Here is a 230,686-nt window from a genome sequence, read left to right on the forward strand (position 1 = left end):
ATAGTGACTATCAATTCCTTGATCCTCTGATGCTAGAACAAATCCATGATCAGACCGTAAATGTGTAGGACTAGGAAACAGTAATGGCCACAGATGATCTATGTCAGAATTTAACCCTTCGCATTGGGGAACTGCTAGGGATGCTGCAAAGTTTGCAGTCTCGCATTACTAGCCTAGAAGAATGCGATCGCCGTCAGTACCAATTAATTGCCATTCTGGTAGCGGTAAATTTGGGATTAAATAACCCCCTGACTAATCAACTTTTTAACATTCAGGATGGCCCGGCGGCCCAGTGGGCCTGTGAAGCCCAGGAGGATCAACGGTAATGATTAGTTTGCGGTTTCAACCAACACCGATCACTGACCACGGCCTGATCCGGTGGCATCTCTCCTTAATGAATGGAGATCGCCCAGTGGATCAAATCAATGCCTATAGCGGTTCACCCTATGCCCAGGCACTAAATACAGGGTCACGCGATTTTCCTGGTAGCTTGCGGCCTCTCCCTCCTGGTCGCTGGAAAATTGGCCCGATTGAAGACGCGGGCGGAAGTTGGGGCGAAGGGATCGGGCGGTACTGGATTGATCTGCTACCCATGGCAGGTACTCAAACCTATGGGCGATCAGCGTTTGGTATCCACCTAGACGCAAACCACCATCAACCTAGGGGCCGTGGTAGTGCTGGCTGTATTGTCACCCCTAGGGAAGCCGATCTACAGCGGGTATTAGGTTGGCTACGGGCCAAGGCAAAACCTGAATTTCTGGTGTGTTCCCATTCAACAGCGATCGCCGCCGGACAAGTGGCCTACAACATAACCGCAGTGCGGCGGGCCTGGCTGGATACGATCGCATGGGCAGAGGGAACCGACGGGCCTCATGGCTACCGTACAATTTTCAGTTATAAATTTTTCTCTGATTTCTCAGACCATCCACGGCAGATTCAAAAATCTGGCCCCTTGTCCAGCGATGCCGCTGGCCGGTATCAGTTTCTCTCAACAACATGGGATGAATGTAAACACGCCCTTGATCTCCCTGATTTTTCTCCGGCAAGTCAGGATCAAGCGGCTTTGTGGTTGATTGACAAGAAACGGCAAGCCTTAGAATTTTGCGATCGCTTGATGATAGGGCCAGCGTTGGATCGGCTTTCCTATGAATGGGCCAGCTTACCGGCGGCCAGTGGTAGGGGGCGATACGGTCAACCGATCAAGTCTGTTCCCCAAATTAGGGCAAAGTTGACGAAAATTTTACAATCAAGTGGTAATGGGCAATCATGCCATCCCCTCGCCCCTTTACCCTAGAAAACCCGACAAAACTTGCAAGCTCGGTCTCTTTAGCCCCATGGTTCTAGAATTAATATAGTCACGTCAAGAAATGTAAAACTGTGCCATACCGTCTTTGAGTTTCATTTTTGCCCAAGCCTTTGTATTAGAATAGGCTCAGCAGCCACTCACTGATCAGATCAAGGCAATACACCCTATTCATTTTTAATTTGTAGTCATTTTTAATTTGGTTGAATTGGGCCATGGGCGAATCAAAGCGACGGAAGGAAACCCTAGGGGAAAAGTATGGCCAGGATGAACCGATCCTCCCTTGGCTGCCGTTAACCAAAAAGCAAGCGGCCCAGGCCCAAGGCATGGTGACCCGTGGTACTTGGTTTGGCATTGTTTTTTTAGTCCTGCTCTGGGTCACGGTTCGCTTCATTGGCCCTAGCTTAGGCTGGTGGCAGTTGAGTGGCAATTAACCCTAGAGCTAAGGCCAGAAAAAGGATTTAGGGATGCCTCTGTTGATAATGGGCTAAACCCTAATAGCCCTAATATTGATTAACTTGATTCACCTATATTGATTAATTTGTGACGATTGGGAAATCTTTGGAACGCCTTGAATGGCCGCGCCTATGTGAGCATTTAGCGACATTTGCGACGACAAAGCGGGCTGTTTTATCGCTGCAAGAGGGGGGTGACTTACCACAAACCCAGGCGGAAAGCCAGGTCTTATTGACCCAAACCCAGGAGATTGTCTGCCTGGAAACGGAATTTTATACCCATCTCGACTTTAGTGGCATTGCGGATATAGATGCATCCCTGCATCGAGGGGAGCGGGGGGGAATTTTAACGGGGGAGGAACTGTTGGCGATCGCCCGCACCCTAGGGACGGCCCGCCATCTCCGTCGCCAAATTGCCAGTTATCCCGTCCTAGAGGCGTTAAATACTTTAGTTGACGGTCTACGTACCCACCCGGAACTGGAGCAGGAGATTCATCACTGTATTACGGATCAGGGCCAGGTCAGCGATCGCGCCAGTGATGTCCTCGCCCAACTGCGTCAACAGCAACGTCAGGTGCGCCAGCAGATTCAAGGGGCCTTGCAGCACATTATTCAACGCCGTAGTCAGGCCCTCCAGGATAATGTGATCACCCAACGGGGCGATCGCTATGTTTTAGCGGTTAAGGCCCAACAAAAAGATGCGGTTCCCGGTCTGGTGCACGATAGTTCTGCCAGTGGGGCAACCCTCTACATTGAACCCCAAAGCACTGTTGATCTGAATAATCGCCTCGGCCAGTTCATCCGCGAGGAAGATATTGAAGCCACCCGCATTCGCCAACAACTCAGCCAATCCATTAGTGCGGTCTCCCCAGATATTTGGCATCTATTAACGGTTGTCACCGCCCTAGATAGGGCCACGGCCCGGGCCCGCTATAGTCTCTGGTTGGGGGGGCATCCACCCCGATTTAGTTCTGATCAGGAGCCTATTTGCCTGAGGTATCTGCGCCATCCCCTCTTGTTGTGGCAAGAGCAGCACGAACAGGGTCAGACCGTTGTTCCCATCGACCTGTTGATTGATCCGGCGATTCGGGTTGTCACCCTGACGGGGCCAAATACGGGGGGTAAAACGGCCACCCTAAAAGCCCTGGGCTTGGCGGCCCTCATGGCGAAGGCGGGGCTATTTATTCCTGCCAAGGAGCCGGTGGAACTGCCCTGGTTCCAAGGAATTTGGGCGGATATTGGTGATGAGCAATCCCTGGAGCAAAGTTTATCCACATTTTCCGGGCATATTCGCAGTATTTCCGACATTTTGGAGCAGTTGGAAGTCGGTTCCCAGCTAAATTTAGTTCTGCTGGATGAGGTGGGAGCGGGGACGGATCCCAGTGAAGGGACAGCCTTGGCGATCGCCCTGTTGCGTTATCTGGCGGATCATGCCCATTTGACCCTGGCAACCACCCACTTTGGGGAACTCAAGGCCCTGAAGTACCAAGACCCCCGGTTTGAAAATGCCTCCGTTGAATTTGATCAAGACACCCTTGGCCCCACCTATCGACTACTCTGGGGTATTCCTGGCCAATCCAATGCCCTCGCGATCGCCCGTCGTTTGGGCCTAAAACCAGAGATTATTGAAGCCGCTACCACTCGCTTAGACCCCGAGGGGGATCAGGTGAATCAAGTGATTGCCGGTCTAGTGAGTCAACGGCAACGACAAATGGCTAAGGCCGATGCGGCGGCCACGCTCCTAAGGGAGACAGAGGCCCTTCACCAAGAACTCATCCGCAAAGCCCAATATCTCCAAGAACGGGAACAGCGACTCCGCCAACAGCAGGAAACGGACGTGCGGACTAGTATTACCCAGGCCCAAGCGGAAATTGCCCAGGTGATTCGCACCCTGCAACAGGGGCCCCAAACCGCGGCCGCCGCAGAAGAAGCGCATCGGGCCCTAAGCCAAATTAGCGATCGGGCGATACCGCCACCCCCGTCCCCTGGATTTCAACCCCACGTGGGCGATCGGGTGCGTTTGCCCCAATGGCAGCAGACTGGCGAAATTATTGATCTAAATCAAAGCGGTGATTTAGTTGTGCGCCTCGGCCAACTCAAACTCACGGTTCCACCGACGGCGGTAGAATCCTTGAGCGGTGAAAAAGTAACGCCCCCTAATACCCCCAGTCCTAAAACCCCTAGAAAGCCAGCCCAGGCCCCATCGGCACTAACCTCTACCCCAACGTCCCAGGTTCCTTTAATTCGCAGCGATCGCAAAACCCTAGATCTGCGGGGAAAACGGGTTCATGAAGCGGAAATGCTCCTAGATGAGGCCCTCAACCAAGCAACGGACATTCTCTGGATTATCCATGGCCACGGTACGGGCAAACTGCGAAATTTTGTCCAAGAGTTTTTGAAACATCATCCCAGTGTCCATCACTATCACTTTGGCGATCGCGAAGATGGGGGCAAAGGCGTAACGATCGCCCACGTCAGATTTAGCTAACTTTCAACACTTCTGCCTTGCAGGGTAATTTCATAATGAAAATTGCTTGGAGTGAATAGCTGTAACGACAATTTGTAGCTATACAATTACGGAGAGCAGCGTTTTGTCACATTCGGTTCTTGCGAGGGCGAGTTATTGCCGTTGTCCATGCGGAACGAGAAGATTGCACCCGTATTATTTCTGTAAGAAAAGCGACAAAATATGAACAACGAGCCTACTTCGAGCAACTCTCAAACTGATTGGCAACGATTGGATGCGATGAGCGAGGAAGATATTGATTTGTCGGATTGTCCAGAGATTACGCCGGAAATGTTTGCCAAGGCGGTAGTGCGTCGGGGCTTACCTGCTAAAAAAGCCAAGGCTCAAGTGACACTCCGCATTGATAGCGATGTATTGGAATGGTTTAAGTCCCAAGGGCGGGGCTATCAAACACAGATCAATCAATTGCTACGGGCGTATATGGAAGCACATCAGCAATAGGTAGGTTGATGTTGTTGCACGAGAAACCGCGATCTCGATGGCTTAAAAACCCGTTTGCACCCGACCATCGATAGGTTGTCTACTGGGAACGAAAGTTCGTCTGTAGCGGGTGATTGGGAACGTTAGCATTTTCAGAGTGGTGAGTGTCAAATTCCAGTTGGAATTGACCAAAATCGCTACAAGACACGCGATCGCCGCCAAAATACCTCAGGGGCTACACATCTAAAATTAGCTGGCTAAATACTCATGAATATCACCCCGCCGTTTCCGCAGTTTTCCGAGGGCTTCCCGCTCAATCTGCCGCACCCGTTCCCGACTGATATTAAGTAAATCCCCCACTTTAGCCAGGGTGAGGGGCTGCCCATCCTCTAGGCCAAACCGCAGGGCTAACACCTGCCGCTGCTGGGTGGTGAGATCCGCCATGAGTCGATCTAAATCCGATCGCAGGGAAGATTGGGAGGTAAACTCTTCCGGGGACATGGAGGTGTCTTCTAGGAGTTCTCCCAGTTCCGTATCTTGGTTATCTCCCACCCGCACATCCAAGGATAGGGGTTGGCGGGCCCGTTCCAGGTACTCCCGCACTTGGGCCGGTGTGAGTTCCAGTTCCTCAGCCAGTTCGCCGATCGTTGCCGATCGCCCCAGTTTTTGAGAAAGTTGGCGTTGGGCTTTTTTAATTTTGTTGAGTTTTTCGGTAATGTGAATCGGTAAACGAATCGTCCGACCCTTCTCCGCGATCGCCCGTGTAATTGCTTGCCGAATCCACCAGTAGGCATAGGTGGAAAACCGATACCCCTTGGTCGGATCAAACTTTTCTACGCCCCGCTGCATGCCAATGGTGCCTTCTTGGATCAGGTCGAGGAGATCCACATTACGTTTAATATACTTTTTGGCCACGGAAACCACGAGGCGCAGATTGGCCTCCACCATTTTTCGCTTAGCGCGATCGCCGATTTCCAGTTGATCCTCCAGTTCCTCCGGCGTTAATTCCGCCGCCTGGGCCCATTCTGCTGTGCTGGGGGGGTGGCCCAGGGTTTCCTCAAGCTGCTGATATAGCTCATTGAGGGCCGCTAACTGCTGCACCTGCTTACCGAAGACAACTTCTTGTTCGTGGGTGAGGAGGGGGACGCGACCAATTTCCCGTAGGTAGGTACGTACTAAATCTTTTGAGGTGTCCATGCTAGCCATCGCTATTTTAGAGGTTTACAGCAAGGTGAATTTAACAATACAGGTAAGGGGTGACCAATGGGTGCAGAGGTGAACTTAAATTTAGCCAAAGTTGCCAAGGAATTTCTGGAAGATCGTGGTTGCAGCGGCCGGTTATGTGTCCTGTATATTAAGAATCTTAACATTTCTACATCATATTACTGGGAATCCTAACACTCATCGTCTAACTTCTTAATGTTTTCTTTATATTTCAAGCATAAATATTAACCAAGCCGCGGACGAAGAACGGGATTTAGGATAGGGTATACCTGATATTCTGTTGCTGCTGTAAGGCTTGTTACATGACAACCTCCTCCACACCTGCCCCTACCCCTGATCGTATTGAATATGACACCATGGGGCCGGTTGCAGTTCCCGGCGATCGCTACTGGGGGGCGCAAACCGCTCGATCCCTGAAATACTTTCCCATTGGTGGGTTACGAATGCCCCAGGAGATGATTTGGGGCCTGGCCATCCTCAAGCAGGCGGCGGCGATCGTCAACCGAGATCTGGGGAAGCTTTCTCCAGAGCAAGCAGCCTGGATTATTCAGGCCAGCCAAGAGGTGATTGAGGGGAAATGGACGGATCATTTTCCCTTGAGCATTTGGCAAACCGGCAGCGGCACCCAAACCAACATGAACGTGAACGAAGTGATTGCCAACCGAGCCAACCAGCTAGCGGGCAGTGAACTGGGGAGTAAAAGCCCGATCCATCCCAATGATCACGTCAATTGTAGTCAATCCTCTAACGATACATTTCCCACTGCCATGCATATTGCCGCCGTTGCCGGTCTGCACCATCGCCTTTTACCTACCCTACACCACCTCAACCAGACCCTAGGGGAAAAAATGAAGGCCTTTGCCGACATTATTAAAATTGGCCGCACCCATCTGATGGATGCCGTTCCCCTCAGTCTCGGTCAAGAATTTTCCGGTTATCAGGCCCAAATCACCCAGAATATTGCCTGGATTGAGATGGCCTTACCCCCCCTATACGAATTAGCCATTGGCGGCACGGCGGTGGGAACAGGGCTAAATAGTCCCCCTCACTTTGGCGATCGCGTCGCCGCAGAAATCGCCCAACTAACGGGCTTTCCTTTTTGTTCAGCAAAAAATAAATTTGCCGCCCTAGCGGCCCACGATCCCCTGGTGATGATGAGTGGAGTCCTGAAAACCCTGGCCTGCGCCCTCATGAAAATGGCCAATGATATTCGCTGGTTAGCCTCGGGGCCTCGCTGTGGCTTGGGGGAGTTAATCTTACCCGCCAATGAACCGGGGTCGTCGATTATGCCGGGCAAGGTAAATCCCACCCAATCCGAGAGCCTAACGATGGTCTGTGTTCAGGTGATGGGCCACGATGGGGCGATCGCCATGGCCGGCTCCCAGGGCAATTTTGAGTTAAATGTGTTTAAGCCCCTGATCATCCATAACCTCCTCCGTTCCATTGAACTCCTCAGTGATGGCTGCCAAGCCTTTACCGACTATTGCCTGGTGGGGATTGAACCCAACCGTGAGCAGATTCAAACCTATTTAGATCGCTCCCTGATGCTTGTGACCGCCCTGAATCCCCACATTGGCTATGACAAAGCTGCCCAAGTCGCCAAAAAAGCCTACGAAGACGGAACCACCCTTAAGCAAGCCTGCCTGGATTTAGGGGTTTTGACCGCCGAGGAATTTGATCACTGGGTGCGGCCAGAAAAAATGCTATCCCCATAGCAATAATTCTCGTCGGGGAGAGTTAAACTCTTCTTCCAAGGTTATGGGGGGCGATCGGGTTAAGGTGGGGGAGAAATATCCCACTGCATCGAAGCAGCCTCGCTTATGTCACAGCAAGATTTTGGTCTAATTGGTTTAGCGGTCATGGGGGAAAATCTCGCCCTCAATGTCGAGCGCAATGGCTTTTCCGTTGCCGTTTACAATCGCACCGCCTCAAAAACAGACGCTTTCATGGCCGAACGAGCCAGTGGGCGAAACTTCAAAGCCACCTATACCCTGGAAGAACTGGTTAGCTCCCTAGAGCGGCCCCGCCGCATCCTCGCCATGGTCAAAGCCGGCCCACCGGTGGATGCCCTGATTGAACAACTTAAGCCCCTCCTAGAACCCGGTGATATTCTCATTGATGGCGGCAACTCCCTCTACACCGATACGGAAAGACGAGTCAAGGCAATGGAAGCCGACGGCCTCTGCTTTTTTGGCATGGGGGTCAGTGGCGGCGAAGAGGGTGCCCTCAATGGCCCCAGTCTTATGCCCGGTGGTAGCACCGATGCCTATCAAGCCCTAGAACCCATTCTCACCAAAATTGCCGCCCAGGTGGATGATGGCCCCTGTGTTACCTACATTGGCCCTGGCGGGGCAGGTCACTACGTCAAGATGGTTCACAACGGCATTGAATATGGGGACATGCAACTGATTGCCGAAGCCTATGATTTACTCAAAACTGTTTTGGGGTTAAACCATGAGCAACTCCATCAGGTCTTTAGTCAGTGGAATACCACCCCAGAACTGAATTCCTTTTTAATTGAGATCACCAGTGAAATCTTTACCTATATTGATCCCGATACCAATCTGCCCCTAGTAGATGTGATTGTGGATGCGGCGGCCCAAAAGGGAACGGGGCGTTGGACCGTGGAAACGGCCCTAGAATTGGGTGTGAGTATTCCCACGATTACCGCTGCGGTGAATGCGCGGATCATGTCCTCCATTAAGGCAGAACGGGTGGCGGCGGCCGCTGCTTTGCCAGGGCCCACAGGTAAGTATGAAGGAGACACCCAAGAATTTATCAACAAGGTGCGGGATGCCCTCTACTGCTCGAAAATTTGCTCCTATGCCCAGGGTATGGCCCTCATTGGTAAGGCATCCCAGGAATTTTTTGGCGGTGCCCTTAATTTGGGCGAAATTGCCCGCATTTGGAAGGGGGGCTGTATTATCCGGGCGGGATTTTTAAACAAGATTAAAAAAGCCTACGATGAAAACCCCACGCTGCCCAATCTTCTCTTGGCTCCTGAGTTTAAGCAAACGATTTTGGATAAGCAGGGGGCCTGGCGGGATGTTCTTATCGAAGCCACTCGTCTAGGCATTGCCTCGCCGGCCTTTGGGGCCTCCCTGGAATATTTTGATAGCTACCGCCGCGATCGCCTGCCCCAAAATCTCACCCAAGCCCAACGGGACTTCTTTGGGGCCCATACCTATGAACGCTTAGATAAGCCCGGTTCCTTCCATACGGAATGGGTGCCGATCCAGGAATCTACGGCGGAGTCCTAGCCCCTAGGGAGGGTTGGAGTCTTGGCACACCCCCAGACATCATCGCCTGAATCTTCATCGCCTGAATTCTCATCGGGGTCGTCCCCTTATTTTCTGGGCTTAGATTTTGGTACCTCCGGGGTCCGTAGTGTGGTGATTGATGCCGCTGGGGTGGCGATCGCCACCCAGGAAATCCGTTGGCCAATTGTTCCCCTGTCCGACTATCCTGCTCTCTGGCAAGACACCCTGTGGCAGTTAATTTTAGGGATTCCCGAAAACCTGCGATCGCAGTTGGGCCGCATTGCTATTGATGGCACCTCAGGCACGGTGTTATTCTGTGATGCCCAGGGACAGCCCCAGGTAGAACCCCTGCTATACAACGACGATCGCCCTCGGGACTGTTTACCCCAGTTGGGGGCGATCGCCCCGGCGAATCATGTGGTTCTAAGTGCCACCTCCAGCCTGGCAAAGTTACTGTGGTGGCGATCGCAGCAGGATCATGCTGGGCGATCAAGGGTGAAATACCTGCTCCATCAAGCCGATTGGCTGGGCTTTTTACTCCATGGTCAACTGGGGATCAGTGACTATCACAATTGCCTAAAACTGGGTTACGACCCTACCACCCTCAGCTATCCTGACTGGTTTGATCACCCCGACCTAGTAGACCTTAAACCCCTACTTCCCCAGGGGGTCACTCCGGGCCAGGCGATCGCCCCCATTGCACCCCCCCCTATTGCCCCATCCCGATTCCTCGGCCTACCCAAGGACTGTCAAATCTGTGCCGGAACCACCGATAGTATTGCCGCATTTTTGGCCAGTGGCGTGAGTCAACCGGGGCAAGGGGTTACATCCTTGGGATCAACCCTGGTTCTAAAACTCCTGAGTCGTTATCCCGTGGGCGATCGGGCGGCGGGTATTTATAGCCATCGTCTTGGGGATTACTGGCTGGTGGGTGGGGCATCTAACTGTGGCGGTGCCATTCTCCGAAAATTTTTTACTGATCAGGAAATAAATGACCTCAGTCAACGGATCAACCCTCACCAGTCTACCCAGTTGGATTATTATCCGCTCTTAGCACCTGGGGAGCGGTTTCCCATCAATGATCCTGATTACCAGCCCCGTTTAGACCCCCGCCCTGAAGATGACACTCTGTTTTTACAGGGACTCCTGGAAAGTTTGGCCCGGATCGAGGCGGAGGGGTATCACCGCTTGGCCCAATTAGGGGCATCTCCCCTGATCGAGGTGTATACCGCTGGGGGCGGCGCAAAAAATGAAACTTGGCAACAGATTCGCCAGGCTTACCTCCAGGTTCCGGTGCAGAGATCGCCCCATCCAGAAGCAGCCTATGGAGCAGCCCGATTGGCTCAACGGGGATTATCGTTTCTCCAAAAAAACTATGTATGATGGGGTATAAGCAATTTTTAGATTTTTTTAATTTGTGACCTGTGATTATGCCTACCACCCTTCCCCAAGAACGGCAATCCCAGACCATTGAACGTAAGCCCTACCCCAACTATAAGGTGATTGTCCTCAACGATGATTTCAATACCTTTCAACACGTTGCCGCCTGCCTAATGAAATATATCCCCAATATGAGTCAGGAACGGGCCTGGGAATTGACGAACGAAGTCCACTATCAAGGGTTGGCGATCGTTTGGGTGGGGCCCCAAGAGCAGGCGGAACTTTACCACATGCAACTTCAGCGGGCGGGCCTGACCATGGCCCCCATCGAACCTGAATAGCAGCTATTTCTATTTGACGAGTTGCTATTTAACGATTTCGCCAAAGTCCCCTAGCACCCCGCCAATATTTCGCAACAGGGAGAGTAACCCTAGGCGATTGGCTTTAATCACTGGATCTGGGGCCATGACTAAGACACTTTCGGGGCCATCAAAGAAGCGGCTGACAATGGGAGCGAGGGCCCCTAAAACCGCAATAATCTGCCCATAATCTCCCTGATCTTGGGCGGTTTTCACCGTTGGTAAGGTGTCTTGAAGAGCTTGGTAAAACTCCCGTTCAATGGGTTCCTGAAGCTTGTCGATCGCAATGCCCTCTAAACTTAGGGTGTGGCGTTCCACCGTTCCTTGCCGCGCTAACCGAGCCGCCCGATTCACCGTGGCATAGATGGGTTGGAGGCTGCCCTCTTGACGCATTCGTTGTAAAAACTGGGCGCGATCGCGGGCATCTAGGACATCCCCTAGGACTTGGGCGGTTGCCGAAGCATCGCTATTTCCGAGGACGGCATTCACCAGATCGTAGTCAATTGGGTGGGTGGGGTCTTCCTCTAGGAGTGTCCGCAGGCGTTGACCGAAAAAGTCCTGAAGCTGATCTTGGAGTTGGCTGGGGTTCGCGGTCTTTGGGTAGGTTTGGCAAAAGTGCTGACTGGTTTCCTGGAGCACCTGATGCAGATTCAGGGGTAAACGGGCTTCCCAGAGAATTAAAAGGACGGCATTGGCGGCCCGCCGCAAGGCAAAGGGATCGGAAGAGCCAGTGGGAATTTGACCTAAACCAAATAGACAGGTCAGGGTATCCAGGCGATCGGCTAGGCCCACCACCTGACCCGTGAGACTTTCGGGGAGGCGATCGCCCCCATGGCGGGGTAAGTAATGGTCAAAAATTCCCTGGGAGACGGCGGCCGACTCGCCACTTTTTTCAGCATAGACTTGGCCCATTCGCCCCTGAAGCTCTGGAAATTCCCCTACCATTTGGCTGACGAGATCATTTTTGCACAGCTCGGCCGTGCGTTGAATCTCATTTTTCTGCTTGGGTTTGAGTTTCAGGTGATCGGCGATCGCCCCAGCTAGGGCTTGAATCCGCGCCATCTTTGCGGCCATGGATCCCAATTCATCCTGGAATGTAACCGTTTCTAGTTTAGTGCCGTAGTCGGCTAGGGGCTTAGCCAGATCTGCCTGGTAGAAAAACTGGCCATCGGCTAACCGGGCCCGAATCACCCGCTCGTTTCCCTGGCGAATGATGTCAGCGGCCTGGGGATCCCCATTGCTAATGGTAATAAAGTGGGGTAGCAGCTTCGTGTGGGCGCGATCGCCATAGACAGGAAAATATCGCTGGTGGGTCACCATCACCGTGGTAATCACCTCTGGGGGTAAGGCTAAAAATTCCGGCTCAAAATTGCCTAGGACGGCGGTGGGCCATTCCACTAAATGGGTGACTTCGTTGAGGAGGGTCTCGGTGATGTCCGTGTAACCCTTCACCGTGTTTGCCCGATCATTCACCTGGTCAATAATTTTTGCTTTCCGTTCCTCAGGATCAACCTCAATGTACCCCTGGGCCATAGTCTCCCCATAGTCTTGGGCCCGCTCTAGGGTGATGGGATCGGCGGCTAACACCCGGTGGCCCCAGGTCTGGCGATCGCTGGTGATTTTTACCGACTGACTTTCTAAGGTCACGGGTAAGACCTGATCATCCCAGAGAGCTACCAGCCAGCGAATGGGTCGGGAAAAACGCAGTTCTCCATCACTCCAACGCATAAATCGCGGCCCCTCTAGTTGGCTAATCCAGTTGGGAATCCATTCTGATAATAGGGTTGGCGTGGCCTGGCCCCTCAGGGTTTGCTTCAGAAAAACCACATCCCCCTTTTCTGTACTCCGAATCTCTATATCCTCTAGGACGGCCTGGCGCGATCGCAAAAACCCCTGTAATGCCTTTGTTGGCTCTCCGTTCTTAAAGGCAATAGCCGCTGCGGGGCCCTTCACCTCACTGTGTTGGTCGGGTTGTTGCGCTGGTAAGCCGTCTAAAACCAGCACCAATCGCCGTGGCGTACCCAAAACATTGACCGTTGCCCCCAATCCGTGATCCTGTAAATGGGCAGGAATCATCCGCTGCCACTGGGCGATCGCTGATTGGACAAAACTAGCGGGTAAATCTTCCGTTCCCACTTCTAGAAGAAAACTATGTTGGCTTGAGTCAGTCATGGCGTATTATTGCTATTCGTTTCGTTTTTGTTTTGTACGTGTGTTGTTGCATCCTTGGAAGACCTGTTGCGATCAATCCAGTGTCAACGACTCGGATCAATCCAGTTTTTTTACCCTCAGTCTTCAAGTTTATAACTCTCTGGCGTAAGTCCTGGTTAAAATAGGTGTACGTTATGAATCATGATTGATCGTGATTGATCACGCTGGTGTAGCTCAGTTGGTAGAGCAACTGACTTGTAATCAGTAGGCCAGGAGTTCGAGTCTCCTCACCAGCTTCCCCAAAAAAACCTAAAAAACCCAGTAAAATCAATGGTTTCAGGCTCTCGCGTGATAAAGGGAATGTATTTTTCTCTCAAGGAATTAGATATTGTTAGGGGTATTTGGGCATAGTTTTGGGGTAGATATGGGGTAATGCTCTAGGGCATGATGGGTACAAGGTTGATACACGGAGTTTGTACCCCATGGCTAAGACGGCAACCAAGGCAAAGAAGGGTAGTGTTACATTAAAAAACTCGAATGGCAGGTTACAACTGGTTTTCAGTTACCCCATTCTTGCCCCAAATGGTGAAACAGTACGCAAGCGGTTTTATCTGTCTACAGGGTTTGAAGATACGCCGATTAATCGTCAACGGGCCGGGGTGATTGCAGCAACAATCCAGCGAGATATTGACTACGCTGAGCTTGACACCACCCTGGAACGGTACAAGCCAGCTAGTCTTGCTGCGGGTGGTGTTTCGCCTGAGTCTATGGGGCTGTTGGCGTTGTGGCAAAAATACGTTGACTTCAAAGCACCGCAGGTAGCACCCCATACGCTCTTGAAGGATTTTTGCCAAGTACAGCGAGCGATTGAGAGGTTGCCTAGCGACTCACTGGGGGAGGCTGCCAGTATCCGTGATGGGTTGCTGGGTAATATGCCTGTTAACAGTGCCAAGCGGGTTTTGACTCAGATAAAAGCGTGTTGCAAGTGGGCGATCGCTGAAAAGCTCATCAGTGAAAATCCGTTTGCTGAAATGAAAATCACATTGCCGAAGGGTAGCGGTTCACCTGTGATTGAGCCATTCACGATGGAGGAACGCGATCGCATTCTGGAAGCATTCAGGGTACACCGATACTACAGCCACTACCATCCGCTGGTTAAATTTCTGTTTTCTACGGGCTGCCGGCCCGGTGAAGCTCTTGCATTGCAGTGGCGGCACGTTCAAGATGAGCAAATTTTGTTTGAACAGCGTTTGAGCATGACCGAGAATGGTTTGCAGGTTATCCCTGGCTTAAAGACGCAAAGGCGGCGTACATTCCCGCTTAACCAGGAATTGAAGGCATTTTTAGCTGACCTACGGGAATCATGCCAAGGTAATCCTGAAGATTACTTGTTTCTTGCCCCTGGCGGCGGGTTTCTGGATAGCCACAATTTTTGCAATCGGGGCTGGAAAACGATACTAAGCGAGTGCGGTAGCGGATACCGCAAGCTCTATCAAACCCGCCATAGCTTTATCACCTGGCTGTGTGAGGCAAACGTCAACACGTTGGCGGTGAGCCGCTGGTGTGGGACAAGCGTCGCCATGATCGAGCGACATTACGCGGCAAGCAACCTAAACACCATCCCACCGAGTCTATAGGCATGGAAAAATCATTAATCGCCACTTACGGCAATTTAGCTATAGTCATGATGCAAGAACTGGTAAAAACCTACCAGTTCAGTTCTAGTCAGTTTGAGATGTTCAGGGTTAAACAAGCTCAAAGGGTGGCGATCGCCCGTTGGTTACTCCATCTTGAGCATGATTATCCTAGCGAAAATTTACCTCTAGGGCTTAAGCCATTCGCCCTTGAATTACGGGAACTCCATGAGCTTCTGACAGGCTTGAGCGTATTAGATGGTAATTTGCCTGATGCCGATTTTTGGTGGCTTGAGATTGTCAAGGAACGGCAATTCGTCTGGTTTATGGGCACACTTAGCGATCGCCGCGCGTATGTGAACAAGGCTAGTTTCTTGAGATTCACTCAAACGTACATTGAACGGTTAGAAAGTTTTGACCCGACACCTGAGGCTAAATCATACAAACAGACACATCCAACACCTGCCGAGGATTTATTGATGAGTGTGGTGCAATTCCATGTAAGGGCAGGCGACTGGCAGGATAACGACACATTTAGCGTCCCATATCGAAAATGGCTTAAATCCATGTTGGCGATCGCTAATGCAATTTACAAACATCCGTCATTCGTACCCGTGATCTCCGATGGGTCAGGACAAATCATACTGGGGCAAAAAGGCCGTCAGCGGGACGATACTAAGGCTGATCTGCCTGACCTGTGAAGCCGTATAACCAAAATTGCAACATTAGAAACCGCGATCGCTGACTTTTGAACGATTTTACTTTAACAGCGGTACAACATTGACTTTCCCTTAGGAGAAAACATTAAAACGCTCTTAAAGTAAAATCTGTAACGTAGTCACAGAGCCGGTTTCAGGATTTACGCTCTTGAAGCTCATTCAAAAATATTAAACTTCTCTTGAGTAATAATCTGTAACGTATTCATAGAGCGGGTTTTGCATTTTATTTTTTATGTTTATCTAGCTGATTTTACGATTTTTCTAATTGTTGATAACTAGATTCTGATTACTAATAGCTTGCCTGTTAGTTGCTATCGGCTATTGTCATGCCGTGAAATATTAAGAAATGTTACAATCTTTTGATTAATTCTACTCTACGGCACAAGCAAGGGCAGGAAGTTAAGCTGATTTTAGTTGAGTTCAGGTTTTTTCAAATTGATTAAAGTAAAACAGCTATCTGCTCGATCTGGACTCAGTAGAGACTTTTGGAAGTGCGCCAGGCTGGGGTCAGCACCCAAGGGAATTAAACCCCAACTAATCGAAGGCTTCCACTATTATCGGATTAGTTTGCGCACAGTTTTATACGAAGAAGATCGCTGTTTGGAGTGGCTGAAAATTCGCAATAATCCTAAGGCTCTGCAACAGCACCTTGCCCAAGCCTTGCAACCGTAAAAACGAGAAAACCCCGAAGGAGATCGGGGTTAAATTGTTGATAATAACTTGGTGACATTATGGCATATTTTGACGATGAGCAACTTGATTTTGAACCAGGTCTCTACGAGGCGATTTTTGAAGGTTTCTCAAAACCTTTAGAACTACCAAAAAAACAACCAGAACTGGTCACGATTAACCGAGAGGATTATATCAGAGAAATCAAAGCCTACGAGCGGAAAATAAATCAAATCAGGCGCGATCAGGAATCGATTCCTGATTGCTTGGCGTATCGAGAGCGATTAGAAGTGATTGCAGCGATCGCTGACCCGATTGATCGAAGTTTTGCCACTATCGAGTTAGCAAAACTCCTAAGAGTATCACCCAGTTTGCTGGAGCGAGATTTAAGCAAGTTAGAATCTAAAAACAGAGCAACAGACACATCCGAAGTAATCACCTGGGCTGAACTTTATAATCGCGAACAGGAGGATTTAGACTGGCTCGTTCACGGGCTGTTACCTGTTGGAGAAACGGTTATTTTGATTGCCGAACCCAAGTGTGGCAAAACCCTTTTTGCTGTTGATTTGACCCATGCAATTATTGAGGGCCATGATTTTTTGAGTCACAAAACCAAACAGGGGAAAGTCCTATTTATCTCGGTTGATGAGTCGTTGCGATCGACCGAGTACAAGCTCAGGAATAGAAACTTTTCGCCGAGTGAAAACCTAGGAATTTTGTCAAAATTTAACCTAGAAAACCTCGATTCCCTTGAGAAGGAATTAATCGATTTCCAACCTGATTTGGTTGTCCTGGATTCCCTCAGAGCGGCGGCTAGGGGTTCAACTATTAGCGAAAATTCTGCCGAGTTTGCAGATAAAATCTATGACCTAAAAATGCTTTTCACTAACCACAAAGCCGCTGGCATCATCATCCACCATTCCACCAAATCTAAGGAACAGGAAGGGGTCAGCAAAGTTCGGGGTAACAGCGCGATCGCTGGTGCAGCTTGGGGGGTTTGGCAGCTTCAAAACGACAAATCCTGGGACAATTCAATTACGTCAATTAAGGAATTTTCGTATCAGTTAAGGGATGCTGAATCAGGAAACTTTTCTATCAAATTGAATCCCGATGATTTTGCATGGCAAAAAATTGAAGATCACTGCGATCGAGCCGACAACAACCTATTGAATCAGGTAATTGATTTTTTAACTAAGGAAAAACCAAAAGCATTCGAGCGGGAGGAGATCGCAAACGCGCTACAGGTGAACGATCGCAGCTTAAAGTTTGTGTTAGCTAAGGGGTTAAAAACAGGGCAAATTAGCAAACGGAAAAGTGAGACAAATTTACGGAAAGCTGTTTATTTCATTGGAGAATAAAAATGTTAGATTTTAGTGGCAAAACGATCGCCGAGCGGCGGGAAATGGTACAGGCTCACCGGAAAAAATCGATTCAAGAAGCATTGATGCTACCCTTGGATGAATCGATTTATGAGCAGGTTGAGATTTGCCGTCTGGCGATCGCTGGGGGAGGTTTGCTTACTCGCAAAGCCTTTCTAAAACTGGTTCACTTCTATGGCATTGAATTGATTAACGAGATTGAGTCAGGACTGATACAGGGTGACATCAATCTAATTCGCCAAAATATCACCGCGATTGAATAGCGGCGATCGCTCGTTTTGTGTTCCCTACTCTCAATGAAACAAAGGTATAATTTACTTATCTAAAGGAGATTTTTCCTGTGGAATTAACAAGCGAAACACGGTTAGAACGCCAACTTAAAAGCAAGCTGAAAAACCTGCTTTTGAAAGACCATTTTCGGGAAATGGGGGGAGACCCAGATTCCTTTCAGGATTGGAGTCGAGCAGTCGATAAACACTTTGAAATTGACGGAGTTGGCGATTTAACAACCACCAGCGGCAAGCCGATTAACGCAGCGATCGCTGAATTGCGGCAAACTTCAAACCTAATTGATTCACCGTTTCAAAAGCAACAAAAACAGTCTGGTGGTGAACTGGCGGCTGACGGTGTGACTTACTACCATCATTCTCAACTGAATGAAATCATCAAAGCTGACCCGTATGGCGCGCCACAGAAAATCCGTGAAGGCAAAATCAAATTTAGGAGCTAAAAATCATGGCTGGAAAAGGTAAACCAGGAAATCGCAGCAAACTAAGCGCTGGAATGGTTGATAAACTCGTTGACATCATCGGTCAGGGACATTTTCAAGCGACAGCAGCTAAAGTCGTAGGGATTCACAAGGCTACGCTATCCGAATGGTTACGAGTTGGCCGTGAACAGGGAACGGGTCTACAAGGCGAATTGTACTCACGATTAAAAGATGCTGAAGCACAAGCCGAACAGGCTGCACTTTCTGTCATTTTGAGTGATGACGATTGGAAATCTAAAGCATGGTTTTTAGAACGCCGATTCCCCCAACGTTGGTGTCTACAATCTCGAATTGAAAACGAGGCAGAGAGGCAGCTTAAGGATATGCTGAGTCTCATTCTGAACAATGTAACCATTGAGGCAAAAACAGAGATTGTGCAGATTTTGACGGGTACTAACCTGTTAACTTGTACCAAGGATACTGACGCAATGATCGAAGGTGCTTTCGGTTAGAATTAGGTAGAGGATACTTTTCCGTGCTTTCTTTTGCCCCCCTAGTTCCTAACCGCTTGGGGGGATTTTTTTTGCATTAAAAACGCCCCAAGGGAGGGGCGCGGTGCAGTCTATAACAATTCCTTTGTAGAGAAACCAGTTCGGACGGATCCGTCCGAACTAGAAAAGCAATCGGCTTTGTGCCTCCATTGTTGTTGGCTTGGATGCACCGATTGAAACCTACAACCCATCCGACCCGATTGCCTATGTCTTGAGTGAAAACCTATATCGGCGGCACTTAAGCGCAGGACAGAAGGCGGTTTTAGCACTGGAGGTTGAAAGGCTCTATTCCCAGGAGGCAAAGCAAAAACAGATTGAGGCGGGCGGTGATCGGAAATCAGAGGAATACAAAAAATCGCTTACGACGGATCCGTCGGAACCGATTATTGATCGTCATGAGCGCGAGTCAACAACGCGAGCAGCCAAGGCGGTTGGCGTTGGTTCTACTGCCGTTAAGCGAGCTAAGTTCTTGCAGCAAAATGCACCGGAAATATTGGACAAGGTGAAACAGGGCGAAATTGCGGTAGACCGTGCTTACAACACCACCAAGGCGCGATTGGCTCAAATGCCTAAGCCAGAACCGATTGAACCGACCAATGAGATTCTGCAACTACCAGGCGCGATGGATCCATTACGATTAAAGCAACGCCAATGGAGGGTTAAGCCGTGAGTGAGCCGATAACAGCCAGCGAAGCTAGGCAGATTCTTGACGGCATTCAGTCCATGCAGGGCGACATCAGAGCCATGCAGTCTGATATTCAGGCTTTGACCCTAGAGGTCAGAACCAACCAGGCAACCACTAATGAAAAGTTCAACACGGTACAGGCTGAAATCAATGCTGTGCGTACTGAGCTTAAGGGTGAAATCAAGGCTGTAGACGATAAACTGAGTGCCAAAATTCAGGCTATAGACGATAAGGTGACTGACTTGAGCGATCGCCAAAAGGTAGTGGATTCCCGCCTATGGGCATTCATTGTGGGACTGGTGACGCTGGTAGGCGGTGGCGTGATTAAGGTTTTCTGGTTTAGCCGTGCTTAAGCAGCAAAAATATTAACAACAGTTATGGATAATTTTCTGCTTATTGAGAATAACGAATATTATTTAACGGCAGTGTAATACTGGCTTTCTCTAGGGGGGAAACATTAAACCCTTCTTAAAGTAAAATCTGTAACGTAGGCTATGAGAGCGTTTTAGGTTAGTAAAATCATGGAAAACTGAAAAACATTAAAACGCTCTTAAATAAAAATCTGTAATGTAGTCACAGAGCCGATTTTAGGTTTTCACTTTAAGTCAAAAATGAGCATTTTAGTAAAAGCATTAAAACGCTATAAAATAATATAATCCATTGTCATAGTAGATTTGCGATCGCTCTAGGGTGAATGTTGCATGATTACATTTTGCTGGCAATGGGGAATAGTGAATAACACCCTTCAGATTGACCGTTAAGGGCATTGAATCATGGTGTGGGTAGGGAAATATCCTAATTGGTGTTCCCATGGCTTAGAAGGCATTTATCGGCGTGTTGCCTATTGACCCTGGGCGATCGCAATCCATTGGGTTCACGGCAACGCTAATGGAGTATGGGGCATCCCTGGTAGACATGGGGCATCCGTAGGGTATTGTGGTGGCCGGTGGGCTATGGGGCATGAGCCGGCGATCGCTATGGCATGGACAATGGGACGGCCCGTCAGTCATGTTTTTTACCATGGTGGGACTACTGGCAAAGGTGACGATATTTGACCGCGTATTTATCTATGGATACCATTGGATATTTTTAGGGTTTTTTAGTGATTGGGGTAGACATGGGGTAAAAGCACTATACCCATTTCTGAAACTCCCTCATAGCAAGAGATACAGACACCGTGACCTACTCACTTGTAATCAGTAGGCCAGGAGTTCGAGTCTCCTCACCAGCTTTTAAGCCCAAAATTTCGCAGTTTACCTGTGCCGTGGCCAGAGGATACCCCCTAACCGCTGAGCTTGTCCCTCTCTAAATCAGATTTCATTGGCAAAATCTACCAGCCAAGGGCGTGTAAATATTGGTTGATATAACTGCGGGCTTCTTCGCCCAGATGGGGAAGGGGGGATATGTTAGAGTTTTAATCAATCGGGATGACAGGATTTGAACCTGCGACCCTCTGCTCCCAAAGCAGATGCGCTACCAAGCTGCGCCACATCCCGATACTAGACTTAGTGTACCCCATTCTTTAATGTTGATGTTTTTTGGGGGCCAACTTAAATAATCCATTCCTCAATATAATTTCTGAAAAAATTGTGAAAAATAATTTATGAAAATTTTGATCACTGGTGCGACTGGGTTTGTGGGACAGCGTTTAGTCCCGACCTTGGCTGATCAGAATCATCAGTTGGTACTTTTAGTCCGTGACCCCGATCGCCATCAACAGTTGTTCCAGGATTTAGCCCATAAAACTACGATTGAATGGGTTCAGTATGGGCCCAAGGAGTCAGGGGATTGGCAAAATGCTGTTTCCGGTTGTGATGCGGTTATTCACCTTGCCGGGGAACCCTTAGCGGCGGGACGATGGACATCGGAACGAAAGGCGGAAATTTTAGCCAGTCGCAGTATTGGCACTGAAAAATTGGTGGAGGCGATCGCCCAGGCAAATCCCCGTCCTCAGGTTCTGATTAGTACCTCAGCCATTGGTTACTATGGCACCAGTGAAACCGAAACCTTTCAGGAAGAGAGTGGCCCGGGGCAGGATTTTTTAGGGAAGGTTTGTCAGGCCTGGGAAGGGGCAGCCCAACCCGTCACGGATTTGGGTGTGCGTCTGGTGATTCTCCGCTTTGGCATTGTCCTAGGTTTAGGGGGGGCGATCGGGCAAATGTTACCCGCCTTCAAGCTCTATGCCGGTGGCCCCATTGGTTCTGGGCGACAATGGTTCTCTTGGATCCATCAAGATGATCTTGTGGCACTGATTTGTTATGCTCTGGAGCATCCCGATTTTATCGGGGTTTATAATGCCACCGCTCCCAACCCCGTTTCCATGGGGACATTCTGCCAAACCTTAGCCGAAGTCTTGGACCGTCCCTCCTGGTTGCCCGTCCCGGATTTTATTTTGACCTTGCTTTTAGGGGAAGCTGCCCAGGTGGTTTTGCAAGGGCAACGGGTTTTACCCCAACGTACATTGGCTAGTGGATTTGAATTTCAGTACCCCACCGTCAAGACTGCCCTAGAGGATATTTTATAAATCCCATAGTTAATTTAATTTTGCTGTCCCAGAGGGGCGATCGCCAGTTCCGTATTCACATAGGCACGGGTTGCGTCCACCGTTGGATTAATAAAGACCTGGGTGACGGGGGCGTATTCCACCAATTCACCGAGGCGATGTTGGCCCTCCTGCCGCACATTCATAAACCCGACCATATCGGCCAATCGGGCTGCCCGTTGTAGGTTATGGGTCACCATGACGATCGTGTAATGTTGGCGCAGGCGATCGATCAATTCCTCAACCCGCAGCGTAGAGACGGGATCCAGGGCTGAGCAGGGTTCATCCATTAAAATCACTTCCGGTTGCAGGGCTAGGGTGCGGGCTAAACAAAGACGCTGCTGTTGCCCTCCAGATAAATTTAGGGCACTTTGTTTTAGCTTATTTTTTACCTCATCCCATAGGCCAACCTGGGTTAAGGACTGTTCAATGCAACCATCAATATCCCCTTGGTAGCCATTGGCCCGCAGTCCGAGGGCAATATTTTCATAGATTGATTTCGGAAAGGGATTGGGCCGCTGAAAGACCATACCCACCCGACGACGCACTTCAATGGATGGCATGGTTAAAATATCCTGGCCAAATAACTTGATGTTACCCACCACCCGTGTGCCCCGAATCAGATCGTTGAGTCGGTTGAAACAACGTAGGAGTGTACTTTTGCCGCAGCCGGAGGGGCCAATAAGGGCCGTGACCTGTTGGGGAAAAATGTCTAAACTGACATCCACCAGCACCTGCTCAGGGCCGTAGAACACTGATAGATTCTGAACTTCTAGGCTAGGGGATGGGGCAGACATAAATAAACGTCCTAAGTTAACTGTTTTTGGTTATAGCGACTACGAATGGCCATGGCGATCGCACTCATTACTAGGAGCAGGAGCATTGTCACCACAATGGCCGCCGCCGCATTAATGCGAAAACCGGCTTGGGGTCGGGATACCCAGTCGAAAATTTGCACCGATAAGGTGGTAAATCGACTATGAAGGGCGGCCAAGGATAGGGGCGGTGCGGGTACTACACTGGCGGCCCCTACGGCCACCAAGGCTGCGGTTTCCCCTGCGGCTAGGGTGAGGGCTAAGAGGGAGCCGGTAATGATCCCAGGGATAGCGGCGGGTAAAACCACTGTGGACACCACCTGCCAGCGCGTTAGTCCCATGGCAAAGGCCCCTTGGCGCAAACTATCGGGCAAATTTCGTAAAGCATTGCGGGTGGCAATAATCGAAAAGGGTAACACCAACACCGATAGGGTTAGGGCCCCGGATAAAATGGTACGACCGCCAGTTAGGGGTTCCCACAGCCGCACATATAGTTCCAAACCCAACAAGCCAAAAATAATCGAGGGTACCGCCGCCAAATTGGCAATAATGATTTCAACAATTTGAAAACGGCGACTATCGGGCAAATATTCTTCCATGTATAAGGCGGAACCAATGCCAATGGGGAGGGAAATCAAGGCCGTTAGGCCCAACAGCCAAAATGTGCCCCCTAGGGCGGCAAAGATGCCAGCGTTGGCGGGGGTGCGTGAGGAGCTTTGGGTAAAAAAGTCGAGGCTGGTTAACCGAGGCAAGCCAGACCAAAATGTGACCAGGAATAACGAGGCCAGAAGTAGTAACCCCAGAAGTACGCCAATGGCGGTCAGGAAGCCAAAGAGTTGATTGAAGCGAATCCGGCCTTGGAACTGGGCGAGAAATTTACTGCGATCGGGCAGCAAAATGGTCGCACCCTTTAATCCATCCCCTTTGGCAAGAGTCAGATTCGCTACCACGCCTTGGGCCATGGATTGACGATAGCGACGCATCAGGTAGTAACTGAGCAGGTTTAGGCACAGGGTGAGAAAAAAGAGGACGGCCCCCACCGTGAAAATGGTCTGAAACACCAGGGAACCCGCCTGCACATTCCCTAAACTGACCTGAATAATGTAGGCGGTCATGGTTTCGATCGCCTCTAGGGGGTTCAATGTCATCCGGGGAATTTGGCCGGCGGAGATCGCCGCAATCATTGTTTCACCCATGGCACGGGAGGCGGCTAGGGCTAGGGCCGCGAAAATACCCGGCAGAGCCGTGGGAAGCATAATTTTCAAAATGACTTCATGGCGGGTCAACCCTAGGGCAAAACCCCCTTCCCGCACTGCTGCTGGAATATCCCGTAGGGCATCCTCACTCATGGAGGCAATAATCGGCGCAATCATCACCCCGGTAATAATCCCGGCACTGAGGGCATTAAAGACAGAGATCGTCGGAAAAATAAGCTTCAGAAGAGGCGTAATAAACAACAAGGCAAAGTAGCCTAGAACCACCGTTGGAATCCCCGGCAAGGCATCTAAGGCTGGCTTCACCAGGGCCCTCACCTTTGCAGGTGCGTATTCTCCCAGATAGATCGCCACTGCTATTCCCAGGGGCGCGGCCACCACCATGGCAATCAACGTCACCAAAAATGTGCCATTCAGCAGCACAATCATGCCAAATTGGGGGTCGGCAAATAGAGGTGTCCATTGGCGATCGCTCAGAAGCCGCCAGGGATGAACCTCCTGGAAAAGATCAAAGGTTTCTTGGCACAGAATAATCACGATCGCCCCGGCAATCAAAATCGGGATCGTGGCGATTGTCGCCAAACCTATATCTGCAACCCGCTCCTGCCATACCAAAGATTGCATGGAACGCTGCCATTGGCTGACCCCTTGACGACTCAGTTCAGAATCCATGGCGCATAGCTCAACTGCTCTCGAAACGACATCCCCTCGCCCATCATTGCAGAGGAGATGAACCCATTGGGTAAACGATTCGTAAACAAATGCTTAAGGCCAAGGGAAGAGTAAAGCGTCAAGCCTTAATGACCTTAACGATTCGTCAATGTGTCCCGACTGAGAACCTGATTGAGTTGATTTACATTCAGCTGATCCACAATGAAAAACTTAAAGGCGTCCTCCTCAGAGGATAGGTTGTTAGCAAAGGTTTGACTTAAAAAGGGCCGAAACTCCGGTTGATTGGCCGCAAAGGCCTTGAAGAACGCTGAACTTAGCCCCTTAATCCCCACCTGCGCCAGTTCTGGATTGGGACCAATGAGATCCTGAGGAACAGGCAACACGCCATCAGAGCTTACTCCAATGGTTGAGAAATGGGTTCCGGGCTGGATAACCGAGAGAAATTTCGGTGATGAATGTTGCAACCAGGTAAAGGGACGGATTTGTTCCTCTAGGGGCGGTGCAAAAATATCATTACTGCCAGCCACAAGCATAGTTGGTACACGGATTTCCGCAAACCCACTTTCACCGAATAATGTACTTGCCACCGGATTAACCGCAATCACCGCCTTCACCCGCGGATCCGCCACACTTGTCTTGGGCGGTTGGGCCGCAATAATTCGGCATTGTAACGGCAGGGAGATATTAAAGGAAAAACTATCTTCCGCAATCCGTTTGCATTCCTGGGGAATACTGGGCCAATTGACCACAGCACCGGCGGCGGCCAACACGGTGTAGCCCCCCATAGACTGGCCAAAAAGTGCCACCTGATTGGTATTAATGTTCCAGGTGGGATTGGCGGGGGCTTGGGCCGCAATGGTATCAATCACATATTTGAGGTCAAGGGGGCGTTGAACCCAGTCTTCCGGTAAAGCTTGATAGTCCAAGGGCGCACCGGAAAGAAAGTGACCAATTTGATTGGCATCTGAACCGGGGTGGGTCACCGCTGCCACCGCAAAACCCTGGGATGCTAAATGCTCGGCAAGGTAGGCAAAACTGAGGCGATCGGAGGCTAAGCCATGGGAAATGACAATTAAGGGGGCCGGAGCCGTCAACCCCTCTGGCACGTAGACATCCGCCGGAATCGGCTGGGTTCCTCGCTGGGGGTTCACAAAGGAGATGGTTTGTTTGTTCCAGGTATAGTTCCCTGCCTGTTGGGGCATGGGTAAATTGGGTAGGGTAATGGTGGGCTGAACGGTGGCCACCCGCTCCACAAATTTAACGGCTTCAACCTCATTTTGAATGGCTCGGAAGAGGGCTCCTACGGCCTGTAGACCAAACTGGCCGTCAATTTGAATGGACTTATCGGGAAATCCCCGGAGAACTGTTAAAACCGTAATGCCATCGGGACTAGCTGCGGCAACTTCCATGGCCGTCGCCAGTGCTTTTGCGCCATTTTCACCGTCACCGGTTTTGAAAACCCGACCAAGACGCTCAAATAACACCCGTCCAATGGGGGAATTGATGACTTGGGTAATGGTTGTTGGCTCTATGTCTATGGCTGCATTTAGGTTTTGCTGTATCTCTCCGGTTTGGTCTGTAGGTATAAGTCGCAGCAAAAAGTTGAGTTCTGGACTGGCAACCCCGGTTCTAGCATAGGTTTCTAAGTCACTGGTACGAATGCTAAAGGTGCCAAAGGGAGGATAGGATAACTCGATTTGCTCGGCGGGCAGGACAGGAGTCGCCCAAAAACTAGCCGCTAAGCCCAGGGCCGATAACCAGCGAAGGCCCCGAGGTGAACGCATCCTCTGCAATCCAACCATATTAAGTTTCACCAAAAACATATTGTTTGATCTTTCCAAGCATATCATTCCTACCCTTGACACAAAAGGGATAAAAAAGGTTGCCTAGATGCCCCTCGGTGTTTGTTTTTCTGGAATAACTGGGAGACGGAGTAGGGGGGGTATTGGGTTTTGCCCAGACTCCTGTGGCAGCTTGAATGGAGATTTAATTGGCTTCTGGAGAGTACTCGTTGGAATCCACTAAGGGAAGGCGATCGCCCCGGAAAATTTCCCGACTCTCTTGGCTTAGTTTCAAACCAATTTTGGTTAAACAGTCCAGCCCAATAAGTCCCACTAAAAAAGGAGCCGTAGCTAAGCTAACAATGATTTGAGTTCCCAGATCAGGGGATTGTTGATTTGCCATGATTTAATTATTAATTACATTAAAATTACATGAATTAGAAAGATATTAAAAAGACATTAATTAGGCGGGGGGGTATCCGGTGTACCATCATCGGTGAGCAATAACTCCCGGGATTTTTTCAACTGCTTCCACAGAGATTTAATTTGATCATAGGCTTCCTGGGGAGGCATTTTTCCGCTGGTTTCTAGGGCGCAAATGTAACCAATCCGCTGGGCAAATTCCTGGAGATTGGCATTAAAGGCTAAGTTTTGGGGACTGAAGTCACCGTGATAGCGACTGGTGGGATATAGAAAATTGTCTTTTGCATGCTGGTCTTTGTCAGGATTGGCATCGGATGGATTCACCACGGCGTTTCTATGCTCCTTCGGAGTTTTTTGAGCATTTGGAGTCCTGTGATCATTGTGGCATATTCGTTCCCTTTGGTTCTTGGGGAACTTGATCTATTCCAGATCAGTCTGGAACTCCTAGGCGTATCACCCGAATACTAAACCCACTGGGAACCCTAAAAATCTAGGATCAGTAAAATGATTCAATGATTTGCCTACCTCCTGCCAGTGGCTTAAATTGAAGCCTTCTCCCAAGGAGAGGGTTTGGGTGGCTAGGGTATCCTAAAGTTAAACTGATTTGTGATGCCCTGACGATGTAGACGATAAAATGCGAGTCTTAACTATGAAACGTCAACGTTGGTTAACATTGCTGGCGGTTATTACCCTTGTGGTGACTGTCACCCTTCACCCTGTTGCGGCTCAGGCCCAAAACCTATGGCAGCGGTTACTGATTCAGGGGGTGCAGATGATCCAATTGTCAAATATTGGGCCTCAACAGGAAGTTGCCATTGGTCAGCAGATCAATCAACAGATGCTACGCCAAGGAATGCGACTTTATACCGATCCGAGAGTTCAGGGCTATGTTAATCAAATTGGTCAGCGTTTGATTTCCGTGGGCGATCGCCGGAATATTCCCTATACGTTTCAGGTGATTAGCGATCGCCAAGTCAATGCCTACGCCACCATGGGCGGATTTGTCTATGTCACCACGGGACTGATCGCCACAGCGGACAATGAAGCAGAGTTAGCCAGCGTGATTGCCCACGAAATTGGCCACATTGAACAACGCCATGTCATTCGCCAAATGCAACGGATGGCAGTGGCCCAAGGATTGATGACCGCCGCTGGACTGGATCGCGATCGCGGCGTACAGATGGCCACCGAGTTAGCGTTTCGTCGCCCCCGTAGTCGCGAGGCTGAGTATGAAGCCGATCGCCATGGTTTAGTTTTACTTTCCCGTGGTAACTATGCCACCAGTGCCATGCCTGCCTTTTTACGAAAATTGGGCCGCCAAGGTTCTCCCCCCACGATTTTGAGTACCCACCCGGCCCCCAACGATCGCATTGTGGCGGCGGAAACCATGATCCGCTCCGGAGTGAATAATCTTTGTACGGAGCAGCCCGCAGACCCCCAGTGTGGAACAGACCCGCAAGCTTATCGACAAACCCTGGGCCTCAATCGATCCTAGACTAGAGAAATAGACTGCTAGGAGATTCATGGAACATCACTTTTGGTCAACGGTTCTAGACCTGTGCGGCAAAACCACCACCGTTGTGGGATCCCACCTGATGGGGGAAGCTGGACAATCCTTCACCGAACAAAAGTCCGATGGTAGTTTAGTCACGGTTGCGGATCGCTGGGCCGATCAAGAATTACGGCGGGGGATTGCCGCTATTTTTCCTGACCATGGTTTACTCAGTGAAGAAGGGGCCCATCACTTTCCAGAAACGGATTGGTGCTGGATTATTGATCCCATTGATGGAACGACTAATTTTAGCCATGGCTTACCCATCTGGTGTATTGCCCTCGGATTGCTCTATCGGGGAATGCCTGTCTTTGGCTATGTGGCTGTTCCTCCCCTACATCAAGTGTTCCATGGGTTTTATCAGGCCCCCGGCCATGGCGATGGAGCTTACTTAAATCAGCAGCCCATTCAATGTCAGCCCGGAGTCCCTAGTCACCAAGCATTTTTTAGTCTCTGCGCCCGCAGTATTAGTCTCCTAAAACGCCCCTTTCCCTGCAAAATTCGGATGCTGGGTTCCGCCAGTTATAACTTCCTCACCGTGGCAGCGGGCTATACCCTGGGAGCCGTAGAGCGGACACCGATGATTTGGGATATTGCTCCTGCTTGGCCCATTGTCCATGGGGCCGGGGCCCATTGGGCGAGTTTGGAGTCTTTGGATAAATTAGATCCTTTAAGCGTAAAGAATGTACCAGATATTTTTCCCTTAAAATTTGGAGAATCCTACGGCGATCGCTCGTACCATACCCTTGTCAGTGCCAGTTCGGAATTGGCCGCTATTTTTCTACCCTACATTAGGGACTCAGTAACTCAGTGAATACGCCATGATTCATCAACTGTCCCAGGGCCATCTGCAAACTCTTAATGGATGTCCCCGTAAGTTTCAATACCTTTACCTGGATCACTACACCCTACCCAGCTTGCCCCAGCAACTTAACCGCCAACGCCTAGGCACAGACTTTCATCGCCTCATGCACCAAGAATCTCTGGGTCTAGATATTGCCCCTCTCATTGCCGCCGATGGGGATATGGAGCGTTGGTATCAAACCTTTCAGACGAGTCCACCGCCAATGATTTCTGGACGGGCCGAAAGTGAACATTGCCGCAGTGTTGCCCTAGGAGCCTTTACCTTGGTGGGGATATACGATCGCGTAATTTTTGGGCCGACCCAAGCCCAGATTATTGACTGGAAAACCTATGCCCGGCCCCCGGAAAAAAAGCATCTCAGCCAACATTGGCAAACACGGCTCTATCCGTTTCTTTTGGCGGCCACCAGTGATTACACCCCCGAAAATATTTGTATGACCTATTGGTTTGCTGAAGGCTCAGAACCTCCGCAGTATTTTTCCTTTGCCTATGGGGTAGAGATTCATCGCCAGATCTGCGATCGCCTAGAAGCGCAGTTAAGTCGCCTGCAAACCTGGCTGGATCGCTATGAACAGAACCCTGGGGATCATCCCCTTCCCCAAATTCCCCAAGAGATGGGTCGCTGCTCCTATTGCCCCTTTGTTCACCGCTGTGAACGATTTAACCCTGAGGCAGAATCCCAAAAGCTGGATGTTGCCGGACTCCTGGGAGCGATCGCCTCCATTCCCGAACTACCGATATAAACCCTCTGGGGTCGTCCTAAAACGGGATCGTCCTAAAAATGTGAGGATTGGCGAGAAATCTTTTCCGAGAAACTCCATGTCTGATTCCCCAGCGACCTGCCCCACCGGCCAGTCCACCCATGTTGTTAACAAGAGTTGCGGGACGACACGGATAGTCGATATCGTCCCGCGATCTCGCTAGCGCCAGCGCACCTGAGATTCAGGAATCCAGGCCTTGAGTCCGTTGGAGGGCAGAACGTAGTACCAGATTTGACCGTCAGCACCACGCTGGCTATTGAGAATCAGGATGTGTTGTCCGGGATTGAGTGTATACTCCTGATTGGCATTGGGCGACGGACTGCCATAACCGTAGATGAATTCCTGACCGCCATTGACCACGTACCCGGCATGTCCCGTAGACGTAGTAGGTGCTATGGGATCAGCCAGTGCCAGGGGGCCGGCTCCTAAAGTAATTGCGCTGGCCACTATGGCAGCATATACGAACTTGATCATCAGACTTGCTCCTCACACTATTAAGGGAAAGTATATATCTGCACAAGGACGAGTGTAGTGTTTAATCAACTCGTTCTCCAGTGAGTCGAGAAATATACCACTTGAAGATTTTAACCCCTTGCAGTGCGGCAAATCCAGCCTTCGTTTGCGATACTCACTAAAAATTGCTCAAATTAATGCATCCTTATCTATTTGGCACTACCAACCCTCCATGCTCACCAGTCTTCAAAATCCCCTGGTTAAAGACCTACGGAAACTACACCAAGCCAAGCATCGCCATCGTCAACGTCAATTCTTACTAGAAGGCACTCACCTAATCCAAGAGGCCCTTGCCACCAACTATCCCCTAGAGATCATCTGCTGCACTCCCCAATGGCAACAGAAGTATTCCCAACAACTGTGGAAAGAACTAGAGGAACGAGTTAATCGCCTGGAAATCGTCAGTGAAGCGGTTCTAGGGGCGATCGCCACCACCGTATCCCCCGATGGCATTATTGGGGTAGCCCCAAGTCCTGAGTCAGCTCCCCTAGACCTAACCTCCCTGGGCTTAGCCCTGATTGGTTTGCAGGATCCGGGGAATATGGGGACAATTATTCGCACCGCCACCGCCACCCAAGTGGAAGGACTACTGGGGGATGATCAATGTGTGGATTTTGAACATCCCAAGGTTTTACGGGCCAGTGCGGGGCAATGGTTCCGATTACCCATGCAGCGCAGTGACCATCTGAAAGCCGAGTTGGAGGGATACCAAAAAAAAGGCTGGCAACTTATTGCCACCAGTCCCCACAGTTATGACCCCTACTGGGACGCTAATTTTCTGCTACCTACAATTATTTTAATGGGCAGTGAAGGCCAGGGACTACCAGCGGATATTTTTGCGCTGGCGAATCAAACCGTCAGCATTCCCCAAGCCACCGCCGTTGAGTCCCTCAATGTGGCGATCGCCACTGCCCTACTCCTCTACGAAGTTCGTCGCCAACGCTGGCAACGGCCCTAAACCACCAGGAAGTTCAAGGCAGCCACCACTAGGACCAAGGCAACCCAAGCACCGGAACCCAGGAAAATTAATTGCTTGGAGCGATCCCAGTCCTGGGGAGATGCATAGGCAACGGGCACACCCACAACCATGGCAAAGGAGAGAAGGACAAGAGCAGCAAGGGCTAACTGGAACAAAATGGACATTGTTATGAACTCCAAAATCTTATCAGCGGTGGAATAATTGCGGTCAGTCTACCCTGTGCCCCAGGGCGGACTCATGGAGTTAATTTTATCATCCCTAGCCAAACCCAAACGTTTATAATGGCTCCAGCAGGTATTTTGAGGTTGGATCCATGAATCCCCCCATTCCCGCCATTACCTTGCCCCTTTGTCCCGATTGGCAGGCGGAAGCTGACTGGTTAGAAAAAGCCCTCAGGGAGTGGCTCGATCAGGAGTATCTCCCGGAAGCAGTGAATGCTGACATTGCCCGACGGACTGCAAAAATTTATCTGCGGCAGCGTCTTGAAGGAGAACACGATCTGGGTGGATTAATTCTTGCCCTCGTGACGGAACTCCAGCAGTTTGATTTTTCTAAGAGTTTTTATGGTGAGTTTGCCGTTGCCAATGCCGTGAGTGATCTATTGATGCAGCGATTGGGAATGGATCCCTGTTGTAGCGGCTAATAGTAGCGTTGCGGCGGCAGAATGGTTGGGGAAACATTGCTGGCGATCGCCTCGAATTTTGAATTAATCGAGATGCCCTTATGAGTTGACACGGTATACAGTGGATTTTCTCATCTGATACTTTGTGTATACTGTGAGCATTACTTAGATAAGGATTATGGCGAATATAAAAAACCTGAAACACTTCCCACGATCTGATGAGACGGTAGAACCCTTGGCAGAAAAACCAACGCAAGTTAGGTTGCCTGTGAGTATTGAGCAGGCTATTAGGCGACTGGAAAACCGTAAGTCTCCCTGGCTTCGACGTGTCATCACCGAAGCTGCACAGCGTGAACTCATGGGCAATACTCCCCAGTCTGGGCTGGAATCCGACAAGGAGACTGGTGATCCTGTTGCAGTTACTCCGAAACGGCGGGGGCGCAAACCCAAGGGAGATAATCATGAGTGACGTTATGACAGCCAGTGAAGCCAAGCAAATCATGGACTTACTGCAATCCATGGACAAGAAGCTAGATGTTCACATTGTTAAAACGGAGGAGCAATTTAAGGCTCTCAATGACAAGGTGGATGCGGTTAGGACTGAGCTTAAGACCGAAATCAAAGCAGTTAACGAGAAGGTCGATGCTGTTAGGGCTGAGCTTAAGACCGAAATCAAAACAGTTAACGAGAAGGTCGATGCTGTTAGGACTGAGCTTAAGACCGAAATCAAAGCAGTTAACGAGAAGGTCGATGCTTTACGCTCTGAACTGCGAGATGATATTACCGAACTGCGTAGCCAACAGAAAACGACTGATGCAAGGTTATGGGGTTTCATTGTGGCCCTGGTAACGCTAGTCGGTGGTAGCGTGATTAAGGTTCTCTGGTTTGACCGTGCCTAAAAAAATACCCAGACCTGCAAGCCTGGGTGGATTCAATTTAATTCTCAAGGTAATTTTCCCATGTCTGAATGAGATTTCAAAACTTCACAACAAAATAAAAGCTGGCACTTTAATGTCCATACCGGCTCTGGAGCCGGCAGATGCAACGCCATTGACAGGGAGGTTAAACCCAGCGGTATCTTAAAAAGCCTATGCCCATCTTTTCCAAGTGACCATCATCTGGGGGTATATCACGATCGCGCTTCGGAAGAAACCTCGTTATATCAATGGTTTGATGGATCTAATGGTATGGCCCTACTCTCCATTTACTCAACAGCTTCTTTTGCTAATTAAGTACCTGGGTTCAATTAACCTAAACATGCTGACAGGGAAAAAGGCGATAATCTCCTTACCTGGAGGCTACACTGCGATTCCCTTGTCTTACAAGTAATTGCGCCTACCTACTTAATATTCTAAAAAAATAACCTATTGCAAGTGAGTAGAGTGTTAGGACATTTTGCCTCTGAGAAGCCTGTGAACCAAGGGACTCCCATTTGGAAGTGTCCTAATCACATCTTCATCTGCAATAAGTGGGGATAACCGAATGCCCCTACGGGAGAGATCACTGCTGTTCCAAGGGGAAGGAATGATTTCCCATCGCGATAAAATTGATCTCAGACAAACGTGTGCCTAGCGCATCTGCATTTATTGGAATTAACGGACAGGACATTACCATGCTGGAACAGGGAACCATTTCGATCCATACTGAGAATATTTTTCCGATCATCAAAAAATGGCTCTACTCCGATCATGAAATCTTTATACGGGAACTCGTTTCTAATGCTGTGGATGCCATCCAAAAGCTACGAATGGTTGCCCGATCGGGGGATTACGCTGGGGATGTGGATCAGCCAGAAATCACTATATCCTTAGATAAAGAAAATAAAAAGCTGGCGATCTCCGACACAGGCATTGGCATGACTGCCGAGGAAGTGAAAAAATACATTACCCAGGTGGCCTTTTCTAGTGCCGAAGAGTTCGTCCAAAAATATAAAGGGGAAGGAGACCAGGACATCATTGGCCATTTTGGCCTAGGATTCTATTCCTCCTTTATGGTGGCTCAGCGGGTGGAAATTGATACCCTCTCCTACCAAGCCGGGGCAACCCCAGTCCATTGGAACTGCGATGGTTCCACCGAATTTACAATGAGCGACGGCGATCGCAGCACAGTCGGCACAACTGTAACCCTGACCCTGCAAGCTGAAGAAGAGAGCTATCTAGAGCCGGAACGGATTAAGCAACTTATTCGCACCTACTGTGATTTCTTACCCGTGCCAATCAAGCTGGATGGGGAGCAGATTAATAAACAGATTGCCCCCTGGAAAACCAGTCCCAGCAGCCTTAGTAAGGAAGAGTACCTGGAATTTTATCGCTACCTCTATCCCTTCCAGGATGAACCCCTCCTCTGGGTACATTTGAATACGGATTATCCCTTTGTCGTCAATGGTATTCTTTACTTTCCCAAGCTGCGACCGGATATTGATGTGAGCAAGAGTCAAATTAAACTCTTTTGTAATCAAGTCTTTGTCAGCGATAACTGCGAAGAGGTGATTCCTCGCTTCCTGTTACCCCTGCGGGGAGTGATCGACAGTAGCGATATTCCCCTGAATGTCTCCCGTAGTTTTCTCCAGAACGATCGCACCGTCCGGAAAATTGCCGACTACATTGCCAAAAAAGTGGGCGATCGCCTCAAGGAACTCTACCGCGAAGACCCAGCGGCCTACGTCAATTCCTGGAAAGACTTGGGCACGTTCGTCAAATTTGGCTCCCTCAACGACGAAAAATTCAAAAAACAAGTTGAAGATATTGTCATCTACCGGACAACGGCCCAGTTGGAGGCCCCCGGAGAAGGGGATGATGCCTGGCAAAGCGCGGGGGGCATGACCATAGATGGCCAGGCCTATACCACCCTCAAGGATTATCTGGAGCGGAATAAGGATAGCCATGCCAATCGGGTTTACTACTGCACCGATGAAGTGAATCAAGCGACCTATGTGCAATTGCTTAAGGGCCAAGGAATTGAAGTCCTGTTTATGGATAGCTTCATTGATACCCATTTTGTACCCTGGTTAGAGCAAACCTACAGTGAGGTGAAATTCCTCCGGGTCGATGCAGAACTGGATGAAACCCTGATTGATAAGGACAAATCGGCGGAAATTGTAGATCCCGGCAGTAATCAAACCCGCAGCGAACAGATTAAGGCCCTATTTGAAAAGGTACTAAAGAAACCCAACCTCACAATTCGCACCGAACCTCTGAAAGGGGATACCCCAGAGGCAGCTCCTCCGGCGATGATTTTGTTACCGGAATCCAGCCGACGGATGCAGGAGATGATGGCCATGATGCAGCAACAACTCTCGGTGCAACTGCCAGAGGATCATACGTTATTGGTAAACACTGCCCATCCCCTCGTCCAAAACCTTTTGAGTCTGAGCCAGGGCAGTATTGTTCAAACCGGTGGCCCATCCCCTGCGGCGGATTTGGCCGATCGCCTCTGTCACTATATCTATGACCTGGCATTGATGTCCCAACGGGGTTTTGATGCCAATGGAATGCAGGAATTCAGTGAGCGTGCCAGTCAGGTCTTAACCCAGTTAACGACAATGGCCATGCGTTAGGGGGCCATGCGCTAGGGGCTGTAACCTGAGATCGAGTAAGCTTGTTGAAACTGAGACAGAACCCATGATCACCACTGGATTGATTATTGCTGCGGCCTTCACCTTTTTAGCCTGGGGATTTTATCGGGCCCTCCCCTTTGGCAAACTAGGGGTGGTGGCCTGGCTACAAACCGTGGTTTTAATGGTGCCCTGGTTGCTCCTCTACGGCTTAATTGGTCTAGGTGTGGGCATTAATTTGGCGGGAATTCTGTTCATTTTGGTGACGGCAATTGCGATTTATATTGGTCTGGGGCGTTGGTTGCGATCGCTGGCGGAAACAACGGGGGCAACCCTACCTCACCAGCGATCGGGGCGATCCCATTTGTCGGATATTCCAGTCTCTTCCTCAGACCATTCCACCCTAGACCCAGACCTAGAAACAGAGTCATCCACGCCGGAAGGGACTGTCTCTGAGGGGGCCTTACTGACGATGCCCAGTGAGGATCTCAATAAAGTGAAGGGCATCTTTGGCATTGATACCTTTTTTGCCACGGAGTTTATTCCCTACAAGCGGGGGGTAATTTGTAGGGGGAATTTACGGGGAGAGGCGGCGGCGGTTCATCGCCATCTCAGTGAGCGGTTGCAGGAGGTATTACCGGATCAGTATCGCCTATTTATTGTGCCCAATTCCGACAGTAAACCGGTGATGATTGTCCTACCCCAGACAACGGAGCCGATTTCCACCACCCTAAGCCAGAACGTCTTAGCAGGGATTCTCTTTCTAGCTACCTGCGCCACTTGTTTGGAAACCAGTTCTATTTTGCAAGGCTTTAGTTTTCTCAGTGCCCCTGGGGACTTTCAACGCGCTCTGCCCATTGGTATTGGTATTTTAATCATTTTAGTCTGCCATGATCTGGGACATCGCTGGATGGCTGCCCGCTATAAGGCTCAGTTGAGTCCACCCTTTTTTATTCCCGCTTGGCAGTTGGGGGCCTTTGGCTCCATTGTTCGCATTGAATCCTTTCTGAAGACCCGTCAGGAATTATTTGACATTGCGATCGCCGGCCCTGCCTTTTCCGGTATCTTATCTCTACTGGCCCTAGTGATTGGATTTTTTGCCCCTACGGGCCCCAGCACCAGTTTTCAAGTCCCCAGTCTCTTTTTCCAAGGGTCAATTCTAGTGGGCAGCCTCGCCCGTGTCTTCCTGGGAGATCAACTTCAGGCAGATTTTGTGATGATTAATCCCCTGGTGATTATTGGTTGGTTGGGTTTGATTATTACGGCGATCAATTTAATGCCGGCGGGCCAGTTGGATGGGGGACGAATTGTTCAGTCCATCTATGGCGTAAAAGTGGCGGGTCGCTGTACCTGGATTACTCTTATTGTTTTGGGTCTGGTGGCGATCGCCAATCCCCTGGCCCTCTATTGGGCCCTGATTATTATTTTCTTGCAACGAGACCTAGAACGCCCCAGTTTGGATGAAGTCAGCGAACCCGATGATCTACGGGCAGCCCTGGGACTATTAGCCTTATTTTTAATGGCTGCCACCCTCATTCCCCTAGCTCCGGGGTTGGCGGGTCAGTTGGGCATTGGCGGTTAGGGAGACCAGAAATGATCAGTAATTCCCAGGCCCTTTTACAGCTCCTAGAATCCGTTGCCGGAGGGGACATTTCCGTTGACCTTGCCCTCGAAAAACTAAAGCATTTTGGCTATGAACCCGTTGGCGACTTTGCCCGGATTGATCACCACCGTACTTTACGCACGGGCTTTCCTGAGGTCATTTGGGGCCCAGGGAAAACCGCCGAACAAATTGCCGAAATTATCCAGCGGATGCAACCCCACCACGATTGCGTCATGGCCACCCGCATTTCCCCAGAGGTCTTTGGGCAACTGCGATCGCCCCTGCCAAACCTATATTATTTCCCCCAAGCTCGAATTTGTAGTACCTGTGATCTGCCTGAAACCCCGACGCAAGTAGGTCAGATTGGCCTTTTAGCAGCGGGGACAGCGGATCTACCCATTGCCGAGGAAGCAGCTATTACCGCGCAACTTTCAGGGTTTGCCGTCAAACGATTCTTTGATGTGGGCGTAGCCGGTATTCATCGCCTCCTGAGCATTCAAACCGATCTGGCAGAAATGGCGGTGTTGATTGTCGTGGCGGGCATGGAAGGGGCCCTACCCAGTGTGGTGGCAGGCTTAGTGGAAGCTCCGGTGATTGCTGTTCCCACCAGTATTGGCTATGGGGCTAATTTAGGGGGGCTGGCGGCCCTGCTGACAATGTTGAATTCCTGTGCCCCAGGCATTGGGGTCGTAAATATTGATAATGGTTTTGGGGCCGCCATGTTAGCTGCCAAAATGGTGCGATCGCAGCAAAAAATTATCGGGAATGATTAAACAGAGTCGGAGTGAGTAAGCCCCTAGTCATTAACAAGTCAGTGACGTTATCCACTTAAATATTGATACGATAGGAACCGCTGGACTCGCAGGGATAGTCTGTGGAATCTCGATACGAACCTCAAGCCATCGAAGAAAAATGGCAATTAAACTGGGCCCAGCAGGATATAGATCGCACACCTACGGACGCGGCAAAACCCAAGTTTTATGCCCTGTCCATGTTTCCCTATCCTTCGGGGAATCTGCACATGGGCCATGTTCGTAACTATACGATTACGGATGTCATTGCCCGATCGCGGCGGATGCAAGGCTACCGCGTGCTACACCCCATGGGTTGGGATGCCTTTGGTTTGCCCGCAGAAAATGCGGCCATCGATCGCGGTATTCACCCAGCAGCCTGGACCCATGAAAATATGGCCCAAATGCGCCGGGAACTTCAGCGGTTAGGGCTATCCTACGACTGGACAAAGGAGGTGGCCACCTGTAGCCCAGACTATTACCGATGGACCCAGTGGATTTTCCTAGAATTTCTCAGGGCCGGGTTAGCTTATCAAAAGGAAGCGGCGGTGAACTGGGATCCCATTGACCAAACTGTTTTAGCCAATGAACAGGTGGATAGTGCCGGCCGATCCTGGAGATCGGGGGCCATGGTCGAGCGGAAACTCCTGAAACAATGGTTTTTGAAAATTACGGACTACGCAGAACAACTTTTAGCGGATTTAGATCAATTAAAGGGTTGGCCCGAACGGGTGAAATTAATGCAGGCCAATTGGATTGGCAAATCCGTGGGGGCCTACCTGGAATTTCCCATTGTTGGTTCTGGGGAAAAAATTGCCGTCTTCACCACCCGCCCCGACACCGTTTATGGCGTGACCTATCTCGTCTTAGCCCCGGAGCATCCCCTTACCCCCCAAGTGACTACGGCCCGCCGCCGCAAAAAAGTGGCAGAGTTTATTGCTGAAATTAGCCAGGAAAGTGAACTGGAGCGCACCGCAGAGGATAAACCCAAGCGAGGGGTAGCGACGGGGGGTAAAGCCATCAACCCCTTCACGGGGGCAGAAATTCCCATTTGGATTGCCGATTATGTCCTCTATGAATACGGCACTGGTGCAGTGATGGGGGTACCTGCCCACGATAGTCGAGATTTTGCCTTTGCCAAGTCAAATAAATTAGCCATTAATACGGTGATTGTACCGGAGGGGGATAACCCAAATCAGAAGCTAAAGTCTGCCTACACGGAGCCAGGAATTTTGGTGAATTCCGGCAACTTTGATGGACAACCCTCCCAGGAGGCAAAACAAGCCATTATTGAGTACGCCCAAGACCAAGGGTGGGGAACGGCCCAGGCCCAGTATCGTCTCCGGGATTGGTTGATTTCGCGGCAACGCTATTGGGGGGTTCCAATTCCAGTGGTTCATTGTCCCAACTGTGGCATTGTGCCCGTGCCCGAAAAAGATTTGCCCGTTCTCCTGCCAGAAGATGTGAAATTTAGTGGACGGGGCCCCTCTCCCTTGGCCAAACTAGAAAACTGGGTGAATGTTCCCTGCCCCACCTGTGGCACACCCGCCAAACGGGAAACTGACACGATGGATACGTTTATTGACTCGTCCTGGTACTACCTACGCTACGCCGATGCCCAAAATCCAGAACGGGTGTTTGACTCCGCCAAGGTAAACGATTGGCTACCGGTGGATCAGTATGTGGGGGGCATTGAACACGCTATTTTGCACCTGTTATATTCCCGCTTTTTTACGAAGGTGCTGTGCGATCGCCAACTCATTAATTTCAGTGAACCCTTTCAACGCCTATTGACCCAAGGTATGGTGCAGGGCAAAACCTACAAAAATCTCCGTACCGGACAGTATGTTCCCAGCGATCGCATCGGTGATCTTCAGCAGCCCCTGGATCCAGAAACTGGCGATCCCCTGGAAATTGTTTACGAGAAAATGTCCAAGTCTAAATATAACGGCGTTGCCCCCAGGGATGTGGTGGATAAATATGGGGCCGATACGGCGCGAATGTTCATTTTATTTAAGGCTCCCCCAGAAAAAGACTTGGAATGGGATGATGCCGATGTGGAGGGACAGTTTCGTTTTTTGAATCGGGTCTGGCGGTTGGTGACTGAGTTTATCGCGAAGGGGGGGGCGATCTCCCCTAGGGAGGCACCCAAGGAACCCACGGCTCTCAGTAAACCCGAAAAAGATCTGCGCCGTGCCATTCACACCGCCATCAAAGACGTTACCGAAGACTTAGCGGAGGACTATCAACTCAATACGGCGGTAGCCGAACTCATGAAACTAAGTAATGCCCTAGGGGAGGCCAAATGTCTCACCTCACCCATTTATGCCGAAGGCATTGAAACCTTGGTGACGTTGTTAGCTCCCTTTGCACCCCACATTGCCGAAGACCTCTGGCATCAACTGGGAGGTAGCGGCTCCATTCACCACCATGCCTGGCCCCAGGCAGATTCCCAGGCCTTAGTGGCCGATGAACTGACGATTGTGATTCAAATTATGGGTAAAACCCGGGGCACCATACAGGTTCCTGCCACCGTTGATCGGTCTGCCCTAGAGGACTTAGCCAAGGAATCGGACATTGCCCAGCGATATATTCAGGGCAAAACCCTGAAAAAAGTGATTGTCGTCCCTGGTAAATTGGTGAATTTTGTGGTTATGGACTAATATTTTCAGCCAACTTTCACCCCTTCCATCTGTGGAGATGATAAAAAACTACACATAATTAGCTTAATAGACATGATATTTTGGCAAGTAAAGATGACGCACCAAAAATAATGACAAGAATTTACGCAACAGCCACCCTAAAACATCTTCTGCAACGGCGACGCTTAAACCCCATTATCGAACGCTGGAATTTGGAGCAACAGAAAACGGAGCAATGCTTCCAACTCCTACGGCAATTGGTAAACATTCCCCAAGGAATTGTAGTAGATGCAGAGGAATCCCCCTTAGTGAATCACCTCATAGAGAATTATCTAGTGCAAGCAGACGCTGTTTCTCCCAAAGACCTTGGCTTACCCTTTGTCTTTGTCGAGGCAATTAACTTTGAACTTACCTATGGCTGTAACTTAGCCTGCGCCCATTGTCTCCAAGATGCTTTGCGTCCACAGGGATTTCACTGGATTTCTCAAGAAGCGGTCATTCGTGCTCTTAAGGATGGACAGTGGCTCGGACTAACCACTCTGGGGGTAAACTTTACCGGTGGCGAAATTTTCATGCCAGGGAGTCCAGTGCTAGGGTTGCTGGCGGTGGCACGGGATTTAGGAATTCCAGCGCGGGCAAACACAAACGCTTGGTGGGGTGGCCGTACACAAATCACAATTGGCACCCATACCTTTGCAGATGATGAGGCGGTTGTAGAGGCACTCATTCAGCAACAGTTAGGTCGCTTGGCATTGAGTTTAGACAATCGGTATCAGCAATACCCCTCTCTACTAGATCGTGTCGTTCAGGTCGCAACGCTCTGCGAAGCTGCCCAGTTGTCCTACGAATTTGTTGCCACAGACCCCAGTCCTGAGGTAGTTTACCTTGCATGGGACAAACTCACCCAACGTATTGGTTGTCAGCCATGTTATTTAATGATGACTCCTATGGAAAAGGTGGATGTGGGTGCGCCCGCTCGTGATAACCAGGGAACCCTGAAGGCAAAGACGTTGGTAGAATTGGCAGTCAAATCTCCCTGTAAGACCTACGGATTTTATCGCCCTTACTTCTTACACGTTGCCCCCCATGGCGGGATTCGCAGTTGTATGCAAGCTCCCAATGGCAGTTGGCTTGGCAATATTATGCAGCAGCGATTACCGGAAATTTTGAATCGTGCGTCCCAAAGCCCTGTCTATCGCCTTTTCAAAGATGAAGGACTGGCAGCATTTTGCGATCGCTACCTTACGCCTTGGCAACATCTTTATAGAAATGTGACCCATGGGTGTACTGCTTCTGCCCTTTTGGCTCGCCTAGCTGAAGAAATTCATCGCCAAGAAGCTAGCCTTTGCCGTCCCCTTGCTACCAAAGAACTTGAGGCACTGCATCAACGGATCGGGAAAGAATACCACCTATTGCAGCCGACCACTTAGGGAAGATCGGTAAAACTAGGCCAACCTTAGTAGCAACGCGGGATAGAGTGTGATACCTTAATGGGGGTATATACAAAAGTTAACATTTCTCTCATTAACCTTGTCTGCTTTAACATCCCTCTCTTCCCCTGGTGCGGCCGTTGACCGTCCTTCCCAACGGCTGGGTCATGGCCTTAGTTGGCGAATTTTTGCCTGGGCCAGTTTTTTGGTGTCTGTGCCCGTCTTTTTTCAAGCCCCCTTGGTGCGAGTGTTCCCCTGGATCAGTTTTCTGTCCACCCTACTCTGGTTTGCCCTCAGTGGATTCCTAGGGCGATCGCCCCGGTATCGACTAGGGGGAGATATCCTCTACGGTTTTAGTTGGTGCTGGTTCGCAGGATCGATTTATTGGGGGTGGTTGCGCTGGGAACCCCTTTGGCATTTACCCGTGGAAGCGATCGCCCTGCCGATTGTCCTTTGGCATCTGAGTCAGCGGAAATTCTTGCTGGGTTGTTTCTTTTATTTAGGTTCCCTGCTGGGTACAGCAATCACCGATGCTTACTTTTACCTGATTGATGTCATTCCCCATTGGCGGGCGGTGATGTATCTAGAAAACCAGCCCGAATTGGTCAAGGAAATTTTAGCCCAGGCGATCGCCCAACTTCAAACCTATACTGGACAACTCTGGGCTGTCCTACTCATTTTGAGTTTACTGCTCCTTGGCACTCTACCCCTATTTCAGCGGCAAATTCGCCGGGGAGATCGGGATATGTTGCCCTGGTGGGGATTCATGGGGGCAGTTCTGAGTACCCTCATGGTGGATGGATTATTTGGCCTGAGCCTACTCTGGCTGGGAACTTGATGCTTTGGTTCAGCGTCCCTTTATTTATGGAAATAGACCGTTGTTTGTGACCGTTGTTTTGTAGCCATTGCTACCAAAAAACCAAGCATTTCCTAATCCTGCATAAATGTTGTCAATCCTAATTATGCAAACTAGAATATGGAAGGAATCAATTGGGGGAAACAGTGGATTTGTATCCCTGAATACCATTAAGATTCCCTTTCACTTTTAGGCAGTTATTTTTTAGGCAATCCTTTGCCAATGTTTAGTTTATCCATGTTTAAGGTTTGTCAATGCTCAAGGTGCTACAGGTACCTATTCATTTAATGCTTTTAATGACTTTGATGGACAGACATCGCCCTTTTTTAACTCCTCTGTCCCCATTATTTTCTTACTGTTCTTATCGTTGAGTTGTGTCTCAACCTCTCAGTTTTTACGTCACCTCAAGGCATCATTTTTGTGCTTGAGACTCGTTTGATGTGAGTGCATGGTTTCTATGATTAGTCAATCTTCGTTTCCCAATGGTCGTCAATCTCTATTTCAGCGTCTAGTTCAAGGAATCCTGAAGCCCCTACAGCATTGGATCGATCGGGTAGATGTGCGCCAGCCCAGTCGCGCCCATCGTCTTTGCCGCTTGATCCCGGCCCAATGCCCCTTTGAACGGGATATTCAGGTAGGTTCCTGGCAATTCCATATTCCTGCCCTCTGCCAGTTAAATCCCGTTTATGAGCAGCTTGTATTTCTGCGGTTTCGCGCCCTCTGCTATCTAGCCGATGAGTGCGGTGAAGATATTAGTCAATATTGCTAGAACTTGCGAGAACTTGAGTCGCTATATTTTTTATATAGCTATTGCTAATTAGTTTAGGACGGGGTGCAGGGGTGAAACCCCCACACCCCCCTTATCCGAAATGTCCTAAGGAAACAGGCGACAGCTATATCTTTTGGGCGATCGCCTGGGTCAGTCTAGGCTTCATTTCCTGCCATAAAGTCTCCAGGTTCTCTATGAACTTGTGATCGCCATCTATTTCGATTAAATCCACCCAGGGACGAGTTTGGGCGTAGTCACGACTCACCTGGACGGGAATGGTCTCATCTTGGCGGCCATGGATAATCAGGGTGGGGATGGGTTGCTGTAATTCCGTTTCCGAGTAGGACATTAAATCCTCGACAAACGGAAAGCCTAGGGGGAGGAATGCCTCTTTTCCGTAGTGATAGATGGGCAATTCCCCCTGGGTACGCCATTGTTCATACTGATCCCCTAGGCGAGGCAACCAGACCTGGGCAAACTGGAAGGCGGGGGCCAACAAAATGAGGTGCTTAATCTGGGGATGCCGTTCCCCGAGCCAGGCCGCTGTCAGACCGCCAAAACTAGAACCAATGATCCCGATCGCTCCGGAATCCTCTAACAGGGCAGTACATTGATTTATCTGTCGAGTCAACGTCAGGTTAAAAAAATCCCCTTGGTTCAAATCTGGGATCAGCAGGTTGATGCCAATCTCGGCGGCGCGATCGCGAAAATAGCTGGACTTGGTTGATAGGGGGGATGAGGCAAACCCATGGAGATAGAGAAAATTAACCATTCAACAAAACCTTACCAATTTAAGCACTGCAAATGACATTAAGAAATAAAAAAACGACTTATTTCCCTGTTTTCTAGGGAATACTAGAACCTAGGTCCTCTGTTTGCCCTGCCATGGCCCCCCATCGTTCAACCTCCCTAGGGCGGGATATTCGCGCTCCCTCTCCTTTCTCCCTTGCTCGATTTATCTCCCATCAAAATTCCCACAGTCTGCTGCTGATGGGGAGTGATCTCCTATCCCTGATTCTGGCCTGGAAGATTGCCTTTAAATTCAACCAGTTTTACCAACCCTTGCCGCCGCAGTTGGTCTGGTGGACATTTTTGGGGCTGCCCAGTTTATTTTGGATTTTTGCCGGGAGTATTATAGTTATTTTAGCCTTGGGCGGTCTGTACCATCCCCGCAGCAATTGGAAAAACTATCTGCGGGCAGCCAAGCTTGTTAGCCTGAGCTACGTTCTGTCCTTGGTTATCAGCTATATCTATGACCCTGATCTGAATATGCCGCGATCGCTCTTCTTTACGGCCTGGGTTGCCAGTGTCGGGATCGTCCTATTTATGAGGTTAGGCGTGACCTTATTGTTGCAACTGGTGGCCCAACGATCCCAAGTGACGATTTTTTTAATTACCACTGGCGATCGCCTGATTCTATTGCGGGATATTTTAGAACGCCAGCCCCACTATACGATTGTGGGTACTGCCCTTGCCAGTACGGCCAATGATCCCCATACCCTAGAGATGATTTTGAAGACGGGGACCCAAGAAGTTTTGGCCGACTGTTTACCGCCATCGGATTTGGCCTCTACCCTCTACTGGCAATTGCGCCAACATGGGATCACCCTGCGCTTAGTACCCTCTAGTCTAGAAATGCTCTATCGGCGAGGTGTTCCCGAGGTGTTTGCGGCCCTACCTACTCTGCGGGCCGAAGTCACCTATCTCAATGGCTTAGAGTACCGCTGTAAACGCTGGTTTGATGTAATTGCGGCCCTAGTGGGGTTGATCCTTTTAGCACCTCTATTGCTGGCGGTGGCGATCGCCATTAAATGTACATCCCCCGGGCCCGTCTTTTTTTGTCAGGAACGGGTGGGTCTCCACGGCAAGACCTTTCACATGTGGAAATTTAGAACCATGGGCATTCATGCCGAGAAACAACAGGCGCAAATGGAAGCCATGAATGAAAATCCAGATGGTATTTTATTTAAGATGAAAAAAGATCCCCGCTGCACCCTCTTTGGCCGCTTCCTCCGCAAAACCAGTATTGATGAGCTACCCCAGTTATTTAACGTCCTGTTGGGACAAATGAGCTTGGTGGGCCCCCGTCCCCTGCCGATTCGGGATGTGGCTCGGTTCAATTCCTGGCATCATATTCGCCATCAAGTTTTACCGGGGATTACGGGCCTGTGGCAAATTTCCGGGCGATCGCAAATTGGCAATTTTGATGAAGCCGCCCGCCTAGACCTCTACTACATCGATAATTGGTCTCTGAATATGGATCTGGATATTCTCGTGGAGACAGTGCGAATCGTCTGCTTTGGCAAAGGAGCCTATTAAGTATGCAGGATACTCAATCAAAAAATAATCTCCACCCAGATAGGTTAGATGGAGATCATTCGTCATTCAGGAGATCAACAAAACAATGGGGAAAAACCCTTGACATTGCCTGGTAAAAGCTAGTTAAGGGAACTAGTTGGATGTGCCTTCCGGCTCCGCTGCACCCTCAGGAGATTCGGTTGCATCGGGGGTTGCTTCGCCCTCAGCGGGTTCCTCCACCACTTCTTCTTCGATAACTTCTTCTACAACTCCTCCATCGGGAGATTCTTCCATTGCGGGAGTTTCTTCCACGGGAGGTGTTTCATCACCGCCACAGGCTACCAATCCTAGGGAAAAACCACCCACCAACAGACCGAGCATTAATACTCTGATCACAGATTTCATACTTTTTATCCTCACCAAACATAAATTACGCATAAACCAGTCTTAAACTAGAGGCGCATGGTGATCAGTTGTAACAAGGTTGATGCAGAATAGCAAGAGTTTGAACCCTAAATCTGATAATTAGCAATAAAGCTTCTTACAAAAGTAACAAAGGCTACCGTTGATTCGTAGGGCAAGACATTCCGGCCCGGCATGGATTCCAACTGAACTTGGCTGAGGGCCGTTTCGTAGGCAGCGAGTCGCTGGTCAGGGGTTTCCTGATCGCCTTCACGGCTAATACTAGAGGCTTCATCTCCCATCAGTACTAACACGGGCTGGGCGATCGCCGCCATGATTTTACGGTAATCCCGTCGCCAAAACCCCGACAAAAAGGCATAGACGGCATGGCGACTCTCAAAGGATTGGCAACCTTCACGGAGGGTGTCTAGCCATTCCCGATCCACATCCTCGGCCCGGGCAAAGAGTTGGTCAATGGAAAATTGCCTTAAAAACCCTTCCTGACAGGCATAGACATAGAAACCCCACCCCAAGGGCGAGTCAAACAGGTTCCAGCGGATGCGTTGCAGCCAATCGGCGGTGTCCTCAATCATTAGGGGCCAGGCGGGCGGGCCACTGAACACCAAACCTTTCACCTGTTCAGGATGGTAATGAACCAGTTCTAGGGCGACGGGGAGGAGGGCCCCTTGAACCACAACAATGACGGGTTGGCCAATCACCTCTTTAATAAAAAATGCTAATTGACTTGCCCAATCTTCCGGTAAGTAGGTGGCATGGGGCATGGCACTTTTGCCGCAACCCAATAGATCTGGGGCAAAGATGGGGCGATCGTTGCCGCCCTCAACCCAGTTCCGACAGAAGCGATCCCAAAATCTGGCGGATAGGCCCACACCAATGGGATGGATTAACAGGAGGGGCGTTGCCGCTGAGTTGCTATCCCCAGATTGGTAGTAGGCACAGGAATAGGTTTGCCAGTCATAGGTCTTAAAATTAGGGGCGATCGCTGAATTAACCATAGGAAAAAGGCTCAGTATCTGGATGGGCGGTACTTTCACTGTAGTACCCTAGCCCAGCCATGGCCCAGATATGGTCTAGGGGCTGCTCTCATTTTTTGGGAAATTGCGTCAAAATAGGGATATGTCCCCAAACGAGAATCCTAAAAGATCTAATCATTTCTCGTAAAGTTCCAGACTATTTATTCGGATTATACGGAGGCAATCTGTGAGTAACACCAGTAATTTTCGTCAAGCCATTAGTGACGTAAAAGGGAATGCCATCGTCGGCCCCAATGTCATTAGTAATGCCCTTCCCTTTGTCGGTGGTGGGTTGTTGCTAACCGCAGTTGGCGGCTGGGGTGGCTTGGGTGTCATTGCCAATGCCCCTGGGCTATTCATGATCACTTTCTTTGTGGCAATCGTTGCCCAGCTTGTCCTTTTCTTTGTTGCCCGCAGTGTGGCTGTAAAAGGGAATAATGGGGTTGCCTTACCTCTGCTAGCCGTCTATAGCTTACTAACGGGTTATACCCTAGCGAGTTTATTATACGTTGCACTCCATACCCAGGGAGTGGGCTTTACGGGGATTGGTATTGCGGCCGCTGGCTGCGGTATTACGTTTATAGCCGGCCGCCCCCTTGGTTCTAACCTGTCGGAACAAGATGGTCTAGCTCTGACAAAAACCGTCCAACTGGGGATCATTGCCCTGCTCGTGGTGATGGTTGGCCAACTTTTACTTTCGTTCTTTGGGGTTTTTACGCCCACTTGGCTGGAAGTCGGCATCTCTGGGGTAGGGGTGGTTTTATTTGTTGGCGCAGCAGTGGTGGATTTCTTTACGCTACCTCGCACCTACCGCGATGATCAGTACTTACCAGCGGCCCTCTCGATGTACCTCACCTACATCAATCTATTTATCTTTATCCTGCGTCTATTGCTGGCCCTAAACCGCCGCTAGGTTGAGGTAGAATTCGCTGGACAAGGGATGGGTTATTGGCTGAATGCCCATTGACTCAATTCACAACGATGGATACAGCTATGACTACCGTCCCTATTCCATCCCCTTAAAATCTCCCCTAAACAGTCATCATGGCGTTTGGCTGCGGCGAGAAGGGATTTATATCCGCCTAGAAAATGAGCGCGGTCAGGTGGGTTTTGGAGAGATTGCCCCCTTACCCTGGTTTGGTAGTGAGTCTATTGAAGCTGCTTTAGGGTTTTGTCAAGGATTGCCTCGCCACATTACGGCGGCGACCATTCAATCTATTTCCGATGATTTGCCCGCCTGTCAGTTTGGTTTTGGTACGGCCTGGGAGGCGATCGCCCATATTCCCTATGCCATTACCCTACCCCTAAATACCCTCAATATTTGTGGACTTCTACCCGCTGGCAAGGATGTGTTAACGGCATGGCAGGCCCTCTGGCAGGAAGGGTATCGAACATTCAAGTGGAAAATAGGCGTTCATGATCACGCCCTCGAAAAGGATCTTTTTCATACCCTTATTGCTGAACTACCCACTAGGGCCCGACTGCGTTTAGATGCCAATGGGGGACTGACCCAGGAGACTGCTAGGGACTGGTTGGCCACCCTGGATGGGATCCGCCCGCCCGATCTCATTGAATTTTTGGAGCAACCCCTACCGCCCCAAGCCATCGATGAACTCATGGCCCTCGCCCATGACTATCACACTCCCATTGCTTTGGATGAGGCGATCGCCAGTGTCCGGCAATTATGGATGTGGCACCATCGGGGTTGGCCGGGCATCTATGTATTGAAGCCGGGGATTTTGGGTTTTCCAGAGCGTCTGCGCCAGTTTTGCCAATATTATCGGCAGGAATCTAAGCTAGTCTTTTCCTCCGTCCTAGAGGGGGCGATCGCCCGCACGGCTATTTTTCATCTGATTCAAGGGCTGGAACTAGAGTCCAAGCTGGCCTTGGGATTTGGCATTGACCCTTGGCGATCGGTACCCCTTTTGACACACCTAACGGACTATGAAAAACTATGGCACGGTAGCCATCAAAGTTATGAGCGTTAATTATTTTTTGAGCGTTAACCTAGCCCCAAACTGGGATCACCCCATGTTCTTTTACCCGGATATGCAACATGCGACTTCACTACTTACAACATGTTCCCTTTGAGGGGCCGGCCAATATTGCCCGTTGGGCCCAGGAACAGGGGCATAGCTTGGTGGGGTGTCAGGTCTACCAATCCCAGGAGTTTCCTGCCCTGGATGACCTAGACGGCTTGGTGATTATGGGTGGGCCGATGAATGTGGACGAGGGCGATCTCTACCCCTGGTTAGCACCCGAAAAAGCATTTATTGAGTCGGTGATTGCTGCCGGCAAGCCTATTTTAGGCATTTGTTTGGGGGCACAATTATTAGCCAGGGTCTTGGGAGCCAGGGTTTATCCGGGGTCAGAAAAAGAAATTGGTTGGTTTCCAATTCAGCCAACCCCCGCAGCCATGGAGCTTCCCCTCTGTCAAGGGTGGCGAGAAACCTTTCCCGTCTTTCACTGGCATGGGGATACCTTTGATTTACCCAGGGGAGCCATTCATTTGGCCAGGAGTGCGGTCTGTCCCCATCAGGCGTTTCTTTGGGGCGATCGGGTTCTCGGCCTGCAATTTCACTTAGAATCTACCCCAGAAACCGTCAAAACCCTGATTCACCATTGCCAAGATGAATTAATTCCGGCAGCCCATATTCAGCAGCCCAGAGAAATGTTAGGGTCAGAGATTAACTTTGTCGAGAATTGGCACCTATTGCAGGCATTACTAGGGCAATTTTTCAACTAAGATAGCGTAGCATTGGTGTAACCGTTGGAGGGTTTATGCAGGCGATCGCCATTGGTACAAGTATCATTATTCTTATCATTATTTTGATTGGCTTGGCCCTAGAGTGGAGGTATCGTCGTCGGCCCTCCCAGCCCTTAGATATTTTGCCCGCTCAATGGAATATTGATATCTATGAACCGGATCACTATCGCCTGACAGGGGAACTCGGCCTCAGTAATCCCCACCGCGGTCTAGAGGTGATGGTTCCCCAGCTATCGGCCCAGGTGAGACTCCTGAGTAGGGATGATATTGGTGCTATAGATACCACGATAGATGTCATTCCCCGACACCCGGAACCCGAATGCGCCCCCCGCAGCGATCGCTATTGGTTTGCCTATATTGTCAAGTCCAATAAACAAACCACCGTTGAACTAGTCCTAGATATTAAGGGCCCCAGCTTAACCGCCCTCAAAGCTGCCTGGGTGCAGATTCACTACATTGTCTATGGCCCCCACGGCCGCAGTGGCAAAATCCACCATGAAGTCATTCCCCTCAGTTTCCCAACGGAAGCCGCCTCTGGTCAATGGCGAGATGCAGAAACCTGCCATGTTCTACCCATCCATACCCATTTATTAACTCCCCTCGATCGCCCCACGGAGATTGTCAAACGCTACGTTCTCCCCCATAGCCAAGCTGGGGATATTGTCACCATTGGTGAAACGCCCCTGGCAATTATGCAAAGTCGCTGGTTAGATCCAAGCCAATTGCAGCCAGGATGGGTGGCGCGGCGGGTCTGTCAGTTTTTCTTACCCACCTCAAGCTTGGCTACGGCCTGCGGTATGCAAGCATTGGTGGAGCAGGTTGGTGCGTTACGGGTGCTACTGGCCTTTTTAGGGGGATCCATTGCCAAGATTTTTGGCTACCGGGGTGGGTTTTATCAATTGGCTGGATACCAGGCCCGCCTCATTGATGATGTCACCGGAACCCTACCCCCCTACGATCAATTTATTGTTTTAGGCCCGGATAATCCTCAGGGGGTGGTTGAGGAGATCAAGGCAGAAACGGGATTAGAAGCGGCGATTGTCGATGTTAATGATCTCGGAGCAGTGAAGGTCTTAGCCGCAACCCCAGGGGCCAGCCTAGCCGTTTTAGAACAGGCCCTGCGGAAAAATCCAGCGGGGAATGCCGATGAACAAACCCCCGTGGTTTTAATTCGTCCCCAGGCATCCCAGACCACTGAGCCAGGACATTGAGGGAGAATTAGCGACTTAACATCCGAATAATTTCATCATTGAGTTCTCGAAATACGTATCGTGGGCTAACGTCATCTAGCATATCCACAATACGCTGGGTTTGAGCAGCGGAAAGGTCTCGATTTCCCGTCAAGGATTCTAACTTTACCTTGATCACATGATTACGAATATCATCAACCGAGGCGCGATCGGCAACCATCCTTTGCACAAATTTACTAGATGCGGCAAATTGAATAAAATCTTTATTTAGCAATGGGTAGGATAGCTCCCCCTTTTTGTTCGTATAAGCTTTGACAATGGCTTCATACTCCGCACAATCAATCGTTGCCAATTCTTCGGGAGAATCCTCTTCTTCGGTTTGACTTTCTGGCTGGTAGCCACTGAGTTTGACGGAGCCTCGGCGAGAATAGGGCATTCCTGAGGTGAGTTCAATGGCTTCCTTAAACGCATCTACAGGAAACAGTTCAAGATTAGTATTGACAGAGGGTTCGGGTTCTGCTGTGCGGCGACTAACCGTTGCCAACCCCGGCTGATCGGTGTCGTAACGCAAAATCACAATGCCCGATTTTCCATTTTTTAATTTCTGACGATAGGCAACAGCTTCAATGGCTGACAATTCGACGATTTTTGTTCTAATCACTATCCAACCTCGTGGAGATTATCTATGGGATTCAAACTGTTTTATTACTTTATTCTTAAGTAAAAAAATATACTAAATAAAACAAAGTAATACTACCATATTGCCTACTTTATTTTTTAACACCATAAAGGTTTTGACATTTTCCTGTCGCAAAAAATTGATCACGTTGATTTTCGCCGATGTCCTGTTGGAGCGCCTCAGGCAGGAGAAAGCAGCTACCACTACCACCTAGAAAAAAAATACTAAAAAACGGGATGCGCAAGGATATTACCGCCAACAGACCATCCCCTCAAGGCTGGGGGCATTCTGTAGGGTGAGTGAATGAAATTTATTAGGGAATGATTTAAGCTAGTAAAGAGTAAATCTCAAAATCTATGTTGCAAACCCTTACCCCATGCCATGACCTGTATTATTAATCGTCGGGCTGAATTTTCTGCCAGTCACCGCTACTGGTTGCCAGAACTATCTGCGGCGGAGAACTGGAGTCATTTTGGAGCCTGTAGTCAGTTTCCTGGCCATGGCCACAACTACGTTCTCTATGTGTCCATGATTGGCGAGTTGGACATCTATGGAATGGTTTTAAATCTTTCTGATGTGAAACATATAATCCGAGAGCAGGTCATTGATCCCCTGAATTTTTCCTACTTGAATGATGCCTGGCCAGAATTTCAGCAAACCTTGCCGACCACGGAAAATATAGCTCGGGTGATTTGGCAGCGTTTAGCTCCCCATTTACCCCTGACCCGCATCCAACTCTATGAACATCCCCGTCTTTGGGCGGACTATGAAGGACATGCCATGGAAGCCTATCTCACCGTTGGAACCCATTTTAGTGCGGCCCATCGTCTGGCCTTAGAGCACCTCAGTTATGAAGAGAACTGTCGCATCTATGGTAAATGCGCTCGCCCCCACGGCCATGGCCATAATTATCATCTAGAGGTCACGATTAAAGGTGAAATTGATCCACGCACGGGCATGATTGTGGATCTAGTCACCCTAGAGCAAACCATTAAAGACGAAATTGTTGAACCCTTTGACCATACATTTCTGAATAAAGATATTGCCTATTTTGGCGAAGTCGTTCCCACAGCAGAAAATATTGCTATCCATATTCGGGATTTGCTTCAGGAGCCGATTCAAAAATTAGGCTGCCAACTCCATCGGATCAAATTAATTGAAAGTCCTAATAACTCCTGCGAAGTCCTCTGTGGCGATCGCCCTAGTGTGAGTCAAATGGGCCAACGGGCTGAGCCTGTCCTAGTTGGCCAGGGTACAGCCATCTAACACAATTTTATAATTCCTAAGGGACTGTGCCACAATTTCCATAGGACTGTTAATCTTCATATCCCAAAAGGAAAAACACCTCTCCTATGACGGATGCCCCTGTCTCCCATATTCGCAATTTTTCGATTATTGCCCACATTGATCATGGTAAATCCACCCTAGCCGATCGCCTGTTGCAATATACCGGAACCGTTGCAGATCGCCAGATGAAGGCTCAATTCCTAGACAATATGGATTTGGAGCGGGAGCGGGGGATTACGATTAAATTACAGGCTGCCCGGATGAACTACACCGGTCGGGATGGTGAGCAGTATGTCTTAAACTTGATTGACACCCCGGGCCATGTAGATTTTTCCTACGAAGTATCCCGATCCCTGGTGGCCTGCGAAGGTGCTCTGCTGGTGGTGGATGCCTCCCAGGGAGTGGAAGCCCAAACCCTAGCCAATGTCTATCTTGCCCTAGAGCATAACCTGGAAATTATTCCTGTATTAAATAAAATTGATCTACCGGGGGCTGAGCCGGAACGGATCAAGAATGAAATCGAAGAAATTATTGGTCTGGACTGCTCCCAGGCGGTGATGGCCTCGGCTAAGGAAGGGATTGGCATTGATGAAATTCTAGAATCGATTATTCATTTAGTGCCGCCGCCCCAAGATACCCTAGACGAACCACTGCGGGCCCTGATTTTTGATAGTTATTACGATCCCTACCGGGGAGTCATTGTCTATTTTCGGGTGATGGATGGCCGCTTGAAAAAGGGCGATCGTATTCGCTTGATCGCCTCAGGCAAGGAATACGACATTGATGAACTTGGCATCCTCTCCCCCAATCAAATACAAGTCCAGGAACTCCATGCAGGGGAAGTGGGCTATTTTGCGGCGGCCATTAAGGCGGTTGGCGATGCTCGGGTCGGAGATACCATTACCTTGGCTCAGAAACCAGCAAAAACCCCCTTACCCGGTTATGCCGAAGCCAAACCCATGGTTTTTTGTGGTCTATTTCCCACGGATGCAGCCCAATTTGAGGATCTGCGGGAAGCCCTAGAAAAACTAAAATTGAACGATGCCGCCCTCAACTATGAACCGGAAACCTCTAATGCCATGGGATTTGGCTTTCGCTGCGGTTTCTTGGGGCTACTCCACATGGAAATTGTCCAGGAGCGACTGGAGCGGGAATATAACCTGGATCTGATTATTACTGCCCCCTCCGTGGTCTATGAAGTGACCACCCTCAAAGATGGCGTAATTTTGATTGATAACCCCAGTACCTTGCCGGAACCCCAACACCGGGAAAAAATTGCCGAACCCTACGTGCGGGTAGAAATGATTACCCCAGAAACCTATGTGGGGACCCTGATGGAACTGGCCCAAACCCGGCGGGGCATCTTTAAGGATATGCGCTATCTTGCCCAGGGACGGACAACCCTGATCTACGAAATTCCCCTGGCGGAAATTGTGACCGACTTTTTTGATCAAATGAAATCCCGCTCTCGGGGTTATGCCAGTATGGAATATCACGTCATTGGCTACCGTGAAAATGATTTGGTCAAGTTAGATATTTTAATTAGTGGGGATCCCGTGGATTCCCTGGCCGCCATTGTTCATCGTGATAAGGCTTACAATGTTGGGCGATCGCTGGTGAGCAAACTGCGGGAGTTGATTCCTCGCCATCAGTTTAAGATTCCCATCCAAGCCTCCATCGGTAGTCGGGTGGTGGCCAGTGAAAGTATCCCGGCCCTGCGCAAAGATGTGTTGGCCAAGTGCTATGGCGGTGATGTGAGTCGGAAACGAAAACTCCTTGAAAAACAAAAAGCGGGTAAAAAACGGATGAAGGCGATCGGCAGTGTGGATGTGCCCCAGGAAGCCTTTATGGCGGTTCTACGATTAAAGGACGATTAATAAGAAAGGACGATTGGCTCGCTGGATTTATATTTTTTCTGAAAATCAATACTTTTCAAGGCTGAAATCCTTGCTAGCTGGGGTCTAACGACCTTTGTTACAATTCTTAACCCCTGGTGTTCTAGGGCTGTTTTTGCCAGGTTTTGGGGACAAAACAACGGAAAATCAAGGGTTTGCAGGTTCTTAGATGCATAAAAACCCCTGAAATCCATATATCTTAAAGGTTTCAGCGATCCAGTTTCGATCTAGCTGATTTAGAATGAGGCATTGGAACACTGAACCCATCAGGGTTTGATGCCCTTTGCAAATCATCAATGTCACGGGTTGTCACTTAAATAATGTCTTATTGGAGTAAATTCCATGAATAAAGCGGAATTAGTGGATGCGGTATTTGGGCGCGCCCATAATGGCCATAATGTCACCAAAAAACAAGTTGAGGCAGTTATCTCAGCCACGGTTGAGGAAATTATGGATGCCGTTGCTAGCGGCCAGAAAGTTACCCTAGTGGGCTTTGGGGCCTTTGAACCTCGGGAACGGAAAGCACGGGAAGGTCGCAATCCTAAGACCCGTGAAAAGATGCAAATTCCAGCCACAACCGTACCTGCCTTCTCTGCGGGTAAGCTGTTTAAGGAAAAAGTGTCTCCTCCGGCTCCCCCCGAACCTGTTGCCAAGAAGAAAAAATAACGCAGGGTAATGTGCGGCCCCACCATGGCGGGAATTTGGAATGGGCCGCCACCATTGCCCACTGTGCCACCACGGATATTCTAGATTTTTCCGCCAGTATTAATCCCCTAGGACCGCCATCGGAGGTAATTTCCGCCCTAGAAGCGGCTCTGGGGCAATTGGGTCACTACCCCGATCCCCTCTGTACCCATTTACGCCACATTCTCAGTCAAATCCATCACCTGGATCCCCCTTGGATTTTGGTGGGTAATGGTTCGGCGGAACTACTCACTTGGGCGGCACGGGAGTTGGGGGAACGGGAACAGGTGTGGTTGGTGACACCCGCCTTTAGTGACTATGGACGAGCTTTGGCAGCGTTTGGGGCTAGGGTCTCTAGGTATCCTCTCATCAATTCCTCAGGACAGTTTCAGCCCGATCTACAGCCCTTAGTTAGGCGGCTGCGATCGCCCTTAGGTGTCATTCTCAATAGTCCCCATAATCCTACGGGCCACCTCTGGTCACGGTCTGATCTGATTCCTTTTTTAGACTCTGGGGCATTAGTGGTGGTGGATGAGGCCTTTATGGACTTTTTGCCCCCCGAGCGGGATCAGACTCTCATTTCCCTGGTGGAGGAATATCCCAATTTAATGATTCTGAGATCGCTGACCAAGTTCTATGCCCTAGCGGGGTTACGAATTGGCTATGTCCTCACCCACCCCGATCGCCTTGCTCGATGGCAGGCCTGGCGGGATCCCTGGGCCGTGAATAGTCTGGCCCTAGTGGCTGGCGTTAGATCTCTCGGCGATCGCCGATTTCAGGAGCAAACTTGGGCCTGGTTAGGATCCGCCCGTGATCATCTATTTGCTGGACTTTCTGCCCATGGGGCCCTCACCCCCTGGCCCAGTGCGGCTAATTTTATTTTAGTGGAAAGTTCGATATCCACCAGTCAACTACAGCGGGACTTACTCACCCACCACCGGATTTTGATTCGAGATTGTTTAAGTTTTCCGGAACTGGGCGATCTCTACTTTCGCGTGGCGGTGCGTTCTAGGGCAGAAAATGAACGATTACTGGCAGCCCTTGACGACCTGCTGTTGTAGTTCCGTGAGCATGGCCTGGCGCAGATCTTGGGTTAAACCAGACACGATATAGAGCATGGCTTCCCGATAGAGGCGTTGGGCGGTGTGATTCAGGTTTAGGGCCGATCCTCCTGTTACCACAATGGCGGCTTGGGCCGATCGCACCGCTAAGCTAATGGCTTGGGCCCGTAGTTGGCAGTGATAATCGAGATTGATGTTGCCCAGTTCTGTGATCACAGCGGCTCTACAGTCTTGCCATAGGGGGTATAGGGTTCGATAAATTTCGCCGCCAAAGGGAGATGAGTCGAGGAGTGTCAGACTGGCTCGAGTACAACCCAAGGCGGGGGCAGCCCCCATCAGAACCTGTTGCTGATCCTTATCTTCCAGCCAATCTGGGGCGAGGAGGCAAACCACTTCTTCTTCGGGAATAAACCACGCCTCAATTTCCGCCTCTACGGTTTGGGTGGAACTCACTACGCCGAGGGAGAGGGGTAAGCTAAGGTGGAGAATGCCGCCCCCCGCCTGTTGGGCATTGAGCAAGGGCAGCAGGCCAAAAAGAATATCGGCTTCCGGTAAACGGGCGGCCACAACCATATATTGAAAATGTTCAAACCCCGTGATCCAATGAATTTCTCCAGAGATCAGGTAGCCACCGCTGACGGGGGTTGCTTGTAGGAGGGGCTGTTCTTTCCGTAAATGGGAGAACCCGACCCCCATGAGGGTGGTTCCCTGGGCCATGGCCGCTAGATAGGTTTGACGCAGTAAGGTATTGGTACTGTTAAGGATCAATCCTAGGGCTGCTTGATGTTGGAGTTGCACAAAGCTCAGGGCACCAGAATACTGGGCCAGGCGTTCCTGTATTTGCCAATAGTGGCGTAGATCACAGTTGTAACCTCCCCATTCCTGGGGCAGCCGTAGTCGAAATAGGTTCTGCTGACCTAGGGCTTGAATTCCTTGATTGAGGAGATGGGCTTGGTAATCTAAGCGATTGGCTTGGGGGGCTACCACCTGGTCTAGATAGGTTTCAAATTGGGCGATCGCCGTGGCCATGGATGGCAACCCAGGGATAGGTTGCTCGCCACTCTCACTCTCATTATCTTGGTTAGGGCGAATTTGGGTCATAGGGTCTGGGCAACCAATTAGTAGGGTAAGGTGGCACGGGGATTGTAGGTTTCGATCTGGCGTAGCTGACGGTAAAGGTTTTCTTCCTCGTCACTCAGTTCTGGGGGAAGGGTGAGGGTAATTTCCACAAGCTGATCGCCGCGATCGCCCTCGTCCGTAGGATAGCCTTTGCCCGCCAATCGGAGGCGTTGTCCCGGGCGCACACCCGCCGGAATCGACATTTTCACCCAGCCATCTAAGGTGGGAGCTTCCACTTGTCCCCCTAGCACCGCTTCACTGGCCGTGACGGGCAAGGTACAGACGACATCAAAGCCTTCTAGACGGAAAATGGCATGGGGTAACACATCAATCTTTAGATAGAGATCACCGCCGCCGCTGCCTTGGCCCCGCAACCGAATCCGCTGGCCGGTCATCATGCCTGGGGGCAGGGACACTTCCAGGGAACGGCCATCCCCAAGGCGAATTCGCTCCCGTCCGCCCTGATAGGCCCGTTCTAGGGGAACTTCCAAGGAAGCCTCGGCATCTCGTCGCCCCGATCGGGCTGTATAGGTGGTTTTGGTGACACCAGGGCGAAAACTATCGGTTTCATAATTTGTTACCCGCCGCGAACTGGTTTGGGTGGTAGCCCGCGATCGCCGCCCCAGGAGTTGATCCAAGAAATCCTGGAAGTTATCGTAGTCCCCCACCTCCAGGTTATCGGCAACGGCCGTACCATTGCGCCCCCCTTGATGGCTAGATTGACGCACTGTGGATCGATTCCGAAATCCGGGCTGGGACCAATGCTCACCGTAGCGATCGTAGGAGTCCCGTCGGTTGGGGTCACTTAAAACCTGGTAGGCTTCGCTAATATCTTTGAACTTTTCTTCCGCCGCGCGATCGCCAGGATTCATGTCTGGATGATACCGCCGCGCCAAACGTCGATAGGCTCGCTTTATATCTTCACTACTGGCGCCCCGATCGACCCCTAATAGCTGGTAGTAATCACGAAAGTTTTGCATGGATTGTCTTTATGTCCTTAGCCGTCATCTACCAGTCATCATCATCCCAGTCATCCCAGACCGCCGGTTCACTGGTACGGCCATTACTGCGCCGCCGAGTCCCCTTGGGTTGGTCCCAAAGATCATCCTCTTGACCGCCTCCCCGACCCCGTACCACATTTAATCCCTTGGAGACCGCCTGGGAAAGGTTTGGTATTTTGAATAGATCATCTTCATCATCGTACTCTTCTTCACTTTGTTGGACAAAACGGGCAAATTCATAGAGGCTTTCTTCTAGGGCGGCATAGGTGAGATCAATTTGGCGATCGTCATCATTCCGCACGCTCTCCTGTAGCTCTCGCACCAATTTTTCCACTTGACGCCGTTGATCCGTGCCAAACTGATAACCAAACTGCTGGGCAGCATCCCGTAACTGTCGCTCGGATTTATTGATCAAGTCCTGGCTACGATTGCGCTTTTCAATGCGATCCCGACGCTGGCGATCGCTATCGGCAAAACTTTCCGCCTCCTGTAGCATCTGCTGAATTTCGTCTTCAGATAGGGTTGATGCGCCCTGAATTACAATACTTTGCTCCCGACCACTAAAGCGATCTAGGGCAACGACCTGTAATAGGCCATTGGCATCTAGATCAAAGGAGACTTGAATTTGGGGAATCCCTCGCGGCGCAGGCGGAATACCCGTGAGCTTAAATCGCCCTAGGGATTTATTATGCTCAGCCATCTCCCGTTCCCCTTGGAGAACATGGATTTCCACTTGACTTTGATTATTTTCGGACGTAGAAAAAATATCCGATCGCCGCACCGGAATGGTGGTATTGCGGGGAATTAAAACCTTGCTCACCCCACCAATGGTTTCCACGCCCAAGGATAGGGGGGTGACATCCAGGAGCAGCACATCCTTCATCTCCCCTGCTAAAATACCCGCTTGAATGGCTGCCCCTACCCCCACCACTTCATCGGCATTCACGTTTTGGTTGGGTTCCCGATCCACTAGTTGGCGTACCAGGTTTTGGACCATGGGCATGCGGGTGGCTCCCCCCACGAGGACAACGGCATCAATTTCACTGGGCCGTAGCTGGGCATCCCGCAGGGCCATCTCCACGGGATGTTGCAATCGATCCAGGAGGGCTTGACTGAGTCCTTCAAATTGACTGCGGCTGAGGGTGGTTTCAATGTGTTTTGGCCCCTCGGCGGTGGCGGTGACAAAGGGCAAATCAATATTGGTTTCCAGTAAACCAGAGAGTTCAATTTTGGCTTTTTCCGCAGCATCCGTCAGCCGCTGCAAGGATTGGCGATCGCGGCGGAGATCAATCCCCTCTGCTGTCAAAAAATTTTCCGCTAACCAATCCACAATCAACTTATCAAAATCATTTCCCCCCAACTGGGTATCCCCACTGGTGGCCTTCACCTCAAAGACTCCGTCCCCCACCTCTAGGAGGGACACATCAAAGGTTCCTCCCCCCAAATCAAAGACGAGCACCGTTTGCTCCTGCTGGCGATCGAGACCGTAGGCCAGGGCCGCCGCCGTGGGTTCATTGATGATCCGCTGAACATTGAGTCCGGCTATTCGCCCCGCATCTCGGGTAGCTTGGCGCTGGGAATCATTAAAGTAGGCCGGTACGGTAATGACGGCATCGGTGACCGGTTCCCCCAAATAACGACTGGCATCGTCCACCAGTTTGCGTAAGACCATGGCCGAAATTTCTTCCGGGGCAAATTCTTTTTGTAACCGGGGGCATTTAAGGCGAATATTGCCATTTTCATCCCGTCGCAGGGTATAGGGAACCCGTTTCGAGTCCTCATTCAGTTCAGCATACTGGCGGCCAATAAAACGCTTCACCCCATAAAATGTATTTTGGGGATTGAGAACAGTTTGCCGCCGTGCTAATTGACCGACGAGCCGCTCCCCCTCCTTGGCAAAGGCAACCACCGAAGGGGTTGTGCGTGAACCTTCTGCATTGGCAATGACAATCGGTTTGCCGCCTTCTAAAACAGCCACAACGGAGTTTGTTGTTCCTAAATCAATGCCGACAATTTTGCCCATGCAGTCTAAAGTACCCCGCACCGTATAGAGAATGAATAGGGTTATGGTAACGGATTATTTACCCATTGTTGCGCTTCTTTAATCTTAAAGTATTCGGCTCAGAAATCCGATCTAGAGCATCCCATCCCTAGGGGGACAGTTGAGTCCTGAACATTAAACCCTCTCTAGGAGAACAAATAAACTGGGTTCGAGGCGAGCTAACAGCTTTTGTACGGCTGTTTCAACCTCTTGCCGCGGTTGGGTTTCCATGGTCAAGGGATCCAAAGGAGCTAACTGTTGCCAGCGATCGCACAGATCTGAAAACATTTGCGGGCCATCAAACAGAGGCAAGAGGGCGGCTAGGGCCTGGGCATCCGCGTAAACCGGACTATTGGAGGACACACTAAAAAATACCCCCAGATCCACAATCAGGCGATCGCCCAGGTGACTGAGCCATTTTTCTTTAACTTTTTCTGAGCGTAATTGGGGATGGAAATGCACCCGTATGTCCTGCCAATCGGCATCACTCCAGTCCTCTATGGGGGTGAATTCCGGTAAATCCTGGGGATGCCCACACCAAAAATCCAGCAGTCGGTGAACCGGGTGGAACAGTTCATAGAGTTGCAATTGCACAGAATCGGGGACATCTGCCAAACTCATGGCCAAGAACGAGGGCAAATTTTTCTGATCCGTGAACAGATCCACAAAACTCCAGTGTCGCCAGTTCACCATGGTGATAAAGTCGAGGGCGGCGGCATCTAAGTAATCAAAAACATCCGCCATCGTACTGCCCTTATCCCCCACCAGCAAATGATTCGCTAGGAGTAATTCTGCCGAGTTTTCCTCGTTATAGGCCAGTCGCCAGGTGCGTTTTTTCAGGTCTACCCCATCCTTGAGGGCCGTCATAATCTCTTTAACGATGTCCATTTCCATTTCTTCGGGGTTGCCATCCATTAGCCCCATCATTTGAAACACCTGCTGGGCCCGGAAAAAGGCTTCCCGCTGCATCTGGCTGTGGAGATTCGTGCGAATTATACCCTCTGGCTCTAAAACGGATTTCATCGCCTCTAGGCCCTTCACCGCATCGGGGAGCAGGTATAGCACCTCATCGCAGTTGATATAATCAAAGGTCAGACCGAGTTCCGGCAAGTCATAGATAGAGAGGGTATAGAATTTCGCATTATCAAATTTATGGAATTTTAGCCGTTCCTCTGCCAACTTAACGGAGGCTTCGGAAATATCAATGCCAATGATTTCCGCCTCTGGATTCGCCTCTGCCAACAGAAGACCCTTGTAGCCACTGCCACAGCCCGCATCCAATATCCGTTTACCCTGGGTATTCACGACCTTCTGATAGCGAAGATAGTAGGGAGTGACGAGGTTATGGAAGAATAGCTGGTTATTATCTTCCTTTGGGGTCTTCTCAACGGGAATCCGCGGATAGGGGCCAAAGTCAAACTGCTTTCTAATGCGCTCTAACTCTTCCGATTCGGGGCTACTCATGGCAGGGACTCCCAGAGGTAAACAGCCCTAGAATAGCAGGAACAGCCCGCTTGGGCTAAATTATTCAGAATAATTCAGAGAACTAGACCAGGGAATTAGGCCCAGAGAACTAAACAGAGCCTAGATCAGAGAGGGAAGTTAGGTTGGCCCCATCGTGATCCTGAGCATAGCCCTGAAAGGCCTGAATTAAACGGGCAATGGCTTCACCATCCTCACAGCTACTCGCAGGGGTGGCGGCAATGGTCTCCCGTCCGGGAAAGCTGGCTTGGGTTCCGCTTAATTGCTCAATCAGGGTGGCTAATTCTGGAATGGCACTGACTTGGGCCGCATTGATATTTGTCTTGCGAACCTGTAATTCTTCCGGGGCTGTGTCCGTAGGAACTTCTGGCAGGGGTTGAAGGTAACTAATTTGCTCCGATAGGTAGTAAATGGGCTGCAGGTCTGCGATGGGAAACTGGCCATAGCCCTGGGCATCGGGGGGATATTTTTGCCAGTGTTCAATGAGGGTGCGGCGATCGCTAAATCCTAGCAATGCGGCCCGGCGATCGCTGCGGTCTAGGTGAACGGCAACGGCCAAATCCGCATTCACGACCCCCAGAAAGGTGGGGCAATGAATTTTTAGCTGATCAGGGTCATCTTCGACTGGATAAAACGAAAGCTGAATCCCCTCAACATTGAGATCGGCAACATCCACTAATTCCAACACATCAGCCCGTTCGCACCAGGTCGTACTCAGGGATAGTTCCGCCGCAGGTTCATAGCCCTCATCCCACAATTCATCGGATTCATCAGGCTCGGCATTATTTATGGACAACCCGGGCTGGGCAAAGCGAGGTGCTCCCTCGGATTCCCACCACGTCAAAAAGCTATACAAGGACAACAGATAGGGTAAGGCTTGCCGCTGACGGTGGGGACTACAGTGCTGTAATACCTGAAGGGCAGCATCTAGCTCAAGCCGGCCGATGGGAACAATTGGGGCGAAGGGAAACGTCATAGGGTTCATAATCCAAACCAATGATTCGAGGGTTATTTGGGCCAGGCCTAGGGGAGGTAGTAGATACTATTGTGACTACACCAATCCGAAAGTCTGGCTTCTATTTGTTCGTCAATTTGCTTGGCTGAGTACACGCCCCGCGCATATTCCGGGTGGATGTCCCGCCGAGCTTGCCGCCGTTGGTGCGGACTGGGGATATTTTGAGTCTCATACCATCGCTTCATCCATTCAGGAATCTGTTGATCCTTGAAGAATCTACGATAGAGCCAGAGGCGATATTCACGACCGAGACATCGAGAGATCGTGGGCTGGCTGACAAAGAGTTCCCGGGCAATTTCCGCCTGGGTGCGTCGCTTTTCACACCAGTCTCGAACCCAGGTGGGGGTTTCCGGATCATTGAGAAATTCCACAATACATTCAAGACCCTGACTACCCGGATTGGGCAGGGTGCGAGCATCGGGGTAATTATCGATCCATTCCTGATTACTATCGGTAGAGGTAATATTGAGCGATCGGGTGGACTGCACATAGCGGCCCAAAATTCGCCGCACCTGTTGATGAATTTCGCGGGTGTACTCAATCGTCCAACCCAAGAGTTGGGCAATCTGCTGCCGTAGGCGAGTGGTGGAGGCGCGAATGCGGGGATCCGTAATCTCGGATTGGACAATCTGGATCAGGGACAGGCAGGCATCCATATCCAGTTCTTCCTGGACATTGCTTTGGGCTACGGCATACCGTTCTCGGAAGACATGAACCGCCCGATTGTCATAGAACAGGAGTTCATCGGCTTCCCGTTTCAGTAACTTCCGTTTTTCGTCCGCGAGTTTGTTATTGACAACGGTGCGTACCCAGGCCTCAAAGGTGGGGCGGCCATGTCCCGTGGCACTAAAGGGCTTGAGGGGGTCAAAGGACTTCATGGCTTCCCAGAGCCAGCCCGTGAGATTACTCTGGCACAGATCCGGATCCGGGGCCCCTAAACAAACACTGCGGAGCAGATCTCGGTATTCTTGGCGGAAACGGGGACTGAGGAGTACGGCGGCCCCCAATTGCTGCCGCAGACATTGGATAAAGTAGGCGAGAAAACATTCTGCCTCGGTCAGGGTGGGGGGTGTGGATTTACTGGCTAGAGGAGGGCGGCTAAAGGCGAGAACTAATTGCTTTAGGGGAATATTGTAGTGGCCCCGATTAAAGCGATCGTACTCTTCCCGAATTACGGTCATGGGGATTTGCAGGAGTCGCTGCACGGTTTTATTGAGGGCTTGCTGTTGCAGTTGGCTCCGGGTCATCCCCTCCAAACAACGGGGAAATAGACGAAAGTAGGCTTCCACCAGTCGCTGTAGGTAGCCGCCGCGTTGCTGCCCGTCCGTACTATCGATAGGTCGCTCTAGAATAACTCGGAGGGATTTGACGAGTTCTTGATGGGCATTGACGGATCGCTCCTTGGGCGATCGCTCACTTCCTAAATGACGAGAACGGGCCGCTTGCAGGAGTTGCGGCAGTTGCTCAACGTGAATGTCAGGACTGCGGGTAGGAAGGCTCATCCGAAGGGGGGACTCTAAATGATGGTGATTATGGTAACTTTTTTACCTAGTCTAAGGGCATGGTGGACTGTGACGGTAGGGTACATGTCAAGATTCGGATAAATTTTGGATTCTAAACCTGAATTTAGCTCTATTCGTTTGATCGAGTTGGTATACAGAATACCCCCCTGGGTCTAATTTGGTCTAATCTTGGCCTAACTTCGTCACAGCATTGATCCCTTGGACTTGGATTGATGATTTGGGATTGATGACTTGGGTTTTATTATGGCGAGGGACGGCCAAGTTACGATATACCGTAAATAGCGGCCCACCGAACCACGGATCAATACGGATCAATATTGTCCTATGCTATACACCCTCTCTCAACCGGCCCATACCTTCTTGAACACCTATGTTCTAATTGGCTTTACGGTGACAGGTTTATCATTGTTACGCTCCGTTGTAAAACACCAGTACAGCGGCCCTCTGAAAATTTTTTGGGAACAAATTCAGCATCTTCGCCAAGATTTACAGGCAAAGGCTGAGCGGATTCATGGTCTCAAGGATTTAGTCTATCGATCTAACCAGGAACGGGATAGATACCGACTGGAAGCGGTTCAACTCCGGGAACAACTGGAGCAACTGACCTTGGCCCATCAAGATTTGGGCGATCGCCACCAGGACTTAGGGCAACAGGCCCAAGAACAACTGGCGCAAATCCAACAGGTCGAAGCGTTTTGCCATGATCTCAAGGCCCAACTGGAGCGGGCCACTATCGAGAATGAACAATTGCGCCAGACCTGCCAGGAGCAGGTCCAGGAACTAGAGGCACTTCATATTCAACGGGAGCAACTCACCGCTGACTATCAGGAGCAGCTTCGCCAGCAGACTGAAGCTCTAGAAATTGAACGGCAGCAATTGCAGGCCCACTACGAGGAGCAAGCCCTCGCCCAGAATGAAAAGGAGCGTCAACTAGCCCAGGCCGACCAAGCATTAAGCCTTGAACGGGAACAGTTCCAGAAAAGTCTAGGGGAACGGGAGGAAACGATCGCCCATTTGCGCCAGGATATCGATCGTCTGACGGTGGTGAATCGCACCAAGGAACGAGCGGTCTACCAGTTGGGGATCTATCAACGTTGGCTAGGGAGTCTCACCACCCTGATGACCTCGGTAGTTTTAATCTATGCCGGTGGGCCTTGGAGTCCTCTACGCACTGTCTGGGAAAGTATTTATCCCCATTTGCCTTTTCTTCACTAGTGGATAATTAATGGATAGATGCCATTTTTCCGGCGTATCTTTAGCTGAAGAAACATCCAATAACCTCTGAACTCAACCTCAGGGGTTATTTTTTTGGGTACCTGGATCAAATCCAGGATCGCAGCCACATTCGTCGGTAAAACTGATCGGGGGTAAGGGGCAGGCCCAGGTAAATGGGGAGCCAAAAGATAAAGCTAGCCAGGATCAGTCCGATTCCGAGGATAACTAATCCCTTTTGCCAGGGGCGATCGCCCTGCCAAGACCGATCCATGAGCCAGGCCAGGGCCATAAAGCTATACAGGGCCGCAGGCATGTAGTGGTAGAGAAAAACACAGCGGCCCACAATCATCCAAGGGAAAAAATTTGCGCCATAGTTGCCCCAGATAAAAAGGGGGATGATCAGGCGTTCCGGTTCCCGGTGGCGATGCCAAAGTTGCCGGAGGCCAAAAAGGGCAAGGATGCCTAGGGCAACGGTAGATAGCCAGATTAATGCGGGATTAAAGAGGGCATGGACATCATAGACCCAGACCGTAGCGGATGCAGGTAACGGGGGGCCAAATCCGGGAATGGGATCCTCTAGGGTCAGGGCCCGCTGATAAAAATAGCCTACGGAGCGGAGCATTAGGGGCCAGCTATACCATGGGGAGCAATAGGGATGGGCTGTATCGGTGATACTGCGATGGTAGCCAAGGATTTGCTCATGCACTTGCCAGAAACTGGTTCCCGGATTTTGGAGCAGATGGGGCCACCACCAGAGGCCATACACTCCCAGAGCGATCGCCGGTAACACCAGACCGATTTCCCAGCCCCGCCAGGCACCTAAATTGCCGAAGTTAGGGTTAGGATGATTAGGATAACTAGGACAAGGCTTCTGGTGCGCCTCCCTAGGAACTGGCGGTAGCCATCGCTTCAGCAGCCGACTGGCGATCCAAATCCCATAAATCCCTAACAGATAGCCCAACCCATTCCATTTGACGGCGACACAGCAGCCGAGGGCGATCGCCCCAACCATTAATCCCAATCTTCGCCTCACCCCTTGGGGATGTCCCGGATCCGTCCCTTTCGGCCCTAGCCCCCACAAAAGGGCAGCCTGGGCTAGGAGTCCAAAGAAAACAAGATAGATATTAATCAGGGCATAGCGAGACTCCACTAGGACCAGGCCATCTAGGGAGAACAGCAGGGCCGTTAAAAAAGCAAAGCGATACCGTCCGGTCAAGCCATAGGCGATCGCCGCCCCCAGGAGGGGGATCAATGAGCCAATCACCGCATTCATCCAGCGGTACCCCCAGGGATCAAACTGACCGGATAGGGCAATGCCTAGGGCAATGAAATACTTCCCTAGGGGGGGGTGGGCATCAAAAAAAGGATAGCTTGCTAAGTAATGGCGGCCAAAGCGAGCAAAGTAAACCTCGTCAAAGACAAGGGTATGGAACCGCGTCAGCCCCCAAAAACGAGTGGCTAGGGCAAACAGCCAAACGCCGCCTAACCCCAACCACCAGAACGGGGCCCGTTGATGTCCCCAGGGCATTCCCTAGGTGGCTCCCTGAAGTTCTGCCGTGCGTACCCCCACCTGTCGGGTTTGCTCCCCACGCCGTAGTTTGATCTGCAACAGTTGGCCGACGCGACTGCCATCAACAAGCCGTTGTAACTGATCCGCCGAGGTGATGGGGGTACCATCTACGGCGGTAATCACATCCCCCCAGCGGAGTCCAGCCTTAGCCGCGGGTGTATTGGCTAACACCTGAACCACTAAGACCCCATCCACTTCCGGCAGGAGAATGGGGGAATTGGGATTTTGATTATTTTCCTGGGCCATGGCCGGCGTTAGGGTGGTCATCTGTACCCCTAAATAGGCATGACTAATTTTCTCGCCGCGAATTAACCGATCTTGGAGTGTTTTGGCTTTATTAATGGGAATGGCAAACCCAATCCCCATGGCATCGGCCCGAATGGCTGTGTTGATGCCAATCACTTCCCCAGCTTGGTTGAGGAGGGGACCACCGGAGTTGCCGGGATTGATGGCGGCATCGGTTTGAATAAATTCCAGGCGTTTATCGGGGATGCCCACTTGGGCGCTGGAGCGGTGCAGGGTGCTAACAATTCCCAGGGTAACGGTATTATCCAAGCCGAGGGGATTCCCAACGGCGATCGCCCAATCACCTACCTGAACTGAACTGGAATCCCCCAAACTAGCCGCGGGTAAGTCTGCCGTTGCTCCCTTCAGTTGGACGATCGCCAAATCTGAGACCTCATCCACGCCGCGCACTTCGCCCTGGAAAACCCGCCCATCCTTGAGGGTAACCGTGACGGTATCGGCGGCACTGACCACATGGGCGTTGGTCATAATAATGCCGGAGGCATCAATAATAAACCCAGACCCCTGGCCCCGTTGGTGATCTTCCTGGGGCATGGGACTCAATCCGGGAAAAAATTGACGAAAGAAGGGATCATTGAGCATGGGATCCGGCGATCTCACAATGGTGCGTTCCGTATCAATTCGTACCACCGCCGCTCCCACCTTCTCGACGGCCTGGGCAATAAAACTATGGCCATTGGCATCCATTAACTCCGTTGCAGCCGCCGGCCATGACCAGTTGATGACGACTAAGCTCAAAACGAAAACCCAACCCAGAAGGCGAGAAAAATGACGATAAAACCGCTGCATTGGGGCAAAATCCTCCAGTAATCTCTACGGAATATATTCTTTCCATTTTAGGGGGTTGTTTTATCTCCTAGGATAGATGGAGATTGGGGAACGATCCCTTAGGATCAAGGGCTTGGGGAGGCATCCTTTGCGTTTAATTTTGATCCGCCACGGCGAAGCCCAGGGAAATGGTGAGGGGCAAATGCTCGGTCATAGGGATGTTGCCCTGACGGATCGGGGCCACAACCAGGCGATCGCCCTAGGGGAATACTTGGGCCAAAGAACGCCCCCAAATTACATCTATACCAGTCCTCTCCAACGGTGTCGGCAGACTGCCGAAGGACTTAGTAAGCAACTATCCCTAGCCCCAGAGATACGGATTGCCCCCGACCTGATTGAACTGGATCAGGGGATTTTTACGGGACTCACCTGGCCTGAAGCCAAAAACCAATATCCCGATTTCTGCCATCGCCTAGAAACCCAATCGGAGTTAGAAAGTATTCCCGGAGCAGAATCTTTAGAGCAGGGGATCAGGCGTACCCAAGAATTTTGGCAGAACATTTTTGCCACCCATACCCCCCTGGATTGCCTGTGGCTGATTAGCCATGGCGGTATCCTCCAATGCTTGATTTCAACCCTTTTGGGGTGCGATCGCCTCTGGGGCATCTCCATTCCACCGGGGGCCTGGTTTGATATTTCTGTAGAGCTTGATCAAGATCAATTCCATAGCATCAGCCACCGCCATAACCCAATGGCGCAGCGAATTCATCGTTTTAATGCCAGCCTACCGTCCTAATTTATTTGGAATTCCTTCACATCCCCCTGGAATGGTTTCTCGAGTTTTGTTTCCGCCCCAGGCACAGCAATAGTAGCGTTGCTCATCCGAGAGATTTTTGACATTGGTCAAATTAGCATCTTCAATCACCACACCGGTTTGGGCCCCCGTCCGATAATTGGGCGGATTTAGGCGATCGCGGGGCGTGGCATGGTCAATTTCGCCATGGAAAAAACGGGTGCGGCTTAGATCAGACTCGCTCAGATCTGCCCCTTGGAGAATGGTGCCACAGAGGTTAGCTCGCATCAGATTACAGTTGGTCAGTTGGGCTCCGGAAAGATTGGCCTCACTCAAGTCCGTCCAGCGCAGATCCGTACCGCTCAGATCGCAGCCCACGAGCATACTACCGAGGTTAATCACCCGTACCCCGTATTCAATATCCTCTTCGTAGCCCCCTAAGCCATCAAAAATCGGCCGCCCCAAGCGACGATCCCGCTTTAGGGGAGCCAACAACTTCGCACTGGAGAGAAAACGAATAATCTTTGCTCGGCCTTCCGCATCCAGTCCCCCTAAAATAGCCGCGGTGCGTCCCTCGGCGATCGCCCGTTCCTGGGGCCAGTCCTCCAAGAGGCCTTGATCATCCAAAATTAAATCCGCAACCCCCTGGAAATAGCTATCAATGGTCTGTTGCTGGGTAATACGGTTTTGCTGGGTTGTCAGTTCCTTGGAAATAACGTACTGTTGCCAGGCCACATAGGCCGCGAGTAGAGCCACCAAAATTTGCCCCAGGGCACCAAATCCTTCCGCCAAGGCCCCCACCGCATCCCAGTTTGTTCCCTGGAAGCGCATCCGTAGCCAGCCCATGGCCCCACTCATGCCCACCAATGCCACCAAGGACAGGGCAACCCCAAAAATGGCAAAAATGAGGCGGCGTTGGGATTCCGATAGATCGCCGTAAAACCAACTCGTCATTCCCCGCCAAAGAATGGGCAGACTCAAGGAGAGAAGAACCGCTGCTGCTAAAACACCAACGAGGTCAAAATCAATCACCCAGGCAATGATCAGGGCAATGGTGGCGATAGTAATAACACCGACCCGTGCAGACTGCCATAGACTTCGCCAACGGTTGCGTATCAACGGCACTTTGGGATATGCCGATAAACGAGGCTGATCGTCTCCCATAGCTCTATCCCTTGTCCCTCAATGGTTTGGCGTCATCATCATAGTACAGACACCCCCAGATTGATAGGCATTTCCGGAAAGACTCCCTAAATTCATCGACACCTAGGACAATTAGTGAAAGTGTCACAGGTAGATTTGACGGAACTTCCCCCTTCTGGGTGACTGTTGCCAAGGTAACAATATTAAAAGAATCTATAGTTCCTTGAGATATTCACGAATTTACTTATTACCGGTCTTAGCTATTTAAGTGTTTTTGCGGAAGGGCGATGATTTCTCAAGCTCTGACTGTTAAAGGCATTGAAGTTTAATCTCTTCAATAGAAATATTTATTTTTCTATGGATGCACCTTTATTTCTTTGGTTCTCCGTGGCGATCGGGTTTGCCAAAGGCTTGTCATTCGTCCACAGATTAGGTAAAGTCACCTAGAAGTTTGATGTTGCCCCAACTGCCCTTTGCATAAGCACGTAAGTATGACAGTTCTATTCAGTAGGCAACAAAAAGCTTCATCCCTTGGGTTAAATTGGTTTGAACTGTTCCTGTTGACCGTTTTGTCTAAGTTTTGTCTGATGTGTTGTTTAGTCGAATCACTTTAGATAGTGTGTGCGAGGAGGTTTACATTGAGCGACCAAACCCTTTACTCCCCTAATCCAACCCCACCGGAGCATATAATTTCTAATTCTCTTAGTCGTCGGATCCGCCAGGTTTGTTCCTATCTGCCTCTCATAACGGCGACGACTGGTTTGACGGCGGCCATCACCCCTGGTGTCTATGCCCTTGATTCATTGCTGTTGGTTCATCCCCCTACAAGCTCATCTGAAAGCCTCAGTAGGTTAAATCAGGATCCTATCCGTCCCTTAGGTTCGTCCTCCACCTCTGATCTTGATGGCAACTCGCAAGAGAGTCTTTCCGCCACAATCAACGAAAATATTCTTGCCGATATTATTCAAGGCTCTCTCAAAAAAGCAATTCTACCGGAGTCTAAACTCCCTCTCACAACAGGCTCCCTTACATCCAGTCCTGTTCTCTCGGCCTATCCGCAGTTAGCATCTTCTAGTCAGATTTCATCTCCTTCCTTTAAGGTGATTGATCGTCGCCAAGCCGGAACCGATGATCTGGCAACCCTGGTGACTAAATCAACCACGGCAGTGCTGGCGGCCCTTCCCACAGGAGATATGTCCTTAGGGATGGGGGGAACCTGGGAAGAAACCTCTGGGATGCAGCCGGTGGATATATCCCTAGAGGAATCGACTCCTGCTACGGCAACTGATCTTTCTCCAGCAGCGGCGGATCTACTGGCCATTGCCCCGGAAGAGCCGGTAGAGGATACTTCTTCCGCAATTGCCTATGCTCCTCAACAGTCTGACCCCAATTCCCGGGTGCAGTTCACGGGCAGTCGTCGCGGCGTTCCGGTGCCCTTTGGCCGCAGCTATCAACGCCAGAATCACCAATCTCGGCCCGTGTCAACCCGTACCGCTGCTACCTCTATTCCTGCCAATTCAATTCCAACAACGCCGGTCGTCAGCCCTCGCCCCAGTACTGTTACCGTTAGTCCGGTTACACCTCGTCCTAATCCTGCTCCGGCGACTGCCCCGGCTATTCCCCAACCCATGGCTGCCCCTGTTCCCGTTAAGGTGGCACGTCAAGTAATTTCGCCCCAATTACCCGATCTAGACTTGCCCCCGCTTCCTGCCTCTGATCGCTATTTACCCAGTCCCATTACGAATCAGTTTGTTTGGCCTGCCCAGGGTGTGTTTACCTCTGGCTTCGGCCCACGCTGGGGGCGGATTCACCGGGGCATTGATATAGCCGGGCCCGTGGGCACACCCGTGGTTGCCGCAGCTTCTGGGGTTGTGACATTTTCTGGCTGGAATTCCGGTGGTTTTGGTAACCTAGTGGAAATTCGCCATACAGACGGAACCCTCACCCTCTATGCCCACAATCATCGGAATATTGTCCGTCAAGGTCAATATGTTCAGCAGGGAGAGCAAATTGCCCTGATGGGTAGCACGGGTCGGAGTACGGGGCCCCACGTCCACTTTGAAATCCATCCCCAGGGGCGGGGCGCGGTGAATCCGATGAATTTCCTCCGCCGCTCTCAAGGCTAATAGCTCCTGGCAAATCGGGAGTCTGTAACGAGGAATCTAAATCTAGGAATCCTGAGTAGTACCTGTGCTTAGGGAGGTTGACTTAACCAAGCGATCGCCTCCCGAAGCCAGTCCTCAGGATTCTTGCTTTTGCTGAGGGTGGTATGTTCACCTAGGGCCATTAGAGCCTGTTGAATTTCTGTATCGGTATAGCCCAGGGCCCCTAGGGTCAGTTCTACGTCTTCTTGAATATCAGGGGTGGGGGTTGCCGGCGGCCGAGTGATCAGACCCGTGTCCTGTCGCCATTGGGCTAGTTTTGTTTTCAGTTCTAGGGCAATGCGCTCGGCGGTTTTTGTACCTACCCCAGGGGTGCGACTTAAGGTACGGGTATTACCGCTAATAATGGCCTGAACTAATTCCTGTAGGCCCAGGGCATCTAGAAGGGCAAGGGCGAGTTGGGCCCCTACCCCGTTGACGCTAATGAGTCGCTGAAATAGATCCCGCTCCGCCCGAGAGAGAAACCCATAGAGGAGAAGTTGATCCTCCCGCATTTGTAGATGGGTAAAGAGTTGAACCGTCTCCCCTGATTCGGGTAATTCCTTGAGTAAACGACTAGTGACCACTAGGCCATAGCCCACACCATTAACTTCTAGATCAATTAGGGCCCGATTGGCGTGGGTTTTGTGAATGCCGGTGATCTGGCCTTTAAGGTAAGTAACCATGGGATCTCATTACAGGGCGATCGCCACGGAAAGTATCGTCAAAATCAAAATAGGGGTTAGGCCTCGTCTAGATATTGGTTGAGGTCATCAATTAAGCGGGTCAATTCCGCTTCCGTGGTAATTCGAATGCGATCGTCCCGCAGGGTCAGGAGTACCTTGGCAGCAAAGGGGCCAGCCCAGATATTGGGATTGCAAAAGACCTCTAAGAAAATGTCCCCAGTGTGTTGATATTCCATGACGGGCTGGGGGTCAGGACGATTTCCGGCGGATTTTGCACTGGCAATGGTGCGGAGCCGCAGTAATAGTTGATCAATCTCCTTTTTGAGGTCTTGGGCCGCTGCGACGGTAAAGCGAAAGCTCACGGAACCTTCCACCAAGTTAAGACGCACAGGTTGGGTCATAGTCGATTACTCCAACAGGGAAAATTTAGATTGATACTCATACTGAGTCAGACTCCTGAAAATTACCCTTGAGAAATGGGTGTTTATCGCACAATTGGTATCCGAGGCCATAGAAAAAACTAAGCCTCTATTGTACCTATGCTATACAGGACTGGAGTGATCGACCAGAGAGAAGGAGAATTGGCTAACCTATTATCAAGATGCCCTGACATAATTCCAGGGAGTGATAGAGAAAATGAGATGCCTGGTTTTGCTGGTCACATCGTCCATCCCAGAGGCAGAAAGAGAGAAGCAAAGGGGTAAAATGGGTCTGGAATAATCATTGGGTTAGGTCAACGTAGATGCCCTGGTTTGTCAAAATTGAGCGGGGAGTTGTGGATAAGCCGGTTTTTGATCGATACGTGGCGGCCCATCGGGCCTATGTGCGACAGTTAATTGACCAAGGTCATCGGGCTAAGACAGGCTACTGGGGGGAGTTGGGAGGTGGAATGATGATTTTTGAGGCGGACTCCCAGGCGATCGCCCAGATTATTATTGCCGAAGATCCCTTAATCAAAAACCATTGTGTAGATTACGAGTTACACGAGTGGAAAATCGTCGAGGAATAGAAATAATTTATCTTGAATTTAGAGTTAAGGGCACCTGCATCTATCCATACAGAGTTAGCTTCTTGCTTAGCTAAGAGAACAGCTGGTAAGTACATATCTATGCTGTCTTTGTATCAAATTGTATTAATATTCATCAAATAATTCAAAATGATGTCACTTAAGACCAATATTAATGTACTCAAGGAATAGTCAGAATGAAGACCATCTTACGCTTTATCGGATCAACACTCATACTCGGAATGTTAGCTTGGGTGTTGATAGTTAATGTGGCGATCTCTCCATCTCAGGCAACTATTCGCCAGTTAGAAGAAGCACCAGGGCAGGTGGTTTACCAATCTCGCCAAGTGCTCAAGGATCAAAAGGGTGCTAGTTGGCAAGCGATCGCCTTCAAGCGAACTTTCCCCGATCGTTCGGACAGTATATACTTACGTCTGGTTGGGTTTCCAGGAACAGCAAACATCGATCACTCACAGCCACTAACCCTTACCAACTCGATGGGCAAAACACTAACTGCCGCCGATGTATCCCACGATATGTTTGTGGATCCAACTCAGATAAAACCTGATGTCGCACAGTATGATTTACAGCCGATCTTGATGAAGTTAGAATTGGGAATCCCATTGCGACTAATCCTGCCAACCCTCGACCAATCAGAGATTACCCTGAATGCTTCTACTGATCTTGTTGAAGAATGGCGATCTCTAATAGGTCAGAAATAGTTCTCGTTCAGCTAATTGGCTATGCAGCGATAGCGTCATTCAAGGTGTGCAACTGTTTTAGAGATCATCATGAATAGATAATCTAGCACCTTTCAAGCCCTAATCGTAGCTTTTTCCATCCTATTACCATGCGGATTTTGCTTTTGATAATGTCTGAAGGCACAACTACCTAACTTAAGTTCAATAATTTGGAGACCAACATTATGCAGACCATGCCAATCAACATCGGAATCGAAGAAAAGAATCGCCGCGAGATTGCTCAAGGGCTTTCCCATCTACTGGCGGATACTTACACCCTGTACTTGAAAACCCATAACTTCCACTAGACCGTCACAGGACCGATGTTTCGGACATTGCATCTCATGTTTGAAGAGCAGTATAACGAGTTGGCTTTGGCGGTGGATCTAATTGCTGAACGCATCCGGGCACTGGGGTTTCCGGCTCCAGGCACCTACAAGGAATTTGCCCAGCTCTCTTCAATTAGTGACGAGGATGGCGTTCCCAGCACCGAGGACATGATCCGCAAGTTGGTGGAAGGTCAGGAGGCCGTTGTCCGCACAGCACGATCGCTGTTTATTGTGTTGGAGGGTTCCCATGATAAGCCGATCACAGACTTGCTCACCCAAACGTATACAGGTTCATGAAAAAACAGCTTGGATGTTAAGGAGTTTACTGGCACAATAGTGAATTCTGCTGAATTAACAAAATTTTTTAAGCCAAGTATTAATAATTTTACAAAGGTAAATCTACCGACTGCTCATCCTCACCATTCAAGTAATGCTCCCAACCGTTCAAGACCCAGGTACGGTGATCCCAAATTTAAGGGGGGGTAGAGCCGAACCCTTCTTTTATCGGGCTAGAGTTACCTTAGAAATGTAAGTTTAATCGCTAAAAAAAAAGGAGCAAATGCTATGGCACTCGTGCGTTGGCAACCGTTCCGGGAAGTGGATGATATTCAACGGGAAATGAACCGTCTCTTCGATAATCTAGTAACCAGTAATAACTCCCAAGAAGGGATTGGTCTTGGCTTTGTCCCTCGGGCTGAATTAGTTGAAAATGGTGATAGCTATACCCTGCGCCTAGAACTGCCGGGGATGGATGTAAAAGACTTAGATATTCAGGCGACGGCGGAAGCGGTATCCATTTCTGGGGAGCGTAAAACCGAACGTCAAAGTGAAGAAAATGGCGTGACTCGCAGTGAGTTTCGCTATGGTAAATTTCAACGGGTGATTCCCTTGCCGGGCCGGATTAATCATCAGGATGTAGGTGCCAATTACCAGGATGGTATTTTATCCCTAACCCTACCGAAGGCTGATGAAGAAAAAAATAAAGTGGTTCGCATCAATCTAGGTTAATTTAAGTTCCATAGATCTCATCTGGGGCGATCGCCTCCGGTTCACGGGTGACCTGAAGCTGCGGCCCACTCTGCCAAGACCCCGTCCGATAACGACGGGCATCCACATGTTCAATGCCTAAGCGAAACCCGCTCTGTAGAAGCTGACGCACCTGATTCACCACATCCCCACTCAAACGACTCGAACTGGAGTGGGAACGGCTAGAGGAACTAGAGCTAGATTTGGCCGATGGGGTGGGAGCAAATCCCTTACCCCGCGTACTGGAGCCATTATTACTGCCCTTGCCATTGGGCCGCTGAATAATGGTTTCCATCAACCGCTTTTTCAGTTTTGGATCTACACCCACAAGGCGAACATAATCCCCTGGATGATCCGCCAGAAATGCACTCAAGTCCGCTAGGGCGTGCATGGAGGTAATGTTTATGCCACTGTGCCAGGAGCTGGTGCGAAAGCGGCGCGGATCCGCATACTCGGTGGTGACTTGACATCCCTGGGACAAAAGGGACTGAATTTGGTTGAGGACATCGTTACTCAGTACCGTATCCTGGGGTGTTCCATAACTTGCTGGGGTTGCCGTAGGAAAGGAGGATTTCGTCCCAGAACCATTACCTCGAGACCCATTGGAGGTAACAGGGCCATCGGGCCGCTGAATAATTTGCTCCAATACCCGCCGCTTGGCCTTACTATCAATGCCTAATAAACGCACGTATTCGCCCTGATGCTCTTGCAGACAAGCTTCTAGGGCAGCAATCACCTCAGGTTCGCGGTTGGATTGAATGGGGGCGCAGCTATACCAAGAACTGGTGCGATAATGCCGTGGGTCGGTGTGTTCCGTACCAATTTGATAGCCCTGCTGGAGGAGTTGGCGAATTTGGCCAATAATGGATTGATCCAAACTTCCACGACTTGTCGTACTGGCAGCATAGGAGGTGTAGGCAGTACTTGGGGAAGAAGAGCCACCACTGGAAAAGGTTGCTCCCATACTGGTGGGTTCTCCAGGCCGATGAATCGTCAGTTCCCGCACCCGTCGCTTGGCTTTAGGATCAACCCCAATCAGGCGCACATAATCCTGGGAATGGGCCGACAAACATTTCTCAACCTCCGCAACTACTTGTCGCTCCTGCTGGGCCTGGATCGGTGGCTCACTTTGCCACGAACTGGTGCGATAGCGGCGGGCATCGGCGTATTCTAGGCCAATGTGATAGCCCTGGCTGAGTAACTGGCGGATTTCGCTTAAAATATCGGGATTTGTGGCTTGGGTCATGACTTGGCCTCCCCCATCCTGTTGAAGATTGATTTGAACATCATGGGTTTTTTTAAGTTCGTTACGGATTGGTGCAATACAGGCAATATTTTCAGCGCAGCGATAGCCCGATCTCAGGGCATCATTAATGCCCACCACATGCTGGGCAAAGTGAATATCGGTTTCCTCGGCATTGGGTAGGCGATTGGCCTGCTGTTGATTGGTGATAATCGTGCCTGAGGCAACGTATTTCCCCGGTGGAATTTCCACATCTTGAATTAGGGCGTGCATCATCACCACGCAACCTGGGCCCACCCGAGCGTTAAACACCGTGGAGCGAAAGCCAATAAAACAACCCGAGCCAACGTAAACGGGGCCATGAATCAAGGCCATGTGGGTAATGGAGGCATCATCGCCAATCCAGACGGAATACTCCTTGCCATCATCCCCAAGGACACGGCCATCCTGTAGCCCGTGAATAACCACCCCATCCTGGATATTGGTGCCCTCGCCAATATGAAAGGGAGTTCCCTCATCTGCCCGAATTGAAGTTCCTGGGGCAATGTGAACATCATCCTTGATCCGCACATCACCAATTAGGTTGCAGGAGGAATGGATGTAGGCTGAGTCAGCAATTTTAGGTTTAGCTAGATCCGTTGACCAGGGGGTGGGAGGAGCCGCATAACTTTTAACCGCCATGGAAGGAATCTCCGATCAATACTGGGTGCGCTTACTGTAAAGAAGTTGATTATCTTTGCTCACGGTGTCAATAATCGCCACCACTGCTGCATCAATGGGTTTTGTTTCACCATTGACAATAAATCGAGCGGCACTGCCTCGACTGACCAAGACCCATTCATCCAACCCCGCACCAACGGTATCGGCGGCAACGGCGTAGTCGGGGAGTAGTTCGCCTTCCCCGCCCATCCATTGAACCACTAAAAACTTGACGCCAGTGAGGGTGGACTCTTTTTGGGTGCTGGTGACAGTGCCACACACTCGAGCAATTTTCACTATGGGCGGCCCATGGGACGAATACCACTAACGCTTTCCCGGAACTGTTCCACGGCTTCGGTGTAGCGAATGGGGAGGACGTATTCCAGGTTCTCGTGGGGACGGGCAATGATGTGGGTAGACAGGACTTGACCGCCATTCACCCGCTTTACATTTTCTACGCCTGCGGCGACGGAGGCTTGCACTTCCGAGACATCACCGCGAACAATGACGGTGACGCGCCCACTCCCAATTTTTTCATAGCCGACCAATGTGACACGGGCAGCTTTGACCATGGCATCAGCGGCTTCAACAACGGCCGGAAATCCCAGGGTCTCAATCATTCCTACTGCAATTGCCATTTTGATAACTCCTAAGGTTAATGAACTGTTGGCAAAAATAATTCTAAACACACGGATCTAGATAGAATCTAGATCTATTTAGGTGAAGAAACTTCCCTAATTTCGGAATTGTTCAACGGCTTCGGTATATCGAATGGGTAAAACGTATTCCAAGTTTTCATGGGGACGGGCAATGATGTGGGTGGAGAGAAGTTCACCACCATTCACCCGCTTTACATTTTCCACGCCTGCGGCAACGGAGGCTTGTACTTCTGAGACATCTCCCCGCACAATGACGGTGACACGCCCACTGCCGATTTTTTCATAACCGACTAAGGTGACACGGGCAGCCTTGACCATAGCATCTGCTGCTTCGACGACGGCCGGAAATCCCTTCGTTTCGATCATTCCGACAGCAATTGGCATGAGTTGATTCTCCTAAAAACGAACTAGGGGTAAGGGTGGCTCAATCTAATTGTGGCTGATAGGCGATCGCCACGGATTGAAGACGGAAAATGCCATTTTAAGAATTACGTCATTGTAATAATTACGTAATAATTTATGTTGATGACCGTCTTTGCTATCTATAAATCAAGCATAGGGTTAGGGGTTTCATTTGACAACAGAATCGTTGATAATAATTTCTGGTTTAGAATATTACAAAACCTGATTTATACCGGAGGTTCCCAGTCCTAGCGATCGCCGGGGTGGAGTGTATGGCCGCAAAGATAGATAAATATCTAAGCTTAGATTCGGGAGCATTGACGACCCATTGGGCCTTACTGACCTACCGATTGGATTCCGATTCTGATTATAGGCTTTATCAATACATTAATAGTTTTTAATAAGTTTACATCTATAAATATTGTGTTAACTTTTGACACAAAACTTTAGGTTGACGGTTCGTTTTTCAATGTTCAGGAGTGATGTTATGTCATTGACGGTGGGCGATCGCGCCCCAGACTTTTGTCTAGCCAGTGCCACTGGAGATCAGGTGTGTTTAGGGGATTTTCGGGGGCAGTGGTTGATTTTATATTTTTATCCACGGGATAATACCCCTGGCTGCACAAAGGAGGCCTGTGGCTATCGGGATGTTTACGAAGCGCGGCAAGATCAAAACCTGGCGATCGTTGGTATCAGCGGCGATTCTGCCCAATCTCACCAAAAATTCATCCAGAAATATCGCCTGCCCTTTCCCCTCCTCTGCGATTTGGATGGAACGGTGGCCAGGGCCTACGACAGCTATGGCCCCAAAAAGTTTATGGGCAAAGAATACGAGGGGATCTACCGCAATACCTTTTTGATCGACCCCCAGGGCAATCTGGCAGGTATTTATCTAAAGGTTAAGCCGGATGCCCATATTGATCAGGTAATGGCAGATTTTCAGGCCCAAGCATCTTGACTGTAAGGAGTTAGTTAATTCTGGAACAGGGGGGTTTTAGTGAAGTGAAGGCTTTTGAGGCTTGGCAGATGATTCTTGAGAAAACGAACTGATCACGGAATTCTGGATCAGCCCGAAAGTAAGACTATTTCTCCGAGAGAGGTTGATCCAGAGTTAAATGATCACGTTTTGGCTCCTTGGAGTTGTGCGAGCGTTAGTGGCTGTGGGGTGCAAAGACGTTTACGGAAGCGGTGCAGGGTGTTTAGCGCGTCTGGATATTCTGGGTAGGCTAGTTGAATAAATCGGGCGAAGTCCTCGATGGTGCAGGGTTTTGAGGTTCCGCCTTGGTATTGATGGAATTCTTTGTGAATGCTTTCTTTGATGGTGAGGAGGTTGTCGAGGCTATCGGCTAGGTGGGGGTAATGGGTTTGATCGTAGAGGTGGTGAACGGCAAGGGGTATGGGGCTGTCGATCGTCTGCTTTTCTTGGGTGATTTGGCAGGTGTTGTTATCTCTGGCTTTGGCGCGGTTTTTGGCTTGATTGATGCGCTGGTTTTGGCTGCTGGCGGTGTCTTTTTCGACTGATTTGGTGTGGATTGTGACGTTTTTGCACCAGGTTCGGGTGGTGGAGTTATTGTGGTTCTCTGCGAGGTACTCAGATAGTTTGCCAATGCCGGAAAAGGAGTAGTAGGTGACTTCCTCTATACGGCGAAATTCGGTCTCGTGGGTAAGGGGGGAGGGAGTTTTCTGTACTGCTTCAAAGGTTTTATTGAGGGTTCTCAGTCTAATTTTTAGGATGGTGGCAACTTTGTCTTCGGGGAGGAAGTTGATGTTGTTGATTTTGACTATTTGGCTATTTTCGAGGACGGTTTGGCGGATGAGGGCATGGAGAGCTTGTTGTTTGCGATTGTGGACTAATGCCTTGAGTAGTCTGGCTTTGGGGCGGTATGGAGGGGATGCCTGAAGAGCGTTGTAGAGTTTTTGAATACCATTTGTGGTGTAGAAGCAGGCTTCGGATGCACTGAGTTTGATGTAGTCGGTTTGGGGGACTAAATTTAGCTTTCTTCTGATGTTAAGAAGTTTTTGACGTGAGATGTTTAGGCTCTGTGCGATCTCAGAGTCTTTGATGAGAAATTCGGTCATGGCTTGTACGTGAGGCTGCGATACATTTGTTCGAGACGCTCAAAGATGCGCCTGTTACCTGTTTTGGGGTTGTCGGGGTGGTAGATTTTGCTGAGGCGATGGTATGCGTCTCTGATGTCTTTGTCGGTGGCGGCTTCAGGATCTAAGCTGAAGACTTGCCAGGGGCGGAAGTAGTTAAAAATATTGATGCCGTTGATGCAGTCGGGCCCGGTCTGGTGTTGCTCGTTGGGCAGGACATCAATGAGATCGCGATATAGCTGCTCCCAGGTGGCTTTGAGAGCGTAGTTGAGGGGTTCAGTGCCGTCTATGGCCATCTGAAATTTGCCGTTTTTGCGGAGGGCAACGGTGCTGGTGACGTTGAATTTTCGGTAAAGGGCTTGCTTGAGTTGGGGGAGGGTGAGGGGCTTGTTTTTTTTGTCTTTTGGGGGTTTGGTGAGGACTAGCTGGGCAAAGACTTGGAGGATTTGCGGATCGTAGTTGTGGGCCTGATGCAACCGCTCGATTTCAGTGAGGATGTGAGGGGCAAGCTTGGCAGGCATGGGAAGAACAGGAGAGAAAACAAACTTTGACTTGAGAATGTCTTTGGTTTTACTTTATCACAGGTGATCATAGTGCGTACCTATTAATATTGACAGATAAGCACTACATCTTGTATGTTCACATTCCTAGCTGTAGGAATTCAGATTTGCTACTGTAAACGCGCTGCCCCAAACGTGGCATTAAATTTGCGACACCAAATGGCTACCGACGGATAGGCTGCCAAGTCCACATTGTCAGGAATGGTATAGGTTTGGGAGCCGGTAAACTGCTTTAGGGGAGCAAGGATCAGGTAGTCCCCCGATTTCAGGGCGTAGGCGGGGGGTTTGGTAGACCCAAGCACATTTTCAGAACGATGGAGAATCACCACCAAATCCGGGCCCATGGAAAATGTACTAAAGGTTTGATCCAGTTCCAGAATCCGCTTTCCCCCTTGATTGATGATTTTTGCGCCGCCCTTGGTGGGATGTTCACCGGAGGCAAAACTGCCGGAGCGCAGGATTGAATTGGCTTGAACGACGAGTTCAGGAGGGGGATTCACAGAGGGTTCTGACATGGCGATCGCCGGATCCGATTCTGGGTGACGGATGGTATTCAGCCCAAAAATTACCGCTACGGGTATGAGGCATAAACCAAGAACAGACATTATTTTGTGTGAATGTTTCATTGTTCTATTTCCAATTATTTTGCTACTACGTATATTTTCAGCCTTGTCTCGTTTGATTATGGCTTTCCTTCCTGAGATTTCCCTAAGGGTTATCTAAGTTCAGGATGAGCGTCATTGCCAACAGAGAAATGTAGGGTTTGCTTTGATTCAACGTCGGGAATGATGTCACACTAGCTATCGTACTTACCTATTCAGACTAGAGATTCTCCTCACCATGACTGGCTTTGACACCGAAACCACTAATGCCTTTGCCCTGGCGGGATCCCGTCCCCACTACAGCCCCGATCGCCCCGGCCAGGTGGAGCATATTTTTCTAGATCTTAGTTTAGACTTGGAGCAACAACGGTGTTGGGGGCAATGCCATATTCGCCTCCGCCCAATCCGTACAGATCTTACTCATCTGGAATTGGATGCGGTTAACCAAACCATCCATAACGTAAAAGTCAATGATCAGGCTCAAAAATTTGACTATGACGGTGCAGTACTCATTGTTCACCTAGACCCAGGTTTAGGGATCAATCTCCATGATCTCCTCACGGTTTCCGTGGACTACAGCCTAGAGCATCCCCAGCGCGGCCTCTACTTTATTGCCCCCGACCATGACTATCCCCATAAGTCCCGCCAAGCTTGGACCCAAGGGGAAGACGAAGATTCCCGCTACTGGTTTCCCTGCTTTGACTATCCGGGGCAATTGGCAACCTCAGAAGTGCGAGTACGGGTCGCCCATCCCTATCTAGCCATTTCCAATGGGGAACTGCGCTATGTGACGGAAGAAGGGAGCGATAAAATTTATCATTGGTATCAGCCCCAAGTGCATCCCTCCTATCTGATTACATTGGCGGTGGGGGATTTTGCCCAACTGGAGGATCACTGGCAAGGCAAACCCGTCACCTACTATGTGACCAAGGGGCGAGAAGAGGATGCCCGTCGCACCATGGGGAAAACCCCACGGATGATTGAGTTTTTTAGTGATATTTTTGGCTATGCCTATCCCTACAGTAAGTATGCCCAGGTCTGCGTCGAGGATTTTATCTTTGGCGGCATGGAGAACACCTCCACCACCCTCCTCACCGATCGCTGTCTTTTGGATGAACGGGCTGCCCTAGATAACCGCAGCAGTGAAAGCTTAGTGGCCCACGAATTGGCCCATCAATGGTTTGGGGATTTAGTTGTCATTAAACATTGGTCCCATGCCTGGATTAAGGAGGGCATGGCCTCCTATGCGGAAGTGTTGTGGACGGCAGCGGAATACGGCCCCAATGAGGCCGCCTACTACCGCTTGAATGAGGCCCGTAATTATTTACATGAAGATAAAAGTCGTTACCGTCGCCCCATTGTCACCCATGTTTATCGGGCGGCCATGGAACTCTACGATCGCCACCTCTATGAAAAGGGGGCCTGCGTCTATCACATGATGCGTCAAGAATTGGGGGATGAGCTATTTTGGCGGGGGATTCACACTTTTTTGCAAACCCATGCCCATAAAACCGTGGAAACGGTGGATCTGCTACGGGCCATGGAAACTGCCACCGGCCGCAATCTCTTACCCCTCTTTGATCAGTACGTCTTTCGCGGCGGCCATCCCGACTATCACGTCACCTATGGTTGGGATAAGGATGGGTCTTTGGCGGTACTGACGATTAAGCAAAAGCAGGCGAAGGAGGGCACCCATTGGCTAGAGCAGGGACTTTTTGATCTGAAGTTGCCCATTGGCTTTGGCTATGTGGCGGACGATGGGGCGGTGACATTAGATCAAGTAACGATTCGGGTGCAGGAGGCGGAGCAACGTTTTTATTTCCCCCTCAGTCGTAAGCCTAGTTTTATTAGCTTTGATGTGGGCAACCATACGTTAAAAACAGTGACGTTGGCGTATCCCTTGCCGGAACTTAAAAGCCAATTGAGCCATGATCCCGATCCCCTGAGTCGGTTGGAAGCAGCCAAGGCGATCGCCAAAAAGGGACATTTAACGGCGGTGCAGAGTTTGGTGGAACAGCTTAAAACCGAGGCATTTTGGGGGGTGCGCCTAGAAATTGTCAAAGCCTTGGCGACAATCAAACTGGATCAGGCCCTAGAGGGGTTAGCCCTGGCCTTGGGGGATGGAGATGCACGGGTACGGCGGGCTGCGGTGACGGCGATCGCCGATATTAAAACCTATGCCGCCTATAAGCTCCTAAAACCCATTGCCGAAAAGGGGGATGCCAGTTACTCCGTAGAAGCCGCGGCCCTAAAAGGCATTGGCGCGATCGCTGGGGCCCAGACCGGGGAAAAACCCAAACCCACAAAGGTCTTAAAGATTTTGCAGACGGCCCTAGAAAAACGCTCCGGCTGGAATGAAGTCGTGCGCTGTGGGGCGATCGCCGGTTTAAGTGCCCTCAAGGATCTGCCGGAAGCCGTAGAGCTTATTTTGGCATACACCCAATTGGGAACACCCCAAGCCCTGCGTTTGGCAGCGGTGCGGGCCCTGGGAACCCTGGGCAAGGGGCCCTCAGATTATCAGGATAAAATTTTCCAGCGATTACACCACCTGGCGGATGAACCCCTCTTTTTAACCCAGGTAGCGGTGGTGAATGCCCTAGGGCAGATGGACTCCCCCAAGTCCCTGGGATTACTGCAACAGTTGCGGGAACGAACCCTTGATCATCGAGTCAAGCGATCGGCGGATGAAGCCATTCCCAAGGTACAAAAAGCCATGGGCAGTACCCAAGCCCTCAAGAGCCTAGAGGAAACGGTGGCGGAGTTAAAACGGGAAAATCAAACCTTGAAAAGTCGCCTAGAGAAATTGGAAGTAAAATCCAATGTCACGCCTTCAGAGAATGGATCTGACACAATTAAGAACGGTAGTTAATTTTTGCAAAGGATATATAAAGTCATAAAGAACCTATAAAAATAGGGGATGTTACCAACCAAGAGATTCAAAGTCCGTGAAGGGCGTGGCGGGCGATGATTTTGCGTTCTTCGCGATTAAAGGCTGGGATGGCGGAGATGATTTGCTCCAGGCTTGGGTGAGTTGGTTGCCCCTCCCTGTATTGCGCCTGCGCCTTGATCTCAGCTTTGATGCGTTCTTTTTCTTCATATGGGCTAAAGTTAGCCTGTTCTTGGAGATGTTGAATTTCGGTACTTGGAATGAATTCGGGTACAGGTTCAGGAGGAAGTCCGAGGAGGGTGAGGTAAGTTTCAACTTTGCTAATCATGCCAATCGCCAAGAACATCGAGAAGAACAAGAAAAAAGCTTTTCCAGCCAGCGATACCACCAATACAAAGCTGAACTAAGCAAATGAAGGCGCATCCGACAGCAAGCCCTTGAGACCCAAGATCAGTTTAAGTTCAAGGTTGCCCAAAGCAATAATCGTTTGCTGGATACCTAGTTCACGTTTGGCCGCGTCTAGTTGATTTTGTTCGTCTTCATTTAACTTCATAGCGTTTGGTGTGATTTATCGGTTGTTAGAGGCTGTTTTTTGCATGGGTTTGCCCATCAACAATGCAACGGTGGAGGCTAAAAACCATTCAAAGCTAAATTTGCCCTTGATTTTGTCCCACTGCACCAGTACGGGATAGTAAAGGGCCATCAAAACGATGGCTAATCCTAAGGCTAACCCCGTACTCATTAAGTCGTAAAGGTAATCATTTCCGGTGAAATAGTCAATCAATCGCAAAGGAATAAAAAAGAGGGCAAAATGGCTAATATAAATAGTGAGGGAGTAGCGACTCAACTGGCGCAAATAGGCTAAAGACCCCCGTAAAAATTTCGACTCCAGGGGCCGCGAATCGTAGAGATGCCACAAGCCGGTAAAAACAAGGAGGATGATTCCCAAAAGTAGCGTATTCATACTAAAGGACAGGGGATAAAACGAGAGGGGGGTCAGGTATCCACCGACAACATCGTGGGGGGGATTATTGGCTGCCCAGAAGGCTTTGCCCAAGCCAGCCACCGCAAAGAGAGTCCCCAAACCGAGCAACATCGGCGTATCTTTGGCCATGAAACCACCCACCAGACGGCGACCCACCACCAAACCCACTAGGGGAAAGGTAATCCAGGGGAAAAGGGGAAATTGTGCCCCATAGAGAAACCCCACAAAGATATCAACGGCTTTTCCCGTCGGTTCATAGTCGCTGGCCGGATCGAATAGGACATTGGGGAAGTAGTCGGAAATCCAATCCACGGGCAAAAATTCACCGCCATAGAAGGGGGCAATGGGCGTGAGCGATCGCACTTGGGGAGTCACAAGCCAAATCACCGCTGCCAGGGCGATAATTGCCCAGGAGGGCAGGGGACGGCAAAACCCCAAAACAATCGTTGCCGCTGCAATAAAGGTGAGAATATCCCAAATCCAGAGATTTTCAGGGCCCTGCACCAAAAACAAAAAGAGCAAGCCATAGGCAAATAGAACGCCCCCTCGCGTCAGATAGCGACGCACATCATAGACGGAGATTTCACGTTTTTGGCTAGAGAGGACGACACTTACCCCCACTAAAAATACAAACCAAGATGCGGGGAAGTCCCCCAATAAATGATTGGAGACAAAATATAGGGCACGATCGCCCTCCTCACCACTGGAGAGAAAAATTGGGTAGTGACATAAGACCATGCCCAGTAAGGCCAAGCCCCGCATGACATCCACACAGTTGACCCGTTGAGAAGATTTTGCATCTTTTACTTGAGATTCTGGTGAATGAGCCATAGTGGATTAGCCATAAATGATAAATACTTGATTCTTGGTAAAGGCCCTAACGTCCCTGGGATTAAAGATACGTTAATCTAGACCCTGATTAAACGGTTATTGGATATTTTTGATAAAAACAGATGATAGAAACAAGATGATGGATATTAACCCTGAGCAACGGGCGATCGCCCAGCATATCCATGGGGCCCTATTAGTTTTAGCCCCTGCCGGAACTGGAAAAACGGGAATTTTAACCCAACGAATTCTCCGGGCGATCGAGGCTGGGATTGAAGCCAGGGAGATATTGTGTCTCACCTTTACAAATCGGGCGGCCCAGGAAATGCGTCAACGGATTGCCCAGATCGATGGTTCCCTTGCCCGCCAACTCACAATTAAAACCTTCCATGGCCTGTGTGTGGCCATGCTGCGCCAGGACGGTGCGGCCTTGGGCTTGGCGGCAAATTTCACGATTTATGATGATTACGATTCCTTTGAACTCATTAAGGAGATTTTTAACCTTCAGGGCGATCGCCAAGCGTGGGACATGACCCAGCAAATTATGAACTGCAAAAGTCAGCATCATTTGGGGAGTGGTGCATCTTTGCCGGAAATTTTTGCCCTGCTAGGGGATGAACATGCAATCCATGCCCTTCGCTATCAACGGGCCCTGCAAGTCCGTCAGGCAGTGGATTTTGCGGATTTGGTCTACTACGGTCAACAACTGTTTACAGATAGGGATATTGCGGAACGCTGGGGCGATCGCTTTCACTTTATTCAAGTGGATGAGGTGCAGGATACCCACTTAAGTGAGTACGAAATTGTTGCCCACCTGGCCCGCAACCATGGCAATTTAATGCTTATTGGCGACCTAGATCAAACGATTTTTTCCTGGCGGGGGTCAGAGCCAGAGCAGGTTCTGCAAAAATTTGAGCAGGAGTTTCAGCCCACTCGTTATTCCCTTGTTTGGAACTATCGCTCTACCCAGAGCCTTTTGCAGGCCGCCGATACCTTTGCCCATTCCTTTAGCGATCGCCATACCCAGATTGAACCCGCCCCCACCTGCCCCCTGGGTGAACCCATTTGCGCCCATAGTGCCCCCACCCCCCAAGCCGAAGCCGAGTGGATTAGTGAGCAGATTAAAGCCCTGGCCCAAACCCAAGCCAATTTTAGTTATCAGCGGGTCGCGGTTTTAGCCCGTACCAATTGGCGGATTAAACAGTTAAGTAGCTATCTTGAACAATTGGGCATTCCCTGTATTACCAGTGACCAACTGGAGTTTTTTCAGCAGCCCGCCATTAAGGATGCCCTGGCATTACTGCGAATTTTGCTCAATCCCTTTGATAGCAATGCCCTGCGGCGGGTTTTGCCCCAACTCCTCCCGAATATTGAACCCAAGATACTGCAAACCATTGAACAGCAAGGACGTATTTGCGGCCTGTGGCTGACGGATCTCGTGAATCTTACGGCCCTGAAGGATGGGGATCCCCTAGGGGCTTTGATTGAGGACTGGGAGCAGGGAACAGTCATTGTTTTTGATGTGGAAACCACCGGCTTTTCCGTTGTGGATGATGAGGTCATTGAACTGGCGGCCTCCCGCTTTGATCAGGGTCAATTTACCCTACCCTTTCAACGCTATGTCCAAAATAATAAACCCGTGGCGGAGACGGAGCAGGTCCATGGCTACAGTGATGAATTTCTGCGGATCAATGGTCGTCCCCCCAAGGAAGTGTTTCGGGATTTTGCCCGATTTGCCCAACGGGGCCTTTGGATTGGCCATAATCTTGGCTTTGATGTCAAAATGGTGGCGGCCCATGCCCGCCGAGTTGGTCTTGAGCTAGAGATCAATCGCTGGGGAGATACCCTCAATTTGGCCCATCGGTTTGTGCGGAATGTGGAGAACTACAAATTAGGAACCCTAGCCACCCATTTCCAGCTAGAAAGTACTCCCACCCACCGCGCCGATGCTGATGTGCGCACCACCGCTGAACTCTTTGGTTTACTAATTCAACGGGCTAAATCCGGCTGTCAAGAACGACGACACCTGATCCAAACCTATCAACCCCACTTCTATGGGTTTGCCCAACAACTAAGTAATTGGCAACAGGCTAGTGATGTTTTACGGCCCCAGGAGTTGCTGATCCAAATCCTGGAGGAATCGGGTCTGTATGCCCATTACGAAAATAAAGGAGACGGCACAGAGAGCCTGCAACAGTTAATTCACCTCTTTGGCGATCGCGACCAACCCCATCTCCACCCCCATACGGCCCTGCGGGAGATGATGGAATACACCTCCCTGATGAAAAATATTGATCATCTAGCGGCGATCGAGGCGCGGGTTCCCATTATCACCGTTCATCAATCCAAGGGACTGGAATTTGATACTGTATTTTTGGCGGGTCTGGTGGATGGGGAATTTCCCAACGGCCGTAGCCATCAAGAGGGTTTACTGGAGGAAGAAAAACGCCTCTTTTATGTCGGGCTAACCCGGGCCCAAAAACAGTTATTTCTCTCAACCCATGAACAGGATGATCGGGGTAGTTTACGCTCTCGTAGTGGGTTTATGGATGTACTAATTGAGGCGGGCCTGTTGGCGGTGTAGCGTTTTATTTAGTTGGCATCGGGAAAAACAATTTTAGGCAAGAGAACAGAGTCTTTCAGAATACCTAGGCCCAAGCAATGCCCCTCTGGTTGGCGACTGATCAGACAGGGTTGGGAATCCTGATCAAGGGGGAGGGGGGGTAGGGAAGCAATATTATTTAATGGCTGATTCTGGGAATCGCTCAGCGTCAGCGATCGCCCCTGATACCAATCTTGAATTTGCAACCCCCCAATTGGAATGTGGGGTAAATGGGCCAAGGCGGCAATGGGTGAGATTAAAGGCAGATGGTCTATGATAACGGCTTCTAGAGGCGTGCTCTTGGATAGGCTAAAACCACAACTGAGGGTACGCTCTAGGGCGGCTAAGGTTCCGCCAACCCCGAGAAGGGCCCCTAAATCCCGTGCCAAGGAACGAATATAGGTTCCGGGCCCACAGGCGATCTCCAGGGTTAATTCCGGGTTGGGGCCCGGCTGCCAGTCCAAAATCTTCAGATCATAAATTTCAACCTGTCGCGGGGGTACATCTATCCGTTGGCCTTGGCGGGCAAGGTGATAGAGTCGCTTCCCCTCTATTTGCACCGCACTATAGGCGGGGGGAATTTGAGATAGATGACCCATAAATTGGGGCAATAGGGCCTGAATCTGCGTCAAGGTGAGGTGGTCACTGGACTGTTGATTAAGAATGTGTCCCGTCACATCATCCGTATCCGTTGAAAGTCCAAAACGGATCCGGCCAATATAGGCTTTCTCTGGGGGTAAGTAGGGTAACAGGCGAGTCGCCGGCCCCAGGGCAATGGGTAAAACCCCCGTCGCCATTGGATCTAGGGTTCCCCCATGGCCGATTCGCTTGATTTTGAGCCTTCGCCGTAGTTGGGCCACACAATCATGGGAGGTTAACCCCATGGGTTTTGCCAGGTTCAAAAAACCGAGCATTATTCACCAATGGTTGGGGCCGTACTGGCTGGCTCAGGATTTAGGGGTAAACCACTGACAAACCGTTGTAGGGCAGAAATTGCCCGGTTGTAGTCAATCACCGCACTCAGTAAATTACTCTGGGCCTGAATCAGAGAGGTTTCTGCATTACTCACTTCCTGCTGGGTGCCAACCCCTGCTTGAAATCGCAGTCGGGCTAGCCGTAATCCCTCCGTAGCAGCATTCACCGCCGCTTGGTTCGTACTAATATTTTCTTGGCTAGATTTGAGGGTGAAGTAGGATTGTTCCACTTGGAAGCGAATCAGGTTTTTGAATGAGGCAAACTGAGTCTCGGCGATCGCCGCTGATGCCTCCTGTTGGGCCGCACTGGCCCGGGACACACCCCCATCAAAAATCGTTAAATTCATCTGACCACTGACAGAATAGCCCCACTGGGGAGCCAAACTATCCGTGAGTTCATCGGTGGTATTAAAGGTTCCGCCCACGGATAATTGAGGACCTAGGTTGCCCAGAGCCACTCGCCGCTGCTGGAGAGCCACATTTCGCTGGGTCAATTGCTGTTCCAATTCCACTCGATTCCGAAAAGCAAGGGCGATACTATCATTCAGGGAAAGGGTCCAGTCCCCCACCACTTGAATGGGATCCGCCGCAGATAAATTGGCCCGGTCATTAAGGCTCAGGGTTTGGGCTAACTGACGACGGGCAATCTGTAATTGACTTTCGGACTGCACCAATTGCTGTTGGTTATTGGCTAACTGAACCTCAGAGGTCAACACATCAAAGAGGGTTCCCAAGCCGGCCCGTTCCCGGGCAACGGCATCCCGTAGACTAATTTGGGAATTTTCCACCGCCGCCTGGCCAATCCGCACAAGGGCATCGGCCTGTTGAATGTTGTAGTAGTCATCGGTGACATCTTGACGCAGTTGTTCCCATTGCCGTTGTAGGTCTAATTCCGCATTCCGAACCTGCTCTTGGGCAGCGCGAATACTGCCGGGCCGCTGACCAGAGGTAAAAACGTTATACCCCACTTGAACATTGGAATTCCAGGTATTGGAAACACTACTAAAGTTTAATGTGGTTGGTTGCATAGCACCCCCAGCCATCGATGCCTGATTCCGTCGGTTTTGTTGGATCTGGGCATTTTGCAGTCTGGCGGCGGCAGAATCGGAACGCCCCAAAGAGGACTGAAAGGAAATGCTGGGGTAGAGGGCGGCCTGGGATTGGCGGAGGGTTGCTCGACTTTGTTGTAGTTGCTGTTCAGTCACCTGAAGTGAGCGATTATTGCGCCGCGCTAATTCTAGGGCTTGATTGAGGGTAATGGGTTGATCGAGATCAATCTCGACCTGTTCCGGCTGAGTCGGTAAATATAACGGGTCTGGATTGGGATTGAAGGGAATTAAATCGCTGGCGGTACTGGGAGGATTGGGGGTAGATTGGGCCAGCAGTTCGGGGGCGATCGCCCAAGGAAGAGTTAGGACACCAAGCCCGAGAGCACATTGTCGCAGCCAAGTCAAACTAGCCATACACCATCTCTACTCCTGAAACCACACGAACCAATCATTCCTTATAGGGAGAAGTTTAGTGATAACTCGCTCCATGCCAATTCCAAAGGTCAGTATAACCTAATTCTTTTTGGTGAATAATCCTTTTGGGTCACAATATGGAGAGCCAGCAGAGGGGCAATGATGTCCCTAAAATAGGAAAATGCGAGATAATCTGTGCAAATACCTAGCCGAAAAATATCCCACCGCCTTTACCCAGTGGCTCCTGAATGATTTCTCGGAAGATGTATCCATCCTGAAAACCGAACTGAACTTAGAACCGATCCGCGCCGATTCCGTGACATTGGTACAAACCCAAAACTGTATTCTCCATTTGGAATTTCAGGTAGAGCCAGAACCGACATTGCCTCTGCGGATGCTGGACTATTGGCTCAGACTATATCGCACCTATCACTGTGAAATTGTTCAAGTTTTGATCTTGCTAAGACGGACAAGGGTGCATGTGCCCGATGTGTTCGAGTTGCCAAGCACTATTCATCGCTATCGGGTGGTTAAACTCTGGGAAGAAGACCCCAACCAATTTTTTCAGATTCCTGCCCTATTACCCTTTGCAGTTCTTGGAAAAACAGACAACGAAAGCGCCCTTTTGCAAGCCGTGGCGAATCAAATTAATCAAATTGAATCTGAGCAGACTCGAAAAGAACTGAGTACCGTCGTTCAACTATTGGCTGGGTTACAGTACAGTAAGGAGCTTATTCAAAGCATTTTTCGGGAGGGAATGATGCGGGAATCAGTAATTTATCAAGAGATTCTTCAGGAAGGGGAACGCAAAGGACGGCAAGAAGGACGACAAGAGGGACAACGGGAGGAAGCCTGTACGCTTATCCTGCGTCAACTCACCCGTCGAGTGGGGCCCATCCCTAATACATTTGTGACCCAAATCAATGCTCTATCCCTCAACGAGTTGGAATCCTTGGGGGAAGACCTGTTAGATTTTCAACACCTCCATGACCTAGAAATGTGGCTAGGCTCCCGGCTCGACGGCTAGAACCCTATTTCATCTATTTCATAGGGTGGTTCCGCTTAGCGTTATGAATTTTGTAATTTTTGACGAGATGGCTAAATATCTAGTTTAACCTGGGCGATCGCCTCAACCAAGCGGGGCTGTAGGGACTGGATATAATCGGGCCAGCCAACAATAATCGGTTGACGATGGGTGAGACTGGGAGCCAACAGTGCGGCTTGATCGAATTCTAGGGGATGACCCTCCAGATCACAGCAGACTAATCCTGCCGCCTTAGCCAAGGCCAGGGGAGCCGTGGTATCCCAGAGTTTGACCCGCTGATTCAAGTAAATGTAAAGGCCCGCCCGACCTAAAATGACTTCAATCACCTTGAGACCAAAACTACCTAAAAAATAAAATTGAGCTTCCGGCAACAACTGGCTAAAGACCGATCCATAGGTGTCAAAATCTTTCTGGCCAATCATGATCGGGCAAAAGTCTGCCGAGGGAGGGGCTGGACGCTGGGGAACAAGAGGAACCGTCGGTGTTGCCGCCATCACCTGAAATAGACCCCAATCCTTGCCGCCGTAGAAGAGATGATCCTTGGCGGGGTTATAGATCCAACCGGCAATGGGAACGTGATCCTGGAGCAGTCCCACCATGACGGAGTAGCCTTCCTTGTGATGGATGAGATCATCGGTGCCATCGAGGGGATCAATGAGCCAAAAGCGTTGGTGAGAGAGACTAAAGGCAGCGGTTGAATCGGCATTTTCCTCACTGATAATGCCATCACTGGGAAACCAGTCCCGAAATTTTTGACTCAGTTGCCGATCTAGGAGGCGATCGATACTGGTGGCAAAATCTTGGCGACCCTTTTCAATCACATCAAAGGGCTGTTGAGCCAGTTCCCTGGCCCGCTGCCCCGCTTGCCGCATCAGTTGATTGATTTGCAGAACCTGAGCCGAAGAAAGGATTGAATCAAGATCGGGAGAAGTCATTTTTAGGTTTTCTTCTAGGTTTTCAAGTCCAGCAGGCCCGAGTCCTTGAGCTTTGGATTAAAGCGGAGAGGTTCCTGTACCGATCGCCGGGCTAGGTGATCAAAGATTTCGGCTTCACGGCGGCGGGCGGCTTGCTTCAGGAATTTCTGTTGGGCCAATTCATCTAAATTATTGTAGGCCTCCTGCTCATCCTGACTGAGGAAGGGACGAATATCAATGGCCTGTTCCCACAGGGAGCGATCGCCCTCATTCCCCGCAGGCATCCCCGCTTCGGTAATCCAATGTTGGCGAATTTGCTCCAAAAGGGTGCGATCGGGGCGTTCAATACATTGGGACTTGATCCAGTAACAATGATCGGGACGGCGGACTAAGTGCTGCTTCAAACTCAAATGCACATCACGGGAATAGCCAATATATTCTAGTTTCTGGTCTTGATTAAAGATGGCATAGGCTCCCACCTTACCCATCAATGCTGGTTGGACGTATCCCTCTGCATCCAAAAAGGGAAGAAAGTCTAAATCCGACAGGGGAAGTAACTTAAGGGCTGGGGTCATGATTTTGACAATTTTGACAGGCGGACGAACGGGGCAAATTCCTCTACCCTTCCCAGTATGCCCCATGGTTGCAGGCAATCGTTAACCGATCACCAATAGATTGATGACTGATTCTAGCTAGGGCGATCGCCGCAAAAGGAAGGAACATCATCCTAAAACTAGATTTCAGCTAACTTCGTCACACTGTTTAGGAGGACAGCCAGTGTAGGATTGATAAGACAATAATTTGAATTTGGCCGGTGTTTCTATGCCCCGTCGCAGTGATCTTAAAAAAATTCTCCTCATCGGCTCAGGCCCGATTGTCATTGGTCAAGCCTGTGAGTTTGATTATTCCGGTACTCAGGCCTGCAAAGCCCTGCGCGAGGAAGGTTATGAAGTCATTCTGATTAATTCCAATCCCGCTACAATCATGACGGATCCGGAAACCGCAGATCGCACCTATATCGAACCCCTCACCCCTGAGATTATTGAAAAAATCATTATTGCCGAACGTCCCGATGCCCTCTTGCCCACCATGGGCGGACAAACTGCCCTCAACCTAGCGGTAACTCTGGCCAAGTCCGGCGTTTTAGATAAATACGGGGTGGAGTTAATTGGCGCAAAACTGCCCGCCATCGAAATGGCAGAGGATCGGAAACTGTTCAAAGAAGCTATGGAGCGCATTGGTGTCGGGGTCTGCCCCTCCGGGTTGGCCAATACCATTGAAGAAGCGCGGGAGATTGGCCAAGAGATTGGCTACTATCCCCTAATTATTCGTCCGGCCTTTACCTTGGGGGGAACCGGCGGCGGCATTGCCTACAACCAAGAGGAGTTTGAAGAAATTGCGGCCTCTGGGCTAGATGCCAGTCCCGTGTCCCAGATTTTAGTAGAGCAATCCCTAATTGGCTGGAAAGAATATGAACTGGAAGTAATGCGGGATTTGGCGGATAACGTGGTGATTATCTGCTCCATTGAAAATCTGGATCCGATGGGGGTACATACGGGGGACTCGATTACGGTTGCGCCGGCCCAAACCCTAACGGACAAAGAGTACCAACGGCTCCGGGATGCCTCCATCAAGATTATTCGGGAAATTGGTGTGGAAACCGGCGGTTCCAATATTCAGTTTGCCGTTAATCCGGACACTGGGGACATGATTGTGATTGAAATGAATCCCCGGGTCTCCCGTTCCTCTGCCCTCGCCTCCAAGGCCACGGGTTTTCCCATCGCCAAAATGGCGGCTAAGTTAGCGGTGGGCTATACCTTGCCCGAAATTCCCAACGATATTACCCAAAAAACCCCCGCCAGTTTTGAACCCACCATTGACTATGTGGTCACTAAAATTCCCCGTTTTGCCTTTGAAAAGTTTCCCGGCGCCCAGCCGGTCTTGACAACCCAAATGAAATCCGTCGGCGAGGCCATGGCCATTGGTCGCACCTTCCAGGAATCCTTCCAAAAAGCATTACGCTCCCTAGAAACCGGCCGGGCTGGCTGGGGTTGCGATCGCCCCGAGAAATTACCCAGTTTGGAACAAATTCGCACCAGTTTACGTACCCCCAATCCCGATCGGATCATAACCCTGCGCCATGCCCTGCTGATGAGTATGACCGTTGAGGATATTTTCGAGTTGACGGCCATTGATCCGTGGTTTTTACGGCACCTTGAAGACCTGTTACAGACTGAAAAATTCCTCAAACGCCAAAAGCTGGAAGCCCTAAGCGCAGATGATCTGTGGATGGTCAAGCAAAAAGGCTTTAGCGATCGCCAGATTGCCTTTGCCACTAAAACCAGCGAGGATCAGGTGCGGGCCCATCGTCAGTCCCTAGGGGTGATTCCCGTCTATAAAACCGTGGATACCTGCGCCGCTGAATTTGAGGCCTATACTCCCTATTACTATTCCACCTACGAACGGCCCACCCAGCAAATCAATTTAGCCACGGGAGAGGTGGAGGTCGTAGCCCCGGAAACGGAAGTCTTAGCAGCCACGAAGCCACGGGTGATGATTCTCGGTTCGGGGCCCAACCGGATTGGCCAGGGGATTGAATTTGACTATTGTTGCTGCCACGCCTCCTATGCCCTGGGGGATGATGGCTATGAAACGGTAATGGTCAATTCCAACCCAGAAACGGTGTCCACGGACTATGACACCAGCGATCGCCTGTATTTTGAACCCCTGACCAAGGAAGATGTTCTCAACATTATTGAAGTCGAGCAGCCGGAGGGGATTATTATCCAGTTTGGCGGTCAGACTCCCCTGAAGTTAGCCGTTCCCCTGCAAGAGTATCTAGCCCAGATGGGCGATCGCACCCCTACCAAGATTTGGGGAACCTCCCCGGACTCCATTGATATTGCCGAGGATCGGGAACGGTTTGAAAAGATTCTCCGCCAGTTAGATATTCCCCAGCCCCCCAATGGCTTAGCCCGTAGTTTTAATGAGGCCCTGACGGTGGCCCAGCGGATTAGTTACCCCGTCGTGGTGCGTCCCAGCTACGTTTTAGGGGGACGGGCCATGGAGATTGTCTACTCCGACAGTCAACTTGAGCATTACATGACCTACGCCGTCCAAGTAGAGCCGGATCACCCCATTTTGATTGATAAATATCTGGAAAATGCCATTGAAGTGGATGTGGATGCGATCGCCGATGGTGAAGGCAATGTGGTCATTGGTGGGGTGATGGAGCACATTGAGCAAGCCGGGATTCACTCTGGGGACTCCGCCTGTAGTTTGCCGCCCCAATCCCTTTCCGCTGCTGCCTTAGAAACCATTCGCGCCTGGAGTATTGCCCTAGCGAAAGCCCTAAACGTCATTGGTCTGATGAATTTACAATTGGCCGTCCAGGGAGAGCAGATCTACATCTTAGAGGCCAACCCCCGCGCCTCCCGTACCGTTCCCTTTGTCTCCAAGGCGATCGGGATTCCCCTGGCAAAAATTGCTGCCCGCTTGATGTCCGGGAAAACCCTGAAGGAATTAAACTTTACCGTCGAGAAAATTCCCGGCTATATCTCTGTAAAAGAAGCCGTTCTCCCCTTTGAAAAATTTGCCGGAACCGATACGGTCTTGGGGCCAGAAATGCGCTCCACCGGCGAAGCCATGGGGATTGACACCTCCTTTGGGGCCGCCTTTGCCAAATCCCAACTCTCGGCCCATCAACGCCTCCCCCTCTCTGGTACGGTTTTTGTCTCCATGAGCGATCGGGATAAGCAAACCATCATCCCCATTGTTAAAGACTTGCAGGCCCTTGGTTTTCATATTTTGGCCACGGAGGGAACCCGCCAGGCCTTAATCGATGCGGGTCTAGCGGAGATTGAACTGATCTTGAAATTGCACCAGGGGCGGCCCAATGTCCTCGATGCGGTCAAGAATGAGCGCATTCACCTAATCCTGAATACTCCCTTTGGGGAAGAAGCGCGGCTAGATGGCCAACTCATTCGCCGATCGGCCCTAGCCTATAAAATTCCCATTGTCACAACCATTGCCGGAGCCAAGGCCACAGCAGCGGCGATCGCGGCCCTCCAGGCTGCCCCCTTGAATGTCCGCACTATCCAGGATTACCATCTGTCCTAGGTTTGACTAGGGTGGGATACAAAGGTGTCCCCACACCTCCCTATCAATGCTACCTTGTACACACAAGTCAAGCTTCACACCTCCTTACTGATGTCAATCCTCTGCAAACTACTTGTCTCTAAAATAGCTGAAACCTTTGCTATTGAAGCGATTTAGCCTATCTTTTGATATGAGATTAAAATTCGTACTTGTAAATTTCAAAAATGAGCGTTAAATTGAAATTGGATCGTTTGAGTTTCAATTTAAGGACAAATATTATAAGTATGGATAAGGGCATCTTTACAACCAGTGCCCCTGGAAGACTTTGGGAAATCTCAGTAGAAGGTCATAAAGATTGGGCGTTCATCCCTGATCCACTACCAGATGAGTGGGAAGTTTCTACCGATCTGTGGGGTTTGCTAGTTCAGGCGCGAGAGGAGCTAGCAAGATTGGATGGAGTAGGCAGATATATGCCAAATTACAACCTACTACTGCGTCCCTTACAGCGACGAGAGGCGTTGCGTTCATCTAGTTTGGAGGGCACGTATGCTACACCGCAACAACTTTTGCTCTTTGAAATTGAACCGAGAGAGCCAAAATCAGCTAATGATCCAGTAAATTCTTGGCAAGAGGTTTGGAACTACAATAGATCGCTGGAGCTAGCGTTGAGTCTTTTGGAGCAAAGACCTCTTAGCCTGAACTTAATTCGAGCAATGCATCAAGCACTTCTATCAGGAGTTCGTGGATTTCAAAGAGATCCAGGTAATTTCCGTCGCACTCAAGTTCATATTGGTTCAGATAGAAGGTTTATTCCGCCCCCGCCAAATGAAGTAATGCCATGTTTAGACGTTCTAGAAAAATATATTCACAGGGAGAAGGGTATTGAACCTTTAGTTTCGTGTTTCATGGTGCATTATCAATTTGAAGCAATTCACCCATTTCTTGATGGTAATGGACGAGTAGGTAGACTTTTATTATCACTGATGATCTATGAGCAATGCCAACTTAGTAAGCCTTGGTTATATTTGAGTGCTTTCTTCGATAAATATAAAGATGAATATATTAACCTCTTATTTCAAGTCAGTACGGAAGGTAACTGGAGGGATTGGCTTTCCTTTTGTCTACGTGGAACTATTGAACAATCGAAAGATGCACTGAGCCGCTTTGATAAACTCCTTAAATTACGTAACCAGTATATGGAGCAGCTAAAACAAGCTGGAGGAAACATCCGGCTTAATCGCCTTATCGAGCATCTGTTTGAATCACCAGCTATAACAGTTTCTCAATTCGCCAAGATGTGCGGAATACAGTACAATACTGCACGTGCAGATATAGTACGCCTAGTCAATATAAATATTCTCTCAGAGTCTGACATCGTAGCACGTCCAAAAATTTACTTTGCGCCGGATATTCTAGAGATTGCCTACGGCGAATAAAATTAGTATGATAACGGTAATAAAATCTTGGTAAAATTGACAGTATATACAGACTATGAGCAGACCCAAACCAGCAAAATTCAGGACTGGCTCGATCACCAAGATGTGAATTTTACAAAAGTGATCAGTGGGGCCCTTGCCCCCCTAGAAACATCCATCGAGTCCCTGATTCCCCATCAACCCCTGATCCTGCTCCGTCAAGCCTGCGATCGCCTCACAGCAAACTGGCACTTAAATTGGCTGTTGATTCAACCCTTTGCCCCAGGGAAAGATTACTCAGACCTGCGCCACGGCTCCCTGGAAACCTGCGATCGCCTTGCAGAGAAAGTAACATTCATGGCTGAAGGTACGGCGGTTATCGATGGCATCATTGACTCCTTCGCCGAAGGCTTAGGCCCCCTAGCGGATACGGGATTAGGATTACTCTTGGCCTTGCAAACCATTCAACGAATTGGCCTCTGCTATGGCTTTGCCCCCGACAGTGACATCAATGAAAATGTCAATTGGGGAATTTTAGCCACCAGTTTAGCTCCCACCCCCCAGGCCCGTCGCCAGGCGATCTCCGCCACCCTGGCCCTAGAACAGGAATCGGCGGATCATGCCCTCAGTCATTTACTCGAAGAAACCACCACCGCCACCGTAGAGGAATCGGTGACCGAACCAATGTTTGAGCAAATCATCATGACCCTAAGTGAAGATTTTAGTGGGGCGATCATTCCCGTCGTTGGCTCCGTCTTGGGGGCGATCGCCGAGGAAAAATTTATTTACAATGTCAGTGAAACCGCCCAGCGGATGTTCCAAGTGCGCTGGCTCCTGAACCGCTATCCCCAAGCACCAAAGGCCTGAAATCAAGTTAGCTGCTGTGGTCGTCACAATTTTCTCAACAGTCTTAACCGCCTTGATAGTGTTCAGCGGCTGGTTTCTCGATCAAAACGCTCTGGGTTGCAAAAGTCGCGTTCGAGCCATCTTTGGTTTAGTTCCATTAGCCATCGGCTCGTGGATTTGCTTAACAATCGTCTTCGCTTTTGCCTTCAAGGTTCCTGGTGCCTACGGCCCCGTGCAATATTGGGTGGGTGACATGGAAGCTTACCGCTTTATCTCTGGTCCTCGGACAATTGCCGCCTTTGCGATACTTGGCGGGATATTCTTTGCGATCATATCGGTGCTTGTTACGGCAATTTATGTGGCACTCAACCCAAGCGGATCCCGACTTAAGGGTATTATTACCCCCTCAGTAGCTTTAGCAATCTATGGATTAGCCTGGTGGATGTTTATCAATTGCGGGTTTTATCCTAGTGCTTGAGATGACAGCTAATGTATTGTTGTCTACTGTCACAAAATTTATCAAAGATTTGGAAAACTTAAACAAAAATTAATTTTTCAGCATAGTCTAATTCAACTACGCTATCATCTACAGGTATTCTAGACCTAAAAAATCTAGGATGCTGCGACTAGCCCTCGTAGCCCCTCGATTATCGATCTCTCAATCATTGGTGTACTAAGCAGGAGTTGAAGTCATGATCCGTTTCTTTTCTCACCACTGGCCCCAATTGAGTGCCCTCGGCGTATTTTATTGCCTACTAGCAGCCGGCCTAGGATACCTTACGAACGCACAGCTAGATGCTATGCAAACTCAAGTGGATACGCTTCAATACGTTAATTACAGCGGATCCCGTGGGTTCTAATCATCCCCCAGGAGAATGATTGTTGCGTTATTTCCGGCAGATACTACTGTTGGTACTCACCGCAGGGGTATTCCTTGGTTTTAGTTGGACAGATAGTGCTCTGGCTCAGTCTCATCCGGATGACATTGGGCCCTACTTGGATCGTGCCATGAACCAAGTAACCGAGTTTAGGCTGAATAATGGCATGCGCTTTATTGTCATGGAGCAGCATCAAGCTCCGGTGGTTTCATTCCTAACCTATGCCGATGTGGGCGGGGTGGATGAACCGGATGGCCAGACAGGGGTTGCCCATTACCTAGAGCATTTAGCCTTCAAGGGAACCCAGCGCATCGGTACCACCGACTACGATGCTGAACGGATCAAGCTGGAAAAACTAGATCACGTTTTTGATCGGATGCAGGCTCTCAAAGGTTCCCCAGAGGCCGATGTCATAGAGCAGCGGGTTCAACTCCTAGGGGAATTTAAGCGGCTGCAAGATGAAGCGGAAAAATACGTCATCTCAAACCAGTATGGTCAGATTGTTCAGCAGGCCGGTGGCGTGGGGGTGAATGCAACCACATCGGCGGAAGCCACCCGCTATTTTTATAGTTTTCCGGCCAACAAGCTTGAACTCTGGATGTCCTTGGAGTCAGAACGATTTTTAGAACCTGTCTTTCGGGACTTTTACCAGGAAAAGTCGGTCATCTTAGAAGAGCGACGACTGCGTACCGAAAACTCCCCCACGGGGCAACTTTTTGATGCCTTTCTGGCAAAGACCTTTAGGGAGCATCCCTATCGTCGGCCGGTAATTGGCTACGAAGAGGATATTCAAAATTTAACCCGGGCGAATGTCCAGGATTTTTTTGATAAGCATTATATTCCCAGTCAGTTAACCACGGTGATTGTCGGGGATGTGCAGCCCTCGGAGGTGAAGCGTCTGGCTGAGATTTATTTTGGTCGCTATCAACCCCGGCCCTTTCAGCCGACGGAGCCAAAACCGGAGCCGCCCCAAACCCGACTACGTCAAGTCAACCTCAAGTTACCCAGTCAGCCCTGGTATTTGGAAGGGTATCCCTGTCCGCCCCTCAAGGATCCGGACTATTTAGCCTACGAGATGCTCTCCCGCATCCTCAGTGATGGCCGCACCTCCCGCCTCTACAAATCCTTAGTCCTAGAGCAGGGAATTGCCCTGAATGCCCAAACCTATCTTGGGTTTCCAGGGAATAAATATCCGAATCGTTTTATTTTTTATGCCCTCACCTCCCCGGGCCATTCCCTGGATCAGGTAGCAAAGGCGATCCATACTGAAATTGAGAAGCTCCAGAGATCGCCCGTGAGTGAAGCGGAACTTGACCAACTGAAGACACGGGCCCGGATGGAATTATTACAGGCATTAATGTCGAACGAAGGCATTGCCCGCCTCTTGGCTGAATATGCGGTTAAAACCGGAGATTGGCGGAAGATATTTACCAAGCTCGAAGCGATCGCCCAGGTTACACCAGCGGATATTCAACGGGTGGCCCAAACCCTAAAAGCCAGTCAGCGAACTGTTGCCCAGATATTGCCCGAATCCTAATTTTTGCTAATTCTTGTCATTCTGGTGCTCCACCGTGAAAAAAATTGGGCGACAGTGGTTAGGGGCAATGGTGTTTTATACTTGCATTCCTTTCCCCTCCCACTGGCCGGTGGAACTCGCCCGCATTGCCCGCTGGGCCCCCTGGGTGGGGGTGATAATCGGCCTAGTTTTGGGGGGACTGAACCTGGGATTGATGAGGTTAGGTCTGCCGGATGCCCCCCGCAGTGTCTTAATTGTGGTGGCTTGGCTAGGCATGACCGGTGGCCTTCATTTTGATGGAGCCATGGATACCGCCGATGGTCTTGGGGTCTGTCCGTCGGAGCAAAATAGAGACTCTATCCGCGATCGCCGCCTTGAGGTTATGGCCGATAGTCGCAGTGGGGCCTTTGGGGTAATGGCCGCCCTGAGTATTTTTAGTCTCAAAATTGCGGCCATTTCCACCTTACCCACCCATGCACCTTGGCTGATGATCTGGCCCCTGATCGGTGGAGCCCTGTGGGGGCGATGGGGCCAACTCTGGGCGATCGCCTGTTACCCCTATCTCAAACCTAGGGGCAAAGGTGCCTTCCATCGGGCCAGTTCTAAATTTCCCCAGGATTTTGGGCCCGGCCTGCTGGGTATTTTGGGGGTGACACTCTATCCCCTCAGTCAAGGGATAACTCTAGCTTGGGTTGCTGCCGCAAGTCTAGGCTGGGGACTTCTGGTGAGTATGGGTTCTGCGGCCTGGTTTAATGCCCGTTTAGGGGGCCATACCGGCGATAGCTATGGGGCTGTGGTGGAATGGACAGAGGCACTGGTGTTAGTGGGATTCACCGCGATTTTTCAGCGCATTCCCCTTTAGGTGATCACCGTGGGGCGATCGCGGCCGGTGAGAACTTTGATTTGGGCAACGTCATCGGCAAGGGCAATCAAATCAGCAAGGGCAACTTGGGCATCTAGGTTATGGCGGCTTGGATTCGGCTCAAAGCGTTCCAGGTAGACCCGCAGCGTCGCCCCTTGGGTTCCCGTCCCCGATAGGCGAAAGACGATGCGACTACCATCGTTAAAAATAATCCGAATCCCCTGCTGCTCACTTACACTCTGATCCACCGGATCCGTATAACTAAAATCATCTGCTATGACCACGTCATAGCCTCCCAGGTTTTGACCCGCCAGAGTGGGGAGTTTTTGCCGTAGTTGATCCATGAGGGTGGCGGCGCGATCGCTCTCAACCCCTTCGTAATCATGGCGAGAATAATAGTTGCGCCCGTAGGTGGCCCAATGATCCTTAACAATCTCAGCCACGGACTGCTGACGCACCGCTAAGATATTCAGCCAAAATAACACGGCCCACAAACCATCTTTTTCCCGGACATGGTTGGAGCCAGTGCCAAAACTTTCCTCACCACAAAGGGTGGCCCGATCCGCATCCAAGAGATTCCCAAAAAATTTCCAGCCCGTTGGGGTTTCAAAGCAATCAATCCCCAGCTTTGCCGCCACCCGATCCACCGCTTGGCTGGTGGGCATCGATCGCGCAACCCCTGTTAGTCCCTGGCGATAACCGGGAACAAGGGTGGCATTAGCCGCAAGGATCGCCAAACTATCACTGGGCGTAACAAAAAAGTTTCCCCCTAAAATCATATTGCGATCGCCATCCCCATCGGAGGCCGCCCCAAAATCTGGCGGTGACTCACCAAAAAGTTGTTCGACCAGATCATGGGCATAGACGAGATTGGGATCGGGATGCCCGCCACCAAAATCCTCTAGGGGAATCCCATTTTGCACCGTTCCCGCTGGTGCTTGCAGGCATTGCTCTAAAATTTGCTGCCCATAGGGGCCGGTGACGGCATGCATGGCATCAAAAATTATCCGAATTTGACCCGAGACAAGGGCTTGGCGGATGCGTTCAAAATCAAAGAGGGACTCCAATAAGGCTTGGTAGTCGGCAACGGCATCGATCACCTCCACCACCATGGCTCCAAGGGGAAACTCTCCCAGAGTATGTAAATTTACATCCGGTGCTTCATCAATCCGGTACTGGGAAATGACTTGGCTACGGGCATACATGGCAGCAGTTACTTTTTCTGGGGCCGGGCCGCCATTTTCTGTATTGAATTTAATGCCAAAATCGCCATCGGGGCCCGCCGGATTATGACTAGCCGATAAAATAATTCCCCCCAAGGTTTGATATTTGCGAATGATACAGGAGGCGGCGGGGGTAGAGAGAATGCCATTCTGACCCACCTTCACCCGGGCAAATCCGTGGGCTGCGGCCATTTTGAGAATGATTTGAATAGCAGTTTGGTTATAGTAGCGGCCATCCCCCCCTAGCACCAATGTTTGGCCCTGGCAGTCCCCTAGGGTATCAAAAATGGCCTGAACAAAGTTTTCCAGGTAGTGGGGCTGTTGAAAGACGGTCACTGGCTTACGGAGTCCCGATGTGCCAGGTTTTTGATCTTGAAAGGGAGAACTGCTGATCGTTTGAATAGCCATGGTTACACCTAGGATTCCCAGGGCTAGTTTACCGTTTGTTTTGGGCCCTTAGCATCCCCTTGAAAAATACCAGACTTCCAGGACGTATCCAGGTGCGATAGTCTTGACCTAAGAGTTATGGTTCACTGCGACGACGGAGAGGCGTGTTCATAGGGTGGGAAAAACAGCCCGATCGCTGGCGAGTATTGCCACAATTGTTGCCATTGCAACACTATTTAGTAAATTGGCGGGGTTAGTCCGACAACAGGCGATCGCCGCTGAATTTGGTGTGGGCGCGGCCGTTGATGCCTATAACTATGCCTATGTCATTCCTGGTTTTCTGTTTATTTTACTCGGTGGGATTAACGGCCCTTTCCATAGCTCGATTATTAGTGTCGTTCTCAAGCATCCCCCGGAAAAAGCGGCCCCCCTAGTGGAAACGATTACGACCTTTGTGGGGGGAGTGTTATTGATCCTCACCGGCGTTTTAATGGTGTTTGCCGAGCCGATTGTCCAGATCATTGCCCCCGGTGCAGGCCCAGAAATCCAGGCGATCGCCGCCGAGCAGTTTCGGATTATGGCTCCCCTAGCGGTGTTATCGGGCCTGATTGGCATTGGCTTTGGCACATTAAATGCGGCGGATCACTACTGGTTGCCGTCCATCAGCCCATTGCTCTCGAGTCTGACGGTGATCATTGGCGTGTGGTTTTTTGCCGACACCTATGGGCCCACGGTACTGGCCTGGGGAACCTTGGCAGGGGGTGTATTGCAATGGCTTGCCCAGATTCCAGCCCAGTGGAAATCCGGCATGGGGACGCTGCGCCTGCGGTTTGATTTTAATCGCCCAGAAGTACGAGAACTGGCCCAGTTAATGGGGCCGGCCACCCTTTCTTCGGGAATGCTGCTGATCAGCGTCTATATTAGCTTGTTTTTTGCCTCCCAATTGCCGGTGGGAGCCGCTTCCGCCCTAGGGTATGCCCAACTCTTGTTTTTAACGCCCTTGGGTATCCTCTCCAATGTGATCCTTGTGCCCTATATGCCCATTTTCTCTAAGTTGGCGGCTCCCGATCGCTGGCCTGACTTAAAGGATCGCATTCGCCAAAGTTTAATCCTATCCGCCCTGAGTATGATGCCCTTGGGAGCAATGATGGCAGCCCTAGCCTTACCGGCGGTGCGGGTGGTCTATGAGCGACAGGCCTTTGATCTGGAAGCGTCGGAACTGGTCTCGGCCCTGCTCTTGGTCTACGCCATTGGTATGTTTTTCTACCTGGCGCGGGATGTCATTGTCCGGGTATTTTATGCCCTAGAAGATGGCCGCACGCCTCTCTATGTCACCCTGTGGGGCCTAGGATTTAATGCCGCCTTTTGTTTTTTATTTACCCAGGCCTTTGGGGCAACGGGTTTGGCTATGGCCACGGTGGGGGTAAATTTCATTTCCCTGATTGCCCTCATTTGGATGTTGCAACGCCGGTTGGGGGGACTCCCCTGGCCCACCTTGATACCTCCCATGGTTGGCATTGCCATCGCTAGTATTGCCGGTGGCCTAACGAGTTGGGGCAGCCTCTGGGGCTTAGAGTACCTTTTGGGCCGGGAGGGTTTAATCGTGCAATTAGTGCAACTGTCTCTTGCGGGTTTGGTCGGTGTGATCGTGTTTACCCTAGGGATTTGGCCCCTGAAACTGTCAGAGATTAACTTTTTCCTAAATCGTTTGCAGCGATTTTTACCAAAACGATTTCAAAAAAATAATCCCTAAGAAAGCCCGTTAGGGTTCCAGCGATCGCCGCCCTAGCTCTCCCGTAGCCGTTGAGACCACACCCGTGTGGGCAGGCCCCAAATATAAATAAATCCTTCGGCGGCTTTGTGATCAAATTGATCCTCTGCCCCATAGGTGGCCAAGTCTGGCGTATAGAGGGAATAGTCTGACTTGCGACCAACTACGCTAGCGGTTCCCTTGAATAGCTTAATCCTCACCGTTCCCGTCACACGGGCTTGGGTTTGCAGAATAAAGGCATCCAAGGCCTGCTTCAGGGGACTATACCAAAGACCGTTATAGACGAGGCGGCTATAGGTTTCTTCAATGCCCCGTTTGTACTGACTCACATCGGCGGTGAGGGCCAGACTTTCCAGTTCGCGGTGGGCTTGAATGAGTAACAGTAGGGCCGGAGCTTCATAAATTTCCCGAGACTTGATCCCCACCAACCGGTTTTCAATCATATCCACCCGGCCCACACCATGAAGGCCCGCCCGCCGATTTAAGCGGGTAATAACTTTCACTGGGTCTAGGACATCCCCGTTCACCGTTGTCGGAATCCCCTCCTCAAAACCAATTTCAATGTATTCCGGTGAGTTGGGAGTGTCATCGATCGCCGTGGTCATGGCATAAATTTCTTCTAGGGGTTCCGTCCAGGGATCCTCAAGGGGGCCCGCTTCAATACTGCGGCCCAAGAGGTTGCGATCGATACTGTAGGGAGAGGATTTTTTAACGGGGGCAGAAATGCCATACTTTTCGCCGTAGGCAATGGTTTCTTCCCGACTCATCCCCCATTCCCGGGCTGGGGCCAAGACCTTCAGATCGGGATTCAAGGCGGCGATCGCCACATCAAAGCGCACCTGATCATTGCCCTTGCCGGTACAGCCGTGGGCCACCGCATCGGCCCCGTACTCAGCGGCCGCATCCACTAAAAGTTTGGCAATGAGGGGACGAGCTAGGGCCGTGGAGAGGGGATACCGATTTTCGTAGAGGGCATTGGCCTGAATGGAGGGAAAGGCATAGTTCTGAATAAAGGTGTCCTGGGCATCCACAACCAAGGATTCACTGGCACCAGAATCGAGGGCTTTTTGCTGGATGGGAGCCAGTTCATCGCCCTGACCCAGATCTGCCGCCAAGGTAATGACCTCTTCCACCCCCCATTCATGCTTGAGGTAAGGAATACACACTGACGTATCGACACCGCCAGAGTAAGCAAGCACAACTTTTTTGGCACGACCCATAGCTAAAACCTGATTGATGGCATTGACCCTCCTATTATCAACAAATTGGGCCAACCCTCACCCCCTTATTTAGGAATTCTCAAGGTTTGGTGATATTTAGGGGCAAATCCCCATGGCCCCATGGCAATAAAATGGCGATAAAAAAACAAAACTTTGTCACAAGAGCATTTATCCTTAGGGCGACAATGGTTAATGAGTGATCATTGAAGGTAATCAGTCATGGCCCTGGGCGCATCTCTGCATATTCGTAAAATCTGGCGACGTTTCTGGATAGCACTTTGCCTCCTAGTGGGGATTTGGCTACTGCCAGCCTTGCCGGCCCAGGCCCTTTTACCCATCCCTGGAACTCAAACCCTCATCGCTCGTTTGCCTGCGGGTAATGCGATCACGGATCCCAAGGCCCTGCTGCGGTTGGCCCTGCCCATTGACAACCCAACGGTGCGGGAACTTCAGACGGATCTAGAGGATATTTCACCTCTCTTGCGGGGAAAACGCTGGTCGAGCATTTCTGCCAATGTGAGTAAGGCCAAGGCAATTCTCCGCGATCGCCCCGATCAATTGTTAAGTAGTATTCCTGAGGATCGCCAAGGGCAAGCCCAAACCCTGCTGGCGGAACTAGTCCCATCCCTCGATACTCTGCAAGAGGCTGCAAAAAACAAGGATCGCACAACTCTGTTGTCCGCCAAAGCTACCGCATTGGATCTGGTGGGAAAACTGGAAGAGTTGATGGTACAGGATTTTGCCTACACCCCACCCCCGGAATACGCCGATCTACCCCAACTCCTTGGCCGGGCAACGGTGGAAATGGATACGAGCCAGGGCCCCCTAACCATTGTTGTGGATGGTTACAGTGCGCCGATTACGGCCGGTAACTTTATTGACCTGGTACAGCGGGGATTTTACAATAAGCTCCCATTTATCCGAGCCGAAGAATCCTACGTCCTCCAAGCCGGTGATCCCCCTGGCCCTGAGGTAGGTTTTATTGACCCTAAAACCAAAAAATACCGAGCCATCCCCCTGGAAATTCTAGTAAAGGGCGATCGCCAACCCCTCTATGGCATTACCCTAGAAGAGGCCGGTCGCTATCTAGAATATCCGGTCTTACCCTTCTCTGCCTACGGCACCCTCGCCCTAGCCCGCCCCAATGAGGATCCCAATGGCGGTTCCTCCCAATTCTTTTTCCTATTATTTGAGCCGGAACTCACCCCCGCTGGCTTGAATTTACTGGATGGCCGTTATGCCGTCTTTGGCTACGTCGTGGAGGGGCAAGATGCCTTAGGGAAACTCCGAGAAGGGGATACGATTACCTCAGCAAAGGTCATTGATGGCCTGGAAAACTTCAAAGCTTGAGGCCCAATCCTGGTGGGCTGCTTGGTATTTCGTTGTCATGTGAGGTGTTTTTTATGGTGAATGTAACTGTTGATGAGATCCAACGTGATCCATTAAAATACCTGCGCCAAGTAGAGGCAGGTAAAACTCTTGTCATTGTTAGATCTAATCAGCCGATCGCTGAACTTAGACCTATTGCCAGTAACAAGCAATTACGACCATTTGGTTTGTGCTCAGGCGAGTTTACCGTTCCAGATGATTTTGATGCTCCTTTGCCAGAAGACCTTCTCAGTGCATTTGAGGGCAAATGAAGATTTTGTTAGATACACACATCTTCTTATGGTTCATCAGCGGTGATACCCAACTATCAACAGATGTTCGGGATGTCATTCGCGATCCAGACAATGAGGTCTATCTGAGTGCAGTTTCAGTCTGGGAAGCAATTGTCAAATACCAGTTAGGCAAGTTACCCCTGCCGGAACATCCTGAAACGTATCTACCCAAACAACGAGATTTGCATCAAATTGCCAGTCTTACTCTTGACGAAGGTAGTGTAACTCAACTGGCTAAACTGCCACCATTACATCGTGACCCGTTTGACCGAATGCTGATTTGTCAAGCTTTACAAAATAGTTTAACAATTGCGACTGTGGATACAGCAGTTCGTACCTATTCAGTCAGCGTTATGTAGCAGCCCAACGCAACAATTCAAATACAGTGGACGGTTGAAAGCCGCTAGTGTTGAATTCAAGGTTATCTGCGGCCGCTGATTTGAGCCGTTAGCTGAAAAATCTTTGCCTGCCATCCCCACTAGAACCATGTTCAACCGAGGGAGACTCCAGGGATGTTTGTTGTCAATTCCTGACCTATATCTTGAAAAATTAACGTATGATCCTGAGGGTATTCTTGAGGAGGATGTTATTGTGGCCCATGCAGTCACCCTAGTTCGCGGCGATGGAATTGGCCCAGAAGTGGCCAAGGCGACCCAAACGGCGATCGATGCCACTGGCGTAGCGATTAATTGGCAGATTGTCGATGCTGGGATTGACATGATGGACAAGTATGGCACTCCTCTACCAGAAAATGTCTTGGATGCCATTAAAGAAACGAAAACAGCGATCAAGGGGCCAATTACGACTCCCGTGGGCACTGGCTTTCGGTCTGTGAATGTGGAAATTCGCAAACGCCTAAATCTCTACGCCAACCTGCGGCCCGCTAAATCCATCCCTGGCGTGAAGAGCTACTTTCAAAATATTGATCTGGTGATTGTCCGCGAAAATACAGAGGATCTCTACGCTGGCATTGAGTTTGAATATACCTCCGAGGAAGCCGCCCAGGCCCGCAAATTTCTATCGGAGCTTTCTGGAAAGCCTCTGAAAGAGGATGCTGCCATTGGCATTAAGCCGATCTCTGTTACCGGCAGTGATAAAATCCTCGAATTTGCCTTTAAGTATGCCCAATCCCACGGCCGCAAAAAAGTAACGGCGGTTCACAAAGCAAATATCATGAAATTTACCGATGGTTTGTTTCTAGATCGGGCACGGCTCATGGCCCCCAGCTATGCTGATATTGAGTTTGAAGATCGGATTGTTGACAATATGTGTATGCAGTTAATGCAGAAGCCCGAACTCTACGATGTCATGGTCATGCCCAACCTCTACGGTGATATTTTGTCCGATCTCTGTGCGGGCATGATTGGTGGATTAGGGGTTGCTCCGGGGGCCAATATTGGTGATGACTATGCGGTCTTTGAAGCGATCCATGGTTCTGCGCCAAAATATGCCGGGCAAAATAAAGCCAACCCCACAGCCCTAATCCTTTCCGGTGTGTTAATGCTTCAATACCTGGGGGAAATGGAGGCAGCCCAACGCTTACAATCGGCGGTGGAAAAAGTGATCAGTGAGCGAAAGGCTGTCACCTATGATCTCACACCGGTGGGTCAAACTCCAGTGGGAACCCAGGAAATGGCGGCGGCGATCGCTGAGTATGCGGCTCCCTAGGCTCAATGATTGGTTGATCATGGATTGACCGGCCTGTAGCTTCAAAAAGATTCAAGGGCCATTCGCCAATACCAATGGTAGAATCAGGCCAATGAGCCTCTATAGGTTTCCCATGCTATCTGTCAATAATTCCGCTGACTCCCTCAACTCAGGGGAAGGGCTAAATACAGCAACGACTCAGGTTTTAGTGGTTGAGGACGAGGAACTGATCCGTGAAACCCTGGTTTTAGCACTGAGCGAAGAAGGTTACGATGTCATTGCCGCCACCGATGGCCATCAAGCCCTAGACCTCATTAATACTCGCCTACTGCAAACCAATCTTTCTCCCCATTCCCCTTCATCCCTGGGACTAATTATTTTAGATTTAATGCTGCCTGGGGTGAGCGGTCTAGACCTATGCCGATTTATTCGACGGGAAGGATGTACGGTTCCCATTTTAATGATTAGTGCCAAGGGCAGTGAAATTGATCGGGTAGTCGGTCTGGAAATTGGCGCCGATGACTACCTTTCCAAACCCTTTGGGATGCGGGAGTTAATTGCCCGCTGTCGCGCCCTTTTGCGTCGAGTGAGTGGCCATGGTGCCAGCACGCCGGTGTTCCGCTACCGTGACCTCAGTCTCTATCCCCAGGAATGTCGCGTCCTTTTACGGGGGACAGAAATTAATTTATCTCCGAAAGAATACAAGCTTTTAGAGTTATTTATGAGCCAGCCTCGGCGAGTGTGGCCTAGGGAACAGCTTTTAGACCGAATTTGGGGTCATGATTTTATTGGGGATAGTAAAACCGTTGATGTTCATATTCGATGGTTACGGGAAAAAGTTGAAGAGGATCCGAGCCATCCCGCCTATATTTTGACGGTGCGTGGATTTGGCTATCGCTTTGGTTAATGGTTAATCCTTAGGAGCCACGGTGGTTGTCTGGTCGTTTTTGCTAGGACTATTCCTAGGGCTAGGCCTATGGGCAGCGTGTCGCTATTTTTTTTATTACCAATTTAGCCAAATATTGCGAGGCTACAATGCCCGCCCCCTCAAGTCACCCCTGATCAATCGGGTGAAAACCGTTCTTACTTCCCTGCAACATTCCCTTGATCAACAGGCCGAGGATATTAAAATTTGGCAGAAAATTGTTGATCTTAATCCCGTGGCCTATCTTCAGGTAGATCAAGATAACCTGTTGCTATGGTGTAACCAAGAGGCGCGATCGCTCTTAGGGATTCAGTATCCACCGGGTCGCCTGCTCCTAGAGTTAGTCCGCTCCTACGAATTAGATTGCTTGATTGAAGATGTCCGTACCCTACAGCAATGTTGTCAGCGGGAATGGCTACATACCTGTGTTTATTCGGGGGATCATTCCTATCGGAAACCCTTGCGGGCTAATGGCTTACCGTTACCAGAGGGCCAGGTGGGTATTTTTCTGGAAGATCGCGAAGAAGTGCGAGTTTTACGGGATGAGCGCGATCGCTGGGCGGCGGATGTGGCCCACGAGTTAAAAACGCCCCTGACTTCCCTTCGTTTAGTGGCGGAAACCCTTCAAAATCGCATTGATCCGAGCCTACGTCATTGGGTCGATCGCCTCGTCAATGAAATTATTCGCCTGAGCCTGCTTGTGCAGGAGCTATTGGAACTAAATCGCCTCTCCTTGACCGCCATGGACGACATTCAACGGGAATCCCTGGATTTGGTTAACCTGATCCATACCGCATGGCATAGTCTCGAACCCCTGGCCACCGCCAAACAGATTCAGTTGAACTACGACGGCCCCCAAACCTTGATTTATAGCGGCAATGAAGCCCAACTCTTTCGCCTGCTGCTGAATGTTTTTGACAATGGGATCAAGTACAGTCCTGAGCAGGGAGTACTCCAGATTCACCTCAAGGTCACACCTAGAGTCGATGGGGGAGTTGATGGGGGCGGCGATCGGGAAGTGGATGGGGATGGCAGATCATTTCTGTGTCTTGAAATTATTGATAGTGGCCCTGGCTTTAAGGCAAAGGATATTCCCTATATTTTTGATCGCTTTTATCGGGCTGACCAAGCACGGGTTCATCGACCGCTGCAAATGATCTCTTCGGTGGCGATCGCCCATGGTACCCAGGAGGAAACCACCCCCATTGGCTCCGGCAGTGGTCTTGGCTTAGCCATTGTGTATCAAATTGCCCAGCATCATGGTGGCCATGTCCAGGCAGCCAATCATCCAGAACGGGGGGGAGCCTGGCTACGCATTTTCCTACCCATGCCCCATTCTTAACTATTAGCTTCTTAACCATCAGCCGGTCAGCAAAACCTATGCGCGTCAATGCCAGTCGTACCTACCATGATCCGCTCCATGGTGCCATTACTCTCGATTCTGGAGTTCCAGAGGAGCATTTACTCATTCAACTCATTGATACCCCTGGGTTTCAACGGCTGCGGCGAATTCGCCAGTTGGGGCCCGCCAGCTTAACCTTCCATGGGGCAGAAGGATCCCGATTTACCCATTCCCTGGGGGTGATGCACATTGCCCGCCGCTGCTTTGATCGCCTCGTCAAACACCATCCCCACTTACAACCCTACCGAGCCGCCCTTTTAGCCGCCGCCCTCCTCCACGACATTGGCCATGGCCCCCTCAGTCACACGGCGGAGGAAATTTTTGCCACCCACCACGAAGCCTGGACAAAGCGAATTCTTCAAGAGTCTCAATCAATTCGTACCATTTTAGATACCTACGATCCTGGGTTGGCCGATGATTTGGTGCGTATCTATAACAAAACTTTTCCAGTGCCCTTAGTTTGGCAATTAGTCTCTAGTCAGTTGGACTGCGATCGCCTGGATTACTTAATGCGAGATAGTTATTTCACCGGCGCATCCTACGGAAAGTTAGATCTAGATCGAATTTTAATGGCCATCGACTACGAACCCAAAACCCAACAATTAGTGGTTGCCCGCAAAGGCCAAGCCGCCATTGAGCATTACCTATTTGTGCGCTACTTTATGTATGCCCAGGTATACAATCACCCGAAAAACTTGGCTGCGGCCTGGGTCCTTGAGAAGATCACGGAACGGGGGCGATCGCTCTTGCAGGAGGGTAAGATTTTTGCGGATGCCACGATGGCGGCCTGGCTTAGTCCCCGGGCCGATGCCCTCACCTTGGAACGGTATTTAGGGGGGGATGACATTGTTTTTCTCTACCATCTCCAGCAGTGGCAACAGTCCCAAGATGCGGTGTTAGCGGATTTGTGTCGTCGCTACTTAGATAGAGATATCCTCAAAGCCCTTGATATTAGTGACTTAAGCGAAACTGATCAAACCCACTGCTTAAACGAGGCTATCCAGTTAGCCCATCGGGCTGGATTCTCGGAAACATTCTATGTGGGATTGCGAGTCTCCCTAAGTCGTGGTTATACCCAATACCAAAAAGGGATTAAGTTAGCCGTGGGCGATCGCCTAGATGAAATTACCACCCACTCTCCCCTGATTTCCGCCCTTATTACCCCGATGCGGCGAACCTGGTTAATCTATCCCCGCGAGATTGAATCTTCTCTGATCTCCCTCAAGATGGCATCAACCACGATCAACGAACATAGTCATCAGTTGCGACCTGACCATGAGAATTCTAAGGTTCCCTAGTTGGCCACAGCAATATAGATAAGCCATTTTAATATGACCATCTCAAGGGAGTAAAAAACGAGCATCCCCCGTGGGCGTTGGTCGCGGTTCCTGACGGGGGCTAAGTAACTGGGCCTCCCCAGGCTGGGAAGCCGGGGGTAATTGGGGTGTGACCACGTCCGGTTCTACCATCGGCCGGCTCGGTTGCTGGGGGGATTCTAGGGGAATGCCCGCCAAGGGAGAGTAATAATTCACCAGGGTTTGGATCAATTGCTGCCGTTCCTGGCGATTTAAAGCCTGGATCACCGCCATATCTCCTGCCATCGGGTTTTCCTTGAGATAGGACGTACCTGGATAAGTACTCCCTTGCAGAAAATCATTTACCCCCAGAAAGTCCCCTAGGGTGATCTTCCAGTCCAATCGATAGACCGGAGAACGTCCCTTCACTGTGGTGTGGTAGACAATCAGCCGCTCAATCAACGTACTTTCACTGGCTACCTGATTGGTTTCCTGGCGAATATAGGTGTTTTCCAAGGGGAAGTTGGGCAGTTTTGCGTAAATTTCCCCAGCCACTTGACGGGGATTGGCAAAAACAGGGGCCGTTTGGGCAACGCTAACGGCGGCGGGTTTGCCCAGGATTAGCGGCTCAGTATGGCCCAAAAATAGGGCGAAAAATGCCGCTAAGATACCCAGGACTAGGCAGCCCACAAATCGCTGATATCGCCCAAGACTACGTCCCATATCCTCACCTAAATCATTGATGGATCATTGATGCTGACACTCCCCAAATAGGGAAAGTTGCCATTGGTCAATTCCGTTTATATCGAGAAGGTTGTTACTCCGGCAATAGTTCCGGTTCAATCATTTCATCGGACATATCAATAATGGCGCGGGTAACGGGTTTCATCGAGACCTCCTCGAACTCCTCCGCATCAATGGTGCGCTGCTGTTTAGCGCGATTGGCGATTTGTACCGTAATCCGATAGCGATTTGAGGAATGCCTCACCAATTGCTCTGCCCGACGCATCACATCAGAGGTGGAATAGGACACTCGTTTTTGCATGGGTAGTAGTCTCTCAGGTGCAGAAATAAACGAAAACTGTAACGCAAACTGTGAATTAAACCATTTTAGGACGGGGCACGGGTTTAGGAGGGGGCTATGGGGAAAAAGGCTCAATAATTCCGCCCCCGAGGAGGTGATCGCCCTGATACCAGACGGCAGCTTGGCCCGGTGTCACCCCAAATTGCGGTTCATCAAAGATCAATCTTACCCGTTCTCCTTGATCTTCTGCCAGGGGAATAATCGTAGCAGCCACGGGAGCGGTGCGATAGCGAATCTGCACCTCAACGGCAATGGGTGCTTTTGGGGCAGCAATGGAGACCCAATTAATCCGCTGAACATGACAGTCAGGTTGCCCTCCACTGCGGCGATCGCCGACAACGACTTGATTTTTAGCCACATTCAATCCAATCACGTAGAGGGGTTCACTGGCGGCAATTCCCAGACCCTTCCGCTGACCAATAGTATAGTGATGCACCCCCTGGTGGGTTCCTAGAACCTTTCCTTGGCGATCGACAATATCCCCCTTTTGGGGAGCAATGTACTGATCTAAAAACTTAGCCATAGAGCCATGGGCCTCAATTAAACAGAGATCTTGGCTTTCTGGTTTTTCAGCGGTATGTAGATTAAACTGAGCCGCAATCTGGCGAGTGATGTCTTTTGTCTGATCTCCCAGGGGAAATATGACTTGGGCCAGTACATCCTGGGGTAAATCATAGAGAAAGTAGGACTGATCCTTCTGGGAATCCACCGCCCGCCAAAGTTCATAACGCTGGGTGTCTGGATTGTAATGAATGCGGGCATAGTGACCGGTGGCAATGTGCTCTAGACCCAATTCCTGCCGCGCATAGGCCAACATCGGCCCAAACTTGACGGCACGGTTGCACTGGGAACAGGGTAGGGGCGTAATTCCCGCGCTATACCCCGCCACCAGATAATCCACAATCTGGGACTCAAACACCTGGCGACTGTCCACAACATGGTGATCAACCCCTAAGTCCTGGCAAAGCTGGGCCGCATCCACCATACCATCGGAGCAGCACTGACCTTTCCCCTTCATCAGCCATAGAGTTAGCCCCACTACCGGATACCCTTGCTTTTGCAGCATGACAAGGGCGACGGAGCTATCTACTCCGCCGGATAATCCTACGACAACCCCTGATAAAGTCCCTGGCAAACGTGACATTGTTAAGTTTCAAAACAAATCTCCTATTTTCTAGGGTAGCACCGAGATTTATTCACCGTCAGTTGTGTAATTTAGCTATAATCCTATAGTTAAGGTTGGCGAGATGCCTTGGGCACGCTACCGCTATCGCTAATCCCTCTGTTTGGTTGAGGCGGTAGGTGAATTCGGTTACAGGGAAGGTTTGTTATGGACAGTCATCTCTCCGAAGTCAGCGTCAACGTTTAGGTTCATTTTTGCTTTGGAGCAAGATCAGATTATGTCTATTTATGTCGGCAACCTTTCTTACACTGCCACCCAGGAAGATCTAGAGGCCGTATTTGCCGAGTACGGCGGTGTCAAGCAAGTGTATTTGCCCGTCGATCGCGACACTGGGCGGAAGCGCGGGTTTGGCTTTGTGGAAATGTCAACGGATGCAGAGGAAGACGCTGCGATCGCTGATCTCGATGGTGCCGAATGGATGGGACGGCAGTTGAAAGTCAACAAGGCGCGTCCTCGGGAAGCCATGAGCGGTGGCGGTGGTCGCGGTGGTTACTCCCGTAATCACTAAAAGGCTCCTCCTAGCATAATTTCTAGAACAGTTTAAGGACAGCGCAACCTATGGCCCGGATGTATTACGACCCAGATGCCCAATTAGAGCTTCTCAAAGACAAAACTGTTGCCATTATTGGTTATGGCTCCCAAGGCCATGCCCATGCCCTCAATCTCAGGGACAGTGGCATCAAGGTCATTGTTGGACTCTATGCCGGAAGTCGGTCTGCGGTACGTGCCGAAGCGGAAGGGTTGCCTGTCCACTCTGTGGCGGAAGCGTCACGATTAGCGGATCTGATCATGATTCTGTTGCCCGATGAAGTGCAACGGACGGTCTACCAAGAGGACATTGCCCCCAATCTACAACCGGGGAATGTGCTTGCCTTTGCCCATGGCTTTAATATTCATTTTTCCCAGGTGGTTCCACCGGATGACGTAGATGTCATTATGGTTGCGCCCAAGGGGCCGGGTCATCTGGTGCGGCGCACCTATGCCCAAGGCGAAGGTGTTCCCTGTCTCTTTGCCGTTTATCAAAATGCTAGTGGCGAAGCACGGGAACGAGCTATGGCCTATGCCAAGGGAATTGGCGGAACCCGTGCTGGTATCTTAGAAACGAGTTTCCGGGAAGAAACGGAAACCGATCTTTTTGGTGAGCAGGTGGTTCTTTGTGGCGGTCTCAGTGCCTTGATTAAGGCTGGCTTTGAAACCCTCGTCGAGGCAGGTTATCAACCGGAATTAGCCTATTTTGAATGTCTCCACGAAGTCAAGCTGATTGTAGACTTAATTGTGGAGGGTGGTCTCGCCAAGATGCGGGATAGTATTTCCAATACCGCTGAGTACGGCGATCTTACCCGTGGCCCACGGATTGTCACCGATGAGACCCGTGCCGAGATGCGGCAAATTCTCAAGGAAATTCAAACGGGGCAATTTGCCCGAGAGTTTGTCCTAGAAAATATGGCTGGAAAACCCGGATTTACGGCCATGCGGCGACGGGAATCTGAGCATTTAATTGAAGAAGTGGGCAAAGACCTACGTTCCATGTTTAGTTGGTTGAAGCGCGCCTAAGCCCCATCTATTAAGCTATCAATTTAAGCTATTAATTAGAATTTAATCCATAACCCACCCCGACCTTTCCCTGGGTAATGATAGGGCTGATGGTTGGGATAATAGTTTGGGTAATAGTTAGGCTGCACCTGCTGAAACCCCGATGGAGCATAGACCCGTGGGAAATAGGTGCGCTGCTGATAGATCACCGATGTTCCTGGGCCTGGGTCGGGGGCAATAATGACCGGCTGGCTATAGGGTGTGCGTTGATATATGATCGGTGCCCCTTGGGAGACCCCAGGTTGAGAAACTCCAGGATAGCCAAAATGGTTAAAGGGGACATTATTATTAATCCCCGATTGATGGAATTGATGCCAGGACGCATTGGCAGGGCCCATGGTAGTCAAGGAAGCCATTGTCCCTAGGGTGAGGGCAGCAGGGATGAGTAGTGATAGTGAGCGAGGAGAAATCATAGGTGATCACCTGATGATGGTGTATCTGGAGGAGTTATATCCGTCCTATTAAGTCGCAGACGAAATATTCCTAGGAAAGTTCCTGGAGAACTTCTGTTAATATCCTAGCCATTGTTTCAATGTGGGGGGTTTCAATAATAAGGGGCGGTGAAAGGGCAATAATATCTCCCGTTACCCGGATCAAGAGTCCTTTTTCATAGCAACGGCGTAAACAGTCCATACCCCTAGTTCCTGGTTTTCCAGGGCGAGGTTCCAGTTCAATGCCCGCCACCAAACCAAGGGTGCGAATATCAATGATATGGGGCAGTCCCCGCAATGACTGAATGACAGCTTGCCAAGTTTCGCCCAATTCCTGGGCCCGCTGAAATAGGTTTTCTTTTTGATAAAGATCAAGGGTGGCGATCGCCGCTGCACAGGCAAGGGGATGACCGGAATAGGTATAGCCATGGAAAAATTCAATCTGGTTTGCCGGGCCGTCCATAAAGGCATCATGGATCTCTTGACGCACTAAGACGGCTCCCATGGGAACGGCACCATTGGTAATGCCCTTCGCTAAGGTGATTAAATCTGGAATAACACCAAAATAATCCGCAGCAAAGGCAGTGCCGAGTCGCCCAAAGCCGGTAATCACTTCATCAAAAATCAATAAAATCCCATGGCGATCGCATATCTGGCGCAGACGTTCTAAGTACCCCTTAGGCGGAATTAATACCCCGGTGGATCCGGCCACCGGTTCCACAATCACCGCTGCGATCGTTGTTGCATCATGGAGGGAAATGATCCGCTCCAGTTCGTCTGCTAGATGAATCCCCCAGGTAGGCTGTCCCAAACTAAAGGCATTTTCCTTGAGGTTGTGAGTATGGGGCAAATGATCCACCCCTGCTAAGAGCGAGCCAAAAAACTTACGATTGGGGGCAATACCGCCCACGGAAATTCCACCAAAACCCACGCCATGGTAGCCCCGTTCTCGGCCGATCAAGCGTTGACGGGAGCCTTCCCCCCGCACACGATGGTACGCCAGGGCAATTTTCAGGGCCGTGTCCACTGCCTCTGAACCAGAATTGGCAAAAAAGACGCGATTAAGACCCGTGGGTGCGATTTCAATGAGTTTGTTGGCCACCTGAAAGGGGCCGGGATGACCCATTTGAAACGTGGGGGCAAAATCCAGAGTTGCAGCCTGTTGGGCGATCGCCTCGGCAATTTCAGGGCGACAGTGACCCGCATTCACACACCATAATCCAGCGGTACCATCTAAAATCTGACGCTGATCGTGGCTGGTATAATACATTCCCTTCGCCGCAATAAGTAGGCGCGGTTCTTGCTTAAATTCACGATTAGCCGTAAAGGGCATCCAAAAGGCATTTAGGTCAATTGCCCTAGGGGAGAAGGATTTGTCTTGGGGTGGGATGTCAGCCATGATTGATTATCTTATGTATAAATTTTAATACTTCAAGTGTAATGTTTCAAAGTCATACTTACTGCCATCTTGCCATCCCCAGGAACCCTTAGGGGCATCCTCGCCCTATGATAGAAAGCAATAGTCCCAACAAATTCACACCCATACCATGGATATTATTCCAGCCATTGATCTATTGGGGGGGCAATGCGTCCGCCTTTTCCAAGGAGATTACAACCAAGTTGACGTTTTTGACTCTGACCCGGTGCAGGTAGCATTTCGCTGGCAATCCCAGGGTGCTCCTCGCTTACATTTAGTGGATTTGGATGGGGCAAAATCGGGGCAACCCATTAACCATGGGGCGATCGCCAGCTTAGTTAAAGCCCTGAATATTCCAGTTCAGGTGGGGGGAGGCTTGCGAACCTGGCAACAGGTGACAGACCTTTTATCCCTAGGGGTGGAACGGGCCATTTTAGGGACAATCGCCCTAGAGAATCCCCAACTGGTGCAAACCCTAGCGGCTGAATTTCCGGGGCAAATTTGGGTGGGGATTGATGCCCGCAATGGATTTGTGGCCACCCGGGGCTGGCTGGAAACCTCGGAAATCAACGCCATTGATCTGGCCCAGCAGATGGCTAACTTGGGAGTGGCGGGGATTATTTATACCGATATTTATCGAGATGGGACGATGCAAGGGCCGAATATAGATGCGCTACGGCAATTATTAGCCGTGGTCAATGTGCCGGTGATTGCCTCCGGTGGCATTAGTTCCCTCACGGATATTCTCAATCTGTTCCCTTTGCACTATTCTGGACTAGTTGGGGCGATCGTCGGTAGAGCCTTATATACCGATGCCCTATCCCTACCAGAGGCAGTTCGAGCCGTTGGTCAGGGTCGCTGGCAAGATGTCCCCCCGGATTTGGGATCCTCCGCATGGGCCTAACCCCATGGCTGTGCCTTCGTCGGATTCCTGTACTTCATCCTATGGTATGAATGCTTAAATATCCCCTTATCAAGCAACTGCGTCGACTCTGGGATTTATTCGATCAAAGAGAGCGTTGGCAAGTGGTTGGCATACTCTGCCTGATGCTCATGGGGACATTTTTAGAAGCCTTGGGGATCGGCTTAATCTTGCCCCTGATTACGGCCCTAGAAAAACCAGAGGTGCTTAACAATGTCATCTTTTGGCGGACAGAATCTATCCCCCTTTCCCCCCAAGAGCAACGGTTTTGGTTAATTGTGATCAGTTCCGGGTTTGGTGCCCTATACCTGGTTAAAAACGTCTATCTCACTTTTTCTAGTTATATTCAAATTAAGTTTCTGATTCGCAAACAGTTGAAATTTTCAACACGGTTATTTAATAACTATCTTTTTAAGCCCTATACCTTTCATCTTCAGCACAACACGTCTACTTTAATACAAAGAATTGGTGGTGAAGTATCTATATTATTTACAGGTGTTTTATTCCATCTTCTTGTTTTTGTGGCTGAAGTTGCGGTTGTTTCAGCTATTGTCGGTTTACTCATTGCCAATGAACCACTGATTTCGCTGATTGTGGTGGCATGTTTATCGGTTTTGACTTTAGTATTTTATAAACTGTTACGTCGGAAAATTAGTCAAGCTGGAAAAATCCGACTGGAATACGGGCAAAAAATTACTCAAAACCTATTGGAAGGCTTAGGGGCCGTTAAAGAAGTTAAGGTGCTGCAAAGGGAAAATTTTTTCTTGGATGATTATATCCACAATTTTCAAATTTCCCAATCATCTAATCTTTTTCTACTCGTGGCGAATGTATTGCCTCGCTTCTACATTGAAACCCTAGCGATTGTTAGTTTAGTTTTAATTATTGTTGTTGGACTTCTCCAAGATAATAACATTAGTTCAATTTTGCCAACGGTTTCACTCTTTGCAGTGGCAGCCTTCAGGTTAATGCCTTCCGTGGGACGGATCATGGGATCCATGAATAGCGTTATCTATTCGATTCATGCCGTGGATGCAATCTATGATGATTATTTGGAATCCACCCATACCTTACCTTTGGCAAATCAGAATCAAGAATCTGAAAGTCCGAATTATCGTGGACAACTCTTGGGCGATCGCATTGAATTATTGGATGTCCACTACCAATATCCACAGTCAGATAAAAAATCCTTGGATGGGGTTTCCTTAAAGATTCATCAGGGGGAAATGGTGGGCTTTGTTGGCTCTTCCGGGGCGGGGAAAACCACGGTCATTGATGTTATTTTGGGCCTGTTAAGGCCCAGTCAGGGCGATGTCCAGGTTGATGGCCAAAGTATTTACGAGAATCTGGGGGGCTGGCAGCGGCAAATCGGTTATATTCCCCAGGCGATGTTTTTATCTGATGATACCCTCCGCAATAATATTGCCTTTGGTTTATCGGCGGATCTAATTGATGAAACGGCCCTGATGACCGCCGTTCGAGCCGCTCAATTAGAAGACTTTGTGGCAGAACTACCCCAAGGACTCGATACCATGGTGGGGGAACGGGGAGTACGACTCTCCGGGGGGCAACGGCAACGCATTGGTATTGCCCGGGCCATCTATCATAATCCCTCGGTTTTGGTCATGGATGAAGCCACGGCGGCCCTGGATAATCAAACGGAAGCCGGGGTGATGGAAGCGGTGCAAGCCTTTAGCGGTGAAAAAACGATTCTGATTATTGCCCACCGTCTAAGTACGGTAATGAATTGCGATCGCCTGTATTTGCTCGACAAAGGTCAGATTATTGCCCAGGGAACCTACAGAGAATTACTAGAGACCTCTCCCCAATTTCAGGCAATGGCCCGCAGCTATGGCCAGGCAGAGCAAGACTTAGCAAAGGGTTCCTAAGAATCCTAATTCAAATTTCTTTACAAAATCGTTACAATGGGCAAAAGGTTCCTGTGGGTTTGAATTTGCCTTTTGATCCTTGATCTATTTTAACCACTATGATGTTTCATTCTTTCCATGGCTGACTTGACCGTACCCCCCAGCAATCGCCCTGGTTCTCCTCACACTCCCAGCAGTTGCATTCATATTCGGGGAGCGCGGCAGCATAATCTCAAAAACATTGACCTCGTTTTACCCCGCGATCGCCTGATCGTGTTTACAGGGGTATCGGGTTCCGGTAAGTCTTCCCTGGCCTTTGATACAATTTTTGCCGAAGGTCAGCGGCGGTATGTAGAATCCCTCAGTGCCTATGCCCGTCAGTTTCTAGGGCAACTGGATAAGCCAGATGTGGACGGGATAGAGGGATTAAGTCCAGCGATTTCCATTGATCAAAAGTCTACTTCCCATAACCCCCGCTCGACGGTGGGAACCGTGACAGAAATTTACGACTACCTACGGTTATTGTTTGGCCGGGCCGGGGAACCCCATTGTCCCCACTGCGATCGCCCCATTTCGCCCCAAACCATTGATCAGATGGTGGATCAGGTGATGCAGTTAGCCGATAGGACTCGATTTCAAATTTTAGCTCCCGTGGTGCGTGGGAAAAAAGGAACCCATAAAAAATTACTCTCTAGCTTAGCCAGTGAGGGCTTTGTTCGCGTCAACGTAAATGGGGAGGTACGGGATATCAGTGATGCCATTGACCTAGATAAAAATCATCAGCATACCATTGAGATTGTGATTGATCGCCTCGTCAAAAAAGCAGGCATTGAAGAGCGGTTGGCCGATTCCCTAAGTACCTGTCTGAAGCAATCGGGGGGAATTGCCATGATTGATCTCCTGGCTAACGCCCCATCTCAAACCACGTCTGGCAAAGATCAGCCTCACCTAACCCTAGTCTCTAGGTCATCTGCGGGCGACGATGGGGACACAGGATCAGACGATAGGGCCGGCAGCTTAAAGGTTGCAGAGGCGGCACATCAATACCATGCCCCTAGGGAAAATTTAATCTTTTCTGAGAATTTTGCCTGTCCTGAGCATGGGGCCGTGATGGAGGAGTTATCCCCGCGCCTATTTTCCTTTAATTCTCCCTATGGAGCCTGTCCCCATTGCCATGGTCTGGGGTATTTACCGACATTTTCCGAAGATTTAGTGGTTCCCAATCCAGAGTTGCCCGTTTATGCGGCGATCGCCCCCTGGGCCGACAAAGATCATAGCTACTATTTTTCCCTTTTGGTGAGCGTGGCAGATGCCTTTGACTTTGACATTAATACGCCCTGGAAAAACCTAAGTCAACTGCACCAGGATGTCCTTCTCCATGGCTGCGAGGAACCCATCTGGGTAGAAATTGATTCCCATTACCGCAAAACCAAGGGCTACTATAAACGCTTTGAAGGGGTTTTACCCACCCTAGAGCGACATTATCAAGACACCACCTCGGAAGGCTACAAGCAGAAACTAGAGCAATATCTCATTACCCAGCCCTGTGAGGTTTGCCATGGTCAACGCCTCAAACCTGAGGCCCTGGCGGTGCGCATTGGCCAGTATTCCATTACCGACCTGACCAGTGTGTCCCTGCGCGACTGTGGCGATCGCCTAGGTTCCCTGCACCTGAGTCCTCGCCAAGCCCAAATTGCCGAACTGGTTTTGCGGGAAGTACGGGCGCGATTGCAATTCCTCCTAGACGTGGGGCTGGACTATCTCAGCTTGGATCGCAGTGCCGCCACCCTCTCAGGCGGTGAAGCCCAACGCATTCGTTTAGCCACCCAAATTGGCTCGGGTTTAACCGGAGTTCTATATGTTTTAGATGAACCCAGTATTGGCCTGCATCAACGGGATAACCATCGTCTCCTGCAAACTCTATTTCGCCTGAGGGATATTGGCAATACCCTGATTGTAGTGGAGCACGACGAAGAAACCATTCGCACCGCCGATCACCTCGTGGATATTGGCCCAGGGGCAGGGGTTCATGGTGGACAGATTGTTGCCCAGGGGCAACTGGAGGCCATTTTAGATCATCCCGATTCCCTGACGGGGGCGTACCTATCGGGCCGTCAACACATTGAAACTCCCCAGGAACGGCGGCCCGGCAATGGTCGCGCCATCCTCATTAAAAATGCCCATCGCAATAACCTAAAAAACCTCGATGTGGAGATTCCCCTAGGCAAATTTGTCTGTGTCACTGGCGTATCGGGTTCAGGGAAATCCACCCTGATGAATGAACTTCTCTACCCGGCCCTGCGCCACCACTTAGGGCAGAAAACTCCCATGCCCAAGGAACTGGATACCATTACCGGCCTCAACGCCCTAGATAAAGTGATTGTCATTGATCAATCCCCCATTGGCCGCACACCCCGGTCTAACCCCGCCACCTATATTGGTGTTTTTGATGTGATTCGGGAGGTTTTTAGTCAAACGATTGAAGCCAAGGCACGGGGCTATAAGCCAGGGCGATTTTCCTTTAATGTGAAGGGGGGCCGCTGTGAAGCCTGTGGCGGCCAGGGCATGAATGTGATTGAGATGAATTTTTTACCCGATGTCTATGTCCAGTGCGATGTGTGCAAAGGGGCCCGCTACAATCGCGATACCCTCCAGGTGACCTATAAGGGGCAATCCATTGCCGATGTTTTGGAAATGACGGTGGAAACGGCCCTAGACTTTTTTCAAAATATTCCTAAAGCTGTTAACAAACTGCAAACCCTCGTGGATGTGGGTCTGGGGTATGTGCAACTGGGCCAAACCGCACCGACCCTTTCTGGGGGGGAAGCCCAACGGATGAAGTTAGCCACGGAACTGTCTCGCCGGGCCACGGGCAAAACCCTTTATCTCATTGATGAACCCACCACGGGCCTGTCCTTTTATGATGTTCATAAACTCCTGGATGTATTGCAGCGATTAGTGGATAAGGGCAATTCGGTTCTAGTGATTGAGCATAATCTGGATGTGATTCGCTGTTGTGATTGGATCATTGACCTCGGCCCTGAAGGGGGCGATCGCGGCGGTGAAATTATGGTGACGGGAACCCCAGAGGAGGTGGCCAAGCATCCTACATCCTATACTGGCCAATATCTACGGCATCATCTGGGTTGATTTTTCTCAAATCTAAATCTATGGCTAAACCAGTCCGGGTGCGGCAGCACGTTAATCCCCTCAGTCACAAATTTCAACAGCCACCCCAAGCTGCCGAGGGGTTACATTATTCCAATCCGGAGCAACCCCTCCACTTGGATATTGGCGCAGCCCGGGGAACGTTTTTGCTAGAGATGGCCCTGGCCCATCCAGATTGGAATTTTTTAGGCCTGGAAATTCGCCAGCCCCTTGTCCTAGAAGCCAATGCCCGTCGCGATCGCCTCCGCCAAGATTTCTGTCAAGACTCATACCAACATTCACCCATTCCCCATGCCCTGGAAAACCTCCACTATCTCTGGGGAAATGCCAACCGGGGATTAGAACCCTTACTGGCCCCCTTCCCTCTTCGGGTGATTACGATTCAATTTCCCGATCCCTGGTTTAAGCGTCGCCACCACAAACGACGGCTGGTGCAACCGGAATTGGTACAAACCCTGGTGAACTGTTTAGAGCCAGGAGGATGGATCTTTATGCAGACGGATATTTTCCAACTAGCGGTGGAAATGGGCGATCGCCTTGGGGATCATCCAGATTTAATCCTAGACTCTCCCCGTTGGCTACCGGCAAGCCCCTTTCCTGTGGCCACGGAACGGGAAAAATCGGTTTTAAGCCAGGGTCTACCCATCTACCGCAGTCGTTTTTTCCGCAAGAAGGTCTAAAATTTCCTTTGCAGCCCGATCCACGACCCCCGGTTCCCCCATGGCCTGTCGCATTTGACTATAGCCTGCCAACTGTTCCTGCCGGGCGGCTGGGTTGGCTAACAATTCTAGGGCCACGTTGGTGATCGCTTCAGCATTCACCTTCTCCTGAAGCAGTTCAGGGACGATCACCCGTTTCGCTAATAAATTGGCGGGGGAAACGGAGTCTAAATCTAGATTTAGGAATTTCTGGTAGAGCCATACACTCAGGGGATGGACGCGATAAACTACGACCTGGGGGACATTCAGCAAGGCCGTTTCTAAATTGACCGTACCTGACTTGGCGATCGCCAGATCCGCTGCTGCCAAAGCCGTCAGTGGCTCATCCGTTAAAGTAACCGGCAAACCGGAGTCCGAGATCGCCTTGGCAATAGGAGAACGATACCGCTCCAGGGAAATGGGCAACCAAAACCGAGCCTGGGGATAGTGGCCCAAAATTCCTTTGGCTGCATCGAGAATGGGCGGTAGCAGGGACTTGAGTTCTTGTCGCCGGGACACGGGTACCAGGGCAATGGCCAACTCATCCGGATTAATGCCTAGGGCTTGGCGGGCTTGATCACGGTTCGGGGCCGCCGCAATGCGATCCAGGAGGGGATGCCCCACCCAAGTAACCCTTGCACCGTGTTGCTGGTAGTAGTCCCTCTCCTCTGGAAAAATGGCCAAGAGCAGATCGCTCATCTTAATAATTTGGCGCGTAGAGTACATACTGTGAGCCCAGACCCACTCCTGGGGGGCAATGTAGTACACCATCGGAATTGAAAAATTTTGACGAATATACTGCCCCATGGGCAAATTGCCGCCAATGTAGTCAATTAAGACCACCAAATCCGGGGGATGCTGTTTCAAGTATTGCCGGGCCCGAAATTGTAGCTTCAGGGTGGGCAGGACAAACTTGAGGGCTTCTATTAAACCAACGGAGCCAATGGTACTGGTGTTATGGATAAGGGCTGCCCCGGCTGCGGCCATGCGATCGCCCCCAAGGGCTGTAATCTTCAGGTCGATACCTTGAACCTGGGCCTGTTTTAAGAGGGACTTGACTAGGAGGGAACCCTGAAGATCCCCAGACACTTCGCCGGTACTAATAAAAATATGGGCCATTAGGCTTGGTCTACTCCATTAGGGGCGATCGGCGGTTTAGATGATTGGTTTTCTCGCTGACCGGGTGTTAATCCCCGCCGGCCGTCCTCTTGGCAGTGGGCAAGGAACTGCTGTAAATGCTTCACCGTTTCCACTGGGGTAGACGATGTTAAAGCTAAAGCATCAACGGCGGCGATCGCTTGGTTCAGGGGCAAACCACTACGGTAGAGACTACGAAACGCCTGTTTCAGTAATCGCATATCCTCCCCATCTACCCCGGCCCGCCGCAATCCCACTTGGTTTAAGGCCCGCACTCGAGCGGGATGCCCCTCCACCAACATATAGGGAGGAACATCCCGATCCAAGCGAGACATGGCTCCCACCATGGCTAATCGACCAATATGGACAAATTGATGTACTCCAACCATGCCACCAATGCGGGCCCTAGATTCAATCCAAACATGACCAGCAATGGAAGCAGCATTGGTAATCACCACCTGATCTTCAATCACACAATCGTGGGCCACATGAACATAGGCCAGTAATAAATTGTGGTTGCCAATAACCGTCGTATCTCCCGCCCCATTAGCCCGATTAATGGTTACATATTCACGAATACAGTTATAGTCACCAATGCGAACACTACTTTCCGCACCATCATACTTTTGATCTTGAGAAGGGGTACCAATCACAGCGCCGGGGTAAATTTTATTACCAATGCCAAGGACTGCCGGCCCTTCAATCACTACATGGGCACCAATCTGACAGTTTGCTCCCACCTTAACCCCAGCCCCAATGACCGCAAAGGGCCCAACTTGCACCGTCGGGTCTAGAACTGCCTCGGGGTGGATAACAGCAGTGGGATGAATTAGGATTTGCATGTTATTGCCTTAAGGCCTAGTCTACTAGCGAGAACATCATCTCACCTTCACAGGCCAATTCACCGTCTACTTCAGCCCGTCCCTTCATTTTGCCAAATCGCTTTTGTTTAATAAATAATAGATCAGCCGTAAGGATCAATTGATCCCCAGGGGTAACCGGACGACGGAAGCGAACTTTATCAATACCCGCAAACATGGATAATTTACCCGCTGCCCCCTCCATCTGCATCAAGATGACTCCGCCCACCTGGGCTAAGGCCTCAATCATCAAAACCCCCGGCATAATCGGTCGCCCCGGAAAATGACCTTGGAAAAAGGGTTCATTCACCGTGACATTTTTAATCCCTACGGCCCGCTCTCCAGGAATATATTCAATGATCCGATCCACCATGAGGAAGGGATAGCGATGGGGTAAAAGGTTTTGCAAGTCAACCACAGTCATGGTTTGGACAGTAGTTTCAGGAACAGAGTCAGTTGAAATGGGCATGAATTTGGCAACAATCACGAAAACAACTATCCAAATCATACGGGAGGATGGGATATTCCTTTACATTGCAGGGTTGGCTTTACCTTCCATGGTTGATGCTCAGTACCCTTACCCATGGCGGCGTGTTGCCCGCCCGTGAGTCCCTGAAACCCAAAATTTTCGATAAAATGTAATTTGGGCCTTAGTTGCAGACTTGGTTGCGGAGTAGTTGGCTTGGCTGGAATTGCCCTTTGGACATTCCTCATTCCCCCCATTGCCGGTGGTGTGATTGGTTACTTTACAAACGATTTAGCCATCACCATGCTATTTCGGCCCTATCGTCCATTGAAAATTGGTACGTTTCAGATTCCCTTTACCCCTGGTCTTATTCCCCGTAATCAGGAACGGTTAGCTCGCCGCATTGCCGATGCCATTTTAGGGTCGCTGTTGACCCCTGCCGAGTTGCAAAATCTCGCCCGTCGTCTGCTACATACCGAACGAGTGCAAGCGGTGATCTATTGGTTGCTGCAAATGACCCTAGAGCAGGTTAAAGAACAAAGTGAGCAGCGATCGGCCCAGGTTTTGGCCAATATTCTCCGGGATCTTTTTGGTGGGGCTGTCCCTCGGTTAGTGCGTGCCTGGGGACGGCGGGAAGACTTTCTGGAACCCCAACTTAATCAAATTTTTGACCAAGTTCTAGTTGATCTGCAACTGAGCGAAGATCAATCAGAAAAATTAGCGGCTTGGTTACTGGCAGTTGGCTTTCCGCCGGATCGTCTGCGATTAGCCATGGTTGATTTTCTCACCGATCGCAATATTGCCATTTTAGATGGGGAACTGCGGGAAAAAACCAGTGGTACCTACTGGGTGGTGGCCAATATTCTGGGAGTGCGGAGTACCCTCGTGCGCTTGCGCGATTACTGCATTGAAGAACGGGAGGCCTGCAATGCCCGCCTCAGTGAACTTATTCGCTCCCTTGCCCTCCAGCAACGATTAGTGGAAGCCCTGCAAGATCTCAGTCTGCAAAGTTTACCCCAGGCAACGGTACAGGAGATTCGCCAACTCTTTCGTAGCTCGGTACGCAGCTATATTCAAAATCAAGGGTTATTCTTTCTACAAAATCTTAGTAAAACCATTGACTGGGATCATATTGCCCTAACCATTTTGCGACGTTTGCGGGCGTCAAGTACCCTAATTACGTCCTTAGAAGTGGTCAGCCAAGAACTCGCCCTCGTCTTGGATCGCTATCTGGAGCGGGATTTAGAAATTATCGTGGAGCGGGCCCTGCCGATTTTAGATTTGGATCGGGTGATTGTGGAACGAGTGCAAGAGACGACACCCGAAAATCTCGAGTTAGCCATTCAGGGCATTGTCCGTACAGAACTCCAGGCGATCGTGACATTGGGGGGCATTTTGGGGTTTTTGATTGGTTTGGGGCAGGCGGGATTTTTATACTGGCAAACCCGCTAAATCCCTTAAATGGCCTGGATCCACTCCAGGATTTGATAGGATGTCCAAATCCCATTTTGCCAATAGGGGTCTCCCTCAATTAGGGTATGTACGTCGTCTTCACTGCTGGCATCATAGATGGCAAAAAATTGCTTTAAGTCTTTGGTGGGGCCAATGGTAACAAGAACCCCGTCTTCTTTTTGTTGCTTAAGCCGATCTAAATGGGCCTGGCGATGGGGGCCACGCTTCTCTAGAACCTCAGCACAATAGTCGCCCGTTACGATGAATTTAGTCATAGACTATTTTCCTTGTTTGCTTATTTACCTTTGTTTACTGAAAGAATCCCATGTATACCAGTATCTAACCCTTGGAGTAGTTGGTTAACGGCTCTTTAATCCAACGAATATAGAGGTGCTTAAAGGTGGATTTGAGAACCCGAGGGGCACCAAAATCAATGGGCATCATCGTGGTCGGTAGTTTCCAATCACTGATGGCGAGTTCCTCTGGGCGCAGAAGGGGAAAGTCAATATCGGCAAACTCGGGGCCAATGCCCAATACCTTTGCTGCCCGCAGGGTCGGAATCTGATCGGGATTCACTTGCAGAATCGCGGAGATCGCCTGATCGAGGGCAAAGACATCGGGGCTGGCGGCCAAAAGATTAAGGGGGCGGGGCGTGCCACCACTGGGGCCATTACCTTCATGGCCGATGATTCCATCCATAATTGTTAAATTGGGACTGATCGCCCGGGCTGTTTCCACTAGCATTCGCCCAAAGCGATCGCTATCTTTTCCCGCTTCCATGTGCCACCAGGCCTTCATCTTGCCCGGGACACAACCAAACAGATTTTTCACCCCCATGGTGAGGGTTAACTGGACGTGGGATTTTACCTTGGGTAGGTTAATCACGACATCGGCGGCCATGGCTTCCTTGGATAGGCGTAAATGATTAAATTCCTGGCTCACGGTTTCGTAGCGTTCCCCATGGAACTCAATCACAGGCAGGTCTAAGTCCTGGATCAGGGGTAAATAGCCATTGGCCCGCGCCACTCCTAAGGCCGTACCGAAAGCCGGCCCATCCCCTAAAAAAGGTTCACCCCCCACATCCTTGACCATTTTAGCCACGGCATAGACCAATTCGGGGCGAGTTACACATTCTTTGCCGGGCCTAGCACCCGTCAATAGGTTGGGTTTTAATAAAACCCGATCGCCCGGTTTTACAATGGCTGCCATCCCCCCTAGGGGTTCCAATAGTTTCCCTAGGGTAGGCTGGAGGATCTCTTGGCCATAGGTTGTGGCACGGAGAAGACTGACGGAGGACATGGCAGAACGACTCAATTCAACATAGAGAAATTGTGACACAATCCCACCATGGATGTTCTTAGGATCACCCATCTCTATCTCTTCCCCGGGCCTCTGTCCTGGGGCTACGCGAGATCAAAGCGATCTAGGTTCATCACCTTGTCCCAGGCCGCCACAAAGTCGCGCACAAATTTGGGTTGGGAGTCTTCACAACCGTAGACCTCGGCCAAGGCACGGAGTTGGGAGTTAGAACCAAAGATCAGATCCACACGGGTTCCCGTCCACTTGAGTTCGCCAGTTTTGCGATCGCGCCCCTCGAAAAGGTCTTGGGCCTCAGAGGTGGCTTTCCAAGTCGTGCCCAAGTCGAGCAGGTTCACAAAAAAGTCATTGGTCAAGGTTTCCGGGCGTGTGGTGAAAACACCGTGCTGGGTTCCATCGGCGTTGGTCTTTAGAACCCGCAGGCCACCCACTAGCACCGTCATTTCTGGAGCCGTAAGGGTCAACAACTGGGCCCGATCCACCAGTAGCTCTTCTGCCGATAGGGAATGGCTGCCCTGGAGATAGTTACGGAATCCGTCCGCCTTGGGTTCGAGGGGGGCAAAGGACTCCCCATCGGTTTGCTCCTGGGTGGCATCCGCTCGGCCGGGCTTAAAGGGCACGGTAATCTCATAGCCAGCGTTTTTGGCCGCTTGCTCAACTCCGGCACAGCCTGCCAACACAATCAAATCAGCAAGGGAAACCCGCTTATTACTGGCCTGAGATTTGCCGAGCAGTCCCCCCAGCAGACCGCCACCACCGGACTGAGATTTATTGAACTCCTGTTGGATTCCCTCCAGGGTTTGCAGCACCGTTGCCAATTGGGCCGGCTGATTCACCTGCCAATCCTTCTGGGGAGCGAGTCGAATCCGGGCCCCGTTGGCTCCACCCCGCATGTCGGAGCCACGAAAGGTGGCGGCGGAAGCCCAGGCCGTTGAGACCAGTTGGGATACTGATAGTCCCGAAGCCAAAATTTTAGCCTTGAGGGCGGCAATATCCTGCTCACCAATCAGGTCATGGGTGACAGCAGGAATGGGATCTTGCCAGATAAAGTCTTCCAGGGGTACTTCTGGCCCAAGGTATCGCGATCGCGGCCCCATATCACGATGGGTGAGTTTGAACCAGGCCCGGGCAAAGGCCACTTCAAGCTCCTCAGGATGATCTAGGAAGCGGCGGGAGATCGGCTCATAGATGGGATCCATCTTCATGGCCATATCTGCTGTGGTCATAATGGGGGCATGACGCTTGGAGGGATCGTGGGCATCGGGCACTGTATCCGCACCAGCTCCGTCCTTGGGGGCCCACTGATGGGCACCTGCCGGACTTTTCACCAGTTCCCATTCATACCCGAACAGATTTTCCAGGTAATTGTTGTCCCATTGCACCGGGTTGGTGGTCCAAGCCCCCTCGATGCCGCTGGTCGTAGTATGGGCACCAATCCCCGTACCAAAACTGTTTTTCCACCCTAGACCCTGCTCCTCAATGCTGGCTCCCTCGGGTTCGGGGCCCACCAAGGCCGCATCCCCCGCACCATGACATTTGCCGAAGGTATGGCCCCCTACGGTCAGGGCAACGGTTTCTTCGTCATTCATGGCCATTCGCCCGAAGGTTTCCCGAATATCTCGCCCGGCGGCCACTGGATCAGGAACACCGTTGGGCCCTTCCGGATTCACATAAATCAGTCCCATCTGCACCGCCCCTAGGGGATCTTCGAGATCGCGATCGCCGGTGTAGCGTTTATCTCCCAGCCATTCGCCTTCGGAACCCCAGTAGATGTCCTCCTCCGGCTCCCAAATATCGGCCCGTCCCCCGGCAAAGCCACAGGTTTTGAACCCCATGGACTCAAGGGCGCAGTTGCCCGCCAAAATTATCAGGTCAGCCCAGGAAATTTTCTCACCGTATTTCTGTTTGATCGGCCACAGCAGCATCCGCGCCTTGTCAAGATTGGCATTGTCGGGCCAACTATTGATGGGTGCAAACCGTTGATTACCGGTTCCACCCCCACCACGACCATCCCCAATGCGGTAGGTTCCGGCACTATGCCAGGCCATGCGGATAAAGAGGGGGCCGTAGTGGCCGTAGTCGGCGGGCCACCAGTCCTGGGACGTGGTCATCAATTCGAAAATGTCTGCTTTTAGGGCCGGGTAGTCCAGGCTTTTGAAAACATTAGCGTAATTGAACGCCTCCCCCATGGGATTGGATTTGGAAGAATGTTGGCGGAGTATCCCTAGGTTTAACTGATTGGGCCACCAGTCTCGGTTGGCAGTACCATGGCCAGCAGTAAATTTCTGAACGCCGCTCATAAAGGGGCATTTGCTTTCGCCACTCATCGTGTTCTCCTATTCAAGTTTGATCGGGCATTATGGAGAAGGAACGTTACGTTTTAATCTGTCAAATTAAGCTTTCACACTTTAGTTAATTTTCACATTAAGTTTCACGCTATTTTAAGCGTTTAACTGCCCCACACTTGTAGAGATAAATCCCCATCCTACCGTTGGGATCATTATACTGGATTACTGGATTGCGCCCCGATCGATTAAATCCCTACGAAGCGGTTAGGGCGGCTTTAAGCTGGCAGCAAAATTCCCGGATAGCAGGTAGTCCTTCGGCGGCTGGTTTTTCCCCTAGCCGTTTCACAAAGGCACTGCCGACAATGGCCGCATCGGCTCCCCAATCCCGCACCTGTTTAGCCTGTTCTGGGGAGGAAATACCAAAGCCAACCCCAATGGGTTTATCTGTCATCTGTCGCAATTGACGTAGCATTCCCTGAACACGGCTGGCCAATTCTTGGCGCATTCCGGTCACACCCGTGGTACTCACTAGGTAAATAAACCCCTGGCTGGCCCGGGCGATCGCCGCCATCCGTTCTGGGGAGGTGGTGGGTGCCACCAAAAGGGTGAGTTCTAGACCCAAATCCTGACTAATGGTCAGCACTGAATCTGCTTCCTCTAGGGGTAAATCGGGAATCACTAGGCCCTGAATACCGGCGGTGGCGGCTTGGCGTAAAAATGACTCAATGCCTCGATGGTAAACGGGATTGTAATAGGTAAATAAAATTAAGGGGGCTTGGGGGCGAAGCTCTTTTACCATCCCCAAAACCTGATCCAGACGAGTTCCCCGCTTCAGGGCCCGCGTGGCTGCCGCTTGAATGACGGGGCCATCCGCTAGGGGATCCGAGTAGGGAACACCCAATTCAATTATATCTGCCCCTGCTTTGTCTAGGGTTTCCAGGGCGGCGGCGGTGGTTGCCAAATCGGGATCCCCGGACGTTAGAAAGGGAATAAGGGCACATTGCCCTTGGGCGCGGAGGTGGGTAAAACAATCGGAAATACGGGCCATGGAGATCGGGGGGAGAGGAGCAAAGTTAGGGGATTAGGGATTATGACGACAGGATCGGTCATCACAAACTATTAACCAAGAACAGGGGCAAAAAAACACCGGATATTAAGCCATTCATGGCAAAAACTTAATGGGGGCTTAAGCTCAAGCCCCTACCCTTAAGGATAAGATGCCTTAATCTTTGTGAAGGCTCAAATTGTTGAATTGTAAACCATTGCCATGTTACAGCACTCCCGCCGCTGGTTAGTCCTTCTTTTAATTGGAATTTTTGCGACGATCACCGTGATCTTTCTGGCCAGTGAATCGGGCCAGTCCCTAGAAGTACAAATTCTCCATGCCTCAGATTTTGAAGCTGGGATTCCTGCCCTAGAGGATGCGGTCAATTTTTCGTCCGTACTCAATACCCTTAAGGCGGAGAAAACCGATCGCACGTTGATTTTGTCTTCGGGCGATAACTACATTATGGGGCCATTTTTTGCCGCCAGTGGCGATCGCTCCATGGGACCACTGCTGGGCAAAGAGAATAATGGTCGCAGCGACATTGTAATCATGAACGCCCTGGGAATTGAGGCGGCGGCCTTTGGCAACCATGAATTTGATGAAGGCACTGGACGGATCGCGGATCTCATTCAAGCCGATGATAAAGGCTATGAGGGGGCAAATTTTCCCTATTTGAGTACCAATTTAGATTTCAGTGGCGATCTCAATCTCCAGGATTTAGTCACCGAAAATGGTCAGATGGCCAATGACATTTCCCATCACATTGCCCAGAGTACCATTGTCACTGTCCAGGGAGAGCGCATTGGCCTGGTGGGGGCAACAACGCCCCTATTGAGTCGCATTTCCTCACCCGGCCCGGATATTGGTGTAGAACCGGCCAACCCTGAGGATGTCAACGCATTGGCTGCAAACCTCCAACCCGTTATTGATGATCTGACTGCTCAGGGAATTAACAAAATTATTCTCTTGGCCCACCTTCAGCAATTGCCTATGGAGGAAAGCCTCGCCCAGCAACTCAAGAACGTGGACATTATTATTGCCGGAGGCTCCCATAATATCCTGGCGGATGAAACCGATCGCCTGCGTCCCGGAGATAAGGTGGCGGGCCCTTATCCCATTATCGAAACCTCGGCCAGTGGTGAGCCAGTGGTGATCGTAAATACCGGGGCCAACTATCGCTATGTGGGTCGTCTCGTCCTCAAATTCGACCCGAAGGGCAAGGTAGACCCCAATAGTATTGATGCCAATGTCAGTGGTGCCTTTGCCAGCGATCGCCCTGGGGAACAGCCAGCGGATCCGCGCATTGTGGAAGTTACCGATGCCGTCCGTGAAATTATTATGGAAAAAGACGGGGATCTCTTTGGCAAAACCACGGTATTTTTGAATGGCAGTCGCCGGGATGTACGCACCCAGGAAACCAACCTCGGGAATTTAACCGCCGATGCCAATTTAGCCGCGGCCCGGGCGGCGGATCCAACCGTTGTCGTCTCCATTAAAAATGGCGGTGGTATCCGCGATAATATTGGTACGGTCAATGGACAAGGGGGCAACAATCCCAATGCGGGGGAAAAAATGCCCCCCATTGCCAATCCCATGGCTAACAAAAAAGATGGTGATATTTCCCGCCTCGATATTGAAAATGCCCTGCGCTTTAATAATGCCCTCAGCCTGGTTACGGTGACGGCCGAAGATTTTTTGAAACTTGTCGAGCATAGCGTTGCTGCCACGGAGTATGGCGTGACTCCCGGCCAGTTTCCCCAGATTGGTGGTTTTGCCTTTAGTTTTGATGCCCGCCGTCCCGTAGGAGAGCGTGTGCTTTCCCTGGCCATCAAGGACGATAAGGGAGCCATTCAAGATGTGATCGTCAAAGAGGGGCAATTCCAGGGCAAGGGCGATCGCCCCATTCGCCTCGTCACCCTATCCTATTTGGCCGATGGCGGTGATAGCTATCCCTTCCCGGAGATTGCTGCGGCTAATCCCAGTCGCTTTAATCGGGTTGATCTGGTGGCGAACGTCGAGGAACCCACCTTTACCACCCCCGGTACCGAGCAGTATGCCCTGGCAACCTATATGGAAAAAAACTACAGCAAGACCCCCTACACCCTTGAGGATGTTCCCCCCGACCAAGATCAGCGGATTCAAAATATGGCCCGGCGGCGGGGTGATACGGTCTTAAACCCATCCTGAGGAAAAGTCATGTCTGAGCAATGATCATGCTCGACGAAAAACCCAGTTAACCTAGCTACAGGATTTATGATTTGGGCTACATGATTTGAAAATCTAGGGGTGTGGCCATGGTCTCCGGTTGGCGGGAATCCGTAATCAGCCAATCTAGGGCCGCGGCCCGCACATCAATCGTGGTTCCAGTTTTATCGACGCAATAGCGACCAAACACCAACTTATCCACAAGTCGCACATCGGGGCCCAACCGAGAATATTCAAAAATAACGCAATTATCGACGATCGCCCCTGCACAGAGATGGCAGTTGGGGCCAATCATCGTCGGCCCAATAATCGTCACCCCATCTTCAATTTCGGTCATGCCGCCAATATAAACGGGGCCTTGAATATGCACCTTATCCCAATTCACCGCCACATTAATGCCGGTATAAATCCCAGGGGAAACTTCATGGCCAGGAATAGAAACATTGGTAACATCACCACTGAGGACACTCCGTACCGCCTGCCAATAGTCGGGAACTTTGCCAATATCAATCCACTCAAATTCCATGGGCAAGCCATAGAAGGGGGCCCCCATCTCCACTAATTTAGGAAAGAGTTGGCCACCAATGTCGTATTCCTGATTCGAGGGAATGTAGTTAATAATCTCCGGCTCAAAGATATAAATCCCGGTATTAATATTAGTGCTGAGGGCCTCTTCAACCGTTGGTTTTTCCTGGAAGGCCACAATCCGGTTGTCGTCGTCCGTGACCACCACCCCATAGCTGGACACTTGATCCTGGGGCACGGTTTTCATAATTACCGTGGCGATCGCCCCCCGTTGCCGATGCCACTTTACGGCGGCGGTGAGGTCTAAATCAATGAGGGCATCTCCGCACATCACCACAAAGGTATCGTCAAAGAAGGGATTAAAGTCTTGAATACGTTTAATTCCACCAGCGGAACCCAGGGCCTTCCCCACCAGTTCCCCATCTTCGATGTAGCCTTCAAAGGAATAGCCAATTTGTACCCCAAACCGTTGGCCATCTTGGAAATAACCTTCAATTTCATGGGCTAAATGACTCACATTCACCATGATTTCCGTAAAGCCATGTTGGCGGAGAAGTTCCACTAGGAATTCCATCACCGGCTTTTGTAAAATTGGAATCATCGGCTTGGGAATGGTGTAGGTAATTGGGCGAACTCGAGTGCCCTTCCCTGCTGCCAAAATCATCGCTTTCATGGTGCGATCGCCCGCCTCCCTTTGGTATCTAGATCACTATTGAACGTTTCGCCGGTCATCCTAGCTTAATCCACAGCATAAACCTGGCCATGAAATAATACCCGTGTAATTCCCTTTGCTTGGAGGTAGGGCATGACTTTATGGAATATCTTACCATCGGGCACTTTGATAATGGTTTTCCGCCATTGACTATCGGATGGGCGATGTAACCGCTGATTTTGCTGGGAATAGCGCAGGGCCACTGGACGACTATCAAAAATAGGTAGGGTTTCCTGGCGAGCCTCCTCCGTACTCACCTGCTCCAGTCCACGAAAATCCTGAAGGGGTCGGGTCAGGAGTTCGGATCGCTTATTGACCACCACATAGCAGGGCCGCGGCAAAAGGGCTTCTAGGAGGGGCACAATCGTTAACTGGGTTTCTGGGGATTCTTCGAGAATCTCTAGCTCATCTTCGTTAACCTCCTCATCTTCGCCATCTTCCTCTTCGTCGTCCTCATCATCATCAAACTCATCGGGATCCTCTCCCGCAAGTCCCTGAAGATCATCCTCTTCGTCCTCTTCTTCATCCTCCTCGCTGGAGACCGAGGTGGGTATGGCATTTACCACTTTTCGCTTAATGATAGGGGCCGCTGGAGCTGAGGCTGCTGGTGGTTCGGGTTCTGGGGTGATCGGAGCTGGGGCGATCGCCTCTGGGGATGGGGACACCTCTAAATCATTTACGGGTGGATCATTTGCAGGGGATGACGTCGCCGCTAACACTTTAATTGTGCGACGAATGGTATTTTCACTCACACCATAGGCTGTGGCCAGTTCTTTGATCCCGTCCCCCTGGTGATGGCGGCCAACAATTTCTTGGCGTTCGAGATCAGATAATCGCTTATAGGTCATGGGGCCATTGCTAAAACCACAGCATTACTCATTATCTATTTCTCTGTCCGACTATGCGGACTAATGTGACCATTTATCCCAAATTATTAATTTATATATCAAAAGATTTATTTTTACATGGGTCAAGCATTCTATCGTGAAAAAGGGTTAATTATAATAATGAAGGAAAACTCTACTGAGTGGTTGTATGCTGGATGCCTTTTCGATGCTTGTTCCTGTTGATGGGTCTACGGATAAAGAGCAGGCGGATAAAGATCAGGCTAGCCATCTTGCCCCATCCGTTGATCTTGGCGTTTGCATTACCATTCACGGGCACTTCTACCAACCCCCCCGGGAAAATCCCTACCTAGATGCCATTGAGCATCAGCCCAGTGCTAGCCCCTTCCATGATTGGAATGAGCGAATTTATCACGAGTGTTATCGTCCCAATGCCTTTGCCCGCATTCTCAATGACCAGGGGCAACTGATCAAGATCGTTAACAACTTTGAACATCTGAGTTTTAATATCGGCCCTACCCTCTTTAGTTGGCTAGAGCGATACGACCTAGAGGTTTACCAACGGATTATTGATGCCGATCGCCAAAGCTGTATCCGCTTCAATGGCCATGGCAATGCGATCGCCCAAGCCTATAATCACATTATTTTACCTCTAGCGAATTACCAGGATAAAGTCACCCAGATTCGCTGGGGCAAGGAAGATTTTCGCAGTCGCTTTGGCCGGGAACCGGAGGGGATGTGGTTAGCGGAAGCGGCCATTGATCGGGAGACCGTACAGGTTTTAATCCAAGAAGGCATCAAGTTTGTCATTTTAGCCCCATCCCAAGCCCAACGCTGTCGTCCCTTTGGTGCATCGGAATGGCAGGAAGTGAGTGGCAGTCAAATTGATCCGACCCGGCCCTATCGCTGCTTTTTACCGGAGGGGAATCCAAATACCGATTTTATTGACATTTTCTTTTACGACGGCCCCATTTCCCGAGATATTGGCTTTAATGATCTCCTCACCAGTTCAGAATTTCTCGCCGGTCGCTTAGGGCAGGCGGTACGGGGAGATCATCGCACAGCCCAATTAGTGTCTGTGGCAACGGATGGGGAAACCTTTGGTCATCATAAACATGGGGGCGAACGGGCCCTAGCCTATGCCTTTACGGTGGAATTTCCAAAGCGGGGTTGGACTGTTACGAACTACGCCCATTACCTCAGTTTGTCTCCCCCTACCTGGGAAGTGGAACTCAAGCCTGTGACAGCCTGGAGTTGTGCCCATGGGGTCGATCGCTGGCGAGATGACTGCGGCTGTGGTGACGGTGGCGGTTGGCATCAAAAATGGCGGCGGCCGTTGCGGGAGAGTCTGGATTGGTTGCGGGATGAACTCATTGATGTCTATGAAACCCTAGCCATTGATCTATTTCTCTGCCCCTGGGCCGCTCGCAATGAGTATATCAACATTATTCGCGATCGCAGTGAAGCCAACTTAAATCAATTTTTCCAGCACCATCAACGTCATCCCCTCAGTGCATCGGAGCGAATTGATGCCCTGCGACTGTTAGAGATGCAGCGTTATGCCCTGCTGATGTACACCAGTTGTGGCTGGTTCTTTGATGAAATTTCCCGGCCCGAGGGAGTGCAAATCCTGCGGTATGCGGCCCGGGCCATGGAACTAGCCGGGGATGTGGCCGGTGTGCAACTGGAAGCGGCCTTGGTGCGTCGCTTGAGTGAAGCCCCCAGCAATGTTGAATGCTTTGCCCACGGTGGCGAAATCTACGATCAACTGGTGAAGCCGGCCCAAATTTCCCTCCATCAGGTGGCTGCCCACTATGCCATGAATTCTCTATTTACAAGCTATCCCCGACGGCACCATCTCTACTGCTACCACATTGATCAGGGAGATTATCATCTGCAACGGATTGGCAATCTCACCCTGGCGATCGGGCAGATCAATCTTGAGTCTAGTATTACCTGTGAACACCAGTCCTTGATTTTTGCCGTCCTCCATTTAGGCGGTTGGGATTTTCACTGTGGTATTCAATCCTTTCAAGGGCGGCGGGACTATACCCAAATTAAACACAAGCTCTTAGATTCCATTGACCAGGGCAGCGCAGCCCGGGCCGTAACCGCCCTCACCCAGGTTTTTGGCCCTGAAGCCTATGGCTTAAATGATCTCTTTGCCGAAGATCGCCATCGCCTGATGCAACTCCTGACCCGTGAAACCCTCACCCGCCTTGATCAACTCTATAGCCAAGTCTACCGAGATAACTACGGGATTCTCATGGGCTTTCATCGAGATGGCCTGCCGGTTCCCCAGGAATTACAGGTGGCGGCGGCCGTGGCATTGACCCATCGAGCGGTGAACCATTTACGGGGGCTAGAGCAGGATCTCAGCGATGCCAATAATTTATCCCAGATAAGTGTGACGGGCCATCTAGGGGAACTAGCGGCGATCGCCCGGGAGGCCAAACTCCTTGGGTGTCAATTGAGCCTATCCGATGAAAAACCTCTCCTAGAGCAGCAGATCGTTCGTTTGCTTTGGCATTTTGTCCATCATCTGGATACGACCACCCTGGATAGCATTGTACCGATCCTGCAAAATATCCTGACCATTAGCCAGGCATTGGATATCCATCTCCACCTGGATCGGGCCCAAGAGTTATTTTTTGATCTGGTTCATCATCAGTTGCGAATATCCGAGAATACCACTTCTGCCCTTTCTTCCCCCTTAAGTCCCAACCATCTGCGGCAACTTCTGCAACTGGGCCATCAATTGGGTGTGGATGTGAGTTGGTGGTTAAAGAATGATAAAAATGATAGTGATATCGAAGTCGCCTAGGTTTATGGAAACGGCCTTTTGGCCGGGTCTTTCTGGGGCTTTTCTCTACTATTTCTGGTTTCTAAATTTCTAAATCCCTAGTTTGTAGAAGCTTTGGGAAGTTCCGGTAAGGCTTTTCCCAGCCAATAGAGACGAAAGAGTCCCCACATCCCTAGGGCAATAAACAGTAAACTCACCCCCTGGGCAATGCGTAGGGGCCCAAGCATGAGGCTATCGGTGCGTAGGCCCTCAATCCAAAAGCGACCCAGGCTATAGGCAATTGCATAGACTAGGGCAATGGTTCCGGGCCGATTCAGGGGCGATCGCCAAAACAGTCCCATGAGAATCCCAAATACGCCCAAATTCCAGAGGGATTCATAGAGAAAGGTGGGGTGATAGTAGGCAACATCGGCAAAACCAGGAGGCCGCTGCCCTGGGGGAATGAGCAATTTCCAGGGTAAATCCGTGGGTGTACCAAAGGCTTCTGAGTTAAAAAAGTTTCCCCAACGACCGATCGCCTGGCCCAGGATTAAAGATGGGGCAATAATATCGGCAAGTTGCCAAAAGGGTAGACGACGAACATAGCTGTAGAGGGACATGGCCAACAAACCGCCCAAAATAGCCCCGTGGATGGCAATCCCACCCCTCCAAATTTGGATAATCTGCTCAGGATGCTGCTGATAAAAATCCCACTGAAAGGCAACATAGTAGAGGCGGGCGGCGGGAATGGCACCAATGACCAACCAAATTGCTAAGTCTGCGACAACGTCAGGGTCAATCTCGCGGTGGCGGGCAAGGTGCTGACTTAACCAAATTCCAATGAAAACCGCTGAGGCAATGAGGACACCATACCAGCGTAAACTAATCAAACCTAGGTCTAGGGTCGGCCCCGGCGAGGTAAATTCAAATGCCAGCATGGGAAAATATAACGCTCTTAGGATAGCTAGGATAGGTTCACTGACTAAACTATACCCTTTGATTTGTTCCCCTAGGGGCGATCGCCCAAATCCTAGGCGGGGCTGACGACATGACTAACGGCCCGCTCAAGCTGGGACAGAACAACAATTTGGCCACTACTAAGACCATCCACAAGTTGTTCAAGGGCATCATATTCGTAGGGGCCCAGTTCCGAAGTCCAGAGTAATTGATTAATTTGCCGTTCCTGGGAGGGAGTAATCAGGCGAGTTGCCAGAATACGGCGGATGGCATCTAGAAGTTTCATGGTGAGCTATCAAATGCTTTACACTTCTTAGTCTGGCAGAGAGCCAACCCCACGAACGTGATAGGCACAACCTGGAAAAAGTGATCTTCATCACACGGAACCTTTTACGGGTGGAATCGACATAGGTCTCATGCTTACACCGTAGGCTACAATGATACCCAATTTGAATCATTTGGCCACATTGCCTAAAGATCATCTTTAATTGCCACCTGATTTCAATTTCTAAGTCACTTAGTTTGACTGTTTTTCCCCCAAGGGGCATAGGATCGGGTTCTCTAGGAAATGGTTTCTTGTAAGCCTTTCCGACAAGCTACGACAATTGTAAATTTGACTGACTTGTTTTGTTCGTTAAACGTTAAACAAGGTTACATGAGGAGTCTCACAATGAAATCATTCCTGCAATTTGGCATGGGTATTTTAGCCGCAACCCTCCTGGGGGCAACCCTAAATGAGCCGGCATCGGCGAGTTTATTTGAGCACCATGAAGTTGAACAAACCAAATACGCGGCGATCGCCATGCCCTTGGCTCGCGGCGGTTATCGTTTATTAGTGGTGGAACAAATTAGTGATCAACGTCAATGCTGGGCTGAAAATGGTTCTGCACCCGTGATAATTGACCCACTCTTGGCGACCTTTGACTTTACGGGTATTTGTGGCCGGAGTACGGACAGCAATGGCTATTCGATTCGGGTGGCGCAGCAGGACTTAGGACTTCAGTACAGCCTTCGAGTTGAACAGCGTGGGAATGAATTGTACTTAGTGGGAGCCAGTAATCGGGGCGGAGAAACCATGGTAATTGGTCGCACCTATGGCATGGTCGATGGCCAGTTTCATAAATTTATTTTGGAACCCACCTGGCGATTTGCGCGGCGGGGTTATGAAGGCCGGGTTCTCGGCCATGTTTACTTTAAGAACGATTCCTGGGAAGCGGCCACGGGCAGTCAGCCTGAACCAATCGCCGCCCCCATGGCCCAGCCAGAAATCCCCAGTGCGGTTGAGCCAAGTTCAGTGGAAGAGACCGTTACGGTTGAGGTTGAGACACAAGGGGCAGATGTGAATGTTCAGGTGGTGGAAACTGAAAATGTAGATTCAGCCACCTCTGTTCCCACCCAGCCGACATCGATTATCGTACCGCCACCGGAAGAAACCACCGTCCCCCCAATGGAGCAAACGTCCACCTCTCCCCAGAGTATTCGCTCCCTATCCCAGCGGATGCGTTAAGTATCCTAGGGCTGGAGTTACTCCAACTCAACAAAAATCTATGGGCCTGGTTGTTACAGCCAGGTTTTTTTCTGGGAATGCACTAACTAGCGATGGCGGATCATTTCTACGCGGTAACGCTCTTTTTTCGTGAGTTGAATGGAGCGAATTTCTACCCGGCCTTTACCACGGACGACGAGCAAATCTCCCGCCTGAAGACGGTGGCTGGCCTGGTGAATCGGTTGCCAATTGACGCGAACGTCACCCTGATTAATTAAATCCACCATTTTGCTACGGGACAGACCAAAACCAGCAGACCCTAGGGCATCTAAGCGCAGGGAGGCTTCCACCGTGGCGATCGCCTTGGTTTGGGGGGGAGAAACCTTGAGTTCAGCCCAGGGTATCTCTTGCAGCGTCACGGGAACGGTTCGTACCTGGTGGAGGGTTGCCTTCAGGGGGGCGATCGCCTCCGGGGTGAGGATCACTTGGGCACCGCGCTCCCCTAAGAGAATAATGTCACCAAAATTCTCAGGGGATGTGCCACTACTGAGCAGGGCCTGTTCAAAGTCACGGTATTGGGCCGGGTCAAAGAGAAAATTACCGGCAATGGATAGGAGTCCCAGGGGCAACGGCTCCCCCTCCAGGGGAATGTCCCGCCGGGCGATCGCCAACCGACACCGCTCTGCCTGGGGGTAGCCACCAAAACTCTGATAATGAATCTCGGTGAGTCGGTCTAGTTCACTGTGGGCCGCCGCCAATACCGCTGGATCCAAAAAGGGCGTATAGCACACTGTCCAAGTTTTAATTGCCTGGGCGATCGCCCCCGAGAGGAAGCCCAATTCGTCCTTGGCGGCATGGTCATTCTCAATCATTGGGAAAAATCCGCCAAACCTTGACCGTACTATCCTCGCTGCTGGTTAAGAGTTGATCGGCACTAAAAATTGTGGCATAGACCGAACCAGCATGGCCTTTTAGATTGCGGAGTAGCTCTCCACTCCGGTTCCAGATTTTCACCGTTTGGTCGCCGTGACCACTGGCGATCGCCTGGCCATCGGGACTAAAGGCTACCGCAAAGACCTGGCCCCCCTCCTGGCCAAACTGGTGGAGCATTTCACCGCTAGAGAGTTGCCAGACCTTAATGCCATCACCATCACTACCACTGACCAACTGCTGATTGTCGGGACTAAAGGCCAGACTATTGACATCACTGGTATGGCCCTCAAAGATCCGCAATAGCCGCTCATTTTCTATATCCCAAAGACGAATTAAGGTATCAACACCCCCCGTGGCTAAATAGCGACCATTGGGACTGATTGCCGCCGCCAAGACAATGCCTTCATGGCCCCGCAGGGTGGCCCGTTCCTGTTGGCTGGCAACATCCCACAACTTAATGGTGTGATCATAACTGGCACTGGCGAGGGTACTACCGTCGGGACTAAAGACAATAGAATTCACAAAATCTTGATGCCCGGATAGGGTGGCAACGGCTTGGTAGGTGTCCATATTCCAGAGCTTAATGGTGTTGTCCTTACTGCCACTGGCAACGGTTGCACCATCGGGGGCCATGGCCAGGGAATATATCCAATCTTGATGGCCCTTACCCTGCCCCAAAAGGGTTGCCCGATCTAAATCCCAAAAAAAGAGGGTCTGATCATCCCCACCGCTTACCAGTAAATTGCCCCCTGAATTAATTGCCAAGGCATTCACTTCATCGGTATGGCCACTCAGGGTAAAGGCAAGGGCAATCTTTGACCAGGGATTGTCACGTTCGGTTCCTAGGGCGGTTTCTATTTGCTCCTGTTCTTGAACCGTGCCTTCCCTAGGAAACAGCCAGCGCTCGGTAACCTGCCAAACAGCAAATCCAGCAACGGAACCCGTCAATGCTAAGGCTCCCAAGAGAATCAATAGCTCTTTAACTTTTGTGGTTGCCATAGGGTCAATTGTCCTAGGTGCAAAAGCTTGACAGGGTTTTTATTATAGCAATCCAAGAGAATATACCAATAAAAATTAAGGGGTGGACGATTCCCGATCCTGCATAGAGACCAGCGGCCAAAGCGTACACCCTAGCAACCTTGTTTTGCAATTTGTTGGGCAACGATTATGGTCAAGGCATTGGCACTTCCGGTAATTTCTGAGCGTCATCATTCCCTAATTCAACCCCTGATGGATTGGAGCGATCGGGATCTGGTACAGGCGTTTCAATCCAAACGCGATCGCGGCTGCTATTTTATTGCGCTGTTTGCCCGCTATGGCCCCCTTGTCTATAGCGTCTTGCAACACCATGGGCGATCGCCGGTACAGGTGGAATACCTCTATGCTAAAACCTGGCAAGAGATGTTCTTCTCCCTCCATGAAATTGAATTTGATGTAGAGGGGGTAAAGATTGGCGAAGAAACGGCCCCATCCCTACGCACCTGGATCGTGAATCGTACCGCCAATACCGTCCATGAAAAACTACCCGGAATCGAACACATCACCTACGTTCTCAATGATGCGCCACCGCCCTTTTGGTGCTACCTAGAGGCCACTCTCGCCTACCTGCCAGCCCTAACCCGACTCATTTTAGTAGCAACCCAAACCTTTCACTGGACACCGGAGCGGATTCAGGCCTACCTAGAAATCCAAGGGGAAACCCTGACCCGGGAGGAGATTCATCATCATGTTCAACAGGGGTTTGAACTTTTGACCGATTGCTTACCCGCAGATATCCGCTCGATCTATTTAGGCTTACCAATGCCTGTGACGGAAATCCCCTGTCCTGAAGGGGCAATGGATACCGCTGAAACCCTGGAGTTATATCCCGCCAGCACCGAAACCCCTGGTTCAGTATTTACGGACAGCCTAGAGGTTGCCATGGAGGAGGACAGTGCCCAGCCTGACTCCGAACCAGCCGCCGCCGACCATAATGATAACGATGACGATGGCTATGACGACATTAGTTCTCTATTGGAAGAGTGGGAAATGGCTCTATCAGCCTAGTTCGTCTAATTGGCGATCGCCCTAGGGGCAGTTCACGGGATGTTTACTTGAGGGAACAAATCGAAATAGACGATTGACAAGGAAGTAAACGTATCGCTATGATGGGGATCGCGCAAAAAAGGGACTGTAGTTCAATTGGTTAGAGCACCGCCCTGTCACGGCGGAAGTTGCGGGTTCGAGCCCCGTCAGTCCCGTAGGTTTAAGGCGTTAAGACTGAGTGCTGCATCGCTATGGGAGAGTATGGCAAGTGCGTTATACTTGATGGAAACGATGAAAAAGTAAATACCACGGCAGATTGCATATACTGACCTATACTGACAAAGGTGATTCAAAATAACTCTATGAGTAATATTGAGAAAGAAATCGAAAAGGCTCGGGTAGATGCCCGCGAGGTCTGTGATATCCAAGGCTCCACCTCTGGCCAATGTGCGGCTGCCTGGGATGCCCTAGAAGAATTACAGGCGGAAGCATCGCACCAGCGGGAAGAAAAGAAAGATGAGCATCGCACCTCCCTAGAGCAATATTGTGATGATAATCCTGATGCCGCTGAATGCCGTATTTACGATGATTAAAGTCGATTCATGACGGTGAATGGTTAGACTTGGGCTAGGATGATTTGCCAATGTGGCCGGAAATTTGCGATCGCATCCGCACGGTCACGGGGTATCCCCTTGCCTCTCCCCAGCCCCGATCCGTTGGCGGCGGTAGCATTAATCAGGCCTATGTGCTCCAAGATAGTCAGGGTAGTGTTTTTGTTAAGATAAATCGCCCTGAACGGGAAGCAATGTTTGCCCAAGAGTTCCTTGGTTTACAGGCTCTAGCCCAAGTGGGTGGGATCAGGATTCCCCGTCCTTTGGCATGGGGAGTGGTTTCCAGTGCTAGTTTTATTGCCCTAGAGTACCTGCCCTTGACCACTACCGGGGATTGGTCAGAGATGGGTCGGCAATTGGCAACTTTGCACCAGCAGGGTCGGGGCGATCGCTTTGGTTGGTCTGCATCGAATACCATTGGCAGCACCCCCCAGATCAATGATTGGTCAGGGGATTGGCCATCCTTTTTTCGGGATTGTCGTATCGGCTATCAACTCCGATTGGGGGAACGACATGGGGGACGATTTTCCAGGGGCAATGAACTCCTAGATCAGTTACCAGCCCTACTGACACACCAGCCAGAACCCTGCCTAGTCCATGGGGATTTGTGGAGCGGGAATGCGGCCTTTAGCCAATCAGGGCAACCCGTCATTTTTGATCCGGCGGTGTACTACGGCGATCGGGAAGTGGATCTAGCCATGACGGAACTCTTTGGGGGGTTCCCCAATAGTTTTTATGACGGTTATCATGCCGCCTATCCCCTGGAGCCTGACTATCATCGCCGCAAAGTCATCTACAATCTTTACCACATCCTCAATCACTTTAATATTTTTGGGGGTGGATACGAACGCCAGGCCAATGGGATGATTGACTCTATTTTGTCTGGGTGCTGAGTTTTGTCTGGGTCTTGAGTACAGACCACTGGATTAACGCTATCAGGAACTACGCTCCATGGATCTGTATCAAGCTATCCTTCGGCCATTGGTCTTTGCTGGCCTTCGGGCGGATCCGGAAACGATTCATCAACAGTTTTTGCGGGCTTGTACCTGGTTAAATCAGTCGGGCGATCGGGATACCCTTGCCACCCAGATTAGAGGGCAAATTAAGGCCCAATGTACCTATGACTCCCCGCGACTGAAGCAAACTCTGTGGGGTCTAGATTTTCCCAATCCCATTGGTTTAGCGGCGGGCTTTGACAAGGATGGTACGGCCAGTTCTATTTGGGCAGACTTTGGCTTTGGCTTCGCAGAAGTGGGAACCGTCACCTACCATCCCCAACCCGGAAATCCGCGGCCGCGCCTCTTTCGTTTACCCCAGGATCGGGCCTCCATTAATCGCATGGGCTTTAACAATGGTGGAGCGGCAACCATGGCAGAGCGGCTAAAACAGGAGGCCCATGGACGCTCCTATCCCCTGGGGATTAATCTGGGCAAGTCTAAAATAACGCCTCTGGAGGATGCCAAAGCAGATTATCTGGCTAGTTTCCAGTTACTCTATCCATGGGGGGATTATTTTGTTGTCAATGTAAGTTCTCCCAATACCCCCGGTCTGCGGAGTTTGCAAGCACGGGATCAACTGGAACCCATCCTGGAGTCCCTGCAACGGGCCAATAATCCCCCTAAGCCTCTCCTCGTCAAAATTGCACCGGATTTAACCTGGGAGGACATTCGTGACGTTGTTGATTTGGCTCGCCAGTATGAACTCGCGGGAATAATTGCCACGAATACAACCCTGAGTCGTACTGGCTTGAAAACCCACCATGTTTCTGTCCACGGCCATTGGTCTAGAAACCGTCAGTCTCCCGCAGAGGTAGCGGGTGGATTAAGTGGTGCGCCGTTGGCCCAGAGATCCACAGAAATTATTCGTTTTATTCATGACTATACCCAGGGCACATTCCCCATTATTGGCGTGGGGGGAATTTTTACGCTGGCGGATGTCTGGGCTAAGTTAGAGGCTGGGGCATCCCTTGTCCAACTCTATACGAGCTGGGCCTATGAGGGGCCATGGTTACTACGACGTTTACTTCAGGGACTGGATCAGCAACTTCAAGGGGCAAACTTAGAAACCCTAGGGGCGATCTCCCGCAGATAGAAACGTGCTGGGGGCTTTATTCCAGCAACCCAAGACCTTAGTCATTGAGAAGACGTTTAAGGATTGGCAAGGAATCGTCATAATGAAGAAGGGAGCTTGACTCCACCATCGCCCTAACGAATGAGGATACCATGGGACAAACCTGGCAAGTGGGCAAGCTATTTGGCATTCCCCTATACATCGATCGCTCCTGGTTCATTGTCATTGCCCTTTTTACGTTTCTGAATGGCTCAGATTGGCAACAGACCTATCCCAATTGGGGACTATTGGCTTGGATTGCGGGTTTAGCTGTCTCACTCCTATTGTTTGCCTCCGTACTGTTGCATGAATTGGGCCATAGTTTAGTGGCCCGATCCCAGGGGATTACGGTGCGATCGATTACCCTATTTCTGTTTGGTGGGGTCGCATCCATTGAACGGGAATCCTCCACCCCCGGTCAGGCATTTCAGGTGGCGATCGCCGGCCCCCTGGTAAGTTTGGGGTTATTCATTGCCCTAAGCGGCCTCTCCTATACCTTTCCCCAGGAAACCCCCTGGCGGGAAATGGTAACCTATTTAGCCGGTATCAACCTGATTTTGGCTCTTTTCAATCTGTTACCGGGACTGCCCCTAGATGGGGGACAAATCCTCAAGGCCGGTGTCTGGAAACTGACGGGCGATCGCTTTCAGGGCATTCACTGGGCGGCCCGATCAGGGCAAATCCTCGGTTGGCTAGCGATTAGTTTTGGCGCAGTTAGTTTTTTCCTTTTAGGTACAATCAACGGTCTTTGGATTGCCTTTTTGGGTTGGTTTGCCCTACGCAATGCCACCCTGTATAACCGGATGACGACGATGCAGGAAATGCTCTTGCAGGTGAAGGCCAGTGATGTCATGAGTCGGGATTATCGCGTGGTGGATGCCCACATCAGTTTGCGGGAATTTGCCGATCGCTACCTCCTTTTAGCGGATCAACAACCCACGGCCTATTTTGCGGCGGCGGATGGTCGCTATCGGGGCCGCATTGATCCCAAGGCCATGAATCATGTGGAACGGAGTACCTGGGAGCATACCCCCCTAAGTCATTTAGCAGTTCCTTTGGATGCCACTCCCTCGGTGAGTGAAGCCACCAATTTAGCCACGGTGATCCATGAATTAGAAGTTCAAAACCAGCCCTATCTGACGGTTTTGTCTCCCGCTGGGGCGGTGGTGGGGGTCATCGATCGCGGTGATATTGTCCAATCCCTGGGCGATCGCTTTGGTTGGGCCGTCAATAAAACGGACATTGAGACGATTAAAAAACAAGCCAGCTATCCCCCCAGTCTCCAATTGGATCAAATGGCGGCAACGGCTCTGCAAATTATTCCTAGGGATGAATCATCGGAATCCCCGGTATCCTCAGTCCCTAAATCCTAAGGATATTTCATGGCCCTACAAGGGATAGCCCAATTGATGTAGGGGTAGGGCATAGCCCCCAGCCACTAAAAACACCTGATCCATCTCCCTCGACAAATGCTGGATCAGTCCTCCGAGGCGATCGCGAAAGAGGCGGCCGGAAGCGTAGGCAGGAATAACGCCCCAACTGGTTTCTTCGGCAACAAAAATCACGGTTCCGGGAAGGGTTTTCACGGTGTTTTTCAGTTCGGCCATCTGCCCTTGCCATGCCGATGCCGAAGACTCTAGGGTATTTGCCACCCAGGTTCCCAGAGAATCAATCAATAGGCAGGTCTGAACCCCTGAGTTATCCCGGAGACTCTGACTCAAATCGTAGGGAACTTCCACTAATCTCCAGTCCGGCGGGCGGCGCATTTGATGTTGACGAATCCGATCCTGCCATTCCCTATCCTGGGGGTGGGCGATCGCCGTTGCCACATAACAGACGGACTGCTGGGTGTGGCTTGCCAAGGACTCTGCCCATTCACTTTTCCCCGATCTGGCTGGGCCGGTTACTAGGGTTTTAAGGCCGGCTTGGGTTGGGCAAAGGGTATCGGGTCTTTGGGAGGACTTTTTCAAGATTCTGCTCAAGATGCTCAAAATCTCCGCCAAATGGGGGATGTGCCGGCCCATGATAGCTTGATAGCCTATATATGTGATGAAAATCACCCACCACCTAGGGGATAAAACACTGCATGTCTATTGATGAACTGACAAAGTAAGACTATGAACATATCCAGCGATTTGTAACAACTTTATTGCAGTATCCTTGAGTCGCGGATATTTTCCTTTAGGCTAAAGATATATTCCCCCTCGACCTATCTCAACGAAGACCTATGATACGCCCAACTCTCAACGTCCTCGCCACTAGCTTAGCCCTTTCAGCGGCTTTGATATTACCCGCAAACGCCCAAGGTGTGTCCATGGCGATCGCCACCCTAACGCCCTCTGAGGTACAAGAGTTTCAGCGCATTGTCCCCAAGAGTGCGGAGGACTACTATACCCTTGGTTTAGTTTTGCAAGGGGAAGGAGACCTACCTGAGGCCATCGAACAATTTAGCCGCGCCCTTGAACTTGAACCCCTGGCGGACTACTACTTCGCGCGGGGATTAGCCCTAGCGGATTTAGGAGATCACCAACGGGCGATCGCTGATTTTAGTCAGGCGGTACGCTTAGATCGTCAATTTGCCAGTGCCTTCTACAATCGAGGCATGTCCTACCTGGCTCTCCAACAACTCAATTTGGCGGTGACGGATTTTAGCCAGTCCTTGGACATCGATCCCCAATTTGTGGCGGCCTACTACAGCCGTGGCATGGCCTACTACGATCTCGGCAATGAGGATCAGGCCCAACTGGACTACGAACGGGCAATGAACCTAAGCCCCACCATGACCGCTAAATTTTATGATCAAGCTCCCCGGCCCTTAACCGGTGGCCCCGACTACGACTAGGGGGATAGGGATTAGGAGTATAATTCATCCAGAGTTTCCAGAGTTTAGGTATTCGATGGATGAGAGTATCTTCACTTGCGGCTCCACCGGACACCTTGGTTTCCACGGCTATTGCTGACATTCAACGCTTGCGAGATCGGGCCCCGGCCTGGTTAGCTGTTTCCCCAGATCAGCGCATTCACTGCCTCCAACGTATTGCCCAGCGCACTAAGGAGCATGCTGCCCCCTGGGTAGATATTGCTTGTCAAATCAAAGGTGTGGATCCCGACGGGCCTTGGGCAGGAGAGGAATGGATATCGGGGCCCCTAGGACTTCTGCTATCCCTAGAGCAATATATCCATAGTCTCAAATATCAGGGCGTGCCCCCGGTTCAATCCTGGCGCAGGGGCCCCAATGGGGAGCAGATTGCCCAAATTTTACCCCGGAATTGGCAGGAGAGATGCCTCTGGTTAGGCTTTAAGGCGGAGGTGTGGCTTGAGCCAGGGAAACCCCGCAGTCAGGGACGAGCCTACCGTGAGCCTGGCCCGGCGCGAGTTGCGTTGGTGTTAGGGGCTGGGAATACGACGGCGATCGCCCCCATTGATGCCCTGTATAAATTAATCGGTGAGAACCAAGTGGTTCTGTTAAAAATGAATCCGATTAATGCCGCCTTGGGCCCCTGCCTAGAAATCGTATTTGAACCCCTAATATCTGCGGGATTTATGGCGATCGCCTACGGTGGGGGTGATTTAGGGGCGTTTCTCTGTCAGCACCCAGCCATTGATACCATTCATATCACCGGTTCCCATCACACCCACGATCGCATTGTTTGGGGAAAGACAGGGGAGGAACAGGAGCGAAATAAAGCCCAGGGCACCCCAATACTGAAAAAGCCCATTACCTCAGAACTGGGGAATGTCACCCCAATTATGGTCGTTCCCGGCCCCTGGTCTCCCCAGGATATGGCGTACCATGCCCGTCAGGTAGCGAGTATGGTCGTCCACAATGCCAGCTTTAATTGCGTAGCAGCCCAGGTGTTAATCACCGCAAAACACTGGCCCCTGAGACAATCCTTTTTGGATGCCCTGCAGCAAGCCTTGGCGAGAATGCCTCCCCGGCCGGCCTACTACCCTGGGGCGATCGCCCGATACCAAGAGTTTCTGCACTGCTATCCCCAAGCAGAGGTGCTAACCTCCAGCCGAGAGGGTACTATTCCTTGGACCTTCATTCCCGGTGTGCCTCCCCAACCCCAGGAAATGGTGCTGGAGCGGGAAGCCTTTTGTGGTTTACTGGCAGAGGTTGCCCTTGATTGTGAAGCTGCGGATCAGTTTTTAGCTGAGGTGGTTCCCTTTGCCAATGATCATCTTTGGGGAACCCTGGGCTGTGCCCTTTTGATCCATCCCGCCAGTCAAAGGCAATATGCCATGGAACTCGAAGGGGCGATCGCCCAATTACGCTATGGTACGATTGCCCTCAATGCTTGGCCGGCGGTCAGTTTTTCCCTGGCCTGTACCACCTGGGGAGCCTATCCCTGCCATACCCTAGAGAATGTCGGGTCAGGCCTCGGGGTCGTTCATAACAGCTACTTATTTGACTATCCATTGAAGTCGATATTAAGAGTTCCCTTTCGTTTACCCCTAACACCACCGTGGTTTAACGATCACCGTAATTTAGTTTCCTTCAGTAAGGCAATGATGAATTACTATGTATCGGGCAATCCATTGCGGCTACTGTCGATTCTGAGTGAAGCTATAAAGGCTTAATCTCAAATTTAGAGTATCCCGAGGGCCTTAAAATACTAGGGCGTTAAAATGACAGTTATGAACCGCCCCACCGACTTTACTGATTTAGCCCTTGGTTTAGTTTCAGCCCAAAGCTTCCCGGCGATCGTCGGTATTGCCGATCATATGCTGAAATCCTCCGATGTCATCCTGGTGGGCTATGAAAAAATTGGCAGTGGCCACTGTACGGCCATTGTGCGGGGTCGGATTGCCGATGTGCGCCTAGCGGTAGAAGAAGGGGCAGAACGGGCCAGTCAATTTGGCCAGGAGTTGGAAACCGTAGTCATTGCCCGGCCGGGAGCAAACCTGGAAAAGATCTTACCCATTGGCAGTCGCCTAGCAGAATTAACGGCCGGCAGGACGGGCCATCGCCTCAGTAGCCATGCCGTAGGTTTGCTAGAAACTCGGGGCTTTCCTGCCATGGTGGGGGCGGCCGATGCCATGCTGAAAGCGGCGGAAGTGGTACTCACCGCCTATGAAACCATTGGAGCAGGTCTATGTACGGTCATTGTGCGGGGAACGGCATCCAATACGGCAATGGCCCTAGAAGCGGGCATGGCGGAAGCCGATCGCATTGGTGAACTCCATGCGGTGATGTTGGTTCCGCGGCCCTTGGATGATCTGGATCAAACCTTACCCCTGGCCCAGTCTTTCCAGGAAGAATTGCAGCCGGTGCGCCTACCCCTGAATTTGAAGCAAAAGGAAGCCGAACCGATCCTCTTGCAGGAAGGTCAACAGCAGCCCATGGCCACCCCTATTCTCCAGGAGGTGGAGCGGGAATCGGAAAATCTCCCTGGCGATCGCCCATCGAAGCCGATATAATTGCGGCAGTTCTTCGTACTACCACCTATGCTGCTAAAATCCACAACCCGCCACATTCACATTTATGCTGGTGAAGTGATCAATGATGAGATCTGCGCCGATAACGAAAATCTGACGTTAAACATTGATCCCGATAGTGAATTGGACTGGAATGAACCGGCCTTAAACCAAGTCCAGGAAAAATTTCAGGAACTGGTGAGTAGTTATAACGGCGAAGATCTGACGGAATATAATCTACGGCGCATTGGCTCGGATTTAGAGCATTATGTGCGATCGCTCTTACTGACGGGCAAGATTGGCTACAACACCCAGGCCCGTGTCCAAAATTACAGTTTGGGGGTTCCCCGCATGGCAGACAGCTAACCCCCAGATAAGGGCTAAGGTCAGCGGTTGTCGTAGCTTTTCCATCCAACTCAGGCGGCTTCGGTCAATCTGCTGCACCAGAATTGTTGGGCTGCGGGCTGCACGCTAGATATGGTACTCAGCTAAGCCAAATTCAGGATAGAAGCCTTTTGACAGACACTGAAATATCGGGGAACGCTAGTGATGTAATCGTTCCTTCTGCAATAGTATAGTCCTCAATATACTGATCCGCTTGAGGATTCCTGAACACAATTATCTGCTGAGCAGATAAGTCTAAAACCCAATATTCCTGAATCCCAGCCATTGCATAAATCGCAGCCTTGACCTCTGAGTCTTTCTTTAAACTTGTCTTGGCAACTTCCACAATCCAGAAAATATCTTGAGGACTAGGATGACGATTGTTATACGCTGATTCTGGAAGTCGAACAACTGCAATATCAGGTTCTGGTTCCGAATCGGCTAGGGTAATAGGACCATTGAAGCGAACATCAGCTTTACCTAATAGCAACTCTTCTAAGTATTTCGCACCTCGTTTTGCTGTGGTGTAATGAATTGGGGTTTCTGGACTCATCTCAACAATTTCGCCTGCTAGCAATTCCACAGAGCGACTACATAGAATGCCCGCTTCAACCATGCGATGATAATCCTCTACAGACCATTTAGCCAGCGTCTTCATAGCAGAATTGCTCACATTCTTGGGATGAACCTAGTTCAATTTTATAGTTTTCTGACCGGGAAGCGCTCCAATCAGCAGCAAACTCTGAATCTTCTCCACCAAAAACCTTAGATTTTTGACTTTGAATGCTGAAAGATAATCTGGATACGCTGTCCTAACTGGCTGACAAAGCAGCCCAACTACCAGATAACTAATCGTTACCGTACTGCTCCCAAGCCAAGACTAATAGGGCATTCACGATGGCTGCGGCGACGGCAGAGCCACCCTTGCGCCCCTCAATCCGAATTTGCGGCCCCTGCCACTGGGCGATCGCTACCTTAGACTCGACAACGGAGACAAAACCCACGGGCACGGCAATCACCCCCGCTGGTTGAATAGCACAGGTCTTCAGGCGATCGCAAAGGGCCAAGAGGGCTGTAGGTGCATTCCCAATTACATAGAGTCCCTGGGGATAGCGATCGTGGCAAGCCAAGAGGCCCGTTTCCGTGCGGGTTTTTCCAGGGGCGGCAACTGTAACCTGATTTACTGCCGTCAGAATCGGATTAGCAAAGGTCTGATTCACCAGGGTTTGAATGCCCACCGTCACCATGGAAACATCGGTGATAATGGGTACTTGGGCGGCTAGGGCCCCACAGATCTGGGCGATCGCCCCAGGGCTGAAATAAATATGATGTTTGTAGTCAAAATCGGCGGTACTGTGGATCACCCGCCGGAGAATGGCATACTCTGCCAGGGTGAAGGGGTGGGGGCCCATTTCCCGATCAATAATGGCAAAACTCTCCTGGAGAATGGGATGGGGCTGGGGAGCCATTAGGCAACCGCTTTATTTTGAAAGAGGCGACCATCTTCCATGTGCATCAGGCGATCGGCAACATCCAAGATGCGATTATCGTGGGTAACAAGCAAAATGGTACAGTCCTGCTCCTTGGCCAGTCGCCGCATAATTTCCACCACATCTCGACCGGATTGTTTATCGAGGGCCGCCGTCGGCTCATCGGCCAATACTAATTTGGGATGGCCCACCAAGGCACGGGCGATCGCCACCCGTTGTTTTTGCCCCCCTGAGAGTTGGTGGGGATAATAGTCCAAGTGATCCCCCAGTCCCACCGCCCGCAGCATGGCTTCAACCCTTTCATAGCTCTCCTGGGCAGAAATGTTAGGTTGTAGATCCATCGTCATTTGTACATTTTGGCGCGCGGTCAGGGAATGGAGTAAATTATGTGCCTGGAAAATATAGCCCGTTTGCCGTCGAATTGCAATTTGTTTCTGGGATTTAGAATGGCGCAACTCTTGCCCTAGCACCCGCAAACTTCCTTCCTGGGCCGATCGCAGGGCCCCAATGAGGGTGAGCAACGTTGTTTTTCCCGAACCCGACGGCCCGGTCATTATCACAATTTCCCCCGGAAAAATCTGGGCCTCTAGCTCAAATAATACCTGCTTTCGCAAATTACCCTGACCAAAGTAATGATTGAGTTGCTGAATATCAATAACCGCTGCCATGATCTCCCCTAGAAAATATCCGCCGGATCCGCTGACTGTACCCGCCGCATGGCGATCGCCCCGGACAGGGTACACATAAACACCGTTAGCGTAAATACCATCAAGGCCCGCTCAAAGGTCATGCCCACTGGCAGGGAGGTCGCCCCCTGAATCACACCATAAAAGGCGTAGGCCACCAAAAAACCCGGAATATACCCCAGACAGGATAAAATTAATGACTCCTGCATCACCACCCCATAAAAGTAGGTATCTTTGTAGCCCATGGCCTTCAGGGTGGCATACTCCGGCAAATGATCCGAGACATCCGTATAGAGGACTTGATAGACAATCACCGTACCGACAATGAATCCCATCAGGGCCCCCAGGGTAAAAATAAACCCAATGGCCGTACTGTTTTCCCAGTAGGTGCGTTCAAACTCAGCAAATTGGGCATGGGTAAACACTAAAACATCATTGTCTAACACCTCCTGCATCCGCGCCGCCAGTTGCTCGGCATCCACCCCAGGCTTGACGCGAATTAAGCCCACATCCACTAAACCGGGACTACGCCGGGGAAACATGCGTAAAAAGTTTAAGTCACTGGTGATCAGGTTGCCATCGGCCCCAAAACTGGCCCCCATATTAAAAATGCCGCCAACGGTGATCCGCCGACCCGATACTTCTGTGGTGACGATTTCTCCACTAGCAAACAGGTCGGGAATGGGGCCAAATTCCAGGCGCGAATCCCCATCAAATAGAACATAGTCCGGTAATTTGAGGGTGTTCACCCAGGTGTCGGCTCCGGGTAACGTAAAGGCATTCGCGTAGGGATCAATGCCAATTACCATTAACTGTCGGGTGGTTTTATCCAGGGGATTCTGCCAAAGACCAAAATCTAAATAGAGGGGGGAAATGGCCTCGACCCCATCAAAACCCCCAGCTTGGAACAGTCGCCGCCGGGGAAACTGTTTCATGGCAATCAGGGCGGTACTTTCGGGGCTAATCAAAACAATATCGGCATTGAGGGTTTCATGGAAGCGCACGGAGGCTTCAAAGAGGGCATCTCGAAACCCAAACTGCATCATCATCAATAACACCGCAAAGGCAATTCCGGCCACGGCGATGATGAGGCGAATACGCTCCCGGATCAGTTGTAACCAGGCGAGGGGAATGGCAAACATGACTGACTAGTTCCCTAGGGTTGAATCTGGGTAGTGGCGGTGTTCGGATCAATGCGGACTTCCACCTGCATATTGGTTAAGCCAGCCACAGGTTCACTGCGATCTAAACGGATTTTGACTTCCACCACGCGAACATCAGTTTTGGCGGCGGGATCCGTATCCAGCACGTCATTTTTATCGACTAATAGGCCTAAATGGGCAACACTTCCCGTCAGGGATTCCGGTAAGGCCATACTGGTTACGGTGGCCCGCTGTCCGGTGCGAATGCGGGGCATATCCGTTTCATAGACTTCTGCCACCACATACATTTGGGCGGTATTTCCCAATTGGGCAATGCCCTGATCCGTCACCGATTCCCCTTCCTTGGCATGAATTTTAAGAATTTGGCCCTTGCGGGGGGCGCGAATAATGGTGCGATCCAGGCGGGCCTGGGCCAGTTGTAAGTTACTGGTTGCGGAAGCCACTTGGGCCATCACTTGGGAGCGGGTGAGGTTGGCTTGAGCGGCTTGAAGTTGGGCATTGGCATTTTCGATGTCGGTGCGCCGCTCCTGCTGAAGACGAGTCAAATTAGCTTGGGCATTGCGTAATTCTTCCTCGCGACTGCGGACAATGACGGTGCGATCGTCTAAATCCTGGAGGGAAACGGCCCCGGCATCATGGAGTTCTAAAAAGCGTTGATATTCCCGTTGGGCTGAATCCAGTTCCGCTGCAATCCGCTGAATCGTAGCTTGTTGGGCGGCAATAGCAGCAATTTTGGGATCATTCACCTGTTCCCGTCGCGCCCGGGCTTCCTGAATTTGGGCATTCCCCACTAGGGTTTCCGCATCGAGTTGGGCTCTCGCTTCGGTGAGTTGACTGGCGGCTAAATCTCGCTCCGCTAGACGTTCGGGATAGCTCTCTAAATAGGCGATCGCCTGACCTGAACTGACAATATCTCCTTCCTGTACCAAGAGTTGACCCACCCGTTCATTGGCTGGAGCCGCAATGGTGATCACTTCCCCTTCCGGCTCGATTCGTCCTAGGGCCGTCACATAGTCGGTTTGTAGCACTTCTACGATCTCCTCCGTTCCATCAGAAGAGGTAGAAGGATTCCCCCGGAAAAATACAACATAGCTCATCGCACCCACCAGGCTTAAGACCCCAAGGGCGATCGCTCCGGTCATGACCCAGCGGTTGCCTAACTTAAAGGGAAATCGTTGCTCCATGCTTTACCCCTGATTGCCCTGGATACCTTATCTACTTTAGATTATAAAGAAATATTAATAAAGAAATGGTATCAAATGCCATGAAGTAGTCCATGGTGGTCAGGACGTTCAGACTCTTTATGTTCTAGGTAGGAGGCTGCATAATAAATTGTTATGTCTCAGGTTACCGGTGAAGCAAACACTTAAAAGTACCCCTGTGCTACAAAAAAGAGTAGAAAAGACGATGAAAACTAATGAAGCAACGGAAGCAATTTGGGTTAACGAACAGCTAGAAGCATTAGGAATAACACTGAAATGATTATGCAAGCTGAAGCTAAAAAAATCTATACACCTGAAGAGTACCTTGAATATGAGGCAAATTCAGCCATCCGCAATGAATACTATAATGGAGAAATTATCCCTATGACTGGTGGTACTCCCAACCACAATGATATTGCAGGGAACTTGTATATTCTTCTTAAATCTGCCCTCAAGGGAAAAGCCTACCGGACTTTCTATGCGGATCAACGACTTTGGATTCCAAGTGTGGGTCTATATACCTATCCCGATGTGATGGTTCTGCCAAAACCCTTAGAACTTCAAACTGGACGTAAAGATACTGTAGTTAATCCCTGCTTTATCACTGAGGTATTGTCTAAATCCACCCAAAACTACGATCGCGGTGAAAAATTTGTTGCCTATCGTAAAATTTCTACTTTCCAAGAGTATCTGTTAATTGATCAATATCGTATACACGTTGAGCATCATATCAAAACAGCGGCTCATCAGTGGCTATTCTCAGAATACGACGACCCAACTGTCACCCTTTCTTTAAGTATCTTTAAATTGCAAATTCAAATTGCAGCACTTTATGAAAATATCGATTTTTCAACCGTTTGAGTTGCATTCCTAAAACAGGAGTAGACCGGGCGATCGCTCCGGTCATTGTTGCAGCGAGATTCACCACTATTGTCTTTTAGAGAGTATTGAACAGTTCCGCGAAGTTGATCTTAAGGCTAAGCGTCTTCATGCTGGATGGGAAAATGATTATCCCCCTCGCATCCTTTATCCTTAACAATTGACAATGCGTTTGCCCTGCCAGGTCGGCCCTGAATTTGCAATTTTCAAGTCGTCAAGCTATCATTTACTCCTGTAGAATATTTTAGGATAGTAAATTACCTAATGATAAAAATTCTAACCGTTACCCTGACAAACAACATCATCCTTGTCTTGGGCGTTAGCCTATTATTGGCTCCTAGTATCGTCATCCCCAGACAAGTCCTCGCAGATGATGATGTTCCTAAAACCCTTTCAGGTAAAATTGAGCAAGTTTTGGATGATGATGAGTTAAGAATTTCTACAGCCCAGGGATATTACAAGCTAGATTTACCGGATAGCTGTAAAGGCGCGGTTCTTAGCGGGAAGCTCAAGGTGGGGATGACCATTATTGCCAAGGGCATGCTAGACCCCGAAGATCGCGAATTAGAGGTTTCCACGATTAAACAAGGTAATCGGCAGATTTGCCCCTAATGTCAACTAACTATTAAACCGATCCATTAACTGTTGACTAAATTCTACAATTCGCTGCCAAAGGGTTGCGGGGCCAATCCCAAAGAGAAGCTGTAAAATCAGCAAAATAATTGCTATTTTAATCGCTGTTCCCACTGTGACCTTGGCAACCCGGATCAGCCAGGTAAAAGCCAGCCAAGATATAGCGATCGCCCCTAGGGTAATTAAAACCTCTACCGCCATAGCAGTAAGCGTATCATTGTATATCCATTCTTACCTATTGTATATTTATTTATCATCCTGTTGGTCATGATTTTATATCATCTGGCTGCTGGGCAGTTGCGTACATAGAATAGTGTTAACTCCTTCTTGGACTACTTCAATGCGTCGATTTCTCATTCTTGCCTTCATCACTTTCTTTACGCTTATCTTAATTCCTTCACCGTCCTCCCTGCTTCCGGTTCAAGCCACGGAGTCCAATGGCCCTACACTCTCCGCTGCTGAATTTGTAGAAATCAAAGAAAATGGTTGGCAGGCGGAATACGAGGCCTATTTTCAATCTCAGTTCCAAACCCGGGCCTATACTGCTGAAGACATCCAACGTACCTTACAGGAACGGGCCAATGTTACCGGTAGCCGGGCTGCCGTACTCCATCTCTTTCAGATGGGGGACAGTCTCCAGCTTTTAATTACCTCCCTATCTGGGCCGCCGTTGGCTGTGCCCCAACCCAACGCCAGCCAAGCCATGATGAGGGAGAAAATGGCTGAATTTCGCCGTTTGGCCTCGGATCCCCGCACCCAAAACTCTCCCCAATACCTCGAAAGTGCCCAATCCCTCTATGACTGGTTAATTGCCCCCCTAGAATCTAAGCTTGAGGCTGACCAGATCAATACATTGATTTTTTGTGTCGGCCCTGGCCTGCGATCGCTCCCTTGGGCCGCACTCCATGATGGCAACCAGTTTCTAGTTGAGAAGTATAATATCAGTCTCATTCCTGGCTTTAGCCTCACGGATGTAAGCTGGAGTCCCATTCAGAATAGCCAAGTCCTGGCGATGGGGGCATCGGAGTTTTTAGATTTTTCGCCGCTCCCCAGTGTTCCCAAGGAACTCAACATTATTCATGATCTATGGGGAGGAGCCACCTTACTCAATCAAGGCTTTACCAGTGATAATTTGCGGGCCCAGCGGCAGCAAAATCCCTACGGAATTGTGCACTTAGCAACCCATGCGGTTTTTCGTCCAGGGACGGCCGATAATTCATTTATCCAGCTGTGGGACGAGGATGCGGTGGATCTCACCCAACTTCCCCAATTAGATCTGGCGGATCCGCCGGTGGATTTGCTGGTCTTGAGTGCCTGTCAAACCGCCATGGGAGAGCCAGAGGCAGAATTGGGATTTGCGGGTCTAGCGGTTCAAGCGGGCGTAAAAACCGCCGTTGGTAGTCTCTGGCAAGTGAGTGATGCCGGCACCCTGGAATTAATGAGTTACTTTTATGAGCAATTGAGATCGGCTCCCTTTAAGTCGGCGGCCCTACGCCAAGCTCAATTAGAGATGATTGCCAGCGATCGCTACAGTGCTCCCTATTTTTGGGCAGGTTTTACGATGATTGGTAATCCCTGGTAATCGCTAACAAACTACCCCTTGTATTTCTTTATGGGTGTTGGACACTCTGGGCCAGCCGGAGAACCTCATTGGTAACGGACATACTTTCTTCGTAGAGTAAGTCCCGGCCCCAGCGTTGCAACTGTTGACTGAGGAGCATTTCAGCACTTTGTTCCGCTAAGGGAGTAACTTGGTAGGTTCGGCACATTTGGGCACTCCCCCCCGCCTCCATACGCATACAGCCCCGGGTTTCTGAACAAATAATGGTACAGCAATCCGCGGTTGCATTGGTGGATGTGAGTTTCAGGTCAATCATATCCCCCATGACTTCCCCCGGCTCTCCGGTGGGAATCCCCGCCAATTCGGCTTGAATTTTACGCTGATCGGGGCCAATGAGTTCAATCTGGTAAATATCATAATCCCCAAATTCCTGGCGGAAACTAGAGGGTTGCCACTGGAGTCGACTGGCTAACCACCCCAAAAACATGAGGGCTTGAGATGGGTTGCCTTTTTCGTAGTCAATAACCACTTGATCTACTTCTTGGATAGCGGCCCGCCGCTCCGGGGGATCAAAGGCTTCGGCGGAAAGTTCTTGCCAGGCTGCCAACCGTCGCCAATTCAAATCGGCAATATTCATTTTCTGATCAATACAGGCCTTCAGACTAAGCAAATCGGTTAAGGGAGCTAAAAACTCACTAGAATCGACAATGACGCTACTAAAATGGGGCGAAAGATTGCGAAACAACTCAGATTCACTATCAAAACTACCTTTCCACCAGAGGAATGCAGGTAGCTCATGAATGAGTAAGGACTCCACGAGTTCAGCAACCCGGCTAAAGGCATTGACCGTTCCCTTGAGAGTAATGTACTCACAACAGATGAGGGAACTACGGGTTTGTTTATTAATGGGGCAATAGGCCGCCACCTGGGCCGTAATCCCGGTATCTTCACCGAGGGTCGGACATAGGGCAATGACTCGACAGGGGTTTTGACTGGCCACCATATCCGCCACGCTACCGCCGCTAATGTCTGAAGCATAGCGTTCCGGCGATCGCCCCTGGCCACTGGCCAATTGTTGTTGATACTCATCCCGCAGGCGAGCCGTGAGCACCGGACTGGCCTCACCGGTTTGGGATAGACCGTAGGCTTTTTGGGCTACTTTAATGGCGGCTTGCATCCGTGGGCCAGTAATTCCATCAATGGGGCCACTATAGAACCCAAGGCTAGAGAGTAATTGCTGGGTTTCATCGGCTTCATAGACCACCAGGGTAAAGGTGGTAGCCCGCACCGCTGCCGGAGAGGTTTTATCCCCGTGGGTGCCATAGGCAGACCAAATTTTCCGTAGCTCGGATTCAATGTCACTGAGGGAAACATCAATGGGATCCTGAAGGGAGACAAGGGTCGTCGATTGACTTGCCATAAAACCTTACCTGTTGAAATTGTACTAATCGATCTAATCCAGCTAATCCATGGTCGCTAATCGGCTAATCTATAGTCGTCGCCACCGTCGGCCATCGGCATTCATTAATAGTTCTGCGGATTCGGGATCCCAGGTTCCAGCTTCATAGGTGGAGATTAAGCTCGGATCACTGGGAGCTTCCCAGACCGTCAGGGCTGGCATGACAACTCGCCAGGCGGCTTCCACCTCATCGGCACGGGTAAAGAGGGTTTGATCCCCTAGCATACAGTCTAGTAATAAACGGGTGTAGGCATCAGCGGTTGCCATACCAAAGGAGGAACCATAGCTAAAATCCATATTCACCGTGCGCGATCGCAGGTCAGGGCCGGGCATTTTGGCATCAAAGCGCAGGGCAATCCCCTCATTGGGTTGGATCCGCATCGTTAATACATTGGGATTGGCTTGCTGGGCCGCCGACTGGAAGATTAACAGGGGCACATCCCGAAACTGAATTGAAATTTCCGATACCTTTTTGGGTAACCGCTTGCCCGTGCGCAGATAAAAGGGAACCCCCTGCCACCGCCAATTATCAATGAGAAGTTTCATGGCTACATAGGTTGGTGTCGTGGACGTGGGACTGACCCCTGGTTCCTCGCGATAGCCAGGGACAGGCTTACCCTTCATCCAACCGGTACGGTATTGTCCCCGGGCCGCCGAGTACTCCAAATTACTGAGATCCGCTAGGCGAGTTGCCTGCAAAACCTTCACCTTTTCATTGCGAAGACTATCCGCATCCAGGGAATTGGGGGGATCCATGGCCGTCAGGGCTAATAATTGAAGGATATGATTTTGTACCATGTCCCGCAGGGCCCCAGAACTTTCATAGTAGCCCGCCCGATCTTCTACACCCACGGTTTCTGCCACTGTAATTTGGACATGATCCACATATTGACGGTTCCACAGCGGCTCAAAAATAGCATTGGCGAAGCGAAAGACCATCAAGTTTTGGACCGTTTCCTTACCTAAATAGTGATCAATCCGGTAAACCTGCTCCTCTTTACAAACCGCTTGTACCACTTCGTTCAGGGATTGGGCGGTGGTGAGGTCACGGCCAAAGGGTTTTTCAATCACGAGGCGATGTTTATCCGGCCGGGCCAACATACCCGCAGAGCCAAGTTGCTGAATAGCTTCCACAAAAAAGTTAGGGGACACCGCCAGGTAAAAAACACGATTACCCCGGGTACGCCGCGTCTGATCCAGTTCGCTAAGGAGGGCATTAAGCTTTTGGTAAGCCGCCGGATCATCCATATTGCCCGAGCAATAAAATAATCCCTGGGCAAATTCATCCCAGATGGCATCGGCCTGGGTGCCGCCGCCAAATTCTTCTACGCCCTTCCGCAGATGCTCTCGGAAAAAATCATGGCTCCAGTCCCGCCGGGCTACCCCGACCACTGTAATTTCTGGGGGTAAACGCTGCTCTAGTTTGAGTTGATAAATCGAGGGAATTAGCTTCCGCTGGGTGAGATCTCCGGAGGCCCCAAAAATAACTAAAATCAGGGGTTCCGGTGTCCGTTCTTGCCTTAGGCCAACACGGAGAGGGTTTTCAATCAATGCCACCATGGGTTCTACACCTGTACAAATGTGGATTCAGCTTGGGGATTGTTCTGAATAAAGGATTCAACCAGTTCAACGTTCTGACGACTGCCAAGAACAAGAGGGGTGCGGGCATGGAGATGATCGGGAACCACATCTAGGAGATTTTCGCTCCCCGTACTGGCTTTCCCGCCGGCCTGTTCCACCAAAAAGCCGAGGGGAGCCGTTTCATAGAGGAGCCGCAGTTTGCCCTGGGGATTTTTGGTCGTGCCCGGATAGAGGAAGACTCCCCCCTGAAAAAGAATGCGATGAATATCTCCCACTAGGGCCCCACTATAGCGGGCACTGTAGCCCGGTTGCCGGTGAACATAGCGCACATACTGGCGGATAGATTCATCCCAATCCCAAAAATTCCCTTCATTGACACTGTAGGTGGGGCCATGATCAGGGATGATCATATTTTCACAGGCTAGGATAAACTCCCCTAGGCTAGGGTCTAGGGCAAAGGCATGGACACCCTGACCAATGGAATAGACCAGCATGGTACTGGGGCCATAGAGAATATAGCCGGCCGCAATTTGCTTACGACCACTTTGCAGAAGGTCTTGGGCGGTGCCATCAAGGTCTTCCCCCTCCTGTTGGCGAATGGAAAAAATGGAGCCGACATTTAGATTGTGATCCACATTCGAGGAACCATCAATGGGATCGTAAAGGAGGGTATAGCGGCCGATGGGACAGTTTTCGGGGATGTAGTAGGGCTTATCCATTTCCTCAGAGGCAAGGCGGCAGACTAAGCCACTTTGCTTAAAGGCGGCAATAAAAACCTCATTAGCAAAGAGATCCATTTTTTTGACATCTTCTCCCTGGACGTTGACCTCGCCAGTGAGGCCAAGCACCCCTTCCATAAGACCGGCCCGACTGAGGCGACGGGCAATGAGCTTCCCGGCAAGGCCAATACGGGTCATCAGGGCACTGAGGTCTTGGGCATCGGGGCCAAAGCTTTTTAGTTGTTGGAGGACATGACGGGAGAGGGTGGTACAGTCGCGATCGAGAGCCTGTTCATGGAAAAAGTTTCCAGAGTTTACGGATTTATCAGCCATAGCCCCTCCTTGAGGATGCATCTATCCCCAATCTTAAAAATTATTTCGCAAAAGTATGTCAGTCTTTACAACAACTAAAGAATCTACGTTCCATTGGTTGGCTGATCGCTGGTTTCTCCATCCTCAGGGGAGTCTGGAGTGGATTCAGCATTGGATTCTGGGGTAGGGTCAGGAGTTTCTGATTTGTCTGGCTCGGCTTCTGCCGCTGGTGGTTCGGGTTCATGAGATACGGGTTTTTCCTCGAGTTCAAATAATGGATCCGACGTAATCACATCCACTTCGGAGGCCTGAAACACCACTCTAAAACGCTGGTTCATTTCCCGGGCAATGAATTCCTCAATTAAAAAGACCTGCTTGGGAGTTACTGGCTCTAGGGCCCGCACATTTAAGATAATGGTTGGTGGATCACTCAACCAATCCGTATTCAGATTTAGCAGTTCCAAGCGTTGAAATGTCACGGTGCGGGAGACTAAGGCGCGGCGAATTTCATTTTGGAGTCTCACTTGATTAACGAGGCGAGTAAAACTTAAGCCGAGGGGAACCAATAATACTCCCGTGAGGATTAATGCCCCGGCTAAGGGTCGATGACCCTGGCGAAAGGGAATGTAACCAGAAATTAAAAAGACAATCATGCAGGACAGGGTAATACCCAGGAGATTAGTCAAGTACAGGAGGCTGGCCCCTAGGCTCAACCCCATATTCATTTGCGCCAACCCCAAACCAATGACACAAACTGGCGGCATCAGGGCCACGGAGATCGCCGTTCCTGCTAAGGTGCTGGAAATTTTTGGTTCCGCCTTGGCATAACCACTAATGGCCCCAGCAGCCACGGCAATGCCTAGATCCAATAGATTGGGTTGGGAACGGCTCATGACTTCACTACCGTATTCCACCAAACCCGTCACTAAACCAATCGTCCAAGCCATCATAATGGCTAACAGGGTTCCCACCGTTACGGCAATAGTGGAAATCTGGAACATCTCCAAATCCCCAATTAATGCCGCCAGGGCAATGCCACGAATGGGCAGCATCAGCGGTGCAATAATCATCGCCCCAATAATTACTGCGGCACTATTGGAAAGTAAACCAAAGGTGGCAATGGCGCAGGAACCAATAACCAGAACCAAGTAGGAACCGCTAAGGGTCGATTCAGATAAGACATCCTCAATGAGGCAATTCAGGCTTTCTTCTGTGGCTCTGACCTGGCGAAATTCAGTGATTCGATGAGCTAACCTGATCCAGAACCGTTTGATACCCATCACTCGTGCCCACCTTCCATTAGGATCTAACTCAGTAGTTTAATGGCTCTGGGTAATGTCTGATCCTCCTCCTTCTCCCCCTTTTTGGTCAGGTCTGTGGCAAAAGGTACGCCCGTCCCTACTTCGGGAAACCATGGTTGCCCTCGAAAGCCTGATTTCCTTGGGTCAATTTGGACTCGATCGCCTCAAGACCCAGGCAATGACCCATAACATCCCTGAGGATGCCCTTCAGCGGGAAGCTTCTTTTTTAGTTCGTTTGGGGCCACCCCTACAATCTGCGGCCCAATCTTTTTGGAATCTCATGGGTTGGCTCCGCTCCCGTTTTCCCGAGCCATGGAAAGAACGGGTCAGTCAATCGACCTTGACCACCCTAGTTACCGTTCTAGTGCTGGTGGGGGTAGTGGTCAATCCCCTAGGCACATTTGCAGGGAAAGGATCATCTCAGGCTCAGACACCACCCTCCTTGACCTCCCGGCCCCCTCTACCCTCTCAGCCAATTGTGTCCCCAACTCCCATTGCTGTGCAACCCCCCATCCCTGAAGTGCAACCGAGTCCGGTTATTCCCGATCTGACCTCCCTAGGGGATGAACCGATACCGATCGCCGAGGCTGACCTTCCTACCATTGCTCCTCCGGAAAATTCCCTAGGGGAAGGGGTGGAAACGGTGGACGATCGCCCTGCCCCGCCCCCTGAACTGAGTCCTGAGGAAGCAGAAATTGCCGACATCCGCAGTCAAATCCTCGCCCTGAGCGATCGCTACCGCGAGGGAATCACCCAAACCCTGACCGTGAATCTGGCTAACCATACCCTTGAAGTGATGCTGAGTTCCGACTGGTACCATCTCAATACCAACAAACAGGATGACCTGGCCCAAGACCTCTGGCAACGCTCCCAGGATTTAGGCTTCCACCACTTTGCGATCGTTGATACCCAGGGAGATATTCTGGTACGGAATCCCGTCATTGGTGATAACGCCATTGTTCTCCATCGCAAGCTACTCTAAAAAAGACCGGATGCCCCCCATTCCAGAGAGACTTTTTACCTATGACGGAAACGACTCTTTCCCCCGACAAGCGTAAAGCTCTAGATTTGGCCGTTAGCCAGATTGAGCGAAACTACGGCAAGGGCAGCATCATGCGCCTAGGGGACGCCACTCGCATGAAAGTGGAAACGACGTCTACCGGATCCTTAACTCTGGATCTGGCCCTTGGCGGCGGCTTACCCAAAGGTCGGGTGGTCGAAATTTATGGCCCAGAAAGTTCCGGGAAAACAACCCTGGCCCTCCATGCCCTAGCGGAAATTCAAAAAGCGGGAGGCGTTGCTGCTTTCGTAGATGCGGAACATGCCCTCGACCCCACCTATGCAGCGGCCCTGGGTGTAGATATTGAAAACCTGCTAGTGGCCCAACCCGATACCGGCGAAGTGGGCCTAGAAATTGTCGATCAGTTAGTGCGATCCACCGCCGTTGATATTGTGGTGGTGGACTCCGTGGCTGCCCTTGTCCCCAGGGCCGAAATTGAAGGTGATATGGGGGATAGCCACATGGGTCTCCAGGCCCGACTCATGAGCCAAGCCCTGCGGAAAATCACCGGGAATATTGGTAAAACGGGCTGCACCGTGGTTTTCTTGAACCAGTTACGGCAAAAAATTGGTGTCAGTTATGGCAATCCGGAAACAACGACGGGGGGTACTGCCCTCAAGTTCTATGCCTCCGTTCGTCTAGATATTCGCCGAGTCCAAACACTTAAAAAAGGTACGGAAGAGTTCGGGATCCGTGCCAAGGTGAAAGTGGCCAAGAATAAAGTTGCCCCCCCCTTCCGCATTGCTGAGTTTGACATTATTTTTGGTCGTGGTATTTCCCGCCTCGGCTGTATCCTTGATATGGCCGAAGAAACCAAAATTATTAGCCGCCGCGGTGCCTGGTATAGCTACAACAATGAAAACATTGGCCAAGGCCGCGATAACACCATCAAATTCCTGGAAGAATCCCCAGACCTAGCGGCCACTATTGAACAGCAAGTCCGCCAAAAACTGGAGCAGGGAGCTAGCGTATCGGCTAACTCCGTCGCCCATCCCCAGGATGAACCTCCTGAGGATGAGTCATAAGTTCATAAGTGATAGACAAAGCTGAGATCTAGTAAGGCCAGATCCAGTTAGAAAACTCCGGCTTATCCGTACCATGGTCGTAGGCGTAGCTGCGGGCCTCAATCTGCATATCGCGGAACTTATCAATGGCGTGCCCCCCCGCAACTTGTAGTTGGGGAACCCGGTGGATAGCATCGATCGCCAGGCTGAAGCGATCAATTTCGTTATTGATGGCCAATTCCAGGGGGGTATTAATATTTCCCTTTTCCTTGTAGCCGCGCACATGCATATTCCCATGATTCCGACGGCGGTAGGCCAAGCGATGGATCAACCAAGGATAACCATGGAAATTAAAAATAATCGGCTTATCTAGGGTGAATAGACTATCAAAGTCGCGATCGCTCAGTCCATGGGGATGTTCCGTATCCGGCTGCAACTTAAAGAGATCCACCACATTAATGAAGCGAATTTTTAGGTCTGGAAATTCAGCCCGTAGCAGGGCCGTTGCTGCCAAGGCCTCCTGGGTGGGAATATCTCCGGCGCTGGCCATCACCAAATCCGGATCACTACCCTGGTCATTACTGGCCCAATCCCAAATACTCAGGCCCTTAGTGCAGTGCTTGATGGCCGCATCCATATCCATATATTGGAGGTGCAACTGCTTATCGGAAACAATCACGTTCACATAGTTTTTACTTCGCAGGCAATGATTCGCCACCGACAGGAGAGAGTTCACATCGGGCGGTAAATAGATCCGCGTCACAGAGGCACTTTTATTGCAGACCACATCCAAAAAGCCTGGATCCTGGTGGGTAAAGCCATTGTGATCCTGCCGCCACACCGTCGAGGTGATCAGTAAATTCAATGAGGCAACATCCGCCCGCCAGGAGAGATGACGACAAATATCTAGCCATTTGGCATGTTGATTAAACATCGAGTCAATCACATGGACAAAAGACTCATAGGTAGAAAAGAAGCCATGGCGGCCCGTTAGCAGATACCCCTCTAGCATTCCCTCTAGGGTATGCTCACTGAGCATTTCAATCACCCGACCATCGGTGGACAGTTCACCTCCATCGTCATCTTCGGGAAAATACTCCTCAATCCAGAATTTCTTGCTGACGGCATAAATATCATTCAGCTTATTGGAAGTATTTTCATCGGGGCCAAACACCCGAAAATTCGTCATGTTTTTGGCCATCACATCCCGGAGAAAGACCCCCAAGGGACGGGTATTTTCCGCTTCAAATTGCCCTGGCTGGGCTACTGCAATGCCATAGTCCCGGAAATCTGGCATGATTAAATCTTTGCGGAGGACGCCACCATTGGTGTGGGGATTAGACCCCATGCGTAGATGCCCCTCTGGGGAAAGAGCTTGCAACTCAGGAATGAGGGTACCCTGCTCATCAAATAATTCTTCGTGGCGGTAGCTGCGCAGCCAATCTTCGAGGATGTCTAGGTGGGCTTGGTTTTTCGACACATCTGCCATGGGAACCTGGTGGGCCCGCCAGAAGCCTTCCACCTTACGGCCATCAATTTCAGCAGGGGCCGTCCAGCCCTTGGGCGTCCGCAAAACAATCATCGGCCAGCGCGGGAATTTAGCAACCCCAGTGGTTCGGGCTTCTTTTTGGATGTCATGGATTTTGGTAACGCAGTATTCCACCGTGGCGGCCATTGCCTGGTGCATGGTGTCTGGATCCGAGCCTTCCACAAAGCAGGGTTCATAGCCCAGACCCTTAAACAGATTTTCAATATTTTCCCGACTGGTGCGGGCCAAGATCGTTGGGTTATTAATCTTGTAGCCATTCAGGTGCAAAATCGGCAGGACGGCCCCATCCCGAATCGGGTTGAGAAACTTATTGATATGCCAGGAGGTGGCCAAGGGGCCCGTTTCTGCCTCCCCATCCCCGACCACTGCCGCTACAATGAGATCGGGATTATCAAAGGCGGCTCCACAGGCATGGGAAAGAACATAGCCTAATTCACCCCCCTCATGGACAGAACCAGGGGTTTCTGGGGTACAGTGACTACCAATGCCACCGGGGAAGGAAAACTGCTTAAAAAAGCGGAGCAATCCCTCGGCATTTTCGCTCTTGTCGGGATAAATCTCGGAGTAGGAACCCTCCAAGTACACGGGAGCGAGGACTCCTGGGGCACCATGGCCAGGGCCCGCCAAGAAGATAATGCTCTGGCTATATTTTTTGATCATCCGATTGAGATGAATATAGGCAAAGGACAAACCGGGGCTGGCTCCCCAATGGCCTAACAATCTTTTTTTAATGTGTTCGAGTTTTAGGGGAGTTCTCAATAAGGGATTATCCCGCAGATAAATCATGCCCAAGGCTAAATAATTGCAAGCCCGCCAATAAGCATGAATGTTTTGGAGTTCATCCTTGGAGAGGGGATTGGCTTCAATGGTCGATCGCGCTGGCCCAAAGGCACTGAGGGATCCCTTGGTTGCACTAGGTACAGACGTTGTCATCATAGATATTCCTGAGTTTGGTTGATTCGCTATGGATTTATTTGCCATGAATGATGGGCATTACTCAGGAGTGTAGCGGGGAATTAGGGAGGGCAGAGAAAATTTTGGATTGTTTTAAGGGATTGGTCTGGAAGCGGGATCTGTATTACGGTAAGGTTGATCTCCAGAGAGCCTCTTACCATAGCGTTTCTTGAAAGCCCTGTACTTTAGTGCGGGGAGTGTCAATCAGCGACGGGAGCAAAGCACATTGATTCGCGGATTATTACGCCGTCAACCACGCTGGATGGTTTACGCCAGTCTGGGGTTGCTTGTGCCCCTTTTAATGTCTCTTTTTGCGGTTTCGCCCATGAATGCATCCAGTGCTTTAGCAACCTGTGTCCAGGAAACAACCCTTGCCAATGGTGTAACCGTCCTCGTTAAGGAAATTTCTACGGCTCCAGTGGTGAGTTTGCAGGTGTGGTATCGGGTTGGCTCGGCCCAGGAACCCCAGGGACAAAATGGAATTGCCCACCAACTGGAACATTTAATGTTTAAGGGAACTGAATCCCGGCCCTTACAGTTTGGTCAGCTTTTTAATGCCATTGGCAGCGTCACCAATGCCTTCACCAGCTATGATGTCACCGCCTATCACCACACAGTTCGGGCGGATCAACTCCAGTCCCTATTGATCTTAGAAGCGGATCGGATGCTGAATAGTCAGATCACGCCGGAAAATCTAGACAGTGAAAAACGGGTGGTTATTTCTGAGTTGCAGGGCTATGAAAACAGCCCGGAGTATCGCCTCAGTCGGGTGATGATGGCAACTCTCTTTTCCAATCATCCCTACGGTCTGACGGTGGGGGGGACTGCTGCGGATGTGGAGCAATTTAGTCTAGAGCAAGTTAAGGATTTCTATCGCCAGTACTATCGCCCGGACAATGCGGTGGTGGTGATTACCGGGGGAATTGATCCCAATCAAGCCCTAACCATGGTTCAAGAGACCTTTGGCCAACTCAAAAATCCCGATCGCCCCGCTGGGACGGCAACCCTACCCCCACCCCAACCCCCATCCGGGCCGATTGCACCCATTACCCTCCAAGAACCGGGGAGTGCCCCATTTTTGCAAATCCTCTATCCCCTACCCGGACTTTTACATGCCGATGCACCGGCCCTAGAGGTGCTAGATGCCATTTTGAGTGGGGGGCGGAGTTCTCGGCTCTACCAGGCCCTCGTGGAAACGGGAAAAGTAAGTGCCGTTAATTCCTATGCGGCCATGCTCCAGGCGGGGGGGTGGTTTGAAATTGCGGCGATCGCCAGTACCAATGAGGACTTAAGCGGGGTTGAACCCATCATCCAGGACATTATTGAAACGGTTCAGACCCAGGCGATCGCCCCAGGGGAATTGCAACGGGCCAAAAACCAACTTCGGGCAAACTTTATTCTGCGAAATCGGGATATTGATAGCCAAGGGAGCCAACTGGCCTATGATCAAACCGTTGCCGGAGATTACCGCTATAGCGATCGCCTCTTAGCTGGCATTGAGGCCGTCACGGCTTCAGATATACAGCGGGTGGCCCAAACCTATCTCCAGACGAACCAGCGGGTGGTGGGTCGATTTCAGCCCACGGAAATCACCGATGACGAATTGATGCCACTATCGGGGCGACAAACCACCGAACATTTCTATGCCGGTGACCCGGTGGATCCCGCCAGTGTGGCCCAATACCTACCCCAAGGGCTGGAGTCATTAACGGCGACAAATCTCAGCCATGGCAGGGATACTGCGGCCCAAATTTCCACCTTTACCCTCAAAAATGGCCTCCGGATTTTATTCCTGGTGGATACTAGTACCCCCACCGTCACCCTAGCTGGGCGCATCCATGCGGGCACAGCCTATGATTTATTGACCACACCGGGGTTAGCTAGTTTAACCGCCGATAATTTACTCAATGGCACCCAAACCCAGGATGCCCTCACCTTGGCCACAACCCTGGAAGATCGGGGTATCACCCTAGACTTTTCCACGTTCCGCGATGGGGTAGACATTGAAGGCTATGCCCTTTCTGCGGATTTAGATGTCCTCCTGAAAAACTTAGCCGATGTCCTCCAGGGGGCTAGTTTTCCCGCCAATGACTTTGAAAATAGTCAACAACGTGCCCTGACGGGACTGCACCTCGAAGCCGATGATCCGGTACGGGTGGGGCGACGCATTTTTCAGCAAACTCTCTATCCCCAAAATCATCCCCTGCATCCCTTTCCCACATTAGAATCCGTAGGACGTATTCAACGGCAGGATCTCCTGGATTTTTACCGCCAGGCCTATAGCCCGGATCAAACCGTACTAACCCTAGTGGGAAATTTTGATCTCGATCGGGTGAGATCGCTCTTTGTGGAAGACTTTGGCCATTGGCAACCCAGTGGCCCGGCCCTATCCCTTGAGTTTCCAGAGGTGGGTCTACCGGAAAAAACCATCTTTGTCAATCAAGTCATGCCTGGCAAACCCCAAGCCATTACCTATCTGGGTTCCCCAGGGATTGATCGCCTGGATCCCCGCTTCTATGCGGCCCTACTTCTGAATCACATCATTGGTGGCGATACCCTTTCCAGTCGTCTGGGGGTGGAAATCCGCGATCGCCTTGGATTGACCTACGGCATCTATAGCTTCTTTGCCGCCGGCCCCCAAGCGGGCCCCTTTCTGATTCAAATGCAAACGGCCCCAGGGGATACCCCCCAGGCCATTCAAGCCACCCTAAGTCTCCTCCGAGATTTACGGGAACGGGGAGTCACTTCGGCGGAACTAGAGGCCGCAAAGCGGAGTTTGATGAATAGTTATCCTGTGGAACTGGCCAGTATTGATACCTTGGCGCGATCGCTCCTGGGAAATGCCCTGGTGGGATTAGACCCGGGTGAGGTACTGCGGTTCCCCGATCGCCTGGCAGCCGTTACCCTAGAAGAGGTACACCAGGCCTTGCAAGAACTGATTCACCCCGATCGCATGGTGATTGTCAGTGCCGGCCCCGCCATTTCCTTTAGCCCCAGAGAACCCTAGTGTTTCAGGCCATTCAACAGCAACTTTTCTTTTTAGAGCAGTGGTCCGATCGCTGGGTCACGGATCAGTTGGGCCACTTATCCCTGATCAGCTTAGGAGTCATTTTTCTGACGGGGCTACTCACGAGCTTGACCCCCTGCACCCTTTCGATGTTGCCCATTACCGTGGGCTATATTGGCGGTTATGCTGCGGAAAATCGTGGGGCGGCGGCGCGCCAGTCCCTGTGGTTTGCCCTGGGGTTAGCCACCATGTTAGCCACCCTGGGGATTTTAGCGGCCTTGGCAGGGCGGATTTACGGTCAGGTAGGTTCCGGCTTGGCCATTGTGGTGAGCTTGATTGCCATTGTCATGGGCTTGAATTTATTGAACGCGCTGCCGATCACCTTTCCCCGCTGGCCGGGTTTGGATACCCTACCGGATCGAGTTCCGCGGGGGTTTCGCTCCTATACCCTGGGGGCAACCTTTGGTCTGGTGGCCGCTCCCTGTAGTACCCCCGTACTCGCGACTCTCCTAGCCTGGGTGGCCACGACTCAAAATCTGATTGTGGGGGCAGGCTTACTGTTGGCCTATACCACGGGCTACGTTTTACCCTTGGTGGTGGCGGGCACCTTTACGGTTACGGTGAAGAAACTGTTAGCTCTGCGGCAATGGTCTAGTTGGATTACCCCGGCCAGTGGAGTCCTGTTAGTGGCCTTTGGGGTGGTGTCCCTGGCGATTCGTTTACGGCCAGGATTTTAGGATGCTCAAACCAGGAGTTTATTTTGTCGGGGCCGGCCCCGGGGATCCGGATCTATTGACGGTGAAAGGTCAACGACTTCTTTCCTTGGCCGATGTGGTCGTCTATGCCGATTCCCTTGTTCCCCATCAAATTTTGGAAATGATGCGCCCCGATGGGGAGTTGATTCCTACGGCCTCCATGACTCTGGAGGAAATTTTGCCGATCTTAATTGAGCGAGTTCAAGCCGGGCAGGCGGTTGTACGGCTCCAGTCTGGAGATCCCAGTCTCTATAGTGCCATTCATGAACAAATTTCCCTGCTGCACCAGGCTGATATTCCCGTAGAGGTTGTTCCCGGAATTAGTGCCTTTCAGTTGGCCGCCGCCCGATTACAGGCAGAGTTGACCATTCCTGAACTCGTCCAAACCATTATCTTGACGCGCAGTAGTGGTCGCACAAAGGTTCCCCCCCAGGAAGAACTGGCCAGTTTGGCGGCCCATCGGGCTAGTCTGTGTCTGTACTTGAGTGCCCACCATGTGGTCAAAGCCGAAGCCCAACTTTTGCAGCATTATCCGGCGGATACCACGATTGCCATTTGCTATCGTCTGGGCTGGCCCGATGAAAAAATCGTTTTAGTTCCCTTGGCAGAGATGGCCGCCACCACTCGCAATGAGCAGTTGACCCGCACGACTCTATATCTGATTAGCCCGGCCCTCAATGCCCAGCCCTCTAGCATTGAATCCAATAGGGTGCGATCGCACCTTTACCATCCAGAGCATCATCATTTATTTCGTCCCTGATCGCTCTAGTCTCTAGTAACCTTATAGGCTCCAGGCCAGCTTGGCCGCTCCCACCATGCCAGCCCGATTGCCTAGGATCGCCCGTAAGTATTGCAGCCCTGGGCGAGAACTGGGCAACACCCGTGCTTCAATTTCTGCGATCATCGTCGGGAAAAATAGATCGTGGCTATCGCTGATACCGCCACCAATGACGATCGCCTCGGGGGTCAACACATAAATTAAGCTGGCTAAACCAGCGGCCAATTCTCGACCATAATTTTCCCAAAAGGCGATCGCCGCACCATCTCCCTGACGGGCCTTTTCCGCCAATTCATAGGGGGCAAGGCCAGTGCGGCGGCGAATGGCCTGGACGGAAACGTGCTGCTCCAGGGAACCGCGATTCCCGCTATTACAGGGATGACCACACCAATCCAGGGTAATCAAACCCAATTCTCCAGCGGTACCATCCCGGCCCACAAACAATTCGCCATTGAGCAACACTGCCCCACCCACCCCCGTCCCCAAGGTGAGTAAAATCAAATCCCGAAAGGACTTTCCCGCCCCTAGCCAGGCCTCTCCCAGACCAGCACAGTTGGCATCATTGGCTAAGATAGTGGGCCGCCCTGTTAATTCTTCTAGGGCTTCCCCTAGAGGAACATCTTCCCAGCCGAGATTAATGGCCCGTCGGGCAATGCGTCCGGTACTATCTACGGGGCCAGGGGTTCCCAGGCCAATGGCTAGGGCCGTTTTCTGGGGATCGATCCCTTGAATAGCCTGGGCGATCGCCCCAATCACAGCATCGGGTGTAGGGGGCTGGGGAGTCGCTACCGTCAAGGATTGCCAGCACTGACCATCACGGCTAAACCGACCCAGCTTAATGGCCGTCCCCCCTAAATCCACACCAATCACATGGGGAGAATTCACAGGGGTTGCTCACCAAACCCAGATAAACGATAGAGGGCATCTTCTCCCAGTTGGATTGTTACATCAGAGTCCAAAACACCAGTACTTTCGACCCGCACCTCACCAAAACCCAGTTGTAGCTGCACCGCTCGGGCTTTATCAATATCTCCAGCCTGGGCAATAATCCGGGTCACTTTCAGGGGTTGGGTCATATCTTCTCCCCGATAGAGATTGCGAAATCCCACTTGGCTTAAATGATCACTCACTCGCTCGACTTGGGGCTCCGGTAAATAGGTATTTTGGATGGCAATGCGGATCCAATTTGTAGAAACATCCATGGGATTTTCTTCTAGCCCATTCCCCCCTAAACCACTGCGTCGGGGCGTATCCCGTAGGTGCTGATCCGCTAGAACCTCAATTTGCCGATAACTGGGGAGCCAATAACTGATTTCTTCCCGGCCGGTGCCATTGAAATCTCCTGGAAGCATCAGCATTTGTACCCGCGATCGCGGCACTTGGGCCATAAACCCAGCTAGGCTGGCTAATTCCTGCACCGTTAAATTTGTATCCAGATTTTCGCGAATTACCCCTAAAATTTGCGGTAGACGACCGAGGGTATCCGGCTGGGCGGTTTGTTCAATCAAGGCCCGCATGAAGGATTGCTGCCGCTGCACCCGACCAATATCTCCCAACTCGTCATAGCGAAATCGGAGAAAATCGAGGGCTTTTTCACCATCTAAGTGCTGCCGCCCCTCCTGGAGATCAATATTGAGGCGTTGGCTCATATCTTGGTAGCGCATATCCTTAGGAACGTGGATCGTGACTCCCCCCAAGGCATCCACCAGCTTAGAAATTCCTTGGACGTTAATTCGCAGGTAGCGATCGATGGGCACATCCCCCAATAACTCAGAGACGGTTTGGGCTGCAAGGGCCGGGCCACCGAGGGCATTGGCTTCATTAATCTTGGCATCGCCCCGACCTGGAATCCAAGTCAGGGTATCACGGGGAATTGAAAGGATGGTTAACCGCTGATCCCGTGGATCAAATCGCACCAAGAGCATCGTATCCGAAAGCCCTTCTACCGAGTTGACGAGGGTATGGTAAGTGGCATCACTTACAGGTGGTTCCACAACATCGGAGCTTAATACCTTTGTGCCAATCAACAAAAGATTTACCGGCTGATCTAATGTGGAAATATCCCGACGATTGCGACTAAATACGGCGGATTCTTGGGGACTGAGGGCCCGATGCATCAAGGGCGTGCTGTGGGTAATCAAAGCCCAAAGCCCTCCCAAACTGGCGGAAATTAGGGCAACACCACACCAATTCAGGGTGCGCCAAAATAATGGAACATTGGATGGAGGTGATTTCTTTTGACTTGGCCGCCAGTGGATAAACACGATACCCTCGCAGGGACTTCAGATAATAAAAATAAGGATTATAAAGAGATTATAAAGAAATAATTAAATTTAATCACAAGTTTTACGCCACTCTAGCACAAGATTTCTAGTTCTGCGTCATGGAGGCGATCCATTTTTGCGATCGCCCTAGGTGTGATGCCGAGGAAGTGTATCCTAAAATTGCGACTCCTCCTAAAAGCCTGCCCATCAGAAAGTTTACAAAATGAGTATCTTTAGAAATGAATATCTTTAGAACGGACTACATTATTCAGTTTTTAGGTGCGTTTTTATATTTATAAATTTTAATATTTAAGGTAGTCCTAAAAATGTAAGGATAGGAGAGAAATCGTTCTCCGAGGATATCTGTGTTTGAGTCCCTAACGACCTGATCCATTTGTCAGTCTACGCATGTCGTCAAAAACAGCAAAATCCGCAAGATGAAGATTCCTTGTAGTTGGAATTGCCAGAGTCGAGGATATTTTAGAACCTTGGATACAACGTTACCTCAATGAGAAGTTACCTCAATGAAAAATCATAAGAACGGGGAGTAATAAGGTAAAAATTTCAGATCGGGAATTAGCCCAACCTAAGGCTTCAAGAGTCTACGATCAGGCTAAGGTTCTCTCTCCAGGAACAAGGTACTCCCTTTACTGGGACTGCCCCTGAGTTGGCTGGGATGGATTGGAATTGGATTGGGACGAATTCAGGAAGACACTTACCCCCACACCACCCAGGGCGATCGCCCCGACTACCGCCACCGCCCAGGCCCATTGTTGCCAGGTGGCATTAGGCTGATCCTCATGAACGGTATCTTTCGCCATAGGCAGGGCATTCGACTCTGGAGTTTCTTCCTGACCAGACACCGTATCTCGATTGTTTAATGCCGTTTCCGTCGTAACCGCTGTGGGACTTCCCACAGGAGCAAGTTCCCGCACAGGGCGATCGGCATTTAAGCGCGCCAAAAGCTCGCCAGACATCTCCGCCCCCACCAAGGTTTCCTTGGGACTCATCGATTGAGATTTAATACTTTGAAAGGCAATGGATTCTAGGTACTTGCTAAACTCTGTTTCCGCCATGGATACCATTAAATAGGACGCCTTGACCTTCCGACCAAATAATAAAACATCTCCATGTTTCAGATCGTGGCTAGCCGTCCGCTTACCATTAACAAAGGTACCATTAGTACTCGGCTTACCATTGGCATTCCCATCCACAAGGCGGTAGCAATATTCCTTTGTTCCCGGCACAGGCACACGCAATAAAATGGCATGTTGCCGAGATACCGTTTCAAAGTCAAGGACAATGGCGTTAGTTAGATCCCGCCCTAGGGAATAGGCCGCCGCCTCAAGGGCGATCGCCTGCCGTCCCCGCAATCCATTGATCACTAATATATGACGTTCCTGCTGTTGACTACTCATTCTACATTTCCCCCGCATTCAAACCCTATAGACCCAATCCCTAGTAACGTCTTTAATAAAGCCCCGATGGAGAACGAGTGCAGTATTAGAGGTACCAATATCTACAAGCAAAATAGACAATAGATAAACTGGCATAACAAGAGTACACTACCTCTCACTCTGGAGCAGATACCCAGTTCTTGCCGTGACATAGATCACAGTCAACCATAATTTAATAGTGTTCTCTAGAGATAATGAACCGCTTACAACCTAGGGGTGTTTTTTCGCTACCATCCGCGTACAATGTTCAATTAAGCCTGTAGGTTCATGTCGTCTATGTCTACCAGCCAAGATATTGCGATTACTAAGCTTGTCCCCAGTGATCAGGCTCTCTTGGAGGCAATTGAATCCTACCCCAATGCCACAGATAAACAGGCGAAGATTGACATACTAGTGGATTTGCTTCGGCGCGATCGCAGCCAAGTGATTCTGAAGACCTTAACCCAAGAGACCTATCCGCAAACAGCCTTTAACTTTACTCTCTGGATGATCAATCATGATCTGATTACCCTGGAGTGGCTCTACGACATCACGTACCAAATTTCCACCCAGCCCGTTCAATCCACGATCAATATTCAAGATTTATATGCCAGCCTGAGGCAGGTAGACTATGCAAGTCTAGGGTTGATCCTGGGTAAAACAAGCGTAGCCCTAAAGCGTTTGCGCCTAGATGATATTGATTTACAAGCCTTTATCCAAGCCATTGAGCCTCCCCTTGCCCTGAGTATTTTGACCTGGATGGTCACCTTTCAAAAAGTGACGATGGTTGACTTGGCCTCGATCAGTGAAATTACCCGTAAGGTCAATCCTGCCGCCGCCCAAGCCTCAACTCAACCCACATCCTCCCCCCTAGAAACAATTATTCCCGACAATCCCCTAGGGGATCATGCCCTGGAAGATATTCTTTTAGACTTAAATCTAAAATTGGGGGGAACGGAAATTGAATTATTGACGAAGATGCTAGATCGATTTTTATTCAAGAAGGTACATGATGCTGCCACAGGAAAGGATAAAGTCGTCTATCGAGAAACCATTCAGGTGAGTCGTTTTGTCTGTGAAAACAACCAGCAGCAGGATGTGCCCATGCCAGTGCGGAGTACCAAAACCTGGCCGCCAGGGGTTTACCTTATGCAATACCAAGATGAATCCATTCAAATTATGCGTTTGCCCGGCAATGATTTCTACGAGATCCTGCCCTTTGGCCCCGATCCCTATCTGCGGGCAGAAACCATTGGGCGAATGGTGAAGGAATCCTTACGTTCATGAGCGATCGCCCCCCCACCCCCGAAGCTGCCAGTGACACCAGCGACAGTCCTGAAGCATCCCCCCGCCCGCCCCAGGATAGCTACGTTAAGCTGGCCATGAGAAATATGGTGCGGAAGGGAGGTAAATCTTTGCGCCATTTTGCCTTGACCACCCTTGGACTCCTAGGATTGTTGGTGGCCATTTCCTATCTGACCCGTTAGGTACTAGTTAGGCATGGACGGCACTGATTCGTTGGTTGTTGATCTTTGCGTTCAGGATCTCTTTTATTCCCCTTTGGAGTCTAGGGCCGAAATCTCTGGCGATCGCTGGCAAGAATGGTTTAGCCAATGGATCCACCATCTTGATCCCCAGTTAGCCCCAGCCTACGAGATCACCCTGCGATTGACGGATGATCAGGAGATTCAGCAATTAAATCGGGATTTCCGCCAGTGCGATCGCCCCACGGATGTACTAGCCTTTGCTCTCCTAGACAGCGGGATTTCCGCCCCAGAGCATGAACCACTATACCTAGGGGATATTGTCATCTCCGTTGAAACCGCCCATCGCCAGGCCGGCGATCGCGGCCATAGTGCAATTACAGAACTGTCATGGTTGGCTATCCATGGACTACTTCACCTTCTAGGGTGGAGTCATCCCAATGAAGAACGGCTACAAGAAATGCTCCGTTGCCAAGCCACCTGCCTGGGTCTTATTGGTGTAGAACCACCGGAATTTGAATAAATTGCTGACTTTCTACTTGATACCTCTTGATAGATTTGCCGGGCTATGCTTAGGTAGGGTAGGTTCAAAATCCAGGCTATAATTAATTTTTGTTAAATTCCTAGTGATGAGAGAGTGAAGGGTAAGATATGACACAGAAAATTGTAGCTCCGTATCCCAATAAAATATCTCGCCCCATTTCGGTGCATCGTAGCTCCTATCGCATTGCCCATACGCTCTTCTCTAGTTTTGGTTATGCCTGGTCTGGGGTTCAGTATGCCTTTCAGACTCAACGAAATTTTCGCATTCACACCCTAATGGCTACCGTTGCCCTCTCCTTAGCTGGTTTTTTGCGTCTATCGGGCATAGAGATTGCCCTCATTGGCGTTACGATCGCTGCGGTCATGGGTCTTGAGCTTCTGAATACGGCGGTGGAAGCCGTGGTAGATCTAACCGTGGGCAATCGGTATCATGACCTAGCACGGGTCGCCAAGGATTGTGCCGCAGGGGCAGTATTATTGGCAGCCTTTGCCTCAGTATTTGTGGCTGCTATTTTAATTTTACCTCCCTTAGTTCAGATGATTTTCTGGCCATACGTTGGCTACTAATGGGGCTACTAAGGCGACAAACTGAAACGAGGTATTTAGCTTCTAGATTTTAGATTCTGTGATTGCTTTTCTGATTTTATAGATAGAAAGGAATATCTTCCGCTTGATTCTGGTCATTGATAATTACGATAGTTTTACCTATAACCTGGTGCAATACCTGGGGGAGTTAGGTCAGGAATTGCCCGTAGCAGCCGAGATTCAGGTGTATCGCAACGATAAAATTACCCTACGCCAAGTCGAGGCCCTTAATCCTAATGGCATCGTCATTTCACCGGGCCCCGGCCGCCCCGAGGATGCCGGGATCAGTCAAGCACTGATTCAACAATTTGCACCCACCATCCCTATTTTGGGGGTTTGCCTAGGCCATCAAGCCATTGGTCAGGTCTATGGGGGCGAGGTGGTGCGGGCCCCCGAATTAATGCATGGCAAAACGTCATCAATTTATCACCAGAATAGGGGGATTTTTGCCGGTCTTGACCAGCCCTTTACCGCAACTCGATACCATAGCCTGGTCATCGATCGCCCCAGTTGCCCACCCCTCTTGGAAATTACGGCATGGACAGAGGATGACATTATTATGGGAATTCGCCATCGGGACTATCCAACCCTTCAGGGGGTTCAGTTTCACCCTGAAAGTATTCTCACCTCAGCAGGAAAGGCCCTACTGCGAAACTTTTTACAAAGTGTCCCCGTCCGGTGATCCCGTAGGACAAAACTCCAGTAAACTGGCTGCGGTGGGGCCAGTTATGAATAACCATCCAAAACGTATAGGACATATAGGGGCAGGAGGAGCATGAAACGTCGCCAATTTTTCCGCTACGCTCAAGGGGCTGCGATCGCCACATTGGGGATTAACCTAGCCGCCCATGCCCAAGGCGGAACATTGGGAGTGCAATGGTTGGGCCATACCTGTTTTTTGTTCACGGGGGGTGGCCAGCGCATCCTCGTAAATCCCTTTAAGCCCCTGGGATGTACCCAGGGATTTCGGCCACCGACTGTTGCCGCCGATATTGTCCTGATCAGTAGCCGCCTCTTAGATGAGGGATTTATTGAGGGGCTACCAGGGCGACCCAAGCTTCTCTTTGAACCCGGCAACTACGATGTGAATGGATTCAGAATCCAAGGGATTCGTACCAATCATGATCGGGTGGGTGGCTTTCGTTTTGGCGTAAATGTCGTATGGCGTTGGCAGCAGGCAGGGGTGAATATCTTGCACTTGGGGGGGATCGCCATGCCCTTGAGTATTGAGCAGAAAATTCTCATGGGTCGCCCCGATCTCCTGTTAATCCCCGTGGGTGGCAGTGATAAGGCCTATACCGCTGCCGAAGCCAAGGCGGCCATTGAACTGCTTCAACCCCATATTGTTGTACCAACCCACTACCGTACCAATGCGGCGGATGCCACCTGTGATTTATCGGGGATTGATGATTTTTTAACCCTGATGGAAGGTACTCCGGTGCGGCGCATCGGTGGCAGTAGTTTTAGCCTGGGTTCTGGGTCAATTCCCGCCGGCCCGGTGATTAATCTCCTCAGCTACGGTTAGATAAAAGATAAAATAGTTGGCTTTATAAGCTCAATAACTCTATAAGCTTAATAATATAGTCAACTTTGGCAACCGTCACAGGGCGATCGCCCGATAGAATGAATCTTTGTCACCCTAGTAGGTGAAGACCTGACCCACAACTATCCCTTAAAGTTTGATCTAGTAACCCAATGGGTTGGATAGCTGAACTCGTCTAACATTCACTTCGTTTCAGGTAGGGTAATGCGGTGTTTACATCCAAGAATTTTCGACTTGGGGCAGTGACGGTTTTCGGGATAATGGCATCTCTTTTCGGTTCTGTGCCGGTTTCTGCCCAAATGTCCTCCCTCGTTGCCGCTACGAATCGGCCTCCTGCCCTCAATAATGGCACCTACCTTTATGGCGAATCTTCCCAACCCCAGGAAGTCCAACAGGGCTACGTTCTGTTTGAGGTAAAAAATAGCCAGGTTACTGGAGCCCTATTTATGCCCCATTCATCCTTTGATTGCTTCCACGGTACCCTCAATCACACCACTCTAGATTTGCTCGTAGAAGATAGCTACGAAGCGTTCTCCTATCCAGTATCCTTAGACTTGCATCAGTACTATGCCTTACCCCAGGTTGACTCTGCCCAGCAGGAAATGCTGGCGGTTTGTCAAGATAGTCTAGCTCAAAATCAATTCCAAGCCATTGAACGGTGACATTAGCTAAACGATACGCGGTCTTTGACTTGGTGTTTCAATTATGCATCGCTGATGTTGTAGAGCTTTTGAAGTACCAGCATTTTGAATACTGGAATCACATCTATGAGCTTTTGCCCTGCCTGACTTTTGCGTGGTTTCTTGTGGAGACGGGATAAGATGGGGCGAAAAGTCTTCCACGGAACGAGGGTACTTAAGCGGTTTTTGGTAATTGTCTTAGCTAGAGTTTAGCGGCAGAATAATTCTCCAGAACCAACTGTATTGCAGAAAAAATAGATACAATAGATTCAGGGAAAATACGCAAGTCGGAGGCAAAGAAATTAAGTTAAAGTTTATTTGTTCCCAGATTTACCTGACATAGAGATTTGTTGAGTAAATTAAAGTTTCGTGAAGATTTATTGCCTATTTTTTGGTTAATATAAGTTGTGGGACGTTATTTCTGATACAACAGTTGAAAAATAACCCCTGACTCCCTGCCCCTCGCCTACCACTCCATAACCTACAAAAATTAAATTCCTATGACTAGCCATTCCAATAAAATTCTTCTCAAACAAGGCTCTCTCGTTTTACGCCAGTGTAAAAAAGCCCTAGCGGAACGGGATATGACGGCCCTTCAGCAACAGGCTCGGATGCTTCAGGTGGCGGCGGCGGCCTCAGAACAAACGTTAATTGAGGCGGAGGCCCGCTTACTGGAACAGGTGGCCCATCAGGGGCAATTGCGTCGGGCAGCAGATATTCTAATGAAAATTAAAGAACGCCTAGTGGCGATCGCCGGGGAAGGGGCTAATGACGCTTTAATTAGCATTCCCGACGTGCCTGCCAATGCCATTCACAAGCCTGCCGCTCCGGGTAGTCGGGATAAGACCGCGACAAATAAATCTAGTGCTAAATCAAGTTCCCGGCCCTTTGTCAACAAGCCTGGGGATGAAAGCTATACAAAACGGCTCGGCAATTACCTCGTGGAAGCAGAACTCCTCAGTCCAGCCCAGATTGAAGTTGCCCTTGCGGATCAGCGCATGACCGGTGCCCGCCTTGGCGATATTTTGGTAGCCCGGGGCTGGTTACGCCAGGGAACCATTGAATTTATTATGGAGCGGGTGGTGCTGCCCGATCGCCGCTTAGTGACCGCCAATGCCCAACCCCAATCGGCAAAATCTAGAAGTCGAAGTCCTGAGTCCAATATGCCTGGCGATCGCTCCACCTTAATTGATGTTCATCACCCCACCCACCTGGCCTAGGCATTGAGGTAGGGAATTATCTTGGCAATGCAGTATGCTGCAAAAACCCTAGAGCGAGCAGAGCGGGCCCTGCGGTGTAGTCCATTTTTACCCCGTCTCTTTATTCAGATGGGGCAGCGGAGTGTATCAATTTTAGATATTGCCCAACAGGCGGGGATAGAGCAGCAATTTACCCCGGCCCCATTGTCCCTGCTGGCGGCGGAAAGCTCCCTGGATTGGCTCCTTCAGGTGGGCCTCCTGCGTCGAGAGGTGGATGGCCAGGGTTTGACCGATCGCTTTCGTCTGACTCCCTTGGGTCAACAAGTGCTGCTCCGGGTTCAGACAGGAACGGACTCTGATAGCCAAGATACTTGGGCAGGGGTTTCCTGGGGCGATCGCCTCCAAAATACCCTCACCCGTTGGCTCCATTAGGTTCCCTGTGAATGCCCTCATGGTGGTGGGGACAACCTCCCATGCCGGTAAATCCTTGATTGCGGCCGTCCTGTGTCGCTTATTGGCGCGGCGGGGCCTGCGAGTCACCCCCTTTAAGGGGCAGAATATGGCACTTAACGCCTACGTGACCGCTTCCGGGGGAGAAATGGGATACGCCCAAGCGGTACAGGCCTGGGCTGCGGGCATTGAGCCAGAAACTCTGATGAATCCTATCCTGCTCAAACCTCAGGGAGACATGACCTCCCAGGTTATTTTTAATGGTCAGGCGGTGGGTTGCACCCAGGCAGCAGACTATTACCGAGACTATTTTGAACCTGGTTGGGCCACCATTCAACGCTCCCTAGAACTGTTAGGGGAACGCTTTGACTGGGTGGTGTGCGAAGGCGCGGGATCTCCGGCAGAAATTAATCTGAAGCATCGAGATTTGACAAATATGCGACTGGCTCGTCATTTGCAGGCAACGACTCTACTAGTGGCGGACATCGATCGCGGTGGGGTTTTTGCCCATATTGTCGGCACCTTAGAACTATTAGAGCCGGAGGAACGGGCCCTGATTAAGGGGATTGTGATTAATAAATTCCGGGGGCAGCGATCTCTCCTAGAGTCGGGCATCACTTGGCTAGAGGAACGTACCGGCATTCCGGTTTTAGGGGTCATTCCCTGGCTAGAAATTCAACTACCCGCCGAGGATTCCCTGGATTTATTTGATCGCCGGCCGCGATCTCAGCGAGCAGATTTAACCATTGCCGTGATTCGCCTACGCCGGATTGCTAACTTTACCGACTTCGATCCCCTTGCAGCCGAACCGACGGTTAACCTCCATTATCTATACCCCCACGAGACCCTAGGGGCAGTGGACGCAGTGATTATCCCCGGTACAAAAACAACGATTCCGGATTTACTAGAGTTGCAAACCTCGGGCATGGCCGCCCAACTCCAGGCCTATGGGGCCGCCGGTGGCACGATTATGGGCATCTGCGGCGGGATGCAACTGCTGGGAACCCAAATTTGCGATCGCCAAGGTCTGGAGGGCCAACCGGGAACCTATGCAGGATTGGGCTTACTCCCCCTAGAGACAACCATCACCGCAACCAAATTAACCCGCCAACGTCAAGGAATCGCCCAGGCCCCCATCCCCGGCCAACCCATCCAGGGCTACGAAATCCATCAGGGTCAGACCCAGTATCACTTTAATGAGGACTTTTGCCCCCTCTTTGTGGAAGAACACCTCGGAATCGTAAATAGCCGTCAAACCCTGTGGGGGAGTTATCTCCATGGTTTATTTGAAAATGGGACGTGGCGACGACAATGGCTGAATCATCTCCGCCAAAAACGAAACTTGCCCCCCCTAACCTGTGATATTCAAGATTACGAATACCAACGCCTTGCCCATTTGGATGGTATAACAGATGCCATTGCCCCCCATCTGAACTTGGATCGGCTTCTGGAGAATTGCGTATGCCCCTGATGCAAAAAGTTTTACTAGGGATGTTGGTTTTTATTCCCATCGCCTTCATCGCTAAATTTCTTGATGCCCCCCCCCTGATTATTTTCATTTTCAGTGGCCTGGCGATCGTCCCCCTGGCTGCCCTTATTGCCAATTCCACAGAAGCCATTGCCGAAGTCATTGGCCCCACCCTCGGCGGATTGCTGAATGCCACCTTTGGTAATGCCACGGAAATGATTATTTCCATTGTTGCCCTACGGCAGGGCCTCGTTGATGTGGTGAAAGCCAGCTTGAGTGGCTCAATTATTGCTAACTTACTGCTTGCCCTTGGTTTGGCAACTCTGCTGGGGGGGCTGCGGTTTCGTGAGCAAAACTTTCAGCCAGCGGTGGCCCGGATTAATTCATCCTCATTGACCCTCGCCGTCATTGTGATGATGACACCCACCGCCATTAAATATACGGCCCCATCGGTCAACCTCCAGGCATTGGATCAATTTTCCTATGCGGCAGCGGTGTTACTTTTGCTGTTTTATGGATTAATGTTACTTTTTTCCATGAAAACCCACCGTCATTTGTTCATGATGGAAGACAATGAAGCGGCTGTGGTTGAATCTGAAGAAGAAACTGTTGATGTTAACCTCAAACTGCAAATTGGTATCCTTTTAGTGGGCACGATTGTCTTGGTCTTTGTGTCTGAGGTTTTGGTGGATAGCCTCCAGGAAAGTATTACCAGTGTGGGGTTATCCCAAGTCTTTACGGGCGTGATATTAATTCCCCTCTTTAGTGGTTTTGTCGAGTTTATTACCTGTATCAAGTTTGCCCTAAACAACCGCATGGAAGGGGCCGTTGCCGTTGCCATTGGTTCCAGCCTTCAGATTATTCTATTTGTTGCTCCGGTCTTAGTCTTAGCAGGCTGGTTCCTGGGTCAACCGGAAATGAATCTGAGCTTTAATCCCTTTGAGTTGGTCTGCGTGATTGCGGCGGTGATGATTACCAATTCAATTAGTAATGATGGACGCTCTAATTGGTTGGAAGGGGTACTCTTGCTTATTACTTACGCTGTATTGGCGATCGCCTTCTTTGTTCACCCCTAGGTCACGGCTAATCCCATTGTTCCAGCCCGTTAAGCCATAGCCTGGCCTTGTCTGGACGACCGAAGGGTGGATCTATCTGGTGGCCTATTTTTGACCTATTCTCTAGCAGGGTTGTGGGATGGTCTATCGCCATCTGCGTACCGACAGACTGAAGGTCACAATATGCCAGCAACAACTATCAACAGTCACTTGGACAAGCCAATATAGCCTGTAGTATGAGTCGTCGGGGCCACTGCTGGGATAATACGGTCGCTAAAGCTTTTTCGGGATGATAAAAACCGAGTTGATTCACCCCATTGAATTCCAGACCCGGGCGATTGCCAAGACTACCATTGCTGAATGGATTGACGTCTTCTACAACCTCATAAAAGATACTAGGCAATGACCTAAAAGCGGGTTAAGCCGTTCTATCCGCTTCTACCAATTTTCTACCGTTTCTTTATCAAAAGTAGAATCTTCTACCAGAAAAAAAGATATTCAGAAAGTTAGTAGAACCCTTGTAACCCTTTGCTAGACTGCGTTTGACGGGATGGAGCTAAGCGGACTCGAACCGCTGGCCCCTTCAATGCCATTGAAGTGCTCTACCAACTGAGCTATAGCCCCTAATCACAATCTTCATCATCTTGTAAGGGGGGAAGTATTGTCAAGGGTTTACCATGGTAGCGTTATTAATTTTGTGATCAACTATGAAGGCATTGGTCGTAGGAGCAACGGGGCGTACCGGTCGACGCATTGTTGAAGAATTAGTAGAACGGCAGATTCCAGTGGTTGCCGGAGTTCGCGATCGCCAGAAAGCTGAAGACCTGTTGCCCCCTGGTGTGGAAATCAAACTAGCTAATGTCTCCCAACCGGAAACCCTGGCGGCGGCGATCGCTGATTGTACTGTTATTCTCTGTGCCACGGGTGCGACTCCTGGACTGAATCCCCTAGAACCCTACTGGGTAGACTACGAAGGGACAAAAAACCTGATTGAAGCTGCCAAGTCCGCATCTATTGAGCAGTTTGTGCTTGTATCATCCCTTTGTGTATCCCAACTCTTCCATCCCTTGAATTTGTTTTGGCTGATTTTGTACTGGAAACAGCAGGCGGAACGTTATCTACAAGACAGTGGTTTAACCTATACCATTGTTCGTCCGGGTGGACTGAAAGAATCGAGTGAGGAGGAGGTGTTTCCAGTGATCTCAGGCCCCGATACCCTATTTGAAGGGAGTATTCCCCGTAAACAGGTGGCGCAAATTTGTGTTGAAGCCCTTCACCAGGCCAATGCCCATAATAAAATTCTTGAGGTGGTGGCTCGGCCCCTATCCTCTCCCCCATCCTTGGTTGAGTTGTTTACGGCACTAAGCTAGGCAGGAACGGGTGCTTCGTTTTCTTAAAAACTTGATGGTCTTGACCCTCACCGGGGCGATCGCCGGCCATATCTGGTTTCAAAATCGGCCTGAGGCGCGCCATTGGTTACCTTGGCGGGATGGTGAGGTTGCCCCCCTCGTCATGGATGGTGGAGACCCCTACCTACGGGCCTTAATGCGGACAATCTCAGCCAGTGAGGCAAATGATGCCAATCCCTACACTATTTTGTACGGTGGTGAGCATATTCAGAATTTGGAGCGCCATCCCGATCGCTGCATCCCCATTCGCTGGGGCCCCAATGTGGGCCAATGTACCACCGCTGCGGGGCGGTATCAATTTTTAACGACCACCTGGGAAGAAAAAGCCCAGTTCTACCATCCCCAGCCCCCCCAATGGTTTGGGCAAACCTACAGTTTTCAGCCAGAATACCAAGATCGGGTGGTTTACGCTTGGTTAAAGGATTCCCAGGCATGGGGTGTGGATATTTCTACCTTACTGCGCCAAGGGGAAATTCAAGCGGTTCTAGAACTACTTTCAGGCACCTGGACCAGTTTGGGCTACGGCATTGAAAATAATCTGATTACACCCTCCCTAGGGCGCATCTACCAAACCATGCTAGAAGAGGAATTATCCTCAGCCCAATCTAGGCAATCTAGTTTGATCCCTCCCCCCCAACCTTAAATGTTATGCATCGGCGAAAATCTTCTTCCCTGGCAATAAAAAAACATCTTCCTGCAAAAGTTTGTCCAATCTGCAATCGCCCCTTTGAATGGCGGAAAAAATGGGCCGATTGTTGGCAAGATGTAAAGTATTGCTCACAGCGGTGTCGGCGACGGCGGCATCTGTTGAATACAGCGGCAGAGGAATTGTCGGCAAACAGATCCAACCTTTAGCCTTCACCAGCGAGTGATGAGCGTTCACCGGAGAGAACGTCACTATAGGAGTTTTCGATGAATTTTTCATCCATCGGTTTATTGCGGAATCTGCGAAAGCCGGGACAGCAGTTTGCCGTTATTGGCTTGGGCCGGTTTGGTCGGGGAGTCTGTGAAACCTTGCATAATCTCAACTACGAGGTTCTAGGAACAGATAACCAGGAGCGGCTTGTGGCCCAAGTCATGCAGGATCAGCTTGTGGATCATGCCATTCAGCTAGATTCAACGGATCCCCAAGCCTTGAAAGAGGCGGGGCTATTTGAGTTTGAAACGGTGATTGTGGCCATTGGCAACCACATTGAAGCCAGTATTATTACCACTCTAAATCTGAAGGAAGCTGGCGTACCCGTAATTATTGCCAAGGCCTCCTCCGAAGTCCATAAAAAACTCTTGGAACGGGTGGGAGCTGATCGGGTAGTTTTTCCTGAGTATGAGGCCGGCTGCGTCCTGGCCCGCTCCCTCACTCGTCCCGCCATTTTGGATCGATTTGATTTAGACCCAGAAAAAAGTATTGTGGAAGTCAAAGCCCCATCAGAGTTTGATGGTCGGACGGTGGCGGAAATTGAGCTACGCAGTCGCTATGGGTTAAATCTTTTGGCCCTACGCTGTGATGAAAAATTTGAAATCAATCCCAGCCCCAATCAACGGCTGCATAAAGGGGATGTCATGGTCGTTATTGGTGCAAATAAAGATATCGATCGCCTACCCTTATAGAACGCTTATCGAGCATTGCGGCTAGCCTTACGTCTAATTCACACTTATACAATTTCCCCTAATGCACTGCTATTACGGTGACTATTTAATTCGTTCCTGGGAATCGGGCGATCGCCCAGCCGTCATTTCCCTCCTGCAACAGATCCTAAAGGAATTTAATCTCAATTGGGAGCCGGAGGGAGCCGATCGGGATGTGGTTCACGTCGAAGCCTACTACCTAGAGCGGGGGGGTGAATTTTGGGTGGTTGAAAAAGCGGCCGAAGTGGTGGGCACCGCCGCCTACTATCCCATTGATCGGGGAGACAATGCGGTGGAAATTCGCAAGATGTACCTACACCCCCAAGTGCGGGGCAAAGGCCTTGGCACTTTTCTCCTTCAATCCTTGGAAAAGCGAATTCAGTCCCAGGGAATCACGACCATTTGGATTGAAACCGCCAGTGTGATGAAAACGGCCATTGGGCTTTACGAAAAACAAGGCTATCAGCCAGCCACAGGGATAGAAACCCAACGCTGCGATCGCGTCTATGTCAAACAAATGCTTTTGCAGGATAATTGATGACTGACATAAATGTACCTATGGGTTCCTCTTATTTCTTTCGGACTTGGCGGCGAACGTCCCCTTGCCAATCATCTTCCCCCGCAAAAATAATTCCAAGGAAATTCAGCGTGAGCCTAGTTTTGGGGAGTTTGCTCCTAGGGCTAGGGATATTTGCGATAAAACCGGCACCGGCCCTAGGGCAAAATAATCCGGCCCACCGTTCCTGTGTGGCGAACGTTGCCCAGGATTTATCTCGCCTCATGGATAGGCCAGAATGGCAAAGGGGCCGCTGGGGTGTTCAAGTGGTGCGGCTAAGGGATGGCCAGGTCATTTATGAGCGGGATAGCGATCGCCTGTTTTTGGGAGCATCCAACATCAAGTTAGTGACAACAGCGGTGGCCCTGCGCTTTTTAGGTGCGAATACAACCCTTGACACGGTGGTTAGTAGTGACGGTGCCGGGGCGGCTCTGAACCGGGTAAGGGTACAGGGGGGCTATGATCCCACCCTCAGTTATACCAATCTTGAGGCGATCGCCCAGGACTTGTATCGCCAAGGTATTCGCTCCATTCAGACCCTTGAACTGGTGGCGGGAGAATCCGTGGATATGGGAATCGAACCCACCTGGGCCTGGGAAGATGTGGAATTTGGCTATATTACACCCATTACAAAATTGGGGGTGAATCAAAACTCATTTCATCTCTTAGCAACGCCCAAGGATGAGGGGGAGCCGTTAACCCTCACATGGCGGCAGACTCCCCCCTCCGGTTGGCAGGTCAAAAATGAAACCATGGCCATTGGCCCCGAGGACACAGAATGGATTGATACCCGCATTGATCCAGAAAACCGCGTCATTACGATCGTGGGGAAGTTGCGGGCCCATAGTGAACCAGAAAATATTGTCCGTCCCTTACCGGAAAAGCTAATCCCCGACTACCTAAAAAACCAATTTTCCCAGGCTGCCCGGGCGGCAGGACTATCCGTGGCAGACATCAAGCTGGTGGCGACGGATCAACCCCTGAATCGGGTGTTAGTTCGCCATTCCTCCCCAGGCATCACCCGCTTAGTGGATCGAATCAACCAAGACAGTCATAACTATTCGGCGGAAATGGTCTACCAGGCCATTGGGGCCGGAGATGGCGATCGCCTGGCAACCTACCTAAGGGATTTGGGCCTAGATCCGACAACCATTGTGATGGTGGATGGTTCGGGCCTCTCCCGCCAAAATTGGATTACCCCCCGGGCCCTAACCCAACTCTTACTGGCGATGGATCGCTCGACTGTAGTCTCAGAATTTCGGCGATCGCTACCCATTGCCGGCGAAAGTGGTACATTGCGCCATCGCTTTCGAGACACCCCAGCCCAAGGACAACTTCAAGCAAAAACCGGAACCCTACGGGGTGTGACCGCCCTCTCTGGGTATATGGATCCCCCGGACTTTGAACCCCTTGCCTTTAGCATTATTCTCAACCAAGGGGGAACGCCGTCTCCGGATCTGCGAAGGGGCGTGGATCAGGTGGCCTTATTGTTGATGGGACTGCGCCAATGCTAGGGGCTGGGGTTGGAGATTAGGACAAATTTGGTCAGGACTCATCTGTGGGGCTGGATTTTCTTGCCAACCTGATAAAATGCCCTCCAGTTGTTGGGCCAGCAGATTAAGGGATACAATTTGCCCTTGAATATCTGCTAGGCGGGACTCTAGCCGCTCCTTGACATGACCACAGGGAAGAACCCCTTGATCACGGATCTCTAAAATTTCCCGAATTTCCTGGAGTGTCAAACCCAGGCGTTGGGCCGTGCGAATAAAGTGGAGCCGATAAATAACGCTGGGTTGAAATAGACGGTACCCTGAGGGCGATCGCTGGACGACCGTAGTCAATAAGCCAAGATCATCGTAATAACGAATGGTTTTAACGGGGAGCGAGCTTTGGTGGGCAACTTCACCAATTTTGAGCATATTGATCTGATTGATCTTAATGAAACTGCTTAACGGCACTTAGCACTTAATAGGCACTTAATGGGGCGGATGTTGCTTCTTGGCCATAGAGAGCATCGGCAGGGGCCGGGAGGATTGGGGCGGCAGGGCATATTCCGCCAGACGTTCTGGGGCAACGGATTTTTGCCAGCGTTGCCATTGCCACCAACGCAATGCGAAGGCTCCCCCCACCATGAGTAGACCAAGGGCTGCTAAACCACCGTAGCCGCCAATGCCTCCCATGACCGTATCCACACTGCCCGCCACTAGCAAAAAGGCAGAAATGGGTTCTTTACGATAAGCCGAACGAAAAAAACGAGGCCCAATCATAGACGGTATAAATGTAAATTTACAGTGATCATGACCCACTCAGTATAACGGGCGATCGCCGGTATTTTAAGGTACAGAGTGACAATCTGCATGGGAATTCTATTTCTATTCTACTTGTTCTTCTGGTGGTGGGTTGAAGGATAGGGAACCCATGGAGAACGGCCTAGCCTGATGGCCCTGCAAACCCTTAGGGCAGGGAGTATGTCAAACTATTAAACTATGGATACTCGCAATTTTTTACCCTCTGAACCCCTCTCTATTTGGGCGAAGGTATCCCACTTTTGGCAGAAATCCCTTCTTCCCCTGCTGGCGAATCTACGGTTAGCCATTGTCTTACTCCTCGTCATCGCCCTGGCCAGTATTGCCGGTACGGTTATTGAGCAGGGCCAGTCCCCCGGATTTTACCAAGCCAATTATCCTGAGGAACCGGCATTATTTGGATTTTTAACCTGGAAAGTTCTACTTGCCCTCGGGTTGGATCAGGTCTACCAAACCTGGTGGTATTTAGCCCTACTGGTGTTGTTTGGGGCCAGCCTAATCGCCTGTACCTTTACTCGCCAACTACCGGCCCTGAAAGCGGCCAAGCATTGGAGCTACTACGATCAGCCTCGCCAGTTTCAAAAGCTGGCCCTAGGGGTTGAATTGCCCAGTCCTGTCCCCGCCCAGGAGCCTCCCTTTGAATCCCTAAGAACCCTACTGGAGCAGAAAAATTATCGGGTCTTTCAGGAGGGCGATCGCCTCTACGGCCGCAAAGGCATTGCCGGACGCATTGGCCCGATCATTGTCCATGCCAGCATGATTTTGATCCTGTTGGGGGGGATTTTAGGGGCCCTAACCGGATTCATTGCCCAGGAATTTATCCCCAGTGGCATGACGTTTCAGGTGCAAAATGTTGTCCAGGCCGGCCCTTGGGCCCACCCTAGCCAAGATTGGGCCATGAAGGTGAATCGTTTTTGGATTGACTATACCCCAGAGGGAGAGATTGATCAGTTCTATTCGGATATGTCCGTGCTGGATCCCCAGGGTGAGGAAGTGAAGCGGCAAACCATCCATGTAAATCAGCCCCTTAAGTATGGCGGTGTCACCTTTTATCAAGCAGACTGGACGATCGCCGCGATTCGCTTTCGCTTAAACAATAGTCCGGTTTTGCAACTGCCCATGGCCCAGCTAGATACCGGTGGCAAGGGACGACTCTGGGGAACCTGGATTCCAACGACACCGGATCTGAGTGCGGGGATTTCCCTCATTGCCCGAGATCTGCAAGGAACCCTACTGCTCTATAACCCTGAGGGCGAGTTCTTGGCAACCCTGCGACCGGGAATGGGCTACGAAGTGAATGGGGTGAACCTGGCGATCGCCGAAATTGTTGGCAGCACTGGACTTCAAATTAAATCTGACCCAGGGATTCCCCTGTTCTATGCCGGGTTTGCCTTCCTCATGGCCGGGGTGATCATGAGCTATGTCTCCCATTCTCAAATTTGGGCCCTCAGGGTAGAGGAGACCCTTTACATTGGCGGTCGCACCAATCGTGCCCAGATTGCCTTTGAGAAAGAGGTATTAGAGATTTTAGGGCAGGGAGTATGTCAAAATCTGAGGGAAGATAGGTAATTATACGGATCGACTTATTTCTATGCCACGTAGTGATAACCAAGGATACCCCCTCCTCTCTGACCGCGAGCTTCAAGTCATTGAATTAGTTGCTGCGGGGCTGACCAATTATGATATTGCGGACAAGCTAGACATCAGTAAGCGTACTGTTGATAATCATATGACTCATATTCTGACAAAGACTCAATCGGATAACCGTGTCGCCTTAGTGCGCTGGGCCTTACAGTGGGGTAAGGTGTGCCTAGAAAATGTCAACTGTTGTACCCTCCCCCTGCCCTCGGAGACCTGTCAACTTGAATCCCAAGGTTGAAAAACTCATTTTGAAACAATAATTTCAAAATAATAAAAGTCACTCTTGAACTCTTACTCTACCCCTTGCCGATCCATGGAACAGGTTTATCGTCAGCCCGAATTACCCCTTGCCATTTACCGTGAGATTGCCGCCCACCTAGGGCAGATTTCCGGTGTCACCGTTGAATTATTACCCCAGTCTGCCCCAGAGTTTGACTATCACCTCAGTCAAGTGGAAGCCCTCAAGCTCCAGTACAGCGATGATCTGTCCCCGGCGGATCAGGCCCAAGTACGGGCGATTCTCACCTATTACGGCGATCGCTACGGCGGTTGGAATTAGGTGGCTGGTGGGTGTTAATCTACGGGGGGATTCCTTTGGTGTTAGGCTTCCTTTGCCATGGCAATGTCCCAGAGCATCTTATTTTGAGCGAACGTTGAGATTACTATGACCCGGATTGTTACCTTTCTTGGCGCAGGCCCCGAACTTCAAAACCGTTTGGGTATGGCGGTGGCACAATGGTTTGCCCAACGGCAGCGGCGGGTTTTACTGGTGGTTCCCAGTCCTGCCATTTCCCTGAGCACCCTCTATGGTGTTGAATTGCAGCCCCAACCCCAAAACTATGCCCCCAATTTAGATATTGCCGAATTACAGACCACGGACAGCCTCAGTCAAGTATGGGATAACCTCACGGACGTGGTAGAACCCTACCTACCCAGTGATTTAATCGGCAAGGTCTATGCCGGAGAGTTAATGATTTTGCCGGGGATGGACACCCTGCTAACCCTCAATGCAATGCGATTACATTACACCAGAGATCGCTACGATGTGATTATCTATGCAGGGGCCAATAGCCGAGATACACTGCGGCTGCTGGGATTGCCCAATGCCATTGCCTGGTACTATCGTCGCTTTCGTCGGGTCTTGGAGCATCTAGACCTGAGTAAACTGGCCACCGCCATTGGCGGCCCCATTGCCAGCGCAATTATGGCGGCAAATATTGATACCCAAAAGATTAATACCAGTATTGCCCAGGCCAAGGACTGGGTAGATAGGGGGGTGGCGGTGGCAGCGGATGCCCAGCAGTTAACTGTGTTACTGGTGACAACCCAACAGACTGGGGCGATCGCTGAAACCTCTTGGCTTTGGGGGAGTGCTCAACAGGTGAATTTACCCATTTCCCAATTGCTCTACTGCCCGGAGGCTAACCAGCCCACCCCTGGAACCAGCGATGACATTGCCGCAACCTTTAGCCCCCTCCAGTTAACAACCCTATCCCCAGAGATCTGCCAGAATGATGCGGATCTGGTGCAGGCCCTCCCGGATATGGATCACCTGCCCGTGGCCCCACCCCCCCACAGCATTGACCTGGAAAGTCAACAGGTGCGCGTCTTTTTACCTGGCTTTAATAAACAGCAAGTGAAGCTGAGCGAGTACAGTGGTGAACTCACCATTGAAGCCGGAGATCAACGGCGACACATTGAATTACCGGCCGCATTGAAGGGAAAACCCGTCACCAGTGGTAAGTTTGAGGCCCCCTACCTGATTGTTTCCTTTGCCTAGGAGCATTGCTGTGAATTGTGAAATTATACCTATAAATGCAGTAAAAATGGCTATACTTGATCATTTTTGGTGAATTGTTGTTATTCTTATATCAGGAATATGTGATTTTTTCACAAATTAGCTAATTAGGATCAAGAGATCAGCCATGCTTATCGAGTTTAGTGTTGGTAATTACCGATCGTTTAAGGATCGAGTCACGTTTAGCATGGTGTCATCTAGTCTTGTATCAAAAGATAGAAAACTTGACGAAAATAATGTTTTTACAGTGGATGATGAACTCGTTCTGCTTAAAAGTGCTGCAATATATGGTGCAAATGCTAGTGGTAAAAGCAATTTGGCTAAAGCTTTACACTTCATGAAATGGTTCATGATTAATTCATCCAAAGAAACTCAGAGTACTGAGAAAATAGGAGTTGAACGATTTAAACTCAGCACTGAAACTAGTGCCAAACCGACTTTTTTTGAAATTGTGTTTTTGATTAATCAAAAAAAATATCGGTATGGGTTTGAAGCAACTCGTGATGAAGTTGTATCAGAATGGCTATTCTACGTTCCTAAATTAAGAGAAACTAAGCTTTTTGAGCGAAAATTCGATAGCTTTAGTGTTTCTAAAACATATAAAGCTGACGGACTTCAACAAAAAACAAGACGAAATGCCCTTTTCTTATCTGTGTCTGCTCAATTTAATGTTGAGATTGCAGAAAGCATTTTAGCCTGGTTAACAGATAAAGTTAAAGTTGTTTCTGGTTTAAATGACAGAGGATATCGAGGCTACACGGTTAGTTGCTTGATGGGTAATAAAAACAAAGATGAAATTCTTCAATTGTTCAAAAAACTAGATTTGGGATTTAGTGATGTCAAAGTAGAAGAGAGTGAAATTACCGCTGACCTTCTGCCCAGTGACCTTCCTGACGAAATTAAAAGTTTCATCCTAAAAGATGGAGGAGGAAAAGTAGCATCGGTTCAAACTATGCACCGAAGATTTGATGAGAAAGGCAATTCTATATCTACAGAGTTATTTGACTTAGATGATCAAGAATCTGAGGGAACCCAGAAAGTTTTTGCTCTGGCAGGTCCTCTTGTGGTCACATTAAAAGAGGGCAAAACCCTAATCATTGATGAGTTTGACGCTCGAATTCATCCTTTAATTAGTCGTGCAATTGTTGAACTTTTTAATTCAAATGAGACGAATCCGAACAATGCTCAATTAATCTTTATGACCCATGATACTAATCTACTTAGCAATAGGCTTTTTCGTAGGGATCAAATTTGGTTCACCGAAAAGAATAGGTATGGTGCGACAGATCTATACTCTTTGGCAGAATACAAAGTGCGTAATGATGCATCATTTGAGAGTGACTACATCAAAGGAAAGTATGGTGCAATTCCGTACATTGGCAATTTAAACAATCTGATCGATGCCCATGCCTAGAAAGAAATTAAACTCTCGTGGATATTCCCCAAGAAAAGTCAACACGAGGGAAGTTAGGCAAAGATTTTTAATTATATGTGAGGGAGAAAAAACGGAACCTAACTACTTTAGAAGTTTTCGTGTTCCAAGAAACGTTATTGAAGTAGATGTTCAAGGATTGGGAGAAAACCCTAGTAAATTAGTTAATAGTGCCAAAGAGTTGAAAGAGCAAGAAGAGTATGATCAAGTCTGGTGTGTTTTTGATCGAGACTCTTGGACTCCAGAAGATTTTAATAACGCTATCCAAAGTGCTAACCATCAAGGCTTCCATATAGCTTATTCAAACGAGGCATTCGAGTTATGGTATGTCCTTCACTTTGAGTTTCTCAATACTGGTATTCCTCGGTGTGACTATCTTCGGAAACTAAATTTTCTCCTTGATCGACAATACACAAAAAATAGTGAGACGATTTATGATGAGATATTAGATAAACAGTCTGTCGCCATTAGAAATGCTACAAATTTACTCAAGCAATATGATCCTCACATTCCTGGTAAAGACAATCCCTCTACGACAGTACATTTATTAGTGCAAGAACTCAATAAATTTATTCAATAAAAGCTGAACTACGCGCAAAATTTAAATGGAGTTGGGTTTAGCATGTTGAGACAAAATCCAGGCCACAGCGGCGGCTAGATCCGGGGCAATGTAATCCGGTTGGGTGGAGTGTTGATACTTTCCCCCAAGGACGCGATCTCCATAGCCCGTTTGCACTAAAATTCCCCGACAGCCGACATTGTGGGCCAGATCAATATCCGTGGCTTTGTCCCCCACCATCACACTTTGACTAATGTCTAGATCATGGTTCCAGGCGGCAGCAATGAGCATTCCCGTATTGGGTTTGCGCCAGGTCGTCCAACCACTATAGTCGGGAACAATTCCCCCCTCCGGTACGCTCAAATCAGGACAAAAGTAGAGGGCATCCAGGTGACTACCGGCCTCCTGGGCAAGTAAGGATTGGAGGCGATCGTGGAGGGCGTGAATGTGGGCCACCGTATAGTAGTCCCGGGCGGCCCCGGATTGATTGGAGACTAGGCAGCAAAATAAACCAGCGTCATTGAGTTGGCGAATGGCCAGGGCAACCCCTGGAATTAAATTGAGATCCTCAAGCCGACGAATATAGCCCACTTCTTGATTTAAGACCCCATCGCGATCGAGGAAGACCGCAGCCCTAGCCATGGATAGCATCCACAATCTCAACAGCGGAAATATCTGCCATTTGTCCTGTGGCCGACTTGATCGCTATAAATCGGGCATCCGCAGGCAATAGTTTTGCCGGGTCTGTGGGGCCAAACAGGGCGACTAAACGGGTGCGGGCTGCGACACCAATGTGCATGGGGCCGCTATCGGTGCAGAGCATCCAGCCGGCGGCGGCAATGAAGGCGGCTAATTTGCCTAGGTCAGGGGGAGATACGACGCTTATGCTTGGGACGATCTGTTTTAGATGACTGACCCACTCCTGATCCTCTGGGCCTTGGACAACCGCAATAGCCCGTTCAGCGTTACGGGTTTTGAGTTGTTTGATGACCTCTGCCCATGCTGGAACCGGATAAATTTTATTAATTCCTTTGGCGATCGCCAACTGACTGGAGCCACCATGAATCAATAGGTAATCCCGTCCTAGGCCTAAACGTTCCTGTTCCGCCTGTGCCCAAGCATGATCCGCATCGGCAATGGTGATCGTTGGTAATGGTGCGGGTGTCGTAATCCCAAATCCCTTCAGTAAATCATGGTACATAGCACCACTGTACTGATCCTTATTCAGGGAAACGGGATGGGTGAGTAAACCAAAACTAGAGGAGCCAAACCCGACCCGCTGGGGAATCCCCGTCAACCAGAGGAGGAGGCGCACGGGTAAACTTTTGCCGAGGGACAGAATTGCTTCGTATTCCCCTTCCCGAATTGTGCCAATCAAATTCGACCAGTCGGCTAGGGCATTTCGATTTTTGAAGTCAAAGGGAATCACCTTATCCACGGCGGCATTTAAGCGATAGGCGGCGATCGCCCGTGGTTCTGCCACCACATCCAGGTGAATTTCAGGGTAATGATGTTTTAGATCATCCAACGTCGGGAAAAAGAGAATTTGATCGCCAATTCCACCGGGCACAAAGGCTATGACATTCTTCATATTTCCCATGGGATACCCCTACAAAACGGCCTCATTTTATCGCTAATTGCCCAATATATTCCCGCAGAAAGTAGCACCATTCCACCGCAAGGGGAATTTCTGTAAAGGGAATGGCATAGCTACTGGATTGATCCTGGGATGTCAAGACTAGGGTAATGGTTTTACCCCGCTGGGGTGGATCCCCAATATCAATGGCGGTCTGATCCACCTGTACTTCAACGCCATCGATGGTTGCCAGGGATAGGGATTTAAGGCCAATGGGCCCGGATCGGGTGGGCGTTCCCCAGGTGAGGGTGGTCTCTCTTTGTCCGAGGACAGCCAAAATATCGTATTTAGATCGCTCAAAGCCCTGGGCCCACTCTCGATAGGCTTCAATTTTGCGGTATTCATGCCAACCCAAACGGGCTAAAACAATAAACATCGCCAGTAGGGGCAACCAAAGTAGACCGTGACCCATGGGAAATGACTCCTATGTCAGTTCTAAGTTATAGCTGTCGCCTGTTTCCCTAGGACATTTCGGATAAGGGGGGTGTGGGGGCTTCGCCCCCAGCCAGGGGTTCCACCCCTGCACCCCGTCCTAAACTAGGTAACGATAGCTATATTGTAGAGAAAAAAATTAGAGAAAAATTTTTAGACCGGCGATCGCTCCAAGGATTCTTCCTGTGGAAAGGGCTGCCATATCCTTACGGATCCATCAAAGTGACTACTCGCCAAACGATCGCCCTGGGCATTAAAAGCTAAGTCATAAACGATCGCTCCGGTATTTTCGATTAATTGCCGAAAAGACTGCAATTGGCCCATATCCCACAATTTCATGGATCCAAACCCTCCCCCTGTGACGATGGCTGTGCGATCGTGACTCAAGGCTAGGGCCTCTATGGGATCCCGATTATCCCAAAACCACAACTCTTCGCGGAGGGGAATATTCCAGAGTCGCAAGGTTTTATCCAGACTGCCACTGAATAAAAAGAACTGATCCTGGGTAAAGGCCAAGGATTTTACGGCGGACTTATGGCCCCTAAACGTATGAATGAGACTGATCTCTTGAGTTGCCACATCAAATAAATAAATGAGACCTTCCGATGTCGTCACAGCCAGGTAGGTTCCCTTTGGGCTAAAGGCGATCGCCCAAATTTGAGCCGAAAGGGGATAGGAAAAAATAACCGTGTGATTCGAGGAATGATCAATCTGCCAAAGGCGTAGTACCCGATCGTGGCCTCCCGTTGTCAGTTGTTTGCCACAGGGGCTAAAGTCCACCGCATTCACCCAACTGAGATGACCTTTGAGGGGAACCCGTTGATTCGCTGCAATGTCTAATAACTGAGCGGTTCCATTATCCCCGGCGATGGCCAACCAATCTCCCTGGGGACTATAGGCAAGATCACGAATCGCTCCAGGAATCCCAACCACAGATTGTATTAAATGACCAGTGGTGGGATCCCAAAATCGCAATGTTCGATCCCATCCCCCTTCGGCCAAGACGTGACCATCGGGGTTAAAAGCCACCGCTAGGGCCGGTAGAGAGCTATAGTTGAGGGTTTGGACACACTTCCAGTCTTTATTGCTTTGATGTTCTAAAACCAAGCTACGGGCAAGGGGCAAAATAGCTTGACTCAGATAGTCTCGACTCCACCAATAGTTAGACTGGGGGGAACGAAATCGATCTACATAGTCATAAAATTCCACCATGACATCGTAAAGGATCGTTAAGTCCTCAAGACGGGTTACTATCGGTGCAATTGCTGCAAGTTCTTGAAAGTTTCTTGCTAAATCTTGAGCCTGATCTACGGTGATGTCATGCTTTTGATACTGACCTAAAACCAGATCATGGAATTCATGGCTATGGGTAGTTATCTTACTTAGGGTAGCCCGGGTGAGATTCGACAAGGGCGTTTTTGGGGTCTGACCTGAATAATCAGGATTGAGAGTTTTTTGATTCTGTTGTCTCCGATGAAAGAACTTATCCATGACACGAAAATTTATACTTATGTTTATTTCTCTTTCTTTTTCTTTTTCTTCTGTTGTTATTGTATCTTCGTTCTGGAAAAATTCTAAAATCTCTTTTGCTGACTCAAATCGATTTCGACAATCATAGCAAATCATTTTATCTAGGATATTGGCTAATTTAGAACTGACTTGAACCCACTCTTTCCATGAAATTTCTAGAGTCGTTGGATCCGATATTAATTGATCTGGTGATTTTCCCGTTAGGGCTTGGATAGCAATAATTCCCAAGGCATAAATATCACTGTTATCACGGGGTTTTCCACATCGCTGTTCGGGCGGCATATAGCCCGGTGTGCCAATAATATCCGTTATTCTTGTTTCACCACTATAAGGCTCAATTACTTGGGTAATACTGACTTCCTTCACCGCACCAAAGTCAATCACAACAATGCGTTGATCCTCTTGGCGTTGAATTAAATTTTCTGGTTTTAGATCGCGGTGAATGACCCCCTTTCCATGAATGAAATTTAGGGTTTCCAAAACATCTTTCAATAATTTAATAACGTCCGCCTCTGACCACACTTGACCGGGGGAAATTTTCTGACTCAAGACCTGCCCTTCGACAAATTCTTGAATAATATAGAATTTTTCATTAAGATCAAAATTTTCATAAAATCGGGGAATTTGGGGGTGAGTTCCCAGATTAAATAGGGCTTTGGCTTCCCGTTCAAATATTCCTTTTAGGACTTTGAATTTATTTGGATCCTGATCGTAGGGTGCTAATTCCTTGACAACACAACGACTATTGAAGCTATGCTTATCTTCTGCCAAAAAAGTTACACCAAACCCGCCATATCCTAATTTTTTAACAATCCTATAGCGATCCTTCAAAATGGTGTTTTCCACGGGAACTCTCCTCAAGATTGGGCAGGTAGCCTTTCCCCTTTAATTGATAAATCAAGTAGCTGCATCGGATGATAGATTGGCGTTTTCGACGGGCGATCGCCCAGATGACGTTGAATTTGCACCGTGCAACCCACATTTGCCGAGACAATGATTTGCGCCTGGGTCTGTAATAAATTTTTGACCTTTTGTTTGCCTAATTCCTCTGCCACATCGGGTTGTAAAATATTGTAAATACCGGCACTGCCACAACAGAGGGCCGCGTCAATGGGTTCTCGCAATTGTACCCCAGGAATTTGTCGCAAGAGACGGCGGGGCTGCACCGTAATTTTTTGGCCATGGATCATGTGACAGGCATCTTGATAGACCAGGCTCAAGGGGGTGTCCTGTAGGGGAGAAAGGGGCGTGACTAAACCCACGTCATCTAAGAATTCCTGGACATCTTTGACTTTGGCAGCAAAGGCGATCGCCCTGTCTTGATAGTCTGGATCATTTTCCAGTAAATGACCATAATCCTTCAGGGTATGACCACAGCCGGAGGCATTAATGATCACCGCATCCACCTCCATATCGGCGTAGATATCGATCATCTGCCGGGCCAGTTGCCGGGCCTGATCCTCTTCCCCTTGGTGGTGGGGTAAGGCAGCGCAACACCCTTGATTGGTGGGGAGAACAATTTCGCAACCATTGGCCGCTAAGACCCGAATGGTGGCGGCATTTACTTCGGGCAAAAAGACCCGTTGCACACAACCGAGAATCAAGCCGACCCGATAGCGTTTTTTCCCCTGGGCTGGAATCAGATTGGGCCAATCCTCCCCTAGAGATCGTTGGCTGAGGGGGGGTAATAATCGCTCCATTGCCCTTAAGGGTTTGGGCAGTAATTGCTCTAATTTCGGAAACCGATGCCACAGTTGTTGCAGGCCTATTTTTTGGTAGAGCCACACCGGAAACATCAACGGGCGTAATCGGCGCGGATAGGGCAACGTACTAAAAAGCAATTTCCGAAATACTGTGTCCAACCAGGGTCGGGGAACTTGGCGATTGACCTGGGGACGCATGGCCGCAATCAGCTTGTCGTACTCGACACCGGATGGACAGGTGGTGACACAGGCTAAACAGCCTAGGCAGGAATCAAAGTGACCAGCGATCGCCGGAGACAGTTCCGCTTGTCCCTGGTGAATCCCATCCATTAAATAAATACGGCCGCGGGGGGAGTCGGTTTCCTTGCCAATAATGCGGTAACTGGGGCAGGTGGCGAGACAGAACCCACAATGGACACAGGCATCAATGAGCTTGGGTTCCGGTGGAGAGTCCTGATCAAATCCTGGACGTTTCACTATTTCTGTCATTACAGACCCCCAAGAAAGGCACCCGGATTTAAAATTCCGGTTGGATCAAACTGTTCCTTTATCTTTTTCATGAGTGTAAGGGCATTCCCGCCATATCCCCAGGGTTCAAACTCTTGCCTTAGCGTTAGATTTGCCTGGAGTAGGGTTAAATAACCGCCGTGACGTTGGCACAGCGATCGCCCCCACTGGAGAAAGGCAATCAACGGGGCCCGATCCGTTTCAAGGCTGAGATCCCTATCCTGGGGTTGCAAATAGATCACGCCCACCCCTCGCCCTGCCTGCATCCAGGCATGGAGAGAAAACCCCTGTTGGTTAGCTGCGGTGAGCAATTGCTGCACTAAATCTGTACTCTGATGGGGTAAACAACCTATTTTTAGGGCGATCGCCCCTGGGGGAAAAGTGGGACTAGGGCTGGTTACTGGGGCATCGGGGATGGCTTCACAGGTGAGTTGGGCCTCCTTTGCCAGAAGGTGCAAGCGGCCGGCGATCGTCCCTGGGGATTCTTCCTGGGCATTGAGGATAGGCCCTAGGCCGTGGAACTGCACCCGTAATCCTAAGGATGCTTCTGAAGCCATGGGTTTGAGATAGTCCCCTGTCAACAGATCCACGATCGCCGGTGTTAACGTACTTTGGTTTAGGGACTGTAATCCTTGGGATAATTGGTCGCTATTCCCCGTCAATAGCCAGGTTTTCCGGGCTTCTGGCAAGGGATCCACCCGCAAGGTCAATTCCGTGAGAATGGCGAGAGTACCAAAGGACCCGATCATCAACTTCATCAAGTCGTAGCCCGCCACATTTTTAACCACCCGACTCCCGGCCTTGACAATTTGGCCATCACTGCGGACAAACTGAATCCCTAGACAATGATCCCGCAGCGTGCCATAGCCCTGGGCCAGAGAACCACTATCCCGACTGGCGGCAATTCCCCCCAGGGTGCCTTGATCTGGGTATTTAGGATCCAGGGCAATAAACTGGCCGGCGGGGGCTAAATGGGCCTGGAGATCATTAAAACAAATGCCTGCCTCTGCGGTAACGGTCAAATCAGCGATCGCATGGGCCTTCACCTGATTTAGGGCAGCCGTACTCACCAAAACCTTAATTTTGGGGGAAGGGGTCAACCAAGCTAACTTTGTCCCCTGGCCGAGGGGTAAGAGGGGCCAGTTTTCACGATGGGCACAGGCCACAACCTCCCCAAGGGCAGCAACGGATGGGGGATAGACAACAATCGGCGGATTGGCAAAATAACCATTGGCATAATCTGCCGCCAACGTGGGTAGGGATGCCACAACCTCTGACCAAGGGCGGACAGCCCCGGCCCCAACAATGGCCGCAAGGGTGGATTCAAGCACAGAAATTTAATTGAATCGCAAAAGGGGACTAATCAATAATTTAATTTATACTCAACAAAAATAGCAACTCAGATACATTCACTCAGCACGTTCAAAGACACTAAGCAAGCTCAAAGACAAAACCTTCATAGTATAGTATCTGGCCATCTTCACTTTTGATGGGCCGGGCACTCTCGCAGATGGTGGCAATGGAGCCATCGGCTCGGTAGACCTTTGTCGTAAAATTTTTGACCACACCATTTTGGAGCATTTCCGCTTGGTAGGTACTCCAATCCGTCGCGTTGACGTAGGGATGCTCAGTGTGATGCTCTAGGTCTGCGAGCCAATCCTCTGCCGTCGCATAGCCGTAGATGCGCGCTAAGGCATTATTGACCTTAAAGTAACGCCCCTCCGGTGAACTTTGGTAGATGCCCACCACCGCCTCATCAATCATTTGCCGATACTTTTCTTCCGCTGCCTGTAGGGAACCCACTAATTCCCGCCGATCTTCCACCACTTCCTGGAGTTGGGCATTTTGCTGCTTCAGTTGGGCATTCCGTTGCCGCAGTTTCCGCTGAAGCTGGGCAATCGTGAGTTGATTTTTGACCCGTGCCAGAACCTCTGCCTGTTGAAAGGGCTTGGAAACATAGTCGGCCCCACCCGCTTCAAAGGCTTTGACTTTATCAAAGACATCATCGAGGGCACTAATAAAAATAACTGGAATGGATTTTGTTTTCGGGTTTTGCTTGAGAATTTGACACACTTCATAGCCATTCATGTCGGGCATCATAATATCTAGCAGAATAATATCTGGTGGTTCTGCCTCTACGCCCATGAGAGCCATCTGGCCATTAATCGCCATTCGCACCTCGTAGCCCTGGATTTCTAGTAGGGCACTCAGTACCTCTAGGTTTTCCTGAGTGTCATCCACAATTAATATGTTGCCCGCCGAAGCATCTAATAAGCCAGTTATCATCAGAGGGTCTCCCAAGGTCTTATTGCTTCTACTTTACAGCGATTTCTTCCATGCGAATCCGGTTAATTCGAGCGGGTCTTGAAATCCCGCCAAGGTTGCTTAAAATCAAGCTTATCTAAATCCGATGAAATAATGATATGGCCACTGCTAATGGTGATGATCTGATTATGATCTAAACCTAGAGAGTCTAAGCGTAGAAAAAGACGACCCCAGGGATCAATCCCCTGCCCCCAACCTTGATAGTGGTTTTGCGGTGTGATCACCTGCAACGGGCGATCGCGGAGATAATCACGGTGATTAATTTCAGCTAAAAGCCTCTGGAAACCTGCTGGTGGCTGCCCCGGGGACAACGTTCTTGTCGATGGTGTTATTGTAGACGGTTGTGTTGTAGATGGCGTGGATAGCTGATTTACCTTGCTTTGTTGCCATTGTATCAAGGAGATTAGCTCTAGTAAATAGTGACGACATTGGCTGAGCAGGGTTAATTCATCGGGAATCTTGTTGATCACATCACCGAGGCTAATGGCGGTTTTTAGGGGTATTGGCTCACCATTTACAGAACCAGTATTTGCAGAAACAGGATGCTCTGCTTGGGAAAAATCCACGGAGCAATTACAGCCGATGCCGATTACCAGTCGGGAGGGACGATCCTCCTGGGCCGCGATCGCCTCAATCAGGAGGCCACAGAGTTTGCGATCCTGAAGCCAAATATCATTGGGCCACTTCAGCCGTAGTCGCCCCGTCAATTCAGGACATAGATCCTCTAGGGCATAGATGATGGCTAGGGCCGCCCCTAAGCTGATACAACCCAGATAGGGATTGGTGGGTTGATCCACGACCAAGCTAGCGGTTAAAACCCCTGGGGGAGAGTACCATTGCCGCCCCCATTGGCCCCGTCCAGCGGTTTGCTGTCGCGTAAAGATCATCCTGCCGTGGGTGCAGAGCCGTTCCTGCTCGATCGCCCAGGTATTGGTACTGGGGCAGGTGTCCAATGTCCACAGCCAAGGAGGGGTCATGTGATTTTTCCAGGGATATTTCCAGCCATTCTAGGCGCGAAACCATCTAGAGAATTTTTTCTAGGCCATACACTAGGCGTTGTAATTGAGTGACTTTGCGAATGGCTAGTAAAACTCCAGGCATATAACAACTGCGATCGCTGGTGTCGTGGCGTAGGGTATAAATTTGGCCGGGGGCACCAAAAATTACTTCTTGATGGGCAATGAGTCCCGGTAAACGGACACTGTGAATGCGAATATTTTCATCGGTGAGGGCCCCCCGCGCCCCAGCTAAATGTTCGGACTCCTTCACCTGAGCAGGGTTGTAGGTTTTGCCCAATTCTGCCAAAAGCTGGGCGGTTTGGATGGCCGTACCACTGGGAGCATCGGCTTTTTGGTTGTGGTGTAGCTCAATGATTTCCACATGATCAAAATACTGACTGGCGCGAATGGCCGCCTGTTGCAGCAAAATCATACCAATGGAAAAGTTAGGGGCAATCACACCGCCCATGGTGGCCTTATCGGCAAACTCCGTTAGGTCATTGAGTTGGCTCGGACTCAGGCCCGTGGTTCCCACAACCGGGTAAATGCCGTAGGCGATCGCCATCCGCACATTTTCATAGACCGATTCCGGATGGGTAAAATCCACCATTACCGCTGTTTTTTTTTCCTGGGCGATCGCAACGCAAATATCCTGAAGCTGGGGATGGATGCCGACCTCGATACTACCGATGCCCGCCACGTCCCCAATGTCTAACCCTTGCACGGCAGGGTGGCGATCCACAGCACCGTAGAGGGTGAGATCCGCCGCGCCATGGACAGCTTTGACCACTTCCCGGCCCATTTTGCCTGCGGCCCCAACAACAATGACAGGTGTGGCTTCACTCATCCGTGGTCAACTCCTCTTTTTAATCGTTTTGTAGAGAACGGGACAAAAGCCTCTGGGCAGTTTTGTGATCCCCCTCCGGGGTTAGGTTTGCCAGCCACCACAAAAAACGACTTTGATAACAGCGGGGGCGATCGGTGGTAATTAGGCGGCTGTAATGCTCACAGTTCCAAGCGATTAAATTATAATCCCAGTCGGCAAATACCGTAAGGGACATTTTTAAGCGGGCGATCGCCTGATCGGGGGCAACAGCAATGTCATCCACGCCCGTGACGGGTTGGGCCCAAGGATGCTCGACAGGACGGAGTATCCGGCCCGTATCAAAAATATGGGTATCCGATAGGCCGACACCATAGTGCCACACGGGATTAGGAAAGCTTTGCCAGGAAACTAATCGCCCATAACGGGAACTGGTGGGCTGCCCTAGGCGATCGATTTGGCAAATTAATGGTTCTATTTCATTAACGGAAAGGGCCATAGGCGAAGAAATTGGCTACAAGGAGCGGACTAAAATTTTAGCAGTTCACTGACTCGTTTTATTTTGTAGAAAAATTTATATCTGCCACCTTGAGTAATTTTAGCCAGAGTTTAGCGGCAGACATCAGACCGTGCGAGTGACGGATTTTCATAGCTCTCTTTAGTCGATGGCGTCAACGTGCATAATCCACTTTCCTTGGCTAACCCTAGCCCGCAACGGAGTATAGATGGGGTATATAGCTAGGGCCTAATGAGCGGAGAAGATTAAAATCTCGTTGATGGAATTTCACCTCAGTGTAAGGTAAAGGTTAATCCCCCTTGGGGGTGTCAGATTGCCGTCGCGAAGAGGAATAGGAATGCTGACTGAGTTGCTTGCCTGGAGTGTTGCGATCGCCAGCTTAGGGCTGTATTTGTCTGCCTTCTTTCTGCCAGAACTCTACCGTAAGTTTGATCTGGTCAGCAGTGGAGCCGGATTATTTTTTGCCCTAACCCTATGGGTCTATGGCGATCGCATCCGAGGTGGCCTACTTCTGGGGGAAACAGCGGCAGTGGTGTTGTTGCTTTGGTTTGGCTGGCAGACCCTGCAATACCGCTGGCAACTCACCCATGAGGGCGATCGCACCGACACTCAAAAAGCTCGAACCCTCTGGAGCAAGCTAAAGTCTGCGTTACCGGGATCAAAATCCGACAGTGATGGGGATACGCCCAAAGTAGCCGGAAAAATCGCCGAATTCCTAGGCAGTATTGATCTCGAAAAAATTAAGGGTCAGTTCCAAAAAAGGGATAAGGATAAAAACGTCACCCCAACCCAAAAGGATGACAGCCCTAGTAAAGCTGAACCCGCCCTGGATGTGACTTCTTCCCCTAGCTTAGACGCTGATGCGTGGGGAACTGAACCAGAATCCGCCCCAGAATCTTCAACGGTTACAGCCAGCGAACCCAGTCCTGAACCAACACCTGAAACGACATCTGAGATAGCTACAGCAAAGCCAGAGCCATTATCAGACCTTGATCCCGTTCCGGCGATCGATGAAGTCACGTCCGTAGGTGAAGCCGAGCAGTCCCCTGAAACTCTAGAAACGACGGAATCCCCAGAATCCCTTGAAACTGCTCCTGCCAACCCCTTAGAAGATGGGGGAGAGATGGAACATAAAGCCATTGACTCACCAGAAGAGGTTTTTAATGCTGCGGATATATTGGATGATATTCCTGAGCAATCCGATGACGAAGGGGAAGGTAAGTTGGAGCCAACAGTTACCAGTGATGACTTCTCAGAACCATCTTTCATCGAAAATATACTATCGGAATCACCCCAGGAATCTGTAGAAGAACAAAAGTCCTCTGACCCTGATTGGCCACCACCAGGGACTGCAATGTAAATGAACGGCATATAAATGGTATTGCAGCAGTGGTCTCGATTCCCATTTACCCTGGTTAAATCTTTAGCCTGCATTATTCTCTGCCTATTTTTGGTCAATTGTTCTGCTAACCAGGATGTCAATCGTATTGAACTCACCCTTTGGCAAGGGGTTAATCCACCGCCCAATCGTCAAGTATTACAGCAATTAGTCGATCGCTTTAATCAAGAGCATCCCCAGATTCACGTCAATAGCCTCTATGTGGGTCAGCCGGATCAACAACTGCCGAAAATCCTGGCCGCCGTGGTCGGAAATTCTCCCCCCGACTTGCTCTGGTACAATCCCACCGTGACTGGCCAATTGGTTAATCTGGGTGCTCTGCGATCTCTGGATGATTGGTGGGCAACAACGCCCCGGCGAACTGAAATTACCCCGTCCCTCGCGGAAACCATGACCTACGATGACCATATTTGGTCCGTTCCCTTTGCGGCGAATAATTTAGGAATATTCTATCGTCCCAGTCTATTTGAGGCCGCGGGAGTTACTCAGCTTCCTAATACCTGGCCAGACCTACAAGCTACGGCCCAAGCCTTAACCACGACGGAGCATCAACGGACAAACCGCCATGGCATTTTGTTGGCCCTAGGGCAGGGGGATTTTGCCGTCTTTACCTGGCTGCCTTTTTTATGGACTGCGGGCGGAAATTTGGGGGCAACAGCGGCAACAGCCCATTTAGATACACCAGCGGCGATCGCAGCGATGGAATTTTGGCAAAACCTAATTTCCACAGGAGTAGCCATTCGTTCCCTACCGGAGCGGGGCTATGAACTCGACAATTTTATCAATAGCCGGGTCGCCATGCAGATTACGGGCCCCTGGACTTTAGCTCAGTTAAACCAATCCGGGATTGATTTTGGTGTCATGCCCATCCCCCAGGATCCAGCCCAGGGCGATCGCGCTGCCGCTACGGCATTGGGGGGGGAAAATTTATTTATCTTTAAGTCAACTCCAGAAAAGGAAACCGCCGCCCTCCTTTTTGCCGATTATGTCCTCAGCGAAACCTTTCAAACGGATTGGGCCCTGGGTACCGGCTATCTTCCTGCCAATATCCATTCCCTGGAAAATCCTCGGTATCAAGCCTTTTTAACCGAGAATCCGGTCATTCAAGTTTTTTTAGATCAAATGCCCACCGCGCGATCGCGCCCCCTCTTTCCTGGCTATGCCCGTTTTTCAGAAAACCTTGGCCGCGCCCTAGAATCAGTCTTAATGGAGCAAAACACTCCCCTAGAGGCCCTAAAAATTGCAGAAAAACACTGGCAATTAATGCGCCCTAGGCAGTAACGTGATATAGAAATGCGTTTTCATGCATGGAATGGTTGAACCAAGCCATTTATACTTAGTGAAAACTACCGTTCATGTCCCCTGAAGTTCCAGCCCCTAAGATTGGCCAGTCTACCCTGATACGATGCTGAGGATACAATCATTGACTGTTCAAAACTCACTCACTCCCGCTGTCCCCCAACAGGTTTCTATTTGGGGCTTACCCCTCCATCTCCATGGAGATGCACCCAGTTGGCTATTGGCAACCCAAGCGCAACACCAAGGTTGCCACGTCATTACCTTAAATGCGGAAATGATTATGCTGGCCCAGAACGTACCTGAATTAGCCGGGGTGATTCAAGAGGCGGAACTAGTTATTCCCGATGGGTCGGGGGTGACATTTTATCTATGGCTCCATGGCATATCCAGTGAGCGGCTACCGGGGATCGAGTTAGCAGAGTCCCTCCTCCATAAAATTGCAACGGACTATCCATCCCTGGGAGTCTTTTTCTATGGGGGGGGCCCCGGAATTGCCGAGGAAGCGGCCCAATATTGGCAGAAAACCTTAGCCAACCTGAATATATTGGGAACCCATTGCGGCTACCATGGCCCCGAGGATGAGGCACAGTTGAAGGCCACCCTAGCGGATTTACAGCCAGCCCTGATATTGGTTGCCCTAGGCGTGCCCCGTCAGGAATATTGGATTGCTGCCAATCGTCATCTCTGCCCAGAAGCCATTTGGATTGGGGTTGGTGGTAGTTTGGATATTTGGGCCGGGAACAAGAATCGGGCACCCCGTTGGCTACGGGATAATCATCTAGAGTGGCTCTATCGCCTCTATCAAGAGCCTTGGCGCTGGCGGCGGATGTTGGCATTGCCAAAGTTTGCTTGGCGTGCGGTCAAAAGTCGATTTTTCTGGGCCCATGAGGTATCGCCATGAGCCAGGTCGCCCCGGAGCCGATCGCCCCCAACAAAGTTGCTTCGCCCCCCTCGAAGCCAATGATTGCCCAATTGACCCAGGTATCTAAGGGGTATGCTGGGCAACATCATTGTTTAGATCAGGTAAGCTTCACGCTCCAATCCGGAGATTTTGTTTTTTTGACGGGGCCCTCCGGTTCTGGGAAATCCACCCTCCTGAAACTCCTCTATGGGGCTGAGCGGCCCGATTCCGGATCGGTTTCCGTGGTGGGTCAAGACGTTCAATCCCTAGGGGGACGGCAGTTAGCCCTATTGCGACGGCGTTTAGGTATTATTTTCCAAGACTATAAGCTCCTGGGCGATCGCACCGTTGCCGAAAATGTTGCCTTTGTTCTACAGGTACGGGGAGAAGCGCCGTCAGACATTATGTCACGGGTCAAAAGTGCCCTCAAACTGGTTCGTTTAGCGGACAAAACCGATATGCGTCCCCCTAGTTTATCCGGGGGAGAACAACAGCGGGTGAGCATTGCCCGGGCCATTGTCGGCGGCCCCCTCTTACTATTGGCGGATGAACCCACCGGCAATTTAGATCGGCAGAATGCCATTCAGGTCTTGCGTATTTTGCATGAATTGAACCAACGCGGACTAACCGTATTAGTCACTACCCATGATCTGGAATTAACCCGTTTATTTAAGCATCGAGTTCTGCAATTAGATCAGGGTAAATTACGTCCCTTAGCCACCCACTAGGAACTCATGTCATCCCGATCCCTACCATTCCCCCATTTCTCCCTAGCCTGGGGAAGCCTTCTCTATTTAGCCCAAGAAACTCGCATGGGTCTGGTGCGGGGGGGCTGGCTGAATATAGCGGCTATTTTGGCTGTCACCGTGGCCCTGTTTTTCTTTGGCCTCGGTTTGCATATCTCCCAACGTTTGGATACCTCCCTGGATCAATTGGGAAGTCGCCTAGAGGTCACCGCCTACCTTAAACCTGATGCGGATATGGCCCAGGTGGAGCAACAGGCAGCCCAAATTCCGGATATTGCCGAGGTCACGATGATCGGCCGAGATCGCGCCTGGACTGAGCTTTTAGTGGATTTAGGCATTGATCCTAGTCAAGACCCCCTCCCCGGTGTCCAGGACAATCCCCTGGTGGATGAACTTAAGCTGCGGGCTAAAACCAGTGAAACTGTTCCTGAGGTGGCCCAGGCGATCGCCCAGCTCCCTGAGGTGGATTCGGTGCATTACTTGGATCGGGCCCTGGCAAGTATGCAGCGGCTGAGCCGGAGCTTACAGATCTTTGGCTTAGGAATTATCAGTATTTTAGCCCTGACGGCGATCGCCATGATTGCCACCATTTTGCGCCTATTAGTGATGGTGCGCCGCCCCGAAATTGAAATTATGGAGCTGGTGGGGGCCACACCGCAGTGGATTCATTTGCCCTTTATTCTTCAAGGGGCAATTTTAGGGGGAAGCGGCGGCATTTTGGCCTGGGGAACCATTCGCGTCCTAGAGCAGTCGGTGGTGGGTTGGCTACGGTATCAACAACAACTCCCCCAATTATTGCTCGGCATTCTTGGGGAACAGTCCCTGGCGGGCCTTGGGTTTCTGCTTGGATTAACCGGAATAGGCATTATCGTCGGACTAGCGGGCAGCAGCCTTAGCCTAGCCACATTTCGCCAAAAAGGATAACTTACGTTACGGGTAGAACGCCAACTGGGGCAAACCCAGGGTTTCCGGCCAACCCATCATTAGGTTCAGGCACTGCACCGCCTGGCCAGCCTGACCCTTTAGCAAATTATCAATGGCAGACATGACAATGACGCGGCCGGTACGCTCATCCACCTCAATGCCGATGTAGCAGGAATTCGTACCACAGGCCCACTTCGTTTGCGGATAAATTCCCGAAGGTAAAATCTTCACCCAGGGGGAATGGCGGTAAAAGGCTTGATAAATGGTAATTAAATCATCCCGCACCAGACCGGGGTCCCGCAGTGTCGCATAGACCGTGGCTAAAATTCCGCGGGGCATTGGAATCAGATGGGGCGTAAATTGGACTTGGACGGGTTGACCCGCCAGATCACTACAAATTTGTTCAATTTCTGGGGTATGACGATGGCGAGCCACATTGTAAGCCCCCAAGGAGCCATCGGCTTCCGCCAAAAGTAGATTCACCTTTGCCTGCCGCCCCCCCCCAGAGGTTCCCGACTTAGCATCAATAATGGCGGTTTCGGGCACAATTAATCCCTGCTTGAGGAGGGGAGAAAGGGCCAACAGACTGGCGGTGGGGTAGCAGCCGGGACAGCCCACCAAATCAGCACCCTGGAGGCGATCTCGGTAGAGTTCCGGTAAGCCGTAGACTGCTTTAGCGGCAATATCCTGATCCTGACGCTCTTTGTTATACCAGAGGGTATAGGTTTTCAAGTTAGTAAAGCGATAATCCGCAGAGAGATCTAAAACGCGACACCCTCGCTCCAGTAGGGCGGGGGCTAGATCCATGGCCAACCCATTGGGTAACGAAAGAAAAACCACCTTACTTTTCTGGGCGATCGCCTCAACATCCACTGGCTCCACCACCAAGGAGACCCGATCCTGTAAATGGGGATACAGTTCCGTATAGGGACGACCCGCGCTACCCTCTCCCCCCAAATAGGTAATATCCACAGCGGGGTGCTCCAGTAAAAGGCGCACAAGTTGAATGCCACCATACCCGGATGCGCCAAGAATGGCCACTGAAATTTTTTGATCCATTGTCCCCTGCTGCTTGCCATCGAGTTGTTGCCAACAGTGTACACTAGCAGAAATCGAAACAGCCCAGGAAACAGCGAATCAAATCCCCAGAAACGCTAAAATTAAATGAGAAAGTGTTAAGAAATTTTACGGGATTCGACAAACGCGGTGATTTCTTCTCGTAGTAGTGAGTTTACCTTTAATACCATTGAGTCGGCCTTAGAAGCCCTCAAGCAAGGCCAGGTGATTGTGGTCGTGGATGATGAGAGCCGAGAGAATGAGGGGGATTTAATTGGAGCGGCTCAGTTTACAACCCCACAAATGATTAATTTTATGGCGGTGAATGCCCGCGGCCTCATTTGTTTGGCCATGGAGGGCGATCGCCTCGATGAATTAGACCTGCCCCTCATGGTAACGAGTAACACCGATAGTAACCAGACCGCCTTTACCGTCAGTGTCGATGCCGGGCCCCACGTAGGTGTCAGTACCGGAATTTCCGCTGAGGATCGGGCCCGTACCATTCAAGTGGCCCTAGATCCGCAAACCAAGCCCACGGATCTGCGTCGCCCCGGCCATATTTTTCCGTTGCGATCGCGGCAAGGGGGAGTCCTCAAGCGAGCCGGTCATACGGAAGCGGCGGTGGATTTAGCTCGGTTGGCGGGGTTATACCCAGCGGGGGTCATTTGTGAAATTCAAAATGCCGACGGCTCCATGGCGCGGTTACCGGAACTGATTGACTACGCCCAAACCCACCAACTGAAGATTATAAGTATTGCGGATCTGATTAGCTACCGGCTTCAGCACGAGCGATTTATCTATCGGGAAGCGGTGGCGGCCCTACCCACGGAGTTTGGCCAGTTTCAAATCTATGGCTACCGAAACCAGCTTGATCAGTCGGAGCACATTGCCATTGTCAAGGGGAACCTAGAGGAGTTTAGTCAACAACCCATATTAGTGCGAGTGCATTCTGAATGCTTGACGGGGGATGCCCTAGGCTCCCTCCGCTGTGATTGTCGCATGCAACTCCAAGCCGCCCTGAAAATGATTCATAATGCGGGGCAAGGTGTTGTGGTCTATTTACGCCAGGAGGGCCGCGGCATCGGCCTCGTGAACAAATTACGGGCTTATTCCCTCCAAGACATGGGCATGGATACAGTGGAAGCCAACGAGCATTTAGGGTTTCCGGCAGATCTACGGAACTATGGCGTAGGGGCACAAATCTTAAATGATTTGGGGGTGCGCTATATTCGCCTCATCACGAATAATCCCCGTAAAATTGCTGGCTTGAAGGGCTATGGTTTAGAAATGGTGGATCGGGTTCCCCTACTCATTGAAGCGACTCCCTACAATTCGGACTATTTGGCAACCAAGGCAGAAAAGCTAGGCCATCTGCTCCTACAAACCTATCTAATCACCGTGGCCATTCGCTGGCAATCCACTCCGCTCACAGTCGGCGATCGCTACGAACGATTAGAAAAACTACGGCATTGGGCCGACATAGAGCATCTGTTACTCCAAGAAGAGGCCCGGCCCGTGGCACAGGCTATTTTTACCCAGGCAGATTTAATTTTTCACCTGGGGTTGGATCAGCCCAATTTAGCGGCTCCTGATTGGTACCAAGACCCAGAACATCCCTATCTACGGGCGATCGCCCAGATATTAGCCCAGATTCAACAAAGCCCAGGGGTAGTGGAACTCGAATGCTTGATTGCTCCAGGCACCGATCCAATGATGAGTTTACCCATCACCCTAGAACGACACCACGGTCGTCTAAAGTACCTCGAGCATTTGGAAGCCCAACCGTGGCAACCCCATCGTATTTATTCTTGGCAGTAAACAGCGGTGAAGCTACAGGAGTATATTAGCCGTCAATGGCCCCTGATTCCCTGGAAACACGCCATTAAAGTGGGACTGGCGGCGGCTCTTTTAGCGACGGTCTTCTGGCAGTCCAATCTTCAATCCGTCGAGTATCCCGTCATGGGCCTGGTGGCAACGATGCTCTCGACCAATGTGGGGGAAACCCTCAAGGCGGGTTGGGGACGACTGGGGGGGAGCATATTAGGGGGTATTTTTGCGGCCCTAAGTATTTCCCTGCTAGGCTTAAATCCCATCAGCGGCATGGTTGCTTTTTTAGCCGTAATGATCATATGTCAAAGCTTAAAACTATCGGCCTTGCAAAATCAGGCGATCGTCGTGGCGGTGCTGATTGCCTCTAGCTCCGAAATAGGCAAAGATCCCTGGAACTATGCCCTAAATCGGGTGTTTGATAATGGCATTGGTATCCTCATCGGTATTTTAATCACCCTATTGATTTGGCCCGATCGCCCCCAGCTTACCCTGCGACATCAAGTGACAACGGTGTTAGCGGAATTAGGACATACCCTAGAGCGGCTACTGCATCGGTTGTACGTCTCCCCCCCGCCAACCATGGACTCCCGTGCAGGTTCAATCGATTCAACAGGTACGGGAATACTAGAGGGGCCTAAAACACTAGAAGATATTGAAGATCGACAATTTCAGGCCATTTCTAATCAACTGCGCCAAGCCGATACCCTTTTAGATAAATCCATTTATGGGATTGCCGGCTGGCAACTGGCCCAGGAAAACTGGAGTACCCGTTTAACCCTAGTGCGACGACTGCGGCGACACCTGCGATCCCTGGCCCGTTTAGTGCCCCTCATTCAGAATAAACCCATCCTTTCTGAATTTATCGCCCCCATGGAAAGATTGGGCCAAGGCCTGATCCCAGAATTTAACCAACTCACCGAGGCGATCGCCACCTCCGAGCCTCCGGTCCTCGAGACCACCCCAACCCAACAGGCCCTAGAAATTCTCTATCAAGACCTTAACCAGCGACGAAACCAGCGACGCCGCCAGGGAAAAAACCAAGCCTACGAACTCGAAGATGTGGTTCATACCTACGCAACCCTCAATAGTCTCAGTCGTATCCATCGAGATTTAACCCTACTTGCCCAAGCCTTTCAGCCCGAACCCCAACTAACCCAACTTAATTTAGCCCCCCAACCCCATTTCAAAGAGATCAGTCTCCCGACCCCCCTGTATTACAACCGCCTAAAGCATATCCTTAAAGGCATGGTTGCCCTTGGTCTGACTCTTTTTATTATTGAGTCGGCAAATTTACCCTTTGGCTACTATGCCACGATCGCCGTGGTGATTTGTCTGCAATCCACCCTGGGGAATAGTCTCCGTTCCGCCTGGCAGCGTACTGTGGGTACCTTTTTAGGGGCAGTTATTGCCCACACACTCATTTATACCCTGGGAGCCACGCCCCTCAGTATTGGTCTGGGAGTCACCCTGTTAATTGTGTCCATGAATTTCCTGGGAATGCCCCAGGGCCATAAACCAGGCGCATTTTTACTCATTCTTGCCCTGATGGTCTATCCTTCCCAGCCAGAGCCGTATATTTGGGGCCGCTTTTTAGAAACGGAATTGGGGATTGGTATTGCCCTTTTGGTGGGGCTATGTCTTTGGCCTGACACCTCCGCCCGCCATCTGGATCAGGAAATCAAGGCCAATTTTCAGCGACTGGGGCAACTCTATGGCCAGGTCGTCCAACAATGCCAAACCCAAGGGGCAAATCCTGACCTAGAAGCCCTCATTAATGCCGTTCGTCAAAGTTATCGCCAGCAACTCCAACTCAAGACCATGGCTACCCTAGAACCGGTTCAAGCCCTGGGCCTCGCTCAAAAACGGCGGTTTTGGAACATTTATGAGAATTATCAGTTTTCATTTTTAAGTAGTTTATTCTCTTTTGAGGCCATTCACTGTGAGCTATGGTCAGCCGACGAGTCAGAGCAAAGCAGTCCCCCATCCATTCAGGCCATGTTTCAAGGGATGGAGCCAGAATTGGGCGCATTAGTTCACCTAGGCAGCCAAAGTTTAGACCAAGCCACTGAAATGCCACCGGATAGCGCGGCCCTGACCCAGGGATTACAAGACCTAGAACAAAAATTACAGTTCCTGCGATCGCAACGATTTTTCCGAGCCTATCCCCTAGAGGTCGTCCTCGATGTGTTTAGTATTTTAGGCATTATTCAAGAAATCAGCGAAAACCTGATCCAGTTTGGCCAAGAATCGAGCCAACCTGCCGCAAATATGCCCTTCAATCCCAAGGTAGACAAGAATTAACGTTGTTCTGGTTGAAATTTTCTGGCTTTACCCAGGGAGAGTATGTCAAAATGGCCTCAGGTTAATCATTAGGTGACAAAATTCTTAGCATAGAATTCTCTTAGAGTAGAATTCCTACTACCTGCTTGTTGTTTGTCCTATGATTAATCTGTATTTCTTAAACTAAATTGTATCAACACCTGTGGCTCTAACGAAAAAAAACCAACAAGACCAACCCATGATCAATGAGCGGATTCGGTTTCCCCGCGTCCGTGTTGTCGATACCGATGGTACCCAATTGGGGATTATGCCCCCCGCTGAGGCTTTGACGATCGCCCGTGACAAGGATCTAGACTTGGTGCTCGTCAGTGACAAGGCGGATCCCCCGGTCTGTCGCATCATTAATTACGGTAAATTTAAATTCGAGCAGGAAAAGAAGGCGCGAGAGGCCCGCAAGAAGCAGCATACCTCTGACGTAAAAGAGGTGAAGATGCGCTACAAGATCGAAGACCATGACTACAATGTTCGGGTCAATCAGGCAGAGCGGTTCCTGAAATCCGGCGACAAGGTGAAGGCAACTATTACCTTTCGCGGTCGCGAAATTCAGCATTCCCACTTAGCCGAAGAACTGCTTAAGCGCATGGCCAATGATTTACAGGCCGTGGCAGAGGTGCAGCAGGCTCCCAAGCACGAGGGCCGGAATATGATTATGTTTTTAGCTCCCAAGCGATGAGGCCATGAAGGCGCAGGTTCAAGCGATCGCCAGTGAACTGAAAACCCATGGTCAAATCATGTTTGGCTTGGTGGGATTCATGTGGGTACTGGAAATTATTAACCAGTTTCTTTTTGGCAATCGACTCAATTACTTTGGTATCGTTCCCCGCTCCATTCCCGGCCTGATGGGAATTGTGTTTTCCCCCTTTCTCCATGTGGACTTTGCCCATTTAATCGCCAATACCCTGCCGTTTCTTATCCTAGGGTGGTGGGTGCTGCTGCGAGGCATTGCCATGTTTTTGCAGGTAAGTATCATTACGATGGTGGTGAGCGGGTTAGGGGTATGGCTCTTTTCTGCCCCAAATACCGTCACGGTCGGGGCCAGTGGCCTGATTTTTGGCTATTTAGGGTTTTTACTATTGCGAGGATTTTTTGAGCGCAGTTGGTTAGCCTTATTTTTCTCTGTCATTGCCCTGATTGGCTACGGCAGCATTATCTGGGGGGTGCTACCCATTGTGCCAGGGGTTTCTTGGCAGGGCCACCTGTTTGGCTTTATTGGCGGTGGCCTTGCGGCCCGCTATATTCCGATTCAAGGTAAATCTTCCCCTAGCTAATTTTTTCTCCTCCATCATTCATGCCTGTCTATCCCTCTGATCCTTACCCCTACGACCTGCCTCCCTACATTGTCACCACAGAGGAAATGCGCCAAATTGAGGGGCGGGTGTTCCGGGCGGGAATGCCGATCGCCGCGCTCATGGAAAAGGTGGGCCAATTACTCAGTCAACGCATCCAAGAGCTATGGCCCCAGAACCGTTATCCCCAATTGGGTGTGTTGGTGGGGCCAGGCCATAATGGTGGTGATGCCCTCGTCGTTGCCCGGGAATTGATGTTACGGGGCTATGGGGTGATCCTCTGGCATCCCTTTCGACGAGCCAAACCCCTCACCGCCGATCATTTGCGCTATGCCCAGTCCCTAGGGATTCCTGTCAGCCCAGATATAAACGACCTAGGGCACTGCCAAGGCATCATTGATGGTTTGTTTGGTTTTGGCCTAGAGCGTCCCCTCACCGGCGAGGTATTGGAATCGGTGAGTCAGTTGAATCGCTGGCAAAAAGCGGTGATCAGTATTGATATTCCCTCCGGATTGGACAGCGATCGCGGCACGGTTTTAGGTGGTGCCATTAAAGCTGACCATACCCTTTGCCTCGGCCTGCGGAAATTGGGGTTAATGCAGGATCACGCCCTAGATGTAATTGGCAAGCTGGAATTGATCGATATTGGTTTACCCGCCAAGGATATTACGGCGATTCTGGGCGATCGCCCCCCTGTGCAATGTTTAACCCCGGCTCTATGGCAAACCTTACCCCTGCGGCGATCCCCATCGACCCATAAATATCGTCAGGGCCACAGTTTACTTGTGGGTGGCTCCGCAACCTATGGCGGCAGTATTTTATTGGCGGCCCTGGCGGCCCGGGAGACGGGGGTGGGGATGCTGTCGGTGGCCGTGCCCCACCATCTCAAACCCCTCATCCTTGGCCAAGTCCCGGATGCCCTAGTGATTGGCTGTCCTGAAACGAAAAATGGAGCCATTGCCCAATTACCTGGGGATTTGGATCTGGGACGTTTCCAAGGGATTGGCTGTGGGCCGGGCCTGACCACTGAAACCCCTGCGGTGGTGGATCAACTCTTAGATAGTTCCTGCCCCCTTGCCCTGGATGCCGATGGCTTAAATCTTTTAGCCCAGGGCGATCGCCTCAGCCAATTAGTTCACCGTAAAGCACCCACCCTATTGACCCCCCATGGCGGTGAGTTTAGCCGCCTCTTCCCTTCCCTGATCCAAGGAGCAAACCGTCCCCTCGCAGCTCGTCAGGCGGCCCAGGAAACCGGAGCAATGATTTTGCTCAAGGGGGCCCGCACGGCGATCGCCAACCCCACGGGTCAGATCTGGATTAATCCTGAAAGTACGCCAGCCCTAGCCAGGGGAGGCAGTGGGGATGTACTCACGGGTTTACTGGCCGGGTTATGGAGCCAAATGGAGCCTCTGTCGGCAACCCTAGCGGCAACCTGGTGGCACTCCCAGGCGGGATGTTTAGCAGCCCAAGAAAATACCGTCCTGGGGGTCAATGCTTGGCGGTTAACAAATTATTTGATTCCGGCCCTGCGATCGCACCCCATTGACTGAGGGTATCCATTAACCCTAATTTTTTATCACTTTAATTATTAATAAATTATCAATCATCACTCCTTTTATCACTCCCATGCCTGTTCAGTCCTCTCCCCTTGCCTCCCTCACCCAAAAATCCTGGTTCAAGTTGATTACGGGGGCCAGTTTCCAGGATTTGCCACAGGTATATAATCTGGCCCTGGCCTACACCCTGGCCGGAGCGGACTGTATTGATGTGGCCGCAGATCCAGCGGTGATTCAGGCAGCCCAAGAGGGTATGGATCGGGCGATCGCCCTGTGTCCGTCTCAGCCGCGGCCATTGTTGATGGTGAGTATCAATGATGGCGAAGACCCCCATTTTCGCAAAGCCTGGTTTAACCCTGAGAACTGTCCCCCCGACTGTCCCCGGCCCTGTGTGTCGATTTGTCCGGCCGCCGCCATTGAATTTAAGGAACCGATTGAATTTGAGGCTCCGAGCCAAGGTGTGCTTGATTACCGTTGCTATGGCTGTGGCCGCTGTTTACCCATCTGTCCGATTCAACAGATTCAGACCTATGCCCAACCGGCGAGTTTAGAACGATTGGCACCCTTGATCCATTCCGGTCAGGTGCAGGCCCTAGAGATCCACACCCGCCCCGATCGCCAGCGTGAATTTTCCACCCTTTGGCAACAGGTTGCCCCCTGGCAAAGTCATTTACAGGTCTTAGCCATTAGCTGTCCCGATGGCGAATATCTTCTGGATTATTTACATTGGATTGCGGATTTGATTGGGCCCCTCCAGGGCGCTCTAATTTGGCAAACCGATGGCCGGCCCATGAGTGGGGATATTGGCGATGGCACGACCCGGGCCGCCATTCAACTGGGGCAAAAGGTTCTCCAGGGAAATTTACCAGGATTTGTGCAGTTGGCGGGGGGGACAAATGGCCATACGGTTGCTAAACTCAGGGCAATGGGGTTATTGATCTCCCCTGCGGATCAGGGACTAGTCCAACCGGCGATCGCTGGAGTTGCCTACGGTAGTTATGCCCGCACTCTCCTTGCTCCATTCCATGCCCAAAGCTCCCAGTGGCATCAATCACCGTCGCTCCTGCGCCAAGCCGTGTCCCAAGCTGCCACCCTCGTTAGCCAAATTAAAGCATTACCCCCCTCTCTATGGTTGAACTCACTGCCGGACAACGCCAAGTTACAGACAATCTCTACCAACTCCTAGCGATGCTGCCCCCCAATCTTGGGCAATCCCTCACCCATCATCCCCAGCGGGAAGAACTACTGGAAATTGTTTTAGACCTGGGGCGATCGCCGGAAGCACGATTTATTCATAGCACCGAGTATTTATCGGAACTGCCAGTCACCCGAGAAATGATCCATTATTGTGTGCAGCGGGTGGGCCAGTTTAGTGGCGACAATCGGGCGGGCATAGAACGCACCCTGCACCGGATTAGTGCCATTCGCAATCGCCAGGGGGATATTATTGGCCTCACCTGCCGGGTGGGGCGAGCGGTCTTTGGCACCATTGGCCTGATTCGGGATTTAGTGGAGAGTGGTCAATCCATTTTGCTCTTGGGTCGCCCAGGAGTCGGTAAAACCACGGCTCTGCGGGAAATTGCCCGGGTTCTAGCGGATGATTTTGGTAAACGGGTAGTCATTATTGATACCTCTAACGAAATTGCCGGTGATGGGGATATTCCCCACCCAGCGATCGGTCGAGCGCGGCGGATGCAGGTGGCCCATCCGGAAAACCAACACCAAGTGATGATTGAGGCGGTGGAAAACCATATGCCCCAGGTGATTGTCATTGATGAAATTGGCACAGAACTAGAGGCCTTGGCGGCCCGCACCATTGCCGAACGGGGCGTACAGTTAATTGGCACCGCCCATGGCAACCAAATTGATAACTTAATTAAAAATCCCACCCTCGCGGATTTAGTGGGGGGTATTCAATCCGTCACCTTGGGGGATGATGAGGCGCGGCGGCGGGGAACCCAAAAAAGTGTCCTAGAGCGGAAAGCCCCACCCACGTTTGATATTGCTGTGGAAATGTTGGAGCGGCAACGCTGGGTGATCCATGATCAGGTGGCGGAAAGTGTGGATATGCTATTGCGGGGCCGGGCTCCCACCCCCCAAACTCGCTCCGTCGATGAAAATGGAGCCGTGATCATCACCCATTCGGAACCCATTACCCCCCATCCCCTTCCCTCGGAGTTTAAGCCTGCCCCCTTTAGGAACAATTGGCGGGATTCGGGGCGGATGTTACCTACAATATCCCCAGCGGCGATGTCCCCAACGGCGATCGCCCCACCTCCTAGTCCCGATCGGGCGGATTTCCAAAATCTCTTAGATATGGCCATGCCCAACCTAGACATGGGCCCCAATGGCGAAGAACTGCCCCTGCATATTTATCCCTATGCGGTCAGTCGGCATCATTTGGAACAGGCGATTCACACCTTGAAATTACCCGTCGTGATTACCAAGGACATTGATCATGCGGATGTGATTTTAGCCCTGCGATCGCACCTGAAAAGTCAATCCAAACTGCGGCATTTGGCCCATATTCACCATTTACCCATCCATGCCATTAAAACCAATAGCATGGCCCAGATTGTGCGGGGGTTACGGCATCTTTTAGGTATCGAAGAACCCAGTCCGGCAGAGAGTGCGGATCTCTCCCTATTTGCGCCCACGGGTCAGGATGATGAACTCGAAGCCCTAGAGGAGGCCCGTTTGGCCGTAGAGC

General features: G+C 50.5%; 216 protein-coding genes, 4 tRNA genes and 1 pseudogene (1 of these 221 cut by a window edge). 131 read left to right on the plus strand and 90 right to left on the minus strand.

Features of this window, described 5'->3' with window-relative positions; genetic code table 11:
* Positions 1-83: 83 nt before the first annotated feature.
* The 5 genes from L3556_RS14345 to L3556_RS14365 all read left to right on the plus strand — a co-directional run bounded on the left by L3556_RS14345 (position 84) and on the right by L3556_RS14365 (position 4,726).
* Positions 84-326, plus strand: a complete 243-nt coding sequence (locus tag L3556_RS14345; protein ID WP_277868025.1) for a hypothetical protein — start codon at positions 84-86, stop codon at positions 324-326.
* Entirely contained in the window at positions 326-1,294 is a 969-nt protein-coding gene (locus L3556_RS14350) for a glycoside hydrolase family protein (protein WP_277868026.1), read from the plus strand. The genes L3556_RS14345 and L3556_RS14350 overlap by 1 nt, the downstream gene beginning before the upstream one ends.
* 224 nt (positions 1,295-1,518) lie before the next feature.
* Positions 1,519-1,737 (plus strand): DUF2839 domain-containing protein, encoded by a 219-nt coding sequence (locus L3556_RS14355; protein WP_277868027.1) that lies wholly within the window; start codon positions 1,519-1,521, stop codon positions 1,735-1,737.
* Between the two features lie 109 nt (positions 1,738-1,846).
* Positions 1,847-4,246, plus strand: coding sequence for an endonuclease MutS2 (locus tag L3556_RS14360; protein ID WP_277868028.1), 2,400 nt, complete (start codon positions 1,847-1,849; stop codon positions 4,244-4,246).
* Between the two features lie 258 nt (positions 4,247-4,504).
* On the plus strand, positions 4,505-4,726 hold the full coding sequence (locus tag L3556_RS14365; RefSeq protein ID WP_277868029.1) for a BrnA antitoxin family protein: 222 nt from the start codon (positions 4,505-4,507) through the stop codon (positions 4,724-4,726).
* A 228-nt stretch (positions 4,727-4,954) separates the two neighbouring features.
* Here the strand turns inward: L3556_RS14365 and L3556_RS14370 are convergent, their stop codons facing one another.
* The gene (locus L3556_RS14370) at positions 4,955-5,911 is read right to left on the minus strand and encodes an RNA polymerase sigma factor, RpoD/SigA family (RefSeq protein ID WP_277868030.1); all 957 of its coding nucleotides are present in this window, start codon (positions 5,909-5,911) and stop codon (positions 4,955-4,957) included.
* A gap of 320 nt (positions 5,912-6,231) precedes the next feature.
* Between L3556_RS14370 and fumC the strand changes: the two genes are divergently transcribed.
* From fumC to clpS, 4 genes are all read left to right on the plus strand, one after another.
* The gene (fumC, locus tag L3556_RS14375; RefSeq protein ID WP_277868031.1) at positions 6,232-7,644 is read left to right on the plus strand and encodes a class II fumarate hydratase; all 1,413 of its coding nucleotides are present in this window, start codon (positions 6,232-6,234) and stop codon (positions 7,642-7,644) included.
* A gap of 105 nt (positions 7,645-7,749) precedes the next feature.
* The gene (gndA, locus tag L3556_RS14380) at positions 7,750-9,189 is read left to right on the plus strand and encodes an NADP-dependent phosphogluconate dehydrogenase (RefSeq protein WP_277868032.1); all 1,440 of its coding nucleotides are present in this window, start codon (positions 7,750-7,752) and stop codon (positions 9,187-9,189) included.
* 129 nt (positions 9,190-9,318) lie between these two features.
* On the plus strand, positions 9,319-10,572 hold the full coding sequence (locus L3556_RS14385) for an FGGY-family carbohydrate kinase (protein ID WP_277868033.1): 1,254 nt from the start codon (positions 9,319-9,321) through the stop codon (positions 10,570-10,572).
* 47 nt (positions 10,573-10,619) lie between these two features.
* Positions 10,620-10,910: an ATP-dependent Clp protease adapter ClpS gene (clpS, locus tag L3556_RS14390; RefSeq protein ID WP_277868034.1), complete on the plus strand. Its 291-nt coding sequence runs from the start codon at positions 10,620-10,622 to the stop codon at positions 10,908-10,910.
* 24 nt (positions 10,911-10,934) lie between these two features.
* Here clpS and glyS read toward each other — a convergent pair whose 3' ends face one another.
* Positions 10,935-13,100 carry a glycine--tRNA ligase subunit beta gene (gene glyS / locus L3556_RS14395; protein WP_277868035.1) on the minus strand — a complete coding sequence of 722 codons (2,166 nt, stop codon included), beginning with the start codon at positions 13,098-13,100 and terminating at the stop codon, positions 10,935-10,937.
* Positions 13,101-13,302: 202 nt separating this feature from the next.
* Here glyS and L3556_RS14400 point away from each other — a divergent pair.
* The 9 genes from L3556_RS14400 (at position 13,303) to L3556_RS14440 (ending at position 19,778) form a co-directional block, all read left to right on the plus strand.
* Positions 13,303-13,375 (plus strand) — tRNA-Thr (locus tag L3556_RS14400).
* A 186-nt stretch (positions 13,376-13,561) separates the two neighbouring features.
* Positions 13,562-14,716, plus strand: a complete 1,155-nt coding sequence (locus tag L3556_RS14405) for a site-specific integrase (RefSeq protein ID WP_277868036.1) — start codon at positions 13,562-13,564, stop codon at positions 14,714-14,716.
* A gap of 2 nt (positions 14,717-14,718) precedes the next feature.
* A complete protein-coding gene (locus L3556_RS14410) occupies positions 14,719-15,414 on the plus strand; it encodes a hypothetical protein (RefSeq protein WP_277868037.1) in 696 nt (231 codons plus the stop codon).
* Positions 15,415-16,163: 749 nt separating this feature from the next.
* Positions 16,164-17,459 (plus strand): AAA family ATPase, encoded by a 1,296-nt coding sequence (locus L3556_RS14415; protein WP_277868038.1) that lies wholly within the window; start codon positions 16,164-16,166, stop codon positions 17,457-17,459.
* A 2-nt stretch (positions 17,460-17,461) separates the two neighbouring features.
* Entirely contained in the window at positions 17,462-17,743 is a 282-nt protein-coding gene (locus L3556_RS14420; RefSeq protein WP_277868039.1) for a hypothetical protein, read from the plus strand.
* Between the two features lie 77 nt (positions 17,744-17,820).
* Complete coding sequence (locus L3556_RS14425) at positions 17,821-18,210, plus strand: hypothetical protein (protein ID WP_277868040.1); 390 nt, start codon at positions 17,821-17,823, stop codon at positions 18,208-18,210.
* 5 nt (positions 18,211-18,215) lie between these two features.
* Positions 18,216-18,701, plus strand: a complete 486-nt coding sequence (locus tag L3556_RS14430; protein WP_277868041.1) for a hypothetical protein — start codon at positions 18,216-18,218, stop codon at positions 18,699-18,701.
* A 199-nt stretch (positions 18,702-18,900) separates the two neighbouring features.
* Positions 18,901-19,410 carry a hypothetical protein gene (locus L3556_RS14435; protein ID WP_277868042.1) on the plus strand — a complete coding sequence of 170 codons (510 nt, stop codon included), beginning with the start codon at positions 18,901-18,903 and terminating at the stop codon, positions 19,408-19,410.
* A complete protein-coding gene (locus tag L3556_RS14440; protein ID WP_277868043.1) occupies positions 19,407-19,778 on the plus strand; it encodes a hemagglutinin in 372 nt (123 codons plus the stop codon). The genes L3556_RS14435 and L3556_RS14440 overlap by 4 nt, the downstream gene beginning before the upstream one ends.
* Before the next feature lie 462 nt (positions 19,779-20,240).
* Here the strand turns inward: L3556_RS14440 and L3556_RS14445 are convergent, their stop codons facing one another.
* Both L3556_RS14445 and L3556_RS14450 read right to left on the minus strand, forming a co-directional pair.
* Entirely contained in the window at positions 20,241-20,435 is a 195-nt protein-coding gene (locus L3556_RS14445; RefSeq protein ID WP_277868044.1) for a hypothetical protein, read from the minus strand.
* A gap of 412 nt (positions 20,436-20,847) precedes the next feature.
* Positions 20,848-20,921 (minus strand) — tRNA-Pro (locus L3556_RS14450).
* Between the two features lie 107 nt (positions 20,922-21,028).
* On the opposite strand from L3556_RS14450, the gene thyD reads away from it, so the two are divergent.
* Entirely contained in the window at positions 21,029-21,949 is a 921-nt protein-coding gene (gene thyD / locus L3556_RS14455) for a thylakoid membrane protein ThyD (RefSeq protein ID WP_277868045.1), read from the plus strand.
* Between the two features lie 14 nt (positions 21,950-21,963).
* Here the strand turns inward: thyD and L3556_RS14460 are convergent, their stop codons facing one another.
* The 5 genes from L3556_RS14460 to L3556_RS14480 all read right to left on the minus strand — a co-directional run bounded on the left by L3556_RS14460 (position 21,964) and on the right by L3556_RS14480 (position 27,199).
* The gene (locus L3556_RS14460; RefSeq protein ID WP_277868046.1) at positions 21,964-22,764 is read right to left on the minus strand and encodes a phosphate ABC transporter ATP-binding protein; all 801 of its coding nucleotides are present in this window, start codon (positions 22,762-22,764) and stop codon (positions 21,964-21,966) included.
* 11 nt (positions 22,765-22,775) lie between these two features.
* Positions 22,776-24,668 carry a phosphate ABC transporter permease subunit PstC gene (gene pstC / locus L3556_RS14465; RefSeq protein WP_277868047.1) on the minus strand — a complete coding sequence of 631 codons (1,893 nt, stop codon included), beginning with the start codon at positions 24,666-24,668 and terminating at the stop codon, positions 22,776-22,778.
* Between the two features lie 134 nt (positions 24,669-24,802).
* Positions 24,803-26,452, minus strand: coding sequence for an alpha/beta hydrolase (locus L3556_RS14470; protein ID WP_277868048.1), 1,650 nt, complete (start codon positions 26,450-26,452; stop codon positions 24,803-24,805).
* A gap of 202 nt (positions 26,453-26,654) precedes the next feature.
* Entirely contained in the window at positions 26,655-26,852 is a 198-nt protein-coding gene (locus L3556_RS14475) for a hypothetical protein (RefSeq protein WP_277868049.1), read from the minus strand.
* 56 nt (positions 26,853-26,908) lie between these two features.
* Positions 26,909-27,199 carry a DUF7219 family protein gene (locus tag L3556_RS14480; protein ID WP_277868050.1) on the minus strand — a complete coding sequence of 97 codons (291 nt, stop codon included), beginning with the start codon at positions 27,197-27,199 and terminating at the stop codon, positions 26,909-26,911.
* Between the two features lie 322 nt (positions 27,200-27,521).
* Between L3556_RS14480 and L3556_RS14485 the strand changes: the two genes are divergently transcribed.
* From L3556_RS14485 to L3556_RS14495, 3 genes are read left to right on the plus strand one after another with little or no spacing between them, the layout of a single operon-like run.
* Complete coding sequence (locus L3556_RS14485) at positions 27,522-28,367, plus strand: M48 family metallopeptidase (RefSeq protein WP_277868051.1); 846 nt, start codon at positions 27,522-27,524, stop codon at positions 28,365-28,367.
* Between the two features lie 28 nt (positions 28,368-28,395).
* Positions 28,396-29,238 carry an inositol monophosphatase family protein gene (locus tag L3556_RS14490; RefSeq protein ID WP_277868052.1) on the plus strand — a complete coding sequence of 281 codons (843 nt, stop codon included), beginning with the start codon at positions 28,396-28,398 and terminating at the stop codon, positions 29,236-29,238.
* Between the two features lie 7 nt (positions 29,239-29,245).
* On the plus strand, positions 29,246-30,031 hold the full coding sequence (locus L3556_RS14495; RefSeq protein WP_277868053.1) for a PD-(D/E)XK nuclease family protein: 786 nt from the start codon (positions 29,246-29,248) through the stop codon (positions 30,029-30,031).
* 177 nt (positions 30,032-30,208) lie between these two features.
* Here L3556_RS14495 and L3556_RS14500 read toward each other — a convergent pair whose 3' ends face one another.
* Complete coding sequence (locus L3556_RS14500; protein ID WP_277868054.1) at positions 30,209-30,523, minus strand: hypothetical protein; 315 nt, start codon at positions 30,521-30,523, stop codon at positions 30,209-30,211.
* A 211-nt stretch (positions 30,524-30,734) separates the two neighbouring features.
* Between L3556_RS14500 and L3556_RS14505 the strand changes: the two genes are divergently transcribed.
* Positions 30,735-31,520, plus strand: coding sequence for a TrmH family RNA methyltransferase (locus tag L3556_RS14505; protein ID WP_277868055.1), 786 nt, complete (start codon positions 30,735-30,737; stop codon positions 31,518-31,520).
* On the opposite strand, the gene psbZ is transcribed toward L3556_RS14505, so the two are convergent.
* Positions 31,517-31,705, minus strand: coding sequence for a photosystem II reaction center protein PsbZ (gene psbZ, locus L3556_RS14510; RefSeq protein ID WP_277868056.1), 189 nt, complete (start codon positions 31,703-31,705; stop codon positions 31,517-31,519). The two genes, L3556_RS14505 and psbZ, sit on opposite strands and share 4 nt — an antisense overlap.
* Positions 31,706-31,854: 149 nt before the next feature.
* On the opposite strand from psbZ, the gene L3556_RS14515 reads away from it, so the two are divergent.
* From L3556_RS14515 to L3556_RS14555, 9 genes are all read left to right on the plus strand, one after another.
* Positions 31,855-32,184 carry a hypothetical protein gene (locus L3556_RS14515; RefSeq protein WP_277868057.1) on the plus strand — a complete coding sequence of 110 codons (330 nt, stop codon included), beginning with the start codon at positions 31,855-31,857 and terminating at the stop codon, positions 32,182-32,184.
* A gap of 440 nt (positions 32,185-32,624) precedes the next feature.
* Positions 32,625-33,062: a coiled-coil domain-containing protein gene (locus L3556_RS14520; RefSeq protein ID WP_277868058.1), complete on the plus strand. Its 438-nt coding sequence runs from the start codon at positions 32,625-32,627 to the stop codon at positions 33,060-33,062.
* 713 nt (positions 33,063-33,775) lie between these two features.
* A complete protein-coding gene (htpG, locus tag L3556_RS14525; protein ID WP_479682455.1) occupies positions 33,776-35,719 on the plus strand; it encodes a molecular chaperone HtpG in 1,944 nt (647 codons plus the stop codon).
* A gap of 64 nt (positions 35,720-35,783) precedes the next feature.
* On the plus strand, positions 35,784-37,298 hold the full coding sequence (locus L3556_RS14530) for a site-2 protease family protein (RefSeq protein WP_277868059.1): 1,515 nt from the start codon (positions 35,784-35,786) through the stop codon (positions 37,296-37,298).
* A gap of 11 nt (positions 37,299-37,309) precedes the next feature.
* Positions 37,310-38,092 (plus strand): nickel pincer cofactor biosynthesis protein LarB, encoded by a 783-nt coding sequence (gene larB, locus L3556_RS14535; RefSeq protein ID WP_277868060.1) that lies wholly within the window; start codon positions 37,310-37,312, stop codon positions 38,090-38,092.
* A gap of 101 nt (positions 38,093-38,193) precedes the next feature.
* Positions 38,194-40,773: a leucine--tRNA ligase gene (gene leuS / locus L3556_RS14540; protein WP_277868061.1), complete on the plus strand. Its 2,580-nt coding sequence runs from the start codon at positions 38,194-38,196 to the stop codon at positions 40,771-40,773.
* Positions 40,774-40,883: 110 nt separating this feature from the next.
* Positions 40,884-42,182, plus strand: coding sequence for a radical SAM/SPASM domain-containing protein (locus L3556_RS14545; RefSeq protein WP_277868062.1), 1,299 nt, complete (start codon positions 40,884-40,886; stop codon positions 42,180-42,182).
* A gap of 100 nt (positions 42,183-42,282) precedes the next feature.
* Positions 42,283-43,020 carry a DUF3120 domain-containing protein gene (locus L3556_RS14550; protein WP_277868063.1) on the plus strand — a complete coding sequence of 246 codons (738 nt, stop codon included), beginning with the start codon at positions 42,283-42,285 and terminating at the stop codon, positions 43,018-43,020.
* A gap of 466 nt (positions 43,021-43,486) precedes the next feature.
* Complete coding sequence (locus L3556_RS14555) at positions 43,487-43,807, plus strand: Mo-dependent nitrogenase C-terminal domain-containing protein (RefSeq protein WP_277868064.1); 321 nt, start codon at positions 43,487-43,489, stop codon at positions 43,805-43,807.
* Between the two features lie 124 nt (positions 43,808-43,931).
* Here the strand turns inward: L3556_RS14555 and L3556_RS14560 are convergent, their stop codons facing one another.
* Positions 43,932-44,579 (minus strand): YqiA/YcfP family alpha/beta fold hydrolase, encoded by a 648-nt coding sequence (locus tag L3556_RS14560; RefSeq protein WP_277868065.1) that lies wholly within the window; start codon positions 44,577-44,579, stop codon positions 43,932-43,934.
* 113 nt (positions 44,580-44,692) lie between these two features.
* Between L3556_RS14560 and L3556_RS14565 the strand changes: the two genes are divergently transcribed.
* Positions 44,693-46,126 (plus strand): sugar transferase, encoded by a 1,434-nt coding sequence (locus L3556_RS14565; protein WP_277868066.1) that lies wholly within the window; start codon positions 44,693-44,695, stop codon positions 46,124-46,126.
* A gap of 132 nt (positions 46,127-46,258) precedes the next feature.
* Here the strand turns inward: L3556_RS14565 and L3556_RS14570 are convergent, their stop codons facing one another.
* On the minus strand, positions 46,259-46,510 hold the full coding sequence (locus L3556_RS14570; RefSeq protein ID WP_277868067.1) for a hypothetical protein: 252 nt from the start codon (positions 46,508-46,510) through the stop codon (positions 46,259-46,261).
* Between the two features lie 107 nt (positions 46,511-46,617).
* Complete coding sequence (locus tag L3556_RS14575; protein ID WP_277868068.1) at positions 46,618-47,523, minus strand: alpha/beta fold hydrolase; 906 nt, start codon at positions 47,521-47,523, stop codon at positions 46,618-46,620.
* Positions 47,524-47,728: 205 nt separating this feature from the next.
* Here L3556_RS14575 and L3556_RS14580 point away from each other — a divergent pair, with 205 nt between their 5' ends.
* The 4 genes from L3556_RS14580 to L3556_RS14595 all read left to right on the plus strand — a co-directional run bounded on the left by L3556_RS14580 (position 47,729) and on the right by L3556_RS14595 (position 51,519).
* Positions 47,729-48,454 (plus strand): Bax inhibitor-1/YccA family protein, encoded by a 726-nt coding sequence (locus tag L3556_RS14580; RefSeq protein WP_277868069.1) that lies wholly within the window; start codon positions 47,729-47,731, stop codon positions 48,452-48,454.
* Between the two features lie 43 nt (positions 48,455-48,497).
* A complete protein-coding gene (locus tag L3556_RS14585; RefSeq protein WP_277868070.1) occupies positions 48,498-49,529 on the plus strand; it encodes an o-succinylbenzoate synthase in 1,032 nt (343 codons plus the stop codon).
* Between the two features lie 68 nt (positions 49,530-49,597).
* A complete protein-coding gene (locus L3556_RS14590; protein ID WP_277868071.1) occupies positions 49,598-50,287 on the plus strand; it encodes a type 1 glutamine amidotransferase in 690 nt (229 codons plus the stop codon).
* A 35-nt stretch (positions 50,288-50,322) separates the two neighbouring features.
* Entirely contained in the window at positions 50,323-51,519 is a 1,197-nt protein-coding gene (locus tag L3556_RS14595) for a F420-0:Gamma-glutamyl ligase (protein ID WP_277868072.1), read from the plus strand.
* Between the two features lie 7 nt (positions 51,520-51,526).
* Here L3556_RS14595 and L3556_RS14600 read toward each other — a convergent pair whose 3' ends face one another.
* On the minus strand, positions 51,527-52,159 hold the full coding sequence (locus tag L3556_RS14600; RefSeq protein WP_277868073.1) for a hypothetical protein: 633 nt from the start codon (positions 52,157-52,159) through the stop codon (positions 51,527-51,529).
* Between the two features lie 399 nt (positions 52,160-52,558).
* Between L3556_RS14600 and L3556_RS14605 the strand changes: the two genes are divergently transcribed.
* From L3556_RS14605 to cobD, 4 genes are all read left to right on the plus strand, one after another.
* Positions 52,559-53,443, plus strand: a complete 885-nt coding sequence (locus L3556_RS14605) for a 6-carboxytetrahydropterin synthase (RefSeq protein ID WP_277868074.1) — start codon at positions 52,559-52,561, stop codon at positions 53,441-53,443.
* Positions 53,444-53,529: 86 nt separating this feature from the next.
* Positions 53,530-55,341, plus strand: a complete 1,812-nt coding sequence (lepA, locus tag L3556_RS14610; RefSeq protein WP_277868075.1) for a translation elongation factor 4 — start codon at positions 53,530-53,532, stop codon at positions 55,339-55,341.
* Positions 55,342-55,701: 360 nt separating this feature from the next.
* Positions 55,702-56,025 carry an HU family DNA-binding protein gene (locus L3556_RS14615; protein WP_277868076.1) on the plus strand — a complete coding sequence of 108 codons (324 nt, stop codon included), beginning with the start codon at positions 55,702-55,704 and terminating at the stop codon, positions 56,023-56,025.
* 11 nt (positions 56,026-56,036) lie between these two features.
* Positions 56,037-57,104: a threonine-phosphate decarboxylase CobD gene (gene cobD, locus L3556_RS14620; protein WP_277868077.1), complete on the plus strand. Its 1,068-nt coding sequence runs from the start codon at positions 56,037-56,039 to the stop codon at positions 57,102-57,104.
* On the opposite strand, the gene L3556_RS14625 is transcribed toward cobD, so the two are convergent.
* The 6 genes from L3556_RS14625 to L3556_RS14650 all read right to left on the minus strand — a co-directional run bounded on the left by L3556_RS14625 (position 57,072) and on the right by L3556_RS14650 (position 65,264).
* Positions 57,072-58,205, minus strand: a complete 1,134-nt coding sequence (locus L3556_RS14625; protein ID WP_277868078.1) for an acyl-CoA dehydrogenase family protein — start codon at positions 58,203-58,205, stop codon at positions 57,072-57,074. The two genes, cobD and L3556_RS14625, sit on opposite strands and share 33 nt — an antisense overlap.
* Before the next feature lie 17 nt (positions 58,206-58,222).
* Positions 58,223-59,203 (minus strand): J domain-containing protein, encoded by a 981-nt coding sequence (locus L3556_RS14630; RefSeq protein WP_277868079.1) that lies wholly within the window; start codon positions 59,201-59,203, stop codon positions 58,223-58,225.
* A gap of 28 nt (positions 59,204-59,231) precedes the next feature.
* A complete protein-coding gene (gene dnaK, locus L3556_RS14635) occupies positions 59,232-61,247 on the minus strand; it encodes a molecular chaperone DnaK (protein ID WP_277868080.1) in 2,016 nt (671 codons plus the stop codon).
* A gap of 153 nt (positions 61,248-61,400) precedes the next feature.
* Positions 61,401-62,729, minus strand: coding sequence for a class I SAM-dependent methyltransferase (locus L3556_RS14640; RefSeq protein ID WP_277868081.1), 1,329 nt, complete (start codon positions 62,727-62,729; stop codon positions 61,401-61,403).
* 109 nt (positions 62,730-62,838) lie between these two features.
* The gene (locus L3556_RS14645; RefSeq protein WP_277868082.1) at positions 62,839-63,723 is read right to left on the minus strand and encodes a hypothetical protein; all 885 of its coding nucleotides are present in this window, start codon (positions 63,721-63,723) and stop codon (positions 62,839-62,841) included.
* A 47-nt stretch (positions 63,724-63,770) separates the two neighbouring features.
* The gene (locus tag L3556_RS14650; RefSeq protein WP_277868083.1) at positions 63,771-65,264 is read right to left on the minus strand and encodes a hypothetical protein; all 1,494 of its coding nucleotides are present in this window, start codon (positions 65,262-65,264) and stop codon (positions 63,771-63,773) included.
* 345 nt (positions 65,265-65,609) lie between these two features.
* Between L3556_RS14650 and L3556_RS14655 the strand changes: the two genes are divergently transcribed.
* The gene (locus L3556_RS14655; protein ID WP_277868084.1) at positions 65,610-66,500 is read left to right on the plus strand and encodes a coiled-coil domain-containing protein; all 891 of its coding nucleotides are present in this window, start codon (positions 65,610-65,612) and stop codon (positions 66,498-66,500) included.
* Positions 66,501-66,606: 106 nt separating this feature from the next.
* Here L3556_RS14655 and L3556_RS14660 read toward each other — a convergent pair whose 3' ends face one another.
* Entirely contained in the window at positions 66,607-68,028 is a 1,422-nt protein-coding gene (locus L3556_RS14660; protein ID WP_277868085.1) for a dolichyl-phosphate-mannose--protein mannosyltransferase, read from the minus strand.
* Positions 68,029-68,031: 3 nt separating this feature from the next.
* On the minus strand, positions 68,032-69,165 hold the full coding sequence (locus L3556_RS14665) for an HhoA/HhoB/HtrA family serine endopeptidase (RefSeq protein WP_338405761.1): 1,134 nt from the start codon (positions 69,163-69,165) through the stop codon (positions 68,032-68,034).
* A gap of 127 nt (positions 69,166-69,292) precedes the next feature.
* On the opposite strand from L3556_RS14665, the gene L3556_RS14670 reads away from it, so the two are divergent.
* Entirely contained in the window at positions 69,293-69,940 is a 648-nt protein-coding gene (locus L3556_RS14670) for a histidine phosphatase family protein (RefSeq protein ID WP_277868086.1), read from the plus strand.
* Here the strand turns inward: L3556_RS14670 and L3556_RS14675 are convergent.
* The gene (locus L3556_RS14675; RefSeq protein ID WP_277868087.1) at positions 69,929-71,062 is read right to left on the minus strand and encodes a pentapeptide repeat-containing protein; all 1,134 of its coding nucleotides are present in this window, start codon (positions 71,060-71,062) and stop codon (positions 69,929-69,931) included. The two genes, L3556_RS14670 and L3556_RS14675, sit on opposite strands and share 12 nt — an antisense overlap.
* Positions 71,063-71,718: 656 nt before the next feature.
* Here L3556_RS14675 and L3556_RS16235 point away from each other — a divergent pair.
* On the plus strand, positions 71,719-73,206 hold the full coding sequence (locus L3556_RS16235) for a M23 family metallopeptidase (RefSeq protein ID WP_338405762.1): 1,488 nt from the start codon (positions 71,719-71,721) through the stop codon (positions 73,204-73,206).
* A 68-nt stretch (positions 73,207-73,274) separates the two neighbouring features.
* Here the strand turns inward: L3556_RS16235 and ruvA are convergent, their stop codons facing one another.
* Positions 73,275-73,907, minus strand: coding sequence for a Holliday junction branch migration protein RuvA (ruvA, locus tag L3556_RS14685; protein ID WP_277868088.1), 633 nt, complete (start codon positions 73,905-73,907; stop codon positions 73,275-73,277).
* A gap of 56 nt (positions 73,908-73,963) precedes the next feature.
* A complete protein-coding gene (locus tag L3556_RS14690) occupies positions 73,964-74,308 on the minus strand; it encodes a hypothetical protein (protein ID WP_277868089.1) in 345 nt (114 codons plus the stop codon).
* 341 nt (positions 74,309-74,649) lie between these two features.
* On the opposite strand from L3556_RS14690, the gene L3556_RS14695 reads away from it, so the two are divergent.
* The 4 genes and pseudogenes from L3556_RS14695 to L3556_RS14710 all read left to right on the plus strand — a co-directional run bounded on the left by L3556_RS14695 (position 74,650) and on the right by L3556_RS14710 (position 76,990).
* Positions 74,650-74,916 carry a YciI family protein gene (locus L3556_RS14695; RefSeq protein ID WP_277868090.1) on the plus strand — a complete coding sequence of 89 codons (267 nt, stop codon included), beginning with the start codon at positions 74,650-74,652 and terminating at the stop codon, positions 74,914-74,916.
* Positions 74,917-75,110: 194 nt separating this feature from the next.
* Positions 75,111-75,635 carry a DUF3122 domain-containing protein gene (locus tag L3556_RS14700; RefSeq protein ID WP_277868091.1) on the plus strand — a complete coding sequence of 175 codons (525 nt, stop codon included), beginning with the start codon at positions 75,111-75,113 and terminating at the stop codon, positions 75,633-75,635.
* A 203-nt stretch (positions 75,636-75,838) separates the two neighbouring features.
* A pseudogene (locus L3556_RS14705) lies at positions 75,839-76,319 on the plus strand (Dps family protein).
* A 227-nt stretch (positions 76,320-76,546) separates the two neighbouring features.
* Complete coding sequence (locus tag L3556_RS14710; protein ID WP_277868092.1) at positions 76,547-76,990, plus strand: Hsp20/alpha crystallin family protein; 444 nt, start codon at positions 76,547-76,549, stop codon at positions 76,988-76,990.
* Position 76,991: 1 nt separating this feature from the next.
* On the opposite strand, the gene L3556_RS14715 is transcribed toward L3556_RS14710, so the two are convergent.
* The 4 genes from L3556_RS14715 to L3556_RS14730 all read right to left on the minus strand — a co-directional run bounded on the left by L3556_RS14715 (position 76,992) and on the right by L3556_RS14730 (position 79,993).
* A complete protein-coding gene (locus L3556_RS14715) occupies positions 76,992-78,932 on the minus strand; it encodes a beta-carboxysome scaffolding protein CcmM (RefSeq protein ID WP_277868093.1) in 1,941 nt (646 codons plus the stop codon).
* 15 nt (positions 78,933-78,947) lie between these two features.
* Positions 78,948-79,247, minus strand: a complete 300-nt coding sequence (locus L3556_RS14720; RefSeq protein ID WP_277868094.1) for a beta-carboxysome shell vertex protein CcmL — start codon at positions 79,245-79,247, stop codon at positions 78,948-78,950.
* Complete coding sequence (locus L3556_RS14725) at positions 79,247-79,588, minus strand: carbon dioxide-concentrating mechanism protein CcmK (RefSeq protein ID WP_011056790.1); 342 nt, start codon at positions 79,586-79,588, stop codon at positions 79,247-79,249. Before L3556_RS14725 ends, L3556_RS14720 begins: the two co-directional genes overlap by 1 nt.
* Positions 79,589-79,684: 96 nt before the next feature.
* Entirely contained in the window at positions 79,685-79,993 is a 309-nt protein-coding gene (locus L3556_RS14730; RefSeq protein ID WP_277868095.1) for a carbon dioxide-concentrating mechanism protein CcmK, read from the minus strand.
* A gap of 505 nt (positions 79,994-80,498) precedes the next feature.
* On the opposite strand from L3556_RS14730, the gene bcp reads away from it, so the two are divergent.
* Positions 80,499-80,969: a thioredoxin-dependent thiol peroxidase gene (gene bcp / locus L3556_RS14735; RefSeq protein ID WP_277868096.1), complete on the plus strand. Its 471-nt coding sequence runs from the start codon at positions 80,499-80,501 to the stop codon at positions 80,967-80,969.
* Between the two features lie 161 nt (positions 80,970-81,130).
* Here the strand turns inward: bcp and L3556_RS14740 are convergent, their stop codons facing one another.
* The 3 genes from L3556_RS14740 to L3556_RS14750 all read right to left on the minus strand — a co-directional run bounded on the left by L3556_RS14740 (position 81,131) and on the right by L3556_RS14750 (position 83,273).
* Positions 81,131-82,090: a hypothetical protein gene (locus L3556_RS14740; protein WP_277868097.1), complete on the minus strand. Its 960-nt coding sequence runs from the start codon at positions 82,088-82,090 to the stop codon at positions 81,131-81,133.
* Positions 82,087-82,629, minus strand: a complete 543-nt coding sequence (locus L3556_RS14745) for a J domain-containing protein (RefSeq protein WP_277868098.1) — start codon at positions 82,627-82,629, stop codon at positions 82,087-82,089. The genes L3556_RS14740 and L3556_RS14745 overlap by 4 nt, the downstream gene beginning before the upstream one ends.
* Before the next feature lie 149 nt (positions 82,630-82,778).
* Complete coding sequence (locus L3556_RS14750; RefSeq protein WP_277868099.1) at positions 82,779-83,273, minus strand: DM13 domain-containing protein; 495 nt, start codon at positions 83,271-83,273, stop codon at positions 82,779-82,781.
* Positions 83,274-83,508: 235 nt separating this feature from the next.
* Here L3556_RS14750 and L3556_RS14755 point away from each other — a divergent pair, with 235 nt between their 5' ends.
* Positions 83,509-86,139 carry a M1 family metallopeptidase gene (locus L3556_RS14755; protein WP_277868100.1) on the plus strand — a complete coding sequence of 877 codons (2,631 nt, stop codon included), beginning with the start codon at positions 83,509-83,511 and terminating at the stop codon, positions 86,137-86,139.
* Positions 86,140-86,206: 67 nt separating this feature from the next.
* Here the strand turns inward: L3556_RS14755 and L3556_RS14760 are convergent, their stop codons facing one another.
* The 3 genes from L3556_RS14760 to L3556_RS14770 are packed head-to-tail and all read right to left on the minus strand — an operon-like array spanning position 86,207 to position 87,973.
* A complete protein-coding gene (locus tag L3556_RS14760) occupies positions 86,207-86,545 on the minus strand; it encodes a hypothetical protein (protein WP_277868101.1) in 339 nt (112 codons plus the stop codon).
* A gap of 15 nt (positions 86,546-86,560) precedes the next feature.
* Positions 86,561-86,710 carry a hypothetical protein gene (locus tag L3556_RS14765; RefSeq protein ID WP_277868102.1) on the minus strand — a complete coding sequence of 50 codons (150 nt, stop codon included), beginning with the start codon at positions 86,708-86,710 and terminating at the stop codon, positions 86,561-86,563.
* 15 nt (positions 86,711-86,725) lie between these two features.
* Positions 86,726-87,973 (minus strand): heparan-alpha-glucosaminide N-acetyltransferase domain-containing protein, encoded by a 1,248-nt coding sequence (locus L3556_RS14770; protein ID WP_277868103.1) that lies wholly within the window; start codon positions 87,971-87,973, stop codon positions 86,726-86,728.
* A gap of 136 nt (positions 87,974-88,109) precedes the next feature.
* On the opposite strand from L3556_RS14770, the gene L3556_RS14775 reads away from it, so the two are divergent.
* Complete coding sequence (locus tag L3556_RS14775) at positions 88,110-90,554, plus strand: 3'-5' exonuclease (RefSeq protein ID WP_277868104.1); 2,445 nt, start codon at positions 88,110-88,112, stop codon at positions 90,552-90,554.
* Positions 90,555-90,562: 8 nt separating this feature from the next.
* Here L3556_RS14775 and truB read toward each other — a convergent pair whose 3' ends face one another.
* Both truB and L3556_RS14785 read right to left on the minus strand, forming a co-directional pair.
* Positions 90,563-91,486 (minus strand): tRNA pseudouridine(55) synthase TruB, encoded by a 924-nt coding sequence (gene truB, locus L3556_RS14780; RefSeq protein ID WP_338405763.1) that lies wholly within the window; start codon positions 91,484-91,486, stop codon positions 90,563-90,565.
* Complete coding sequence (locus L3556_RS14785) at positions 91,486-93,009, minus strand: TolC family protein (RefSeq protein ID WP_277868105.1); 1,524 nt, start codon at positions 93,007-93,009, stop codon at positions 91,486-91,488. The genes truB and L3556_RS14785 overlap by 1 nt, the downstream gene beginning before the upstream one ends.
* Before the next feature lie 181 nt (positions 93,010-93,190).
* Between L3556_RS14785 and L3556_RS14790 the strand changes: the two genes are divergently transcribed.
* A complete protein-coding gene (locus L3556_RS14790) occupies positions 93,191-94,036 on the plus strand; it encodes an Rpn family recombination-promoting nuclease/putative transposase (protein WP_277868106.1) in 846 nt (281 codons plus the stop codon).
* Positions 94,037-94,107: 71 nt separating this feature from the next.
* Here the strand turns inward: L3556_RS14790 and L3556_RS14795 are convergent, their stop codons facing one another.
* Positions 94,108-94,989, minus strand: coding sequence for a 3'(2'),5'-bisphosphate nucleotidase CysQ family protein (locus L3556_RS14795; RefSeq protein WP_277868107.1), 882 nt, complete (start codon positions 94,987-94,989; stop codon positions 94,108-94,110).
* Between the two features lie 14 nt (positions 94,990-95,003).
* Positions 95,004-95,543: a GIY-YIG nuclease family protein gene (locus tag L3556_RS14800; protein WP_277868108.1), complete on the minus strand. Its 540-nt coding sequence runs from the start codon at positions 95,541-95,543 to the stop codon at positions 95,004-95,006.
* A gap of 247 nt (positions 95,544-95,790) precedes the next feature.
* Between L3556_RS14800 and carB the strand changes: the two genes are divergently transcribed.
* From carB to cobS, 6 genes are all read left to right on the plus strand, one after another.
* Entirely contained in the window at positions 95,791-99,087 is a 3,297-nt protein-coding gene (carB, locus tag L3556_RS14805; protein WP_277868109.1) for a carbamoyl-phosphate synthase large subunit, read from the plus strand.
* Positions 99,088-99,290: 203 nt separating this feature from the next.
* On the plus strand, positions 99,291-100,502 hold the full coding sequence (locus L3556_RS14810) for a Fic family protein (RefSeq protein WP_277868110.1): 1,212 nt from the start codon (positions 99,291-99,293) through the stop codon (positions 100,500-100,502).
* Between the two features lie 36 nt (positions 100,503-100,538).
* Positions 100,539-101,348, plus strand: a complete 810-nt coding sequence (locus L3556_RS14815) for an EcsC family protein (RefSeq protein WP_277868111.1) — start codon at positions 100,539-100,541, stop codon at positions 101,346-101,348.
* Between the two features lie 16 nt (positions 101,349-101,364).
* Positions 101,365-101,805: a hypothetical protein gene (locus tag L3556_RS14820; protein WP_277868112.1), complete on the plus strand. Its 441-nt coding sequence runs from the start codon at positions 101,365-101,367 to the stop codon at positions 101,803-101,805.
* Positions 101,806-102,206: 401 nt separating this feature from the next.
* Positions 102,207-103,742: a M16 family metallopeptidase gene (locus L3556_RS14825; RefSeq protein WP_277868113.1), complete on the plus strand. Its 1,536-nt coding sequence runs from the start codon at positions 102,207-102,209 to the stop codon at positions 103,740-103,742.
* 34 nt (positions 103,743-103,776) lie between these two features.
* On the plus strand, positions 103,777-104,583 hold the full coding sequence (gene cobS / locus L3556_RS14830; protein WP_277868114.1) for an adenosylcobinamide-GDP ribazoletransferase: 807 nt from the start codon (positions 103,777-103,779) through the stop codon (positions 104,581-104,583).
* On the opposite strand, the gene L3556_RS14835 is transcribed toward cobS, so the two are convergent.
* Positions 104,580-106,214 carry an alpha-D-glucose phosphate-specific phosphoglucomutase gene (locus L3556_RS14835; protein WP_277868115.1) on the minus strand — a complete coding sequence of 545 codons (1,635 nt, stop codon included), beginning with the start codon at positions 106,212-106,214 and terminating at the stop codon, positions 104,580-104,582. The two genes, cobS and L3556_RS14835, sit on opposite strands and share 4 nt — an antisense overlap.
* A 154-nt stretch (positions 106,215-106,368) precedes the next feature.
* On the opposite strand from L3556_RS14835, the gene murJ reads away from it, so the two are divergent.
* Positions 106,369-107,946: a murein biosynthesis integral membrane protein MurJ gene (murJ, locus tag L3556_RS14840; RefSeq protein ID WP_277868116.1), complete on the plus strand. Its 1,578-nt coding sequence runs from the start codon at positions 106,369-106,371 to the stop codon at positions 107,944-107,946.
* A 32-nt stretch (positions 107,947-107,978) separates the two neighbouring features.
* On the opposite strand, the gene L3556_RS14845 is transcribed toward murJ, so the two are convergent.
* The gene (locus L3556_RS14845) at positions 107,979-109,184 is read right to left on the minus strand and encodes an argininosuccinate synthase (protein ID WP_277868117.1); all 1,206 of its coding nucleotides are present in this window, start codon (positions 109,182-109,184) and stop codon (positions 107,979-107,981) included.
* A gap of 219 nt (positions 109,185-109,403) precedes the next feature.
* Here L3556_RS14845 and L3556_RS14850 point away from each other — a divergent pair, with 219 nt between their 5' ends.
* From L3556_RS14850 to L3556_RS14880, 7 genes are all read left to right on the plus strand, one after another.
* Positions 109,404-110,534, plus strand: a complete 1,131-nt coding sequence (locus L3556_RS14850) for a peptidylprolyl isomerase (RefSeq protein ID WP_277868118.1) — start codon at positions 109,404-109,406, stop codon at positions 110,532-110,534.
* Between the two features lie 53 nt (positions 110,535-110,587).
* Positions 110,588-110,824 (plus strand): type II toxin-antitoxin system Phd/YefM family antitoxin, encoded by a 237-nt coding sequence (locus L3556_RS14855; RefSeq protein WP_277868119.1) that lies wholly within the window; start codon positions 110,588-110,590, stop codon positions 110,822-110,824.
* Complete coding sequence (locus L3556_RS14860) at positions 110,821-111,204, plus strand: type II toxin-antitoxin system VapC family toxin (RefSeq protein ID WP_277868120.1); 384 nt, start codon at positions 110,821-110,823, stop codon at positions 111,202-111,204. The genes L3556_RS14855 and L3556_RS14860 overlap by 4 nt, the downstream gene beginning before the upstream one ends.
* A 232-nt stretch (positions 111,205-111,436) precedes the next feature.
* A complete protein-coding gene (locus L3556_RS14865; protein WP_277868121.1) occupies positions 111,437-112,513 on the plus strand; it encodes an isocitrate/isopropylmalate dehydrogenase family protein in 1,077 nt (358 codons plus the stop codon).
* Between the two features lie 112 nt (positions 112,514-112,625).
* Complete coding sequence (locus L3556_RS14870) at positions 112,626-113,399, plus strand: winged helix-turn-helix domain-containing protein (RefSeq protein WP_277868122.1); 774 nt, start codon at positions 112,626-112,628, stop codon at positions 113,397-113,399.
* Positions 113,400-113,421: 22 nt separating this feature from the next.
* On the plus strand, positions 113,422-114,759 hold the full coding sequence (locus L3556_RS14875; protein WP_277868123.1) for a PAS domain-containing sensor histidine kinase: 1,338 nt from the start codon (positions 113,422-113,424) through the stop codon (positions 114,757-114,759).
* A gap of 38 nt (positions 114,760-114,797) precedes the next feature.
* Positions 114,798-116,117: an HD domain-containing protein gene (locus L3556_RS14880; RefSeq protein WP_277868124.1), complete on the plus strand. Its 1,320-nt coding sequence runs from the start codon at positions 114,798-114,800 to the stop codon at positions 116,115-116,117.
* Positions 116,118-116,159: 42 nt separating this feature from the next.
* Here the strand turns inward: L3556_RS14880 and L3556_RS14885 are convergent, their stop codons facing one another.
* The 3 genes from L3556_RS14885 to mnmA all read right to left on the minus strand — a co-directional run bounded on the left by L3556_RS14885 (position 116,160) and on the right by mnmA (position 118,342).
* Entirely contained in the window at positions 116,160-116,837 is a 678-nt protein-coding gene (locus tag L3556_RS14885; RefSeq protein ID WP_277868125.1) for a hypothetical protein, read from the minus strand.
* Positions 116,838-116,931: 94 nt separating this feature from the next.
* Positions 116,932-117,159: a DNA-directed RNA polymerase subunit omega gene (locus tag L3556_RS14890; RefSeq protein WP_277868126.1), complete on the minus strand. Its 228-nt coding sequence runs from the start codon at positions 117,157-117,159 to the stop codon at positions 116,932-116,934.
* A 94-nt stretch (positions 117,160-117,253) separates the two neighbouring features.
* Positions 117,254-118,342, minus strand: a complete 1,089-nt coding sequence (mnmA, locus tag L3556_RS14895; RefSeq protein ID WP_277868127.1) for a tRNA 2-thiouridine(34) synthase MnmA — start codon at positions 118,340-118,342, stop codon at positions 117,254-117,256.
* Between the two features lie 256 nt (positions 118,343-118,598).
* Between mnmA and L3556_RS14900 the strand changes: the two genes are divergently transcribed.
* Both L3556_RS14900 and ilvC read left to right on the plus strand, forming a co-directional pair.
* Positions 118,599-118,889: an RNA recognition motif domain-containing protein gene (locus L3556_RS14900; protein WP_277868128.1), complete on the plus strand. Its 291-nt coding sequence runs from the start codon at positions 118,599-118,601 to the stop codon at positions 118,887-118,889.
* Between the two features lie 50 nt (positions 118,890-118,939).
* Entirely contained in the window at positions 118,940-119,935 is a 996-nt protein-coding gene (gene ilvC / locus L3556_RS14905) for a ketol-acid reductoisomerase (RefSeq protein ID WP_277868129.1), read from the plus strand.
* A gap of 35 nt (positions 119,936-119,970) precedes the next feature.
* Here the strand turns inward: ilvC and L3556_RS14910 are convergent, their stop codons facing one another.
* Together L3556_RS14910 and aptA are read right to left on the minus strand one after the other, a co-directional pair.
* Positions 119,971-120,387 (minus strand): hypothetical protein, encoded by a 417-nt coding sequence (locus L3556_RS14910; protein ID WP_277868130.1) that lies wholly within the window; start codon positions 120,385-120,387, stop codon positions 119,971-119,973.
* Between the two features lie 70 nt (positions 120,388-120,457).
* A complete protein-coding gene (aptA, locus tag L3556_RS14915) occupies positions 120,458-121,804 on the minus strand; it encodes an omega-aminotransferase AptA (protein WP_277868131.1) in 1,347 nt (448 codons plus the stop codon).
* A 148-nt stretch (positions 121,805-121,952) separates the two neighbouring features.
* Here aptA and hisA point away from each other — a divergent pair, with 148 nt between their 5' ends.
* The 4 genes from hisA (at position 121,953) to trmB (ending at position 128,460) form a co-directional block, all read left to right on the plus strand.
* Positions 121,953-122,726, plus strand: a complete 774-nt coding sequence (gene hisA, locus L3556_RS14920; protein WP_277868132.1) for a 1-(5-phosphoribosyl)-5-[(5-phosphoribosylamino)methylideneamino]imidazole-4-carboxamide isomerase — start codon at positions 121,953-121,955, stop codon at positions 122,724-122,726.
* A 50-nt stretch (positions 122,727-122,776) separates the two neighbouring features.
* Positions 122,777-124,633 carry an ABC transporter ATP-binding protein gene (locus tag L3556_RS14925; protein ID WP_277868133.1) on the plus strand — a complete coding sequence of 619 codons (1,857 nt, stop codon included), beginning with the start codon at positions 122,777-122,779 and terminating at the stop codon, positions 124,631-124,633.
* 117 nt (positions 124,634-124,750) lie between these two features.
* Positions 124,751-127,762: an excinuclease ABC subunit UvrA gene (gene uvrA / locus L3556_RS14930; RefSeq protein WP_277868134.1), complete on the plus strand. Its 3,012-nt coding sequence runs from the start codon at positions 124,751-124,753 to the stop codon at positions 127,760-127,762.
* A gap of 20 nt (positions 127,763-127,782) precedes the next feature.
* Complete coding sequence (gene trmB / locus L3556_RS14935; RefSeq protein WP_277868135.1) at positions 127,783-128,460, plus strand: tRNA (guanosine(46)-N7)-methyltransferase TrmB; 678 nt, start codon at positions 127,783-127,785, stop codon at positions 128,458-128,460.
* Here the strand turns inward: trmB and lpxB are convergent.
* Genes lpxB through fabZ form a run of 3 tightly spaced genes read right to left on the minus strand, consistent with a single transcriptional unit; the run spans position 128,419 to position 130,899 of the window.
* The gene (lpxB, locus tag L3556_RS14940; RefSeq protein WP_277868136.1) at positions 128,419-129,597 is read right to left on the minus strand and encodes a lipid-A-disaccharide synthase; all 1,179 of its coding nucleotides are present in this window, start codon (positions 129,595-129,597) and stop codon (positions 128,419-128,421) included. The genes trmB and lpxB overlap by 42 nt on opposite strands.
* On the minus strand, positions 129,597-130,457 hold the full coding sequence (gene lpxA, locus L3556_RS14945; RefSeq protein WP_277868137.1) for an acyl-ACP--UDP-N-acetylglucosamine O-acyltransferase: 861 nt from the start codon (positions 130,455-130,457) through the stop codon (positions 129,597-129,599). The genes lpxB and lpxA overlap by 1 nt, the downstream gene beginning before the upstream one ends.
* A 16-nt stretch (positions 130,458-130,473) precedes the next feature.
* A complete protein-coding gene (fabZ, locus tag L3556_RS14950) occupies positions 130,474-130,899 on the minus strand; it encodes a 3-hydroxyacyl-ACP dehydratase FabZ (protein ID WP_277868373.1) in 426 nt (141 codons plus the stop codon).
* A gap of 92 nt (positions 130,900-130,991) precedes the next feature.
* On the opposite strand from fabZ, the gene L3556_RS14955 reads away from it, so the two are divergent.
* Both L3556_RS14955 and L3556_RS14960 read left to right on the plus strand, forming a co-directional pair.
* Entirely contained in the window at positions 130,992-131,117 is a 126-nt protein-coding gene (locus tag L3556_RS14955) for a hypothetical protein (RefSeq protein ID WP_277868138.1), read from the plus strand.
* 40 nt (positions 131,118-131,157) lie between these two features.
* Positions 131,158-132,393 carry a DUF445 domain-containing protein gene (locus L3556_RS14960; RefSeq protein ID WP_277868139.1) on the plus strand — a complete coding sequence of 412 codons (1,236 nt, stop codon included), beginning with the start codon at positions 131,158-131,160 and terminating at the stop codon, positions 132,391-132,393.
* Between the two features lie 5 nt (positions 132,394-132,398).
* Here the strand turns inward: L3556_RS14960 and L3556_RS14965 are convergent, their stop codons facing one another.
* The 4 genes from L3556_RS14965 to trpA form a co-directional block, all read right to left on the minus strand.
* Positions 132,399-132,668, minus strand: coding sequence for a YciI family protein (locus tag L3556_RS14965; protein ID WP_277868140.1), 270 nt, complete (start codon positions 132,666-132,668; stop codon positions 132,399-132,401).
* A gap of 64 nt (positions 132,669-132,732) precedes the next feature.
* Positions 132,733-133,692 (minus strand): Npun_F2552 family protein, encoded by a 960-nt coding sequence (locus L3556_RS14970; RefSeq protein WP_277868374.1) that lies wholly within the window; start codon positions 133,690-133,692, stop codon positions 132,733-132,735.
* A 104-nt stretch (positions 133,693-133,796) separates the two neighbouring features.
* Positions 133,797-136,037, minus strand: a complete 2,241-nt coding sequence (gene katG, locus L3556_RS14975) for a catalase/peroxidase HPI (protein ID WP_277868141.1) — start codon at positions 136,035-136,037, stop codon at positions 133,797-133,799.
* 214 nt (positions 136,038-136,251) lie between these two features.
* Positions 136,252-137,046, minus strand: coding sequence for a tryptophan synthase subunit alpha (gene trpA, locus L3556_RS14980; RefSeq protein ID WP_277868142.1), 795 nt, complete (start codon positions 137,044-137,046; stop codon positions 136,252-136,254).
* Positions 137,047-137,265: 219 nt separating this feature from the next.
* On the opposite strand from trpA, the gene L3556_RS14985 reads away from it, so the two are divergent.
* Positions 137,266-139,233 carry a bifunctional metallophosphatase/5'-nucleotidase gene (locus L3556_RS14985; protein WP_277868143.1) on the plus strand — a complete coding sequence of 656 codons (1,968 nt, stop codon included), beginning with the start codon at positions 137,266-137,268 and terminating at the stop codon, positions 139,231-139,233.
* A 76-nt stretch (positions 139,234-139,309) separates the two neighbouring features.
* Here the strand turns inward: L3556_RS14985 and L3556_RS14990 are convergent, their stop codons facing one another.
* Together L3556_RS14990 and L3556_RS14995 are read right to left on the minus strand one after the other, a co-directional pair.
* The gene (locus L3556_RS14990; protein WP_277868144.1) at positions 139,310-140,449 is read right to left on the minus strand and encodes a nucleotidyltransferase family protein; all 1,140 of its coding nucleotides are present in this window, start codon (positions 140,447-140,449) and stop codon (positions 139,310-139,312) included.
* A gap of 65 nt (positions 140,450-140,514) precedes the next feature.
* Positions 140,515-141,336: a helix-turn-helix domain-containing protein gene (locus L3556_RS14995; protein ID WP_277868145.1), complete on the minus strand. Its 822-nt coding sequence runs from the start codon at positions 141,334-141,336 to the stop codon at positions 140,515-140,517.
* Between the two features lie 205 nt (positions 141,337-141,541).
* Between L3556_RS14995 and L3556_RS15000 the strand changes: the two genes are divergently transcribed.
* A complete protein-coding gene (locus L3556_RS15000; RefSeq protein ID WP_277868146.1) occupies positions 141,542-144,157 on the plus strand; it encodes a DUF3536 domain-containing protein in 2,616 nt (871 codons plus the stop codon).
* A 77-nt stretch (positions 144,158-144,234) separates the two neighbouring features.
* Here L3556_RS15000 and lgt read toward each other — a convergent pair whose 3' ends face one another.
* The gene (lgt, locus tag L3556_RS15005; RefSeq protein ID WP_277868147.1) at positions 144,235-145,053 is read right to left on the minus strand and encodes a prolipoprotein diacylglyceryl transferase; all 819 of its coding nucleotides are present in this window, start codon (positions 145,051-145,053) and stop codon (positions 144,235-144,237) included.
* 92 nt (positions 145,054-145,145) lie between these two features.
* Positions 145,146-145,358 (minus strand): hypothetical protein, encoded by a 213-nt coding sequence (locus tag L3556_RS15010; RefSeq protein WP_277868148.1) that lies wholly within the window; start codon positions 145,356-145,358, stop codon positions 145,146-145,148.
* Between the two features lie 384 nt (positions 145,359-145,742).
* On the opposite strand from L3556_RS15010, the gene L3556_RS15015 reads away from it, so the two are divergent.
* Positions 145,743-146,579: a DUF3747 domain-containing protein gene (locus L3556_RS15015; RefSeq protein WP_277868149.1), complete on the plus strand. Its 837-nt coding sequence runs from the start codon at positions 145,743-145,745 to the stop codon at positions 146,577-146,579.
* Between the two features lie 86 nt (positions 146,580-146,665).
* Here L3556_RS15015 and L3556_RS15020 read toward each other — a convergent pair whose 3' ends face one another.
* Both L3556_RS15020 and L3556_RS15025 read right to left on the minus strand, forming a co-directional pair.
* A complete protein-coding gene (locus tag L3556_RS15020; protein ID WP_277868150.1) occupies positions 146,666-147,430 on the minus strand; it encodes a photosystem II electron transport protein, Sll1252 family in 765 nt (254 codons plus the stop codon).
* A complete protein-coding gene (locus L3556_RS15025; RefSeq protein ID WP_277868151.1) occupies positions 147,423-148,490 on the minus strand; it encodes a WD40 repeat domain-containing protein in 1,068 nt (355 codons plus the stop codon). The genes L3556_RS15020 and L3556_RS15025 overlap by 8 nt, the downstream gene beginning before the upstream one ends.
* Before the next feature lie 168 nt (positions 148,491-148,658).
* On the opposite strand from L3556_RS15025, the gene L3556_RS15030 reads away from it, so the two are divergent.
* The 6 genes from L3556_RS15030 (at position 148,659) to L3556_RS15055 (ending at position 153,609) form a co-directional block, all read left to right on the plus strand.
* Complete coding sequence (locus L3556_RS15030) at positions 148,659-149,537, plus strand: hypothetical protein (protein ID WP_277868152.1); 879 nt, start codon at positions 148,659-148,661, stop codon at positions 149,535-149,537.
* Between the two features lie 120 nt (positions 149,538-149,657).
* Positions 149,658-149,731: transfer RNA gene (locus tag L3556_RS15035), tRNA-Asp, on the plus strand.
* A 147-nt stretch (positions 149,732-149,878) separates the two neighbouring features.
* Positions 149,879-150,109 carry a Calvin cycle protein CP12 gene (locus tag L3556_RS15040; RefSeq protein ID WP_277868153.1) on the plus strand — a complete coding sequence of 77 codons (231 nt, stop codon included), beginning with the start codon at positions 149,879-149,881 and terminating at the stop codon, positions 150,107-150,109.
* A 50-nt stretch (positions 150,110-150,159) separates the two neighbouring features.
* The gene (locus L3556_RS15045) at positions 150,160-151,020 is read left to right on the plus strand and encodes a fructosamine kinase family protein (RefSeq protein WP_277868154.1); all 861 of its coding nucleotides are present in this window, start codon (positions 150,160-150,162) and stop codon (positions 151,018-151,020) included.
* 58 nt (positions 151,021-151,078) lie between these two features.
* Complete coding sequence (locus tag L3556_RS15050) at positions 151,079-152,218, plus strand: quinone-dependent dihydroorotate dehydrogenase (protein ID WP_277868155.1); 1,140 nt, start codon at positions 151,079-151,081, stop codon at positions 152,216-152,218.
* A gap of 131 nt (positions 152,219-152,349) precedes the next feature.
* Positions 152,350-153,609, plus strand: coding sequence for a site-2 protease family protein (locus L3556_RS15055; RefSeq protein WP_277868156.1), 1,260 nt, complete (start codon positions 152,350-152,352; stop codon positions 153,607-153,609).
* 15 nt (positions 153,610-153,624) lie between these two features.
* Here the strand turns inward: L3556_RS15055 and cobU are convergent, their stop codons facing one another.
* Positions 153,625-154,260, minus strand: a complete 636-nt coding sequence (cobU, locus tag L3556_RS15060) for a bifunctional adenosylcobinamide kinase/adenosylcobinamide-phosphate guanylyltransferase (RefSeq protein WP_277868157.1) — start codon at positions 154,258-154,260, stop codon at positions 153,625-153,627.
* A 203-nt stretch (positions 154,261-154,463) separates the two neighbouring features.
* Between cobU and L3556_RS15065 the strand changes: the two genes are divergently transcribed.
* The 4 genes from L3556_RS15065 to ndhM are packed head-to-tail and all read left to right on the plus strand — an operon-like array spanning position 154,464 to position 158,023.
* A complete protein-coding gene (locus L3556_RS15065) occupies positions 154,464-155,078 on the plus strand; it encodes a tetratricopeptide repeat protein (protein WP_277868158.1) in 615 nt (204 codons plus the stop codon).
* 59 nt (positions 155,079-155,137) lie between these two features.
* Positions 155,138-156,820 carry an aldehyde dehydrogenase family protein gene (locus L3556_RS15070; protein WP_277868159.1) on the plus strand — a complete coding sequence of 561 codons (1,683 nt, stop codon included), beginning with the start codon at positions 155,138-155,140 and terminating at the stop codon, positions 156,818-156,820.
* Between the two features lie 57 nt (positions 156,821-156,877).
* The gene (locus tag L3556_RS15075; RefSeq protein WP_277868375.1) at positions 156,878-157,660 is read left to right on the plus strand and encodes a beta-carboxysome assembly protein CcmO; all 783 of its coding nucleotides are present in this window, start codon (positions 156,878-156,880) and stop codon (positions 157,658-157,660) included.
* Positions 157,661-157,687: 27 nt separating this feature from the next.
* On the plus strand, positions 157,688-158,023 hold the full coding sequence (gene ndhM / locus L3556_RS15080; RefSeq protein ID WP_338405764.1) for an NAD(P)H-quinone oxidoreductase subunit M: 336 nt from the start codon (positions 157,688-157,690) through the stop codon (positions 158,021-158,023).
* A gap of 133 nt (positions 158,024-158,156) precedes the next feature.
* Here the strand turns inward: ndhM and L3556_RS15085 are convergent, their stop codons facing one another.
* The 5 genes from L3556_RS15085 to L3556_RS15105 all read right to left on the minus strand — a co-directional run bounded on the left by L3556_RS15085 (position 158,157) and on the right by L3556_RS15105 (position 162,564).
* Positions 158,157-158,699, minus strand: a complete 543-nt coding sequence (locus tag L3556_RS15085; protein ID WP_277868160.1) for a Uma2 family endonuclease — start codon at positions 158,697-158,699, stop codon at positions 158,157-158,159.
* A gap of 190 nt (positions 158,700-158,889) precedes the next feature.
* Positions 158,890-159,510 (minus strand): cobalt-precorrin-8X methylmutase, encoded by a 621-nt coding sequence (locus tag L3556_RS15090; RefSeq protein WP_277868161.1) that lies wholly within the window; start codon positions 159,508-159,510, stop codon positions 158,890-158,892.
* Complete coding sequence (locus L3556_RS15095) at positions 159,510-160,199, minus strand: DevA family ABC transporter ATP-binding protein (protein ID WP_277868377.1); 690 nt, start codon at positions 160,197-160,199, stop codon at positions 159,510-159,512. The genes L3556_RS15090 and L3556_RS15095 overlap by 1 nt, the downstream gene beginning before the upstream one ends.
* 8 nt (positions 160,200-160,207) lie before the next feature.
* Positions 160,208-161,359, minus strand: a complete 1,152-nt coding sequence (devC, locus tag L3556_RS15100) for an ABC transporter permease DevC (RefSeq protein WP_277868162.1) — start codon at positions 161,357-161,359, stop codon at positions 160,208-160,210.
* Positions 161,360-161,373: 14 nt separating this feature from the next.
* Entirely contained in the window at positions 161,374-162,564 is a 1,191-nt protein-coding gene (locus tag L3556_RS15105; RefSeq protein WP_277868163.1) for an ABC exporter membrane fusion protein, read from the minus strand.
* Positions 162,565-162,858: 294 nt separating this feature from the next.
* Here L3556_RS15105 and L3556_RS15110 point away from each other — a divergent pair, with 294 nt between their 5' ends.
* Positions 162,859-163,443 carry a Uma2 family endonuclease gene (locus tag L3556_RS15110; RefSeq protein WP_277868164.1) on the plus strand — a complete coding sequence of 195 codons (585 nt, stop codon included), beginning with the start codon at positions 162,859-162,861 and terminating at the stop codon, positions 163,441-163,443.
* Between the two features lie 282 nt (positions 163,444-163,725).
* Entirely contained in the window at positions 163,726-164,073 is a 348-nt protein-coding gene (locus tag L3556_RS15115) for a hypothetical protein (protein WP_277868165.1), read from the plus strand.
* A 6-nt stretch (positions 164,074-164,079) separates the two neighbouring features.
* Here L3556_RS15115 and L3556_RS15120 read toward each other — a convergent pair whose 3' ends face one another.
* Positions 164,080-164,295, minus strand: coding sequence for a hypothetical protein (locus tag L3556_RS15120; RefSeq protein WP_277868166.1), 216 nt, complete (start codon positions 164,293-164,295; stop codon positions 164,080-164,082).
* Between the two features lie 139 nt (positions 164,296-164,434).
* Here L3556_RS15120 and L3556_RS15125 point away from each other — a divergent pair, with 139 nt between their 5' ends.
* Positions 164,435-165,676, plus strand: coding sequence for a CHAT domain-containing protein (locus L3556_RS15125; protein WP_277868167.1), 1,242 nt, complete (start codon positions 164,435-164,437; stop codon positions 165,674-165,676).
* Between the two features lie 28 nt (positions 165,677-165,704).
* Here L3556_RS15125 and opcA read toward each other — a convergent pair whose 3' ends face one another.
* From opcA to L3556_RS15145, 4 genes are all read right to left on the minus strand, one after another.
* On the minus strand, positions 165,705-167,075 hold the full coding sequence (gene opcA / locus L3556_RS15130; protein ID WP_277868168.1) for a glucose-6-phosphate dehydrogenase assembly protein OpcA: 1,371 nt from the start codon (positions 167,073-167,075) through the stop codon (positions 165,705-165,707).
* Positions 167,076-167,144: 69 nt separating this feature from the next.
* Positions 167,145-168,674 (minus strand): glucose-6-phosphate dehydrogenase, encoded by a 1,530-nt coding sequence (zwf, locus tag L3556_RS15135; RefSeq protein ID WP_277868169.1) that lies wholly within the window; start codon positions 168,672-168,674, stop codon positions 167,145-167,147.
* 5 nt (positions 168,675-168,679) lie between these two features.
* The gene (gene fbp, locus L3556_RS15140; protein WP_277868170.1) at positions 168,680-169,747 is read right to left on the minus strand and encodes a class 1 fructose-bisphosphatase; all 1,068 of its coding nucleotides are present in this window, start codon (positions 169,745-169,747) and stop codon (positions 168,680-168,682) included.
* 83 nt (positions 169,748-169,830) lie between these two features.
* On the minus strand, positions 169,831-171,006 hold the full coding sequence (locus tag L3556_RS15145; RefSeq protein WP_277868171.1) for a DUF389 domain-containing protein: 1,176 nt from the start codon (positions 171,004-171,006) through the stop codon (positions 169,831-169,833).
* Positions 171,007-171,061: 55 nt separating this feature from the next.
* Here L3556_RS15145 and L3556_RS15150 point away from each other — a divergent pair, with 55 nt between their 5' ends.
* Both L3556_RS15150 and recA read left to right on the plus strand, forming a co-directional pair.
* On the plus strand, positions 171,062-172,009 hold the full coding sequence (locus L3556_RS15150) for a hypothetical protein (protein WP_277868172.1): 948 nt from the start codon (positions 171,062-171,064) through the stop codon (positions 172,007-172,009).
* Positions 172,010-172,050: 41 nt separating this feature from the next.
* Entirely contained in the window at positions 172,051-173,112 is a 1,062-nt protein-coding gene (gene recA, locus L3556_RS15155; protein ID WP_277868173.1) for a recombinase RecA, read from the plus strand.
* Between the two features lie 28 nt (positions 173,113-173,140).
* Here the strand turns inward: recA and L3556_RS15160 are convergent, their stop codons facing one another.
* Positions 173,141-175,573 (minus strand): phosphoketolase family protein, encoded by a 2,433-nt coding sequence (locus L3556_RS15160; protein ID WP_277868378.1) that lies wholly within the window; start codon positions 175,571-175,573, stop codon positions 173,141-173,143.
* Between the two features lie 190 nt (positions 175,574-175,763).
* Here L3556_RS15160 and L3556_RS15165 point away from each other — a divergent pair, with 190 nt between their 5' ends.
* The 3 genes from L3556_RS15165 to cobM are packed head-to-tail and all read left to right on the plus strand — an operon-like array spanning position 175,764 to position 180,116.
* Positions 175,764-178,601, plus strand: coding sequence for a M16 family metallopeptidase (locus tag L3556_RS15165; protein WP_277868174.1), 2,838 nt, complete (start codon positions 175,764-175,766; stop codon positions 178,599-178,601).
* Positions 178,601-179,338 carry a cytochrome c biogenesis protein CcdA gene (locus tag L3556_RS15170; RefSeq protein ID WP_277868175.1) on the plus strand — a complete coding sequence of 246 codons (738 nt, stop codon included), beginning with the start codon at positions 178,601-178,603 and terminating at the stop codon, positions 179,336-179,338. The genes L3556_RS15165 and L3556_RS15170 overlap by 1 nt, the downstream gene beginning before the upstream one ends.
* A 1-nt stretch (position 179,339) precedes the next feature.
* The gene (gene cobM / locus L3556_RS15175; RefSeq protein ID WP_277868176.1) at positions 179,340-180,116 is read left to right on the plus strand and encodes a precorrin-4 C(11)-methyltransferase; all 777 of its coding nucleotides are present in this window, start codon (positions 179,340-179,342) and stop codon (positions 180,114-180,116) included.
* 21 nt (positions 180,117-180,137) lie between these two features.
* On the opposite strand, the gene L3556_RS15180 is transcribed toward cobM, so the two are convergent.
* The 3 genes from L3556_RS15180 to L3556_RS15190 all read right to left on the minus strand — a co-directional run bounded on the left by L3556_RS15180 (position 180,138) and on the right by L3556_RS15190 (position 183,816).
* Positions 180,138-181,019 carry an ROK family protein gene (locus L3556_RS15180; RefSeq protein WP_277868177.1) on the minus strand — a complete coding sequence of 294 codons (882 nt, stop codon included), beginning with the start codon at positions 181,017-181,019 and terminating at the stop codon, positions 180,138-180,140.
* Positions 181,016-182,398: an LCP family protein gene (locus L3556_RS15185; protein WP_277868178.1), complete on the minus strand. Its 1,383-nt coding sequence runs from the start codon at positions 182,396-182,398 to the stop codon at positions 181,016-181,018. Before L3556_RS15185 ends, L3556_RS15180 begins: the two co-directional genes overlap by 4 nt.
* Positions 182,399-183,045: 647 nt before the next feature.
* Positions 183,046-183,816, minus strand: a complete 771-nt coding sequence (locus L3556_RS15190) for an FHA domain-containing protein (protein ID WP_277868179.1) — start codon at positions 183,814-183,816, stop codon at positions 183,046-183,048.
* A gap of 315 nt (positions 183,817-184,131) precedes the next feature.
* On the opposite strand from L3556_RS15190, the gene L3556_RS15195 reads away from it, so the two are divergent.
* From L3556_RS15195 to L3556_RS15225, 7 genes are all read left to right on the plus strand, one after another.
* Positions 184,132-185,121, plus strand: coding sequence for a hypothetical protein (locus L3556_RS15195; RefSeq protein WP_277868180.1), 990 nt, complete (start codon positions 184,132-184,134; stop codon positions 185,119-185,121).
* The gene (locus L3556_RS15200) at positions 185,118-185,321 is read left to right on the plus strand and encodes a DUF3285 domain-containing protein (RefSeq protein WP_277868181.1); all 204 of its coding nucleotides are present in this window, start codon (positions 185,118-185,120) and stop codon (positions 185,319-185,321) included. Before L3556_RS15195 ends, L3556_RS15200 begins: the two co-directional genes overlap by 4 nt.
* Before the next feature lie 13 nt (positions 185,322-185,334).
* On the plus strand, positions 185,335-185,841 hold the full coding sequence (gene ybeY / locus L3556_RS15205) for an rRNA maturation RNase YbeY (RefSeq protein WP_277868182.1): 507 nt from the start codon (positions 185,335-185,337) through the stop codon (positions 185,839-185,841).
* 128 nt (positions 185,842-185,969) lie between these two features.
* Positions 185,970-186,428: a diacylglycerol kinase gene (locus L3556_RS15210; RefSeq protein WP_277868183.1), complete on the plus strand. Its 459-nt coding sequence runs from the start codon at positions 185,970-185,972 to the stop codon at positions 186,426-186,428.
* Positions 186,429-186,531: 103 nt separating this feature from the next.
* Complete coding sequence (locus L3556_RS15215; protein ID WP_277868184.1) at positions 186,532-187,128, plus strand: anthranilate synthase component II; 597 nt, start codon at positions 186,532-186,534, stop codon at positions 187,126-187,128.
* Positions 187,129-187,221: 93 nt separating this feature from the next.
* Positions 187,222-187,971, plus strand: a complete 750-nt coding sequence (locus L3556_RS15220) for an MBL fold metallo-hydrolase (protein ID WP_277868185.1) — start codon at positions 187,222-187,224, stop codon at positions 187,969-187,971.
* 278 nt (positions 187,972-188,249) lie between these two features.
* Positions 188,250-188,651 carry a hypothetical protein gene (locus L3556_RS15225; RefSeq protein WP_277868186.1) on the plus strand — a complete coding sequence of 134 codons (402 nt, stop codon included), beginning with the start codon at positions 188,250-188,252 and terminating at the stop codon, positions 188,649-188,651.
* Positions 188,652-188,692: 41 nt separating this feature from the next.
* On the opposite strand, the gene L3556_RS16415 is transcribed toward L3556_RS15225, so the two are convergent.
* Positions 188,693-188,863, minus strand: coding sequence for a transposase (locus L3556_RS16415; protein ID WP_479682456.1), 171 nt, complete (start codon positions 188,861-188,863; stop codon positions 188,693-188,695).
* A 306-nt stretch (positions 188,864-189,169) separates the two neighbouring features.
* Between L3556_RS16415 and L3556_RS15230 the strand changes: the two genes are divergently transcribed.
* From L3556_RS15230 to L3556_RS16385, 5 genes are all read left to right on the plus strand, one after another.
* Positions 189,170-189,889, plus strand: a complete 720-nt coding sequence (locus L3556_RS15230) for a cyclic di-GMP-binding domain-containing protein, MshE-related (protein WP_277868187.1) — start codon at positions 189,170-189,172, stop codon at positions 189,887-189,889.
* 27 nt (positions 189,890-189,916) lie between these two features.
* Entirely contained in the window at positions 189,917-190,300 is a 384-nt protein-coding gene (locus tag L3556_RS15235; RefSeq protein WP_277868379.1) for an Npun_F0494 family protein, read from the plus strand.
* Positions 190,301-190,319: 19 nt separating this feature from the next.
* The gene (cobQ, locus tag L3556_RS15240; protein ID WP_422110798.1) at positions 190,320-191,789 is read left to right on the plus strand and encodes a cobyric acid synthase CobQ; all 1,470 of its coding nucleotides are present in this window, start codon (positions 190,320-190,322) and stop codon (positions 191,787-191,789) included.
* Complete coding sequence (gene cax, locus L3556_RS15245) at positions 191,780-192,862, plus strand: calcium/proton exchanger (RefSeq protein ID WP_277868189.1); 1,083 nt, start codon at positions 191,780-191,782, stop codon at positions 192,860-192,862. Before cobQ ends, cax begins: the two co-directional genes overlap by 10 nt.
* 268 nt (positions 192,863-193,130) lie before the next feature.
* Positions 193,131-193,247: a hypothetical protein gene (locus tag L3556_RS16385; RefSeq protein WP_422110795.1), complete on the plus strand. Its 117-nt coding sequence runs from the start codon at positions 193,131-193,133 to the stop codon at positions 193,245-193,247.
* A 145-nt stretch (positions 193,248-193,392) separates the two neighbouring features.
* On the opposite strand, the gene L3556_RS15250 is transcribed toward L3556_RS16385, so the two are convergent.
* Positions 193,393-193,465, minus strand: a tRNA-Ala gene (locus L3556_RS15250).
* A gap of 83 nt (positions 193,466-193,548) precedes the next feature.
* Between L3556_RS15250 and L3556_RS15255 the strand changes: the two genes are divergently transcribed.
* From L3556_RS15255 to dacB, 6 genes are all read left to right on the plus strand, one after another.
* On the plus strand, positions 193,549-194,211 hold the full coding sequence (locus L3556_RS15255; RefSeq protein WP_277868190.1) for an SDR family oxidoreductase: 663 nt from the start codon (positions 193,549-193,551) through the stop codon (positions 194,209-194,211).
* Positions 194,212-194,221: 10 nt separating this feature from the next.
* On the plus strand, positions 194,222-194,893 hold the full coding sequence (locus L3556_RS15260) for a glycoside hydrolase family 24 protein (RefSeq protein ID WP_277868191.1): 672 nt from the start codon (positions 194,222-194,224) through the stop codon (positions 194,891-194,893).
* 5 nt (positions 194,894-194,898) lie between these two features.
* Positions 194,899-195,105: a DUF2256 domain-containing protein gene (locus tag L3556_RS15265; protein ID WP_277868192.1), complete on the plus strand. Its 207-nt coding sequence runs from the start codon at positions 194,899-194,901 to the stop codon at positions 195,103-195,105.
* A gap of 57 nt (positions 195,106-195,162) precedes the next feature.
* Positions 195,163-195,858 carry a potassium channel family protein gene (locus tag L3556_RS15270; RefSeq protein ID WP_277868193.1) on the plus strand — a complete coding sequence of 232 codons (696 nt, stop codon included), beginning with the start codon at positions 195,163-195,165 and terminating at the stop codon, positions 195,856-195,858.
* 61 nt (positions 195,859-195,919) lie between these two features.
* Positions 195,920-196,414 (plus strand): GNAT family N-acetyltransferase, encoded by a 495-nt coding sequence (locus L3556_RS15275; RefSeq protein WP_277868194.1) that lies wholly within the window; start codon positions 195,920-195,922, stop codon positions 196,412-196,414.
* Between the two features lie 110 nt (positions 196,415-196,524).
* On the plus strand, positions 196,525-197,946 hold the full coding sequence (gene dacB / locus L3556_RS15280) for a D-alanyl-D-alanine carboxypeptidase/D-alanyl-D-alanine endopeptidase (RefSeq protein ID WP_277868195.1): 1,422 nt from the start codon (positions 196,525-196,527) through the stop codon (positions 197,944-197,946).
* Here the strand turns inward: dacB and L3556_RS15285 are convergent.
* Positions 197,917-198,351: a heavy metal-responsive transcriptional regulator gene (locus L3556_RS15285; RefSeq protein ID WP_277868196.1), complete on the minus strand. Its 435-nt coding sequence runs from the start codon at positions 198,349-198,351 to the stop codon at positions 197,917-197,919. The two genes, dacB and L3556_RS15285, sit on opposite strands and share 30 nt — an antisense overlap.
* 57 nt (positions 198,352-198,408) lie before the next feature.
* The gene (locus L3556_RS15290; protein ID WP_277868197.1) at positions 198,409-198,699 is read right to left on the minus strand and encodes a hypothetical protein; all 291 of its coding nucleotides are present in this window, start codon (positions 198,697-198,699) and stop codon (positions 198,409-198,411) included.
* A 219-nt stretch (positions 198,700-198,918) separates the two neighbouring features.
* Between L3556_RS15290 and L3556_RS15295 the strand changes: the two genes are divergently transcribed.
* The 6 genes from L3556_RS15295 to L3556_RS15320 all read left to right on the plus strand — a co-directional run bounded on the left by L3556_RS15295 (position 198,919) and on the right by L3556_RS15320 (position 204,189).
* Positions 198,919-200,307 (plus strand): cytochrome c biogenesis protein, encoded by a 1,389-nt coding sequence (locus tag L3556_RS15295; RefSeq protein WP_277868198.1) that lies wholly within the window; start codon positions 198,919-198,921, stop codon positions 200,305-200,307.
* A gap of 22 nt (positions 200,308-200,329) precedes the next feature.
* Positions 200,330-200,617, plus strand: coding sequence for a photosynthetic electron transport-dependent transcriptional regulator PedR (pedR, locus tag L3556_RS15300; protein WP_277868199.1), 288 nt, complete (start codon positions 200,330-200,332; stop codon positions 200,615-200,617).
* Positions 200,618-200,662: 45 nt separating this feature from the next.
* A complete protein-coding gene (locus L3556_RS15305; protein ID WP_277868200.1) occupies positions 200,663-200,938 on the plus strand; it encodes a hypothetical protein in 276 nt (91 codons plus the stop codon).
* 105 nt (positions 200,939-201,043) lie between these two features.
* A complete protein-coding gene (locus L3556_RS15310; protein WP_277868201.1) occupies positions 201,044-202,159 on the plus strand; it encodes a Get3/ArsA fold putative tail anchor-mediating ATPase NosAFP in 1,116 nt (371 codons plus the stop codon).
* Between the two features lie 205 nt (positions 202,160-202,364).
* Positions 202,365-203,591, plus strand: coding sequence for an AAA family ATPase (locus tag L3556_RS15315; protein ID WP_277868202.1), 1,227 nt, complete (start codon positions 202,365-202,367; stop codon positions 203,589-203,591).
* Positions 203,578-204,189 carry an RloB family protein gene (locus L3556_RS15320; RefSeq protein WP_277868203.1) on the plus strand — a complete coding sequence of 204 codons (612 nt, stop codon included), beginning with the start codon at positions 203,578-203,580 and terminating at the stop codon, positions 204,187-204,189. Before L3556_RS15315 ends, L3556_RS15320 begins: the two co-directional genes overlap by 14 nt.
* Positions 204,190-204,210: 21 nt before the next feature.
* Here the strand turns inward: L3556_RS15320 and L3556_RS15325 are convergent, their stop codons facing one another.
* The 10 genes from L3556_RS15325 to L3556_RS15370 all read right to left on the minus strand — a co-directional run bounded on the left by L3556_RS15325 (position 204,211) and on the right by L3556_RS15370 (position 214,621).
* Positions 204,211-204,810: a D-glycero-alpha-D-manno-heptose-1,7-bisphosphate 7-phosphatase gene (locus tag L3556_RS15325; protein ID WP_277868204.1), complete on the minus strand. Its 600-nt coding sequence runs from the start codon at positions 204,808-204,810 to the stop codon at positions 204,211-204,213.
* On the minus strand, positions 204,803-205,759 hold the full coding sequence (locus L3556_RS15330; RefSeq protein ID WP_277868205.1) for a glycosyltransferase family 9 protein: 957 nt from the start codon (positions 205,757-205,759) through the stop codon (positions 204,803-204,805). Before L3556_RS15330 ends, L3556_RS15325 begins: the two co-directional genes overlap by 8 nt.
* Before the next feature lie 31 nt (positions 205,760-205,790).
* Complete coding sequence (locus L3556_RS15335) at positions 205,791-206,216, minus strand: hypothetical protein (RefSeq protein ID WP_277868206.1); 426 nt, start codon at positions 206,214-206,216, stop codon at positions 205,791-205,793.
* A gap of 173 nt (positions 206,217-206,389) precedes the next feature.
* Positions 206,390-208,612 (minus strand): serine/threonine-protein kinase, encoded by a 2,223-nt coding sequence (locus tag L3556_RS15340; RefSeq protein WP_277868207.1) that lies wholly within the window; start codon positions 208,610-208,612, stop codon positions 206,390-206,392.
* A gap of 11 nt (positions 208,613-208,623) precedes the next feature.
* Complete coding sequence (locus L3556_RS15345; protein ID WP_277868208.1) at positions 208,624-209,958, minus strand: (Fe-S)-binding protein; 1,335 nt, start codon at positions 209,956-209,958, stop codon at positions 208,624-208,626.
* Positions 209,958-211,307 (minus strand): FAD-binding oxidoreductase, encoded by a 1,350-nt coding sequence (locus tag L3556_RS15350; protein ID WP_277868209.1) that lies wholly within the window; start codon positions 211,305-211,307, stop codon positions 209,958-209,960. Before L3556_RS15350 ends, L3556_RS15345 begins: the two co-directional genes overlap by 1 nt.
* 100 nt (positions 211,308-211,407) lie before the next feature.
* Positions 211,408-212,262 (minus strand): response regulator, encoded by an 855-nt coding sequence (locus L3556_RS15355; protein WP_277868210.1) that lies wholly within the window; start codon positions 212,260-212,262, stop codon positions 211,408-211,410.
* 62 nt (positions 212,263-212,324) lie between these two features.
* Entirely contained in the window at positions 212,325-213,278 is a 954-nt protein-coding gene (locus tag L3556_RS15360; protein ID WP_277868211.1) for a biotin--[acetyl-CoA-carboxylase] ligase, read from the minus strand.
* A 46-nt stretch (positions 213,279-213,324) separates the two neighbouring features.
* A complete protein-coding gene (gene dapB, locus L3556_RS15365) occupies positions 213,325-214,146 on the minus strand; it encodes a 4-hydroxy-tetrahydrodipicolinate reductase (RefSeq protein WP_277868212.1) in 822 nt (273 codons plus the stop codon).
* A gap of 19 nt (positions 214,147-214,165) precedes the next feature.
* Complete coding sequence (locus L3556_RS15370; protein ID WP_277868213.1) at positions 214,166-214,621, minus strand: hypothetical protein; 456 nt, start codon at positions 214,619-214,621, stop codon at positions 214,166-214,168.
* A 355-nt stretch (positions 214,622-214,976) separates the two neighbouring features.
* Between L3556_RS15370 and L3556_RS15375 the strand changes: the two genes are divergently transcribed.
* The 5 genes from L3556_RS15375 to L3556_RS15395 all read left to right on the plus strand — a co-directional run bounded on the left by L3556_RS15375 (position 214,977) and on the right by L3556_RS15395 (position 219,908).
* Entirely contained in the window at positions 214,977-215,999 is a 1,023-nt protein-coding gene (locus L3556_RS15375; protein WP_277868214.1) for a Ycf66 family protein, read from the plus strand.
* A 15-nt stretch (positions 216,000-216,014) separates the two neighbouring features.
* Complete coding sequence (locus L3556_RS15380; protein WP_277868215.1) at positions 216,015-217,319, plus strand: ABC transporter substrate-binding protein; 1,305 nt, start codon at positions 216,015-216,017, stop codon at positions 217,317-217,319.
* 142 nt (positions 217,320-217,461) lie between these two features.
* Positions 217,462-218,238 carry a WecB/TagA/CpsF family glycosyltransferase gene (locus L3556_RS15385; RefSeq protein ID WP_338405765.1) on the plus strand — a complete coding sequence of 259 codons (777 nt, stop codon included), beginning with the start codon at positions 217,462-217,464 and terminating at the stop codon, positions 218,236-218,238.
* A complete protein-coding gene (gene ftsE, locus L3556_RS15390) occupies positions 218,235-218,966 on the plus strand; it encodes a cell division ATP-binding protein FtsE (protein WP_277868217.1) in 732 nt (243 codons plus the stop codon). Before L3556_RS15385 ends, ftsE begins: the two co-directional genes overlap by 4 nt.
* A 6-nt stretch (positions 218,967-218,972) precedes the next feature.
* Positions 218,973-219,908 carry a cell division protein FtsX gene (locus L3556_RS15395; RefSeq protein ID WP_277868218.1) on the plus strand — a complete coding sequence of 312 codons (936 nt, stop codon included), beginning with the start codon at positions 218,973-218,975 and terminating at the stop codon, positions 219,906-219,908.
* A 6-nt stretch (positions 219,909-219,914) separates the two neighbouring features.
* On the opposite strand, the gene argC is transcribed toward L3556_RS15395, so the two are convergent.
* Complete coding sequence (gene argC / locus L3556_RS15400; RefSeq protein WP_277868219.1) at positions 219,915-220,967, minus strand: N-acetyl-gamma-glutamyl-phosphate reductase; 1,053 nt, start codon at positions 220,965-220,967, stop codon at positions 219,915-219,917.
* Positions 220,968-221,114: 147 nt separating this feature from the next.
* Between argC and ribBA the strand changes: the two genes are divergently transcribed.
* The 7 genes from ribBA to L3556_RS15435 form a co-directional block, all read left to right on the plus strand.
* Positions 221,115-222,782 (plus strand): bifunctional 3,4-dihydroxy-2-butanone-4-phosphate synthase/GTP cyclohydrolase II, encoded by a 1,668-nt coding sequence (gene ribBA / locus L3556_RS15405; protein ID WP_277868220.1) that lies wholly within the window; start codon positions 221,115-221,117, stop codon positions 222,780-222,782.
* Between the two features lie 6 nt (positions 222,783-222,788).
* Complete coding sequence (locus L3556_RS15410; protein WP_277868221.1) at positions 222,789-225,095, plus strand: FUSC family protein; 2,307 nt, start codon at positions 222,789-222,791, stop codon at positions 225,093-225,095.
* Between the two features lie 217 nt (positions 225,096-225,312).
* Positions 225,313-225,807 carry a translation initiation factor IF-3 gene (gene infC, locus L3556_RS15415; RefSeq protein WP_277868380.1) on the plus strand — a complete coding sequence of 165 codons (495 nt, stop codon included), beginning with the start codon at positions 225,313-225,315 and terminating at the stop codon, positions 225,805-225,807.
* A gap of 4 nt (positions 225,808-225,811) precedes the next feature.
* The gene (locus L3556_RS15420) at positions 225,812-226,402 is read left to right on the plus strand and encodes a rhomboid family intramembrane serine protease (RefSeq protein ID WP_277868222.1); all 591 of its coding nucleotides are present in this window, start codon (positions 225,812-225,814) and stop codon (positions 226,400-226,402) included.
* 20 nt (positions 226,403-226,422) lie between these two features.
* Complete coding sequence (locus L3556_RS15425; RefSeq protein WP_277868223.1) at positions 226,423-227,970, plus strand: NAD(P)H-hydrate dehydratase; 1,548 nt, start codon at positions 226,423-226,425, stop codon at positions 227,968-227,970.
* A gap of 76 nt (positions 227,971-228,046) precedes the next feature.
* Complete coding sequence (gene ldpA / locus L3556_RS15430; protein WP_277868224.1) at positions 228,047-229,162, plus strand: circadian clock protein LdpA; 1,116 nt, start codon at positions 228,047-228,049, stop codon at positions 229,160-229,162.
* Positions 229,105-230,686: the 5' portion of a R3H domain-containing nucleic acid-binding protein gene (locus L3556_RS15435; RefSeq protein WP_277868225.1), read on the plus strand. 152 nt of this gene lie beyond the right edge of the window; the window shows 1,582 of its 1,734 coding nt (coding positions 1-1,582); the start codon lies at positions 229,105-229,107; its stop codon lies off the right edge, out of view. Before ldpA ends, L3556_RS15435 begins: the two co-directional genes overlap by 58 nt.

The sequence above is a fragment of the Candidatus Synechococcus calcipolaris G9 genome, assembly GCF_029582805.1.
Taxonomy (GTDB): domain Bacteria; phylum Cyanobacteriota; class Cyanobacteriia; order Thermosynechococcales; family Thermosynechococcaceae; genus Synechococcus_F; species Synechococcus_F calcipolaris.

What these genes read in the sequence shown, in the direction of transcription:
- ilvC (WP_277868129.1), top strand. Translation starts at nt 118,940, where the DNA reads ATGGCCCGGATGTATTACGACCCAGATGCCCAATTAGAGCTTCTCAAA.
- L3556_RS15095 (WP_277868377.1), bottom strand. Translation starts at nt 160,199, where the DNA reads ATGGCAGCGGTTATTGATATTCAGCAACTCAATCATTACTTTGGTCAG.
- L3556_RS14660 (WP_277868085.1), bottom strand. Translation starts at nt 68,028, where the DNA reads ATGCCCTGGGGACATCAACGGGCCCCGTTCTGGTGGTTGGGGTTAGGC.
- L3556_RS14630 (WP_277868079.1), bottom strand. Translation starts at nt 59,203, where the DNA reads ATGCAAAACTTTCGTGATTACTACCAGCTATTAGGGGTCGATCGGGGC.
- L3556_RS15330 (WP_277868205.1), bottom strand. Translation starts at nt 205,759, where the DNA reads ATGAAGAATGTCATAGCCTTTGTGCCCGGTGGAATTGGCGATCAAATT.
- L3556_RS15025 (WP_277868151.1), bottom strand. Translation starts at nt 148,490, where the DNA reads ATGGCAACCACAAAAGTTAAAGAGCTATTGATTCTCTTGGGAGCCTTA.
- L3556_RS14785 (WP_277868105.1), bottom strand. Translation starts at nt 93,009, where the DNA reads ATGGCTAGTTTGACTTGGCTGCGACAATGTGCTCTCGGGCTTGGTGTC.
- L3556_RS15160 (WP_277868378.1), bottom strand. Translation starts at nt 175,573, where the DNA reads ATGACAACGTCTGTACCTAGTGCAACCAAGGGATCCCTCAGTGCCTTT.
- L3556_RS14965 (WP_277868140.1), bottom strand. Translation starts at nt 132,668, where the DNA reads ATGACTAAATTCATCGTAACGGGCGACTATTGTGCTGAGGTTCTAGAG.
- L3556_RS14790 (WP_277868106.1), top strand. Translation starts at nt 93,191, where the DNA reads ATGCGAGATAATCTGTGCAAATACCTAGCCGAAAAATATCCCACCGCC.
- L3556_RS14615 (WP_277868076.1), top strand. Translation starts at nt 55,702, where the DNA reads ATGAATAAAGCGGAATTAGTGGATGCGGTATTTGGGCGCGCCCATAAT.
- L3556_RS14795 (WP_277868107.1), bottom strand. Translation starts at nt 94,989, where the DNA reads ATGACTTCTCCCGATCTTGATTCAATCCTTTCTTCGGCTCAGGTTCTG.
- L3556_RS14505 (WP_277868055.1), top strand. Translation starts at nt 30,735, where the DNA reads ATGCTCACCAGTCTTCAAAATCCCCTGGTTAAAGACCTACGGAAACTA.
- thyD (WP_277868045.1), top strand. Translation starts at nt 21,029, where the DNA reads ATGAAAATTTTGATCACTGGTGCGACTGGGTTTGTGGGACAGCGTTTA.
- carB (WP_277868109.1), top strand. Translation starts at nt 95,791, where the DNA reads ATGCCCCGTCGCAGTGATCTTAAAAAAATTCTCCTCATCGGCTCAGGC.
- L3556_RS15195 (WP_277868180.1), top strand. Translation starts at nt 184,132, where the DNA reads ATGTCTACCAGCCAAGATATTGCGATTACTAAGCTTGTCCCCAGTGAT.
- L3556_RS15030 (WP_277868152.1), top strand. Translation starts at nt 148,659, where the DNA reads ATGGTCAAGGCATTGGCACTTCCGGTAATTTCTGAGCGTCATCATTCC.
- L3556_RS14355 (WP_277868027.1), top strand. Translation starts at nt 1,519, where the DNA reads ATGGGCGAATCAAAGCGACGGAAGGAAACCCTAGGGGAAAAGTATGGC.
- L3556_RS15370 (WP_277868213.1), bottom strand. Translation starts at nt 214,621, where the DNA reads ATGGCCCTTTCCGTTAATGAAATAGAACCATTAATTTGCCAAATCGAT.
- L3556_RS15070 (WP_277868159.1), top strand. Translation starts at nt 155,138, where the DNA reads ATGAGAGTATCTTCACTTGCGGCTCCACCGGACACCTTGGTTTCCACG.
- L3556_RS15020 (WP_277868150.1), bottom strand. Translation starts at nt 147,430, where the DNA reads ATGATTGAGAATGACCATGCCGCCAAGGACGAATTGGGCTTCCTCTCG.
- lgt (WP_277868147.1), bottom strand. Translation starts at nt 145,053, where the DNA reads ATGCTGGCATTTGAATTTACCTCGCCGGGGCCGACCCTAGACCTAGGT.
- L3556_RS15375 (WP_277868214.1), top strand. Translation starts at nt 214,977, where the DNA reads ATGCTGACTGAGTTGCTTGCCTGGAGTGTTGCGATCGCCAGCTTAGGG.
- L3556_RS15010 (WP_277868148.1), bottom strand. Translation starts at nt 145,358, where the DNA reads ATGAAACTTCTAGATGCCATCCGCCGTATTCTGGCAACTCGCCTGATT.
- L3556_RS14345 (WP_277868025.1), top strand. Translation starts at nt 84, where the DNA reads ATGGCCACAGATGATCTATGTCAGAATTTAACCCTTCGCATTGGGGAA.
- L3556_RS14850 (WP_277868118.1), top strand. Translation starts at nt 109,404, where the DNA reads ATGGCCCTGGGCGCATCTCTGCATATTCGTAAAATCTGGCGACGTTTC.
- bcp (WP_277868096.1), top strand. Translation starts at nt 80,499, where the DNA reads ATGTCATTGACGGTGGGCGATCGCGCCCCAGACTTTTGTCTAGCCAGT.
- L3556_RS15055 (WP_277868156.1), top strand. Translation starts at nt 152,350, where the DNA reads ATGGGACAAACCTGGCAAGTGGGCAAGCTATTTGGCATTCCCCTATAC.
- L3556_RS14645 (WP_277868082.1), bottom strand. Translation starts at nt 63,723, where the DNA reads ATGACGTTTCCCTTCGCCCCAATTGTTCCCATCGGCCGGCTTGAGCTA.
- L3556_RS14900 (WP_277868128.1), top strand. Translation starts at nt 118,599, where the DNA reads ATGTCTATTTATGTCGGCAACCTTTCTTACACTGCCACCCAGGAAGAT.
- ftsE (WP_277868217.1), top strand. Translation starts at nt 218,235, where the DNA reads ATGAGCCAGGTCGCCCCGGAGCCGATCGCCCCCAACAAAGTTGCTTCG.
- L3556_RS15335 (WP_277868206.1), bottom strand. Translation starts at nt 206,216, where the DNA reads ATGGGTCACGGTCTACTTTGGTTGCCCCTACTGGCGATGTTTATTGTT.
- fbp (WP_277868170.1), bottom strand. Translation starts at nt 169,747, where the DNA reads ATGGCTGATAAATCCGTAAACTCTGGAAACTTTTTCCATGAACAGGCT.
- L3556_RS14590 (WP_277868071.1), top strand. Translation starts at nt 49,598, where the DNA reads ATGCGACTTCACTACTTACAACATGTTCCCTTTGAGGGGCCGGCCAAT.
- cax (WP_277868189.1), top strand. Translation starts at nt 191,780, where the DNA reads ATGCCCCTGATGCAAAAAGTTTTACTAGGGATGTTGGTTTTTATTCCC.
- lpxA (WP_277868137.1), bottom strand. Translation starts at nt 130,457, where the DNA reads ATGCAAATCCTAATTCATCCCACTGCTGTTATCCACCCCGAGGCAGTT.
- recA (WP_277868173.1), top strand. Translation starts at nt 172,051, where the DNA reads ATGACGGAAACGACTCTTTCCCCCGACAAGCGTAAAGCTCTAGATTTG.
- L3556_RS14860 (WP_277868120.1), top strand. Translation starts at nt 110,821, where the DNA reads ATGAAGATTTTGTTAGATACACACATCTTCTTATGGTTCATCAGCGGT.
- L3556_RS14640 (WP_277868081.1), bottom strand. Translation starts at nt 62,729, where the DNA reads ATGAGTAGCCCCGAATCGGAAGAGTTAGAGCGCATTAGAAAGCAGTTT.
- L3556_RS14475 (WP_277868049.1), bottom strand. Translation starts at nt 26,852, where the DNA reads ATGGCAAATCAACAATCCCCTGATCTGGGAACTCAAATCATTGTTAGC.
- L3556_RS14690 (WP_277868089.1), bottom strand. Translation starts at nt 74,308, where the DNA reads ATGACCCAACCTGTGCGTCTTAACTTGGTGGAAGGTTCCGTGAGCTTT.
- L3556_RS14595 (WP_277868072.1), top strand. Translation starts at nt 50,323, where the DNA reads ATGCAGGCGATCGCCATTGGTACAAGTATCATTATTCTTATCATTATT.
- L3556_RS14725 (WP_011056790.1), bottom strand. Translation starts at nt 79,588, where the DNA reads ATGGCAATTGCAGTAGGAATGATTGAGACCCTGGGATTTCCGGCCGTT.
- mnmA (WP_277868127.1), bottom strand. Translation starts at nt 118,342, where the DNA reads ATGTCACGTTTGCCAGGGACTTTATCAGGGGTTGTCGTAGGATTATCC.
- ldpA (WP_277868224.1), top strand. Translation starts at nt 228,047, where the DNA reads ATGCCTGTTCAGTCCTCTCCCCTTGCCTCCCTCACCCAAAAATCCTGG.
- L3556_RS15425 (WP_277868223.1), top strand. Translation starts at nt 226,423, where the DNA reads ATGCCTGTCTATCCCTCTGATCCTTACCCCTACGACCTGCCTCCCTAC.
- ybeY (WP_277868182.1), top strand. Translation starts at nt 185,335, where the DNA reads ATGGACGGCACTGATTCGTTGGTTGTTGATCTTTGCGTTCAGGATCTC.
- L3556_RS14745 (WP_277868098.1), bottom strand. Translation starts at nt 82,629, where the DNA reads ATGCCTGCCAAGCTTGCCCCTCACATCCTCACTGAAATCGAGCGGTTG.
- L3556_RS14845 (WP_277868117.1), bottom strand. Translation starts at nt 109,184, where the DNA reads ATGGGTCGTGCCAAAAAAGTTGTGCTTGCTTACTCTGGCGGTGTCGAT.
- L3556_RS14500 (WP_277868054.1), bottom strand. Translation starts at nt 30,523, where the DNA reads ATGATCAAGTTCGTATATGCTGCCATAGTGGCCAGCGCAATTACTTTA.
- L3556_RS16385 (WP_422110795.1), top strand. Translation starts at nt 193,131, where the DNA reads ATGATAAAAACCGAGTTGATTCACCCCATTGAATTCCAGACCCGGGCG.
- katG (WP_277868141.1), bottom strand. Translation starts at nt 136,037, where the DNA reads ATGAGTGGCGAAAGCAAATGCCCCTTTATGAGCGGCGTTCAGAAATTT.
- L3556_RS14665 (WP_338405761.1), bottom strand. Translation starts at nt 69,165, where the DNA reads ATGCAGCGGTTTTATCGTCATTTTTCTCGCCTTCTGGGTTGGGTTTTC.
- L3556_RS14655 (WP_277868084.1), top strand. Translation starts at nt 65,610, where the DNA reads ATGCTATACACCCTCTCTCAACCGGCCCATACCTTCTTGAACACCTAT.
- L3556_RS15270 (WP_277868193.1), top strand. Translation starts at nt 195,163, where the DNA reads ATGAATTTTTCATCCATCGGTTTATTGCGGAATCTGCGAAAGCCGGGA.
- L3556_RS14770 (WP_277868103.1), bottom strand. Translation starts at nt 87,973, where the DNA reads ATGGCTCATTCACCAGAATCTCAAGTAAAAGATGCAAAATCTTCTCAA.
- gndA (WP_277868032.1), top strand. Translation starts at nt 7,750, where the DNA reads ATGTCACAGCAAGATTTTGGTCTAATTGGTTTAGCGGTCATGGGGGAA.
- L3556_RS14990 (WP_277868144.1), bottom strand. Translation starts at nt 140,449, where the DNA reads ATGAAAGCGATGATTTTGGCAGCAGGGAAGGGCACTCGAGTTCGCCCA.
- L3556_RS14755 (WP_277868100.1), top strand. Translation starts at nt 83,509, where the DNA reads ATGACTGGCTTTGACACCGAAACCACTAATGCCTTTGCCCTGGCGGGA.
- L3556_RS14765 (WP_277868102.1), bottom strand. Translation starts at nt 86,710, where the DNA reads ATGAAGTTAAATGAAGACGAACAAAATCAACTAGACGCGGCCAAACGT.
- zwf (WP_277868169.1), bottom strand. Translation starts at nt 168,674, where the DNA reads ATGGTGGCATTGATTGAAAACCCTCTCCGTGTTGGCCTAAGGCAAGAA.
- L3556_RS14515 (WP_277868057.1), top strand. Translation starts at nt 31,855, where the DNA reads ATGAATCCCCCCATTCCCGCCATTACCTTGCCCCTTTGTCCCGATTGG.
- clpS (WP_277868034.1), top strand. Translation starts at nt 10,620, where the DNA reads ATGCCTACCACCCTTCCCCAAGAACGGCAATCCCAGACCATTGAACGT.
- L3556_RS14350 (WP_277868026.1), top strand. Translation starts at nt 326, where the DNA reads ATGATTAGTTTGCGGTTTCAACCAACACCGATCACTGACCACGGCCTG.
- L3556_RS14970 (WP_277868374.1), bottom strand. Translation starts at nt 133,692, where the DNA reads ATGTCCTCCGTCAGTCTTCTCCGTGCCACAACCTATGGCCAAGAGATC.
- L3556_RS15075 (WP_277868375.1), top strand. Translation starts at nt 156,878, where the DNA reads ATGAACCGCCCCACCGACTTTACTGATTTAGCCCTTGGTTTAGTTTCA.
- L3556_RS14565 (WP_277868066.1), top strand. Translation starts at nt 44,693, where the DNA reads ATGGCCCCCCATCGTTCAACCTCCCTAGGGCGGGATATTCGCGCTCCC.
- L3556_RS14800 (WP_277868108.1), bottom strand. Translation starts at nt 95,543, where the DNA reads ATGACCCCAGCCCTTAAGTTACTTCCCCTGTCGGATTTAGACTTTCTT.
- L3556_RS14985 (WP_277868143.1), top strand. Translation starts at nt 137,266, where the DNA reads ATGTTACAGCACTCCCGCCGCTGGTTAGTCCTTCTTTTAATTGGAATT.
- cobM (WP_277868176.1), top strand. Translation starts at nt 179,340, where the DNA reads ATGCTCAAACCAGGAGTTTATTTTGTCGGGGCCGGCCCCGGGGATCCG.
- L3556_RS15265 (WP_277868192.1), top strand. Translation starts at nt 194,899, where the DNA reads ATGCATCGGCGAAAATCTTCTTCCCTGGCAATAAAAAAACATCTTCCT.
- L3556_RS14490 (WP_277868052.1), top strand. Translation starts at nt 28,396, where the DNA reads ATGGAACATCACTTTTGGTCAACGGTTCTAGACCTGTGCGGCAAAACC.
- dapB (WP_277868212.1), bottom strand. Translation starts at nt 214,146, where the DNA reads ATGAGTGAAGCCACACCTGTCATTGTTGTTGGGGCCGCAGGCAAAATG.
- L3556_RS14605 (WP_277868074.1), top strand. Translation starts at nt 52,559, where the DNA reads ATGACCTGTATTATTAATCGTCGGGCTGAATTTTCTGCCAGTCACCGC.
- L3556_RS14715 (WP_277868093.1), bottom strand. Translation starts at nt 78,932, where the DNA reads ATGGCGGTTAAAAGTTATGCGGCTCCTCCCACCCCCTGGTCAACGGAT.
- L3556_RS14570 (WP_277868067.1), bottom strand. Translation starts at nt 46,510, where the DNA reads ATGAAATCTGTGATCAGAGTATTAATGCTCGGTCTGTTGGTGGGTGGT.
- uvrA (WP_277868134.1), top strand. Translation starts at nt 124,751, where the DNA reads ATGGCTGACTTGACCGTACCCCCCAGCAATCGCCCTGGTTCTCCTCAC.
- L3556_RS14420 (WP_277868039.1), top strand. Translation starts at nt 17,462, where the DNA reads ATGTTAGATTTTAGTGGCAAAACGATCGCCGAGCGGCGGGAAATGGTA.
- L3556_RS15225 (WP_277868186.1), top strand. Translation starts at nt 188,250, where the DNA reads ATGGCATCTCTTTTCGGTTCTGTGCCGGTTTCTGCCCAAATGTCCTCC.
- L3556_RS14405 (WP_277868036.1), top strand. Translation starts at nt 13,562, where the DNA reads ATGGCTAAGACGGCAACCAAGGCAAAGAAGGGTAGTGTTACATTAAAA.
- lepA (WP_277868075.1), top strand. Translation starts at nt 53,530, where the DNA reads ATGACGGATGCCCCTGTCTCCCATATTCGCAATTTTTCGATTATTGCC.
- L3556_RS14545 (WP_277868062.1), top strand. Translation starts at nt 40,884, where the DNA reads ATGACAAGAATTTACGCAACAGCCACCCTAAAACATCTTCTGCAACGG.
- L3556_RS14880 (WP_277868124.1), top strand. Translation starts at nt 114,798, where the DNA reads ATGCGCGTCAATGCCAGTCGTACCTACCATGATCCGCTCCATGGTGCC.
- lpxB (WP_277868136.1), bottom strand. Translation starts at nt 129,597, where the DNA reads ATGGCCCATATTTTTATTAGTACCGGCGAAGTGTCTGGGGATCTTCAG.
- L3556_RS14835 (WP_277868115.1), bottom strand. Translation starts at nt 106,214, where the DNA reads ATGGCTATTCAAACGATCAGCAGTTCTCCCTTTCAAGATCAAAAACCT.
- L3556_RS14650 (WP_277868083.1), bottom strand. Translation starts at nt 65,264, where the DNA reads ATGAGCCTTCCTACCCGCAGTCCTGACATTCACGTTGAGCAACTGCCG.
- fabZ (WP_277868373.1), bottom strand. Translation starts at nt 130,899, where the DNA reads ATGACTGTGGTTGACTTGCAAAACCTTTTACCCCATCGCTATCCCTTC.
- cobQ (WP_422110798.1), top strand. Translation starts at nt 190,320, where the DNA reads ATGGTGGTGGGGACAACCTCCCATGCCGGTAAATCCTTGATTGCGGCC.
- L3556_RS14710 (WP_277868092.1), top strand. Translation starts at nt 76,547, where the DNA reads ATGGCACTCGTGCGTTGGCAACCGTTCCGGGAAGTGGATGATATTCAA.
- L3556_RS15045 (WP_277868154.1), top strand. Translation starts at nt 150,160, where the DNA reads ATGTGGCCGGAAATTTGCGATCGCATCCGCACGGTCACGGGGTATCCC.
- infC (WP_277868380.1), top strand. Translation starts at nt 225,313, where the DNA reads ATGATCAATGAGCGGATTCGGTTTCCCCGCGTCCGTGTTGTCGATACC.
- L3556_RS15040 (WP_277868153.1), top strand. Translation starts at nt 149,879, where the DNA reads ATGAGTAATATTGAGAAAGAAATCGAAAAGGCTCGGGTAGATGCCCGC.
- L3556_RS15230 (WP_277868187.1), top strand. Translation starts at nt 189,170, where the DNA reads ATGACTAGCCATTCCAATAAAATTCTTCTCAAACAAGGCTCTCTCGTT.
- devC (WP_277868162.1), bottom strand. Translation starts at nt 161,359, where the DNA reads ATGTTTGCCATTCCCCTCGCCTGGTTACAACTGATCCGGGAGCGTATT.
- L3556_RS15145 (WP_277868171.1), bottom strand. Translation starts at nt 171,006, where the DNA reads ATGGGTATCAAACGGTTCTGGATCAGGTTAGCTCATCGAATCACTGAA.
- L3556_RS15210 (WP_277868183.1), top strand. Translation starts at nt 185,970, where the DNA reads ATGACACAGAAAATTGTAGCTCCGTATCCCAATAAAATATCTCGCCCC.
- L3556_RS14415 (WP_277868038.1), top strand. Translation starts at nt 16,164, where the DNA reads ATGGCATATTTTGACGATGAGCAACTTGATTTTGAACCAGGTCTCTAC.
- trmB (WP_277868135.1), top strand. Translation starts at nt 127,783, where the DNA reads ATGGCTAAACCAGTCCGGGTGCGGCAGCACGTTAATCCCCTCAGTCAC.
- trpA (WP_277868142.1), bottom strand. Translation starts at nt 137,046, where the DNA reads ATGGCCCGTATTTCCGATTGTTTTACCCACCTCCGCGCCCAAGGGCAA.
- L3556_RS15420 (WP_277868222.1), top strand. Translation starts at nt 225,812, where the DNA reads ATGAAGGCGCAGGTTCAAGCGATCGCCAGTGAACTGAAAACCCATGGT.
- L3556_RS14460 (WP_277868046.1), bottom strand. Translation starts at nt 22,764, where the DNA reads ATGTCTGCCCCATCCCCTAGCCTAGAAGTTCAGAATCTATCAGTGTTC.
- L3556_RS14750 (WP_277868099.1), bottom strand. Translation starts at nt 83,273, where the DNA reads ATGTCTGTTCTTGGTTTATGCCTCATACCCGTAGCGGTAATTTTTGGG.
- L3556_RS15310 (WP_277868201.1), top strand. Translation starts at nt 201,044, where the DNA reads ATGACCCGGATTGTTACCTTTCTTGGCGCAGGCCCCGAACTTCAAAAC.
- L3556_RS14925 (WP_277868133.1), top strand. Translation starts at nt 122,777, where the DNA reads ATGCTTAAATATCCCCTTATCAAGCAACTGCGTCGACTCTGGGATTTA.
- L3556_RS14485 (WP_277868051.1), top strand. Translation starts at nt 27,522, where the DNA reads ATGAAACGTCAACGTTGGTTAACATTGCTGGCGGTTATTACCCTTGTG.
- L3556_RS15235 (WP_277868379.1), top strand. Translation starts at nt 189,917, where the DNA reads ATGCAGTATGCTGCAAAAACCCTAGAGCGAGCAGAGCGGGCCCTGCGG.
- L3556_RS14410 (WP_277868037.1), top strand. Translation starts at nt 14,719, where the DNA reads ATGGAAAAATCATTAATCGCCACTTACGGCAATTTAGCTATAGTCATG.
- dnaK (WP_277868080.1), bottom strand. Translation starts at nt 61,247, where the DNA reads ATGGGCAAAATTGTCGGCATTGATTTAGGAACAACAAACTCCGTTGTG.
- L3556_RS14625 (WP_277868078.1), bottom strand. Translation starts at nt 58,205, where the DNA reads ATGACCCAAATTCGCCCTAACCAAGATAATGAGAGTGAGAGTGGCGAG.
- L3556_RS14495 (WP_277868053.1), top strand. Translation starts at nt 29,246, where the DNA reads ATGATTCATCAACTGTCCCAGGGCCATCTGCAAACTCTTAATGGATGT.
- L3556_RS15105 (WP_277868163.1), bottom strand. Translation starts at nt 162,564, where the DNA reads ATGGAGCAACGATTTCCCTTTAAGTTAGGCAACCGCTGGGTCATGACC.
- L3556_RS14910 (WP_277868130.1), bottom strand. Translation starts at nt 120,387, where the DNA reads ATGATTTCTCCTCGCTCACTATCACTACTCATCCCTGCTGCCCTCACC.
- L3556_RS15050 (WP_277868155.1), top strand. Translation starts at nt 151,079, where the DNA reads ATGGATCTGTATCAAGCTATCCTTCGGCCATTGGTCTTTGCTGGCCTT.
- L3556_RS14365 (WP_277868029.1), top strand. Translation starts at nt 4,505, where the DNA reads ATGAGCGAGGAAGATATTGATTTGTCGGATTGTCCAGAGATTACGCCG.
- L3556_RS15255 (WP_277868190.1), top strand. Translation starts at nt 193,549, where the DNA reads ATGAAGGCATTGGTCGTAGGAGCAACGGGGCGTACCGGTCGACGCATT.
- psbZ (WP_277868056.1), bottom strand. Translation starts at nt 31,705, where the DNA reads ATGTCCATTTTGTTCCAGTTAGCCCTTGCTGCTCTTGTCCTTCTCTCC.
- L3556_RS14890 (WP_277868126.1), bottom strand. Translation starts at nt 117,159, where the DNA reads ATGCAAAAACGAGTGTCCTATTCCACCTCTGATGTGATGCGTCGGGCA.
- L3556_RS15065 (WP_277868158.1), top strand. Translation starts at nt 154,464, where the DNA reads ATGATACGCCCAACTCTCAACGTCCTCGCCACTAGCTTAGCCCTTTCA.
- L3556_RS15125 (WP_277868167.1), top strand. Translation starts at nt 164,435, where the DNA reads ATGCGTCGATTTCTCATTCTTGCCTTCATCACTTTCTTTACGCTTATC.
- L3556_RS15000 (WP_277868146.1), top strand. Translation starts at nt 141,542, where the DNA reads ATGCTTGTTCCTGTTGATGGGTCTACGGATAAAGAGCAGGCGGATAAA.
- L3556_RS14370 (WP_277868030.1), bottom strand. Translation starts at nt 5,911, where the DNA reads ATGGCTAGCATGGACACCTCAAAAGATTTAGTACGTACCTACCTACGG.
- argC (WP_277868219.1), bottom strand. Translation starts at nt 220,967, where the DNA reads ATGGATCAAAAAATTTCAGTGGCCATTCTTGGCGCATCCGGGTATGGT.
- glyS (WP_277868035.1), bottom strand. Translation starts at nt 13,100, where the DNA reads ATGACTGACTCAAGCCAACATAGTTTTCTTCTAGAAGTGGGAACGGAA.
- ndhM (WP_338405764.1), top strand. Translation starts at nt 157,688, where the DNA reads ATGCTGCTAAAATCCACAACCCGCCACATTCACATTTATGCTGGTGAA.
- pstC (WP_277868047.1), bottom strand. Translation starts at nt 24,668, where the DNA reads ATGGATTCTGAACTGAGTCGTCAAGGGGTCAGCCAATGGCAGCGTTCC.
- opcA (WP_277868168.1), bottom strand. Translation starts at nt 167,075, where the DNA reads ATGGCAAGTCAATCGACGACCCTTGTCTCCCTTCAGGATCCCATTGAT.
- hisA (WP_277868132.1), top strand. Translation starts at nt 121,953, where the DNA reads ATGGATATTATTCCAGCCATTGATCTATTGGGGGGGCAATGCGTCCGC.
- L3556_RS14560 (WP_277868065.1), bottom strand. Translation starts at nt 44,579, where the DNA reads ATGGTTAATTTTCTCTATCTCCATGGGTTTGCCTCATCCCCCCTATCA.
- L3556_RS14740 (WP_277868097.1), bottom strand. Translation starts at nt 82,090, where the DNA reads ATGACCGAATTTCTCATCAAAGACTCTGAGATCGCACAGAGCCTAAAC.
- L3556_RS15110 (WP_277868164.1), top strand. Translation starts at nt 162,859, where the DNA reads ATGATTATGCAAGCTGAAGCTAAAAAAATCTATACACCTGAAGAGTAC.
- L3556_RS14430 (WP_277868041.1), top strand. Translation starts at nt 18,216, where the DNA reads ATGGCTGGAAAAGGTAAACCAGGAAATCGCAGCAAACTAAGCGCTGGA.
- htpG (WP_479682455.1), top strand. Translation starts at nt 33,776, where the DNA reads ATGCTGGAACAGGGAACCATTTCGATCCATACTGAGAATATTTTTCCG.
- L3556_RS14695 (WP_277868090.1), top strand. Translation starts at nt 74,650, where the DNA reads ATGCCCTGGTTTGTCAAAATTGAGCGGGGAGTTGTGGATAAGCCGGTT.
- L3556_RS15355 (WP_277868210.1), bottom strand. Translation starts at nt 212,262, where the DNA reads ATGATAACTGGCTTATTAGATGCTTCGGCGGGCAACATATTAATTGTG.
- L3556_RS15360 (WP_277868211.1), bottom strand. Translation starts at nt 213,278, where the DNA reads ATGACCCCTCCTTGGCTGTGGACATTGGACACCTGCCCCAGTACCAAT.
- L3556_RS15395 (WP_277868218.1), top strand. Translation starts at nt 218,973, where the DNA reads ATGTCATCCCGATCCCTACCATTCCCCCATTTCTCCCTAGCCTGGGGA.
- L3556_RS14995 (WP_277868145.1), bottom strand. Translation starts at nt 141,336, where the DNA reads ATGACCTATAAGCGATTATCTGATCTCGAACGCCAAGAAATTGTTGGC.
- L3556_RS15325 (WP_277868204.1), bottom strand. Translation starts at nt 204,810, where the DNA reads ATGGCTAGGGCTGCGGTCTTCCTCGATCGCGATGGGGTCTTAAATCAA.
- L3556_RS14700 (WP_277868091.1), top strand. Translation starts at nt 75,111, where the DNA reads ATGAAGACCATCTTACGCTTTATCGGATCAACACTCATACTCGGAATG.
- L3556_RS14955 (WP_277868138.1), top strand. Translation starts at nt 130,992, where the DNA reads ATGGGATATTCCTTTACATTGCAGGGTTGGCTTTACCTTCCATGGTTG.
- L3556_RS14870 (WP_277868122.1), top strand. Translation starts at nt 112,626, where the DNA reads ATGCTATCTGTCAATAATTCCGCTGACTCCCTCAACTCAGGGGAAGGG.
- L3556_RS15085 (WP_277868160.1), bottom strand. Translation starts at nt 158,699, where the DNA reads ATGAAGACGCTGGCTAAATGGTCTGTAGAGGATTATCATCGCATGGTT.
- L3556_RS14810 (WP_277868110.1), top strand. Translation starts at nt 99,291, where the DNA reads ATGAGCGTTAAATTGAAATTGGATCGTTTGAGTTTCAATTTAAGGACA.
- L3556_RS15190 (WP_277868179.1), bottom strand. Translation starts at nt 183,816, where the DNA reads ATGAGTAGTCAACAGCAGGAACGTCATATATTAGTGATCAATGGATTG.
- larB (WP_277868060.1), top strand. Translation starts at nt 37,310, where the DNA reads ATGATCAGTAATTCCCAGGCCCTTTTACAGCTCCTAGAATCCGTTGCC.
- L3556_RS15220 (WP_277868185.1), top strand. Translation starts at nt 187,222, where the DNA reads ATGAAACGTCGCCAATTTTTCCGCTACGCTCAAGGGGCTGCGATCGCC.
- L3556_RS15200 (WP_277868181.1), top strand. Translation starts at nt 185,118, where the DNA reads ATGAGCGATCGCCCCCCCACCCCCGAAGCTGCCAGTGACACCAGCGAC.
- L3556_RS14730 (WP_277868095.1), bottom strand. Translation starts at nt 79,993, where the DNA reads ATGCCAATTGCTGTCGGAATGATCGAAACGAAGGGATTTCCGGCCGTC.
- L3556_RS14775 (WP_277868104.1), top strand. Translation starts at nt 88,110, where the DNA reads ATGATGGATATTAACCCTGAGCAACGGGCGATCGCCCAGCATATCCAT.
- L3556_RS14555 (WP_277868064.1), top strand. Translation starts at nt 43,487, where the DNA reads ATGGTTTCTATGATTAGTCAATCTTCGTTTCCCAATGGTCGTCAATCT.
- L3556_RS15275 (WP_277868194.1), top strand. Translation starts at nt 195,920, where the DNA reads ATGCACTGCTATTACGGTGACTATTTAATTCGTTCCTGGGAATCGGGC.
- pedR (WP_277868199.1), top strand. Translation starts at nt 200,330, where the DNA reads ATGCCACGTAGTGATAACCAAGGATACCCCCTCCTCTCTGACCGCGAG.
- fumC (WP_277868031.1), top strand. Translation starts at nt 6,232, where the DNA reads ATGACAACCTCCTCCACACCTGCCCCTACCCCTGATCGTATTGAATAT.
- L3556_RS15150 (WP_277868172.1), top strand. Translation starts at nt 171,062, where the DNA reads ATGTCTGATCCTCCTCCTTCTCCCCCTTTTTGGTCAGGTCTGTGGCAA.
- truB (WP_338405763.1), bottom strand. Translation starts at nt 91,486, where the DNA reads ATGCTCGGTTTTTTGAACCTGGCAAAACCCATGGGGTTAACCTCCCAT.
- L3556_RS15345 (WP_277868208.1), bottom strand. Translation starts at nt 209,958, where the DNA reads ATGACAGAAATAGTGAAACGTCCAGGATTTGATCAGGACTCTCCACCG.
- ruvA (WP_277868088.1), bottom strand. Translation starts at nt 73,907, where the DNA reads ATGGTTACTTACCTTAAAGGCCAGATCACCGGCATTCACAAAACCCAC.
- L3556_RS14470 (WP_277868048.1), bottom strand. Translation starts at nt 26,452, where the DNA reads ATGCGTTCACCTCGGGGCCTTCGCTGGTTATCGGCCCTGGGCTTAGCG.
- L3556_RS15285 (WP_277868196.1), bottom strand. Translation starts at nt 198,351, where the DNA reads ATGCTCAAAATTGGTGAAGTTGCCCACCAAAGCTCGCTCCCCGTTAAA.
- L3556_RS14530 (WP_277868059.1), top strand. Translation starts at nt 35,784, where the DNA reads ATGATCACCACTGGATTGATTATTGCTGCGGCCTTCACCTTTTTAGCC.
- cobU (WP_277868157.1), bottom strand. Translation starts at nt 154,260, where the DNA reads ATGGGCCGGCACATCCCCCATTTGGCGGAGATTTTGAGCATCTTGAGC.
- L3556_RS15295 (WP_277868198.1), top strand. Translation starts at nt 198,919, where the DNA reads ATGGATACTCGCAATTTTTTACCCTCTGAACCCCTCTCTATTTGGGCG.
- L3556_RS14575 (WP_277868068.1), bottom strand. Translation starts at nt 47,523, where the DNA reads ATGGTTAATTCAGCGATCGCCCCTAATTTTAAGACCTATGACTGGCAA.
- L3556_RS15320 (WP_277868203.1), top strand. Translation starts at nt 203,578, where the DNA reads ATGCCCATGCCTAGAAAGAAATTAAACTCTCGTGGATATTCCCCAAGA.
- L3556_RS14585 (WP_277868070.1), top strand. Translation starts at nt 48,498, where the DNA reads ATGCCCATTGACTCAATTCACAACGATGGATACAGCTATGACTACCGT.
- L3556_RS15290 (WP_277868197.1), bottom strand. Translation starts at nt 198,699, where the DNA reads ATGATTGGGCCTCGTTTTTTTCGTTCGGCTTATCGTAAAGAACCCATT.
- L3556_RS15380 (WP_277868215.1), top strand. Translation starts at nt 216,015, where the DNA reads ATGGTATTGCAGCAGTGGTCTCGATTCCCATTTACCCTGGTTAAATCT.
- L3556_RS14885 (WP_277868125.1), bottom strand. Translation starts at nt 116,837, where the DNA reads ATGGGACGTAGTCTTGGGCGATATCAGCGATTTGTGGGCTGCCTAGTC.
- L3556_RS15315 (WP_277868202.1), top strand. Translation starts at nt 202,365, where the DNA reads ATGGTGTCATCTAGTCTTGTATCAAAAGATAGAAAACTTGACGAAAAT.
- L3556_RS14855 (WP_277868119.1), top strand. Translation starts at nt 110,588, where the DNA reads ATGGTGAATGTAACTGTTGATGAGATCCAACGTGATCCATTAAAATAC.
- L3556_RS14445 (WP_277868044.1), bottom strand. Translation starts at nt 20,435, where the DNA reads ATGACTGACGGGCCGTCCCATTGTCCATGCCATAGCGATCGCCGGCTC.
- L3556_RS15090 (WP_277868161.1), bottom strand. Translation starts at nt 159,510, where the DNA reads ATGGCTCCCCAGCCCCATCCCATTCTCCAGGAGAGTTTTGCCATTATT.
- L3556_RS15115 (WP_277868165.1), top strand. Translation starts at nt 163,726, where the DNA reads ATGATAAAAATTCTAACCGTTACCCTGACAAACAACATCATCCTTGTC.
- L3556_RS15120 (WP_277868166.1), bottom strand. Translation starts at nt 164,295, where the DNA reads ATGGCGGTAGAGGTTTTAATTACCCTAGGGGCGATCGCTATATCTTGG.
- aptA (WP_277868131.1), bottom strand. Translation starts at nt 121,804, where the DNA reads ATGGCTGACATCCCACCCCAAGACAAATCCTTCTCCCCTAGGGCAATT.
- L3556_RS14520 (WP_277868058.1), top strand. Translation starts at nt 32,625, where the DNA reads ATGAGTGACGTTATGACAGCCAGTGAAGCCAAGCAAATCATGGACTTA.
- L3556_RS15015 (WP_277868149.1), top strand. Translation starts at nt 145,743, where the DNA reads ATGAAATCATTCCTGCAATTTGGCATGGGTATTTTAGCCGCAACCCTC.